Genomic DNA, 220,555 nt, shown 5'->3' with positions numbered 1-220,555 from the left:
ACCGCGCCGAGCGAGAACGGCGAAGGTGCCGCCCGCTGCATGGTCATGGCCATGAAGGACGCCGGCGTGACCCCGGAGCAGGTGGGCTACCTCAACGCGCACGGCACCTCCACGCCGCTGGGCGACCTGGGCGAGACCATGGCGATGAAGACCGCATTCGGCGACCACGCCTACAAGATGATGGTCAGCTCCACCAAGTCGATGACCGGCCACCTGCTGGGCGCTGCCGGCGGCGTGGAAGCGATCTTCTCGGTGATGGCGCTGCAGGACAACGTCATCCCGCCGACCATCAACCTGCAGCAGCCGGGCGAAGGCTGCGACCTGGACTACGTGCCCAACGAAGCGCGCCAGGCCAAGGTCGACGTGGTGATGTCCAATGGCTTCGGCTTCGGCGGCACCAACGGCACGCTGATCTTCAAGCGCGTCTGACCGAGTTGTAGAGTCGAGCCATGCTCGACTCCACGTTCTAGGGAGCCGCCGCAAGGCGGCTTCCGTGCATCTGAACCCCCGAACTGGCTGCCATGACCCACGCACCGTTGATCCACCCGCTGCCGCATCCGATCGACCTGCTGGCCCTGCAGCAGCACGACCCGGCGCGCTTCCCGCTGCTGATGGAATCCACCGCCTCGGGCACCGCCCAGGGCCGCTGGAGCCTGCTGCTGGCCGCGCAGGGCGATTGTCTGCGGCTGGATGCCGATGGCCGGGTGCGTGACTTGCACGACGCCGTGCAGCCCGGCACGTTCCTGCAGGTGCTGGACCGCGCCTGGCAGCGCGAACGCCTGCCGCATGACGGCAGCCACAGCCTGCCGTTCCGCGGCGGCTGGGCGTTGATGCTGGATTACGAGGTGGCCAGCCAGATCGAGCCGGTGCTGCCGGCGCGTGCGCGCGAGGACGGCCGCCCGACCGCGCTGGCCCTGCGCTGCCCGGCGGCGGTGCTGCACGATCACCACAACGACGCCAGCTTCGTCATCGCCGAAGCCGGTGAGGCTGCGCTGCTGGATGTGCTGGTGGAACTGGCGTCGGCCGCGCTGCCCGAAGCCGGGCAGGGTTGGCAGCCGCCGCAGTCGGTCGGCGAGGACGTGCCGCAAGGCTTCACCGACGGTGTGCGCCGGGTGATCGACTACCTGCGCGCCGGCGATGTGTTCCAGGTGAACCTGTCGCGGCGCTGGAGCGCGCAGTTTGCCGCACCGGTCAGCCCGCAGGCGCTGTACGCTCAGCTGCGCCGCGCCAACCCGGCACCGTTCGCCGGCCTGTTCAGCGCGCACGGCCGCCACGTGGTCAGTTCCTCGCCTGAGCGGCTGGTGTCGGTGCATGCCGGCCACGCGCAGACCCGTCCGATTGCCGGCACCCGCCCGCGCTTCGAAGGCGACGATGATGCCGCGCGCATCCAGGAACTGGTCGGCCATCCCAAGGAGCGTGCCGAGCACGTGATGCTGATCGACCTGGAACGCAACGACCTGGGCCGCATCTGCCTGCCCGGCACCGTGGTGGTCGATGAATTGATGACCGTGGAGAGCTACGCCCACGTGCACCACATCGTCAGCAACGTCAGCGGCCATCTGCGCCCGGAGGTCACGCCCGGCGAGGTGATCGCCGCCACGTTCCCGGGTGGCACCATCACCGGCTGCCCCAAGGTGCGCTGCATGCAGATCATCAGCGAGCTGGAGCAGGTGCCGCGCGGTGCCTATACCGGCGCGTTCGGCTGGCTGAACCGCGATGGCGACCTGGACCTGAACATCCTGATCCGTACCGCCGAAGTGGACGGGCATGAGGTGAGCTTCCGCACCGGCGCCGGCATCGTGGTCGACTCGGACCCGGACAAGGAACTGGACGAGACCCGCGCCAAGGCCCGCGGCCTGCTGCGCGCGCTGGGCCAGCAGGGCTGACGGCCGGCCGGGCAGGAATGTTGGTGGGTGCCGACCGTTGGTCGGCACGGAGTCCTCCATGGCCGTTCATCCACGCATGGCGTGGATCTACTGATGGCCGCGCCAGGCATGGATTGTGGTGGGTGCCGACCTTGGTCGGCACGCAGGCGCCACCCCGGTCATGACCCCAATCCACCGGCACGGTATCCTGCACGACGGAATCGAGTTCAGAGGTAGTCCATGGCGGGAGCCAAGCGCGGGTGTCTGTTCGTGGTAACGCTGGTGGTGGTGCTGGCCGCCGTCGTGGCCGGCGCGGGCGCGTGGTTCTTCTACCAGCAGACCCGGTTCGCCGACGCCCCGATCACCCCGTCCGCCGAGAGCATGGTCATCGCCAGCGGCGATGGCATGAACACGGTGCTGCGCAAGCTGCGCGACGCCGGTGTGGACGAGGGCCAGGACACCCAGTGGCAGCTGTTGGCGCGCCAGCTGGATGCCGCCGGCAAGCTGAAGGTGGGTGAGTACGCGCTCAGCGGCGACCTGACCCCGCGCGAGCTGCTGCTGCGCATGCGCGCCGGCAAGGTGCTGCAGCACCGCGTCACCATCATCGAAGGCTGGAACATCCGCCAGCTGCGTGCCGCGCTCAAGCGCGCCGAGCCACTGCTGCACACCACCGACAATCTTGATGACGCCGCGCTGATGCAGCGTCTCGGTTTCGGTGGCCAGCATCCGGAAGGCCGCTTCCTGCCGGAGACCTACGTTTACCAGCGCGGCGACAGCGATCTGGACGTGCTCAAGCGTGCCCACGCCGCGATGGAAAAGGCGCTGGATGAAGCCTGGGAAAGCCGCGCGCCTGACCTGCCGATCAACACGCCGTACGAACTGCTGACGATGGCATCGATCATCGAGAAGGAAACCGCGCTGGCCAGCGAGCGTCCGCAGATTGCCGGTGTGTTCATGCGCCGCCTGAAGATCGGCATGCGCCTGCAGACCGACCCGACCGTGATCTACGGCATCGGCGCCGCGTATGACGGCAACATCCGCCGTCGCGACCTGACCACCGATACGCCCTACAACACCTATACCCGTGCCGGCCTGACCCCGACCCCGATCGCCATGCCCAGCCGCGACGCGCTGATGGCCGCCGCGCAGCCGCTGTCGGGCGACGCGCTGTACTTCGTCGCCGTGGGCGATGGCAGTGGCGCGCACGTGTTCTCGCCCAGCCTGGACCAGCACAACGCCGCAGTGGCCCGCTACCTGCAGCAGCTGCGCCAGCAACGTACCAAGGAGACCCCGGCGCAATGAGTCCCGCGCTGCTTCGCCACCCGCGTTTCGTCAGCCTGGAAGGCGGCGAGGGCGCGGGCAAGACCACCGCCATCAATGCCATCCGTGACTGCCTGCGCAGCCACGGCCACGAGGTGGTGCTGACCCGCGAGCCGGGCGGTACACCGCTGGCCGAGCGCATCCGCGGCCTGGTGCTGAAGCCCGATGCCGAGATCGCCGCCGAACCGCTCAGCGCCGAAGCCGAGCTGCTGCTGGTGTTCGCTGCACGCGCGCAGCATGTGCGCCAGGTGATCCAGCCGGCACTGCAGCGCGGCGCCTATGTGCTGAGCGATCGCTTCACCGATTCCAGCTATGCCTACCAGGGCGGTGGCCGCGGCCTCGATCCGCAGTGGATTGCCGATCTGGAACGACGCGCGGTGGGTCTGCTGCCGGGCCTGACCCTGCTGCTGGACGTGGACGTGGCAGTAGGCCGTGCACGCGCCAATGGCCGCGACCTGTGGCCGGACCGCATCGAGAGCGAACAGGATGATTTCTTCCAGCGCGTGCGCGAAGTGTTCCGCAGCCGCGCACAGCAGGACCCACAGCGCTTCGCGTTGATCGACGCTGGCCAGGTGCAGGAACGCGTGGCGGCCGACGTGGTCGCGCGTGTCGAGCGCTGGCTGCGGGACGGGGAGGGCGCATGAGCACGTTTTCGCCCTGGCAGCAGCGCGCGTTCGATCAGACCGTGGCCGCGCTCGATGCTGACCGGCTCGGCCATGGCCTGTTGATCTGCGGCCCGGCCGGGCTGGGCAAGCGCGAGGTGGCACTGGCGTTGGCCGACCACGTGCTGGCGCGCGGTGATGTCGCGCATGCCACGCGCACGCGCCAACTAATTGCCGCCGGTACCCATCCGGACCTGCAGCTGGTCAGCTTCATTCCGAACAAGAGCGGTGACAAGCTGCGTACCGAGATCGTCATCGAGCAGGTGCGCGAGATCACCGACAAGCTGGCGTTGACCCCGCAGTACGGCGTGGCGCAGGTGGTGATCGTGGACCCGGCCGATGCGATCAACCGTTCGGCGGCCAACGCGCTGCTGAAGACGCTGGAAGAACCGCAGCCGGGCCGTTACCTGTGGCTGATCAGCAGCGACCCGGCGCGCCTGCCGCAGACCATCCGCAGCCGTTGCCAGCGCCTGGAATTCAAGCTGCCGCCGCAGCACGAAGCGCTGGCTTGGCTGCAGCAGCAGGGCCATAGCGACGCATCTGCGCGCGAAGCGCTGGAGGCTGCGCGCGGCCATCCCGGCCAGGCCGACAACTGGCTGCGCGAAGATGGCTTGAGCCTGCGCCGCGAGGTAGGCCGCGAGCTGGAACAGCTGGCGGCCGGCAAGACCGGCGCGGTAGAGCTGGCGCAGAGGTGGTGCGGTGATGACAATGCGGCGCTGCGCCTGCGCTTTGCCGCCGACCTGGCGCTGGCCCAGGCCAGCACCGATGCCTTGACCACGCCGGAGCGATTGCACAAGCTTGCAGCCTGGTTCGATGCGGCCAACCGCACCCGCGACCTGCTGCGCACCACAGTGCGCGCAGACCTTGCCGTGGTCGAGTTGCTGCTGGCCTGGAACAAGGTGAACGAGCGGCCCGCCGCAAGGGGAAATCGATGAGTGCCAGCAACGCCCGCCAGGGCATCCTGTCCCTGGCCGTGAAGGACAAAGCCGCGCTGTACAGCGCGTACATGCCGTTCGTGAAGAATGGCGGCATCTTCGTGCCCACACCCAAGCGCTATTTTCTGGGCGACGAGGTGTTCCTGCTGCTGACCCTGCCCGATTCCAGCGAGCGCCTGCCGGTGGCCGGCAAGGTGATCTGGGTGACCCCGGCCGGCGCGCAGGGCAACCGCACCGCCGGCATCGGCGTGCAGCTGGCCGATGGCGCCGAAGGCGAGGGCGTGCGCCACAAGATCGAGACCCTGCTGGCTGGCCTGACTGGCTCGGACAAGCCGACGCATACGATGTGAGGCCGCGCCGGGCGGTCCTGTAGAGCCGAGCCATGCTCGGCTGCATGCCCCGAAACGCCTGTGACCCCGCTCCTCTGTAGAGTCGAGCCATGCTCGACTGCAGTCCCCGAAAACGCCCGTGAACACCTATGTGAAAAAGTGTTGACGGCCTCTGAAAAGCCCCTATAATGAGCGGCTCAGCAACACACCGGGCGGTTAGCTCAGCGGTAGAGCATTGCCTTCACACGGCAAGGGTCACAGGTTCGATCCCTGTACCGCCCACCATGTTGCAGAACGAAAAAAAGCCTCCAGCAATGGAGGCTTTTTTGTTGGCTGTGATGTGGCACAGCCGCATTGCCTCAGTCGAGATCCCCCAGCAGCTCGCGCGCGATCATCGCCGTGGCATCCAGCAGGTCGTGGCCGCTGCCGGCCCGCACCACCACCGCCAGCAGACTCCGGCCCACGTCGGCATTGCCGCCGCTCAGTTCCATCCCGCCTTCAAAGCACAGATCGCCCAGCCATTCGTGCGCCTGCGGCAGACCGCGCTTGCGGGCGCGGCGGAACTCCGAAAGCAGCTTGGCCTGGCCGGCTTCGTGCTCGCCATCGGCCAGCAGGCCGATGGCACCGCCGTGTGCCGCGCGCCAGATGGCTGGCAGCGGACGACCGTTCGCGTCCACCACGTCTGGCGAGAACGCGGCACAGTACATTTCGTAGCGTTTGCCTGCCGTACTGCGGGGCACGATGCCAGCCTCTGCGAGCAGGCGTTCGGCTTCATCCAGTGTGTTGAACTTCAAGCGCAGCAGCGCAGGGCGGCTCAGCTGCTGTGCCAGCGCCTGCTGGTGGGCAGCGAACCATACGTTCCAGCCCACGCTTGCGCGGCCTTCCAGTGCGGCCTTGAAGTACTCCAGGTGTTCGGCATCCATTGCGTTCTCCTGCGATTCCCTGAGCGATTGTAGCCACGTGGCGGCCAGTCGCTCAGGCGGTTCCGCCTTCCAGGCAATGGTTGGCTTCGCGCACCAGCTGCCGTGCGGCCACGATCAACCCGTCAGTGTGGAAGGCGCCCAGCTGTTCATCCGGGCCGGCCTCGTTGCGCGCGCGGTCGGCGGCCTGCAGCAGATCGAGCACTGCGGTGAGCCCCGCCATCGAGCGGCGCAGCGACGCGTGATTTCTCGCGGCAAGGGTGAGGCTGCTGCACGGCTGCCCGTCCTCGCCCTCGGCGTTGTTGATGGCATTGAGGCACGCGAAAAACGCGGGTGACTGCACGGGCAGATTCTGCTCGTCCAATGCGCACTCGATCTCGCGTGCGATGTCGTCGGGAACCTGGATGGCGATGTCGGCAATCAAGGCGTACAGGCGTGGAAACGATGCGGCTCGTTTGGTCATGGCGAAACCCTCACTGGCGTAAGGCCACCTTCGGAGTGAAGGTGGCGGACGGTGCGGGTTGGCGTACCAAGGCAGAAAGGCTCACAGGGAGAAAAGGCCCGGCGGATCTTGCGATCCCCACGCACCGCCCGCCATAGAAGGCAGTCGGTGCATTCTCTTTGCTGCGATCTGGATCGCAACATCCTGTGAGCCTGTTCGTTTATTCGAGACGCCAATCCCGACCAGGGCATGCTGCCTTGGCGAGGCGATCATCGATCCGCGTAAAGACGGAAGTCATTGAGGAAAGTTGCAACAACGCCAGCCATGACGGGGTTCCACCATCCATGGGGCAATCCGCGCGTTGTCTGAACGAAGCAGCGCCGCTACACAGCCCAGGTAGATGGCAATCACGTCACCCGGCGCGGGCCCAGACAAACGTGCCATCCATGAAAGCAGACGTTCCATCCATGCGCTGTGCCGCCCCTCCCGACGAGCGTAGTCTCGGCTCACTGTCGTCCCATCTGGCCCTGGAGCCCCACCATGCCGCTCGCCCGCATCGATCTTCGCAAAGGTAAATCCGCCGACTACCTGCAGCGCGTGGGTGAAGCCATCTACCAGGCCATGCGCGCGGTGGGCGTGCCAGAAAATGATCGCTTCCAGATCTTCCAGGAACACGCGCCCGGCACGCTGATCTACGATCCCGGCTACCTGGGCGTGGACCGCACCGACGATTTCATCTGCATCCAGATCACCTGGAACGAAGGGCGCACATTGGAGCAGAAGAAGGCGCTGTACGCCGGCATCGCCGAGGGCCTGCACGCGGCGGTGGGCATCCGCCGCGAGGATGTGTTCATCAACCTGGTGGAAGTGAAGAAGGAAAACTGGTCGTTCGGGAACGGCCAGGCGCAGTATGTGATCTGATACCGAGCCTGGGCGCATGGGCCCGTCAAGCCAGCAGGGAGTGTCACATGGGGAACAGGATCTTCCGGACGTTGGGCATTACCTTGGCTCTGTGGGGCGTGCTGGCGCCCTGCAGAGGCTCGGCAGCCAACCCCATGCGAACTGCGCCGCCCATCGTGACGTTTCAGATGAAGGCAGAGCAGATGCTGGACAGCATTCACAGGATGCCGCCGCCGGAGGGTGCTCAGAAGCAGGACATCAGTGGCTTTGTGAAACAGCAGCTGCCGCCCCGGATGGGCCTGTTGAACGTCAAGGCAGCCTTCGAAGATATTCCCACCGTGCGGATATCCCGACCGGCTGACGGTGTGCTGGTGGTGCGCGACGAAAGAAGACGCTGGCTGTGGTCCCGCACCAATGTCGTGGTGATGACCTATCGCTTCACCTACATGCCTGAGCAAGCCAAAGTGCACGCAGTGCGATACACGGAGTAGCGCCGGCAGGTCGTAGCAGTGTTGCAGCAACTGGATCGGGAGTACCGTATTCGCACCCCGCCTGGATCTACACCTCGCTGCCAATCTGCTCGCCTTCGGTCGCTGGCGCGCTGCTGGCCGCCTTCACTGCATCGGCACTGTTGGGTTGTTCGCACTCGATGCTGGTCACGTAGCCGTCGTGGCTGATGTTGTGCTCGGCGCGCTTGACCAGCCACTGCCCATCCACGCCATCGCGGAAGCCCTGCATCACCACCGTTGCTTCGGCCATCAGCGTCTCGCGGCCGGGCAGGGTGTAGCTGAGCGTACGCGTCTGCCGGGCTTGTTCCTGATGCTTGGCGCGCGCTGCGGCTTCGGCGGCTTCGCGGTCGGCGTAGGCCATGCGCAGGCGCACGATCGGTTCACCGCTGCCCAACTTCACCTCCTGGCGCGTGGCACCACGTACATCGCGGTAGTAGGCAATGGTGGTGCCGGTTTTCTCGCGTGAGACGATGCTCACTTTGTAGCTGCTGCCATCGGCGGGGGTGAGGGTGACGTCGGGAATGCGCTCACCGCTGGCACTGGTGGAGTCGCCCCGTTTGACGAACATCAGGCGGCCGCCGCCCGGCTTGGCGATGGCATCGTGCTGCTTGGCCAGGCGCAGCAGCAGGTTCATGTCCGATTCCTGCGACTGCACCGTCAGCGGAAGCACGATGGACGCAAGCGATCCACTCACGGCGGCGCTCAGTCCGTGCTCGGCGGCCATGCGCTGCACCATGCCACCGATCGTCGTGCCCTTCTTCCAGGTGCGCGTCTTCTGTGTCTGCAGCTCATTCTTGCCACCCTTGCTGGCCTCGAACGGCGCGGCGCGCGCGCGCAGGGTCATGCTGCCCGGGTAGCCGGAAATCTCCACCTCATCGCAGATGTACAGGCCCATGCGCCGCACTTCGCCGTCATAGCCGATGAAGGCCTCCAGCTCCGCGCCTGCCGGCGGCAGCTGGATCGGATCGGATGGATCATGGTCGGCCAGCTGCAGCTCCAGCATGTCCGAGTTGTTGTCGGTCTCGTCGGTGATGCGCAGCGACTTGAAGCGCGACATGATCTTGTCGGTGATGTCCTGGCTGTTGGCCACTACGCGAAATGCCGGTGCGATGTTCAATCCCACAGGGCCACTCCCTTGCGTTCGCCGGCGGGGCGCTGCACGTCCGGCAGGATGATCGCAATGCCCGCAGGCAGTACCGCACCGCGCGCGGCCAGGGCCGGGTTGGCGTCGAACACCGCGCGCAGGATGGCCGGTGATTGTTCGCCATAGTGCGCATGCGCGATGCGGTCAACGACGTCGCCGTCGCGGGTGTTATACGTTCGTGCCATCGCTGTACTTCCACAGGGAGAGGGTGAATTCTTGCCGCTGGATTCCCGCATCGACGGTAAATCCGGAGGCGGTGGCATCGATCTTGTCGATGACCCACAGGCCCAGGTTTCCGCCCTTGCCGGTCAGCAGCCGCTGGGGCTTGCCCTGTGCCGCCAGCTTGCGCAGCTGCGAGAGCTCATTGCCGGCACCCCGGAACTGATAGTGGATGATGCCGGGCAGCGTCATGCTGGCCTTGCCAGGGCCGGTGTACTGCAGGGCGGCCATCTGCCCGATGCGCTCCTGGGCTGCCCAGCCATATTCGTTGCTCTGCTGGATTTCCTGGAACACGGCGGTGTTGAGGCTGAACTTGAAGCCGCCCAGCATCAGCAGCACCGGGGCGTTGCCGGAGTCGTTGCTCTGGAAACTGGACAACAGCTTGTCGATGGATGCGGTTACGAACTCGCGCTTCATGCTTAGTTCCTGTCTGCCAGGCCACCACGGGCAGCAACCGCGTTGCGGCGCTGCAGTTCGTCGGCCGTGCGACGTGCCACCGATTCGCTGGATTCACCGGGTTGCTGGTGGATGGTGATGTTGTTGGTCTGTTGCTGCTGCACGGTGGTGACACCGCGCGGGGAGGGCGATGGCATGTCGGGTGCGGTACGACCCCGAGCGGCCTCGCTGATGCCTCCCCATCGCTTGCGCACCCCCGGCCCGTCCAGCGTGGCGACGTCGCCGACCAGGCCCACGGCGTCATCCAGGCCACCTCGGCCGCCGGCCCGCATGTTGGTGTACCCCACCATGCCGTTGCCGATCGCTACTGCACCACCGGCAAGCATCTCCTTCCCGAAGTCCAGGCCCTTACCGACCAGTGCACTTACCTTGCCAATGCCTCCTTCGACGAACCCCATCAGCTTCTCGACGTAGGGCATGAGGAAATCCAGCTTCGGAACGAGCCAGTTGAACAGGGATTCGGCACCGGACTTGATCGCGGTCCACATCATGCTCATTACGCTGCCGATCCCGCTCGCGACGGTCGTGTACACGTTGCCCATCCAGACGACGTACTGCACCAAGCCGCTGATGAGCTGGATGTTCATTCTCAGGCCTTCCATCAGAACGGTACCGAGGAAGCTGCCGATCTGGGCAACGCGTGACAGTTCGTTGCCGGTGTACTGTGCAGGTGCAAGCATCTTCGACAGCCAGTCCCACGCCTGGCCGATCAGCCCGCTCATGACTTCCCAGGCGGGGCGCAGTGGTTCAACCGCGCGCATCAGTTCACCCATCGCCACGGTGCCTGCACCGCTCAGGCCGTCCCAGACGCCGCCCAGGAATGCCTTGATCGGCTCCCAGTACTTGCGCACCAGGATGGCGCCTGCGGTGATCGCTGCGATGGCGATCGTGATCGGCCCGCCACCGATGGCCGCCACCGCAGTGGCAACCACACGGAAGCCCGACGCCAGGCGCATGGCCATCGGCCCGAAGCGCCCCATCTGTGCCAGCAGGCTGCCACCCCGGAACAGCTGGAAGGCCTTCTGCACGCCCAGGATCGGGCCCTGCAGGAAGGTCCAGGCATAGCGTGCGCCGAGCACCGCCGTGCGCATGCCCAGCATGCCGACCACGATCTGCGTGGTGTTGGCGATCAGCTTCGGGTTTTCCTGCACGAACGAGGTGACCCCGTTCAACAGTTCGGTCAGCTTGACCGCGGCCTCGCCAACTGCAGGCAGCAGGGCCGCACCGAAGGCCTTGGACAGGTTGTCCACGGCGATCTTGGCGCCTTCGATTTTCTGCGGATCGGTCTGCATCGCATCGGCATACGCCGCATCGGTGGTACCCGCCGATCCATTCAAGGCCTTGTCGCGGACGCGGATGTAGGTATCCCAGTTCTCGATCATCGGCTGGACGAAGTTCTTCGCCTGTGCATCGCTGAACAGGGTGCCGATCTTCTTCTGGTCGCCCGCGGTCGCCTGGATGATCCCCTGCATCGCGGCATCGAAGGGATTGCCGCCGCTGGTCTGTGCATCGCCGATGATCTTGCGCAGATCCAGGTTCAGGCTCTTCTTGGCTTTCTCCTGAATGTCCGGCGAGAGCACCTCGGACATGAAGCTCTTCATGTTGCTGGCGGCCTTGTCGGCGCCACCAGCCGAGTCCAGCGTGGCCTCCAGTGCCGCACCCAGTGTTGCCGCGGCCGACGTGCCCTGCAGCTTCATTGCCTCGAACGACGAGCCGAGTGTTGGCAGCACCTCGGCCATGTCCTTCAGGCCCAGGCTGCCCTGCTGGCTGTTCACCACCAGCACGTCCAGTGCGTTCTGCATGCGTGCAGGATCGATGTCGAACGAGCGCTGCAGGCTTGCGGCCGCCTTGGCAACGTCATCGATGCTGGCACCAGTAACAGTGGTCGTGCGCCCGACAGCACCCAGGCTGGCCTGCGCGGACTGCGCATCCATGCCGGCAGCGACCATCAGCTTGATCGAGCGCTGCAGATCGTCGGCCCCCTGGTTGGTCGCGCGCGATTGTTCCAGGATCGCCTGGCCAAGTGCGCTGACCTGGGCGCGGCTGAGGTTGGCCGCTACGCCGATCTGCTGGTTCTGACGGGCGAAGCCGGAGGCGTTCTCGACCGGCTTGGCCAGTGCGGTGACGGCGGTGCCGAGTGTGCCGCGTGCTGCCTTGAACGAGGCGCCGAGCTTCTCGCGTTTCTCCAGGTTGGCGGTGCGCTTGGCTTCAACACGCTCCAGCGCTTCCTGTGAGGCGCGCAGCGCATCGGCCTGCGCGCGCATGCGGGTGTAGGCGGTGCCTGACTTCTGCATCGCGGCGAGCTTGAGCTCCAGCTTGCCGGCTTCATCGCCGAGGCGCTTCACGCCATCGTTGGCGAAGGACAATGCGTCCTTCAGCGACTTGGATACCGAGCCGCCGATCGTGATCGTTGTCGTTTGAACGTTATTGGCCATGTACCGGCAATCCCTGAATCCACCAGATGAACTTCGACACCCGCAGTGTCATGATCTCGCGCAGGCCCCAGCCGGTATGACCGGCCAGGGCGAGCACTCCCTGCCTGATCTGTGGCAGGGTCAGGTGGTAAAAAGCGCGACGCCTGCCTGCAGTCGGGCATAGTCGCGCAACGGCATCTTGCGCACGTCATCCGGCGAGATCTCGCACAGGTTGGCGATCATCCGTACCTCGCGCTGTGCATCACTGCCCTTGTCGTCCTGGTAGCGCTCCATGTCTTCCACGGTCGGTTCGCGCATGCGCAGCACGGCGGTCTCCATGCCGTTGACCTGGCGTGGGCGGGTGAGGGTAACCTCGGCAAAGCCATCGCGCTCGATGACGGTGTCGGTGGGGGTCTTGGTCTTGCTGGACATGGATGCGTTCCTGGAATTCGATGCAGTGCGATGGATGCGGGGGCGCGAGGCGCCCCCGGGTTTCTCGTTGTGGTGCGGGCTCAGATGCCCAGCGCGCCGCGGATGCCGGCCAGCACGTCCACGCCACCCTGGCGGGCGATCATGTTGACCACGTCGATCTCCTGCACGACCTGGGCGCCATGGGTCAGCTTGTAGTAGCTCAACGCCAGGTTGACCTTGATCGTGCCCTTCTCGCCAACCTTGGTTTCGCCGCGGTCCAGCAGCTTCACCTTGCCGCGCATGTTGTGCACGACCTGGGTCACTTCGCCGTCATCGCCTTCCAGCGCCTCGCGGGCGGTGAAGCCGTATTCCTTGCTTTCAACGACGTGGAACTTGCTCATGATTTCCGCGTCGTCGGAGGCAAACTCGACATCGGCGGTCAGCTTTTCATGGCCGAGCACGATCTCGGTCGGGGCGAGCATGCCGCCGGCCTGGAAGTCCTCGGTCTTCAGCGACAGCTTCGGTGCGGTGAAAGACATCACGCTGCCGGCATAGCCCTTGCCGTCGACGTAGAAGTTGAAGTTTTTGCGGATCTTGCGCGCCATGCTTAGAAGATCTCCGAGACGTAGTTGTTGTTCATGTGCATGCGGAACGTCAGCTGCTCACCCGGGTAGGTCGGGGTGAAGTCGAAGTCCCAGAAGAAGCGGCCCTGGGCCACGCTGTCCGCTGCGTTCAGTTCCGGGTCGATCCAGCAGTTGCCGCCGAGGATCGCGCCCTGGGTCTTCAGGCCGCGCAGGAAGGCGTTGACGCCCTCGCGCACGTCGTCGACGTAGGTCTTGCTGATGCCGCGGTCGACGGCCCACAGATGGGCGGCCTCGAGGCTGTCAGCAATGATGTCGGCCGTGCGCACCACGCACAGGAACTGCCACTTCTGGTCGCTGCTGGCGGTACGGTTGCCCCACAGGCGGAAGCCACCTTCGCGGATGATGGTTGCCACGTTCGACTGGTTCAGCAGGTTGGCGCGGCTGGTCGCGTCGGACAGGCCGAAGTCGATCGCACGCGCGGTACCGACCACGCCGTTGAGCTCCAGGTTCGACGGCGATGCCCACCAGCCGCGTTCGTTGTCACTGCGGGCGATGGCGCCGGCCACGGCACCGGAGGCGTAACGGGTGACGATGGCATCACCGGACTGCACCAGCAGCGCCGGGTCGACCACGTAGACGCGCTTGGAACCGGTCAGGGCGGTGGTGCTCTTGGCAGCGTCGTCGGTGCTGTTCGGGCCATCCTTGATGATCACCGCGCGCAGCTTGTCGGCGATGCCGAGCAGTTCGGCCACGACCGGGTTGGCCAGCAGTTCGGTGTCGCGCTTTTCGTGGGTGTGGGTGAAGCCCGGCACCGCCAGGATGCGTGGCTTGACGCCCACTACCGACTTTGCCGCCAGCAGTGCATGCACGCCGGTGTAGGCACCGGTCTGCGCGTTCACGCCGCCCAGCACGTTGGCCAGGGTGTCGTTCTCGGTGGCGCCCTTCTCGACGCGGATGACGACGACGACCGCGTTGGACTGATCGAAGATGGCGTCGAGCTGGCCCGGGAGGGTGCCCTCATCGACTTCGGTTGCGGCGTTGGCGAGCAGCTTGGCTGCCTGCGAACGCGAGGTCACCAGGACCGGAGTGTTGTACGGGAAGGCGATCTTGTCGGCGCGGGGCGCGGTGCCCACAATGCCGATGACGCTGGTCGAGGCAACAGCGATCGAGCGGGAACCACCATCGATGTTGACGACCTGCACGCCATGCAGAAAATCGGCCATGCGTTGTTTTTTCCTTGGTTGGGTGGGTGCTGCGGTCGCGATCTGCGCCGCATGGGTACATGTTCGTATCTGGCCGCGGCTGGATTAATTGCAGCCGTGGCCCGACGTCAGGGTTGCGGCTGCGCGGCCGGGTCGGGTTCGGGTGCAGTGACCATCACCCAGGCGGCACGGGTTTCATCGAAGGTGACCGGGTAGCTGCGATCCGCAGGCGGTGCCAGATCGGTGACCGATGACGGCAGCGCGACCCCACGGGAGACGGGAGTAGCGAAGCTGGCATCGTGCTTGTTCCACAGCGGTCGCGTGCTGTAGTCCGGCAGCAATGTCCATTCGCGGCGGCTGGCATTCCACGCGTTGTATTGCGCGGTGGTGCCATCCAGCTTGAATGGCTCGGACAGGGTTACGTCCTTGGGCAACGGCTCGCCCAGCGCAAGGCGATTGGGTATCGCCATCGCGGTGCGTGTGTCCCACAGCATGTGGTTACGGAAATCGGCCACCGTTTCCCAGCGTGAGCCGTCATCGGCCAGGCGCAGTGCCTGGTATTCGCCGGCAGTTTGGCGAGGCGTGACGTCCACGGTGAAGTCGGGCAGGTTCCAGGTACCGTCCGGGGAAGGCTGCAGGCGGACCTTGCCCATGTAGGCGCGGGTATCGGGATCGTAGGAGTGCGCGAAGCGCGGTTCAGTAGGCAAGCTCATGTCCTCAGTACGCGATGCAATAGATCATCCGCAGGCCGGCAGGCAGGTTGCGGTCGCCACCGGTGTTCTCCACCACGATGGTGTGGGTGTGTGCACCGGCATCGGCGGCCGAGGCGGCATGGCCGTGGTCACCGACCTGGGCGATGGAAATGGTGTGCGAGTGGCCGCCGGCGCCATTCATGCCGATGTTGTGGCCATGTGCGCCTGCGCCGTCGGTGCTGAAGCTATGGGCATGACCGCCGGCGGGTGCTGTGGCGCCGTCCGGATACAGCGCATCGTTGTCGCGTTCGCGATAGACGCCGTAGCCGTTGAGGGCAGGATTGGAGGGAACAACGCCTCCATGCTGGTGGTCGCCGGCCCACGAGGTGCCGCCGGTATGCGCATGGTGGCCCTGCGAGTCGGTCCATGCACCGTGCGCGTGGTCACCGACGGCACTGGCGCTGGCACCGTGGGAGTGCGCGCCGCCTGCGCCCACGGAAATGGCGTGGCTGTGGTTGCCTGCCGTTGCCGCGCTTGCACCGTGGGCATGGCGGATCACTTCACCCTGGGTGAAGCTGCCGACCGCTTCCGGGTTCAGCGTGTGCGTGACCACCGTGCCTTCCTGCATTGCCGGGAGGTTGAAGGTGGTCGCGCCATCACCGGCGCCGTAGCGGGTACCGATGGCGGCGAACAGTGCCGGATAGCTGGCACGCGGAACAGCGGCGCCATTGCACAGCAGCATGCCGTTGGGCGCAGTGGCACCGGCGAACAGAATCACCTGTCCGGGCACGTGCACGCTGGATGGCACGCCGGTCATGTTGCGCCAGTCCAGGTAATGGTTGCCGTGCCTGCCATCGAGCAGATCGGCATCCAGGCCCTTGTCGGCGCCCTCGTCCTTCAACGCTGCCGATTTCAGCCCCAGGGCGGAACGGAACGCGGCATCGGTTGCGATCGACAGCAGCGTGCGCACGAACTGGGTGGGGGCGCTGGCACCAAAGCGCTTGTCGATGAAGGCACGCAGCCCGCGCGGTGTCACCGCACGCTGGGTGTCTGCACCATCTTCGGTCTCGGTCGTAGTGGCCAACTCGACCACGCCCTGCACTTCGGTGGTGGAAGGGGGATAGATGAATTCGGCATTGCCGAATTGGATCAGCGCGGTATCGACTTCACTGAAGCGGGTATCGGTGGAGAGCAGCAGCATCGAGGCTGCGGTCTTCTCCATGATGGGATCGGTCTGGCCGAAGGTTGCAAACAACGTGCCGTCGCCCAGGTACAGGCCGAAGCCGCGCAGGCTGTAGGCGGTAGCGCTGTCGTCGCGGATCGTGACGTGCAGCGTGTCATCTCCCACGGCCTTGCCGCCGAAAGTGGTGACCCGCTTGATCTCGCCGGGCAGGGCGGTCAGCCCCGCCGTCGGCGTGAATGCCGTGGACGTCAGGCCGATCTCGGTGATCAGCACGGCATTGGTGCCGGTGTTGGGTGGATTGACCAGCTTGGCAAAGCCGGCGTCGGTGATTTTCAAGCGCATGCGGGGTTTACTCTCCGATCAGTTGGATGCGGCGGAAGGTGGTGCCCTGGGCACCGACAAGTGCACCGATACCGGCGCTGGCCTGCATGCCCTGGGTGAAGGTGAAGTGCGATCGCACCGGCTTGGTCCGGCTGATCTCGCCGATCACGTCGTCGACGAACTTGGCGGTGGCGGTCTCGCCGCCCTGGTTGGCGATGGTCATCACCGCTTCGAAGGTGTGCGGTGCACCCTGCGGCTGCATCTCCCACCATTCGCGGATCAGGATCGAGCCACCAAAAGCGGCGACCACGTCGCGCACGCTGCCCCAGGTGCCCTTGCGGCGCTGGATGGCGATCGCGGCGCGTACGCGTGCACGCTTCACCGTCTCCGGCCAATACGCTTTCCATTCGTCAACGGACAAGGCCCAGGCCAGCCAGGGCAGCAATGCGGTCGGACAGCGGTCGGCGTCCCACAGTGCGGTGATGTCTACCGGCAGCGGACGGGCGACGATGGCGCGCGCCAGTCCACGTTCGGCATGGGTGGCATTGGGGGGCAGCAGGTTGGGAGCACGCGGAACCGCGATCTGCGCATCGCCTTCGATCAGCGTGCCGGGTGCCGGGGCGGCCGACAGGATGACCGTGGCGCCGCTGATGGCAACATCGCGCAACCGCTGCCGTCCTTGCTGGTCGGTGCGGTACACCGCCTGCAGGGTTGCCAGTGCACCACCGGGGTGACGGAAGGTACGGTTTCGCCCATCGATGGCACCGCTCAGACGCGCGCCGATCAGGCGGGTGGTAGCGTCACTCATCATTGCCGCCATGGGTCAGCGTGATGCTGGTGCAGTGCGTGGCCTGGGTACGATCAACCACGATGTCTTTGGCCGGGTTGGTGATCTCCACGCGCTGCACGCCCTCGGCATGCAGTGCGGCGAACAATCCCGAACGGGTGACGTCGCGGCCGAGCCGATGCGATTCGCTGATGTAGCGGTCAAGGCGGGTGCGCGCTTCGGCCAGCACCACCTGCGAATCCGGGCCGGCAAAAGTGAAAAGTGCGGCGTCGACCGTGTAGTTGATGATGGCAGCGGGTTTAACCACTACGTGATCGGTCAGTGGTCGCACGTCATCCGCACTCAGCTTTGCGTCGACGATATCGAGCAGACCCTGGGAAGCGGTGCCGTCGCCTTCGCGTGAGAGCACAGAAACCACTACCTCGCCAGGGGAGGGACTGGTTGCGCTGGCGTCCAGCACACGGGCGTCGGCGCTCAGCGCGTGGAAGATGTAGGCACCCTCCGGCCCAGCCACACTGAAGCCTTCCGGCCCCAGCTGGATGCGGCGTCGGAAATCCTCGTCACTTTCGTAACGCGGTGCGATGCCTTGCTGCGGCTTGCCGGGGTCCAGCACCTGGCGGGCGATGCCGAAGATCGCAGCCAGATGGTCCAGATCGTTGCCGACGGCATAGGCCAGCATCACGCCACGTGCTGCATCGTTGACCCGCTGGCGATCGAGCAGGCGCAGGTAGGTGCAGACCTCGAGGATCTTGAAGGCCGGGTCCGACGGCAGCAGCGCGTCGAAGGTGGGATCCAGGGCCTGCAGCGCGGTCAGCGATTCATCGAACATGGCTTCGAAATCGAGCACTTCGATGACCGCCGGGGCAGGCAGCTGGGACAGATTGACACTGGTGAACGAGCCGGATGCCACGGTTAGCGAACCTCGATTCCTTCGATGGTGATGGCCTCGCCGTCGGGCAGGTGGATTCCGGTCACTGCCAGGATCATCACGCCGGGGGCGGGGAGGGAGACGTCGATGTTCTCGACGTGGAGACGCGGTTCCCATCGCGCGAGCGCGTCGACGGTGGCCGCGATCAGGTCCATGCGCAGCGAGCGGTTGGTCGGCGCATCGATCAGTTCGAACACGCGCGAGCCGTATTCGCGGCGCAGTACGCGGGAGCCAAGGGGCGTGGTGAGAATGTCACGCACGGACTGGTGCAGATGGGCGAGCCCATCCAGTGATTTGCCGGTGTTGGCGTCGATTCCTCGCATGGCCTCTATCGTCGTGGAGTGCGGGTATTCAGGGCATTGCAGGCGTGGCCGATCAGGCCTGCGCCGGCGTGGTGGGAGCGGTCGGCCCCTGCGCGGTGTGCGTGTGTGCCTTCAGCCCGATGGCACCTGCCTTGATCTCGGCGGGTGTGCTGATGTCCTTGCCCGCACTGATCGCGCCGGTGACGTCCAGGTTGCCAGTCGCCTTGATCGACGGCGTATCGAGCACGATCGATTCGCTGGCGATCACCTGCGCACTTGCACAGGTGACAGTGACCTTGCCGCTGCCAACATGGACGTTGAGCGTGCCGGTTTCCTGGTCATACTCGACGATGCTGCCGTCGGCGTACTCGGTGCGCTGCCGCAGTCGCGAGTCGGCGGGCGGCGGGAACCGGTCCTGGTACAGGCTGCCGAGCACGAGTGCCTGGCCGGGGTCGCCATAGGGACAGGCGAGTACCACCTGCTCGCCGGGTTCGGGGGCACACCAGCTGCGCACGCCGGGTCCGGCCCGGCGTTCCAGCCAGGGAATCCAGTCGGTGAGCATGCCGTCGGCATCGACGCGAACACGCCCATTCGCTTCGTCCAGCTCGCGTACCACACCGATCATCAGCAGGTTGCCGATCAAACGTGCGTGTTCGGCGCTCATGGTGCGCGTTCCGGCAGGGGCTGGTAGCGCGCTGCATGGGCACGGCCGATCTCTGGCGCGAAGCTGTAGGACGCCTGTGGCACTACGCCTCCTTCATCGTCCCAGGCGTTGTCGCCCAGCGCGACCGGCAGTGACCATTCGACGACCCAGCTGCGCAGGCCGGCCTGTGCGGTTGCGGCGTCTTCGGGCAGGGCCGCGATTACGTCGATCGCACCGCTGGAGGCACCGTGGAAGCGGCCGAGCTGGTGCAGCCAGGTGGCCAATGCAATCGCGGCATTGCGCAGTTGCAGCGCGCCGGCGGTGCTACCGGCCGACACGACGATGCGTGCCTCGAAACGCAGCACCGCCTGCAGCAGTCCGCTGCCGTCATTGCCTTCCCGGCTGCGGTCACAGCGGGTCAGTGCCAGCAGGCAGGCCGGTGTGGGCATGCCTTCGCTGCTGGCCTCGCGATAGAACTCGACGGTTGCGAAGTCCGGAAAGCGTGTGCGGATGGCGGCTTCGATGGCGCCGTGCAGTGTGTCGAGCGTCGGAGAGGGGGAGTCAGTCGCCATATCAGCTCATGTAGTGAATGGTGGAAGGGCGTGGCCGCGTGGCACGCGCGGTCTGCAGCCAGTGTTGCCATCACCGGATGGGCACGGCATTGCAGGCGTGGCCGCCCGCGGCGGGGTCAGAAGGCCGGCGCGGCGCCGTGGTTGTTGCCGGCGGCGACGCCGCAGCCTGGAGGCGCTACCGGTGCCGAGCCGTTGAGGGTGATGCCGCGCTGACTGCCGAGGCTGCACAGCAGCGCTCGCAGTTGATCGGCCAGCGCGTGGTACTGCCGCGCGACCGCAACGTGATTGCGCAGCAGTGCATCATCAGTAGCTGCCTGCAGGTCTGGCAGCTCGTCCGGCGCACGCAACTGCGCCGGTGCGATGCTGAGATCAACGAGGCAGGGCGCGGCCGGCGTTGGCTTCGCGCCAGATGCGCACGAACTCAGCATCAGCGTCGCCGCGATCACGGCCAGGCGTCTTGGCATGGGTCTCGATGTCCTGTTGCAGGGTGTTGAACTGCCGGGTGCGCTGGGCCTGCGTGGCCAAGCGCTGCGATTCGGCCCGAGCACCGGCGCGGGCGTTGGCGAGGTCCTGCTGATGGGCGGCCTGCGCCGCATCAGCGCGCGATGCCTGCTGTGCGGCCTGGGTGCTGGTAACGGCGAGGTCTGCGCTGTGGTCCCGTAGCGTCCACCCCAGCCAGGCGCAGCCTGCGTGGCTTCCGGCCAGGACCAGCAGGCCGATTCGGAACCGCAGGGCGAGGGGCGTCACTGCAGGGATCCGCCGGCGGCCCGGTAGGCCGCGCGCAGTGTTTCCAGTGCGTGCTCCTTCTGCCCGTAGCCGGCGCCTGGCAGCGACGCCCAGATGCGCCGTGCCGCGGTGACGGCGGCATCGAAGCGTCCCAGCCGGATCAGCTCGTAGGCCCCGCACTGCTTGAGCAGGGCGACTGCTGCACGGTCCTGCGAGACGGGGCCGAAATCGGGCAGGCCGAGTCGCGCGCGCAGGTCGTCCCAGGTGCTGCGAAGAAACTGGTAGCGGCCGGCGGCGCTGGATTTGATGCCATAGCGTGGCAGCGACACCAGCACGCGGGGATGGTCGCGGTAGTCGTTGAACAGCTGGCCTCCGACGATCACGTCGTAGCCACGGTCACTCGACCGCTGGCTGGGGATGTCGGTGCCTTCGGACACGGCCAGCATGTCCAGGAATGCGACTACATTGGCGCCGCCGAGGGCGCTGGCTGCGGCGGCCGTCATGCGGCAGCTCCCGGCTGCTTGCGCACCAGCGCGAGCAGCGCATCTATCTGCACGCTCTGCTGGACGATCTGTGCGCGCAGGGCGCTGACCTCGCCGCGCAGCTGGCCGATCTCCTGTGCCATTGCCTCGCGTTCGTGCATCAGGCCGTCGGCGCGGGTGCGTTCGGCGGCAAGCTGCTCCTGCAGGGTGCGCAGCGTGTTGCTGGTGGCTTCATCGGCGGTACGGTCGACCTTGGCCGACGACAACCATTGGCGCAGCCACAGCGATACCGCGATCAGCACGCCCGAGGTTCCCCCCAGGTACTTGGCCCAGTCCGGTACACCGGCCAGCAGGTCGCTTTCGTTCATGCGCGCGCGTATCCCTTGAGCAGGGCCGGGTGGACCGCCGGCGGTGGCGCGGAGCGGGCGCCGCGCAGGGCGCGCTTGATGGTGGTCTGCGAGACACCGAACTCACGTGCAACATGTTCGCGCGGCATGCCGCTGGCCACGGCACGCGCGATCTGATCGCGGCGTTCGTGCGCGCCGGCGGCAAAGCAGGAGGCCAGGAACAGCAGCTCGCCACCGAAATGCGCGACCAGCCGCTGGGCGACGTCGTGGCCGAGGATGTCGATCAGGCGATGCTGATCAGGCAGGGTGGATGGAACGTAGACGATGACGCGGTGGCGGCCGGTGGTGCTGGAGGTGGTCGGCGGCCATGCACGCACCAGCGTGAGGGCTGCGGATTCGCCGATGACCTCGGCCAGGGTCTGGATGCTGTCGGGCAGGGCGTTCATGAAGGATGTCGTCAGTGGCATTGATCTCCACTGTTGCCATCCCGCCCCTTCAGTCAACACCTTTCATCTACTTTCGGCTGTGTGCTGAAGACATTCATCGGCGCCGCGAGGACGGGTGAGGAGTGCTGCAGGGCGCGGTGTGATGCCTTGCAACCGCTGGCTGTTGCCACCGATGTTTTCCCCTCCTTTCGTACTCGTGGTCCTCACAAGGCGGAAGGAAGAGCAGATCAAGGAGATGCGGCAGGTACAGGGTGAGGACGACGCCCCATGGGCCGTCCTCATGCAGGCGAGCGGGCCCTGAAACGAAAAAGCCCCGGACGATGCCGGGGCTTCAGGACTGCAGGTGGAGCTGGATCAAAGGTCGAACACCAGGTTGCCGCCGGTCTTGCGCGGGATGTAGCCCGCGTCGCGCAGCCAGCGGGCGGCATTGACCTGGTCCATGCGCTTGACCGGGAAGCGGTTGGCGAACATCAGGAAACGCGCCACGGTGATCGACTCGCCCTTGCCCTTCAAGGCAGCGAGGGTTTCGGTGAACCACGGCGCGGGCGGCTGCTGGCTGCCGGGGCGTGCGGCGGTCCGTGCCTGCCTGGCGCTGCCGGCGTCGCTCTGGGCGTTGGCCTGCGAGCACAGCGAGATGAAGATCGCGTCCAGGCTCACGGTGTCCTTGCCGCCCTTGGGCTGGGACTTGAACAACTCGATGGCCTTCAGGCGCGTCGACGTGAACTGTTCGACCTCCATGGCATTTCCTCTTTGCGAACGGGGTTGGGGATGCAGGGTGACGACAGGTGTCGTCGGTGATGGGGGACGACCTTACATCATTTTCGCCGACGATGGGTCGGAACCTGCGGGCGGGACAGGGCACGCGGCAGGGCAACGCGGCCTTGCTCCAGGCTCAGATCACGCCGCGCGAGAGCAGCTGGTCCAGCGTCCTGCGTACCAGATCGGCCTGGCTACCGTCGTTGCTCACCTCGATGTCGATCAGTTCATCGGGCAGTGGCTGCTCGCTGGTGTGGGTCTGATGGATACCATGGCCCGGGCGGTTGACGCGGATCACGACACCGCCGCGGCGGCGGATCGCATGTGCTTCATTGGCGAAGCGGACATCAGGTACCAGGCCGCCCGCTGGCAGGCGTGCGAACAGCGAACGTACCCACAGCTCGGGATGGACGCGATCACGCCCCCATTCGATGCCGGCGGCCTGCATCAGGTGGCGTGGAGTGAATTCAGCCAGCCAGTCGATGGCGTCCTCCTTGCGGTTGTCCAGTTCACGCAGCGACAACCCGAGGAGGGAGGCGACGAACTGCCGTAGCGGGGCGGCGAAGCTGTCGCAGGGTAGTGCCAGTGCCGAGGCCAGTCCGTTGGCGAGGGTGTCCTTGCCGGCCCGCCTGCCGCCGGCGATGCCGATATAGAGCGGAGGACGCGCTTGCGGAGCCGCTCGCAGCGCGATGCTGCCCAGAGCGGGGCCGGTACGGAACGCAGCCAGCGTGTCGGCAATCATGCGATGGCCGCTGTCGAGGGAGGCGGGAATCATGCGGAATCTACTCCTGGGGAAATTCGGCAGTGCGGGCGGGTCAGGAATCGCGACCGGCCGCGCTGCGCGCGCGCAGGATGCGCTGGGTGATGCGACCACCTCGGGCAGCCGCCGCGATCGGGTCGAAGCTCAGCATGGCGGAACGTGTACGGCGGCCGGCAGCAAGGTGGTCGCGGATGGTGCGTTCGGAAAGCACCGGTACCCGCTGGTGGATCTGCTGCACGGTCAGCTGCTCACCTTCGAAGGCATGCAGTCGGGGACGAGGCATGGCGGAAGCGCTCCTGGAAGGTGGCGAAGCCGATACGGACATCTTGCCTCTGTGGGTCGCCCTAGTCAACACCTTTCATCTACTATCATCCCGATGGAGCGAGGTGACACTCAGCGCTGCTGCGGTCGATCTGATGGCCGTCATGGATTCATGGCATCAGAACGGACCGGCTGCGTGCCCGGCGAGGTTGAGCTTTCGCGGTGGCATCAACCAGACCTTGGCCCGTTCCTTGCCGACCACCTTCGTGCGCACATCATGGCGCTTGACCACATAGGCGGCGGCCTCGTTGACCTCGCGGCGGTTCGGCTTGTCGATGCCGACCGCGATGACAATCTCGGTGGCACGGTACTGTGCGCTCCACTGCACGGCAGGGACGGACCAGTCGAAGTAGCGGTCGATCAGCTCGGCGATCGGAGAGATCGGTTCGTGCTCGCTGTTGGTGGCGTTCAGCGCATCCAGTTCCTCGCTGGACAGGTGCCAGGTCTCGCCGTCGCAGTAGAGCGCATGGGCTTCGGCCCACACCTGCTGCATGTCGATCCGTGCCGGTTCGCCCAGGCCCACGGCATGCACGGTCCACCAGCGGGTGTTGCCGGTGGCGTCGCGCAGGAAGCGCTCGTCATTCACGCTGGCGAACAGGATGGTGCGCCGCGCATAGCGGGATTCCGTGCGCGCATACGGGCGGCGGATCTCGTCGTGGCTGCGTGAGATGAACGACTTCAGCGCAGCGATATCGGTGCGACGGAACGTGGCGTCGACTTCGCCCAGTTCCACGATCCACTTGGAGATGACCTGTTTGATGCTGTCCTTGTTGGCCGGATCGAGCACCACGCCATCGGCGATCAACTGCAGCTCGGCCGGTGCCAGTTGCCGTGCCCAGCGCGTCTTGCCCAGGTTCTGTTTCGAAACGAAGGTCAGCACACCACGCGCTACCACGCCGTCCGGCTCAAACGCCGCGGCCACGCCGGAGATCAGCCAGCGACGCATCAGCACTTCCTTCAGGATGCGGCCGTCGGCCATGCGCGTGGGTTGAGCTTCCTGCACGGTGTCGAAGAACGCCTGCAGGCGGGACTGGCCATCCCAGGGCCGTGAGGTGATCCAGCTGGCGACGGGATTGTACGGATTGGCCTCGGCGACCTGGCACAGGTTGGTCTCGAAGCTGGCGATGGCCATGCCGGCGCGGTGCATGCAGTCCATCACTTCACCGGCGGCCACCTCCTTGGCATTGTCGACCGTGCTCTGCAGCCCCGGAACCAGGATCTCCAGATCCTTGCGGATGACGTTGTAGCGCACGGTGACGCCGGTGCGCCGGCACAGCTCGGCCAGATTGCGCGCGGTCGGCAGCGGGCGTCCGCGCGCGCCGGTGTCGGGGAACGGAGTAAAGGCATCGAATGCGGACAGGTTGCCGGGTACCTGGTAGCGTGCGTTGGACGACGATGGCGCATCCTCTTCCGCAGTGTTTTCCTCGGTAATGGCAGGCGGCCGAGGGAGCAGTTGGGTGCGCACTGCCTCCAGTCCTTCGCGCAGGTGCAGATCGTTGAAGTCGGTCGGACGGTCATCGTCGTCGTGCAGCGCGGCGAACTCGGGCCACACCACGCGCGCGTCGATCTCTGCGGCAGCGCGAGTGGCGTGGGTGACACCGGGATTGTCCAGCGGTTGCCGGGTCCATCGGTCGTTGTCGGCACAGATGACGAAGTCGGCATCGGGAACCGCGCTGCGCCAGGCACGGGCGACCGCAGCGAGATTGCCTGCGTCCCAAGCCACCACCACGCACCCGCCCGTGGCCTGGTGGATTGACGCCGCCGTGGCGTAGCCCTCGGCGATGGCGATCGGCTGTCCAGGCAGCGGCTTGCCAATGACGTGGAAGCAGCCCTGTTTGCGGCCTCCGCTGAGAAAGTCCTTGTCGCGGCCGAGTGCCGGATCCGTGCGCGGAAAGATCGCCTGCAGTGAGACGATCCGGCCCGTGGCGTTCATCACCGGCACCAGCAGGGCATTGTCGATGTAGCGGAAGACCAGGCCGTCGCTGTTGCGCACGGGCCATGCCGCCACACGCAGCGCATGCGCGTGGATACCCTTGCGCATCAGATAGGGATGGTGCACGTCTGCGGGCAGGGCGCGGTTCCACAATACGTTGGCGGCCTTGGCTGCGGCCTCCTCTCGTTCGCGCTGCTGCCGTTCCCGTTCGGTACGGGCGACTTCCTGGCGTTGCCGGATCGCGCGCTGTTCGGCAGCACTCAGTGTGGTTTCCGGCTTCGCACACCAGGCATGGCGGCTGCCAGTGCGCCAGCTGCCGAACTCACCGGCCGGCACGTGGTCTCCGAACAACACGGCCCAGCCATTGCGGGTGCCACGGCGGTCGCCTTCCACATGGAAGCGCACCAGCGTGCCATCGGCGTTGAGTGCGTCGCGGCCGCGCGCATCCGGCACGATGCCGTGCGCGTGCATGGCCTGCAGGAACGCGGGAACGATGTCCTGCGCTGGGTGCGGTGTGTGCATTCGACGGGGCCCCTTGGAACGTGGATCGGTCCACCGCAGCGGGTAGTGGCCAATGCGCTGTGCAATGCCTGCCGTATGCCGGCCACGCGACGGCGGACCAACGCGACGTGGCCAGGGCAAGGTGGAGGGAGATGACGTGATCATGGTGTCGGAAAACGACACCATTTGCAACACCTTCCAGTACCTTGCATCCCTGAGCCGGATGAAGACTATCAGCGGGCGATGGATCTGCGATGACGTGCGCAGATCGTCGCCTGCGCGACGTTGCGTCGCAGTTGGCGAGAACCGCTTTTCCGATGATGCGACCGCCGTCAGAGACGGCCCTTCGTTTCAATCCACCGCCCCTCGGGGCACCCATGCACAAGGAGCCTGCATGCCTGAAATCCATTGCAACTGCGAACGCCGATCCGATGCCGAGCCCGCGTTTTCCACTGTCGTCGCGGCGTTCTCAATCGGTGCGACCACCCCCCGATAAAATACAGCTGGCATGACGGACACCATCGACGAAGCGCAGGAATTTGAAGCGCGCCATCTGCAACGCGCATTGGCCCGGCACGCAACGCGGGCCAGCAACGTTGCTCCTCTCTCACCCATTGGGGAATGCCACAACCCGGACTGCAGCGAAGACTTCGACAACGATCCGGCCAGGCTGTTCTGTGGGCCTGCCTGTGCCGAGCGTTTCGAAGCCATCCATCAACACCGCAACGCATAGGAACAGGGGACATGTCTCTGAACAGCAACGACGCTGGCTTCACCGAACGCATCGCCGGATTGTCGGCCGAGCTCGCCGTGCTGGTGAGCCTGGTGGAGAACCACATCCATCTGCAGTTGGCCGACCTGGCCGATTCGGGTGATGTGGATGCACAGGAGCGATTCGCGGTGGCCGATCCGGAACGCTGGTTGGAGAACGCCCGCAACAGCCTGCAGGCGGGCGTCATGTTCCTGGAACGTGCGGTGCAGCAGCCCGCGCGGTTCTAGCAATGCGATGCGGGGACGGAAGGGGCCGTAAGGTCGCCTTCCGTCCCCCCTTGGGGCCATGGAGAGCGCCTGCGTCCGAGGCTGCGTCATAACGTCGCACCATCTTTCTGGAAACCCTGAACATGGTCCAAGGTTGGTCATCCCCCCGTAGAATGGGGGTGTGCGTCGTTCTGTCCTCCACCGCCGGTTCCAGGTCCTGGCATGGCTTGCCATGCTGCTGGTGCTGCTCGCCCCACTGGTGAGCCGCTGGCTGGCGCATGGCCACGTTGCGACCACCGCACCGGTGGCAGCCATGAATCACGCGATGCACGCAGAGCATGCGCAGCACGCGATGGAAGGGCACCACGACCATCACGCGATGGCAATGCAGCACGGGGGATCGAAAGCGAAGCCGGCTGCCGATCCACACGCCGACCATGAGATGGGTGTGGACTGCGATTACTGCCTGATCGCTGCGCGGCTGATCACCCTGCTGGTGGCGGCATTGCTGTTGTTGGCGCCGATGGCACAGGTGTGCCGCGCGCTGCGCGGTGCGGTGGGGGCGCTGCCGCAACCAATCAGCGGCACATTGGGAGCGCGCGGGCCACCGGCCTTCACGGCCGCCTGAGCCGCACGCGCGTTGCATTGAACGTTTTTCCATGAGGTTGCCGGCCACGGCCGGCGCCCGCACGCGCGTGTTTGTCCCTTTCTGATTGCTGCCCTGCCACTGCGGGGTGGCCTTGCATGCCGTGAACAAATGAAAACCAAACCCAACTCCGCGCGCCTGCGCAGGGCGGCGCTGCCTGCGCTGTGCATGTCCCTGCTGCACGCCGTACCAGCCCTTGCCGCCGATGCGGCCCCACCAACCACGCTGGATACCGTGCGGGTAATCGATACCCGCAGTGGTGAGCTTTCATCCACCGCCAACGCCGGTTCCGCGCTGGGCCTGAGCGTGCTGCAGACACCGGCCAGCCTCACCGTCATCTCGCGCGAACAGCTGGAACAGCGGGGCGACAGCAACCTCAACGATGCGATCAGCCGCGCCGGTGCGATCAGTGCCATGCCGCACCCGGGCAATGGTCTGAGTGCACTGTCCAGCCGCGGCTTCACCGATGGCGCCTCGGTGATGCGCCTGTACGACGGGCTGCGACAGTACGGTGGCGTGGGCATCACTTTCCCGTTCGATACCTGGTCGATCGAGCGCATCGAAGTACTGCGTGGACCAGCCTCGGTGATCCATGGCGATGGTGCGATCGGCGGCGTGATCAACATCGTTCCGAAGAAACCCACGCGTGGCGCCATCGAGAACGAGATCAGCGTGACCGTGGGCAGCGAGGACACTGCGCGCCTGGGCTTCGGCAGCGGCGGTGCGCTGACCCCGGACCTGGCCTATCGGTTGGATGTGAGTGGCAATTACGGCGGTGGCTGGGTTGACCGTGGCCGAAACAGTGACGCGACCTTTTCCGGTGCCTTGCTGTGGCAGCCGCGGCAGGACCTGCAGCTGACCCTCACCCATGCGCAGGGCTACCAGAAACCGATGCGCTACTTCGGCACGCCGCTGGTGGATGGCCGCCAACTGGAAGCGCTGCGCCATCGCAACTACAACGTGGAAGACAGCGAGATCCGCTACCGTGATCGCTGGACCCAGCTCGACGCGCTGTGGACACCGAACGCAAACGTCGAATGGCGCACCCGCGTCTACCAGATCGACAGCCAGCGCGATTGGCGCAATGCCGAAGCCTATGTCTACAACCCGGCCACCGGCTTGATCGATCGCTCGGGCAACACCCAGATCACGCACAACCAGGACCAGACAGGACTGACCTCGACCCTGCGGGTGCAAGAGAACATCGCGGGCCTGGCCAACAGCTTCGCCGTGGGGCTTGATGCCAACCGCGCACACTTCAAGCACACCAACAACACCTATGCCGGCAGCTCGGGCCCGGTTGACCCGTTCGATCCGGTGCCGGGCCAGTTCGCCAGCGATGCGCCGGACCTGCCGCGCTATCGCAACCGCGCCGAGCAGTACGCGCTGTTCGTGGAAGACCGGTTGGCATTGAGCGAACGCTGGTCGGTACTGGGTGGGTTGCGCCACGACCGCGCGCGCATCGACCGCACCGATCTGATCAGCGGCCAGAACGCGTTCTCGAAGACCTACAGCAGCACCGGCTGGCGCGCAGGCACCGTGTTCGCGTTGCAGCCGACGCTGAGCCTGTACGCGCAGTACTCGCAGGCGGCGGACCCGGTCAGCGGACTGCTGATGATCAGCCCGGCCAACGGTGCCTTCGGTCTGGCCAAGGGGCGGCAGATCGAGGTGGGCCTGAAGCAGGCCTTCGACGGTGGCGAGTGGACGCTGGCGGCGTATCGCATCCGCAAGACCGGGCTGCTCAGCCGCGATCCGCTGGTGCCGGATCGCCGCGTGCAGGTGGGCGCGCAGACCTCGCGCGGTATCGAGGCGTCGCTGAACTGGAACTTCGCGCCACACTGGTCGCTGGATGCCAACGCCACGGTACTGAAGGCCGAGTTCGAGGACTTCCTGGAAACCACCGGTTCGCCGGCGGTGCTGGTGTCGCGTGATGGCAACGTGCCGCCGAACGTGGCCGAGCGCCTGGCCAACGCATGGTTGAGCTGGCAGTTCCTGCCGGACTGGAGTGCAGCGGCGGGCGTCCGCTATGTCGGCAAGCGCTACGCCGACAATGCCAACACGCTGGAACTTCCCGGCTACAGCACCACTGACCTTGCGCTGACCTGGCAGGCGGCACCGCGCACACGGCTGTCCGCTCGGCTGTTCAACGTGTTCGACAAGGCGTACTACGCCACCGCGTACTACACCAGCACGCAGTGGCTGCTGGGCGCGGATCGCCGCGTCGAGTTCACCGTCGACCATCGCTTCTGAGGACGCGCACCATGTCGCTGCGATCCACTGCCAAGCGTTGGACCTATCTGGTGCATCGCTGGCTGGGCATTGGTGGGTGCCTGCTGATGCTGCTGTGGTTCGTCAGCGGCATGGTGATGCTGTTCATCGGCTACCCGAAGCTGACGCCGGGTGAGCGGCTGGCGGCGTTGCCGGTGCTGCCGGAGGCCCGCGATCTGCACGGGCTGTCGGTGCTGCCTGCCGCCGTGCAGGCCGAGCCGGAGGCCGTGGCACTGACCACGCTGCGTGGCGAGCCTGCGTATGTGGTGCGCACGGGAAGCAACGTGGGGGCGTGGTCAGCCGTCACCGGCCAGGCCTTGCTGCCAGTGTCGGCACAGCGCGCCGAAGCGTCAGCGGCACAGTTTGCTGGCGGCCCGGCCTTTGTCGGTGCAATGCGCGTGGAGGAGGACCGCTGGACGCATTCGCGCGCGCTGGACGCGCACCGGCCGCTGTACCGGGTGGAGGTGGGGGGTACGAAGCCCGGTGACCTGTATGTGTCTTCGCACACTGGCGAAGTGGTGCTGGACGCACCGCATGTGCAGCAGCGCTGGAACTACGTGGGTGCCTGGCTGCACTGGCTGTATTTCCTGCGCATGCAGTCGGTGGATCCGGTGTGGACGTGGGTGGTGATCGTGCTGTCTGCGCTGTGCACGGTGGCGGCGGTCAGCGGCATCGTGGTGGGCCTGTGGCGCTGGCGTTTCCGTGGGCGTTACCGTTCCGGTGCGAAGACGCCCTATGTCGAACCATGGATGCGCTGGCACCATCTGATCGGGCTGGTGGCTGCGACCTTCGTGTTTACCTGGATATTCAGCGGGCTGATGTCGATGAATCCACTGGGGGTCTTCAGCAGCACGCGTGAAGCGATCGACAGCGGACGCTATCGCGGTGGCACGGTGGCGGTGGATGGCGCGCTGGGTAAGCCGGCGACACTTCTGGCCGCAGCCGATGCCGAGCGCTTCCAACCGGTGGAAATACAGTGGCGCCGCATCGGAGGCGAGCTGTTCGCGGTGCTGTTGGATGGGAATGGCGATACCCGCATCGTGTCTGGCAGCGATGGGCATCTGCAGGTTGCTCGGTTGCTGCCGGCGGCGTGGCTGCAGCAGAGGGTGCGGGCGCTGTCCGATGCGCCGATGCAGGGTTTCGTGGTGCAGCGTGCAGCGGACGCCTACTTCTATCCGCGTGCGCCCGAGGCCATGAATGGTGCAGCGGTACGCCGCTTCCCGGTAGCAGTGGTGGACTTCGGCGATGCCGAGGCGACGCGCGTCTATCTCGACCTGGCCACCGGCGATCCGTTGCTGACGATGGGGCATCGCGAGCGGGTGGGGCGCTGGCTGTTCTACTTCCTGCACAGTTGGGATCTGCCGGCGATGCTGCGCCAGGAAGGTGCCCGGCTGGCGGTGTTGCTGCTGCTGAGCGCTGCCGGCACCGCGTTGTGTGCCACGGCGACGGTGATCGGCTATCGGCGATTGCGGATGAAGCTGCGGCGCAGACGGCGTTGATGCCGCGGGCTACACCCGCAGCCAGCGCGTGGACACTGCCACCAGCAACAAGGCCGTGGCCACGCCGATGAACGCAGCGATCAGGCCGAAATGGTTGGCGGCGAAGCCGATCAAGGCCGGGCCAGCAAGGATGCCGGCAAAGCCCAGCGTGGACACGGCAGTAATCGCCAGCGCACCCGGCATGCGCGTCTGGTGCCCAGCCAGCGAGAACAGGGCCGGCGCGATGTTGGCGCAGCCAAGGCCGACCAGCACATAGCCTGCCAGCGACGCCTGCCACGGCGTGACCAGGGTCAGCACCAGCACGCCGGCAGCGGCAAGCAGAGCGCCAAAGACAATCGCGCGCTGTCGTCCCACGCGCGCCACCAGTGCATCGCCGAACAGTCGTGCGACGGTCATGGTCAGGGTGAAGGTCACATAGCCGATACCGGCAAGGCTGGCATCGACGCGACGCACATCGCTGAGGAAGACCGCGCTCCAGTCCAGCATCGCGCCTTCGCCGAGGAAAGCGACGAACGCCAGCACGCCGATGAACAGCACGATGCCGTGCGGCAGGGCCAGCATCGGTGTGTCGTGCGGCATGCGTTCGCTGTGCCAGTACGGCGCCGACAGCAGCATCACCAGCAACATGGCGCCAACGCCGATCAGCACCGATGCCAGTGGCGGCAGCTGTGCGGACAACAGCACGGTCATGGTTGCCGCGCCGAGGAAGCCACCGATGCTGAAGAAGGCATGGAAGCCGGACATCATCACCCGCCGTGCTTCGCGCTCGACGATGACGGCCTGCACGTTCATCGTGCAGTCCATCGCGCCCACGGCCGCACCGAACACGAACAGCACCAGGCCCAGCGTCCACGCCGAACCCGCCAGGGCCAGGCCGGGCACGGTCAGGCAGATCAGCAGGCTGCTGGCCACCATCACCCGGCGGCAACCTAGGCGCGCGGCCAGCACGCCGGACAAGGGCATCGCCAGCAGCGAGCCGGCACCGAGGCAGAGCAGCACCAGCCCCAGCGTGGCGTCATTGATCTCGGTGCGTGCCTTTGCGAACGGCACAAGGGTGGCCCACAGCGCGGTGGCGAAGCCGGGAATGAAGAATGCGGCGCGGGTCGCGTGCTGTTCGGCACGCGCGCGGTTGGCAAGGGACATGAGCGGTACGGTCAGGGAGGCGTGGGGTGCACCGCGATACCGGCGGCGCGGAAGCGAGCCGCCAGTGCGGGCGGTGCGGTGGTGGTCAGCACCAGGTCGTCAATCTCGTCCAGGCTGGCGATCTGCCAGTTGCCGCGCGCACCGAGCTTTTCGGTGGTGGCAGCGACGATGACGCGGCTGCTGCAGGCCACCATCGCGCGCTTCAGCGTGGCTTCTTCGGCATCCATCGCCCACACGCCGGTGTCACCGTCCACCGCGCATGGGCCGGGCAGGTACACGTCGGCACGCAGGCGCTGCACCTGGGCCAACGCTTCGGCACCGACCGCGCCGCCACCGCTGGCCAGGCGGCCGCCGATCAGCTGCACCGAGGTGCCTTCAAGCATGCTGGCGGCGGTGGCGATCTGTGGGGTATTGGTGATCACCGTCAGCCCGAGAGCGGCCGGCAACTGCTGGGCGATCGCCAGATTGGTCGAGCCTGCATCGAGCAGTACCACCTGGCCCGGTTGCAGCAGCGCGCAGACGCGGGCGGCCAGCTCGGCCTTGTCGCCGCGGTCGCGGGTCAGGCGCTCGCGCAGCGGCCGTTCCTTGGGCGGCGGCAGCACGGCGCCGCCGTAGACGCGCTGGCACAGGCCTTGGGCGGCCAGCTCGCGCAGGTCGCGGCGGATCGAATCTTCGGAGACGGCATAGCGGCGCGCCAGTTCGGCGGCGACCACGCGGCCCTGCTGGCGCAGTTCCTCGAGGATCTGCTGGGTCCGCTGGGCGGGGAGGGGGCTGGGATCGGAGCTCATGACGCAAGTCTGCACGTTCGTGCATTAACGTGCAACATCGTGCATTTGGCGGGAGTGGACACAGAACGGCTGGACTGCCGGTGAACCCGACCGCGCCAGCGTCTATGGATCGCCCTCGCGGCCCGGCATCATGACGGGGCCCCTGGCATGGAATCCCTGATGTCCCCCACCGTTCACCGCAAGCTGCGCATCGGCGCGGACCAGTACATCGGCCAGAAAGTGGTCGACCAGCAGTTCCACGAATGCGATTTTTCCGGCGCCGACCTGACCGGTACCGAGTTCATCAACTGCAGCTTCTATGACGCCGACACCCGCGCGGGCTGCCGCTTCAATGGCGCCACGCTGAAGGAAGCCAGCTTCCGCAGCTGCGACATCAGCATGTGCCACTTCAGTTTCATCAAGGCGCTGGGCCTGGAGATCAGCGAGTGCCGCGCGCAGGGCGCTGATTTCAGCAACGCCAGCTTCATGAACCAGATCACCACGCGCAGCTGGTTCTGCAGCGCCTTCATCAAGAAGTCGAACCTGCGCTACGCCAATTTCTCGCGGGTGACGCTGGAGAAGTGCGAACTGTGGGAGAACCGCTGGGACGGCGCCAACGTGAGCGGTGCCAGCTTCGCAGGATCGGATCTGTCCGGGGGCCAGTTCGAGGGTATCGACTGGAACAGTGCCAACTTCACCGACTGCAACCTGACCAACTCGGAGCTGGGTGAGCTGGACCTGCGCAGCACCAATCTGCGCGGCGCCACGCTGGATGTGCAGCAGGTGGCGCTGTTGATGCAGCGCATCGGCATTACGGTGGTGCCGTAGGCATCACCCGGCGTACGCCACCCAGCCCTTGAAGCTGAAGCCTGCATAGAACAGCTCCACACCGTCGAAGCCGGCCTCCTGCAGCAGTGCGACCTCCTGCTCGGGTGCCAGCAGCGGCAACCGCTCGGCAATGGCGTCGATCGCGCGCTGCGCATCGGCGTGGGCAACCCCCGAGGCTTCGGCGAACGCCGCGTAGCGCTGCAACCAGCGCAGCTTGCCGGCCGGGTCCTGTGGCACGCTGTGGTGCGCCACCACCAGCGGCGCGCCGGGTTGCAGGCGCCGGTGCAGTTCGCGGAGCGTGTGCAGGCGCTGCGCGGCATCGAGAAAGTGCAGGGTCAACAAGCAGCTGGCACCATCGAAGCGCACATCCGGGGCATCGTCGATGTAGCCCTCCAGCAATTCGACGCGTGTGTTCAACGGACCCAGTGTCTGCTCGGCCAGGGCCAGCATCGGCGCAGCAGGGTCCACGCCGAGCAGTTGCCAGCCCGGCTGCGCTTCGGCAAAAGCCTTCAGCTCCAGCCCCCCACCCGCACCGAGCACCAGCACGCGGCCCTGAGCAGGGACGCGTTCGGCCAGCAGCAGGCGGCTCATCTGCTGCAACGCGAGGAAGCCGGGCACCTGGCGCAGCGGCGCGTCAGCATAGCGGGCCACCGCCTGTGGGTCGGAGAACGTGGACATGCGCGGATTCCTGCGGAGGGGACATACCACTGTAGCGCGGCGCGCAAGAGGCATTGCGCGCCGGCGCTGCTTTGCCTAAGGTGCGCGCCTGTCTGGAGCTGCAGGACACAGCAAATGGAACATCGCCCACCTCCAATGCCCTCGACCGAGGCCTTCGAGCTCGCGTTGTCGTTGCTTGGCCGGGAAGACGTCGATGAGGAACAGGCCGAGCGGGACCTGGTCGCGCGTGGCGTGGCCCGCGGGTTGGTGATCCGTCTGCTGATCTGGCTGCCGGAAGCATTTGCCATGGCCCTGATCGCGCATATGGAACTGGGAGTGCGTTTGCCGCGTACATTCACCGCGCGCGACGGGCAGGGCGTCCTGCATGAACTGCCGCTGGACTGCGAGCCGATAGTGGCGGAGGGTCTCGAGCGTGCATTGAAGATGTACCACCAGGGACCACGTGGCGCATTCAAGGCGATCTGCCAACGCAGTTCGTCGCTCAACGCCATCAACAATGCCCTGAACGCGGGCGCCGATCTGAAGGGGGCGATGCTCTCGGGTCCGGAGTTGATGGAAATTCCAGCGGAAACCTACCTGCGGGGCGACTGAGCGTGGACGCTGCCTGGTCGGTGCTCGGCTCAGCGCAGTTCCCGCGCCAGTACCTGCCAGATCCTCGGGTCCTGGCACTGCGAAACGTTGAAACGCACATAGTCGGCCGCGCGCTGCGACTGGCTGAACGCGTTGCCCGGTGCCAGCACGATGCCCTCGCGCAGGCATTGCCGGGCCAGTGCGGCGGCATCGCGGCCATCGGGCAGCTGGCACCACAGGAACAGCCCGGCTTCCGGCTGCAGCCACGGCGTGATGCCCAGCGTCTGCAGTTTCCGCAGTGTGTGCCGGCGCGCATCGGCCAGGCGCGAACGTATCGACTGCATGTGGCGGCGGTAGCCGCTGTCGGTCAGCGCGACGTGCATCAACTGCGCGGCCAGATGGCCACCGCCGAAGCTGGTTGCTAGCTTCAGGTCGGTCAGCGCCTCGATCCAGTCATGGCGTGCCGCGATGTAGCCGCAGCGGGAGGCTGCCGACAGCGTCTTGGAGAAACTGCCGACGTGGATCACCCGTGACAGCCCATCGAGCGCGGCCAGTCGCGGCGCTGGCTGCAGTTCGAAGTCGGCGAAGATGTCGTCCTCGACGATGATCAGTTCGCTGCGTTCGGCCAGGCCCAGCAGGCGGTGTGCGGTGCTCGCGGAAAGCACCGCGCCGGTCGGGTTGTGCAGGCCGGAGTTGGTGATGTACAGCCGCGGCGAATGCGCCTGCAGCGCCTGCGCGAACGCCTCCAGGTCCGGGCCGCTGTGCGTGTACGGCACGCCGATGGCCTGCACCTGGTGTGCCTTCAGCAACGCGTGGTAGTTGAAGTAACTGGGGTCATCCACCAGCACGCAGTCGCCGGGCTTGAGCAGGAAGCGGCAGAGCAGATCGACCGCGTGCGTACCGGATTCGGTCAGCAGGATCTGCTCCATCGGCGCATCGATGCCCAGCGCGGCAGCGCGTCGCTGCAGCAGCTGGCGTAGCGGCGGCAGGCCCAGCGGGCCGGCATAGTCGACCAGATGCGCTGCGTCGACGCGTGCCAGCCGACGCAGGCCACGGCGCATGCCGTCCTGGTACAGCCAATCGCTGGGCATCCAGCCGCAGCCCGGCTTGAGATGGCCGGCCGGTGTTTCCAGCGATTGCCGCGACACCCACAGCGGGTCCACGGCGCGATCCAGCCGGGGTTCCATTTCGGCCAGCGCGAGCGGTGCGACCGGCCCGCTGACGTAGAAGCCCGAGCCCGCGCGCGCGCTGATCACACCCTCGGCGGCCAGGCGCTCGTAGGCCTCGACCACGGTGGAGACCGATACCCCCATTGCCGCCGCCTGCGCCCGTACCGAAGGCAGGCGCGAGCCGGGGCCATCGACCCGCGCGTTGATGCGGGTGCGTACCGCCTGGATGACGGATTCGATGCGGGTCAGGGGGCGTGGCATGGCGGGCTGTAGTGGAAGTGTGGGCAGTACAGTTACTTGCGACTGTACTGGATTGTAGCTGGGGTGGCGGGGTCACAGCTGCTCTCATGGAAATCCCGCCGGGACCGCCCGGCATTGCAGGAGTACAGGCGTGGAACGGTCGGCGAGTGGTTGGATCAATGGCTTCATCGGTGTGGTGATCTTCGCCGGCTCCCTGCCGGCCACCCGCCTGGCGGTGCTGCAGCTGGATGCCGGGTTCGTCACTGCCGCACGCGCCACCATCGCCGCCGTGCTTGGCCTGGGTCTGCTGCTTCTGCTGCGCCAGCCATGGCCGCGGCGCAATGACCTGCCGGGGCTGGTGGTGGTCAGCCTCGGCGTTGTGGTCGGCTTTCCGCTGCTGACGGCACTCGCGCTGCGCCATGCGTCGTCGGCGCATACCATCGTGTTCCTCGGCCTGTTGCCATTGAGCACTGCGGTATTCGGCGTGCTGCGCGGCGGCGATCGACCGCGCCCGGCGTTCTGGTTGTTCTCGCTGCTGGGCAGTGCCTGCGTGGTCGGCTATGCGGTGCGCAACGGCATCGAGGCGTCGTTGCAGGCCGACCTGCTGATGCTGGCGGCGATCGTGGTGTGCGGGCTGGGCTATGCCGAAGGTGGCCGGCTTGCCCGCCATCTCGGCGGTTGGCAGGTGATCAGCTGGGCGTTGCTGCTGGCCTTGCCGGTGATGCTGCCGCTGACAGTGCTGATGCGTCCGGCCTCGTTCGCCGCCGTCGGTGCGTCGGCGTGGTGGGCACTGGGTTACGTGGCGGTGTTCAGCATGCTGGTCGGCTTCCTGTTCTGGTATCGCGGTCTGGCGCAGGGCGGTATCGCCGCCGTCGGCCAACTGCAGCTGCTGCAGCCCTTCTTCGGCCTGGCCCTGGCCGCGCTGCTGCTGCACGAAGCGGTCAGCCTCAGCATGGTGCTGGTGACCGTGGTCGCGGTGATCTGCGTGGCCGGCGCGCGCCGCTTCAGCCGCTGAACGAAAAAGGGGACGGAGGGGATTAAGTCGCTATTGCCCTTTATGTGCCGGAAGCGACTTGATCCCCTCCGTCCCCTTTTCCAGTGATAGCGCGGGCGTATCGTGCGCGGTGGTCAACGGTATTGGCCGAGTGCGGTGCGCTTGGCCGAAGCTGTGCCGATGCAGCCAATTTCTCGTATTTCCTTCGAAGGCCAGGTGGGCCTGGTGACCGGTGCCGCCGGTGGACTGGGCCTGGCCTACAGCCGCCTGCTGGCCGAGCGTGGCGCGTATGTGGTGATGCATGACGTCGGTGCCGGCACCGATGGCCGAGGTGCCGATCCACAGGGCATCCTGCGCAGCGTCGAAGCGCTGCAGCGGCAGGGTTTGCCGGTGCAGGCCGCAAGCGGTCCCATCGACCATCGCGTGGGCTGCCATGGGCTGGTGCAGGATCTGCTACAGCAGCACGGCCGCATCGATTTCCTGATCCACAACGCCGGCTGGGTCGAGTACCAGATGCTGGAAGCGATCGAGGACGAGGCGCTGGAGCAGATGCTGTGCCTGGCCGCGAAGACGCCGCTGTGGCTGGCGCAGGCGGCGTGGCCGGCAATGCGCGCGGCGGGCGGTGGGCGCATCGTCATCACCACCTCCGATCGCGCGCTGTATCCGCAGTACGCACAGCGCGGGCTGTCCGCTTACGCGATGGGCAAGTTGGCGGCGCTGGGCCTGGTCAATGTGCTGGCGCTGGAAGGCGCCGAGCATGGCATCGTGGTCAACGCGGTTTCGCCGGTGGCAAAGACGCGCATGTGGGGCATCGACGGCGAGCCCGACGAACTGCATCCGGACGCGGTCGCGCAGGGCGTGGCCTATCTGGCGTCCACGCGCTGCCAGGACGGCGGCTGGGTGCTGCGCGCAAGCAATGGCCAGTTCCACGCACTGCGCCTGCAGGAGGCCGAGCATGTGGCGTATCCGCGGGATCTGCGCGCGGTCAGTGCCGACAGCATCGAGTCGGTGGCGCTGCAATGGCCAGCCATTGCCCGCGCCAGCGTGGACGCGCGCTGCTGAGGGCGTACCCTAGGCGGGTTCCCACTGCCTGCATCGAGATGATCGACCTGCGCCTGCTTCGCCAGTTCGTGGCCGTGGCCGAAGAGCTGCACTTCCACCGCGCCGCAGCCCGCCTGCACATGTCGCAGCCGCCGCTGACCGCGGCAATACGACGCTTGGAAGACGAACTCGGAAGTGAACTGATCGTGCGCGGCAACCGTACCCTGGGCCTGACCGTGGCCGGGCAGACGCTGCTGGTGGAGGCGCGGGCAACGCTGCAGCAGGCCGAGCAGGCATTGCAGCGCACGCGCGAAGCCGCCGCCGGACAGTCCGGCAGTCTGTGCGTGGGCTATGTGGGCAGTGCGCTGTATGGCCGGTTGCCGGGCCTGATCCGCCGCTTCCGCCAGCAGTACCCGCAGGTGCAGCTGCATCTGCAGGAAGCGACCTCGCGTCAGCAGCAGCTGTGGCTGCGTGAGCAGCGCATCGATGTCGGCGTGTTGATCCCACCGATTCCCGCCGCCGAGCTGGTGCTGTACGACTTCGACCACGACCGCCTGGCGATTGCGCTGCCGCGTGCACATGCGCTGGCCAACGCGCCGGAGGTCAGCGTGGCGATGCTCGCCGATGAGCCGTTAGTTTCATGGCCGGCGGGCGAGGGCATCGGCTTTCATGCGCAGGTGCTGGGCCTGTGTACCGCTGCGGGCTTCACCCCGCGCTTGGTGCAGGAAGCGCAGGGCATGCACGCGGTGCTGTCGCTGGTGGCGGTGGAGGCGGGCGTGGCGATCGTTCCGGCCAGCATGGCCAGCTTCCGCCCGCAGGAGATCGTCTATCGCGTGCTGGAGAGCGAAGCCGCCCGTTTCGCCCTGCAGTTCTGCATGAGGCCGGAACAACCGTCGCCGGTGCTGCGCAATTTCCTGCAGACGGCGGGCACCAACTGATTCTGTGGAGCTGCTACGCCTCGTCGCCGCGGAACAGGTTGGCAACGGCGTAGTCGATGAACACTCGTAGGCGTGCACTGGGATGGCGCCCACCGGGCCAGAGCAACGAGAACTGCCCCTGGTGCGTGGGTAGCGCAGGCAGCACCTGTTGCAGGCGGCCATCGGCCAGCGCGCCGGCTGCGAGGAAGTCCGGCATCCAGGCCAGGCCCATGCAACCGATCGCAGCGGCCAGTACGGCCTCCATGTTGTTGCAGGTCATCGCCGTGGGAAGGCGCGCTCCGGCATCGCCTTCGATACCCGGCAGCTGCCACGGGTGCAGCTTTCCGGTGGTGGGGTAACGGAAACGCAGCGCGGTATGCAGGCGCAGATCGCTCACGTCGCCGGGAATGCCATGCGCCTGTAGATAACCAGGCGCTGCGCAGAGCATGAAACGAAACCCGCCCAGTCGGCGTGCAGTCAGGCTGGAATCGGCCAGTTCACCGCTGCGTATCACCGCGTCGAGGCCTTCGCTGACCACATCAACGATGCGATCGTTGAAGTCCAGTTCCAGCTGCACCTGCGGGTAGCGCTGCTGGAACCCCGGCAGTACCGGCAACAGGAAGCGGTAGCCGATGGTGGGCAGGCCGATGCGCAGCAGTCCACTTGGGGCGTGCTGTCGCTGCGCCAGATCCGCCTGTGCTTCGGAAAGCTCGTCCAGTGCACGCCGGCAGCGCTGCAACAGCAGTTCGCCTTCGTCGGTGAGGTGCACGCGGCGGGTGGTGCGCTGGAACAGGCGGGTGCCGAGTTCCTGTTCAAGGCGGGCGATGCGCTTGCCCACGGCCGACGCGGACAGGCCGAGGACGCGAGCGGCGCCGACGATGCTGCCTGCTTCGGCGGTACGGACGAAGGCCAGCAGGGCAGAGATGGAATCCATGCTGGGCATGATTACGGAACGATGGGCCGTAATCAACGTCCATCGAGCCTGTTTTTCAGGAATAGCGTCCTGTCCATCATCAATGCCCCTGATGGATAGAGGCCCGCATGGCCCCGGTTTCGATGCTTCCCGTACCTTCCCACACGCAGCAGCGGTGGGCGCTGCTTGCCGTCTGCCTGGCCGCGCTGGCGCTGCCGTTGTCCTTCTCGGCCGGTGCCGTCGCGGTGCCGGCGCTGGCCCGTTCCGCGGCGTCGTCGCCGACTGCGCTGGCGTGGGTCACCAACGCCTTCATGCTCACCTTCGGAAGCCTGTTGCTCGCTGCCGGTGGCCTGGCCGATCGTTATGGTCGGCGGCGATTGTTCCTGCTGGGTACGGCGGGCTTCAGCATCGCCACGGCCGTCGTTTGCCTGGCCCCTACGCTGCTGTGGCTGGATCTGGCGCGCGGGCTGCAGGGCGTTGCCGCTGCAGCGGCGCTGGCATCGGGCACGGCTGCGCTGGCGCATGCCTGGCAAGGGCCGGAGCGTGCCCGTGTGTTCGCCCTGCTGGGCACCACATTCGGTGCGGGGTTGGCGCTGGGGCCGCTGCTCGCCGGTCTGCTGCTGCAGGCATTGGGATGGCGCAGTGTGTTCGCCGCAGGCGGTGTACTGACATTGGCGGCCTTCGCAGTGGGGGCGCGCGCGTTGCCCGAAAGCCATGGCGAGTGCGGGCGGCTGGATGTCGGCGGCATGCTGGGCTTCAGCCTGATGCTGGCGGCGTTGACCCTGGCCCTGCTGTGGCTGGGTGAATTCGGCCTGCATGCCGTGCGCGTGCAGCTGGCGCTATTGGCGACGCTGCTGCTGGGTGGAGTGTTCGTCTGCATCGAACGACTGCACCGCTCACCGCTGCTGGACCTCTCACTGTTCTCGCAACCGGCGTTCCTGGGTGTCCAGCTGCTGCCGGTCGCAACCTGCTTCGGCTATGTGGTGCTGCTGGTGGTACTTCCTTTGCAGCTGCTGGGCGTGCATGCACAGAGCGCGACATTGGTCGGGCTGCAGATGCTGGCCTTGTCCGCGCCGATGCTGGTGCTGCCGATGCTGGCTGCGCGCTGGGCGGAGCGCGTTGGAAGTGCACGGCTGTGCACGCTGGGCCTGCTGGTCTGTGCCTCTGGCCTGTACCTGTTGTCGCGCCACGCATCGCATCCGTCGCCCTCGCAGTGGGTGCCGTTGCTGATGCTGATCGGCGCTGGAACGGCCCTGCCGTGGGGCTTGATGGATGGGCTTTCGGTCAGTGTGGTGCCGGTGCAGCGTGCGGGCATGGCCGCCGGCATTTTCGGAACCGTGCGGGTGGCCGGTGAAGGCATCGCATTGGCCGCAGTCACTGCCTTGCTTGCGCTGCTGATCGGCCACCAGCTGCAGGGAGCATCGCCCGCATCGTTGGCGCGCGCCGGTGCCTATCTGGCGACGGGTGCGCATGCACAGGCACAGGCACTGCTTCCTGCGATGAGCGGCGCACAACTGCAGCAGGCCAGTGCCGAGGCGCTGGCGATATTGCTGCGTGTCCTGGCGCTGCTGACCGCCGCATGCGCTGTGCTGTTGCATCTGCTGCTGCGGCGGCCAGCGTTGGCCGTGATCAGAACCGATAGCTGATGGTGCCGGTCACCACGCGTGGGTAGCCGGCGAAGCAGTCGCCAAAGGTGCGGCACGGCGCGTAGTAGCGCTTGCCGGTGAGGTTGGTGATGTTCAATGCCATCGTCCAGTCGGTCACCTGCACTTCCAGCAATGCATCGGCCAGCGTGTAGCTGGGCGTGATGATGCGCCCGCCATTGCCCAGCGACACCGTATTGCCGACATGGCGCACGCCGAGGCCCAGGCGCAGGCGTGCGGCATCATCCAGCTGGAAGCCCTTCGACACCCAGGCCGAGGCCAGGTCCTGCGGAGTGTCGTTGAGGCGCTGGCCCACTTCCAATGCGAAGTTGCTGCGGCTGACCTCGGCCTCGTTGCGCGCAACGGAGGCGGTGACCGTCAGGTCGTTGGCGAACTGAAACTGGCCTTCCAGCTCCACGCCCTTGGAGCGGATCTGCCCGGTCTGCACCACGTTCAACACGTTGTCCGGGTCGTTGGTCTGCCGGTTGGTTTCGGTGATGCGGTACGCCGCCAGCGTCAGCAGCAGGTTGCGCGCCGGTTGCCACTTGATGCCGGCCTCGGACTGGCGACCGCGCATCGGCTTGAAGGCGTTGCCGAACAGATCCTGGCCCGAGACCGGCAGGAACGATTCGCTGTAGCTCAGGTAGGGCGAAACGCCCGCGCCGAGTTCGCCGATCAGCCCGGCGCGATAGGTGGTGGCGTTGTCGGTCTGGCTGGGTTGGCCTTCCGTCTTCGAGCGCGCATGGTCGCGGCGCGCGCCCAGCACCAGCGAGACACGGTCGGCCCAGCGGATCTGGTCCTGCACATAGACACCCAGCTGGGTGGAGGTCTGGTCTGGCTGACGATCCCAGCCACGCACGATCGGTGCGACCGATACCGGGGTGTAGATGTCGATCGGCGTGCCGGTGGCGTCCAGCCGCTGCAGCTGCTCCTTGTACTGGCTGTAGTCCACACCGGCCAGCAGCAGGTGCTGGAAGGCACCGGTGGCGAAGTCGAACTGCAGCGCATTGTCGGCGCTGAAGATCTGCACGTCGGGGCGGGTGCCATAGGCCGTGCGGTTGACCACGCGCCGCTCGGCGTCGATGAAGGGATCAGCCGGATTGCTGTAACTGTCCACGTACATCTGCTGCAGGGTGGTCCTGCCATCGATGTAACGCACTGCCGAGCGCAGGCTGAGCGTGTCGTTGAAGCTGTGGTCGAACAGCGCGGTCAGGCTGTACACACGCGAGTCGATGCGGTCGAAGCCGGGATCGCCGATGAAGGTGGACGGGTCGAGGCGGCGTCCGGGCGGGGCCAGCAGGGTCGCAGCCAGCGGCAGGAACTGCTGGCTGGATCCGGTCTTGTCGCGCTGGTAGCTGGCCAGCAGGGTCAACGTACTGCGTTCGCCACGCCAGCTGATCGATGGCGCCAGATAGACGCGATCGTCCTTCAATACATCGGTCTGCATGTTCGATTCGCGCGCCAGGCCGACGAAGCGGCCGGCAAGTGTGCCGGCATCGTTCAATGCGCCGCCGATGTCACCCTGCAGCTGCCTGCGGTCAAAATTGCCGAGCTGCACGCCGACCTCGCCGTTGAGGGCGCCGAAGGTCGGGCGCTTGCTCATCGCATTGATGATGCCGCCGGTGGCGCCGGCACCGTACAGTACCGAGGACGGGCCGCGCAGCACTTCCACCCGTTCCAGGCCGTAGATCTCCGGGCGGGCGAGGGGACTGAAACCGTAGCTGCGGCGCAGGCCATCCTGGTACTGCACCGGGTCCAGCCCGCGCACCGAGGTGGCATCGTTGCGGGTATCCAGGCCCCAGGCATCGGCGGTGACGCCGGCGCTGTAGCGCAGCACTTCCTGCAGGTTGTGCGCGCCGCGATCGGTGAACAGCTGCTGGGTGACCACGCTGATCGCCTGCGGCGTCTCGGTCAGGGCGGTGTCGGTCTTGGTTGCGGTGCTGGCCCGCTCGGCCACCACCGTTACCTTGTCCAGGGTACGTGCCGCCGGGTTGTCCTGGGCCTGGGCGATGGCCGAGGCCAGCAGGGTGGGCAGGGCGAGCGTGTACAGCAGCGGGCGGCGCGGCGACAGGGCGGGCATCGTCAGGAATCCTGGAAGGGCGGTGACGGCGGATTATCCGGATGCCTGCCCGCAAATACAAATGATTCCCAAGTGCGATTGCGACTGCCCGGCCTTGCCTCAGGACAGGCCGTCAGTCGCGCCGCGGATGCTCATCCAGGCACCGCCGCCGGGGGCGCTGCCGGCGCGGACACGGAAGCCGTGCAGGCCGGCAATGGCGGCCACGATCGACAGGCCCAGGCCGAATCCCGGTCCCTGGCCGGCACTGCTGCTGCCGCGGAAGAAGCGCTGGTAGATCAGCGTGCGGTCCTGCGGCGGAATGCCCGGCCCATTGTCGATCACATCGATCCTTGGGGCACCGTGATCATCGACCGCACGCAGCAGGATGCGGCCGTGCGCAGGGGTGAACTGCAGGGCGTTGGACAGCAGGTTCGCCACCGCTTCGAACAACAGTTCTCGGTCACCACGCAGCGGGCCCACCTGTGGGTCCACCTGCAGCTCCAGCAACTGCTGCTTCTCCTCGGCCAGTGGCAGGTAGAACTGGTGCAGTTCCTGCAGCAGCTCGGTAACGTCGACCGCGTCGAAGGCCGAACGTCGCTGGTGGCTCTCCAGTTCGGACACCCGCAGCAGCGCGGTGAAGCGCGCCATCAGCATGTCTGTTTCCGCCAGCGCCTTGTCCAGCGGGTTGGCATGGGGATCCTGCTCGTCCAGGCCGACGCGCATGCGGTACAGATGCGCGCGCAGTCGGGTGAGCGGGGTGCGCAGATCGTGGGCGATGCTGTCGCACACGCCTTTGACCTCGGTCATCAGCTGTTCGATGCGTTCAAGCATGGCATTGACGATGCTCGACAACCGGTCGATCTCGTCGCGCCGGCTGGAGACCGGCAGGCGCTGGCCAAGGTCGCCGGCAACGATGCGGTTGGTGGCCGCCTCGATCTGCTGGATCCGCTTCAACGGGCGCCGGCGCAGCAGATGCCAGCCCACCAGGCCGGGAATGACGGTCAGCGACACACCCCACAGCAGTGCATCGAGGATGATGCTGTTGACCGCCATGAGCTTGCCGTTCTGGCGCACGAATACCAGCGTCCGTCCATCCCGGGTCACCACGCCCAGCGCACTGCCACCGTTCTCGTGCCGGCCATCGGCCAGCGTCCAACCGTCGACCGCATGCGAGTTGCCATCCAGCGGTAGTCCCCCGGGGATCGCCGTCAACGGGCCCGCCATCGGCATGCCGGCCTTGTCGAACAACCCATAGGTATAGACCTGGTGCAGATCGAAGCGCTGGCTGTCACGCAGCGCTTCATCCAGTGCCGGCCCGTCGAAGCTCATGAACAGATGCGCGCGCTGCTGCAGGCCCGACTCGGTCAGATCATTCAGGTAATCCGAGATGCGCCAGTACATCACACCCAGCAGCAGGCTCGACCACGCCACGAACAGGATGCAGTACAGGCCCAGCAGCCTGCTGCTGGAGGAACGCCAGTGGTCAGGATTGCGCGTCGAAGACATAGCCGGTTCCACGTACGGTCATGATCGGCTGCGGCCGGCCGGGTTGTTCGATGCGTTTGCGCACGCGGCCGATATGCACATCGATCAGGTTGGTGCCCGGATCGAAGTGGTAACCCCAGACTTCCTGGAACAGCATGCTGCGGGTGACCACCTGGCCGGCGTTGCGGACCAGGAATTCGAGCAGCTTGAACTCGGTGGGCAGCAGTGCAATCTCGTGGCCACCGCGTCGCGCCGAACGGGTCATCAGGTCCAGTTCAAGGTCGCCGGCACGCAGTACGTTGTCGATGGCCGGGGCCTGGCCCTGGCGCCGGATCAGCACTTCCACGCGTGCGGCCATTTCGTCGGAAGCGAAGGGCTTGGTCAGGTAGTCATCGCCGCCGGCGCGCAGGCCGCGCACGCGCTCATCCACGTCAGACAGCGCGCTGATCATCAGCACCGGCGTGGTGATGCCTTCACGGCGCAACGTAGTGACCAGGGCCAGCCCGTCGATGCCGGGCAGCATGCGGTCCAGGGTGATCACCGCGTAGTCGCCTGCACGTGCCAGCGCCAGGCCGTTGCTGCCGTCGCTGGCCACGTCCACGTCGAAGCCATGGCTGCGCAGTTCGGTGGCGATCTCCTCGGCGGTGACAAGATCGTCCTCGATGGTGAGTACGCGCGGCATGGGCCAGTGTGCAGAGTGGGACACGGGCATCCTCGCAATCGTGGGCAGCGACTGCAAATGAAAAATGTTTCATGCGCGATTTAGCAGGATCGTGCCGCCGCGTCTTCTATATTCGGCGCCGAACGCTCCCCCCGCGTGGAACCTGCAGCCGATGATCTTTCCGACCCCCCCCCGTCCGTACCGCGCCTGGCGGCTGCCACGAACCGTGGGCCTGCCGCTGCTGGCGCTTGCCCTGGCCGGCCTGCTCAGCGCCTGCGGCAAGGACGCGCCCAAGCCCGGCGCGACGACGCCTGAGGTGACGGTGCTGACCCTGCACAGCCAGCCGCTGGCACTGCAGCAGGAACTGCCTGGGCGCAGCGTCGCCTCGCAGGAATCGGACGTACGCCCGCAGGTGGATGGCGTGCTGGTGAAGCGGTTGTTCGAGCAGGGCCAGTGGGTGAAGGCCGGGCAGCCACTGTTCCAGATCGAGCCGGCGCTGTACCAGGCGGCGCTGAACGAGGCGCAGGCCAACCTGAAGACCGCCGAGGCCGCTGCGGTGACCGCGCGCCTGCGGGCGCAGCGCATGCAGGCGCTGGGCAAGGACCAGCTGGCCGCGCGCCAGGACGTGGACGATGCGATCGCCAGCGACCAGCAGGCTGCCGCCGCCGCGCAGGCCGCACGCGCCGCACGTGACACGGCCGGCACACGGCTGGGGTTTGCCACGGTGACCTCGCCCATTGCCGGGCGCATCGGCCGCGCGCTGTTCACGCCGGGGGCGCTGGTCACCTCCGGCCAGGCCGACCCACTGGCACGGGTGCAGCAGATGGACCCGATGAACGTTGACATCACCCAGTCCAGCAATGAGTACCTGGCACTGCGCCGCGCCATCGCCGATGGAGGCGTGCAGGCCGATACTGCGCCGGTGCGGCTGCGCCTGTCCGATGGCACCGACTACCCGCTGCCCGGCACGCTGGAATTCGCCGACGTCGACGTCCAGCAGGAAACCGGCAGCATCACCCTGCGGGCGCGTTTCCCCAACCCGGATGGGCAGCTGCTGCCGGGCATGTATGTGCGCGCATTGGTGGGGCAGGGGACCCGCCAGCAGGCGCTGCTGGTGCCGCAGGCGGCGGTCGATCGCAGCCCCAAGGGCGAGGCGCAGGCGTGGCTGGTGGACAAGGACGGCAAGGCGCGGCTGCGCCTGTTCCGCACCGCGCGTGCGGTGGGCGATCAGTGGCTGGTACTCGATGGCCTGGCCGCCGGTGAGCAGGTGGTGGTAGCCGGCGCGCAGGGCCTGGCCGATGGCATGACGGTACGGGTGAAGCCTGCGCCGGCACCGGCCGGGAAGGACTGAGCAGATGCTGCCGCGCTTCTTCATCCATCGCCCGGTATTCGCCTGGGTCCTGGCGATCTGCATCATGGCCTTCGGCACCATCGCGGTGACCCAGCTGCCGGTGGAGCAGTACCCGGACATCGCACCACCACAGGTCAACATCACCGCGAACTACACCGGTGCCTCGGCGCAGACGGTGGAAGACAGCGTCACCCAGGTGATCGAACAGCAGATCAAAGGCATCGACCACCTGTTGTATTTCTCGTCCACCAGTTCGTCATCGGGGCAGGCGCGCATCACGGTCACCTTCGACCAGAGCGCCAACCCCGATATCGCCCAGGTGCAGGTGCAGAACAGCGTCAACCAGGCCATCAACCGGCTGCCGCAGGAAGTGCAGCAGCAGGGCGTGACGGTAGCCAAATCGCAGGGCGATTCGCTGATGGTGGTCTCGCTGTACGACACCAGCCGGCGCATGGAGCGCGTGGACGTCTCCGATTTCCTGGTCAGCAACGTGCAGGACCCGATCAGCCGCATTCCCGGTGTCGGCGAGATCAACGTGTTCGGCTCGGCTTACGCAATGCGCGTGTGGCTGGACCCGCACAAGCTGCGCGCCTATGACCTGATGCCGTCGGACGTGCGCGCCGCGATCCAGGCGCAGAACACCCAGGTGACCGCCGGCGAACTCGGCGCGATGCCCTCCAGCCCGACGCAGAGCCTCAACGCTACGGTGACCGCGCAGTCGCGCCTGCAGACCCCCGAGCAGTTCCGCGCGATCATCCTGCGCACGCTGCCCAATGGTGCTGCGGTGTTGCTGGGTGACGTCGCACGGGTCGAGATCGGCGCGGAGAACTATCAGACCAGCAGCTATCTCAACGGCTATCCGGCGGCCGGCTTCTCGGTGACCCTGGCCTCGGGTGCCAACGCATTGGCCACCGCCGACGCGGTGCGCGCGGAGATCGAACGGCTGCGGCCGACTTTCCCGCCCGGCCTGCAGGTGGCCTACCCACGTGACAGCACACCGTTCGTGCGGGTCTCGATCGAGGGGGTCATCCATACCCTGATCGAAGCCATCGTGCTGGTGGTGGTGGTGATGTTCCTGTTCCTGCAGAACCTGCGCGCCACGCTGATCCCGGCGATTACCGTGCCGGTGGTGCTGCTGGGTACCTTCGGCGTGCTGGCCGTCGCCGGATTCACCATCAACACGTTGACGTTGTTCGCGATGGTGCTGGCGATCGGCCTGCTGGTCGACGATGCGATCGTGGTGGTGGAGAACGTGGAGCGCATCATCCACGACGAGCATCTGCCGCCGCGCGAAGCGACCGAAAAATCGATGGGCGAGATCACCGGTGCGCTGATCGGCATTACCGTGGTGCTGGGCGCAGTGTTCCTGCCGATGGCGCTGTTCGGTGGTTCCACCGGCATCATTTACCGGCAGTTCTCGATCACGATTGCATCTGCCATGGCATTGTCGGCGCTGGTGGCGCTGACGCTGACCCCGGCGCTGTGCGCGACCCTGCTCAAGCCGTCTTCGGCGCAGAAGCCACAGGGCCGCTTCTTCCGGGCGTTCAACCGGGGTGTCGAGCGCAGCCAGTTGGCCTACCAGGGAAAGCTCGGTGGCGTCGTCTCCCGGCCGCGGCGCTGGATGGCGTTCTACCTGCTGCTGGTGATCGCCATGGTCGCGCTGTATGCGCGGATGCCCACCGGCTTCCTGCCGGTGGAGGACCAGGGCCAGGTGACCTTCCAGTTCTCCACGCCGGAAGGCACACCGATGGCGCGTACCGAGGCGCTGGGCGAGCAGATCAGCCGCTACTTCATGGAGCACGAGAAGCAGAACCTGGACGTGGTGTTCGTGGTGGTCGGCCGCAACAATGCCGGCACCGGCCAGAACGCCGGGCAGGGCTTCCTCGCACTCAAGCCGTGGGATGAGCGCACGGGCGACAACACCGCTGCGGCGATCAGCACGCGAGCCAATGCCTACTTCCGCAGCTTGCCGGATGCCAAGGTCAATGTACTGGCACCGCCGGCGGTGCGTGGACTGGGTCAGTCCAGTGGTTTCGAACTGTGGCTGCAGGACACCAGTGCGGCCGGGCGCGTGGCCCTGCAGGCAGCGCAGGAACAGGTGGTGCGTGCGGCAGGCGAAGACGATGGGCTCACCTCGGTGCGCCTGAACGGCCTGGGTGACAAGGCCGAGCTGCGGCTGGACATCGACCATGCCCAGGCCAGCGCACTGGGCCTTGCCCAGGCCGACATCAATTCCACGTTGTCGGCGGCGTGGGGCGGCAGCTACATCAACGATTTCCTCGATCGCGGCCGGGTCAAGCGTGTCTACATGCAGGGCGACCAGCCCTACCGCAGCGTGCCCGACGACATCGGCCAGTGGTATGTGCGCGGTGGCAACGGGCAGATGGCGTCGTTCGCCAGCTTCGCCAGCAGCCACTGGGCGCGCGGGCCGCAGCTGCAGCAGCGTTTCAATGGCCTGCCGGCGATGCAGATCCAGGGCAGCGCCGCTGAAGGGCGCAGCTCGGGCGAGGCGATGCAGCGCATGCAGGCGCTGGTTGCCGATCAACCCGGGTTCGACCTGCAGTGGAGTGGCCTGTCCTACCAGGAACAGCTGGCCAGCAACCAGACGTTGTGGCTGTACACCGCCTCCATTGCTTTCATCTTCCTGTGCCTGGCAGCGCTCTATGAGAGCTGGACGGTGCCGGTGGCGGTGGTGCTGGTGATCCCGCTGGGCGTGATCGGTACGGTGCTGGCGACCACCGCGGCCGGGTTCGTCAACGACATCTACTTCCAGGTCGGTCTGCTGACCACCATCGGCCTGTCGGCCAAGAACGCGATCCTGATCGTGGAGTTTGCCGAGGCACGCTATCGCGCCGGGAGTTCGGCGGTGGAGGCTGCGCTGCAGGGCGCACGCCTGCGCCTGCGTCCGATCGTGATGACGTCGTTGGCCTTTGTGGCCGGTGTGATTCCGTTGGCATTGGCCACCGGTGCGGGTGCGGTCAGCCGTCGTGAAATCGGCATGAGCGTGATCGGCGGCATGCTCTCCGGCACTGTGCTGGCGGTGCTGCTGGTGCCGCTGTTCTTCGTGCTGGTGCGCCGCCTGGGACGTTCACGGCCGCAGGACTGAGGGGGGACGCGGCTGTCATCTGGCTGCCGCAGCACCCTCACCCGTTCTTTGCCCAGGTGTCGCTAGCGTAGGTCGTCCCCGTCCCCCACGGAGACCTGCCATGTGGCTGCTCGATCATCTCTGGCCCGGCCGCAGACCTGTTCCTCCCCCGGTCGCCGCCGAACCGCAGGCCACGCCCCGCCGGCCCTGGCTGAAACGCCCGGTGCGGGCCGGCCGCAGTGGCATGGCGCCGTGGCAGAAGGTCGCCGCGCCGCCGCGGCGCACGCGCCACTAAACGCCGCGGTCGGCCGGGTGGTTGACCCCGTCGTTGACCGGGATGATGCCCAGTGCAAATGGGTCGATGCCTTCCAGGCACGCCACGTTGTAACCGTACTGGTCGGGGTTGGAGCGGCGCCAGTGGTGGGTGTAGATGCCGCACACACCGCAGAAGTAGTGCTCGGCTACATGGGTGTTGAACTGGTACAGCTGCAGGTGATTCTGCCCGCGCACCACGTGCAGGCCCTGGCGGGTGACGCTGGCGGCAATGGCGCCACGGCGCCGGCACATCGAGCAGTCGCAGCGGCGGGGATCGACGATGCCGTCCGGCAGGTCCAGCAGCAGCTCGACCGTGCCGCAGTGGCAGGTCGCGCGGTGCTGGGGTTGGACCGGAACGCCGGCCACGGAAGTGATGCCCATCGTTGCTCCTGTGAGGTGAACCTGGCCGCAAAGGCCGCCGCCAACGGTGCGCCGGCCTGCCTGAACGGTCCGTAGATGCCATGGTGAACCCGCTTGTGGCTAACTATGCGGCTTCAAGACCGCGACAGGATGCCAGTGAAAGCCGCAGGACGATGGATGACAGGAAGTGCCATGGCGCTGCTGGCGCTGTGGGTGACCGGGCTGCTGACCTATCAGTTGCCGGGGCCGGGCTGGCTGGCCACCGGCGTCGCCGGGCTGTGGCTGCTGGTTGCGCTGTGGGCGTCGTGGCGGGTCGCGCGGGGCCGTGCCTCGCGCCGACTGGGCCTGGCCTTCGGGGCATCGCTGGCACTGGCCGGCCTGTGGTGGCTGCTGCTGACCCCGCGCCAGGACCGGCTGTGGGCCGATGACGTGGCCCAGCGTCTGCACGTGGTGTCCTTCGATGGCCGCCACGTCGTGCTGGACAACGTGCGCGATTTCCGCTGGCGCACCGAAACCGACTACGACGCACACTGGGTGCGCCGCGAGTACGACCTGGACCAGCTGCGCTCGGCCGACCTGGTGCTGTCGTACTGGATGGGCCCGGCGATCGCCCACACGCTGATCTCGTTTGGTTTCGAGGACGGTCGCCACGTGGTGTTCTCGCTGGAGATCCGCAAGGAGCGCGGTGAGTCGTTCTCCGCGCTGGGCGGCTTCTTCCGCAAGTTCGAGATGACGCTGGTGGCTTCGGAGGAGACCGACATCATCCGCACCCGCACCAATGCGCGTGGCGAAGATGTCTACCTGTACCGCCTGCACGGCATGGACCGCGCGCAGCTGAAGGAACTGTTCGCTGCGTACATCGAACAGGCGCGTGAACTGGATGCCAAGCCGGGCTTCTACAACACGTTGACCAGCAACTGCACGACCATCGTCTTCGACCTGGCCCGCCACATCGCACCGCGCCTGCCGCTGGATTACCGCCTGCTGCTGTCCGGTTACCTGGCCGAGTACGCGCAGGAGGTCGGTGCGCTCACGCCGGGCGTGCCGTACACCGAGCTGCATGCCAAGGGCCGCATCACCCAGCGCGCGCTGGATCTCGGTGATGGCGCCAATTTCTCCACCGCAATCCGCCAGGGCGTGCCCGGCACCGAGCAGGACCCGCAGTAATGACCCAACTCTTTCTGACCCGCTGGCAGCGCCTGCTGCCGGTGTTGTTCGCCGCCTTTCTGCTGCTGGGCAGCAGCGGCTGTGCGATGGTCACCGTCAAGCAGGTCAAGTCCAGCGATTCGCTGGTCAACAAGCGCGCGGATGTGCTCAACACCGGCAAGCTCAGCCCGGCCGCGCGCGAAACGCTCAGCGCAGCAGGCCTGGATGAGTCGCAGTGCGAGAAGGACTTCCTGGTCTGCCGCAGCACGCTGCTGATGACCGATGACCTCAATGTCGAGCAGCGGCTGTCGGCGCTGTCCGAATTGTGGGTGAAGGCCGCGCTGGCGATGACGCCGAAGAAGACGGCTGCCGGCGACCCGCCGATGAGTGATGCGGCATTGGATGCCTGGCTGGAAGCCGCGCGCTATGCCTATGCCTACCTGTTCTACAGTGGCCGCTCACCGTCCGACCGTGCCTTCGAGGATCGTCAGACGCAGGTGCGCGACTACTACAACTACGCGGCCGAGAAGGCGGCGGTGGTGCTGTTCGTGCGTGCGCGTGCAGCGGCACTGGCCGGCGAGGACTACACGAAGCCACTGACCGTGGGCAGCTGGTCGCTGGCGTCCAATTACCAGCAGCTGGGCCTGAAGAGCATTCCCGCGCAGCTGGTTCCGGCGGGAACGGTCAGCTTCGTCGGCCTGCGCAGCACCTATCGCCGCGATGGCTTCGGTGCCGAGCTGGTGATGGTGATGGATCCGCCGAAGCTGGTCGCGCCGGTGATCGCACCGGATGGCCCAAAGGCTGAAACCGCGCAGGACGACGAGGACGACGAGCGTCGCGGTCGCCGTCATCGCCATGACGATTCGGTGCCCGAGTTCAGTGAGATGTCCTCGATCAACGTCACTGCGCTGCTGCGGTTCGAAGGCAGCAGCCTGGACGACGTGATGCGCACGCGCCGGGTCGAACTGGATGCCTATTCGCCCGAAGCCACCGAGCGCATCACCCTGCACGGTGAACAGGTGCCGCTTGCCGGAAACTTCACCGCTGCCTATGGCTTGTGGCTGGCGCAGAGTGGCTTCGCGCGGCAGTCGCTGCGCACCCTGTTCGGCATGAGCGAGGGCATCGGCGAGCCGCATATCTACCTGATGCAGCCGTGGGATCCGAACCGCCGCATCATCTTCATGCTGCACGGTCTGGCCAGCAGCCCGGAAGCGTGGGTGAACCTGGCCAACGAAATCATGGGTGATCCCGAGCTGCGCCAGCAGTTCCAGGTGTGGCAGGTCTACTACCCGACCAATGCGCCGATCGCGTTGAACCGGTATGAGATCGCCAACGCGTTCAACGACACGCTGAAGCATTTCGATCCCAGCGGCAGCACGCGTGCGTCGAAGGACATGGTCTACATCGGCCACAGCATGGGTGGCGTACTGGCGCGGCTGCTGGTGAGCGATTCCGGCGACGTGCTGTGGAACGACCTGCTGGCCAACTACGATCTGAAGGGTGAACGGTTGAAGCGGGTGCAGAACAAGCTGGGGCCGCTGCTGCATTTCAAGGCACAGCCGAACGTGGAGCGTGCGATCTTCATCGCTGCCCCGCACCAGGGCACCGATATCGCAGGCAACAAGGTCGGGCGCCTGATCGGCCGCCTGGTGCGGCTGCCGCTGACCATCCTCGGCAAATTCGAGGATGTGTTCCTGGCGCTGGCGCAGGCCGAGCAGCAGGTCGACGGTACCGCCAAGCCGAAGATTCCCAACAGCATCGACAACCTCAAGGCCAGCGACCCGTTCGTGAAGGCCGCCGCGCAGCTGCCGATTGAAGCCGGCCTGAAGTACCACTCGATCATTGCCCAGCGCAAGCCGGAGCTGCCGGTGGAGAAGTCCGATGATGGGCTGGTGCCGTACTGGAGCGCACATCTGCCGGGTGCGCTGTCGGAGAAGGTGATCATCTCCGGCCACAGCGTGCAGGAAACCCCGCAGGCGGTGCTGGAGGTGCGGCGCATCCTGCATCGCGACATCGATGACATGGGCGCCGCGACCAGGTAGTGCCGGCCGCTGGCCGGCATCATCACGGCATTCCTGCGTGGGGGGGGGGTGGCGGGCCCCGGCCGGCCCAACCGCCGACTGTTGTGCGGGCGGGCGGGCGGCGCCAAAACTCCGTTCTGGGGGGGGGGGGGGGGGGGGGCCGCCCCCCCCCCGCCACTACCGAGCGCTGCCGCGCTACACCCGCCGCGCGATCACCGTGGCCAGCAGCGCCAGGCCGAAGGTGATCGCCAGGCACAGCACGTAGCCGGTGTGGGGTGCGTTTTGCACGAACAGCGCGAACAGTGCGCCGGAAACCGCCAGCGCGGTGGTCACCGACAGCGCCTCGCTCAGCTGCAGTGCTGAGGTGTTGGCACCCTGCTCGTGCGGTGCGGACAACGACAGCGTCAGCACCGACAGGCTGGCGTAGATCATGCCCATGCCGAAGCCGGTCATGGCCCAGCCGACCAAGGCCACCGGCAGCGGCACCGCATTGAACAGCACGGCCAGGGTGGCGGCGATACCGATCGTCATCAGCGGCGTGCCCATGCGCAGCAGCTGCTGGCGCGACCAGCCACGCTGCTGGTGGCCCTGCAGCCATGAACCGGCGAACCAGCCCAGTGCGCCAAGACTGAGCACGGCACCGGCCCAGCTGGGCGAGAGCCCACGTTCGCGCTGCAGCAGTAGGGGCAGGTAGGCCTCGCAGGCGAAGAATGCGGCCGCCGCGACACCGCGCAGCGCGATCACGCTGGGCAGTCCGCGGCGCAGGATCAATGTGCCGGCCGGCAGCAGGCGGTGCACGCAGAACAGCAGGGCCAGCAGCGCTGCGCCAATGCAGAGCAGGGCGGGCAGGCCGCGCTGCTGGCCACCGAAGTACAGCAGCAGCGCCGCCAGCGAGGCGCCGCTGGCCCAGCGCACCACGTTGCCGCGACCCTCGTCTCTGTTTCCTGCGTCGGTCGGTTGCATGCGCGCCAGCGCCGGGCGCAGCAGCAGTGCGGCCGGGACCGCCAGCAGTGGTACCGCCAGGAACACCCAGCGCCAGCCGAGATGCTGCACGATCAACCCGCTCAGCGCGGGGCCGATCATCGACGGCACCACCCAGCCGGCCGAGAACGCGGCGAATACCTTCGGGCGCAGGTGCTCGGGGTAGCTGCGCCCGACCATCACATACAGTGAAACCGAGATCGCGCCCGCACCCAGGCCCTGCAGCAGTCGGCCCGCAACCAGCATGCCCATGCGCATCGCGAATCCAGCCAGCAGCAGGCCCAGCACGAAGCAGGCCAGCCCATACCACAGAGGACGCGCCGGCCCCTGGCGGTCGGCCCAGCGCCCGGCCAGGGTCATGCCGATCACGCTGGTGGCCAGGGTGCCGCCGAAGGCCAGCGCATACAGGCGCAGGCCGTCCAGCGCCTCGGCCACGGTGGGCATGGCGGCCGCCACCGCCAGGGCTTCGAAGGCATGCAGCGCCACCAGCGCCACCATGCCGATGGTGGTGGCGCGGTAGCGCGAGGACAGGATCGACGTATCGGACGGCGCGATGGCGTCGGCGGGCGAGAGGGTCGGGGGCATACGGGTCAGATGCGGGCCGCGCTTGTCAACTGGCGGCGAAGATAGCAGCATGGCACCTCAACAGCAGTTGAGGTCAAGCAATGGTGTCCCAGGAACTGAGCGTGGGCGAAGTCGCCGAGCGCAGTGGCGTGGCGGTTTCCGCGCTGCATTTCTACGAGCGCAAGGGGCTGATCAGCAGCCTGCGCACCTCGGGCAACCAGCGCCGCTACAGCCGCGACGTGCTGCGCCGGCTGGCTGTGATCCGCGTGGCGCAGCGCGTGGGCATGCCGCTGGAAGCGGTCGGCCGAGCCTTTGAAAGCCTGCCAGAGGGCCGCGCGCCGACCAAGGCCGATTGGGCCAAGCTGTCCGCGCGCTGGCGCACCGAGCTGGAAGAACGCATCCACATGCTGCAACTGCTGCGCGACGAACTGACCGGCTGCATCGGCTGCGGCTGCCTGTCGCTGCAGCGCTGCCGCCTGGCCAACCCGGGGGATGTGCTCGGCGAGCGCGGCGACGGCCCGATGCGCTGGGAGTGAACCCCGAAAAGGGGACGGAGGGGATTATGTCGTTTGTGCATTAACGACTTAATCCCCTCCGTCCCCTTTTTTCTTACCAGACCGTGATCGTCTCGCCGCTCTGGATGCCTTCCACCGCGCGCTGGAAGGCCAGCGCCGCGCGCTGCGCGCTCACCGCTTCGAAGCCTGGGAAATAGGGGCCGTAAGCCGCCATCGACTCGATCAGCACGTTCGGGCTGACCACGTTGACGCGCAGGCCACGGGGCAGCAGCTCGAGTGCGGCGGCACGCACGAAGCCTTCCAGTGCGGCATTCACCGAGGTGGCGTTGACGCCATCGCGGATCGGCTGTGCGCTGACGATGCCGCTGGTCAGGGTGATCGAACCGCCGGCGTTGAGGTGGTGCTGCGCGGCCAGTGCCAGCCGCACCTGGCCCAGCAGCTTGTCCTGCAGGCCGAGGTTGAACTGCTCGGGCGTCATCTCCTGCAGCGGGCCGAAGTGCAGCTTGCCAGCGGTTGAGATCACCGCATCGACCGGGCCGGTACGCGCGAACAGTTCGGCGACGCTGGCGTCGTCGGTCAGGTCGACGCGCAGCTCACCGCTGTTGCGGCCGGCGGCGAGGATCTGATGCTGCTGGCCGAGCTGGTGGGCGACTGCCTGGCCGAGGGTGCCGCTGGCACCGACGAGGAGGATCTTCATGGCCGTTCCTTGCGAGAGGGGGGAATGGGCGCAGTCTGCGCCCTCACAGTGGGGTTAGGTAAGCGGCGTATGCTTCGCAGATTCCTAACTCTGGATTAGCAATGGATACCCTTCGCTGCATGCAGGCCTTCGTGGCGGTCGCTGAGCGTGGCAGCTTCGCCGGCGCTGCCGAACAGCTGCAGGTCTCGGCGGTGATGGTCGGCAAGTACATCCAGCAGCTGGAGGCGCACCTGGGCACTGCGTTGCTGCAACGGAACACCCGCCGCCAGCGCCTGACCGAAGCCGGCAGCGCCTACCTGGCCGGGTGCCGGCAGGTGCTGGAGCAGGTGCAGCAGGCCGAGGCCGACGTGGCCGGCCTGCAGGTTCAACCTCGCGGACTGCTGCGGGTCAGCGCGCCAACCACCTGGGGCAGTTGCGTGCTGGCGCCACGACTGGCCGGCCTGCTGCGCGCGCAGCCGCAGTTGAACATCGAGCTGGACCTGAGCAACCGCCGCGTGGACCTGATCGAGGATGGCTTCGACGTGGCGATCCGCGTTGGGCCGCTGCCATCGCAGGAGGTGGTGGCGCGGCCGCTGCCGCCGTATGCAATGAGCCTGTGTGCGGCACCGTCGTACCTGCGCCGGCGCGGCACGCCGCGCACGCCCGCGGATCTGCAGGGGCATGATTGCCTCAGTCACCTGGCCTGGCGCGGCGGCCATGGTTGGCAGCTGGCCAACGGCGAACAGGTGGATTGGGAGGCGCGGTTGACCTGCAACGATGGTGTCGCGTTGCGCGAGGCCGCCGTGGCCGGGGCCGGGCTGGTGCTGCAGCCGACCGCGCTGCTGGCCGGCGAGATCGCGGCCGGGCGGTTGAAGCCGCTGCTGCGTGACTACCTGCCCGAACCACGGCCGATGCACCTGATCTACCTGCGGGATCGACGGCCGCGTCCGCGCTTGCAGTGTTTCGTCGATTTCGTCATGGCCACATTGGGGCATTAGAGCTGCACTGCGGTGGGTGCCGACCGTTGGTCGGCACACCTGTTTCAATCATTCGCCGCAGACAACTCCTGCCCGCGCACCTGCGCGGCGCGCAACGCGGTGTCCACCAGCGCCTCGAAGCCACCGGCCTGGAAGCTCTCGATCGCGGCCTGGGTGGTGCCGTTCGGCGAGGTCACGCGCCGGCGAAGCTCGGCCGGGCTTTCACCGGCCTCGTCGAGCATGCGCGATGCACCCAGCAGGGTCTGCACCACCAGCGTGCGCGCGGCGTCGGCCGGCAGGCCCTGGGCGATACCCGCCGCTTCCATGGCTTCTGCCAGCAGGAATACGTAGGCGGGGCCGCTGCCGGATACGGCAGTCACCGAATCCATCAGCGCCTCACTATCGATCCACACCGTGCGCCCGGCACTGGCCAGCACCTGTTCGGCGCGTGCGTGCTGCTGCGCATCCACCGACGCGGTGGCGTACAGGCCGGTCACGCCGGCGCCGAGCAGGGCCGGCGTGTTGGGCATCGCGCGCACCACCGGCAGGTTCCCGCCCAGCCAGCGTTCCAGCTGCGCGCTGGTGATGCCGGCGGCGATCGACACCACCAGCGGCCGGTTCGCCTGCGCCAGCGCCTGCAGCGACTGGCACACATCGCGCAGTACCTGCGGCTTCACCGCCAGCAGCCAGGTGCGGCCCTGGGCGGCGGCATCGGCGGCGTTGTCGTGTACCTGTACGTCGAAGTCCGCAGCCAGTGACTCGCGCAGTGCGGCAACCGGTTCGGCCACGTGGATGTGCGCGGCGGGCACGCCCTGGCGGATCAGGCCGGCGATCAGGCTGCGGGCCATGTTGCCGCCGCCGATGAAGGTGATGGAATCAACTGCCATGGAAGTCTCCTTGGAATATCAGGCCGGGCGCGGGCGCGCGCCGAACAGAGCGGTGCCGATGCGCACCAGGGTGGCGCCCTCGGCGATGGCTTCGGCGTAGTCGCTGCTCATGCCCATCGACAGCGTGTCGATCTGCGCGTGCTGGGCAGCCAGCGACTGGAAAAGTGTGCGCATGCGCACGAATGCATCCCGACGGCGCTCCGCTTCGGGCCACGGTGCGGGAATCGCCATCAGGCCACGCAGGCGCAGGGTGGGTTCGGCGGCGATCGCCGCGGCCAGTGCATCCAGTTCTTCCGGTGCACAGCCATGCTTGCTGGATTCGTCGTCGATGTTGACCTGGATCAGTACGTTCAGCGGGCCACGCGCGGCCGGGCGATGGCGTGCCAGTGCGGTCACCAGCTTGGGCCGGTCCACGCTCTGTACCCAGTCGAAGTGGCTGGCCACGGCATCGGCCTTGTTCGACTGCAGGTGGCCGATCAGGTGCCACTCCAGTTCAAGGTGCTGCAGCACCTGCATCTTGGCCAGTGCTTCCTGCACGTAGTTCTCGCCGAAGGCGTGCTGGCCCTGTGCGGCCAGCGCGGCCACAGCCTCGGCTGGCTGGGTCTTGGACACCGCCAGCAGGCGTGGATCGGGCCTGCCCGCGGCCTCGGCGGCGGCATGCAGGTTGCTCAGGATCTGGGGCAGGGGAGTGGCCACGTAACGCGTTCCGTTGAATCAGGAGGCTATACTGCCGCCCGGGGAAAGATCCTTCCAGTCGAAGCCGTTATTGGGGAGTAGCCGCTCATGGATATCGCCGAACTGCTGGCGTTTTCCGTAAAGAACAAAGCGTCCGACCTGCACCTGTCCGCAGGCCTGCCGCCGATGATCCGCGTGGACGGCGACGTGCGCCGGATCAACATCCCAGCCCTGGACCACAAGCAGGTCCACGCGCTGGTGTACGACATCATGTCCGACAAGCAGCGCCGCGATTACGAGGAATTCCTCGAAGTGGACTTCTCCTTCGAGATTCCGTCGCTGGCGCGCTTCCGTGTGAACGCGTTCAACCAGAACCGCGGCGCCGGTGCGGTGTTCCGTACCATTCCGTCCGAGGTGCTCACCCTCGAGGACCTGGCCTGCCCGCCGCTGTTCCGCGAAGTGATCCAGCAGCCGCAGGGCCTGATCCTGGTGACCGGCCCGACCGGTTCGGGCAAGTCGACCACGCTGGCGGCGATGATCGACTACATCAACAAGAACGAATACGGCCACATCCTCACCGTCGAGGATCCGATCGAATTCGTGCACACCTCGCAGAAGTGCCTGATCAACCAGCGCGAAGTGCACCGCGACACGCATGGCTTCAACGAAGCCCTGCGCTCGGCACTGCGTGAGGACCCGGACATCATCCTGGTCGGCGAACTTCGCGACCTGGAAACCATCCGCCTGGCGCTGACCGCCGCGGAAACCGGCCACCTGGTGTTCGGCACCCTGCACACCAGTTCGGCGGCCAAGACCATCGACCGTATCATCGACGTGTTCCCGGCCGGCGAAAAGCCGATGGTGCGTTCGATGCTGTCCGAGTCGCTGCGTGCGGTGATCTCGCAGGCACTGCTGAAGAAGGTCGGTGGCGGTCGTACCGCTGCGTGGGAAATCATGGTCGGCACCCCGGCCATCCGCAACCTGATCCGCGAGGACAAGGTGGCGCAGATGTATTCGGCCATCCAGACCGGCCAGCAGTACGGGATGATGACCCTGGACCAGCACCTGCAGGACCTGGTCAAGCGCAGCCTGATCACCCGCAACCAGGCCCGCGAGTACGCCAAGGACAAGCGCCTGTTCGAGTAAGGCGGGACAGCAACGGGACGGCGTGCGCCAGTGCGCCGCCGTACCCGCGCCGTTTCCTCCACCGACCGTTTCCTGGTACATGCCCCATTGGGAGCCCGCCGTGAACACCACCGCGACCACCATCGATTTCACTTCGTTCCTCAAGCTGATGGCGCACCAGCGCGCCTCGGACCTGTTCATCACGGCCGGCATGCCGCCGGCGATGAAGGTCAACGGCAAGATCTCGCCGATCACGCAGACCCCGCTCACGCCGCAGCAGAGCCGCGACCTGGTCCTCAACGTGATGACCCCGGCGCAGCGCGAGGAATTCGAGAAGACCCACGAGTGCAACTTCGCCATCGGCCTGTCCGGTGTCGGCCGTTTCCGCGTCAGCTGCTTCTACCAGCGCAACCAGGTCGGCATGGTGCTGCGTCGCATCGAGACGCGCATTCCGACCGTGGAAGAGCTGAGCCTGCCGCCGATCATCAAGACGCTGGCGATGACCAAGCGCGGCATCATCCTGTTCGTCGGTGCCACCGGTACCGGTAAGTCGACCTCGCTGGCAGCGATGATCGGCTACCGCAACCAGAACTCGACCGGCCACATCATCACCATCGAAGACCCGATCGAATTCGTGCACAAGCACGAAGGCTGCATCATCACCCAGCGCGAAGTCGGCATCGATACCGACAGCTGGGAAGCCGCGCTGAAGAACACCCTGCGCCAGGCGCCCGATGTGATCATGATCGGCGAAGTGCGTACCCGCGAAGGCATGGACCACGCCATCGCGTTTGCCGAAACCGGCCACCTGGTGCTGTGCACCCTGCATGCCAACAACGCCAACCAGGCGATGGACCGCATCGTCAACTTCTTCCCGGAAGATCGTCGCAACCAGTTGCTGATGGATCTGTCGCTGAACCTGAAGGGCGTGGTTGCGCAGCAGCTGGTGCCGTCGCCCGATGGCCGCTCGCGCAAGGTGGCGATGGAGATCCTGCTGGGCACGCCGCTGGTGCAGGACTACATCCGCGACGGCGAGATCCACAAGCTGAAGGAAGTGATGAAGGATTCGGTCCAGCTGGGCATGAAGACCTTCGACCAGAGCCTGTTCGAGCTGTACCAGGCCGGCGAGATCAGCTACGAGGACGCGCTGCGCTACGCCGATTCGCAGAACGAGGTGCGCCTGCGCATCAAGCTCAGCCAGGGCGGCGACGCACGTACTCTGTCGCAGGGGCTGGATGGCGTGGAGATTTCCGAGATCCGGTGACTGGACGGGCGCCTGCGGGCGCCTCCTGCTCCGGGATGACCGCAGCGCCGGATGCACGCCGGCGTGAACCTGCCAGGGAGGCCTGCATGCGTGTAGCTGCGAGCGTGATACTGGCCATCGCGGTGCTGCTGCAGGCCGGCTGTGCCCGCCCGCCCGAGCACGCGGCTCCTGTGGCGATGGCGGGCTGCGGTGATCCGCAGGCACAGGCCTGGTATCTGCTGCCGCTGCCTGCGGTGGAGCCTAGCGACGACCGGCCTCCCTTCATCGATTTCACCGGGTTTGCGAGGGCGGCCTACGTTGCCCGGTTGCGGGATCTGGGTGACTTGCCAGAGCCGTCGTTCCGCTGTGGCAGCGTACCGGTCCAAGCGTATCGCTTCATCTGGGATCCTGCGTTCTTCCCGGGCGTGGTCATACGTGCGCAGCGCAACGCAGCCGGCCAGGCGTGGATCGTCGGGCGCAGTGCACGCGATTTCGAGATTCCCGGATCGTCGCCTGGGCGTCCATCCAGCGTCATCAAGGGCGGCACGTGCGCTCCACCGCGCGCGCTGAGTGTGCAGGAATGGAAGGCCATCGCCGCCGCGTTTTCGCTGTTGCAGGGCGAAGACTCGAGCGCTGGGCTTGATGGCTCATCGTGGATGTTCGAGTCCGTGGTGGACGGCGAGCAGCGTTGGTTCGCGCGATGGGTGCCGCGGGATCCGGCGTTCCGCAACACTGGCAGGATGATGGTGGAACTGGCGGGGTGCACTGACACCCTGCAGGGCATGGAATGACCGGCGCGCCGCCGATTGATGAATTCCAGTCATGACCGACTGCCATCCAGTCGGTTCAATCCACCGCCAGTGCAGGCGTATCGTCAGCGCTCCCCCTCTGGAGCACGACGATGCAGACACGTGAACTCGGCCGCAGCGGCCTGAAGGTTTCCGCCCTCGGCCTGGGCTGCATGGGCCTGAGCCATGGCTACGGCCAACCGGTGGAGCGCAGCCAGGGCATCGCCCTGCTGCAGGCCGCCGTCGAGCGTGGGGTGACCTTCTTCGACACCGCCGAAGTGTATGGCCCGTACACCAACGAAGATCTGCTCGGCGAGGCGCTGGCACCGTACCGCGACAGGCTGGTGATCGCCACCAAGTTCGGTTTCAAGGATGCCCGCGTCGATACCGGCCTGGACAGTCGCCCGGAGAACATCCGTGCGGTGGCCGAGGCCAGCCTCAAGCGCCTGCGCACCGACCATATCGACCTGTTCTACCAGCACCGCGTCGATCCCAACGTGCCGATCGAAGATGTGGCCGGCACCGTGCGCGACCTGATCGCCGAAGGCAAGGTCGGCCACTTCGGCCTGTCCGAGGCCAGCGCCGCCACCGTGCGCCGTGCGCATGCGGTGCAGCCGGTCGCCGCCGTGCAGAGCGAGTACTCGCTGTGGTGGCGCGAGCCGGAGCGCGAACTGCTGCCGACCCTGCAGGAACTGGGCATCGGCTTCGTGCCGTTCAGCCCGCTCGGCCGCGGCTTCCTGACCGGCGCGATCAACGCCGACACCACCTTCGACGCCAACGACTTCCGCAACACCGTGCCGCGTTTCGAAGTGGAAGCGCGTCGTGCCAACCAGGCGCTGGTCGACCGTATCAGCACAATCGCCGCTGCCCGTGGTGCCACCCCGGCGCAGGTGGCGCTGGCCTGGCTGCTGGCGCAGACGCCGTGGATCGTGCCGATCCCGGGCACCACCAAGGTCCATCGCCTGGAAGAAAACCTGGGCGCGGTCGACCTGCAGTTGGCACCGGAGGACCTGCAGCGCATCGCGCAGGCACTGGACGAAGTGTCGATCGTCGGCGAGCGCTACAACGCGCAGCGTGCGGCGCAGGCCAAGGGCTGATCACCAGGTGGGTGCGGGCTCCCATCATGGTGGGTGCGGATCGTTGGTGGTGGGTGCGGACCGTTGGTCCGCACTCCTCAACTCACCATCGGTCCGCGCAGCGCTTCAAGCACCGTGCGCATCGCCACGGTGACGTGGCGGCGCGATGGGTAATACGCGTAGTAGCCATCAAAGTGCGGGCACCAGTCGTCCAGCACCGACTGCAGGCGACCATCGTCCAGCATCGGCTGCACCTGGTCTTCCGGCAGCCAGGCCAGCCCGCTGCCGGCCAGTGCAGCCGCGCGGGTCATGCCCATGGTGTTGAAGGTCCATTGGCCGCTGACGCGCACGCTCAGTTCGTTGCCGTCCTGGCCGAAATCCCACGGCATCAGCCCGCCATGCGTGGGCAGGCGCAGGGTGACGCAGTTGTGATCTGCCAGCTCGTCCGGATGCCGTGGCACCACATGCTGGCGGAAGTAGCTGGGTGCACCGACCACGCGCATGCGCAGTGGCGGGCTGATCGGCACGGCGACCATGTCGCGCGCCAGCCGCTCGCCGAGGCGGATGCCGATGTCGTAGCGCTCGGCGACGATGTCGGCCAGCCCATAGTCGGCAGCCAGTTCCACCTTCAGGTCCGGATAGTGCTGCAGCAGCGGCGCCAGCCGCGGCCAGGCCAGGTACTCGGCGGCATGGCCGGTGGCGTTGATGCGGATGGTGCCGGCCGGGCGCTCGCGGTACTCGGCCAGTGCGGCCAGTTCGTCCTCGATCTCGGCCAGGCGTGGAGCGAGGGTCTCGAGCAGGCGGGCGCCAGCTTCGGTGGTGGACACGCTGCGGGTGGTGCGGGTCAGCAGGCGCACGCCCAGGCGCTGTTCAAGGCCGCGCATGGCATGGCTGAGCGCGGACTGGGAGACGCCCAGCTGGGCGGCTGCCCTGGTGAAGCTGCCCTCGCGGGCGACGTGGACGAAGGCCTGCAGGTCGTTGAGGTTTTCACGGGGCATGATTGGATGATACGGCCGGGCTGCGCCCGGCGCCTGCTTCAAGCCAAGGCAACGTCAACGTCAAATGCGTGCATTCCGTGGGATGGCGGGGTGGGTCCGGTTGAGGGGAACGCCGTAAATACGTCCATGTAGGCTCGGTCGCCGCTTGCTCGTGTGCGCTGTCCTGCGCACACGGCAAGACCGGGGTTGGGCGTCCTGCCCAACCCGCCCGAGGCATGCCTCGGGCCCATGCGGCTCACGCCCCCTCAACCGGACCCACCCCGCCTTCGACAGTTTCCCGCGAGCTGTTGGAACGGCATTCTGCTTTGGTGGGTGCAGACCGTTGGTCGGCACTGGGTCGGACGGACGTGTGGGGTTGTCGATTTCTGCGTCTGTGATTCGTCGAATGAGTGACTTCAACGGGAGCTGCACATGAGCACTGACACCAAGCCCAAGGGCCCGGCCTCGTACTTTCCCTCCATCGAGAAGACCTATGGTCAGCCGGTGGCGCACTGGTTCGGCCTGCTGGCGAAGCAGCCCGGCCTGAAACACATGGAGCTGGTCAGCTTCCTTAAAAGCGCGCATGGGCTGGGCCATGGCCACGCCAATGCGCTGGTGGCGCACCATCTGGCCGGGAAGGGATGAGGCAGGCAACGCTGCGCTGAACGGTCGTGTGGGGTCAGTCCACACAGTTTCCAGGGTCGGGCAGACTGGGCGTCCTTCCCGAGGCAGGACGCCCCCATGCAGGTCACGCTGGACGCGATCACCGTCGAGAACTACGAAGCCGTGTGCGATCTCGACGTCAGCGAGGCGCAGCAGGACTTCGTCGCTGGCAATACGTGGTCGCTGGTGCAGGCAGCATTCCATCCCGGCTACCAGACCCGTGCCATCCTGGCCGATGGCGAGCTGGTCGGGTTCTTCATGTGGGTGCCGGAGACGCCGCAGCGGACGTCGATCTGGCGCTTCATGGTCGATCAGCGCTGGCAGGGGCGTGGCATCGGGCGCCGCGCGCTGGAACTGGCGCTGGCGCAGATCCGGGATACGCCCGGCCTGGCCGAGATCGAGATCTGCTACAACCCGCACAATCCGGTGGCGGGCGCCTTCTATGGCAGCTTCGGTTTTGTCGAGACCGGCATGGACGATGATGGCGAGGACATGCTGGCCGTGCTGCCGGTGACGCTTCCGAAATAACCTGAATGGGCGAGCGCAGCTGAACGATTTCATCTGCAACTGTCATGCAGATCGTGTCTAATATCGCTCCCCACCTGCTGTTCCCCCACCCGTATGTCCCTTCCCGCCCATGGCTCCGCGCCGTGCGACGACGCTGACGGCCACCTGGTCACCGCCGGTCCGCTGACCCCACCGCCCGACAGTGCCGGCACCACCGCCGACGAAAAAGCGCTGCGCCACTCGATTGCCGAGGACGTGCAGGGCATGGTGCTGGCCACGATGGTGGCCTCGCTGGGCCTGGCCATCTTCGCCAAGGGCGGGCTGATGATCGGCGGCATGGCCGGCATGGCGTTCCTGCTGCACTACGCGATGGGCTGGAACTTCGGCCTGGTGTTCGTGCTGGTCAACCTGCCGTTCTACTGGGTGGCGCTGCGGCGCATGGGCTGGGAATTCACCCTGAAGACCTTCGCTGCGGTCACCGCCTGTGGCGTGCTGACCGACCTGTTGCCGCGCTGGATCGATTTCTCGCACATCAACCCGCTGTATTCGGCGATCGTCGGTGGTGCGTTGTCCGGCCTGGGCATCCTGTTCTTCATCCGGCACCGTGCCAGCCTCGGTGGTATCGGCATCCTGGCGGTGTACCTGCAGCGCACCCGAGGCTGGAGCGCGGGCAAGGTGCAGATGTCCTACGACGCCTGCCTGATGGTGGCCGCGTTCTTCGTGTTGTCGCCGTCGAAGGTGCTGTACTCGGCCATCGGCGCGGTGGTGCTCAGCCTGGTGCTGATGTTCAACCACCGCCCGGGCCGTTACATGGGCGTGTGACGATTCAACGGTAGTGGCGGGCGCCGGGCGGCCCGCCCCCCCCCCCCCCCGCCCGCCCCCGGGGGCGCCCGCCCCCCCCCCCCCACTACCGGGAGGCCTGCAACCACGGCGGCGACAGCGTCAGCAGCCGCGCGTGCACCGGGCAGTCCTCGGCGTGCGCACCGGGCAGGTAGCCCAGGCTCATCAGGAACTCACCGGTGATCTCGCCGCCGGTGAAGCGGAAGGTCTTCTTGAACAGCTTCACCCAGTCGGCCTTGCTGCGCGGATGGTGCGCGTCCAGCCAGCCCGCGAAGCTGCCGTGGCTGGCCCGCAGCTGCTGGATCACCTGCGCGTTGTGGATCGCCGCCAGCACCTTCAGCCGGTTGCGGATGATGCCCGCGTCCGACAGCAGCCGTTCGATGTCCTGCTCGGCGTAGGCTGCAACCCGATCCACATCGAAGCCGTCATAGGCCGAGCGGAAGCCCTCGCGCTTCTTCAGGATGGTCTCCCAGCTCAGCCCGGCCTGGTTGATCTCCAGCACCAGCCGCTCGAACAGCTCGCGCTCGTCACGCTGCGGGAAGCCGTATTCGTTGGCGTGGTAGTAGTCGTGCACCGGATGGCCCGGGGCGATGAGGCAGTAACCGCTCATGGAGAAGACTCGTTGGATTCGGGTTCGGGATCGATGGTCACCGCGGGGCGTCCGCCGATGGACAGCATCGGCCAACGCGGCGGTTCGAGAGTGAGTTCGCCATCACGCAGGGCCTGGTTGATCGCCTCGGCCTGGCCGCTGACGGTGCCGAACAGCGAACCGGCCCGGCGCCAGTGGGCATCCCTGCCACGTGCGTACAGCACGCAGTCCGGGCCACGGTGGGTGTACAGCTCGCACAGCAGCACTTCGCCGGTGCCATCGCCGTCCAGGTCGCGATGCACGATCAGGCAGTCGCGCTCGCTCTGGGCGCACGATTCGCCATTGATCGCGCGGGTGGCCAGCGCCTGCCACCAATCGTCCGGTGGCGAGCTGGATCCCTTGGCCAGCTTCAGCGCGCGCTGCAGGGCGGCGACATCCTGCGGGCCCTTGTCCAGGCGGGTGCCGCCGTCCCAGCGTGAGGTGCGTGCCAGCGCATCGGCGATCACCTGCGGCGCGTTGGCATCGGCGCGGGTCGCCGGATCGTCCTGCAGTCCGCGCAGCGCCTGCACGCCGCGGCGGCCGAGGTCGAAGCGCAGCACGTTGACGTCGCTGCTGGTGATCGCCGGCGGGTCTGCACGCAGCCGTGCCAACTGGCTGGACAGGGTCAGCCGCACCGGGTCCAGCAGCGGCGAGTTGCCCAGCAATGCCAGTGCCAGCACCGCCCAGCACATCCAACGGTTGACCGGCTCCAGCGTCTGCAGCCAGCGGCTCTGCCGGCGCAGCACCGCCAGCGCGTAGCCCACGGCATAGCCGGCCACGGCCAGCGCGATCAGCACCGCCCAGAACCGGTCCACGGTCCAGCCGTACTGCACCACGCGCAGGCCCAGTGCGTACAGCGCCAGTGCGGCGTAGACCGGCAGCGCCAGCAGGCTGGCTTCAACCAGCCGGCGCAGCAGCAGGGGGTAGGGCGCGGTGTCTTCCCCCTGCTGGTAGACCGCATTGGTGAACAACACCAGCAGCAGCGACAGCACCAGCAGCAGGCTGGCGGCCGAACGGGTCTTCCACAGCGGTTCCAGCCCGGTCAGCGGCAGGCTCAGCACGAACAGCACGGCGATGAACGAGAGCAGCGGCAGCAGCCCGCGGCAGATCGCGAACAGCACCTGGCGGGTGATCTGGATCGCGCGGTGCTGGGTGCGCCCGATCAGCACACCGAACCCGGCCAGGCTGCCGGTGGCCAGCGCAATGAACGCGTCCTGCCGGAACAGGTCGCGGAAGACGGTCACGTCCAGCAGCTGGAACAGCGCCGCCCACAGCCACAGCAGCAGCCAGGTCAGCCCGGTGAACAGTGCGGCGAGGGCCAGGGTCAAACCGTTCTGCCAGGCGCGCTCGAACAGCTCCGGATAGCTGGCGCGCCAATGCCCGTGCTGCAGCTGGAACTGCCACCAGGGCAGGGCCACGAACACCGCCACGGCCATGCCCAGGGTCAGCGGGAACTGCAGCGCGCCCGAATCCAGCGCGGTCTCGCCGTTGAGGTTCCAGCCAACCCAGGCGGCCAGCGCCAATACCACCGCTGAGCCGAACACGGCCTGCAGCCACAGGCGGCGCTGGCCCAGCTCGACCAGGCTCAGCGCCACCGCGCTGGGAATGGCCAGCACCCAGGCGTACCAGCAGTAGCGCCAGCCGATATCGCGGAACGGCCACGCATCGGAAAGTTCCTGCGCGGCATACAGCATCAGGCCCTGCAGCAGCGCGATCAGGACGATGGCGCTGCGTGCCGGCAGGGTCAGGGGCGATGAAGACTGCATCGATGACCTTCCATGGCAAAGCACCATCCTAGCCCATCGCTGTTCCGCGCCATCGCGCGACCATCCCGCCCCCAGCAGGTAGAATGGGCCCATGCCTGTAACGCCGACCTCCCTTGCCGATCACCTGCTCGTCGCGCTGCCGTCGCTGCTCGACGCGACCTTTGCCCGCAGCGTCGCGCTGATCTGCCAGCACGACGAGAACGGGGCGATGGGTGTGCTGGTCAACCAGCCTTCCGAGTACACGCTGGGTGAAGTGCTTGCACAGATGGACATCACCACCGGTGATGGCGACCTGCAGGCACGCATGGTGCTCAACGGCGGCCCGGTGCATCCCGAGCGCGGCTTCGTCATCCATGACGACGCGCGCGCATGGGATTCCAGCCTGACCGTGGGCGACGGCCTGTACCTGACCACTTCGCGCGACATCCTCGAAGCGATGGCGCGCGGCGAAGGCCCGGCCAATGCCGTGGTCACCCTCGGCTGTGCCGGTTGGGGCGCAGGGCAGCTGGAAAGCGAGCTGTCCGAGAACAGCTGGCTGACCGTGCCGGCCGATGCCGAGCTGGTGTTCCAGCTGCCGCTGGAGCAGCGTTGGCAGGGCGCGGCTTCGCGTATCGGCGTGGACCTGTTCCGCCTGACCGACTACAGCGGCCATGTCTGAGCCGGCGGCGCCCGCACCGGTTTCTCCTGCCCCGGCCATCCGCCGTGACGGCACCGTTCTGGGTTTCGATGTCGGCTCGCGGCGTATCGGCGTGGCCATCGGCAGTGCCTTCGCTGCGCATGCGCGTGCGGTGGCGGTGGTCGATGTGCACGGCAACGGCCCGGACTGGACCGCGATCGAACGCCTGCTCAAGGAATGGAAGCCCGACGGCCTGGTGGTCGGCGACCCGCTGACCCTGGACGGCCAGGACCAGCCCAACCGCAAGCGTGCGCAGGGCTTCGCCCGCCAGCTGCGGGAACGTTTCAAACTGCCGGTGGTGATGATCGACGAGCGTTCCAGCTCGGTCGAGGCCGCACGCCGCTTCGCTGTCGAGCGCGCCGAAGGGCGCAAGCGCCGCCGTGATGCGGCCGCCCTCGATGCCGTGGCCGCGGCGGTGATCATCGACCGCTGGCTGTCGTCGCCGGACGACGCCACCCCCATTCCCTGACTGCCCGACACCGCCATGACTGCCCAGCAACTCGATGCCTCCGGCCGCCTGCGCCACCTGCTGACCCTCGAAGGCCTTCCGCGCGACACCCTGCTGCAGCTGCTTGACCGGGCAGGGCAGATCCGCGACGCGGCGGTCGGTCGTGTCGGCAACAAGCGCCACGTGCTGGCCGGTTCGGCGGTGTGCACGCTGTTCTTCGAACCGTCCACGCGCACCCGCAGCTCGTTCCAGCTGGCTGCGCAGCGCCTGGGCGCCGACGTGCTGAACTTCGATGCCTCGACCTCGTCCACGCGCAAGGGCGAAACCGCCTGCGACACGCTGCGCAACCTGGAAGCGATGGGCGTGCGCGGCTTCGTGGTGCGCCACCCGGATGATGGCGCCGTGGCCGCACTGGCCGAAGCGGCGGGCGAGGGCACTGCACTGATCAACGCCGGTGACGGCCGCAGCGCGCACCCGACCCAGGGCCTGCTGGACATGCTGACCCTGCGCCAGGCCAAGGGCCCGGATTTCTCGAAGATGAAGGTGGTGATCGTCGGCGACGTGAAGCACTCGCGCGTAGCCCGCACCGACCTGCATGCGCTGCGTACGCTGGGCGTGGGCGAGATCCGCGTGTGCGGCCCGCAGTCGCTGCTGCCGGACGACGAGACCCTGAAGGGCTGCGTGGTCGGCGATGATTTCGACGCGATGCTGGAAGGCGTCGACGCGCTGATGATGCTGCGCCTGCAGCGCGAGCGCATGGAAGAAGGCCTGGTGCCGTCGCTGGAGCAGTACCACGCCCAGTACGGCCTGACCAACGAGCGCCTGGCCCGCGCCGGCAAGGATGCCGCGGTGCTGCATCCGGGCCCGATCAACCGTGGTGTGGAAGTGACCGACGAGGTGGCCGACGGCCCGCAGTCGTGGGTGCTGCGCCAGGTTGCCAACGGCGTCGCCGTGCGCATGGCCGTGCTGGAAACCCTGCTGGGCTGATTGCCCTGGTGGGTGCCGACCGTTGGTCGGCACAAATAGGATTCACCTTGAACAATCTGGGTGGGTGCCGACCGTTGGTCGGCACAAATAGGATTCACCTTGAACTGTCTGGGTGGGTGCCGACCGTTGGTCGGCACAGGACCATCAGTCCCGTGAAGTGCCGGGCTCAGACATTGAATAGCTACGGGCCTACCTGGACTGATGGGGTTGCCCGATAGAAGAACGCGGTCAGCAGGCACACGCTTGTGCCGATGAACCGCGCACGCCTGAGACTTGGCCGCCATTCCCGGATCGGGCAATCCTACATCCTGACGACCGTCACCCAGGGGCGTCGACGCTACTTCGACGATGCCACAGCGGCGCAGTTGGTGATGGACGTGGTCCGTCGCCTTGATACTGAAGGCCTGACGTACTCACTTGCCTATGTAGTCATGCCGGACCACATCCATTGGCTTGTGGAGCTCCGCGCGTTCTCGCTGGATTACGTCATGCGGCGCTTCAAATCGAGCAGTGCATTGCTGATAAACCGCATGCTCGGCAGATCAGGACGATTCTGGCAATCGAGCTATCACGATCACGCCATTCGTTCTGAAGAATCACTGTTTCGCCATGCGATGTACATCGTCGCCAACCCGGTCAGGGCGAACTTGGCGAGCTGCGTGGGAGAGTATCCGTATGCCTGGTGCCGATGGGAGATCGATGGGAGGTACCAAGCAATGGATTATCCCGAAGCGGAGAGATAGTGCCGACCAACGGTCGGCACCCACCAATACCCAAGCCGACCAACGGTCGGCACCCACCAATACCCAAGCCGACCAACGGTAGGCATCCACCAACAGATGTTTCCCAGCAGGAGCTGCGGCTCAGCGCTTCTGCGCGAACAGCCACGCCCACATCGCCGGATCGGCGTAGGTAGCGTCCCAGGCGTTATGGTTGCCTTCCGGGTACTCGGTGTAGCGCACATCGCGTGCGTTGGCGCTCTGGAATGCGAAGTGCAGCCTGCGGTCGTCGTCCGGTGGCACCACGTCGTCCAGTGCACCGTGGAAGATCCAGATCGGCGTGTGCCGCAGGCGCTGCGCGATCACGGCATACGGATCGGTTTCCTGGGCAACCTGCTCGACGAACAGGGTCGGCCGCTTCGCGCGCGGTGCCAGCACGGCACCGCATACCGGCACGATCGCGGCAAAGCGGTGCGGGTCATCCAGCGCGATGTTCCAGCTGCCATAGCCGCCCATCGACATGCCGGTCAGGTACTGCCGCGTCGGGTCGGCACCGAATTCGGCGATCGTCGCGTCCAGCGCGGCCACGGCCATGCGATTGTTGCGGCCGCTCCATTCCGAATGCTTCGCCACCTGCGGGAAGACGACCAGCGCCGGAAAGTCGGAGTGCTCACGCAGATAGGGGCCCAGCCCCGAATACGTCTGCTTGATGCCGTCGCCGCCGCGTTCGCCGGAGCCGTGCAGGAACAGGATGACCGGGAGGTGGGTGGGAGCGGCGGTCTGCACGCCGGCCGGAATGAACACCTGGTAGTAGGCGGTCTCCCCCTCCACCTTCACCGCGCGGGCTTCGAAGCGCCCGCGCGCGCTGTCTGGAAGCGATGTGCAGGCGGTCATCATCAGAACGGCCAGCAGTGGCAGCCAGCGCGACAGCGAACGGACCATGGGCTTTCCTGTAGCGGCAGGATCGTCTGCATCGTAGTCCGCCGCGATCAGCCTGGCATCATGCGCTGCGTCACTCCGGGCGCGGGAAGCTGGCGATGATGTCCAACTGCTCCTGTGCTTCGGTATTGCCTTCGGCGGCAGCCGCCTGCACCTGCGCCATGTCCGGATGCAGCACCACCAGCAGCGGGTTCTCGCAGACCGGGCAGTCGTACTCGGTGGCGTCTTCGTCCAGTTCCATCACCATGGCGCGCGAGCAGCCCTTCCATTCGCAGGCCGGGCAGGTGTGCTGCTGGTCGCGCCAGCCGGGCTGGAAGTAGTTTTCTATCGTTGTTGCCATGGGTGTTCCAGTTGGGATCGGGCCAGAGCCCCGCGTGGCGGGGATCCGACCCTGCAGGGTTCAGTGCAGCAGCACCAGCGTGGCCAGGCCGAGGAAGGTGAAGAAGCCCATCGAGTCGGTCACGGCGGTGAGGAAGATGCCGCTGGCCAGCGCCGGATCGAAGCCGAAGCGCTTCAGGGTCAGTGGCACCAGTACGCCAGCCAGCGCAGCGAACAGCAGGTTGCAGGTCAGCGCGATGGCGATCACCGCCGACAGCCCGGGCGAGTGGAACCAGGCCAGCACGATCAGCCCCAGCACGGAACCCAGCATCACGCCGTTCAACAAGGCGACCCGGACTTCCTTCCACAGCAGCGTGCGGGCGTTGGATGCGCCTACCTGGCCCAGCGCCAGGCCGCGCACCATCAGCGCCAGCACCTGGGTGCCGGCATTGCCACCCAGGCCCGCCACGATCGGCATCAGCACGGCCAGCGCCACCAGCTTGTCGATGGTGCCCTCGAAGTGGCCGACCACGCTGGAGGCCAGGAACGCAGTGCACAGGTTCACCGACAGCCACATCAGGCGGCGGCGCATGGCGCGCCAGACAGGGCTGAACAGGTCCTCGTCCTCGTCCAGACCGGCGGCGCCCAGCGCCTGGTGCTCTGCCTGGCCACGGATGATGTCGACCACGTCATCGATGGTGATGCGGCCGATCAGGATGTTGTTGTCGTCCACCACCGGCGCGGAGATCCAGTCATGGTCGGAGAACTGGCGGGCGACCTCCTGGTCGCTCTCGCCGACGTCGATGGCCGGCTGCTCGTCGTCGATCAGGCGGTTGATCGGGGTGGTGTCCTCGTGGGTCACCAGTGCCGCCAGCGACACCCGGCCGAGGTACTGGTGGCGCCGACTGACCACGAACAGGTGGTCGGTGTGGTCAGGCAGTTCGCCGCGCAGGCGCAGGTAACGCAGCACCACGTCGACGTTGACGTCGGCGCGCACGGTCACCACGTCCGGGTTCATCAGGCGGCCAGCGCTGTCCTCGGGATAGGACAGCACCTGTTCCAGGCGCTCGCGGTTCTCGCGGTCCATCGACTTGAGGACCTCGTCGATGACCGTATCCGGCAGGTCTTCGACCAGGTCGGCCAGATCGTCGATGTCCAGGTCTTCGACCGCGGCGATGATCTCGTCCGGGTCCATGTCGGCCAGCAGGCTTTCGCGCACTTCCTCGCCGACGTGGACCAGCACTTCGCCGTCGTCTTCCGGGTCGACCAGGCCCCACACGATGGCACGCTTGCCCGGCGGCAGCGATTCAAGCAGGTTGCCGATCTCGGCCGGGGCCAGGGTGTTGACCAGGCGACGCACCGGGCCCAGCCGACCGCTGTCCAGTGCATCGGACAACATCCGCAGTTGGCGCGCAGTCTTGTCGTGGCGTACAGCTTCAGCCATCGCAGCTCCCGCGGGATAAGAAAAGCCGCGATCCCGGCAAGGATGCGGCAACAGGGGTGTTCAGCGCGTCATTATCGCAAGGGGATGTTTCAGCGCATAGCCGCCGGGTGGTGGTAGTGCCGGCCGCTGGCCGGCAATCGTCCCCATCGAAGCCCATGAGGTTGCCGGCCAGCGGCCGGCATACCCTTGGTGCTCAGAGCGTATCGGCCACCAGCGCCAGCCAGCGCTCGATGGCGCGGCGGTCGCGCGCGGCCAGCAGCTTCGGGGCACGTGCGCGCAGCACCGACAGGTCGGCCTCGCGGATCGCGCGTCGCACCTCCAGCAGAGTGCCAGGGTGCAGGCTGAACTCGGCCAGGCCCAGCGCCAGCAGCAGCGGGGTCATCCGCGCATCGCCGGCCATCTCGCCGCAGACCGCCACCGGGATGCGGTGGCGCGCGCCGGTCTCGATCACCATCTGCAGCAGCCGCAGCACCGCCGGGTGCAGTGGCGAGTACAGCTCGCCCAGCGCCTCGTTGTTGCGGTCGGCCGCCAGCAGGTACTGCACCAGGTCGTTGGTGCCGATCGACAGGAAGTCGACCAGGTCGATGAAGCTTTCCAGTGCCAACGCCGCAGCGGGCACCTCGATCATCGCACCCAGCGGCACATGATCGGACACCATGTGACCTTCGCTGCGCAGCTGTTCGGTCAGCTTGAGCATGCGCCGGCGCACCGCCAGCAGTTCCTCGCGGGTGCTGACCATCGGCACCAGCACGCGCAGCTTGCCGTAGGCCGAGGCCCGCAGGATCGCGCGCAGCTGGGTGTCGGCCACCTTCGGCCGCGCCAGCGACAGGCGCACCCCGCGCAGTCCCAGGGCCGGGTTCTCTTCATTGCTCAGGGTCAGGCCGGTGCGGTCGGCCTTGTCCGCGCCCAGGTCGAGCGTGCGGATGGTGACCGGTCGCCCGCTCATGCCCAACGCGGCATCGCGGTAGGTCTGGAACTGTTCTTCTTCGTCCGGCAGCTCGTTGCGCTGCAGGAACAGGAATTCGGTGCGGTACAGGCCCAGTCCCTGCGCGCCCAGCGCATGCGCCTGGGTGACGTCTTCCAGCGATTCGGCATTTGCCAGCAGGGCGATGTCGACCTGGTCGCGGGTACGGCTGGGTTTGCTGCGCAGGCGGCCGAGTTCGCGCTGCTCGCGCGCGTGCTCTTTCAGTCGGACGCGGTAGTCACGCAGGTTGTCGGCCTGCGGGTTGGCGGTGATGCTGCCGTCGGCGCCGTCGATGATCAGCACGTCGCCATCGGCGATGCGGCTGAGCAGCTGCGGCACGTTGACGATCAGTGGCAGGTGCAGGCTGCGGGCCAGGATCGCGCTGTGCGACAGCGCGCTGCCGGCGGCGGTGACGATGCCGACCACGCCCTGCGCCTGCAGCTGCGCCAGTTCGGACGGAGCGATGTTGTCGCAGACCAGGATTTCACCGGCCAGACCCTTCACCACCGGCGGGCGTTCGGGCTGCAGGAAGGCGTGGATACGGCCGATCACATGGTCGAGGTCGTCCATGCGGCTCTTCAGGTAGGCATCGTCCATGCCATCGAAGACCTTGGCCAGGCGGTCACGCTGCAGGCGCAGCGCATAGCCGGCGCTGTAGGGACCGCTGCGGATCAGTTCGTCCAGCCCGAACAGTAGTTCGGGGTCATCCAGCAGCAGGGCATGCAGGTCGAGGAACTCGCCCACTTCCTGGTTCAGGGCACCCTGCAGGCGCTGGCGCAGCTCATGCATTTCCGTGCGCGCGGCATCCACCGCGCGGTGCAGGCGGGCCAGCTCGGCCTCGACCTGGTTGGTGGCGACACGCTGTTCGGCGACTTCCAGCGCATGCGGCAGGCGCACCCGCGCCCGGCCCATTGCAGTACCACGGGCCGCTCCATGACCGGCCAGCAGCTGTACCGGCCGCTGGCCGGAACCGAGCTGCCCGGCGCGTGCGCGTGGCACGCTCAGTTGTCCTCGTCGAAGCGGCGTTCGAACAGGCCGACCACCGCCTCCATCGCGGCAGCTTCGTCCTCGCCGTTGATACGCACCGTGACCGGAGTGCCCTGGCCAGCGGCCAGCAGCATCACGCCCATGATGCTCTTGGCGTTGATCTCACGGCCTTTGGCGGCCATGGTCACGTTGCAGCGGAACGGCGCCAGGGTCTGCACCAGCTTGGCGGTGGCCCGGGCATGCAGGCCCAGGCGGTTGCTGACGGTGAGTTCTCGTTCAAGCATCGTCGACTATCGCTCCATTACGGGTACCCGCCGCGGCTGTGGCGGGCAGTTGATCCAGTCCCTGTTCCGGATAATTCATCACCCGCAGCAACATCGGCAGGCTCAGCGCCGACACCCGGCGAACCGGGGTCCCCAGACGGGCCAGCTGCCCGGCAAGGTTGGCGGGGCTGGCGCCGTACAGGTCGGTCAGGATCAGCACGCCATCCCCCCCATCGACCCGCCGCAGGGCGGCCGAGGCGAGCGGGAGCAGGGCGTCCAGGTCTGCGTCGAACGGTACTTCGAAAGCTTCGGTTTTCAGCGGCAACTGCCGCAGGAGCCGGGTCGCCACGTCAAGCAGGGCGGTCCCGACCCCGGGATGTGTTACGAGGAGAATGCCACAGGTCATTACTGCACGTTAACAGGTCAAGGTGAATCGGCGATAGCAGCAGATGAGGGGCACTGTGTCCCGTATTCAGCGTTATCGGGGTCAGAGCCCTTTTCCCCTGGAAAAGGGATCCGACCCCATCCGTTTTTCGATGCCTGACCGGGATTCATCCACGCATGGCGTGGATCTACTGTGTCGACCAAGGTCGACACCCACCAACAGCACACGGAATCTGTCAGAGGGGGGGGCGGTGTGGGTGGGCAGGACCGTTGGCGCCATGGATGGCGCCATCGAGCCCCCAGGGACGGGTTTACGGCGTGTCCTGCCTACCCACACCGCACCGCCATCCCACGGAAGCCGCTTTTGCTGTTGCTGTTGCCGGCCAGCGGCCGGCACTACCAGCGGGTGCCGGGCGCAGCCCGGCCGCCCCCTCAATCCTGTTCGCGGTGGTACGTGGCCACGTCTTCCCAGCCCATCTCGCGGGCATGCCGGGCCATGCGCTCGGCCAGGAACACCGAGCGATGCTTGCCGCCGGTGCAGCCGAATGCCACGGTCACGTAGCTGCGGGTGCCGTCGCCCAGTTTCGGCAGCCAGGTATCGAGGAAATCCATCAGCTGGGTCAGGTAGCGCTGCACGTCCGGCTGCGCTTCCAGGTAATCACGCACGCCCGGTTCGCGGCCACTCAGCGCGCGCAGGTCCGGGTCCCAGTGCGGATTGGGCAGCACGCGGGCGTCGAACACGAAGTCCGCCTCGGCCGGCACACCGCGCTTGTAGGCGAAGGATTCGAACAGCAGCGACAGGCCGGTGGCATGGTCCATCGCGAACTCGGTGATGATCCGCCGCCGCAGTTGATGCACGTTGAGGTTGCTGGTATCGATGACCGCATCGGCCTCTCGGCGCAGCGGCGCGGTCAGCTCGCGCTCGCGGGCGATCGCTTCGGGCAGTGACAGGCCCAGCTGGCTCAACGGGTGGCGACGGCGGGTGTCGGCATAGCGCTTGAGCACCGCTTCGTCGCTGGCTTCGAAGAACAGCACCTTCACTTCCACGCCGGCATCGGTGGCCAGCTGCCGCCAGTTGCCCAGCTGGCTCAGGTCGGACTGGCCACGCACGTCGATGCCTACCGCCAGCCGGCGCGGTGCGCTGCCGTCGTGGTTGGCCAGCAGGCTGCGCACGAAGTCGGGCAGCAGGTGGATCGGCAGGTTGTCCGAGCAGTAGTAGTCCTGATCCTCGAAGGTCTTCAGGGCGACGGATTTACCCGAGCCGGACAGGCCGCTGACGATGATCAGGGTCGGGGCGGAGGGGGTTGCGGTGCTCATGGACAGGCTCTTCGAAGGGCAGGGAAGTCAGGGCGTTCGCCGTTCCAGCAGATTGCTGTGGCGGGCGATGAACATCGCCGCCGGGTCGATCCCCTTGGTGCGCAGGATATGCAGGCGCGTGGCGGCTTCGGTCAGCACGGCCAGGTTGCGGCCAGGCATCACCGGCAGGGTGATCAGCGGAACATCCAGGTCCAGCACATGGCGGGTGCCCGAGTCGCCGGTCAGGCGCTCGTAGCCATGCGGGGTGGGTTCGGTCATCGGCTTGGTCAGGTGGACGATCAGCCGAAGGTACTTGTTCTTCTTTACAGCCGTGTCGCCAAACATCTCGCGCACGTTCAGCACGCCCAGGCCGCGCACTTCCAGCAGGTCCTGCAACAGTTCGGGGCAGGTGCCGTCGAGCACGTCGGGGGCGATCTGGGTGAATTCGGGGGCATCGTCGGCCACCAGGCGATGGCCGCGGCTGAGCAGTTCCAGCGCCAGCTCGCTCTTGCCTGACCCGGCCTCGCCGGTGATCAGCACGCCGATGGAGTAGATCTCCATGAACACGCCATGCAGGATCACCCGCGGCGCCAGCGTGCGCGCCAGGTGGTAGGACAGGTGGTTGAGCAGTTCGTGGCCGCGCTTGGGCGACAGCCACAGCGGCGTGCCGGATTCGTCAGCCGCCGCGCGCAGGTCTTCCGGGCAGGCCTGGTTGCGGGTCAGCACCAGCGCCAGCGGGTGCGACTGCATGATCTTTTCGATGGTTTCCCAGCGCTGGCGCGGTTCCAGTGCATCCAGCCAGGACAGTTCCTCGGTGCCCAGGATCTGCACCTTGTTGGGATAGATGGCGTTGAGGTAGCCGGCCAGCGAGGGGCGCCGCGAGACCGTGTTGCCGGCCTCCAGCTCGCGCTTCTCGCCGGACTTGCCGGCAGCCCAGCGCAGCCCCAGCCGCTCGCGCTGCTGTTCGAACAGTTCACGGGCGGTGATGCTGGTATTCATGCGGCACTCGCAGGTGGGGTCATGTCCAGCGCCTCGCGCAGCGCCCGGGCATCGCCCGCTTCGCGCAGGGCCTGGCGGATGTCCGGCGCCGAGAACAGCTCGGCCAGCTCGGACAGCAGCATCAGGTGCTGGTGGGTGTAGTGGGCGGGGACGGCCATGGCGAACACCAGGTCCACCGGCTCGTCGCCACCGAAATCGACCGGGGTGGCCAACCGCAGCAGGGCGCCGCGGGGGCGGTCCAGGGTTGGCGCGCGGCCGTGGGGAATGGCGATGCCGTGACCAATCGCGGTGCTGCCCAGCGCTTCGCGCTGGCACAGGTTCAGATAGATCTGTTCGGCGTTGGCCTGGCGGCAGGCCAGCAACCCGGCGGCGGCCTGCAGGACGCTGTCGCGGTCGGTAGCCGTGCAGAGCTGGGTCTGCACGGCCGCCAGGAGGTCAGTCAGGGGCATGTCTGCGGGGAACGGTGGCGATCAGCCACCATTGTCGCCCACCGGCAGCGGTGCGTGCTGCTGTTTTTTCTCCTTGTGCTTGATCACCAGACGGTCAAGCTTGTCCGCAAGCAGGTCGATCGCGGCATACATGGTCTGGGCATTGGCCTCGGCGTGCAGGGTCTGGCCGGGAATGTTGAGGCTGGCGTCGACGTGGTGTTCGGTCTTCTGCAGCTTGAGGGTCACCCGCGCTTCGCAGTGCTGGTCGAAGTGTTTTCCGATCCGGGCCAGCTTCTCCTCTACATAGGACTGCAGGGCCGGGGTGACTTCGACATCTTTGCCAAACGTTTCGATGCGCATCGGGTTTCTCCTGTGTTCGGATGTGCCAATGAACCTCTCCGCCGGGCGCGGCGGCGCGTCAAGCGATTCTGACCCTTTCGTGCGAGGCGGAAATGTTCATGGCTTCACGATACTTCGCCACGGTGCGTCGCGCTACTGGAATTCCCGACGATTTGAGCAGGTCAGCCAGCTTGGCGTCAGAAAGCGGCTTGCGCGGGTTCTCGTCGTCGATCAGGCGCCGGATCATCGCCTGGATGGCAGTGCTGGACGCCTCGCCACCGCCCTCGGTATCGATGCCCGAGGCGAAGAAGGCGCGCAGCGGCAGGGTGCCTCGCGGGGTACGCACGTGCTTGCGGGCGATCGCGCGCGAGACCGTGGATTCGTGCAGGCCGAGCTCGGCGGCGACCTCGCGCAGGGTCAGTGGACGCAGCGCCTGCTCGCCGAATTCGAGGAAGCCGGCCTGCTGCAGGATCAGGCTGCGCACGACGCGCAGCAGCGTTTCGCCACGCTGCTGCAGCCCTTTCAGCAGCCAGCGTGCTTCCTGCAGCTGGGCACGCAGGTAGCCGGCATCGGCGTCGCCACAGCGTCGGATCAGCTGTTCGTAGCCGCGGTGGATCACCACCTTCGGCCCGGCATGCGCGGCCAGCGCAGCGCGCCACACGCCGTTCTGCCGCCACACCACCACGTCCGGCACCACATAGGTGTCCTGCGACAGCGGCGCGATCTGCGTGCCCGGGCGCGGGTCCAGCGAGCGCAGCAGCGCGACAGCAGTCTCGACCTCGTCCAGCGGCTGCTTCAACTCATGGGCAAGCCCGGCGACGCCGCTGCGCGGCAACCGTTCCAAGGGGCCTGCGGCAATCTGTCGCGCCAGGATCAGGCCGGGCGTGTCGCTGGCCAGCACATCCAGCTGCAGCAGCAGGCATTCGCCCAGCGTGCGTGCAGCCACACCCACCGGATCGAAACGCTGGATGCGATGCAGCACGGCGAGGATCTCGTCCTGGTCGGCATGGATGGCCGGCAGCAGGGTTTCGGCGATGGTGGCCAGCGGCTCGCGCAGGTAACCGTCGTCGTCCAGTGCATCGATCAGTGCGGCACCGATGCTGCGATCACGCGAGGACAGATGCGACAGATGCAGCTGCCACAGCAGATGGTCGGCCAGTGTTTCGGTTTCGGCTACGCGCTCGGCAGCGCTGCCGTTGTCGTCGTCATCGTCGAAGCTGCCGCCGCTGCCGGCCGCGCTCCAGTCGAGTTCGGCCGGTGCCCAGTCGTCACCGGCATCGGTGCGTTCTGCGGGGGCGTCGCTGTCGTTGCCATCGCCGGTTTCGTTGGCGGCGCTGCTGCTGTCACTGCTGTCGGCCCAGTCCAGCAGTGGATTGCTTTCCACCGCCTGGGCGATTTCCAGCTCCAGCTCGGTGGTGGACATCTGCAGCAGCTTGATCGCTTGCTGCAACTGGGGCGTGAGCACCAGCTGCTGTCCCAACGATGTCTGCAGCCGAGTCTTCATGCCTGTGCCGAAAGGAAGGAAAGGGACCCGGCGACTGCTTCACAGCTTGAAGGAATCCCCGAGGTAGACGCGACGTACATCGGCGTTGTCCAGGATCGCTTCCGGCGAACCCTGGGCCAGCACGCTGCCCTCGGCGAGGATATACGCGCGGTCGCAGATACCCAAGGTCTCACGCACGTTGTGGTCGGTGATCAGCACGCCGATGCCACGCTGCTTGAGATGGGTGACGATGCGCTGGATCTCGCCGACCGAAATCGGGTCGACACCGGCGAACGGTTCGTCGAGCAGGATCAGGCGTGGCTGCGCGGCCAGGGCACGGGCGATCTCGCAGCGACGACGTTCGCCACCGGACAGGCTGGCGCCGAGCTGGTCGGCGACGTGGCCCAGCTGCAGTTCGTCGAGCAGGCTGTTCAATTCGCGCTCGCGGCCCTTCGAATCAAGGTCCTCGCGCAGTTCCAGCACCAGGCGGATGTTGTCGGCCACGGTCAGCTTGCGGAACACCGACGGTTCCTGCGGCAGATAGCCCACGCCCTGTTTGGCGCGGGTATACATCGGGTCGCCGGTGATGTCCTTGCCATCGAGCACGATGCTGCCGGCGTCAGCTGCAACCAGGCCGACGATCATGTAGAAGCAGGTGGTCTTGCCGGCGCCGTTGGGGCCGAGCAGGCCGACCACTTCACCGGCGTCGAGGGTCAGCCCGAAGTCCTTGACGACTTCGCGTTGCTTGTACTTCTTGCGCAGGCCCTTGGCGACGAGCATTACTTCCTGCTCCCGGCCGGCTGTGCCGGCGTGGCGGCCTTGGGCTGTGCCGCCGGCGCGGCCGGGGTCTTGTTCTTCGGCGGGATGACGGTGCGCACGCGGCTGCCGTCGCCACCGGAGTTCATTTCGCCGGTGCGGGTGTTGTAGACCATGCGCTGGCCGGCATTGGTGCCGCGCGCGCTGGTGACCTTGTAGTTGCCGGTCAGGGTGATGATCTCGGTCTTGATGTCGTAGTCGATGCGGTCGGCCAGGGCATCCATCCAGGTGCCGTCATCGAGCTGCTGCTTCATCTTGGCCTGCTTGCCGGTGAACACCACACGCACCGCTTCGCCGTCCTTGAGGTAGATCTCGGCCTCGGACGAGCGCAGGTCCAGCGTGCCCTGGGTGATGATCACGCCCTGCGACAGCACGGTCTTGCCGTCGCCGGTGAGCATGCCCGACTGGGCGCCGGAATCGATGTGCATGTCTTCGTTGCGGTCGGTGGACTTGGCGAAGGCGGCGCTGGGGACAAGAAGACCAAGCGCGAGTACGGCGGCAAAGGGAATCTTCATCGGGGTCCGTTCTACCGGTGGGGGCCTCCCGGGTGGACCGGGGGCGGGCGGGTGGGGCTGCCGGCCTTGCGCCTGTCCGGAGACGTCGCAGGCTGGCGGCGGAATCAGCGTTTGGGCGTGTAGCGGCCCTTGGACTGGCTGAGGAAATGATACGTGTTGTTCTTCGAATCCACTTCGAAGCCGACGCCGGACTGTTCCATGCCTGGGCGGGTCATGGTTACCAGGGCGTCGGTGCGGGCGCGGCTTTCCTTCGGGAACACGTCCAGATGGTCGGTGCGGAAGGTGGTCGGCACCGTGCCGGGGCCGACCGGGCTGTCGCCGGCGACATTGCCGCGCAGCTTCATCTCGTCGCCCTTGGCGCTGAGCCAGCCGGTCTCGGCACGCAGGGTCCAGTGTTTGCCATCCTTGTCCGGCATCTCGAACAGCGGCGTGGCGATGTTGATGGTCTGGTCACCGCGCTGGCGCTCCAGCAGCGGCGCACGCAGCGTGGTCGATTCCTTGCCATGCTCATCCAGGGCGACGATCTGGAAGTCATGCAGGATGTAATCCACGCCGACTTCCTGGCCGCCACTGGCCGGACCCCTGTCACGGTTGCGCAGCGCCGCCCAGCTGCTCAGCAGGGCGGCCAGCAGCAGGCCGATGCCGAGCACGGTGCGCCAGTTGAGAGTGGGCAGGTTCATGCGCCGAACCTCGCCAGTACGGCGTCGACATGCCCCTGCGCGGCCAGCAGGATGTCGCACAGCTCGCGCGCGGCGCCACGCCCACCATCGGTGCGGGTCTGCCAATGCACGCGTTCTGCGATCCACGGATGGGCGTTGGCCGGGGCCACCGCCAGGCCGACCGCGCCCAGTGGCGCCAGGTCGGGCAGGTCATCGCCCATGAAGGCCACCTGTTCCAGGCCGATGCCATGCTGCGCGCACAGCGCCTGTACGCTGGCCAGCTTGTCGCCCACGGCGATCTGGGTATCGATGCCGAGGTCGGCGCCGCGCTTGAGCGCGGACTGGCTGTTGCGCGCGGTGATCAGCACGGGGTGGATACCGTGCTGCTGCAGCAGTTTCAGGCCCAGGCCATCCTGCACGAAGTACGCCTTGCTCTCGTTGCCGTCCTTGTCGTAGTACAGCCGACCGTCGGTGAGGGTGCCGTCCACGTCGAAGCAGGCCAGGCGGATACGGGCCGCGGCGGCATGCAGGTGGGCGGGGAAGGCGGGCAGGGGGGACCAGGGCATCAGGGCGGCAGGCTCGTTGGGGGCAGGTGCGGCGTTACAGACTGAATGGGGTCTACGGACTGTCGGTTAAACCACCCGGGCCCGCAACAGGTCATGAATGTTCAGGGCGCCGACCGCACGGCCCTGGCCATCGACCACGATCAGGCCGGTGATCTTGTGGGTCTCCATCAGCCGGGCCGCCTCGACCGCCAGCTGGTCGGCACCGATGGTGCGCGGGTTGCGCGTCATCACATCTGCGATCTTGGCGGTGCGCACGTCCAGCGCGCTGTCCAGCGCACGGCGCAGGTCGCCGTCGGTGAACAGGCCGATCAGCACGCCGCCGGCATCGACCACGGCGGTCATGCCCAGCCGTTTGCGGCTCATTTCCATCAGCGCTTCGCTGAGGCTGGCGTCGGCGCCGACGCTGGGCAGGTCGTCGCCGGTGTGCATCACGTCGGTGATGTGCAGCAGCAGGCGGCGGCCGAGGCTGCCGGCCGGGTGTGAACGGGCGAAATCGTCGGCGGTGAAGCCGCGTGCGTCGAGCAGGGCCACCGCCAGCGCATCGCCCATCGCCAGCGAGGCGGTGGTGCTGGAGGTCGGGGCCAGCGCCAGCGGGCAGGCCTCGGCCGGTACGCTGACGTCCAGATGGATGTCAGCGGCGGTGCCCAGGCTGGACTGCGGGCGGCCGGTCATGGAAATCAGCACGTTGCCCTGGCGCTTGAGCACCGGCAGCAGCATCAGCACCTCGTCCGACTCGCCCGAATAGGACAGGGCCAGTACCACGTCGTCCTCGGTGATCATGCCGAGGTCGCCATGACCGGCCTCGCCAGGGTGCACGTAGAACGCCGGCGTACCCGTGGAGGCCAGGGTGGCGGCGATCTTGCGGGCGATGTGGCCGGACTTGCCCATGCCGGTGGCGACCACGCGCCCGCGGCTGGCCAGAATCGCCTGGCAGGCCTGCTGGAAGGCCTCGCCGAGGCGGTCGGCCACGGCATCCAGCGCCTGCCGTTCGATCTCGAACACGCGGCGGCCACTGGCGACCAGGCCGGCAGGGTCGACGGAACGGGGGGGCAACAGGGATTCGGCCATGCGGACGCCACGCAGCGGAAGTAGAATGGACGTACATTTTATTAGGAAAGCCCGTTGGACGCCGACACCATCCGCAATCTGATCGAAACCGGCCTGCCCGGCGCCCGCGCCGACGTGCAGGGCGACGATGGCGTGCATTTCGAAGCGACCGTGGTCTGCGAGGCCTTTGCCGGCAAGATGCCGCTGGCCCGCCACCGCATGGTGTATGCCACGCTGGGCGACCTGATGGGCGGCGCGATCCACGCGCTGGCGCTGAAAACCGTGACCCCGGCCGAAGCCGGCTGAACCGCAGAAGATCCCGAATACATGGCCAAGATCGTTGTGACCGGCGGCGCTGCGCTGCACGGTGAAGTGAGTATCTCCGGCGCCAAGAACGCCGTCCTCCCCATTCTCTGCGCGACCCTGCTGGCCGATGCGCCGGTGGAGATCACCAACGTGCCGCACCTGCACGACGTGGTCACCACGGTGAAGCTGCTGGGCGAGCTGGGCGCCAAGGTCACCATCGACCAGGGCACGCTGTCGCGTGGCAGTGCGATCGTGGTTGATCCGCGTTCGGTCAACCAGCACGTGGCCCCGTACGAGCTGGTCAAGACCATGCGCGCCTCGATCCTGGTGCTGGGCCCGCTGCTGGCCCGCTTCGGCGCGGCGGAAGTATCGCTGCCGGGCGGCTGCGCGATCGGTTCGCGTCCGGTCGACCAGCACATCAAGGGCCTGCAGGCCCTGGGTGCCGAGATCGTGGTCGAGAACGGCTTCATCAAGGCCACCGCCAAGCGCCTGAAGGGGGGCCACTTCACCTTCGACATGGTCAGCGTCACCGGCACCGAGAACGTGCTGATGGGCGCGGTGCTGGCCGAAGGCACCACCATCCTCGACAACTGCGCGATGGAACCGGAAGTGACCGATCTGGCGCACTGCCTGATCGCGCTGGGCGCGAAGATCGAAGGCCTGGGCACCGCCCGCCTGGTGATCGAAGGCGTCGAGCGCCTGTCCGGTGGCCGCCACGAAGTGCTGCCCGACCGCATCGAGACCGGCACCTTCCTGGTGGCCGCAGCGATGACCGGTGGCAAGGTCACGGTCAATCGTGCGCGCCCGAACACCATGGACGCGGTGCTGTCCAAGCTGGTCGAGGCCGGCGCGACGATCGAGACCACCGAAGACACCATCACCCTGGACATGCAGGGCAAGCGGCCGAAGGCGGTCAACCTGACCACCGCGCCGTACCCGGCGTTCCCGACCGACATGCAGGCGCAGTTCATGGCGCTCAACTGCGTGGCCGACGGCGTGGGCGTGATCAACGAAACGATCTTCGAGAACCGTTTCATGCACGTCAACGAACTGCTGCGCCTGGGCGCGGACATCCAGGTCGAAGGGCATACCGCCATCGTGCGTGGCAGCGAACACCTGAGCGGTGCACCGGTGATGGCCACCGACCTGCGCGCCTCGGCCTCGCTGATCCTGGCCGGCCTGATGGCCAGCGGCGAGACCACCATCGACCGCATCTACCACCTTGATCGTGGCTACGAGAACATCGAAGAGAAGCTGTCTTCGCTCGGCGCCACCATCCGGCGCGTGCCATGATCCTGCGCGGCAAGTTCAGCCCGCGTCGCAAGGCGCTGCTGGCCCTGGTGCTGATCGTGCTGGCGTGGCTGGGCTATGCCTGGTACGCCAACATCGCCATCACCCAGGGCATCGAGCAGAAGGACATGGACTGGAACGGCGATGGCACGGTTTCGCGCGATGAAATCATCGAGTCGTTCTATGCGGTTGCAGTGAACGACAGCCAGGACGGCAACCGTCATTGCCGCACCTTCGTCTGGCGCAGCACCGGTGAACAGATCCGTGTGGACTGCCGCACCGAGTTCAAGGCGGCCGAAGAGAAACCGGCCGAAGCGAAGAAATAAGAAAACGCCCGCGAAAGCGGGCGTTTCTTTTCGGTAGTGCCGGCCGCTGGCCGGCAACCCCATGAACCTCGTGGAGCATCGCGAAAATGCCGGCCAGCGGCCGGCACTACCGGATTGCTGGTCAGTTCATCGCCCTGATGGTCAGGTCCAGCGCATCGCGGCCGCTCTCACGCTGCAGCATGCGCGCCGGCACCGGGAACTCCGGCACGATCCAGGCGATCAGCTCCTTGTTGCCGTCGGCGCGCGAGACCTTGGTGGCCTCGTAGCTCTTGCCGCCCACGGTGATCGATTCCTTGCCGATCACACGGTACGTCATGTTCTTGATGCGGCCTTCGTCGACCATGCGATAGGTCAGCGGCTTGCCGGCGGCCAGGTCACGGGCGATCGCCAGATTGATCAGCAGCGCGTCCATGTCACCGGCTTTCAGCGCAATCGGGCCAGCGCGATCCGGCTTGATGTCACCGGTCCAGGTGGCCTGGTTGCTGGTCCAGTTGTAGTTGGCCTGCACGTTGCGCTTCTTCACCAGCAGCGCCGAACGGTCCTGGCTGCTGAGCGGGCGCAGTTGGCCACGCACCTCCTCGAACACGGTACTCTGGCTGAGGTCGGCCAGCTGGTTCTTCACCTGCAGGCTGTAGCGCCATTTGTTGCTGCCTTCGCTGGCCAGGGTCATGGTGCCGTTGGCCTGCATGCCCATGTAGCTGGCCAGGTAATCCGCCTTGAACGGTTCCAGCGCCATGGCCGGCAGGCTGGCCACGGTCAGGGCAGCGGCTGCGATCCAGGTGAGGGGGCGGGTCAGGGTATTCATGCTCAGACTCCTTGGTATTCGATCAGGCGCAGATCGACGCGATCTTCGCCGTCTTCGCGTTGCAGGATGCGCACCGGGGTGGGGACACCGTTGGCGATCCAGAGAATGGTTTCGTTTCTGCCACCGTTGGTCCGGTAGACCCGCAGCGCGTTGTAGGACAGGTCGCCGACCTCGACGTTCTCGGTCTGCGGCGCGGCCTGGTAGTCGTGTTCACGGACCTTGCCCATGTCCACGTAGCGGTAATGCATGGTGGCGCCCGGACGGGCATCGCGCATGATCGCCAGATTGATCAGCAGCGCGCTCTGGTCGCCCGCCTGCAGCGGGATCGGCTGTGCGCGTTCCTTCTTGACGTCACCGGTCCATTGCGCGGTGCCGGCCTGCCAGTTGTAGGTGCCGACCGCCTTCTTGCCCAGGAACAGGCCCTTGCGCACCGTGCTCTGGCTGAGCGGCGCATACACGCCGCTGCGCTCCTCGAACACCGTACTCTGTTCGATGTTCAGGCCCAGCACGCTGGCAAAGCCGCGGCGGCCGACCACCTGCATGTCCACCCGCCACTGGCTGCCGCCTGTGTGGGTGACCTGCATGCTGGCATCGCCCGCTTCCTTGCCCTTGTAGAAGGCCTGGTAGGTGGCGCTGAACGGTTGCAGCGGCGGTGGCTCCCAGGCCAGTGCCGGTGGCATCGGTACGGCCGGCGCATCGGCTGGCGGCTGCGCTGCGGGCACGGGTGCCGGCGGGGTGGCGGGCGCCTGTGCCTGGCCCCAGCCCACGCCGGGGAACACGGCAAGCGACAACAGCAATGGAGTGGACAGCAGGGTCGTGGTCTTCATGGAGGACAGGGACCGCAGGAGGGGGCAGGATGCCAGCCCCGCAGTCAGCGGGGCGTGTGCATGGGGACTACCGGTTCAGGTTCCCGGCGGAATCTAGGGCCAACGGGCTAAACAGGGGGTGACCGTCCAGTTGCGGCTGGCCCTCCCGTTCAGCCAGGCGGCCGGCGCACAACAGCTGCAGGGTGGCGATCAGCAGCGGATGCTCCACCGCCAGCACGCGCGCGGCCAGGCTGTCGGCGTCATCGCCGGGCAGCACCGGCACCCGCACCTGCGCCAGCACGGCGCCCGCATCCAGCTCGGGCACGACCAGATGCACGCTGGCACCGTGCTCGGCGTCGCCCGCCTGCAGCGCCCGGGCGTGGGTGTCCAGGCCCTTGTGCAGCGGCAGCAGCGATGGATGGATGTTGACCAGCCGGCCATTGAAGCGCTGTACGAAGGCCGCGCCGAGGATGCGCATGTAGCCGGCGCAGACGATCCAGTCCGGTTGTACTGCGGCCAGCGCATCGCCGAGCGCCTGCTCGTAGCTGGCGCGGTCGCTGAAGGACTTCGGTGCATGCGCCCAGCGCAGGTTCGGTGCGACGCGCTGCAGGGCCTCTGCGGCGGGGCGGTCGGAAAACACGCCGACCACCTCGGCGGGCAGTCGGCCGTCGGCAATGGCATCGAGGATGGCCTGCAGGTTGCTGCCGCGACCGGAGGCGAGCACGGCAATGCGGGTGGTCGCGGTCACTGCTGGGCGCTCCGGCGGATCAGCGGCCAGATCAGCAGGCTGCCGAGGGTGGCCATCAGCATGTCGGCGTGCGCGTCCCACATGTCGCCCTGCTGCCCGTTGTAGGCCTCGGCAGCATCCGGCGACAGCGCCAGCGCGATGGCCCACTCGAACCATTCGTACACCAGGCTGGCACACATCACCGTCATCACCGCCAGGGTAAAGGCCTGTCCCAGGCGCAGCGCCGGCCACGCGTGACGGGCCAGCTGCAGCAGCGCGGGGGTGAAGCAGACACCGAACAGGAAGTGGATGAGGCGGTCGAAATGGTTGCGCTGCCAGCCGAAGGCCGCATTCGGCGACCAGCCGGTCAGCGTCTGCGCCCAGGCGTCGTAGGGCACGTTGGAATACAGCCAGCGCGCGGCCACGCAGTGCAGGGCGATGAAGCCGCAGATGGCGATGAAGGCGCCGTTGCCCAGCCAGCCGCCGCGACGATCGACCCACAGCAGCGCGGCCAGCCCGATCACGGTCAGGGTGCTGTGCAGGGCCTGTTCGGTGGGCCACAGCGGGTGGACCCAGCTGATTGCGAACACCGCCAGCACGGCGGCAAAGGCCAGCTTCTTGGGGCCCGAGAAACGGTGGGTGGTGGGCGAAGCGGACGTCGGGAGGGCGGGCGCGGACATGGGAAATCGATCAGGAAAGGACGGGGCGTCTGCCGGCAGGTTCAGACACTGAGGTGGTCGCCGCGGTCGAACAGCGCGGCCATTTCAGGCTTGGACAGGAACACCCAGGCGTAGGCGGCCAAGGCCATGCCCAGCGGGCCGGCCAGTACGCCCAGCCAGGCCGCGCGCTGGCACCAGGCCAGCCCGGTGCGATGTGAGAGCTGGCGTGCGGTGTGCAGCTGCACGAACCCCAGCACGGCCGCCAGCACGGCGATCGACGCATAGACCGTGGTCAGCATCCAGGCATCGTCCAGCCCGCGTGAGTGGGCCACCCAGCCGCTGAGGCCGAGGAATGCCACTGTGGCGACCCAATGGAAGCCGGCCAACGCGTAGAACAGCACTTTCAGCGTCTGCAGATGGCTGGTCAGCTGCAGCTGCGCCAGGGTCTGATGCGGCAGCGGCGGCGGATTGCCGGAGGCGGTCATGCGGTCGCGGCGGGAAGGTCGAAGGCGGCCTTGACCTGCGGGCGCACCAGGGTGATCAGGCTGAACACCCCCAGCGCAGTGCCGATCGGCGCGAACAGGCAGGCCAGGCCGGCCACGATCAGGCACAGCAGGTAGCGGCGGCGACGGCTCAGGCAGCGGCCGGCGTAGGCCACGAACGCGCCCAGGGTCACGCCACCGAACACGATGACGCAGCCGACGATGGTGAACATCCAGCCGAACAGGCGCTGCTCGGCCGGCGACGACGGCTGGCCGCCGGAATTCATCGGCAGGTTGCCGGTGAGCGCGGTGATGCCCAGCACGATGTGGATGATGAAGATCAGCGAGAACAGCGCGATCAGGGCGCCGACCACGTAGTGCGCGATGGCCAGCATGCGCAGGTGGTCGGCATCCTGCGCGCTGAACGCCGGTACCGTCGCCAGCGGTGGCGGCACGGGGGCGGGCGACAAGGGGGGCGTTGCATCCATGCGGGGCTCCTGGGTTGCCGGGATCAGCCGATGTGGACGCGCTCGGCGCCTTCGGCGGTGACCACCTGGCCGATGGTCCAGTGCTCCAGGCCCTGCGCCTTGACCGCATCGGATACCGCGGCCACCTGGTCCGGCGCCACGATCAGCACGAAGCCGATGCCGCAGTTGAAGGTGCGCCACATCTCGCTGTCGGCTACCGCGCCTTCCTTCTGCAGCCACTGGAACACCGGCGGCAGGGTCCAGGACGAGGCCTGGATGTCCAGGCCGAGGCCTTCGGGCACCACGCGGATGATGTTCTCGGTCAGGCCGCCACCGGTGATGTGGGCCATGCCGTGGATGGCCTCACCGTGCGACTTCAGCAGCGACAGGATCGGCTTGACGTACAGGCGGGTCGGCGCCATCAGCGCATCGACCAGCTTCACGCCGCCTTCCAGCTCCAGCTCGGCCGGGCGGCCGGCGCGGTCGTAGATCCGGCGCACCAGCGAGTAGCCGTTGGAGTGCGGGCCGGACGAGGCGATGCCGATCAGCACGTCGCCGGCAGCCACGCTGGCGCCGTCCTTCAGCTCGCTCTTCTCGACCGCGGCGACGGTGAAGCCGGCCAGGTCGTACTCGCCCGGGGCATACATGTCGGGCATTTCAGCGGTTTCGCCGCCGATCAGCGCGCAGCCGGCCTCGGTGCAGCCGTTGGCGATGCCGCCCACGACCGCCGCAGCGGTGTCGATGTCCAGCTTGCCGGTGGCGAAGTAGTCCAGGAAGAACAGCGGTTCGGCGCCCTGCACCAGCACGTCATTCACGCACATCGCGACCAGATCGATGCCGATCGTATCGTGGCGGTTCAGCTGGTGGGCCAGCTTCAGCTTGGTGCCCACGCCGTCGGTACCCGACACCAGCACCGGCTCGCGGTACTTGTTGGACAGGTCGAACAGGGCGCCGAAGCCACCCAGGCCGCCCATCACTTCCGGGCGGAAGCTGCGCTTGACCAGGGGCTTGATCCGCTCGACCAGCTCGTTGCCGGCGTCGATGTCGACACCCGCGTCACGGTAGGTGAGGGGGGAGGGGGCGGAAGACGGGGTGTTGGTCACGGGCGTCGGCGCTGGCAGGGGTTGAACGGGCGATTTTAACAGGCCGCATTGGCGCAAAGGCCGTATTCGGGCAACAATTCCCCCGGATACGTCGAGCCAATGGATGTCCTGATGCGCCGCAGCCTGATTCTGACCCTGCTCCTTGCGCTGAGCCTGCCGGTGGCCACGATGGCCCAGAGCGGCCTTCGCACCGAGGGTGATGTCGCCACCGCCAGTGGTGCGTACGAGGCCGAAGTGCCCGTCAACAGCCAAGCCGAAGCCGATCGCAACGGCGCCCTGGCCCGCGCCTTGAGCGTCGTACTGGGCAAATTGTCCGGCGATCGCAGCGTGATGTCGCGCCCTGGCGTGGCGCAGGCGCTGCGTAATGCCAAGGATTACGTGGCCAGCTACGACTACAAGCAGGACCAGAGCGTGGGCGCTGGCGGTGCCCCAAGCTTCCGGACGCTGCTCGTCGCCCGCTTCCGCGAGGATGACGTTGATTCGCTGGTGTCGGCGCTGGGCCTGCCCTTGTGGCCGCAGCCGCGACCGAAGCCGGTGCTGTGGCTGGCCGTCGACGACGGCAGCGGTCCGCGCCTGGTCAGCGTGCAGCAGGCCAACGCCGCGCGCCCATTGCTGAACCGCGCCATCGAGCGCGGCTACAAGCTGGGCCTGCCCAGCGGTGGTGCCGCCGAACAGGCACTGGCCGGTGCCATCTGGCGCCAGGACAGCGCCGCCGTGGCCCGCGCCTCTTCGCGCTACTCGCCGCCGATGCAGCTGATCGGCAAGCTGTACCGCGCCAACGGCGGCTGGCAGGCGGACTGGGTGTTCGTCGACAACGGCCGCGAGCTGAACAAGTGGACCAGCAAGGACGCCAACGCGATGCGCGCGATGGCGGCCGGTGCCGATGGCGCCGCCGATGCGCTGGTCAAGCGCTATGCCAAGGCCGGCGCGGCCGTGGGCCAGGCCGGCACCTACCGGGTGGTGGTCACCGGCATCAACAGTGCCGACGACTACCTGCGCCTGGCCGCCGGCCTGCGCGAGGTGCCGGTGGTGCGCAACGTCACCCCGCTGCATGCCTCGGCCGGCCAGCTGGAGCTGAGTCTGGAGATGACCACCGGCCTGGCCGGCTTCAACCGCATGCTGGGCGACAACGGCGTGCTGGTGCCGAGTGCGCCGCTGCCGGCGCTGCCGACGCCGATCGATGACACCACCGGTGCCCCGGTGGCCCCCCCGGTCAGCAACGAGTACCGCTTGCGATGACTCTGACCCCGGAAGCGGAAATCGCGCAGTTCCTGCGCCGCCTGAAGTACATCCTGTTCGCCGGCATGATCGGCTGGGTGGTGTGGCTGCTGGCGCCGATCCTGACCCCGTTCGTGCTGGCGCTGGCGCTGGCCTGGCTGGGCGATCCGCTGGTGGACCGCATCGAGGCCACCGGCCGCTCGCGCATGACCGGCGTGGTGCTGGTGTTCGCGGCGATGGTGCTGGTGATCGTGGCACTGCTGCTGGTGCTGGTGCCGATGATCGAGCGCCAGATCACCACCTTGATCGCGGTCGCGCCGCAGGCCCAGGCGTGGCTGATGGAGAAGGGCATTCCCTGGTTCGAGCAGAAGACCGGCCTGGAAGTGATGCAGTGGCTGGACCCGGACCGCCTGATCGAATGGGTGCGCAGCCACTGGCAGCAGGCCGGCGGATTCGCCACCACGTTCATGGGCTACGTCTCGCGCTCGGGCTTTGCGATGGTGACCTGGGTGGTCAACATCCTGCTCCTGCCGATCCTGGCGTTCTACTTCCTGCGTGACTGGGACAAGCTGGTCGAGCGGGTGGCGTCGGTGATCCCGCGCAACCAGATCGGCACCATCAGCGCGCTGGCGCGTGAATCCAACGAAGTGCTGGGGGCGTTCATCCGCGGCCAGTTCCTGGTGATGCTGGCGCTGGGCGTGATCTATGCCGGCGGCCTGTCGCTGGTCGGCCTCAAGCTCGGCCTGCTGATCGGCCTGATTGCCGGCCTGATCAGTTTCATTCCCTACCTGGGCGCGACCACCGGCATCCTGATGGCCATCGTGGCCGCGCTGGTGCAGGCACAGGGCTTCGACCTGAAGCTGCTGATACTGGTCGGTGTGGTGTTCACCGTGGGCCAGCTGCTGGAAAGCTACGTGCTGACCCCGCGGATTGTCGGCGACAAGATCGGCCTGCACCCGGTGGCAGTGATCTTCGCGGTGATGGCCGGCGGCCAGCTGTTCGGCTTCCTCGGCATGCTGCTGGCGCTGCCGGTGGCAGCGGTGACCAACGTGCTGCTGCGCTACGCGCACCAGCGTTATCGCCAGAGCGAGCTGTACGTGGGTGAGAAGCCGGCGATCGTGCTTGATGGCGTGGTCGATGCCCCCCATATCATCATTCCGAACGACAAGGGCCCCGACCTGAAGTGATGGGTGTGCCGCAACTGCCGCTGGCCCTGCATTACCCGCGGGACCAGCGCCTGGAGACCTTCATCGGCGCGCCGGATGGCGCGCTGGCGCAGCTGCGCGCGATCGCGGTGGGCGCGAGCCACGATTGGGTCTACCTGGAAGGTGCGGCGGGCACGGGCAAGACCCACCAGGCGCTGGCGATGTGCTCCAGCGCCGAGCAGGCCGGGCGGCTGCCGACCTACGTGCCGCTGGCCAGCGCCGCCGGCCGTGTACGTGCAGCGCTCGATGGGCTGGAAGCGCGCGAACTGGTGGCGCTGGACGGCCTGGACGAGGTTGCCGGCAACCGCGAGGACGAGATCGCGCTGTTCGATTTCCACAACCGTGCGCGCGCTGCGGGCGTGACCGTGCTGTACACCGCGCAGAAGGCGCCGGAAGAACTGGGCCTGGTGCTGCCCGATCTGCGTTCGCGGCTGGGCCAGTGCGTGCGCGTGCTGCTGCAGCCGCTGGACGAGGAAGGGCGGGCCGCGGTGCTGCGTGAGCGTGCACTGCGACGCGGCCTCGCCATCGACGAGGCGTCCATCGAGTGGCTGCTGTCGCATACCGGGCGCGAGCTGGGTGGGTTGATCACGCTGCTGGACTGGCTGGACCGCGAGTCGCTGGCGGCGAAGCGGCGGATCACCGTGCCGTTCCTGCGCCAGGTGCTGGAAGAAGGCCGGCCGCGTTACTGAGGGTGGGGTTTGCTTTGCAGGGCTGCGCCCTGCACCCGCCGAAGCAACGTCAACGTCAACGTCAAAAGCTGGCTTCCTGAGGGGAGGCGGGGTGGCTCAGGTTGCGGGGGACGGCGCAAGTACGTCCATGTAGCCTCGGTCGCGCCATCCATGGCGCTCACGCCCCCGCAACCTGAGCCACCCCGCCTTCGACAGGTTCCCGCGATCTGCCGGGACTGCGTACTGCACTGCTGTTGGTGGGTGTCGACCTTGGTCGACACGTGTCTTGCTTGTGGTGGGTGACGACCGTTGGTCGTCACCAGAGCAAGCGCAGCGAAGCGACCCGCTTTTGCTTTTCTTTCTTTCTTCCGTGGCTGGACGCCCACGGAAACTGTCAGAGGCCGGGCGGGTGGGCCATGCAGGGGCGTTGGCGCCATGGATGGCGCCATCGAGCTTACAGGGACGTACTTGCAGCGTCCCCTGCATGGCCCACCCGCCCGGCCAAACACGCGATCCGCTCTACGCGACCAACCACGAGGGGCTCAGCCGTTCGCCGCCAACTCCACATCCAGCGCGCGCAGGCGATCCACGGTCCCGACATCGGTCCAGCGTCCGCGATGGTGCTGCCCGGTCATCAGCCCTTGCGCCATGAAATGCTTCTGCAGCGGCACCACCGAGAACTTCGGCGGCAGCCGCTCGCTGCCCGGCGCATCACCGATCACCGTGCGCCAGTCGGCCACGATGGAAGGGCGATACACGCCGATGCCGGCATAGGTCAGGCAGGGTCCTGCGCGGTCGTGGTGCAGCACGCCCTGTGCATCGAGACGGTAGTCGCCGTCCGGGTGCTGCGCGGGGTTGTCGACCAGCACCAGGTGCGCCTGGCCCTGCGGTTCGCGGGGCAGGGTGGCGAAATCGAAATCGGTCCAGATGTCGCCGTTCACGACCAGGAACGGGGCGTCGCCCAGCACCGGCAATGCGTTGAGGATGCCGCCGCCGGTTTCCAGCGGGGTCTGCCCTTCGTACATGAAATGCAGGCGCAAGCCCCACTGGTTGCCGTCGCCCAGCGTCGCCGGGAACTGCTCGGCCAGCCATGCGGTGTTGATCACCACCTCGCGCACGCCGAGTGCGGCCAGGCGTTCCAGGTGCCAGACGATCAGCGGTTTGCCGGCCACTTCCAGCAGCGGCTTGGGCGTGTGCAGGGTCAGCGGGCGCATGCGCTCGCCGAGGCCGGCGGCAAAGATCAGTGCCTTCATCGGGCCACGCGCATCGGTGCAGCCAGTTCGGCCAGCGCCGGTTTGATGCGGTCTTCCAGCAGTTGCTGCAGCGGTGCCAGCTCGCGGTAGCGCGGCAGCACTTCATCCAGATAGGTGATGAAGCGCGGCGCGTCGTCGAGGTAATGGCCCTTGTTGTCGCGATAGCGCAGGCGGCAGAACAGGCCGAGGATCTTCACGTGGCGCTGGATGCCCATCCAGTCGGCATCGCGCAGGAAGGTGGCACGGTCGGGCACCGGCAGGCCGGCGTTGCGGGCGCGCTCGTGATACTGCGCCAGCCACTCGTCCACACGCTGCAGCGGCCAGCTCAGGAACGCGTCCTTGAACAGGCTCATCGCATCGTAGGCGATCGGGCCGCGCACCAGATCCTGGAAATCCAGCACTGCCGGACCATTCTCGACCGGCATCAGATTGCGCGGCATGTAGTCGCGATGGGTCATCAGCTGGGCCTGGCCCAGCGCGTTGTCCATCAACCTGCGGTGCACCAGCTGCAGCCCTTCAATCTCGCCGCAGTCCAGTTCCAGGTTCAGGTGGCGCTGCAGGAACCATTCGTCGAACAGGCCGGCATCGCGCTGCAGCAGTGCTTCGCCGAACTGGCCGAAGTCGGCCGGCACCGGGATCGCCTGCAGGCGCAGCAGCTGTTCGATCGAACGGCCGAACCATTCGTCAGCGTTGCGCTCGTCGAGGATCTTCGCCAGGGTCGGGCCGCCGAGATCTTCCAGCAGCAGGAACCCAGCATCGAGGTCCTGCGCCAGCAGCACGGGCACGCGCAGGCAGTGGTCGTGCAGCAGGCCGCGCATGCGCAGCCACGGCCGCGGATCTTCCAGCCCCGGCGGGGCGTCCATCACGATGTGGCTGCCACGGGTGCTGGTGGTGCGCCAGTAGCTGCGCATGCCGGCATCGACCGAGGCGCGTTCGACCACGGCGTTGGCATCATCGAGCTGGGTACGGGCCCACTGCAGGCGCTGCGCGCTGCGCTGGGGATCGGAGGCGGGTTCGGTCATGCAGGCATATCCGGGCGCGCCGGGCGCGCCAACGTCGGCAACAGGAAAGGAAGGAGGGGCAGGCTCAGCGGCGACCGCTGAACAGGCGCAGGATCGCCAGCACGACGACAGCGCCCACCACCGCACCGAAGAAACCGGCCGGTTCACCAGCGGCATACCAGCCCATGTACTGGCCGAACCAGCCTGCCAGCAGCGCGCCAAGGATGCCCAGCACGATGGTCAGCAGGCAGCCCATGCGGTTGTTGCCGGGCATGAAGAAACGCCCGAGCAGGCCAACGAAGAAGCCGACCAGGATGATGTAGAGCCAGCTGCTGCTGCCGAACAGACCATTCATGCGCGCGATTTCCACCAAGGGTGGACGCAGCCTAGCAAGGCCAGGCTGCGTCCGTCACGATGTGCCGTAATCAGCAGCAGCCGTGATCGCCGTGGCGGGTGCCACTGTCGGCAGCCACCGGCGAACCGCTGGTCTCGCCGCGCAGGCTGGCGGCGTAGTGCTCGCTGATCACCTTGGACACGCAGGCGGTGACCTTCTTGCCCATCGGGATGTGCAGGAACTCGTTCGGGCCGTGTGCATTGGAGTGCGGGCCGAGGACGCCGGTGATCATGAACTGGGCGCCCGGGAACTTCTCACCCAGCATGCCCATGAACGGGATCGAGCCGCCTTCGCCCATGTACATCGCCGGCTTGCCGAAGAAGGCCTGGCTGGCGTCGTCGATGGCCTGGGTCAGCCATGGCGCCATGGCCGGCGCGTTCCAGCCGGTGGAGGCCTTTTCCAGGTCCAGGGTGACGTGGGCGCCGTTCGGCGGATCGCGCAACAGCGCTTCCTTCAGCAGCTCACCGCAGGTCTTGCCATCGGCGGTCGGCGGCAGGCGCAGCGACAGCTTCACCGAGGTCTGCGGACGCAGCACGTTGCCGGCCGATTCCAGCGCCGGCATGCCACCTACGCCGGTGACCGACAGCGCAGGGCGCCACGTGCGGTTGAGCACCAGCTCGGTCAGGTCCTCGTTCATCGGACGCAGGCCGTCGACCATCGGGAATTTCTCGAAGATCTCGGTATCGACCACTTCGGCGGCACGCTTGGCCTGTTCCTGGCGCTCGGCCGGAATTTCAACGTTCATGCCGTCGATCAGGATGCGGCCGGTGTCCTGGTCCTCGATGCGCGACAGCAGCTGGCGCAGCAGGCGGAAGCTGGACGGCACCACGCCGGAGGCATCGCCGGAGTGCACGCCTTCGTTGAGCACCTTCACGGTGAAGTTGCCGCCAGTCAGGCCGCGCAGCGAGGTGGTGCACCACAGCTGGTCGTAGTTGGCGCAGCCCGAATCCAGGCACACCACCAACGACGGCTTGCCGATGCGGTCGGCGAGGTGGTCGACGTAGGCCGGCAGGTCGTAGCTGCCCGACTCTTCACAGGCTTCGATCAGCACCACGCAGCGGGCATGCGGCAGGCCCTGGGCCTGCAGCGCCAGCACCGCGGCCAGCGAGCCGAAGATGGCGTAGCCGTCGTCCGCACCGCCGCGGCCATACAGCTTGTCGCCGCGCAGGACCGGGGTCCACGGGCCGAGGTCGTCGTCCCAGCCGGTCATTTCCGGCTGCTTGTCCAGGTGGCCGTAGAGCAGGATGGTGTCGTCGCCGGTCTCGGCGCCGGTAGCCGGAATTTCCAGGAAGATCAGCGGGGTACGGCCTTCCAGGCGCACCACTTCAACCTTCAGGCCGGGCAGCTGCTGGGCCTTGGCCCAGTTCTCCATCAGCGTGACCGCCTGTTCCATGTAGCCGTTCTGCACCCAATTGGCGTCGAACATCGGCGACTTGTTGGGAATGCGGATGTAGTCGACCAGCTGCGGGACGATTTCGCTGTCCCACTTGTCATTGACGAATTGGCCGAGCTTGGCGCTGTCCATCTGAAACTCCGGTTGCATGGGCTGATCCGGCCATTCTACGCCTGTGCCGCGGGTAGGGTTTTTCCTACATCACGTCGGGTATTTGGCTGGCTTTTAGAAATCCAGGAAACCGATAGGCTGTGTGCATGTGGTGACGGACACTGTTCCTACCGACGGGATTGCCGGTCGGGACGGCCAGAATCACAAGGAGATACACGTCGTGCCTTGGAGTGTCGTGTTGAGGGCACTGGTGCTGGTCGTGTGGATCGCTGGGGCGCATGCCGCCGAACCGATCGACATCAACCGCGCCGATGCCCAGGCGCTGCAGCAGGGATTGACGATGGTCGGAGCCGCCAAGGCCGAGGCGATCGTCGAGCACCGGCGCAGACACGGCCCGTTTCATCGCGTCGAGGACCTGACGCAGGTGAAGGGGATAGGGAAAGCAATCGTCGAACGGAATCGACAGCGGATCACCGTAGGCAACAGGTTGTTGCCGGCGGATCCGGTACCTGGATCGGTACCGGTGCGGACCGTACCGAGGCGCTGACAGCAGGAACCGTCGGAACCGGCAGGAGGCTGGTTCACCGGTCACGGACAGGAAGGCCGTGACCACCGACCGCCGCAGGACGCGGCACCAATCACCAGGATGGTGGCATCACAGACCTGTGGAAGGGGCTGAGATACAAACAGGACAGACGCGGCCGCGTGCAGGATGCAACGCTACCCCCACAGCGCAGGATGCGAGGGGGCGGCAGCAGGCCGACAAGGACGTAACGATTGCCCGGTACGACACATGGCTGTGTCGCCGGGCAGTTTCATTTCCGGCGCCTGGTTTTGCCGCGGCCACCACGGGCCGATGGTGTACGGTGGCCGCTCCGCATGGAAAGGACCCCCGCTGGATGCTCCCGCACCGCCCCACGACCCTGATGCTCGCCCTTGCACTGGCCCTGCCGCTGCTGGCCCATGCCGCTGCGCCGACGTCGGCTGCCAAACCTGCAGCTGCCGCAGCCAGCACCGCCGAAGTGCGCGGACCGACCGACCTGAAGCCGGGCGAGTACCTGTGGCATCCGGAAATCTCGCCGACCGGCCCGATCGTGCTGGTGGTCAGCCTCGATGAGCAGCGCGCCTACGTGTACCGCAACGGCATTGCCATCGGCCTGACCACGATCAGCTCGGGCAAGGCCGGGCACGAGACGCCGACCGGTGTGTTCACCATCCTGCAGAAGGACAAGGACCACAAGTCCAACCTCTACAACAGCGCGCCGATGCCGTACATGCAGCGGCTGACCTGGGACGGCATCGCCCTGCATGGCGGCAGCCTGCCCGGGCACCCGGCCTCGCACGGCTGCGTGCGGCTGCCGCAGGCTTTCGCGCAGAAGCTGTTCAGTGAAACCCAGCGCGGCGACACCGTGGTCGTGGCCGATGCCAAGAGCTCGCCGATGACGCTGGCCTATCCGTCGGTGCTGGCGCCGGTCAACGCGCGTGGCCAGGCCCTGCCGGAGACCGAGGGCGGGGCGCCGGCGCAGGCCTGGTGGAACGACAGCGCGGCGCCGGCCGGGCAGGTCGGCATCCTGGTCAGCCTGCATGACCAGCGCCTGTATGTGCTGCGCGATGGCGTGATGATCGGCGAGTCGCCGCTGAAGGCCGATGCCCTGCCGGCATTCCAGGGCACCACCCTGTTTGTGATGGGGCAGGGCTACAGCGACACCCCCAGCCCGCTGGACGTGAACCAGCGCCTGCACCAGTGGACGGCCTATCCGCTGCTGGGCCAGGACCGTGCGCAGGCCACCCCGGACCTGCTGGCCACGCCCTCGCTGCCGATGGCGCTGCCGGCCGATTTCGCCCGCCAGCTGTACCAGGTGCTGGTTCCGGGCACGACCCTGCTGGTGACCTCGCTGCCGGCGGTCCGCCCAAGCCCGGCTGAATCCGGAATGCAGCCGGTCTTGGAATCCGAGCCGCCAGGGTCCACCCTCAAGGGCAACTGAGTCCCCCTGTTGTGCCCATGACTGCATCCCGCCTGTGCCGGCTGGCCGCGTTCGGCCTGCTGGCGACCTCGGCCAGCGCCCCGGCGCTGGCACAGACGCCCGCCCTTGCCACCAGCGCCGATGATCTGGCTGCCCTGCTGTCGCGCAGCGCGCCCAAGGCCGACCGCCACGTGTTGCAGCTGGCGGCGCACGCCATGCGCTGTGCGTTGCAGCGGCCGGAGCTGGGCATCAACGGTGATCGCCTCAGCGTGATCGACTACTCGCGCCCGTCCACCGAGCCGCGCCTGTGGGTGTTCGACCTGGCCCACCAGCGCCTGCTGTTCGAGGAATGGGTGGCGCATGGCCGCAACAGCGGCGAGAACCGCACCGAGCACTTCTCCAACCGCGATGGCAGTTTCATGTCCAGTCTCGGCGCGTTCACCGCGCAGGAGACCTACATGGGTGGCAACGGCTATTCGCTGCGCCTGGCCGGGCTGGAACCGGGCTTCAACGACCGCGCGCGCGATCGAGCGATCGTCATCCATGGTGCGCCGTACGTGAACCCGGCGATTGCGCAGCTGCAGGGGCGGCTCGGTCGCAGCCTGGGCTGTCCGGCGGTGCGCCTGTCGGTGGCGAAGCCGCTGATCGATGCGTTGCGTGGCGGCACGATGGTGTTTGCCTACTACCCCGACCAGGATTGGCTGAAGCACTCGCAGCTGCTGGCCGGCGAGTGCGGTGGCCAGGGCACGCTCGCCACGCGGTGATGCACGACGGCGCGCGGCATGATGCAATGCGCGGATGAACATCGACTCCCTGCTGCACACTCCGAGCCAGGTGATCTCAAGCCTGGATTACCGCCGCGAACGCTGGCGGAATGGACTTGGCTGGACCCGCGAGATCCTGCGCCTGCCTGCGCAGGGGGATGACTGGGCGCTGCGCCTGTCGGTGGCCGAGATCGAGCAGGACGCCGCGTTCTCCACCTTCCCCGGCGTGGAGCGCGAACTGGTGCTGCTGCAGGGCAATGGTGTGCGCCTGCGCTTCGACGATGGCCGTGTGGCCGAGGTGCTGCCGCCACACGGACGGGTGCGGTTTGCGGGTGAGGAAACCCTGCACGGTGAACTGGTCGATGGCACCACCCACGACTTCAACCTGATGTGGAAGCGCGAGCTGCTGCAGGCCGAACTGCTGCACCGGCCGCTGGTGGGCGCCATGTTCTTCTTCTGCGAACCGGGCGTGGCCTGGGCACTGCATCTGCTGGCCGGTCAGGCGGAGTTCGGTGCCGACAGCGGCCTGCCGGCGCTACGGGCCGGCGATACCGCGTGGTTGGCGGCCGGCGAACGGCAACGGCATGCGCTCACCGGTGGTGGCGAGTTGCTGGCGATCCGGGTGAGTGCGGCGGAGGGATGATTCCTGGGCGCCGGTTGGCACTATCCACGCATGGCGTGGATCTACTGCAAATGCGGTTGCCACCATGCCTGGACACGCTGTTCAGTAGATCCACGCCGTGCGTGGATGCGGCCGCCGATACCGCGTCACGGTGCGAACCAAGGTTCGCACCCACCAGAACGCGGTTCGCATCCGCCGAAGTGGAGCAGTAGATCCACGCCATGCGTGGATGCGGCGACCTCAATACACGTCGCGCCGGTAACGGCCGGCCAGCAGCAGTGCTTCCTTGCCCGCAACACCCAGCACCTGCTCGATCACCGCATCCACCGCCGGCGCCATGCCCTGCAGGCTGCCGCAGACCAGGATCGTGGCGCCTTCATCCGCCCACTGCCGCAGCGTTGCCGCTTCGGCCAGCAGCCGGTCCTGCACATAGCGATGCGCGCCGCCGTCGCGGCTGAACACTGCATCCAACCGCGCCAGCGTGTCGTCGGCCAGCATTGCCTGCAGTTCTTCACCGAAGTGGAAGTCGTACGCGGCGGTGCGCTCACCGAACAGCAGCCACGTCCGACGTGCGCCACTGCGGATACGTTCGTGCAGGTGCGCGCGCAGGCCGGCGATGCCGGTGCCATTGCCGATCAGCAGCAGCGGCACGTCGGCGGCCACGCCATGGAAATTGTCGTTGCGGCGCAGACGCAGCTGCACCGCTTCTCCGATGGCTGCGTAGTCGCACAGCCAGCCGCTGCCGATGCCGGGTGTGCCATCGGCGCGCAGTTGGCGGCGCAGCAGCAGCTCCACCGCGCCGTCGGCCATCACCGAGGCGATCGAGTACTCGCGATGCGGCAGCGGTTGCAGGGTCGCCAGCAGCGCTGGAAGATCACCCGGGGGAACCAATGAGGGCAGGTGCGAGCGCGCGACGCGTGCCAGCAACGTCTGCCCGTCATCCAGCACGGTGTCCGCATCGAAGCGTTGTGCGTCCAGCCAGGCACGCACGGTGTGCGATGCATGCTGCGGGCCGATTTCGGCGATGTCGCCGGCCTGCCATTGCACATCAACACCAACGGGTGGCTGCAGACGCAACCAGTACACCGGGCCGCCAGGGCTGCCCGGGTTCAGATGCTGACGCTGCAGCAGCGTCCACGGCTGATATTGGACCGGACTCCAGTCGGGTAGTTCACTGGCGCCACCGCCGAGTTGACCCAGCAACTGCTGCCAATGACGCAGCGCCGCCGGATCGGCGTTGTCGACTTCGATCGCATCGAACAGCGGGTGCGCGCCGTGCTGGCGCAGCCATTGGTCGAGCTGATGGCCGAACCCGCAGAAATGGCCATAGCTGCGGTCGCCCAGTGCGAGCACGCCGTATTTCAGGTGCTGCAGCGAGGGCGGCGTGGCCATCACCCCACGTAGGAAGGGCAGGGCGTGGTCGGGCGGATCACCTTCGCCGGTGGTGCTGGCGATGAACAGCGCGCGCTGGCTGTCGGCCAGCAACGCGGCGTCGACCTCATGCAGTCCGCGTACGCGCACTGGCACGCCGGCACCACGCAGGGCCTCGGCGCTGCGTTCGGCCAGCTCACGCGCGAAGCCGGTCTGGCTGGACCAGACCAGCAGGATCGGGGGCGTGTCACCGGTTGCGGCATCGTCGCGCGGGCGCCCGCGCCACCACAGGGCCACGCAGGCCAGCGCATACAACGCCGTGGCGACCACTGCGATCTGCGATTGCCGCGCCGGCGGCGCGCCCTGCCACCAGGCTTCGCCCAGATGGAGTCGCAGCAGCGCCCAGCCGATCACTGCCAGCAGGAACAGCACCAGCGCGTTGCCGAGCCACGCGCGCGACGGACGGGTGCTCATGCGCCCTGCTCATCGAGCAGGCGCTGGAAGGCGCTGCTGAGGAATTCGCGGGGGCCATCCGCTGCGCGTTGCAGGTAGCGCGCGGCCAGTCCTTCGCGCTCGGCCAGTGCCATGCCCTGTTCGCAACCGAGTACGGTCAGTGCGGTGGCCCAGGCATCGGCGTGCATGGCGTCGTCGGCCACCACCGTGACCGCCGCTGCAACCTGCCGCACCGGTCTGCCGGAGCGCGGGTCCAGGCTGTGACTGTAGGCCTCGCCATCGGCCTGGTACTGGTGCCAGCGATCGCCGGAGGTGGCCACCGCCTTGCCATCCAGTGCGAGCACGCGTGGCGGAGTGTCGGTGTGCGCGTCTTCTTCTGGTGCGGATTCCACCAGCACGCGCCACGGTTGGCCGTCCGGTTTCCGGCCGTAGCCGGCCAGTTCGCCGCCGACTTCGATCAGCGCTGCAGCAATGCCCTGTCCACGTAACCAGGCGGCCACGTGATCGACGCCGAAGCCCTTGGCGATCGCAGAGAGATCCAGTTCCAGTCCGCCCGGTTGCAGCAGCGCATCGTCCTGCCACTGCAGGCGCTGCCAACCGCAGCGATCACGCGTGGCCTGCAGGGTAGCGTCGTCGGGCTGGCGGCGTTCACCGGCATGTGCACCGAAGCCCCACAGTGCAACCAGCGGACCGATGGTGGGATCGAAGGCGCCGCCACTGGCGGAAGCGATGGCCTGTGCGCAGGCCAGAACGTGGCGGGTCTCGGCCGGCAGCACGCACCATTGGCCAGCGTCGGCGCGGTTGTAGCGGCTCAGATCCGAACCGCGCTCCCAGGTGCTCATCTGCGCGACCACCTCACCCAGTCGCGCCTGGATGCCGGCGTGCAGCGGGTGCAGGTCGCGCTGGCGCGACGCGACCAGCGACACACTCCAGGTGGTGCCCATGGTGGTGCCACCGAGGCGGGCGATGTCGAGCAGGGAATCGGTCATGGTGATGCGTTGCGGCGGCGATGCCGGGGAATGCCCGGCATCGCGGTCCACATTACTGCGGCAGCACTTCCAGCGTGGCGACGTAGCTCAGGCGGCGCTTGGCGGCCTGCTTCACCGACGTCTTGTTGTCCTCGGTACCGGTTTCCAGCCAGTACATGCCGGCTTCCGGCCAGGTCACCTTGATCTCGCCCTTGGCGTCGCTGGTCAGCTTCAGCTCGTCCTGCGCGTTGCGGTAGCGGGTGGCGCCACGCACGATCTCGAACTCCAGGCCGGCGGTCGGCTTGCCATCGACCAGCACGCGGAAGGTGGCTTCCTCGCCAGCGAACAGATCATTCGGGTGGCCGACGGCGACCAGCTCGATGCCACGGTTGGTCGGCTTCAGCGCGGTGTCGTTCGGCGCGCCGTTGGTGACGAAGGTCTCCACGCGACCGACCGACTGGCTCACTTCCAGCTTCTTCGCGTCCTTCGGCAGTTCACCGAAAGTAGCCACGCTGCCGCGCCAGCGCTTGCGCTCGCCGTTCTGCTCGTAGGTGGCGAACAGGCCGTCATTGACCGAGGCAAGGCGGTAGGTGCCGGGCTGCTTCAGCTCGACATCGAACACGCTGCGGTACTTGCCGGTGGACGCGTTCTGCGGCTGCACGGTGCTGCCGTCGGGCGCGGTGATCACCAGCGATTCCAGGCGCAGCGGTACATGGTTGAAGTAGAACAGGTCGTTGGAGACCGCACCGTCGACGGTGATCCACGGCGCGTTGCCGGCGATCACGGTCTGCGAGGGCAGCAGCCAGGCCTTGTGGGCCAGGGCGGAGAAGGGAAGGGCAGCGGCCAGAGCGGCGGCGAGGACGAGCGTGCGCTTCATGCGGAAGACTCCAGTTGGAAGGGGTCGGATCCCTTTCCATCGGAAAGGGCTCTGACCCCGGGGGATAGGGCGATGGGGTCAGAGCTCTTCCTGCGGAAGGGATCCGACCCCGGGTCAGGCGGTTAAGGTTTGACGGCGAGGGTGACCTGGCCCAGTTCGGTGGCGCCCTGTGCCTTGCCGTTCTGTGCGGCGGTGGCCGGCCAGGTGAAGGGGATTTTCAGCAGTTCGCGGCCGCCGACTTCGCGCACCGCTTCCACCACCAGGGTGTAGTTGCCCGGGGCCAGCTGCTTCAGTGCCGGCTGCTTGTCGTTGAACGACAGTGCGTGCTTGCCGGCCGGGCGGGTCGGGCCGGTCACGCCGTCCACCGGCACCTGCAGGGTGCGCCCGCTCTTGCGCCACCACTGGCGCAGGTCGGGCAGCCACTTGGTGCCATGGCCTTCGCTGTTGCTGGTCTGCTGGTACCAGACCGACAGGTTGGCCGCGACCTTCTGGTCTGCGCCTTCCAGCCACACCGCCACATACGGGCGGTGGTATTCGGCCACGTTGAGCTTGGGCACTTCGACGTTGATGTCGAGGGTGGTGGCATAGGCCGGCGAGGTGGCCAGCAGGCCGCTGAGGGCGATGGTCAGGGTGACGCGCATGGGGCGGCTCCGGAAACGAAGGAAAGTCAGTGGATCAGCAGCAGGGCGATCAGCAGCGGGATCATCAGGCCGAGGCCGACCAGCGGCCAGGTCATGCGCCGCTGCCGCGCATGCAGGTGCAGCAGGAACAGGCCGGTGATGCAGAACACCAGGCAGGCCACGGCGAACAGGTCCAGGAACCAACCCCACGCCGGGCCGGCATTGCGGCCCTTGTGCAGGTCGTTGAGGTAGGACACCACGCCGCGCGAGGTTGATTCGTACTCCACCGCGCCGGTCTCGCGATCGATGCTCAACCAGGCGTCGCCCCCCGGTCGTGGCAGCGACAGGTAGATCTCTTCGGGCGACCACTCGGCCGGGCGCCCGCCGATGGCGATGCCCAGCTGCGTGTCCAGCCATTGCCGGGCCGGGTGCGGAATCGGCGCGTTGCCGTCCTCGCGCGTGCCCAGCTGGCCCAGCAGCGCGGCCGGCAGTTCCAGATGCTGGCTCTGCACCTCGGGCTTGGCCTCGATCTTCGCGGCATGGTTGAGGGTCAGGCCGGTCACCGCGAACAGCAGCATGCCGATCAAGCACACCGCCGAGCTGATCCAGTGCCACTGGTGCAGCGTACGCAGCCAGAAGCCACGGTTCTGTTGCTGCTGCACGGTGGAAGAGGCAGGACGGCTCACGGCACGGTTCGAGGCGGACGGGGACTGCCCATTACATCATTGATGAGAATAGCTCGCAATTGCGTATCGTTCTGTATCCCTGGAGGAGGAGTGCCGGCGGCGGCCAGCGGCCGGCACTAACGTTGATCACTGGATCCACGCCATGCGTGGATGGAGCGGTGCCGACCAAGGTCGGCACCCACCCGGGCAGGGCAATGCCGGCCAGCGGCCGGCACTACCGTTACCGCCGGTCGGTAGATCCACGCCATGCGTGGATGAAGCGGTGCCGACCAAGGTTGGCACCCACCAGGGCAGGGCGGTGCCGACCAAGGTTGGCACCTACCGAAGCAGCGCGGTGCGCGGCGATCAGAACTTCGCGTTGAGCGAAATCCAGTAGCTGCGGCGCTGGTCCTTGGTCGCGTAATCATCCACGCAGCTGAACTCGCTGGGATTGAGCAGCAGGCACGACTGCGAAACGAAGTCCTTGTCGAACAGGTTGTTGACCCGTGCGTTGACCGTCAGCCACGGCGTGGCCTTCCAGCTGCCGCCCAGGTGGAAGATCGTGTAGTCCTCGTAATAGCGCACGTGGCGGGTGCCGGCGCTGTCGATGAGGGTGTCGCGGTAGCGGTCGTAGCGGCCCTCGCCGATCAGCGACAGGCTGACCGCTTCGTTGATCTGCCAGTTGAGGCTGGCGTTGGCCATGTGCTTTGCCGGCGTGGTGCCAGAGATCGGGCGTCCCTTGTCGGGGCCGCTGGTCTGCTCGCTCTTGGTCCAGGTGTAGTTGCCGCGCAGCTGCAGGGTGTCGTGCAGGTCGACATGCGCGGCCAGTTCGGCACCGCGGGTCTCGGCCTTGTCGATGTTCACGCTCTGGGTGAAGGTGCTGTAGCCCAGCGCCGCCCAGCCCGGGCCGATGTCCACGCAGTAACCGCTGCTGGCCGGCGCCACTTCGCAGTTCGGGAAGGTGCCGCCGCTGGCGATCTTGTCCTCGAACTTGTTGAAGAAGCCGGTCACGTTGAAGCCCCAGCGCTGGCCTTCGTAGTAGGCGGCCAGCTCATAGTTGGTGCTGGTTTCAGGCTTCAGGTTCGGCGAGCCCACCAGCGGCAGCACGCCCTGGCCACCGAAGCCGGTGATGCCCGGGAACAGCTGGTCCGGACGCGGCGTCTTGTAGCCGGTGCTGACGCCACCCTTGAAGGTCCACGCGTCGCTGGCGTTCCATACCAGGTAGCCGCGCGGACTGACGTGGCTGCCGAACACGTTGTGGTCGTCGTAGCGCAGGCCGAAGGTGGCGGTGAGGGTGTCGGTCAGCGACCAGTTGTCCTCGGCGAACAGGGCCCACATGCGGTGCTTCTGCTTGGTGTTGCTGCGGTAACCGGCGCCATCCATGCCGAACACGCCGTCGATCATGTCGGTGTCGTTGTACTGGCCGCCAACGGTCAGCTTGTGCGCGCCGAAGTCGAGGTCGAGCATGGTGTCGAGCACGTAGCCTTCCAGCTCCATGGTGCGCAGCGGACGCGGCAGGAATGCCTGCAGGCGTGCCATTTCACTCGGGTTGAGGGCGGCCAGTGCATTGCCACGGCCGGCCGCGCAGTTGTTGGCGCCGCCGGTGCGGCGGCAGACGTCGTTCCAAAGGGTCTGCAGGTTGGCGCGTTCGTCCAGGGTCAGCGGCAGCGAGCGGCCGAGGTTGCTGCTCTTGCTGTGGGTCAGCGAGGTCTGCCAGGTGCCGAAGCTGTAGCGGCCCTGGTGGGTCAGCGACAACTGGTCGCGCTCGTAGCGCTGGTAGGCGGTGTAGCCCACGCGCGGCTGCACCACGCGGCGGGTGACGGTGCCGCTGCCGTTCGGGTTGGGGATGACCGCGTTGCCGACGCGCCAGAGACTGGCCAGGCTGTCCAGCGTGCCGGTCTGGCCGTCGCTGTTGTCGTACTTCTGCCGCGACACGTCGTAGTCCAGCCACAGTTCGTGATCGTCGTTGACGCGGAAATCCAGGCGTACGCCAGTGTTCCAGTTGGTGTTGGCCACCGACTTGCCACCGCCGCCGAAGCCGATGCTGCGCTCCCACAGGCTGCCGTCCGGCAGGGTCAGTGCATCCCACTCCGGATTGGAGGCCTTGGCGTCGTAGTAGCTGCCGCGTACTGCCAGGCTGAGGCGGTCCTTCAGCAGCGGGCCGCTGAGGTACAGGTCGGTGGTGCGTGCATCACCGAACTGATCGTCCTGCTGCACGGTGAAGCCCTGGGTCACAGCGCCGTGCCAGCTGTCCTGGTTGCGACGGGTGATGATGTTGATGACGCCACCCATTGCATCCGAGCCGTACAGCGTGGACATCGGGCCGCGTACCACTTCGATGCGTTCGATCGCGTCCAGCGGCGGCAGGTAGGCGAACTGGCCGCCACCGAAGTTGTTCGGATACAGCTGGCCGACATTGCTCTGGCGACGGCCGTCGATCAGTACCAGGGTGTACTCGGACGGCAGGCCACGCATGGAAATGGTGGCGCGGCCGTTCTTGTCGCTGGCCTCCAGGCCGACGTCGATGCCTTCGACGTCGCGCAGCGCGTCGACCAGGTTGGTGTAGGGGCGCTTGCTGAGTTCTTCGCGGCTGACCACGCTGATGCTGGCCGGGGCGTCGACCACCTTCTGCTCGAAGCCGGAGGCGGTGACCACCACTTTGTCGAGCGTCTGCGGTGCGCCGGAAGCGTCACCGTGGGCGAGGGCAGGGGCGGTCATGGCCGCCAGCACGGCGCTGGTCAGCAGGGTACGGGACAGGGACGAACGGACACGATGGCGCTGGGCCATGGCAGTTACCTCGAAGGATGCAGGGTGGTGCGATGCCTGGCGCAAACGGCGCGGCATGCACGGGGAGGCCCGGTCAGGGGCGGCAGGGATGAAGCAGGCAGCGGCGTACAGGCGCGACCGCGAAGGCGGTCACGTCGGGCCGTGGATCAGGCGAGCGGCGGCGCCTGGCCGCGTTGCTGGCGACGCCCGGGCGCATCGGCCCAGGGCGTGTCCGGAGCGGCCAGCGGCCAGTCCGGGCGCACGCCGGGCATGGCCGGCGTGGCGGGTACGAGTTCCAGCTCAGTGCGCAGCCATTGGCTCGCCAGCAGCAGTGGCGGACGTGCCTTCTCGGCCGACTTCACCGGAGCGGACGCGCAGCGGCGCAGCTTGGCCGGTGCCTCTTCCTGCAGGGGGCCTTCGCCACCGCGTTCTTCCAGCGGCATCTGCACGGCCATTCCGGCCTGGGCGTGCGGCAGCAGCGGCAGGGTGCCCAGCAGCAAGGCCAGCATCGCCACCCACGCCAGCAGGCTGGCCAGCGCAGGACGCTGGCCGCGCATGGCGGTGCCCATCTTGCGATGGATGAGTGGACGAGGGCGAAGCGGGCGCAGCAAGCGGGGTCCCCAAAGGTCTGCCGGCAGCGGCCGGCATCAACGGGGCGTGATTGTAATGAGAGCTGTTAGCCGTTGCAAATGAGAATGATTGCCAAAATGTCGCAGGCCGGCCAGGTGGGGCTCAGACTTCGCTCCAGCGCCGCAGCAGGTTGTGGTACACGCCGGTCAGCTGCAGCACCGCCTCGGCGTCGCCGCCGGTCTGCCGCAGGCGCTCGATCGAGCCATCCATTTCCCACAGCAGGCGCCGCTGCACGTCGTCGCGGATCATGCTCTGCACCCAGAAGAACGAGGCAACGCGCGCGCCGCGGGTGACCGGCCGCACCTGGTGCAGGCTGCTGGACGGATATACGATCAGGTCGCCGGCCGGCAGCTTTACCTCGTGCTCGCCGTAGGTATCGCTGATGATCAGCTCGCCGCCCTCGTACTCCTCGGGCGCCGACAGGAACAGGCTGCAGGAGATGTCCGAGCGCAGCTGTTCGCCGTTGGCCAGGTTCATCACCGCGCCATCGACATGGAAGCCATAGGTGCCGCCCCCGCTGTAGCGGTTGAAGCGCGGCGGCAGGTACTTCAGCGGCAGCGCTGCGCTGAAGAACAGCGGGTGCCGGACCAGCGCGACGAGGATGATCTCGCCCAGTTCGCGGCGCAGCGGCGAGGCCTCGGGCAGCTGCTGGTTGTGCTTGGCCTGTGCGCCCAGGTGGCCCACGGTTTCGCGGCCATCGGTCCAGTCGGCGGCGTCGAGGCGGCGACGGAAATCGGCCACCTGGTCGGCGCTGAGAATGTCGGGGATGTGCAGCAGCATGCAGGACTCCTCAGAGGGACGGCGGTGCGACCAGGGCGCGCACCTGTGGATGCGGCGACGCGGCCAGCTCCGGCACGATGTGCGCCATGAACGCCGGGCTGCCGTGCGCCAGTGCGAGCCGCAGCCAATGCACGGCCTGCTCGACCTGGCCGGCCTGCAGCAGGATCGAGGCGTAGTTGGCCTGGCCGCGGAAATCACCGGCTTCGGCCGCGCGCTGGTACCAGGCGAGCGCCGCCTGCGGATCGGGTGCGGTATCCAGCCCGTCTTCGAGGTGGCGGGCCAGCAGGTTCATCGATTTGGCATGGCCCAGGTGCGCAGCACGGGTGTACAGGGCCAGTGCCTGCGCGCGGTCCTGCGGAACGCCGCGGCCGGTGGCCAGCAGGTTGGCCAGGTTGTAGAGGCCCCAGTCCAGCCCCGTGTCGGCCGCGCGCCGGTACCACACCGCGGCGAGTGTCGGGTTGGCCGCGGTGCCGTGGCCCAGCTCATGGCAGCGGCCGAGCATGTTCATCGCCATCGGCGCGCCGTTGTTGGCGGCGGTTTCGTACCAGAGCAGCGCGGCCGAGGCGTCCTGCGCGGTGCCTTTGCCTTCCATGTGCATCTGCGCGAGCAGCAGTTGTGCCTCGACCTGTCCAGCCTGCGCGGCGTCGCGCACGCGTGCGAACGCGGCCTGCGGATCATGCTGCAGCAGCTCGGCCAGGGCGTCGCTGTCGATGGGAGTGCGGGTAACCATGGGGTGAGTATCGCCGGAAACAAAAACGGCGGCAGGAGACCCTGCCGCCGTGGTGGAGCGGAGTTACATCAGAACTTCACGTTCAGTGCCAGGGTGGCCGAGCGACCCGGGGCGATGCTCGCGTAGTGCGAGGCATAGGCCTTGGTGAAGTAGGTCTTGTCGGTCAGGTTCTGCACGTTGAGCTGCAGGCTGATGTTGTCCTGGATCGCGTAGCTGGCCATCGCGTCGAAGCGGGTGTAGCTCGGGATCCACTTGGTGTTGGCGACATCACCGTACTGCTTGTCCGAGTAGAACGCGCCGGCGCCGATGGTCAGGCCGATCGGGAAGCGGTAGGTGGTCCACAGGTTGGCGCTGTGCTTGGCGGTGTTCGGGAACACGTTGCCGTTGTTCGGCGACGGCACGTAGACGTTGGACGGGCAGGTGCGGCCGGACACGGCGCACACAAAGCCGTTGTCCTTCAGTTCCGAATCCAGGTAGGTGTAGCCGCCGTACAGGCTCCAGGCATCGGTCAACTGGCCATTGAAGCCCAGTTCGAAGCCGTTGATTTCCTTCTTGCCAGCATTCTGGCTGGTGCCGTTGTCGATGGTCACACGTGCATTGTTCATCACGGTGTGGAAGATCGCCGCGGTCAGGTTCAGGCGGTTGTCCAGCAGGTCCCACTTGGTGCCGAGTTCGAGGTTCTTCGTATCCTGCGGCTTGAGGTCGGCCACCAGCCCGGTCAGGCCGTCGGAGCCATCGCCACCGTCCATGCCCGGCGGGGTCGAGGAGGTGCCCCACGACAGGTAAATGCTGCCGTTGGCCGCCGGCTTGAACACGACGCCGGCTTGGTAGTTCACGAAGTCGTTATCGTTGCGCAGGCGGGTCGGCGCTGCGTTGAGCACCGGCGTGGTCAGCGTAGTGCTGTAATCGTCATAACGCAGGCCGACGTTGAAGCTCCACTGTGCATTGAGCTCGATGGTGTCGAACAGATAGGCGGACTTGGTCTTGGTGCGCTGTTCAACGTCCAGCGCCTTGTTGCTGCGATAGACGATCTGACCGGCAGCCCACGGATCGTTCGGATTCGGATTGTTGAAGTCGGTGCAGTTGTAGTTGGTGGCGGCGCCGGACACGCGGCACACGGAGCTGTTGGCGGCAGTTTCCAGCGGATTGGCGGTGCCCGGCGTCATCAGGTAGCTGCCGCGGGTCATCTTCTCGTCGCTGTATTCCACGCCGGCGCTGTAGCTGTGCTTCAGTGCGCCGGTCTGGAAGGCGCCGGTCAGGCCGAGCTGATCAGCGAAGCTCTTGACGTCGACGGCGCGGCTGTTGGTGCGGCGCCACAAGGTGCCGTAATTGTTCGGGTTGCCCTTGCTGTCGTCGGGCTGGGTCCACAGGTAGTCGTTGCTGGTGTTGCCCAGGCGCGCGATGTTGCGCAGCTTGTGGCCGCCGAAATCGTAGCTGGCGTCCAGGGTGCTGATGTCGGCGCGGGTACGCTGGAAGTCACGGTCGACCAGGCCGTAGTAGTTGTTGCGGTCCGGCACCATCGGGCGGCCATCGCCATTCTTGGCCACGTTAGGGCCGCTGGTGAACGGGTTGTTGTACGGGAAGCCACCCGCGTCCGGCAGGTCATCGCTCTGCATGTGGTAGTGGCTGGCGATCAGCTGCGCCGGCCCGTTCAGGCCGAACGCGATCGACGGTGCGATGCCCCAGCGGCTGACATTGGCAGCGTCACGGCCGGCGATGTCCGACTCGTGCTTCATCAGGTTCAGGCGGGCGGCGATGCCATCGCCCAGCACGTAGTTGGCGTCCACGGTGCCGCGTGCGTAGCTGTCGGTACCGATGCCCATGCTGGCGCTGGTCTCGTTCTTCAGCTTCGGCGTCTTGCTCACCAGGTTCAGGCTGCCACCACCGGAGTCACGGCCGCCGTAGGCCGAGCTCGGGCCCTTGACCACTTCCACCTGCTCCAGGTCGAAGATCTCGCGGGTCTGCGAGCCGACATCGCGCAGGCCGTCGACGAAGATGTTGCTCTGCGAATCGAAGCCACGGATGAAGGGACGATCGCCGGTCGGGTTGCCGCCTTCGCCGGCACCGAAGGTGATGCCCGGCACCATGCGCAGCGCATCCTGCAGGTTGGTCGCACCGGTCTCGGCGATCAGCTTCTCCGACACGATCGATACCGACTTCGGGGTGTCCAGCAGCTCGGCGGTGAACTTCGGCGAGGACGGATTGAACCAGCTGCCGCGTACCTGCACCTTGTCCAGGTCGGTGGCCTTGCGGGAGCCGTCGGCGCTGTCGGCAGCCTGTGCGGCCAGCGGCGCGAAACCGGCGGCCAGGGTGGCGGTGGCGAGCAGGGAAACGCGCGGAGCGTGCTTGCGGGACGTGATGTGGGTCATGGCTGTAGGTAGTGGCTTGGATCGGGAAAGGGCGAGAGCGAGCCGGCGCAGATGGGCATGCGGCGACAGGCGGGAAGTGGGTTCTGTAGAGCCGAGCCATGCTCGGCTGGCAGGAAACGCAATCAGGCGCACGGCAACGGCCGCAGGGCGCCTCAGCTGGCGTGCGGTGCGGGCGGAGCGTGGCCGGGGTTCAACCGCAGTGCGGGATCACGCAGCTGCCAGCGCAGAGCGTCGGAACGCCACAGCGGAACATGCGCGACCAGGGCGGCGCGCGGGGGGGGCAGTCCGGTACAGGGCGTGGCACCCTCGCCATCCAGCGGCGGCTCGGGTGCTGGCGCGGCATGGTGCGGGCACTCGTCCGCCGGCGGGGCCGGCATCGGCATGACCTGCTGCAGATTTTCAGCGTGTGCCTGCCAGCCGTGGGTGGCCGGGTTGTTGCCGCGTCCTTCGTGCAGTGCCGACCAGCCCAGCAGCAGTGTCAGCAGCGCGGCCACGAGCAGCGGCCACCCTTGACGGGCAAGCTGGCACAGCGTGGCGGTGGGCGCGGGCGAAGCCATGGCGCGGAGGCGGAGTCGTTACGAAGATGTTACGTAGAATAACATCAACGATAATGATTCGCATGTGCGGGGCGTGGCGCGTCGCCGGGGCGGCCCTGGAGTGGCCTGGGAAGGCCCTCACGGCCTTCTGGTAGAGCCACCCCATGGGTGGATGCTCTCTCGCGGGGCGGCCCGTGGCTGATTCCTCCGGGCCGAACGCCGCCTCAATCCCGGTCGTCGCGGGTCCAGATCGCGTCGTGCTCGCGCTTTACCGGAAACTTGGGCACCGGGCTGTAGGCCGGGGCGCACAGGGCGCGGCCATCGCGCACGTCGAAGCGCGCCCCGTGCAGCACGCATTCCACGCTGCCTTCGCTGGTGTTGAATTCGCCCGAGGACAGCTCGAACTCCTCATGCGTGCACTGGTCTTCCAGGGCGTACAGCTCGCCGTCGAGGTTGAACACCACGATCGGCGTGCCGGTCACCTCGTCGAACACACTCTTCATTTCACCCGGCAACAACTCGGCGCCGGCACAGACAAAGGTCCAGGCCTCGCTCACGCGGCGGCTCCGGCCAGCGGTTTTTCCAGGATCTCGAAGCGCAGGTCGTCGCGCTTGGGAATGCCGAAGCGTTCGTCGCCATACGGGAACGGCTTCTTGATGCCGGTGCGCTGGTAGCCGCGGCGTTCATAGAAGGCGATCAGTTCGTCGCGCACGTCGATCACCGTCATCTGCATCACCGGCACGCTCCATTCGCGCGCGGCATGCGCTTCGGCAGCCTCCATCATCTGCTTGCCGACACCGCCGCCCTGTTGGGCCGGGTCGACCGAGAACATGCCGAAGTAGCCCTTGCCATCGACATCGGCAACGTGGGCGCAGGCCACCAGCTGGTTCCCGCGCTCGGCCAGCAGGATGGTGGAGCGCGGGCGGTCCAGGTCGGCCTGGATGCCTTCGGCGTCGATGCGGGCGCCGTCCAGCAGGTCGGCTTCGGTGGTCCAGCCAACGCGGCTGGCGTCACCACGGTAAGCCGAGGTGACCAGGGTGATCAGGGCGGGGATGTCGGCCGGCGTGGCGGCCCGGTAGGTCAGGGTGGTCATGGGCACATTCTAGGTGGGGTGGGGGCGGGCGCAAATGGGGCGCCCCGGCAGTTCCGGCAACGGTATGCTCGCGCTTCATCAACTGTCATACAGGGCCGTGGCGTGGACGTGTCGAGGGGAGTCGCGCTGGCGTTGACCGCGGGGATGATGATGGCCCTGGTACGTCTGCCGGCGCATGTGGACGGCGGCGGCATTGCGCCCAACGGCCTGGGGTGCCCGGGTTTCAGTCCGTCCCGTGCGTTGCCGGTCACGTTGGAGGCGCTGCGGGCTGATCCCATGCGCTATCACGGGAGATTGGTACGCGTGCGGGGTGCCTACGTTGATGGTTCTGAAATGTCTGCGCTGCATCCCGGGCCGCCGGTACAGGACCCATGGGCGGCTGAGGGCGTGTGGGTGAATGGAATTCCCATCCTGGTGCTGCCGCCAGAGCAGGCGGTTGAGCTCACCGGAATCGTAGCGGCGGCCCGGCCCGATTTCCCTTTCGGCAAGGGGCATCTTGGGCAATGGCCTGCGGAGCTCTGCGTGTCTTCGATCCTGCCATTGGCGCCGCCATGAAAAACGCCGCGGCTTCCCGCGGCGTTCTCGGCTTCCGGCTGGCCTGGGAATCTCACCCCAGCAACTTCCGCACCTTCGTCAGCGCAGTCATGAACCGCTCGATCTCAGCGTGGGTGTTGTAGAACGCCAGCGAGGCACGGCAGGTAGCCGCCACGCCGAAGTACTGCAGCAGCGGGTGCGCGCAGTGCTGGCCCGAGCGCACGGCCACGCCTTCCAGGTCGAGCAGGGTCGCCAGGTCATGGGCATGCGCGCCGTCGATCAGGAACGAGACCACGGCGGCCTTCTCCGGCGCTTCGCCGATGATACGCAGGCCGTCGACGTGGCGCAGCTCTTCGGTGAAGTGCGCCAGCAGTTCGGCTTCGCGGGCTTCCACGTTCTCCTGGCCGAGCTGCTGCAGGTAGTCGGCGGCCACGCCCAGGCCGATGAAACCGGCGATGTTCGGGGTGCCGGCTTCGAACTTGTGCGGGGCATCGTTGAAAACGGTGCCGTCGAAGCTGACTTCCTTGATCATTTCGCCGCCACCGAGGAACGGTGGCATCGCGTCCAGGTGCTCGCGGCGCGCCCACAGCGCACCGGTGCCGGTCGGGCCGCACATCTTGTGGCCGGTGATGGCGTAGAAGTCGCAGCCGATCGCGGCCACGTCGACCTTGCGATGCGGCACCGCCTGCGAGCCATCGACCACGGTGATGATGCCGCGCTTGCGCGCTTCACGGCAGATCTCGCGCACCGGATTGACCGTGCCCAGCACGTTGGACACGTGGGTGACGGCGAGCAGCTTGACCTCGGGGGTCATCGTCGCGCGCAGCGCGTCCAGGTCCAGCGCACCATCGGGGGTGATCTCGGCCACGCGGATGGTCGCGCCGGTGCGCTGGGCAACCAGCTGCCACGGCACGATGTTGGCGTGATGCTCCATGCGCGTGATCAGGATCACGTCACCGGCCTTCAATCGCGGCAGCGCCCACGAGTAAGCCACCAGGTTGATGGCGAAGGTTGTGCCACTGCACAGCACCAGGTCGCTGGGGCGCACGTTGAGGAAGCGCGCCAGCTTGTTGCGTGCGCCTTCGTAGGCATCGGTGGCTTCGCTGCCCAGTGCATGCACCGCTCGGCTGACGTTGGCGTTGTAGCGGCGGTAGAACTCGTCCACCGCGCCGATCACCTGCACCGGCTTCTGGCCGGTATTGGCGTTGTCGAAATAGACCAGCGGCTTGCCGTGCACTTCACGCATCAACAGCGGGAAGTCGAGGCGGACGCGGTCCCAGTCGGGAGCGCCGGTGCGTTCTTCGATCGGGCGCGGCGTGGACAGGTTCATGCCACACCCGCCTCGGCCAGCGCCTTGTCCAGACGGCGTGCCAGCTGCGCACGCAGCGCGTCCGGCAGGATCTTCAGCGGCTCGTGGCAGAACGCGGCGCTGAGCAGGGCCTGCGCCTGTGCCTGCGGCAGGCCGCGCGAGCGCAGGTAGAACAGCGCGTTGGCATCGAGCTGGCCGACGGTCGCACCGTGCGCGGCCTTCACTTCATCGGCGTCGATCACCAGCGTGGGCTGGGTGTCGATCTCGGCATCGGCCGACAGCAGCAGGTTCTTGTTGGACAGGTTCGCGTCGGTGCCATCGGCGCCTTCGCGGATCTGGATGCCACCATGGAACACCACGCGGCTGCGGTTGGCGGCGACGCCACGCCACAGCAGTTCGCAGCTGGTATCGCGCGCGATGTGGTCGATGCCCAGGCGGGTTTCGACGTGGCGGCGGCCATTGCCAAGCAGCACGCCGTTGGCGGTCAGTTGCGCATTGTCGCCTTCCAGGCGCACGTTCAGTTCATGGCGGCTGAGCGCTGCGCCCAGTTCCAGGTCGACGCGGTGGTACTGCGCGTCGCGGGCCAGCACGGCGTCGGTGCGCAGGAAGCTGGTCTGGCGCGCGCTGCCGGCCTGCACGCGGGCGTGCTTGAGCACGGCATCACGGGCGACGTGGGCATGCAGTACGGTGTTGTCCAGGTGGGCGGAGTCACCCACGCTGAAGCGGTGCTCGACCACGCCGAGGCTGGCGCCGGCACGCAGTTCGATCAGGTGGCGGTGATGCCAGGCCAGGTCGGTATCGCCGGCCACGCTGGCGAACACCAGCTGCAGCGGCACTTCGACCTGTACGCCTTCATCTACGCGCAGCACCACGCCTTCATCGGCCAGCGCGGCATTCAGGCGGGCGAAGATCTCCTCGCTGCGCTCGTAGCGCCGGCCAAGGAAACGCACGGCGTCTTCGCCGGAGGCCAGTGCGGCCGACAGCGGCTGCAACTGCACGCCGTCCGGCAGCGCCTGCACGTCGCTCAGCGCGGCATCCAGGCGGCCGTTGACGAACACCAGGCGCGGCGCCGGGATGTCGTCCAGCAGCGCGGCGTCCAGCGCCGGGCCCTGCAGCGGTGCGGCAGCAAACGCACGGCGTTCCAACTGGCGCAGCGAGGTGTACTTCCAGGCTTCGTTGCGGGCGGCCGGCAGACCGTCGCGCAGGGCCGCATCCAGCACTTCGCGGCGCGCATCGCTGCCGCAGAAGGCCTGGGCCATCGAATCAAGCAGGGCGCTCATCAGACCGCCGCCTCGGGCACGACCCGGTCCTTCAGGAAATCATAGCCGTGCGCTTCCAGTTCCAGTGCCAGCTCCGGGCCGCCACTCTTGACGATGCGGCCATCGGCCAGCACGTGCACCACGTCCGGCTTGATGTAGTCCAGCAGGCGCTGGTAGTGGGTGATGACCAGGAACGAGCGATCAGCAGCGCGCAGTGCGTTGACGCCATCGGCCACGCTCTTCAGTGCGTCGATGTCCAGGCCCGAGTCGGTTTCGTCCAGGATCGCCAGCTTCGGCTCCAGCACGGCCAGCTGGAAGATCTCGTTGCGCTTCTTCTCGCCGCCGGAGAAGCCTTCGTTGACGCCACGGTGCAGCAGTTCGTCCTTCAGGTGCAGCACGGCCAGCTTCTGGCGCACCAGCTTGAGGAACTGCATGGAATCGAGTTCTTCCTCGCCGCGTGCCTTGCGCTGGGCGTTCAGTGCCGCGCGCAGGAAGTAGGTGTTGTTCACGCCCGGGATCTCCACCGGGTACTGGAACGCCAGGAACAGGCCGGCGGCGGCACGCGCTTCCGGGTCCTGCTCCAGCAGGTCGACGCCGTCGAACTGCACGCTGCCTTCAGTCACGTCATAGCCGTCGCGGCCGGCCAGGACATTGCCCAGCGTGGACTTGCCGGCGCCGTTCGGGCCCATGATGGCGTGCACCTGGCCCGGCTGGACGTCCAGCGACAGGCCCTTGAGGATTTCCTTGTCGCCGATGCGGGCGTGGAGGTTTTCGATCTTCAGCATGGTGGGGGTTTCCGTGGGGCGGGCCGCGGCCCGCCGGTAAAGAGAATGCGTTTGCGAGGGGCAGGGGCGGGCGGTCAGCCCACCGAACCTTCCAGCGAGACTTCCAGCAGCTTCTTGGCTTCCACCGCGAACTCCATCGGCAGTTCGCGGAACACCTGCTTGCAGAAGCCGTCGACGATCATCGACACCGCGTCTTCCTGGCTGATGCCACGGGCGCGGCAGTAGAACAGCTGGTCGTCGGAGATCTTGGAGGTGGTGGCCTCGTGCTCGACGGTGGCGCCCGGGTTCTTCACTTCGATGTAGGGGAAGGTGTGCGCGCCGCACTGCTTGCCGATCAGCAGCGAATCGCACTGGGTGTAGTTGCGCGCGCCGTCGGCGTTGCGGTCCACACGCACCAGGCCGCGGTAGGTGTTCTGGCCACGGCCGGCACTGATGCCCTTGCTGACGATCTTGCTCTTGGTGCGCTTGCCGACGTGGATCATCTTGGTGCCGGTATCGGCCTGCTGGCGGTGATGGGTCAGCGCCACGGAGTGGAACTCACCGACCGAGTCGTCGCCCAGCAGCACGCAGGACGGGTACTTCCAGGTGATCGCCGAGCCGGTCTCGACCTGGGTCCAGGTGACCTTGCTGCGCGCGCCACGGCATTCGGCACGCTTGGTGACGAAGTTGTAGATGCCGCCGACGCCGTTCTCGTCGCCCGGGTACCAGTTCTGCACGGTGGAGTACTTGATCTCCGCATCTTCCAGCGCGACCAGCTCGACCACTGCGGCGTGCAGCTGGTTCTCGTCGCGCATCGGCGCGGTGCAGCCTTCCAGGTAGGAAACGTAGGCCTTGTCCTCGCACACGATCAGGGTGCGCTCGAACTGGCCGGTGTGGCCGGCGTTGATGCGGAAATAGGTGCTCAGTTCCATCGGGCAGCGCACGCCCTTGGGAATGAACACGAAGCTGCCATCGGAAAACACCGCCGAATTGAGCGCGGCGAAGTAGTTGTCGCCCACCGGCACCACGGTGCCCAGGTACTGGCGCACCAGCTCCGGGTGTTCCTTGATGGCCTCGGACATCGAGCAGAAGATGATGCCCTTCTCGGCCAGTTCCTTGCGGAAGGTGGTGCCGACGGACACCGAGTCGAACACCGCGTCCACGGCCACGCCGGCCAGCTTGGCGCGCTCGTGCAGCGGCACGCCCAGCTTGTCGTAGGTGTCCAGCAGCTCCTTGGGCACGTCATCCAGCGAGGCGTACTTCGGGCCCTTCGGCGCGGAGTAGTAGCTGAGCGCCTGCAGGTCGATCGGGGCGATCTCCAGCTTGGCCCAGTCCGGCATCGGCATGGTCAGGAAGTGGCGGTAGGCGTCCAGGCGCCACTGCGTCATCCACTCCGGCTCTTCCTTCTTGGCCGACAGGGCACGGATGGTGTCCTCGTCCAGGCCCGGCGGCAGGGAGTCCGATTCGATCTCGGTGATGAAGCCGGCCGAATACTTGCGGCCGAGCTGCTCGTGGATCTCGCGGTTGGGGGTGTCGTCGTGGGCGACGTTTTCGATGGTTTCGGTGGCCATGGGGGGCTGCCTACGGATCAGGAGACGACGTCGACAGCGATGGTGCGGCGCTGTTCGTCATCGGCAAGGGGGAGAGGGGGCAGGATCTGGGCGAGGGTGACATCGCGCAGGGCCTCGGAAACCACGTCGTTGATCAGCCGCCAGCTGCTGCGCGCGCCACACTTGGGCGCCATGCCGCACTGGTGGTGGTCGTGGCTGCATTCGGTCAGGGCCAGCGGCCCTTCCATCGCTTCGACCACTTCGAACAGCGAGATCTCGATGGCCGGGCGGGTCAGACGGTAGCCGCCACGGACGCCGCGCAGGCCTTCAACCAGGCCGGCCTGGGCCAGCGGCTTGAGCACCTTGCTGACGGTGGGCGGCTCCAGACCGGTGAATTCGGCCAGCTCGGTGGCACTGAGCACCTCGCCCGGACGGGCGGCGAGCACAGTCAGTACGACGGTGGCGTAATCGGTGAGTTTGGTGACGCGCAACATGGGGATGCGAGTGGTTCTTAAAGCGGACTGAAATTGTACGCTTTTATTCGCCGCCATCCAACCCGGGCATTCAGCCGGCGCTGGGGCCGGGCCGGGAGGACACACCGGGGCCGTTGCCAGGGCGCAATGCTGCGCCAACGGGGTGATTTTCGCAATCACCCGGAATGGGCGAGAATCAACGTTCCTTTCGCTGCAGACCTCCCTTGCCGATGCCCAAGAAGATCCAAGCCCGCAAGTCCGCCATCCACGGCAACGGTGTTTTTTCCGTGGCCCCGATCAAGCAGGGCGAGCGCGTGATCCAGTACAAGGGCCTGCTGCGCAGCCACGGCGACGTTGATGCCGATGACAGCGGCGACGTCGAAAGTGGCCATACCTTCCTGTTCACCCTCAACGACGACTGGGTGATCGATGCCAACTACAAGGGCAATGACGCGCGCTGGATCAACCACAGCTGCGACCCGAACTGCGAGGCAGTGATCGAGGAAGACGAGGACGGCGACAGCCGTGGCGACAAGGTGTTCATCGAGGCACTGCGTGACATCAAGGCCGGCGAAGAGCTGACCTACAACTACGGTATCACCCTGGCCGAGCGCCACACCGCCAAGCTGAAGAAGATCTGGGAGTGCCGCTGCGGCTCGCCCAAGTGCACCGGCACCATGCTGCAGCCCAAGCGCTGACCCGCGGAGGGTAGTGCCGGTCGCTGGCCGGCACACATGTGAAAAGCGTGCCGGCCAGCGGCCGGCACTACCTTATTTGCCCAGTACGCCTGCCGGCACCAGGTTGCCCAGGTTCTGGTTGAAGGTGACCACCAGCTTGCCGTTCTTCACCTGTGCCGACTGTACCTGCAGGGCGCCGAGCAGGCCGGCCACGGCCGGGTCCAGCTTGTAGATCGGTTCGCGCTGGGCGTAGTCGCTCAGCCAGGCATTGAGCAGGCCGCGGGTGCGCGAATCGAGGCGACCGCCCTGGTTGGCCGGGGTGAAGTCATCCACGCTGGGCTGCTGCAGGTGGAAGCCCTGGGTCTGCGCGTCATAGCGCAGGCCGCTGCTGAGCTTCACCGTTCCCAGTTTGGCGGGGTTGCCGCCGGCGGTGGCCAGAGCAACATCCATGCCCAGGTTCAGCCGCTCGCCGGCCGGAAGGCTCAGCTGCGGATGGCTCATGGTCAGCGCGATCAGGCCGCCGAGGGCGTCCTGGGTGCGAGGGAAGCTGCCATCGAGGTACTGCTGCACGTCGCTGGCCCCCACCGACAGTTCGCGGCCGGAGATGGAAGGGGCGGCCTGGGCGCCGATCGCAGCAGCGATCAGCACGGTGGAGGCGGCGAGGCGGGTCATCAGGGAACGCAGGCGCATGGCGGTGACCGGTGGGTATGAATGGACGAATCAAAGAGTAGCCGTGCCGGCTGAATCGTGCGTGCATGCCGCTGCAACGGTTCAGTCCAGCGTTGGCCGCAGTTGCGCCGACTGGATCTGCCAGGCGCGACCATCACTACTGGGCTGCACGCGGTACCAGCCACCGAAGCGGAAGGTGCCCTCAGCGGTCACCGCGCGGATCTGCACCGGAACCTCCAGCAGCTGCGGCGGCTGGTGACCGTCGCGCGCGATCGGCAGTTCACTGGTCAGGCGCAGGCTGCGCACGTCCGTGAGCTGGCGCAATGCGGCATCGTCGGCGCGTCGTGCATCGCTGGGCGGGAAGGTCCACGCGGCGTCGACGGCCTTGCGATCGCGATTGAGCAGGGCCATGACATAGGCATTGAGCATTCCCGCCGGCAGCTCGGCCTCGGCCGCGACGGCGGCAAACAGGGGGTCGACATCGATGGCCTGCACGGCCGGTGCATCGCCTTCTGCGGCGGTCCGCGGCTTCGTGTGGGCAGCCACCTCGGCCGTTGCTGACGGTGCGGCATCCGCTGGATCGGATTGCGATGGCGGCCGGGAACAGGCCAGCAGCACCAGTGGTGCGATCAGTATCAGGAACCTGCGCATGTCTGCCTCCTCCCCGAGGCGAACGGAAGGAGGCAGTGTATCGGCTGTGCCGCGATCAGCGGGAGGAGGGCAGCTGTTCCAGTGCATCCAGCGCCGGCAGCACCTGCGCGGCGATGGCGGCCAGGGCATGGCCTTCGGTTTCGGCGTGGCGCTGCACGATGTCGCGCAGCAGCTGTGTGGCGATCACCAGGGTGGCGCGCTCGTCGCCGCTGATGCCAGCGGTGCGTGGCGCCGCTTCCAGCAGGCGCATCAGGTCGCGGCTGGCGCGATGTTCCAGTTCGATGGTGCAGCGCCCGGTGCACTGCAGCCCGTCCTTTTCGATGGGGGTCACCGAGATCCGGTAGCGGGTGGAGGGGCTGGCCATGAGGGTGTGCTCGCCGTAGCTGTGGAGGATGTGCCCACCTTAGGCAAGGCGGTGCCCGGCGGCGATGGCCGGGGCTGCACGCAGTGTTCCACCCGGTACGTTCCGGTACCGCAGCAGATCGGGCGCAGCCAATGCTGACGGGCCTGTACGGGCATTCCCGGGATTGCGGCAACGCTGTGTTGCGGACCGTGGTTGGGACAAAAAAAACGGGACGGCCAGAGCCGTCCCGTCGGAATCCGCGTTGGGGCGCGCGCTTACAGCGCGGCGTCCTTCAGCTTCTTCAGCGGACGCACCTTCAGCTTGGTGGTGGCCGGCTTGGCAGCGAACCACTGCTCTTCCTTGGTGAACGGGTTAATGCCCTTGCGCTTCGGCTTGGCCGGCACATTGACGGTGGTGATCTTCAGCAGGCCCGGCAGGGTGAACGAGCCAGCGCCCTTCTTGTGCACCGAGGAGGCGACGGCGCTTTCCAGCGAGGCCAGCACAGCGCGGACGTCCTTGGCGATGACGCCGGAGGCTTCAGCGATGTGTGCAACCAGGCCGGACTTGGTCAGCACTTCCTTGATCGGCTTCGGAGCGGCCGGCTTGGCGGCTGCCTTCGTCGCGACTTTCTTCACTGCCTTCTTCGGGGCAGCCTTCTTAGCGGTCTTTGCCATGGTTTCCTGTTCCGTGAACGGTTGGTTGTTTGGTCGGCGCCGAACCCCGTCGGCAAGCGCAATGTAGGGCAACTCTCGGGCGCCGCCAATAGCCCGAAGCGCGGAAAGTGCATGTTTTTTCATATCCAGGCCGATTCAGTACATGGCCGGTAGTGGGGAAAGGGGGTGTGGCAGCGCACGCGATGGCCGGCGCCGGCCCATCGGTGGAATGCGCGAAACCACTGAAAACAAGGGAAAAGTGCGCGCCAGTCTGGCGAAGAAGTGACCAGTTGTCCGGTTTCCGACGGACCTGCGGCGTGCGGCGGAGCGACGCAGGGCTAACGCCTCCCGTGCGAGGGTGACCGTTCATCACCGCCACGCAGGAGCAGCACAATGGGAATCTCGCGACACGCCACCGCGCACTGGGAAGGCGATCTGAAGTCGGGCAAGGGGCAGTTGAGCACGCCGCAGAGTGGGCTGCTGGACAAGACCCGCTACGGCTTCAACAGCCGTTTCGGCGACGAAAAGGGCACCAATCCGGAAGAGCTGATCGCTGCGGCGCACGCCGGTTGTTTCACCATGGCGCTGTCGGCCAAGCTCGGCGAAGCCGGCTTTACCCCGACCTCGCTGGATACCGAAGCCAAGGTTGATCTGTCGCTGGAAGGCGGCCCACAGCTCTCGCAGATCAGGCTGAAGGTAAAGGCGGTGGTGCCGGGCATCGACGCGACGCAGTTCCGTGCGATTGCCGATGACGCCAAGCAGAACTGCCCGGTGTCCAAGGCGCTGAGCGCCGTGCCGATCAGCCTGGAAGCCGAGCTGGGCTGAGGGTAGTGCCGGCCGCTGGCCGGCAACCGCATGATGTCGAGGTCCAGGTAACAGCCGGCCAGCGTTATGGCGGCCTTCCTGGCCGCCACCCTCCGGGCCGTCGCATCCGACGTTGGCAGCGGCTCCTGCCGCTGCCTTCGGCTCTACCACCCCCCATCACAATCACCAATCAAGGGTGCCGGTGATGACGGTCTGCACCTGGCCGCCCGACCAGACCTCGCCGTCCTCGTCGACCAGCAGCGTCAGGCGCGCGTCATGGCCGACTTCGCGGCCCTGGCTGACTTCGAACGGTGCACGGCCACGGGGCAGCGCATCGCGCAGGTCCAACCATGCCGCCAGCACGGCGTTGGCGGCGCCGGAGGCTGCGTCCTCGAAGCGGCGGCCGTTGCCGACGAAGGCGCGCACGGCCAGATCGAATCCCTCGTTGCCGTCGCTGAACGCATAGGCGAACACGCCCATGCTGTCGGTGGACTCGGCCAGTGCGGCCACCGCATCCCAGTCCGGCTGCAGCGCGCGCAATGCGGCTTCATCGGCTACCTGCACCACCCACCAGCTGCGCGCGCCCTGCATGCGTGCCGGCGGCAGCGTGCCCAGCGGCCAGCCCTTCAGCGCGGCCCGCAGGCGAGGATCGCTGGCCTCTGTGGTCTCGGCCAGCTGCGCGCGCGGCGTGCGGATGGCGATGCGCTGCTGCGCACCCTCACCGCTGACGCGCAGCGGCAGGGCACCGGCAATGCCGTCCTGCACCAGCACGCCATCGACCGCTGCGGCCAGGCCGGCCCGCAGCACCGCATGCGCGGTGCCGACGCTGGGATGGCCTGCAAATGGAACCTCCTTCTGTGGGCTGAACATGCGCAGCCGGTAGCTGGCGCCTGCGACCTGCGGCGGGAGCACGAAGGTGGTCTCGGGCAGGCGCGTCCAGCGCGCAATGGCCTGCATGCTGGCATCGTCCAGCCCCTCGGCATCGAGCACCACGGCCAGCGGATTGCCAGCGCCGGCGCGCGGGGAGAACACATCCAGCTGCAGGAAACGGCGTGCGGGCATCGGGGAAACTCCAGAATCAGGTAGCGCGCAGCTTAGCGCGCCGTTGTAGAGCCGAGCCGATGCTCGGCTGTGTTGGGGTGTGAGAAGAAGCAGCCGAGCGTGGGCTCGGCTCTACATCCAGCGGATGTGGCCGTCGATGACCGGCTGCACCTGGCCGCCGATCCAGACCGTGCCCTGCGCATCGACCTCGACCTGTACGCGGCCATCGCGGCCCACTTCGCGGCCCTGGCTGGCCACGTAGCGGCCCTCGCGGCCCGGCAGGGCATCGCGCTGCCGCAGCCAGGCGCCGATCAACGCATTGGCGCTTCCGGTCACCGGATCCTCGGGCACGGCGGCCGCATCAGCGGGGCAGAAGGCGCGCACCACGCGGGCGTGGTCGTTGCTGGCTTCGTCGGCGAACACGGCCAAGCCGGTGGCATCGGTGGCAAGGCTCCAGTCGGCCAGCGCGGCCATGTCCGGTGCCAGGTTGCGTACGGCGGAGGCGTCGCGCAGCGGCAGCAGCCACCAGCGCGCACCGTTGCTCCACAGTTCGGGCACGTGCCCGCTGGCAGCCAGCGCCAGCAGCTCCTTCGGCGCGGCGTCCGCGCAGGTGTCCAGTTGCCGCGCCGGTGGGCTGGCCAGCTGGATCTGCAGTGCCTCGACCGGACCGCTCACCCGTACCGGCAGCAACCCCGCCTGGCATTGCTGCAGCAGGGCGCCGTCGCGCGGTTGCGCCAGGCCGCAGGTCACCGCCGCCCAGGCGGCGCCGACGCTGGGGTGGCCGGCAAACGCCAGCTCGCGGGTCGGGGTGAAGATGCGGATGTGGTAGTCGGCGCCGGGCGCGCTGGGGCGCAGGAAGAACACCGTCTCGGACAGGTTCAGCCAGGCGGCCAGGGCCTGCATCTGGCGGCTGGAGAGCCCGTCGGCGTCCAGGATGACGCCCAGTGGGTTGCCGGTGCCGGGGCGGGGGGCGAAGACATCGAGCTGCAGGTAACGGAGGACGGCCATCTACGGGGATATTGCGCTTAGAATCAAAGGTTCCGCCCCCGAGGGCGGCTTCCCCACATTCTACATAGCCAATCCATGTCAGCTTCCCCCCTTGTCGATCGTTGGATCGTACTGAAGTTCGGCGGCACCTCGGTGTCGCGTCGTCATCGCTGGGACACGATCGGGAAGCTGGCGAAAAAACGTGCGGAAGAGACCGGCTCGCGCGTGCTGGTGGTGGTGTCGGCGCTGTCCGGGGTCACCAACGAACTGACGGCGATTGCCGATGGTGCGCCGGACAGCCGTGATCGCGTTGCGGCGCTGGTCGAGCGCCACGAGGCCTTCCTGGTTGAACTCGGCCTGGGCCGAGAGGTGCTGGTCGAACGCCTGGCGGCGCTGCAGGGCCTGCTCGACGACCCGCGTGCGGCCACCCGTCCGCTGCAGTGGCAGGCCGAAGTGCTGGGCCAGGGCGAGCTGTTGTCCTCCACCCTGGGCGCGGCCTATCTGCACGCTTCGGGCCTGGACATGGGCTGGATGGATGCCCGCCAGTGGCTGGATGCGATGCCGCCGCAACCGAACCAGAGCGACTGGTCGCAGCGTCTGTCGGTGAACTGCCAGTGGCGTGCCGATTCCGAGTGGATGCAGCGCTTCCGCGCGCAGCCGACCCGCCTGCTGATCACCCAGGGCTTCATCTCGCGGCATGCCGATGGCGGCACCGCCATCCTCGGCCGCGGTGGCTCGGATACTTCGGCGGCGTACTTCGGTGCGCTGCTCGGCGCCAGCCGCGTGGAGATCTGGACCGACGTGCCGGGCATGTTCAGCGCCAACCCGAAGGACGTGCCGGACGCGCGCCTGCTGACCCGCCTGGACTATTACGAGGCGCAGGAAATCGCCACCACCGGCGCCAAGGTGCTGCACCCGCGCTCGATCAAGCCATGCCGCGATGCCGGCGTGCCGATGGCCATCCTCGATACCGAACGCCCGGAACTGCCGGGCACCAGCATCGATGGCAGCGCTGCACCGGTGCCGGGCGTAAAGGCGATCAGCCGCCGCAACGGCATCGTGCTGGTGTCGATGGAAGGCATTGGCATGTGGCAGCAGGTCGGCTTCCTGGCCGATGTGTTCAACCTGTTCAAGAAGCATGGCCTGTCGGTGGACCTGATCGGTTCGGCCGAAACCAACGTCACCGTGTCGCTGGATCCGTCCGAGAACCTGGTCAACACCGATGTGCTGGCCGCGCTGTCGGCCGACCTGTCGCAGATCTGCAAGGTGAAGGTGATCGTGCCGTGCGCGGCGATCACCCTGGTTGGCCGTGGCATGCGTTCGCTGCTGCACAAGCTGTCGGACGTGTGGGCCACCTTCGGCCGCGAGCGCGTGCACATGATCTCGCAGTCGTCCAACGACCTGAACCTGACCTTCGTCATCGACGAAGCCGATGCCGATGGCCTGCTGCCGATCCTGCACGCCGAGCTGATCGACAGCGGTGCGATGCCGGTGGAAGAGACCGAAGTGTTCGGCCCGCGCTGGCGCGAGATCGCCGGCACCGTGCGCCCGCGTGGCACGCCGTGGTGGCGGGGCCAGCGTGCGCACCTGTTGCAGCTGGCCGATGCCGGTACGCCGCGCTACGTCTACCACCTGCCGACGGTGCGCGCCCGCGCCCGTGCGCTGGCCGCGATCAAGCCGATCGACCAGCGCTACTACGCGATCAAGGCCAACAGCCACCCGGCCATCCTGCAGCTGCTGGAAGCCGAAGGCTTCGGCCTGGAGTGCGTCTCGCACGGCGAGCTGAAGCATGTGTTCCAGCACCTGCCGGAACTGTCGCCCAAGCGCGTGCTGTTCACCCCCAGCTTCTGCCCGCGCAGCGAGTACGAAGCCGCTTTCGCGCTCGGCGTGACCGTTACCGTCGACAACGTCGAAGCACTGCAGCGCTGGCCGGACCTGTTCCGCAACCGCGAGCTGTGGCTGCGCGTGGATCTGGGCCGTGGCGAAGGCCACCATGCCAAGGTCCGTACCGGTGGCAAGGACTCCAAGTTCGGCCTCCCGATCGCCCGCGTCGATGAGTTCGTGCGCGCGGCCACCGATCTGGGCAGCCGCGTGGTCGGCCTGCATGCGCACCTGGGCAGCGGCGTGGAAACCGCGCAGCACTGGCGCCTGATGTGCGATGAGCTGGCAGGTTTCGCGCGTCGTATCGGCAGCGTGCAGACCATCGACATCGGCGGTGGCCTGCCGATTCCGTACAGCGACGAAGACGAGCCGTTTGACCTGGACGCCTGGGCCGAGGGCCTGGCCGAGGTCAAGGCACTGCATCCGGCATTCCGCCTGGCGATCGAGCCGGGTCGTTACCTGGTGGCCGAGTCCGGCGTGTTGCTGACCCATGTCACCCAGGTGGTGGAGAAGGACGGCGTGCGCCGCGTCGGCCTGGATGCCGGCATGAATGCGCTGATGCGCCCGGCCCTGTACGACGCCTGGCACGACATCGAGAATCTCAGCCGCCAGGGCGGCTATGCCGAAGCCGCGTTCGATGTGGTCGGCCCGATCTGCGAATCCAGCGATGTGTTCGGCAAGCGTCGCAAGCTGCCGGTGTCGACCGCACCGGACGACGTGATGCTGATCGCCGATGCCGGCGCCTACGGCTATTCGATGGCCAACACCTACAACCAGCGGATGCTGCCGCGCGAAGATGTGATCGAGTGATCGCCAACCGCGCCCTGCACCCGCCCACCGACACGCCCCGCGCAGCTGCGCGGGCCCGTGCCTGACCGGATACACCATGACTGCTTTCGACAAACACCAGGTTTCCCGCTTCCGCTTCGTCCGCTGCGAATTCGCCGCGGAGACCGGCGTGGCCAAGCTGGTCTACGCCTTCGATGACGGCCCGGAGATGGTGGAAACCATCACCGTGCCGGGCGCCCCGTTCGTGCTGGACGAGGCGCGCGCCGCCGCCGTGCAGCGTGCGCTGCAGCTGCTGCACCTGATTGCTGGTGTCAGCTACTACAAGGCCGGCGTGCCGGAGACGGTCAGCATCGACAGCTATGCCATCGATGCCGATACCGCGGCGCTGGTGGAGGCGGTCTACCTCAATGGCCTGGGCGAGTTCGCCTACCGCAACGGCCTGAACCTGCGCGGGCGTTTCCGCCTGCCGGTGCAGGGCGAGGCGGTGCAGGCGCCGATGCTGGGCCTGCAGCCGCACGCGCTGGTGGCCATCGGTGGCGGCAAGGATTCGCTGGTCAGCATCGAAGCGCTGCGCCGTGCCGGCGTGGACGAGACGGTGACCTGGATCGGTGGCTCGCAGCTGATCCGTGCCTGCGCCGAACGCACCGGCCTGCCGACGCTGAACCTGGGCCGCGCGCTGGCGCCGGAGCTGTTCGAGCTCAACCGCCAGGGCGCCTGGAACGGCCATATCCCGGTCACCGCGGTGAACTCGGCGATCATGGTGTTGGCCGCGCTGCTGCAGGGCGTGGACCAGGTGGTGTTCTCCAACGAACGTTCGGCCAGCTACGGCAGCCAGATTCCAGGCACCGGCGAAGTGAACCACCAGTGGTCCAAGGGCTGGGCGTTCGAGCAGGCGTTCGGCAGCCACGTGCAGAAGCACGTCGCTGCGGACCTGCAGTACTACTCGCTGCTGCGCCCGATGTCGGAGCTGGCGGTGGCTCGCCAGTTCGCCAAGACCGATTTCTACGACGCGCACTTCTCCAGCTGCAACCGCAACTTCCACATCCTCGGCGAGCGCCCGGTGAACCGCTGGTGCGGCGTCTGCCCGAAGTGCCATTTCGTGTTCCTGGCGCTGGCCCCGTTCATGCCCAAGACGCGCCTGGTGCGTATCTTCGGCCGCAACCTGCTGGACGATGCCGAGCAGGCCGGTGGCTTCGACGCACTGCTGGAGTTCCAGGACCACAAGCCGTTCGAGTGCGTGGGCGAAGGCCGCGAATCGCGCGCGGCGATGGCGACCCTGGCGCAGCGCCCGGAGTGGAAGGAAGACGTGCTGGTCAAGCGCTTCTGCAATGAGATCCAGCCGCAGCTGGATGCCGCCGAACTGGAACTGGCGCCGCTGCTGCAGCTGCAGGGCGAGCACCGCGTTCCGGCTGCGCTGTGGGAACGGGTGCGTGAAGATTTCGAAGCTTGAAGGAAAGCGCGTTGCGCTGTGGGGCTGGGGCCGTGAAGGCCGCGCCGCGTTTGCGGTGCTGCGCGAGCGCCTGCCCACGCTGCCGCTGAGCCTGTTCTGCCCGGCGGCCGAAGTGGAGGCCGCGCGTGCGGAAACACAGGGCGTGCTGGACGTGCGTGGCGAGCCTTCCGCTGAAGCGCTGGCCGCGTTCGATGTGGTGATCAAATCGCCCGGCATCAGCCCGTACCAGCCGATCGCGCTTGCGGCGGCGGGGCAGGGCACCACCTTCATCGGTGGCACTGCGCTGTGGTTTGCCGAGCATGCGGGTGCCGATGGCATCGTGCACGACACCGTGTGCGTGACCGGTACCAAGGGCAAGAGCACCACCACCGCGCTGGTCGCGCACCTGCTGCGTGCGGCCGGCCACCGCACCGGCCTGGTCGGCAACATCGGCCTGCCGCTGCTGGAAGTGCTGGATCCGCAGCCCACGCCCGAGTACTGGGCGGTGGAACTGTCCAGCTACCAGACCGGCGAAGTGGCGCGTAGTGGCGCCCATCCGCAGGTGGCGGTGGTGCTGAACCTGTTCCCCGAACACCTGGACTGGCACGGCAGCGAGCAGCGTTACATCGAGGACAAGCTGCGACTGGTGACTGAAGCCGCGCCGCGCATTGCCGTGCTCAATGCCGCCGATCCGCACCTGGCCGCGCTGTCACTGCCCGATAGCGAGGTGGTCTGGTTCAACCAGCCGCAGGGTTGGCACATGCGCGGCGACATCGTGCACCGTGGCGAACAGCCGGTGTTCGATACCCGCAACACGCCGCTGCCGGGCCGCCACAACCGCGGCAACCTGTGCGCGGTGCTGGCCGCGCTGGAGGCGCTGGGCCTGGATGCCGTGGCCTTGGCACCGGCGGTGCAGGATTTCCGCCCGCTGCCCAACCGCCTGCAGTGCATCGGCGCGGCCGATGGCCTGACCTACGTCAACGATTCGATCAGCACCACGCCGCACGCCAGCCTGGCCGCGCTGGAATGTTTCGCCGGCCAGCGCATCGCGCTGCTGGTGGGCGGGCATGACCGTGGCCTGGACTGGACCGATTTCATGCAGCACATGGCCCACGACGTGCCGCCGGTGGAGATCGTGACCATGGGCAGCAACGGCCCGCGCATCCACGCGATGCTGCAGCCGTTGGCCGATGCCGGTCGCTTTGGCCTGCACGCCGCCGGTGATCTGCCGGAGGCGATGGCCTTGGCGCGTTCTGCGTTGGGTGCGCAGGGCGGGGTGGTATTGCTGTCGCCGGGCGCGCCGAGCTTTGGTGCCTACCGCGATTACGTAGCGCGTGGTCGTCATTTCGCGGAACTGGCCGGGTTTGATCCGGACAGCATCAGCGCGATTCCGGGGTTGGGCGTCGCCTGACCGGCCGGCCCTGGGGTCGGATCCCTTTCCGCAGGAAAGGGCTCTGACCCCATCGTGCATTTATCATGCAGGCATCCCCGGACGGACCCGGATGCCCGCATGTGCACCTTCATCACCGTGTTCCTGCCCACGTCATTGCCGCACGAGATGGCCGCCGCGATCTTCACCCGCAGCGGCCGGCGCCTGTTCGCGCAGAATTCGCCAAGCCTGCAGGCCGCGGTCGGGCCTGGCTGGCAGCCGTGGCTGAGCGCCGCGCATTGCGATTGCGGCACGGTGCTGGCGTCGGTGCGGGTCGAGCAGGAATGGAAGGGCGATGCCGAACGCTGGCGGAAGAAGGGCTGGAGCGAGACGAAGATCGCCCGCGCGCTGGCCGAGCAGCTGGCGCGGCATGAGCAGGATCAGCAGGCGCGTCGCGTTGAAGCTGTGGGCGACGCCGGCCAGTGGTTGCAGCGCATCGATGCCCTGCTGCAGTCCGGGGCCGCGCGCATTGGCTTGCTGGTACGCGACTACGACGATTCGGTGGGTGCCCGGCAGCCGAAGCCACCGGAACGTCACTGGCCGCGTGCGCGCCTGGCAGCCGCGGATCTGCTGGCGTTCGAGCCGGGCACCTTGCATTGGATCGAACGCGGGTGAGGCCGTTATCCACGCATGGCGTGGATCTACTGCAGAGCCGTGCCCATGCTCGGCTGGGTTCAATCCTCGTCCTGGTCGATGAACGCGTAATCGCGATCAATCAGCTGCTGCAGATACGCATCGAAGCTGGGCGCGATCACTGCATAGCTGTCGGGATCGTGCAGGTAGCGCACCACCTGGCCGACGGTGCCACCCGGTACCGGATCAAAATCCAGGTACAGCATCGAGGTGCCGCCGTTGTTCATGCAGTGCGAGAAGCACAGGCGGCGGTTCATCGGCAGATCGGCGTCGATGCCCTCACCCAGGATCTCCGGCTCGTCATCCAGCCACTCTTCGTAGATCGAACGGATGCTGTCGTCCCACTGCTGCTGGTCTTCGAAGATCTGCGCAACCGAACGCAGGTAGTAGGGATAGCCGCCGTCCTCCACGTCCGAGCCGAGCACCAGCACGCAGACCTCGCCGCCGGGGTACTCACGGAAGTGGGTGCCATCCACGCGGGACAACAGTTCCAGCAGGCTGTCTGGCACCTGAGGCCACTGCGCACGCAGGCGCTGCAGGTCTTCGCCGCTGGCGCCCTGCACGTGGGCCCACTGCGGGGCATCCTCGGCAGGCAGGCGGGGGATCAGGCCAGACAGAAAGCGATCAACAAGGTTCATGCAGAAAAAGGGGGACGGAGGGGATTAAGTCGTATCCAACCACACCTGCGTCACGTCGCCAATGCAGAATGCGACGCGGGAGGGGCGAATACGGCTTAATCCCCTCCGTCCCCTTTTTCTTGCGGAGCAGGCGCATGAATCGTTGGCGATGCGGTGTGGCGGTGATGCTGGGGCTGGCGGCGATGCCGGCATGGGCGGCGATGAAGACCCTGCCGGTGGAGTGGAAGCATCAGGGCACGACCTTCAGTGGTGTGCTGGTCTACGACGATGGCGGGCATGACAAACGCCCGGGACTGGTGATGGTGCCGAACTGGAAGGGCGTGAACGAATCGGCGGTCGAGAAGGCCAAGCAGCTGGCCGGCGATGACTACGTGGTGCTGGTGGCCGATGTCTACGGCAAGGGCGTGCGGCCGAAGACCGATGCCGAGGCCGGCCCGATCGCCAGCAAGCTGCGCAACGACCGGCCGCTGCTGCGCGCACGTGCGCTGGAGGCGGTGAGCGTGCTCAGGGCGCAGGCCGGCAAGGTGCCGCTCGATACCCGTCGGATCGGTGCGGTGGGCTTCTGTTTCGGTGGCACCACGGTGCTGGAACTGGCCCGTGCCGGCGCGCCGCTGGCCGGTGTGGTCAGCCTGCACGGCGGGCTGGGCTCGCCGCTGCCGGCGCAGGCGGGTGGCACTCACCCGTCGGTGCTGGTGCTCAACGGTGCCGACGACAAGAGCGTGACTGCCGAGGACATCGGCAGCTTCCAGAAAGAAATGAATGCCGCCAAGGTCGACTGGGAATTCACCAACTACAGCGGGGCGGTGCACTGCTTCGCCGAGCGCGACGCCAACAGCCCGCCGGGCTGCCAGTACAACGAACGGGCGGCCAAGCGCGCGTGGAAGGCGCTGGATGAGTTCTTCGAGGAACGTTTCATGTAGTGCCGACCCACGGTCGGCACCCACCGATGTTTCCGTGCCGACCAACGGTCGGCACCCACCGATGTTTCCGTGCCGACCAACGGTCGGCACCTACGGAAGATGGTAGGTGCCGACCGTTGGTCGGCACGCATCCATCAATGCGAGCGCTGCACCGCGTAGCGGGCCAGGCCACGCAGGGCGGCAACCGCGTCGTTGTCGGCCAGACCGTCCAACGCGCGTTCGGCGGCTTCGGCATATTCCTCGGCACGCGCGCGGCTGTACTCCAGACCGCCGGTGGCGCGGATCGCGGCCAGCACTTCCGGCATCGCCGAGGCGTCGCCGTCCTGCACGATGGTGCGCAGGCGCTCGCGGGTGGCGTCGTCGGAGTGGGCCATCGCGTGGATCAGCGGCAGCGTTGCCTTGCCCTCGGCAAGGTCATCGCCCAGGTTCTTGCCCAGCTCCTCGGCATTGGCCGAGTAGTCCAGCACGTCGTCGGCGATCTGGAACGCGTAGCCCAGGTGCATGCCGTAGTCGAACAGGGCCTGCTGGGTGGCTTCGTCCACGCCGCTGGCCAGCGCGCCCAGACGGGTGCCGGCAGCGAACAGCACCGCGGTCTTGCGCTCGATCACGCGCAGGTAGGCGGCTTCGTCGGTATCCGGGTTGTGCACGTGCAGCAGCTGCAGCACTTCACCCTCGGCGATGCGGTTGGTGGCATCGGCCAGGATCTGCATCACCGACATGCGCTCCAGCTCGACCATCAGCTGGAAGCTGCGCGAGTACAGGAAGTCGCCGACCAGCACGCTGGGCGCGTTGCCCCACAGGGCGTTGGCGGTGCTGCGGCCACGGCGCAGGCTGGATTCGTCCACCACGTCGTCGTGCAGCAGGGTGGAGGTGTGGATGAACTCGATGATCGCCGCCAGCTGGTGGTGGTCCGGGCCGGCCTGGCCGACCGCATGGCCGGCCAGCATCACCAGCATCGGGCGCAGGCGCTTGCCGCCGGCGGAAATGATGTGGTCGGCGATCTGGTTGATCAGCACGACGTCCGAGGACAGGCGGCGCCGGATCAGGGCATCGACGGCGGCCATGTCGGCCGCGGCAAGCGACTGGATCTGGGGCAGGCCCAGGGCGGGACGGGTGTCTTCGGTGATGGTCATGCGATCAGGCTTTCAGGCTCATCGCTGATTATAGGCGTTGCCTGTGAATTCGGGCGCAAACCGGGCGGGCCGACGTCCGCGGCCCGGCCAACGTTGCCGCCTGCGTGAATACGTATGCAGGTTGCGCCATGCCCGGGGGGGCGCCGCTAAGCTTGCCGGAACAGGATTTCGGCCCGTTTCCGGCGGGCCCTGCATGCCCGGAGGGGGGCTGTCGATGTCGCACTATCCATGGTGGCGCGGAGCCGTCATCTACCAGATCTACCCGCGCAGCTACCTCGATGCCAGCGGCGACGGCGTGGGCGACCTGCCGGGCATCATCCAGCGCCTGGACCACATCGCCGCGCTGGGCGTGGACGCGATCTGGATCTCGCCGTTCTTCAAGTCGCCGATGGCCGACTTCGGTTATGACATTGCCGACTACCGCGATGTCGACCCGCTGTTCGGCAGCCTGGATGACTTCGACCGCTTGCTGGCCAAGGCCCACGGGCTGGGCCTGAAGGTGATGATCGACCAGGTGCTGAGCCACACCTCGATCGAGCATGTCTGGTTCCGCGAGAGCCGCCAGGACCGCAGCAATCCGAAGGCGGACTGGTACGTCTGGGCCGACCCGCGCGAGGACGGCACGCCGCCCAACAACTGGCTGTCGCTGTTCGGCGGCTGCGCCTGGCAGTGGGAGCCGCGCCGCGAGCAGTACTACCTGCACAATTTCCTGGTCGACCAGCCGGACCTGAACTTCCATCACCCGGACGTGCAGCAGGCGACCCTGGACAACGTACGCTTCTGGCTGGACCGCGGCGTGGATGGCTTCCGCCTGGATGCGATCAACTTCTGCTTCCATGACGCGCAGCTGCGCGACAACCCGGCCAAACCGGCGGAGAAGCGCTTCGGCCGCGGCTTCAGCCCGGACAATCCGTACGCCTACCAGTACCACTACTACAACAACACCCAGCCGGAGAACCTGCCGTTCCTGGAGCGCCTGCGCGCGCTGCTGGATGAGTATCCGGGGGCGGTCAGCCTGGGCGAGATCTCCTCGGAGGACTCGCTGGCCACCACCGCCGAGTACACCCGCGATGGCCGCCTGCACATGGGCTACAGCTTCGAGCTGCTGGTGGACGACTACAGCGCGGCCTACATCCGCGACACGGTTTCGCGGCTGGAAGCGGCGATGACCGAAGGCTGGCCGTGCTGGGCGGTTTCGAATCACGACGTGGAGCGGGCGGTCAGCCGCTGGGGCGGCCACCCGGCTGACCCGCGCCTGGCGAGGATGCTGGTGGCGATGCTGTGCTCGCTGCGCGGCTCGGTCTGCCTGTATCAAGGCGAGGAACTGGGCCTGGCCGAGGCCGAGGTGCCGTTCGAGGCCCTGCAGGACCCGTACGGCATCACCTTCTGGCCGAACTTCAAGGGCCGTGATGGCTGCCGCACCCCGCTGCCGTGGACCGATGCGCCGCTGGCAGGTTTCACCACGGGCCAGCCGTGGCTGCCGATCCCGGCCGAGCACCGGGCCGCGGCCGTGGCGGTGCAGGAGCGCGACCCCGGCTCGGTCCTGGCCGCGTTCCGGGGGTTCCTGGCCTGGCGGCATAGCCAGCCGGCGCTCCTGCATGGCAGCATCCGATTCATCGAAAGCGCCGAGCCAGTGCTGCTGTTCGAGCGTATGCTTGCAGATGAAACCCTCTTGCTGGCCTTCAACCTGTCGGCCGAAGCGGTGAGCCATCCGCTGCCGCCGGGCAACTGGCAGCAGGTGGCGGTGCCGGGCCCGGATGCGGGCACGGTGCAGGGCAATGAACTCCAGCTGCCGCCGCGCGCGGTGTATTGCGCCCGACGCAGCTGACCGTTTTCTCCGGTGGCGGTACTTGCGGGGACGGGGCCGAAGCGCCCCGTCCCTTTTTTGTGGGTGGGGTTCCGGTGAAGGGCATCCACGCATGGCGTGGATCTACCCAGCGACACCCCAACCAGTAGATCTACGCCATGCGTGGATGGGCCTTGCCGACCGATGGCCGGCATTCGCGCAAAAGGAAACCCGCTGCCTGCGCAGCGGGTTTCCGGTCCTGCTCCCCTTGTGTTGCCGGCCAGCGGCCGGCACTACCCGGTCATGGTCAGAACTTGTAGTTCACGCCCAGCATGTAGGTGCGGCCCCATTCGATGTACTCCAGCGGGCGGTCCTTGCTGCCGGCGTAGGTGCGGTAAGGCTCGTTGGTCAGGTTGCTGCCCTGCAGCAGCAGGGTCAGGCCGCGCAGGGCGCTGCTGTCGCTGAAGGTGTAGCTGACCTGCGCATCGGTCACGTTCTCGCCCACCACGTAGCGCAGGCTGCGGTTGCCGTTGAAGTTGCCGATCTCACCGATGAAGTCCGAACGGCGGCGCTGGCTCACACGTGCTTCAAAGCCGCTGCGCTCGTAATAGGCGGTGAAGTTGTACACGCGCTTGGACAGGCCCGGCAGGCTGATCGGGTCGGTGCCCACACTTGAGGCACTCTCCGGATCCAGGATGGTGATGTCGCTCTTGTTGAAGGTCGCGCTGGCCTGCACGCCGAAGCCACGCAGGCTGTCGGTCAGCATCTCCAGCGGGAACGATGCGGTCAGTTCCAGGCCCTTCAACGTGCCGCCCTTACCGTTCTGCGGCGCGGAGAAGGTGCCGGTGGTCAGCACCGGCGAGGTCATGCCCGGCGGCGGCACGTAGCTGCCCAGCAGTGAAGTGAAGTCGTAGTTGTCCACCGACTGGGTGTAGACGTAGCTCTTCAGGTCCTTGTAGAAGATCGCGGCAGCCACGTAGGCCTTCTCGCCGAAGTACTTCTCATAGGACAGGTCCAGCGCGGTGGCACGCCACGGGTCCAGCAGCGGATTGCCACCACTGCCGCCCGGCCGGCCGGTACCGGTGTCCACGCCGAATTCCAGGCCGGCGCGCATCTGGTCCACGCGCGGTCGCGCGACCTGCTTGGCGGCGGCGAAGCGCAGCGTCTGCTGGTGCGGGAACATGAAGGCCAGGTTCAAGCTCGGCAGCCAGTCGTTGTAGGTGCGGCCGTTCGAGTACGGCTGCACGTTGTTGCCGGCCGACTGCGAGCTGTCCCAGTACCGCGAATCCGAGCTCTGGTCGGTGTGCTGCATCTGCACGCCGATGTTGCCACGCACACCCACTTCACCGATGTCGGTGTTGATGTTCAGGCGCGCCCAGGCGGTGGTGATCTTCTCTTCGACCGTCCACGACTTGGGGATCAGGTAGTCCAGGTTGTCGACCGGGTTGAAGGTCATGTAGCGACCGACCGCTGCCGGCACGTTCCAGGCCGGGATGGTGCCGAGGCCGGCGAAGCCCAGGTTGACCGGGCGGTACTGCAGGTCCGAGGCGATGTTGGCGTCGCCCTGTGCGCCGAGCAGGATGTTGCCTTCGGACTGGGTCTTCACCTTGCGGCGGTCGGCGTAGTTCACACCGATGTCGATATCCGGCGCCCACGAGGCAATCGCATCGGGCAGGGCGATGGTGGCGGCCAGCTTGCCACCCTTCAGCCGGTCTTCGACCTTCGGCACCTTGCCGTAGCCGGAACCGTAGATGGTGTTGGTCAGGAACAGCGCATCGGGGTTGGAGTAGTTCAGGCCGGGGCTGATCTGCGAGAAACCATCCTGGCGGATCGATACGCCGACCGTATCCAGTTGCGGCATCGGGGTCAGCTGCAGGTTGTTTTCCAGGTTCAGCTCGTCGCGCGTGGCCTTGGAGTAGTTCAGGTCGGCGACCAGCTTCACGCCGCTGAAGTTGAACTCGTTGTTCCAGCCGAACGCATCGATCTTGTCCTTGCGCTTGTTGTACATGCCGCGCACCAGCGGATACACGCCGCTGGCGGTGCCGCCGGTGAACGAGCCGTTGGCGTTGATCTGCGGGTTGCTGACCAGCAGGCCCGGGGTGTAGTTGCCGTTGTAGTTGCTGAGATTCAGCTCGAACTGGTTGGCGGTATCGATCTGCTCGGCTTCGGTGTGGAACGCATCGAAGGTGCTGGTCCAGCTGTTGTTCGGCCGAAACTGGATGGTGGCCATCACGCCGTCGCGCTTGTTGTTGCCGGTGCGGCGCAGTGCCTTGATGCCATCGGAGAAGTAGGTGCCGGCTGCAACGCCCGGGCGGTTGCCCTTGTCGGTGTGCTCGGTGGTCCACGGCTCGTACAGACCGACCTGGTTTTCCTGGATCGGCATGTCGCTGTGCGCGTAGCCGATGGCGATGCCCAGGGTCTTGTCCAGGAACTGGTCGATGTAGCTGGCGCTGAAGCGGTTGCCGTACGGATCGACGTTGGCGGCGCGGCCCAGCGAACTCTTCTGGTAGCGGCCGCTGACCGCGATCACACGCTCGCCGAAGCTGAGCGGGCGCGCGGTCTGCATGTCGATGGTGCCCGACAGGCCCTGGCCGACCAGCGCCGCGTCCGGGGTCTTGTACACGGTCACGCCATTGACCAGCTCGGACGGATACTGGTCGAATTCGACGCCGCGGTTGTCGCCGGTGCTGACCACTTCCCGGCCATTGAGCAGGGTGGTGGCGAAGTCCGGTGACAGGCCACGCACGCTGATCACCTGCGCACGGCCCGCCACGCGCTGGGCGGCCAGGCCGGGCAGGCGCGAGATGGATTCGGCGATGCTGACGTCGGGCAGCTTGCCGATGTCTTCGGCGGAGATCGCTTCGACCACCGAGGTGGCGTCCTGCTTGACCGCGATCGCGCTCTCGATGCCGCGGCGGATGCCGGTGACCTGCACCGTATCCAGGTTGGTGGCGGCGATGCCGGCCGGCGCGGTGGTGTTCTGCGTGGACTGTGCCGACGCCAGCGTCGGCGCCAGGACAACGGCCAGCGCGATGCTCAGCGCGCTGCGCTTGTGGTTCAACATTTTCCCCTCCCAGGCAATGTTGCAGATCGATTCGTGAACGTCCCGGCGTGACCGTGGACGTGCGACGCGGTGGCCGCTGTCGTCGCCGCTATGGTAGGCAGCGCGTTCTTCGCGGGAATCACCCTGCATACGTATTCAATGGCGTTTGCAGGGGTGTAATCGCTTTCAGATGCCTCGTGCGCTAGTGCCGGCCAGCGGCCGGCACTACCGGTGCATTCAAAGCGGTGTGAAACGAATGGCCTGCCCACCACCCGGTGCCAGCACCAGCGTCAGTGCATCGGCGCTGGTCACCTCGCGGGTTTCACGCATGAACGCGAACGGATTGCTGCGGAAATCCGCACCCTCGCCATCGCGGTAGATTTCGGCGCGGTAGCGCACGCCCGGTTCCAGGAAGCCCAGCGATACCGGCAGCACACGGCCGTGCTCGTCGGTGATGCTGCCGAGGAACCAGTCACGGCTGTTGCGGTCGCGGCGCACGATCGTCACGTAGTCGCCCACTTCGCCATCGAGCACGCGGCTCTGCTCCCAGTCCACTGCCACGTCTTCGATGAAACGGAATGCCTCGCGATGCTGCAGGTAGTGCTCGGGCAGGTCGGCGGCCATCTGGATCGGGCTGTACAGCACCACGTACAGCGCCAGCTGGCGGGCCAGCGTGCTGGGAATGGCCTGGCCGTGGCGGCCCTTCAGGCTGAGGATGCCGGGGGTGTAATCCATCGGCCCGGCCAGCATGCGGGTGAACACCAGGTTGACCTCGTGCTCCGGTGGGTTGGGCGGCTGGCCCCAGGCGTTGTACTCCATGCCGCGTGCGCCTTCGCGCGAGATCCAGTTGGGGTAGGTGCGGCGCAGGCCGGTGTCCTTGATCGGCTCATGCGGGTTCACCGACAGGTGCCGGCGCGCGGCCTCCTGCACCACCTTCAGGTGGTGGCGGGCCATGAATTGGCCGTCGTGCCACTCGCGCCACAGCGGGCCACCGGCCGGATTGCGGCGGTCGACCTGGCCGTCGTCGCAGACGTAGCCGGTCTTGAACTGGTCCACGCCCAGCCGCGCATACAGGTCCAGTGCGGCACCCAGCTGGTCCTCGTAATGCTCGATGGCACAGCCGGTCTCGTGGTGGCCGATCAGATGCACGCCCTTCTTCAGGCCATACGCTGACAGCGCTTCGATATCGAAGTCCGGCGTGGCGCGGGTGAAATCGAAGTCGTAGCCATTGCCCACCCACATGCCGTCCCAGCCCGGATTCCAGCCTTCCACCAGTACGCCACGGAAGCCGTGCGCGGCGGCGAAGTCGATCACCTTCCTCGTCTTGGCGGTGGTCGCCGCATGCTTCGGCCCGGTCGCCCAGCTCTCGTTGTCCAGGTGCATCGACCACCACACGCCCAGGTACTTGGCTGGTTTCACCCAGCTCACGTCGCCCAGCGCATTGGGCTCATTGAGGTTGAGGATCAGGTCCGATTCGACCAGGCCACCTGCGCGGTCGGCAATCTGCAGCGTGCGCCACGGCGTGGCGAAGGGCAGGGCACGGCGCACCTTCCAGCCTTGGGCGGAGGGCGACAGCTGCGCGCGCAGGCGTTGTCCTTCTGTGCGCCGCAGCCACATGCCGGCGTAGTCCACCAGTGCGGCCTCGTGGATCGCCACGTGCAGGCCATCGCGGCTGCGCAGGGTCATTGGCGTATGCACCAGCGGCACCTCGCGCAGTGGCGTGCGCTGGTACAGGTATTCGTAGTGGATCGGCTCGCCGGCGGGAATCCACCAGGCGGTTGATTCGGGTGCGATGGCGAACTCGGTCAGTTCATCATCGATGATCGCCTCGTGCAGGTTCGGCTGTTCGGGGAACACATAGCGGAAGCCCAGGCCGTCGTCGTAGACGCGGAACACCACATCCAGCCGGCGCTTGCTGCCGGTGGTTTCGGCCAGCTGCACGGTCAGCTCGTTGAAGTGGTTGCGGGTAATCCGGCGCTCGCCCCAGGGCTGTTCCCAGCTGTCATCGACGCTGCGTTGCTGCTGCCCGAGCAGGGCGAAATCGCGGTCCAGACGGCCGTCGCGCAGGGCGAAGCCCAGCTTCGAATCCTCCACCACGACCTCGCCGAAGCGCTCTACGCGATAGCGCGCGGTGCCACCGTCCAACACCAGACTGACCTTGAGCGCCTTTCCCGGTGATTCGACGCTGGCGATCTGTGGCGCGGCGTGTGCCAGCGCGGCCAGGCCCAGCAGGGCCAGTCCAAGCATGTGCGCGAACACCGCGTGTACAGCAGTGGGTGACATCGGCATTTCCCCTCCCAAGGCGCCGTTGGCAGACCCGGACCATAAGCCAGCGCGGCAGGCGCGCTACCGCGTGGCGCCATGAATACGTATGCAGCTGGACGCAGCCGACAGCCCCGCGTCTACCATGGGGCCAAGGCACCTTGAGGGAGGGGCCGTGCCCGCCCGCCGGCAACGACGGTGCGGACCTACAACGCGTGCAGAGAGGGAGGGAGGCCGACGGGCGCAAGCCGGTCCGCCGCTTCGATGCTGAAGATCATTTGCCTGACCGCTGCCCTGGGGGCAGCGCTGGGATCGACCGCGCAGGCGGCCGACCTGCAATTCGACGGCCGCCATGCGCGCGCCGAAGCCGCTGCCAACGGCAGCTTCGTGCTGCATGCGCCGAAGGGAGAGGTGCGCATCGCGCCCATGCCGATGCGCAGCCAGACCGGCAGCGTGATGTTCGACGCGCTGTTCGCGCTGGCTCAGCAGGAGATGGACCAGGACCGTGTGGACGCGATTCGCGATCCGGCGTTCGACGAAGGCCGGCCTGTGCCGTGCGAGTGCTTCCAGACCGGCGCGCGCTGGCCCTATGTGTGGACCCGCGATGTCAGCTTCGCCGCCGACCTGGCGCTGGCGCGGCTGGACCCGCAGCGCACCCGGCAGTCGCTGCAGTTCAAGCTGTCGGCGGCGCGCGATGGCCATACGCCCGGTCTGTTCGTCGCGCAGGACACCGGTTCCGGCGGTAGCTGGCCGATCAGCAGCGACCGCGTGGTGTGGTTCCTGGCGGCACGCCACCTGCTGGACGATCGCGCGTTTGCCGACCAGGTCTGGCAGGCGCTGCAGGGTACGCTGGCGCAGGACCGCACGATGGTGTTCGACGCGCAGATGGGCCTGTACCGTGGCGAGACTTCGTTCCTGGACTGGCGTGAGCAGACCTATCCGGACTGGACCCGTGAGGACGTGCGCTTCATCGGCGATTCCTATGCGCTGTCCACCAACGTGCTGCACTACCAGGCGCTGCGCCTGGCCGAACGGCTGGCCAGCCAGCACGGCGACGCCCGCGCGGCCGACTACAAGGCGTGGGCCGATGCGTTGGCGCAGCAGATCGATGCACGCTTCTGGCGCGAGGATATCGGCCAGTACATGAGCTACATCGGTGAAGCCGCGCACCCGGTGCCCTACGCCAAGGTCGATCTGCTCGGCCTGTCGCTGGGCATCCTGGCCGACGTGCTGCCACCCGAGCGCGCAAGGCGTGCGCTGGCGGCCTACCCAATGGGGCCGGCCGGCAGCCCGGTGGTGTGGCCGCAGGAGGCGCAGCAGCCGATCTACCACAACCGCGCGATCTGGCCGTTCGTCAGTGCCTACTCGCTGCGTGCGGCACGGCAGCTGGATGATGCGCCGCGCATCGCCGCCGAGATCCGTTCGCTGATGCAGGGCGCGGCGCTGGCCGGTTCCAACATGGAAAACTACGAACTGGTCAGCCAGGCCGTGCATGTCGAGGAAGGTGCGCTGAGCGGCCCGGTGGTCAACTCCGAACGTCAACTGTGGTCGGTGGCCGGCTATCTGTCGATGGTGCTCGAAGGTGTGTTCGGTGTGCAGGACGATGGCCGCGTGCAGCCCAAGCTGCCGGCCGTGCTGGTGCCGGAACTTTTCGGCACGCATCCCCGTATCACGTTGGAAGCCAACGGCAAGCGCTATGTGCTGGTGCGCCCGCAGAACGTGGGCGAAGGCCTGCTGGTGGCCGGCGGAACCAGCACGCGTGGCACGACCACCACGGTGCAGCTGGTCACCGCCCCGGCGGCAGCCGGTTTCGCTGCCACGACTGCGGATGCCAACGCGCGTGCGCCCGCAACACCGGCGGCACCGCTGGCCCTGCGCAAGGGCGCGGGCTGGAGCGTTCCGGTGCCACCCGAGCAGGTGTTGTGGACGGACGGCAAGGCTGTCGCTGCCAGCAATGGCCAGGTGCACATCAGCGACGATGGCCTGCAGCATTGCCTCAGCCTGACCCGGCGCGAAGGTGCTTTGGAGTCGCTGCACAGCCCGACGATCTGCGTCGGTCCGCAGCAGGTACTGAAGGGCAAGGAGCGCTGGCAGTTCACCGCGGCCCAGGCCGGGCAGGTGCGCCTGCGCCTGCAGTACCGCAACCCGAACGGACCGATCAACACTGGCGTCACGGCTGCGGTCAAGCAGCTGGTGCTGCAGTGCCCGGGCCAGCCGCTGCAGCGGCACACGGTCACCCTGCCGCACAGCGTGGCGGTGCAGGATTCGACCTCGGCAACATTCGCGGTGCCCAAGGGGCGGTGCACGGTCACGCTTGAAGATGGCTTCAACATGAGCGCGCTGCAGCACTTCGCGCACTACACCGGCGGCAAGGGCGGGCGTGATGGCGTGCTCAACCAGGCCCAGGTGCAGGCGCTGAAAGTGGCATCGGTGGCAGCGACAGAGGGCACGCGATGAATCGTCCGGCCAAGCCGCAGCTGTCGTTCTGGCAGATATGGAACATGTGTTTCGGTTTCCTCGGCATCCAGTTCGGCTTCGCCCTGCAGAACGCCAATGCCAGCCGCATCTTCGAGACCCTGGGTGCGGACATGGACGCGGTGCCCGGGCTGTGGATCGCGGCGCCGCTGACCGGCCTGCTGGTGCAGCCGGTAATCGGCTACCTGTCCGACCGCACCTGGACGCGCTGGGGCCGCCGTCGTCCGTTCTTCATGATCGGTGCGGTGCTGACCACACTGGCCCTGCTGGTGATGCCGAACTCGCCAACGCTGTGGATTGCCGCTGGCACGCTGTGGGTGCTGGATGCCTCCATCAATGTGTCGATGGAACCGTTCCGCGCCTTCGTCGGTGACCAGCTGGCGCCGCGCCAGCGTCCGGTCGGCTACGCGATGCAGAGCTTCTTCATCGGTATCGGCGCTATCGTCGCCAGCTTCCTGCCGTTCATCCTCGCCCACTTCGGTGTGGCCAACACCGCAGCTGCCGGCGAAGTGCCCGATACCGTGCGCTATGCGTTCTACTTCGGCGCGGTGGTGTTGCTGGCGGCGATCACCTGGACGGTGGTCAGCACCCGCGAGTACTCACCGACGGAGCTGGCTGGCTTCGATGATGCCGAGCCGCCGGCGCACCACGCAGGGGCTGCGATCAGTGGCCCCGCGCCGTGGACGCAGGTGGCGCTGTGGCTGGGGCTCGGCGTGGTGCTGGCGCTGCTGATCGCCTGGCGGCAGGGCGACAAGATGCTCTACGTGCTGGCGGGCTTGTGCGCGGGTTACGGCGTGCTGCTTGCGCTCGCCCGTGCGCTTCCGGGCACCCACATGCTGGCCGCCATCGTCGGCGATCTGCGCGCGATGCCGGTCACCATGCGTCGTTTGGCGTGGGTGCAGTTCTTCTCGTGGTTCGCGCTGTTTGCGATGTGGATCTACACCACCGCCGCGGTGGCGGGTATCCACTTCGGCTCGACCGATCCGCAGTCAGCGGCCTACAACGAGGGCGCCAACTGGGTGGGCGTGCTGTTTGGTGCCTACAACGGCTTCGCTGCGCTGGCTGCGGTACTGATTCCGCCGATGGTGCGTGCGATCGGCCTGCGCTGGAGCCACCTGGTCAACCTGTGGCTGGGCGGTGCAGGTCTGGTCTCGCTGATGTTCATCCGCGACCCGCACTGGCTGCTGCTGTCGATGGTCGGGGTCGGCTTCGCCTGGGCGTCCATTCTTTCGCTGCCATACGCACTGCTGTCCGACAGCGTGCCGGCATCGAAGATGGGCGTGTACATGGGCATCTTCAATTTCTTCATCGTGATCCCGCAGCTGGTTGCGGCCAGTGCGCTCGGCTTCGCCCTGCGCGCCTGGCTGGGCGGCCAGCCGATGCATGTGCTGGTGCTGGGCGGCTGCAGCCTGTTCGTCGCCGGCCTATGCGTGCTGCGGGTTCCGTCCCGTCCGGAGGTGGTGTGATGCGTAGTGCGCTGTCTGTTGCTGTTTCTCTGGTACTGCTGGCCGGCCATGCGACGGCCGCGCCACGCCCGGACTATGTGGGCACCACCGAGCCGTTCGCCAGCGATGCGGTGTACTTCGTGGTCACCGACCGCTTCGTCAACGGCGACCCGTCCAACGATCATCGCGACCAGGGCGGCAAGCACCGCACCTTCGATATCCCGGTGCCGTGCCCGGACAAGGTGGACGGCAACATCGGCTATCTCGGCGGTGATTTCCGCGGCGTGCTCGACAATGCGCAGTACATTCGAAATCTCGGCTTCGGCGCGGTATGGATCACGCCGATCATCGACAACCCGGACGAAGCCTTCACCGGCAGCAAGCCGATCAGCTGCACCAGCACGCTGACCGATCGTGGCAAGACCGGTTACCACGGCTATTGGGGCATCAATTTCTACAAACTCGATGAGCACCTGCCCAGCAAGAACCTGGACTTCGCCGGGCTGACCAAGGGCCTGCATGGCGCAGGCCTGAAGGTGGTGCTGGACATCGTCGGCAACCACGGCTCGCCGGCCTGGACCATGCCGACGCGGCAGCCGCAGTTCGGCCAGATCTTCGACAAGGACGGCAAACTGATTGCCGACCACCAGAACCTGCCACCCCAGAAGCTGGACCCCCAGCACAATCCGCTGCACGCGTTCTACAACAAAATCGGTCCGGTCGACAGCAAGGACGGTTCGATCTTCGACGGCAACCTCGCCGAGCTGTCCGACTTCAACCAGGACAATCCGGCGGTGATGGATTACCTGGTGGGTGCCTACCTGCAGTGGACCGCGCAGGGCGTGGACGCGTTGCGCATCGACACCATCGGCTGGTTGCCGCACCCATGGTGGCATGCCTTCGTGAAGCGCATCCGCGCCGAGCACCCGGGCATGTTCATGTTCGGCGAAGCGTTCGATTACGATGCCGCGCGAATTGCCGAGCACACCTGGCCGGCCAACGCCAACGTCAGCGTGCTCGATTTCCCGTTGCGCGGCGCACTGGAACAGACCTTCGGCACCGCCGGCAAGGGCTTTGAAACCCTGGGCGAGCCGCTGCACCTGACCGGCGGCCCATACGCCAATCCGTACGAGCTGATGAGCTTCTACGACAACCACGACATGCCGCGCCTGCAGGCCAGCGACAGCGGCTTCATCGATGCGCACAACTGGCTGTTCACCGCGCGCGGTATTCCGGTGGTCTATTACGGCTCGGAAACCGGCTTCATGCGTGGTCGCGCCGAGCACGCAGGAAACCGTGCCTACTTCGGTCAACCGCGCGTGGACGCCGCGCCGCAGAGTCCGATCTTCGCGCCGCTGCAGCGCATCGCCAAACTGCGCGAAGCCACGCCGGCGCTGCAGCGCGGCCTGCAGGTGAACGAGCGGCTGCAGGGTGATCAGGCGGTGTTCTTCCGCGTGCTGCAGCAGGGCGACGTGGCGCAGACCGCGCTGGTGCTGCTGAACAAGGGCGACCAGGCCAGAACCTTCACCGTAGCGCGTTTCGTGCAGGCGGGCCGCTGGCGCGATGCACTGGACGGCGGTTGGTTGCAGGTGGATGCCTCCCTGAAGGCCGACGTGCCCGCGCACGGCGTGAAGGTGTACGTGCTGGACGCCGCCGTGCAGCAGCCGGCGCTGCAGGCCGAGCTGGACAAGGCGATGGCCGACCAGAAGGCGCGGGACCAGCGGCTGGGGCGGTAGTGCCGGCCGCTGACCGGCAACCCATGAATCCATGGCACCTGCCTACCGCTCTGGTGGGTGCCAACCTTGGTTGGCACGCTTTTCGAGCAGTCGAGCAAGCTCGACTCTACAATAGGCCCCCCTCACGCCCCACCGTACCGCCATGACCGACCTCGCCCCGCAGACCCCGATCGAAACCCTGCTGAAGGCGGCGATGGACGGGGCGGTGCCGATCCGCGCTTTCATGGAGGCCTTCGTCGCCTCCGAAGTGGTGCTGCTGACCGGCAGCCTGGTCACCCCCGACGGCAGCGGCTTCGACCCGCTGCTGTTCGACAAGCAGGGCACCCTGCACGTGGCTGTGTTTACCGACCCTTCGCGGGTGGGCATCTACAGCCAGCAGGCCGAACACCAGATCCGCTGGCTGATGCTGGACGTGCTGCGCCGCGTGCCGGGCGGCTATGGCGTGGTGATCAACCCGGGCACTCCGCTGGGCTTCGAGATCTCGCCCAGCGGCGTTGGCGAGATCCTGAAGGACTTCGCCCAGCGCTGAGCGGCCACCGCGCTATATTTGTAGAGTCGAGCCATGCTCGACTGCCTTTCGCGCAGTGCGAGATCAGTCGAGCATGGCTCGACTACAGAACGCTTCCCCATCGAGGCATTGCCATGGAATTCAGGGTGCTACCCGCCGATGCATTGGAACGGCAGCAGTTGGCCCGGTGGTACCACGCCGAATGGGGCCGCGACGCTGGCCTGTCGCTGGAACAGGAACTTGAGCGGCTGAACCCGCCACAGGATGCCGAAGGCTTTCCGCATCTGATTGCCGCCTTCGATGACGGTCAGGTGGTCGGTGCGGTGCAGCTCAAGCGCCGGGAGATGCAGGCCTTCCCGCAGTACGAGCATTGGCTGGGCAGCGTGTTCGTGGCCGATAGTCATCGCGGGCGTGGGCTGGCTGGCGGCCTGGTCGAGCAGGCCGCGGCACAGGCGGTGCGGATGGGTGTGACCGACCTGTACCTGCAGACCGAGGCCCTGGATGGTGGACTGTATGCACGGCTCGGCTGGAAACCCCTGCAGGAAATCGACAACCGCCACTATCGCGTGCTTGTGATGGTGCGCAGGGTAGCCGCATGAACGCACCGGCATCCCCGCGTCATTCCCGCTCCGCACTGATCTTCCTGATCGCGGCCATCGTCGCCGCGCTGGTGTCCATGCCCGTGCTGCGCGCGGTAGGCATGGTGCTGTGGCCGGTGTTCGTCATTGCCTGGTTGATCAACCTGGGCGCGGCCTGGCATCTGGCCCAGTGGGCGCGCCAGCAGGGCCGTTCGGCGTGGGCGTTCGGGTTGCCGGCGGTGCTCGGTACCGTCGCTTCGATCGTGGTCTATGTGCTGCTTGCGTTGCTGGGGCCGAAGGCCGCGGTGCGCTGAAAGCGCTGTGCCGAGCATGGCTCGGCACTACATGCAGCATGCGGAGCGCCGACGCAACCGCCGGCGCTCCATCACCTCACATCGTCACCTTGCGCCGGTTGTCATCGCTCACCCGGTCGATCAGTTTGTTGTACGGGTCGAAGCCTGCTTCATCCGGCTTTTCGTCCACGGTCACCGTGATCTTAGGCGTGGCACTGGTGATGTGATGGCGCTGCAGGTACAGCACCTTCTGGTCGCGCTCCTTGCCCGACGGCCCATTGGCGAACACGCCGACCTCGACCCAGTCATCCATCGTGCCGTCGCTCTCCTTGCCCTTGCCATCGGCGTACTGCTTGGCCGCGTGCAGGTCCAGGGTCACGTCGTAGCGGCCGTCATCGCGCTTGCGGGCGCTGGCGGCCATCACCCGGTTGTCATAGAAGCTGATCTTCTCGAACAGGTCGGTGACCAGTTGCTGGCGGTCAGCCGGGGTCTCGGCACGGATGTAGCCCAGCAGCTCGCGTGAGGTGGTGTACGGCGGCTGCTGGTAACCCTTGTCCTGCAGGAAGCGCTTCAGAGCACGGTTCAGCGCCTGCTCGCCGATTTCCTCGCGCAGCCGGTAGAACACCAGCGAACCCTTCTGGTAGTGGATGTACTGCTGGTTCTCCACGCGCTCCAGCGGCTGTTCTTCGATGGCTTCGCCGCCGCGCCCGGACAGGTAGCCGTCCAGCTCGCGCTTGAGGAACTGGCGCATGTGCTGGCGACCATATTCCTGCTCCATCACCATCAGCGCCGAATACTGCGACAGCGATTCGGACAGGACCGTGGCGCCCTGCACGTTGGCACCGATCACCTGGTGCGCCCACCACTGGTGTGCGATCTCGTGCGCGGTCACGTAGAACACGTAGTCCACCTTGTCCGGGTCACGCAGGTCGGCGATGAAGCCGATGGCCTCGGAGTAGGGGATGGTGTTGGCGAACGACTGCGCGAAGCGCGCATAGCCCGGGAACTCGATGATGCGTACCTGGCGGTGCTGGTACGGGGTGAAGTTCGCTTCGTAGTAGGCCAGCGACTTCTGCACCGCTTCGATCATACGGTCCACGTTGTAGCCGTGCGCCGGGTCGAAGTAGACCTCCACCGGGATGTTCTTGTACTTCGCCCTGCGCACCTCCCAGCGTGCCGAGAGGTAGGCGTAGAAGTTCAGCATTGGCCGGTCCATGGCGTAGCTGAAGCAGCGCCGGCCATTTACCGTGGTCTCCTTCAGAAGGTAGCCCGGCGCCAACGCCACCTGGTCCGGTGCCGTGCAGACCGTGGTGCGGAAGTCGAGCCAGTCGGCATCGTTGGCTATGTACGTGTTGGCACGCGCGGCTTCGTCTTCCAGCTTGGGCATGCGCCGCGGCTCACCCAGGTCGCGCTTGCGCCGCTCGTTGCGGTCGCTGATCTCGGCGCCTTCGTTGTAGCCGAACGACGGCAGTACGCGGCTGTTGAAGAAGGTGCCGTTGTCGACGATGTTGCTTGGTGCCTGGCCCGCGGTGATGCCGTTGGGCTTCTGCACCACGCGGAAATGCACGCTGCGGGTTTCACCCGGTTGCAGCGGTTTCTGCAGGCGGTAGATGCGGTAGCCGAGATCGGCGTCATGCATCGATAGTGTCTGCCCACCCAGGTCGACCGCGACCAGCTGCTTGTCATCGCCCATCGAAACGTGCACGTCCTGGATCGGCGTGGCGTGGGTATTGCGCACCGTCCAGTTCGCATCGATCACCATCGACTGCGATTCCGGGAACAGGTCCACGCGGTTGTCCACCGCCACGATGCGGGGCTGCGGCAGCGTTCGGTACTTCGACAGCTCGCGCTCGTAGCGGGCCTGCAGATCCAGCTGCTGGTCGGGCGAGATGAACTCGTTGCGGATGTTGGTGCTCCAGTACAGCCAGCCACCCACGCCGACGAACGCCAATGCGGCGACTCCGGCGAAGACCCCGGTCGGGCCGCGCAGGCGGCGGCCGGCCAGGGTCATGCGCTGGCGCAACCCGTGGCTGACACCGCGCACCCAGAATGCTGACGCCAGGCACATCAAGGTCAGCAGGAACAGGGCCCAATAGCCCTGGAACGCCAGCTGCCCGGTCAGGAAGTGGCCGTAGCCGTTCATGTCCGAATAGGGCGCGTTGGGCCAGCTGCCGAAGTTGTACAGGTTCTGCGTGTAGTCGAGCAGGCCGAGCACGCCCTGGCCGATCATCACCACGATCAGCAATGCGTAACCGACGAACTTGTTGTTGGTGAGCACCTGCAGCACCAGCGCCAGGCCCCCCATCAGGATGTAGACCACCGAATCCAGTGCCAGGCTGCGCAGGTACAGCATCGGCTCCAGATGCGTGTAGCCCTTGGCCAGCTGCACGCCCATCGCCGCCATCGCACCGGCGGTCTGGAAGCAGACGATCACCGCCAGCAGCGCGGTGAACTTGGCCAGCAGCGGTACCCAGTTCGGCACCGGCATGGCGTCCGTCACTTCGTTGATGCGCGCGCTGCGTTCCTTCCAGACCAGCTCGCCGGCGAAGAACAGCACGATGATCACCAGCAGCCAGCTGAAGGCGCCCTGCAGGCCCATGATCATCTGCGAGGTGACCGGCCAGATCGAGGTGCCGTACAGCGTCTGCCGGAACAGCGCGCTGGGCAGGAAGTTGGCCAGGCCCAGTACCAGCAGCACGATGAACGGCACGCTGCGCAGAACGCCGCGTGTATCGAAGTGGACCTGGCGCAGGAACTGCTGCCACGCCGTGGTGGCAGTGAACGCCGGCACCACGCGCGGCAGCGGTGCGCGGGTGGGGCGGACTGCCACCGCATCAGCAACCGGAAGCACCTGCCTGCGGCCCCAGCGGCGGCGGCCACTGCCGCTGCGCTCGGTACGGAACAGCGCGAAGGTGGCGGCGAACAGCACCGCCGCTACGCCGAGCCACAGGGCGCGGTTGGCCAGCAGATAGCCGGCCAGCTCAGGAATTCCACTGTTGCGCTCAGCGGTGGACCAGTAGCGGATCGTGCGGCTGAGTGCGCGCATGCCCAGCGGCTCGCTCAGCACTGCGATCCACGTGTTGTCGATGTCGCGCAGCAGGGCTGCACTGACGCCATACAGCACGAGGTAGGCCACCAGGCCGATGTAGACCCACAGGATCGAACGGGTCAGCGCCGCCAGCAGTGACAGCAATGCCGTGGTGAACAACAGGTTGGGAATGACGATGACCGCGAACGTCCAGGCGTAGCCCTGCCAGCTGATCGGGCCCATGCGTTCGGGGTCGACACATGGCATGAATGGCGCCAGCCACAGGCCGAACGCAATCACGACATAGACCAGCAAGCCGGCGGCCAGGGCGGCAGCGATGCGCCCAGCCAGGTAGTCGCGGCGCTTCACCGGGCTGGCGAAGATCAGTTCGGCGGTGCCGAGCTCGAAGTCACGCAGCAGCGCATTGCTGACAAACAGCGCAGTGACCAGCATGCCGAGCAGGGTGAAGATGCCCAGCATCTGCGCGATCACGGTGGGCGCGTTGCCGTGCACGTTGCCGCTGCCGCCACCGATCTGCACGGCGTCGCTGGAGGCGGCGGCGAAGGCGAGCAGGGCGAACAGCCCGGCCAGCAGCCACAGCAGCGGGGAACGCAACTGTTCGCGCAGCTCGAATCGGAAGAAGTTGAGGATCATGGCGTGCTCCGCTCAGGCTGCCGCGCGGGCACGGGCCTGCAGGCGCAGGCGCTGGAAGTACACATCCTCGAGGTCGGGAGCCACGGCCGCGAAGCCGTCGCCAGGGTCGTTGGCGCTGTGCACGTGGATCACCGGGCGACCACCGACCAGGCGGGTGGACAGCACCACGTAGCGTGCCTCGTGGTCGGCCAGTTCCGAAGGATCGACCTGCTTGCGCCAGACCTGGTGCTGCAGGGCGTCGATAGCCTCGGCAGGGCGGCCGGTCAGCAGTACCTGGCCCTTGTTCATGATCGCCATCGTCGGGCACAGGTCGGTCACGTCCTCGACGATGTGGGTGGACAGGATCACTGCCACGTTCTCGCCGATCGCCGCCAGCAGGTTGAGGAAGCGGTTGCGTTCTTCCGGGTCGAGGCCGGCGGTGGGTTCATCGACGATCACCAGCCGCGGGTCACCCAGCAACGCCTGGGCAATGCCGAAGCGCTGGCGCATGCCGCCGGAGTACGTACCGAGCTTGCGCTTGCGCGCGTCCCACAGGTTTACCTGCTGCAGCAGCCCATCGACCACCTCGCGGCGCTGGGCGCGCTGGGTCAGGCCCTTGAGCACCGCGAAATGTTCCAGCAGGTCCAGCGCGCTGACTTTCGGGTACACGCCGAAATCCTGCGGCAGGTAGCCCAGCCGGCGGCGCACCGCGTCCTTGTCGCGCAGTACGTCGATCGGCGCTTCGCCCGGAATGCTGAGCGTCGCCGTGCCGCTGTCGGCTTCCTGCAGGGTGGACAGCGTGCGCATCAGCGAGGATTTTCCGGCGCCGTTCGGGCCGAGCAGGCCGAACATGCCGCGCGGGATATCCAGGGTGACGTTGTTGAGGGCATGCACGCCGTTGGCGTACGTCTTGGACAGCGAATCGATCTTCAGCATGCGACGTACACCTTTCCGTGTGTGATCGGGCTGTTTATCACTCGCAACTGGGCTGGCGTCATGCGCCGTTGGTCATGGTGCCGTGCGGGTAGCAGGTGGTGGCGCCCCACCGTTGAAGGGTGCGGCAGGGGGGGGGGCAGGCTGTGAAGTCTTCCTGAATGCGTTGGGAAAGGTCGGCCGGATCACACAGGACGTCGACAGGGGCACCGATAGTCTTTGCGCCTCTCAGGGCCATTGCCATGCAGGCGTACATGCGGACTGTTACCGGAGTAGAGGGACTGGACAGCATTCTTGGTGGCGGACTTCCGCAGGCACGGCTGTATCTGCTGGAAGGGCCACCAGGTTCCGGCAAGACCACGTTGTCGCTTCAGTTCCTGCTGGAAGGCCTGCGGCGGGGCGAATGTTGCCTGTACATCACGTTGTCCGAGACCGCCGAGGAACTGCGCGAGGTCGCCGTTGCCCATGGCTGGTCGCTGGATGGCCTGCACCTGTTCGAACTGGGGTCGGCTGAAGGCGCAATGGGCAACGGTCGCCTGCAGTCGGTGCTGCATTCGTGGGAAATGGAGCTGGACGAGACGGTCAATCTGATCATGTCCAAGGTGGACAGCATCGGGCCCACCCGCGTGGTGTTCGATTCGTTGTCCGAACTGCGCCTGCTGGCCCAGGACTCTCTGCGCTACCGGCGCCAGATCCTGGCGTTGAAGCAGTTCTTCGCGCCCAAGAGCGCTACGGTGATCCTGGTCGATGACCTGACCTCTACCGGCGAAGAGCGCGACGGGCAGTTGCACAGCCTGTGCCACGGCGTGCTGTCGCTGGAACGCCTTACCCTGGATTTCGGCCCGGCCCGGCGCCGCATGCAGGTGCAGAAGCTGCGCGGTGTGGATTTCATTGCGGGCTACCACGATATGGTGATCCGTCGTGGTGGGCTCGAGATTTTTCCCCGCTTGATCGCCTCCGAGCACCACGAGCGGTTCGTGGGTTCGCCGGTGAGCAGTGGCGTCGACGAGATCGATCGCCTGCTGGGCGGGGGGCCCCTGCGCGGCACCTCGACCCTGTTGACTGGGCCCGCTGGCAGCGGCAAGACCAACGTCGCCCTGCAATACGTGTGGGCAGCCTGCGAACGTGGCGAACGCTGCTGCATCTTCGAGTTCGACGAGCGCATCGGCACGTTGTTGGCGCGTGCATCTGCGCTGGACATCGACCTGGACAAGCATCTGCACTCGGGCCTGCTGGAGATCCTGCAGATGGATCCGGCCGAGGTGTCGCCGGGTGAGTTCTCCTGGAACCTGCGCAAGGCGGTCGAGCAGCGCAACTGCAGCGTGCTGGTGATCGACAGCCTTAACGGCTATGTCACGGCAATGCCACAGGAAAAGCAGCTGATGCTGCAGCTGCACGAGATGTTGTCCTACCTCAACCAGAAGGGCGTAGCGACGTTCCTGATCAATCCGCAGCATGGCCTGGTGGGCACTATGTCCACTGGCAGTCTCAATGTGTCCTATATCGCCGATGCGGTGGTGCTGTTCCGGTTCTTCGAGGCCAAGGGGCGCATCCGCAAAGCCATTTCGGTGATCAAGAACCGCGGCGGTGCGCATGAGGACACCATCCGTGAGTTGAAGATCGACGGGCGGGGCATCACCGTCAGTGCGCCGTTGGCAGACTTCCAGGGCATCCTGACCGGAACACCCGAATTCGTGGGTGACAGCGCGGCGCTGCTGGGCCAGTCCGATGCCCGATAGCGGTGAGAGCCGCACGGTTGTCCGCATCGTGGCGCCGTTTGGACGCGATGCCGACAGCATTGCTGCGGTACTGGAGGGTGCAGGGTTGGCAACGCGCATCGCGGGCAACCTTGAGGAACTGGCCGAGCAGCTGGATGATCGCACCGGCCTGGTGGTGGTGACCCAGGAAGCCTTGGTGCGAGGCGCCGATGGCGTGCTGCCTGCCTTGCAGCAGCAACCGGCTTGGTCGGATATCCCGTTCATCCTGCTGCGCTCGGCGCGGTCGTATCGCCGCTCCACCCGTGAGGAACTGTTGCCAGTTGCGATCAACGTGGTGGAGCTGGACAGGCCGCTTGGCAGCATGTCCCTGATCAGTGCCGTCCAGGGCGCACTTCGGGCCCGTGACAAGCAGTTCCTCGTGCGGGATCAGATGGCGGCGTTGGCGGACGGGCGGGCCGCGCTGGCTCGCAGTGAAACCGAGTTGCGCCTGATCGCCGATGCGATGCCGGTGCTGATCGCCTTCGTTGATCGTTCGATGTGCTTCCGTTTCGCCAACCGGGCCTATGAGACCTGGTTCGATCTCGCTACCGGCGAGGTGATCGGAAGGCACGTTCGCGAGGTGATCGGCGAAACCGTATGGCAGCAGCGCAGAGCGGCGATGGAGCGCGCGCTGGATGGCCAGGCGGCGCTCTTCGAGATCACCTGGCCACATCCACTACGTGGCCGGCGCGACTGCGAAGTGCGTTACTCGCCACGCACCGATACCGAGGGCCGGGTCGACGGATTCCACGTCTTCGTTACCGATATCACCGCCGCCAAACTGGCCCTTAGCAACAGCCAGCAGCACGCGCATGCACTGGAGGCCATGGTGGCCGAGCGCACGCGGGAGCTGGAAGCGCAGATGGCCGCACGCGAGGCCAGCGAGGCCGCGCTGCGGCAGTCGCAGAAGATGGAAGCGATCGGGCAGTTGACCGGTGGCATCGCGCACGATTTCAACAACATGCTGACTGGCATCCTGTCTGCACTGGACATCGTGCGCCTGCGCCTGGAGATGGGCCGGGTGGATGATCTGGAACGTTTCCTGGATACGGCCACCGCCTCGGCGCAGCGTGCCGCCGCATTGACCCAGCGCCTGCTCGCGTTCTCGCGCAGGCAGTCGCTGGACGCGCGGCCGGTGGAGATCAACACGCTGTTGGTATCGGTGCAACACCTGTTGCACAGCACGATCGGGGAGACGGTGCGGCTGCGTACCGAGACCTGTCCGGTGCCGCTGCATGCCACGCTGGATGCCAACCAGTTCGAAAGTGCGGTGCTGAACCTGGCCATCAATGCGCGCGACGCGATGCCTGATGGCGGCGAGCTGATCCTGCGCACTGCGGAAGCGGATGTGCATGCCGGCCAGTATCCGGCAGTGCCGGCAGGGCACTATGCGGTGGTGGCAGTCGCCGACACGGGCGCCGGCATGGCGCCGGAAGTAGTCGAGCGCGCATTCGAGCCGTTCTTCACCACCAAGCCCATCGGCAAGGGAACCGGGCTGGGCATGTCGATGGTGTATGGCTTCATGCAGCAGTCCGGTGGTCACATCGCGATCGAATCGCGCTTGGGTGAGGGCACCACCATCTCCCTGTTCATTCCGCTGGTGGAGGTCGCGGCCAGCGAAGCAGTGGCCGCTCCGGCCAAGGACATTCCGCTCGGCGCTGGCCAGTCGATCCTGGTGGTTGAGGATGATGAGCAGGTGCGCATGCTGGTCACGGTGGTGCTTGAGGAGCTGGGGTACCAGGCCCAGGTGGTGGGCGATGCGGACGCCGCGCTTCCGATCCTGACTTCGGACCAATGCATCGATCTGTTGATCACCGACGTCGGCCTGCCTGGGCTCAATGGCCGCCAGCTCGCTGAAATAGCCCGTCACTCGCGGCCCACTTTGCCAGTGCTGTTCATGACCGGCTACGCGGAGAAGGCGCAGGAGCGCTCGTCCTTCCTCGATGCGGGCATGGCGATGATCGCCAAGCCGTTCCTGCTTGACGAGTTCAGTGCAGCGGTTCGCGCCGCGATGCCTGAAACGGCAGGTGGCAATTCGTAGAGTCTGGCCTGCTCGACGGGTTATGTGCAGAGCCGAGCCATGCTCGGCTGTTCTTTCCCGACTGGAGTCGCATCCGCTGGTCGAGCAAGCTCGACACTATCCGCACAGCGACGATTCCCGCACTACCAGCTTCACCGGGATGCTCTGGCTGTCCACCGGCTGCCGCCCGATCAGGGCCAACAGGCGTTCCACCAGCAGCTGCCCGGCCTGCTTGGTGTCCTGCTGCACGGTGGTCAGCGCCGGAGATACCGAGGCCGCCAGCGGGATGTCGTCAAAGCCGGTCACCGCCACGTCCTGCGGCACCCGCAGCCCGGCTTCGCGCAGGGCGCGCATCGCGCCGATGGCGATCAGGTCGCTGGCCGCGCAGATCGCATCGATCGGCTCGCCGCGCGCCAGCAGTGCCTGGCAGGCCTCCTGGCCGGAGGCTTCAGTGGTGATCGCATCGTGCTGCAGCGCCGGCTCGGCGGCCAGGCCGTGTTCCTGCAGGGCCGCGACATGGCCGCGGTAGCGCTCCTGGAATTCGGGGTAGTGGCTGGAGGCATGGCCGAGGAAGGCGACGCGGCGGCAGCCCTGCTGCAGCAGGTGGGTGGTGATGTCGTGCCCGCCCTGGAAGTTGTCGCTGCCGATCGACACGCCCGGCTGGCCGGGCAGGGCAGCGCCCCAGCGCACGAAATGCGTGCCCTGTTCGACCAGCCGCTGCAGGCGGTCGCGCGATTCGTGGTAGTCGCCGTAGCCGAGCAGGATGATGCCGTCGGCCTTGTTGCTGTCCTCGTAATCGGCCTGCCAGTCGGTGGACAGCTGCTGGAACGAGACCAGCAGGTCCTGCCCGTGCAGGGCGCAGGCGCGGGTGATCGAGCCGAGCATCGAATGGAAGAACGGGTTGATCAGCGAGTCGTCGTTGGTCGGGTCCTCGAAGAACAGCAGTGCCAGCGTGCCGGCGTTGCGCAGGCGCAGGCTGGAGGCGTTCTTGTCGACCTTGTAGTTCAGCTCGCGGGCGATGCGCAGGATGCGCTCACGGGTCTCGGCGTTGACCATCGGGCTGCCACGCAGGGCCCGCGACACGGTCGGCTGGGAGACCCCGGCCAGGTGGGCGATGTCCAGGGAGGTGGCTTTGCCTTTGATCGTCATGGGCACGCAGAGGGGGCAGGGGAAAGGTGCCCGGGCATGATGCCATGGGTAGACGCGAATGCCCCTCGGGATGTCCGCCGAAGCGAGGGTAAGTCATTGCCGGACAAGGAAATCAGTTCAATCCTCCTGCGCGGCCGGGGTCTTCTGACCGGGCGGATGGCGGCGGCAATGCTAAGATGCATCGTTCTCGCATTCCCCCAAATTTCAACAGGGGCGGCCCAGCCTACTGCACCCCCGCCCGGGGCTGTGCTATCACTGGCGGTCTGCCCTTGGACAACGGACGAAGGTACCTATGGCGCGCGGCATCAACAAAGTCATCCTGGTCGGCAATCTCGGCAACGACCCGGACGTGAAGTACACCCAGGGCGGCATGGCGATCACCCGCATCAGCCTGGCCACCACCAGCGTCCGCAAGGACAAGGATGGCAACCAGCAGGAACGTACCGAATGGCACCGTGTGGTGTTCTTCGGCAAGCTCGGCGAAATCGCCGGCGAGTACCTGCGCAAGGGCAGCTCGGTCTACGTCGAAGGCAGCCTGCGCTACGACAAGTACACCGGCCAGGACGGTGTGGAGAAGTACTCCACCGATATCATCGCCGATGAAATGCAGATGCTGGGCGGCCGCGGTGAAGGCGGCGGCGGTGGCGGCGGCAACTACGGCGGCGATCGTCCGCAGCGCCAGCAGGCGCCGCGCCAGGAGTACGGCGGCGGTGGCGGCGGTCAGCGTGGTGGCCAGGGTGGCGGCTATGGCAACCAGGGCGGCAACCAGGGCGGCGGTTACGGCAACCAGGGTGGCAACCAGCGCCCGCAGCCGCAGCAGGCTCCGCCGATGGACGACTTCGCTGACGACGATATTCCGTTCTGATCGAACGCTCGCCTGCAGCACAAAAGAAAGCCCCGCTCATGCGGGGCTTTTCTTTGTCCGCGATTCCTGCGGAGTTGTGCCCCGCAGCATTGAATTTTCGTGCACCGCGACTTGCAAACAGACAATTTCCTCCCCTATGGTGCAATCGATTGCATTGCTGTGAATCGTTGCGTTTGATACCGGTTGGGAGGCCGGCAGGTGGATGTCCATCCATTCGATCAGACCGGCTCCGGCGACGGGCCTCACACGGCGCGATGCGCTGCGTCTCGCAGTTGCCGGCAGCATTGGCCTGGGGGCGGCAGGCGTGCTCCCCGCATTCGCCGCCGATGCTCCGCTCAAGGGCAACCTGAAGCATTCCGTCGCCCGCTGGACCTTCCCGCAGCTGTCGGTCGCCCAGCTCTGCACGACAGTGAAGGACATCGGTTTTGCCGCGATCGACCTTGTCGGTCCGGAGGACTGGCCGACGCTGAAGGCCCATGGCGTGTACAGCTCGATGTGCAACGGCGCAGAGCTGGGCCTGACCAAGGGCTTTGCCGGCCGCGAATTCCACGACCAGCTGGTGGAACGCTACACGCGGCACATCGACCTGGTGGCCGATGCCGGCTACCGCAACCTGATCTGCTTCTCCGGCAATCGCAACGGCATGGACCCGAAGGAAGGTCTGGCCAATGCCGAGGCCGGCCTCAAGCGCATCCTCGGGCACGCCGAGAAGCGCGGTGTGGTACTGGTGATGGAGCTGTTGAACTCCAAGGTCGATCATCGCGACTACCTGTGCGACCACTCCGCATGGGGTGTGGAGCTGTGTCAGCGGCTCGGCTCGGACAACTTCGGCCTGCTCTACGACATCTACCACATGCAGATCATGGAGGGCGACATCATCGCCACCATCGGCAAGCATCACGCCTGCTTCAAGCATTACCACACCGCGGGCGTGCCCGGCCGGAATGAGATCGGAGACCAGCAGGAGCTCCACTATCCGGCCATCTGTCGCGCGATCCGCGACACCGGTTTCAAGGGGTATCTGGCGCAGGAGTTCACGCCTGCAGCGCCCGATCCCGTTGCCTCATTGCGCGAGGCGATCCGCCTCTGCGACGTCTGAAACGATATCCACCCAGGTGAGAAACCCATGGCAGATAATCACTACGACGCCATTGTTGTTGGCTCGGGAATCAGTGGCGGTTGGGCAGCGAAGGAGCTGACCGAAAAGGGCCTGAAGGTCCTGATGCTGGAACGCGGACGCAACATCGAACACGTCAAGGACTACGTCAATGCGATGAAGGAGGCGTGGGACTTCCCGCATCGCAACCGGCCCACCCAGGCGATGAAGGCCGACTTCCCGGTGCTGATGCGCGACTATGGCCTGGCCGAAAACCTGGAAGGAATGTGGACCAACGAGCAGGACTCGCCCTACATTGAGACCAAGCGCTTCGACTGGTTCCGTGGTTACCACGTCGGCGGCCGCTCATTGCTATGGGGCCGGCAGAGCTATCGCTTCTCCGACCTGGACTTCGAGGCGAACCTCAAGGACGGCATCGCGGCCGATTGGCCGATCCGCTATGCCGACATCGCGCCGTGGTACGACTATGTGGAGAAGTTCGCGGGCATCGCTGGCACGCGAGAAGGGCTGGACGTGTTGCCGGATGGCGAGTTCCTGCCGCCGATTCCCTTGAACATCGTCGAGAAGGATGTGGCCGCGCGTATCAAGAAGGCCTTCGGCGGAACGCGCCATATGATCCACTCGCGCACTGCCAACATCACCAAGCCGATGCCCGAGCAGGGGCGCGTCAACTGCCAGTACCGAAACAAGTGCATCCTGGGCTGTCCTTTTGGTGCCTACTTCTCGACCCAGGCGGCGACACTGCCAGCGGCGATGAAGACCGGCAACCTGACCTTGCGGCCGTTCTCGATCGTCAAGGAAGTGCTCTACGACAAGGACCGCAAGCGTGCCCGTGGCGTGGAGATCATCGACGCCGAGACCGGGCAGACCTACCAGTACACCGCCAAGGTGATCTTCCTCAACGCGTCGTCGTTCAACTCGACCTGGCTGCTGATGAATTCGGCCACCGATGTCTGGGAGGCCGGGCTGGGCTCCTCGTCGGGCGAACTCGGGCACAACGTGATGGACCATCACTTCGGTGCGGGCGCCTCCGGCCGGGTTGAGGGTTACGAAGACAAGTACTACTTCGGGCGTCGCCCCTGCGGCTTCTACATTCCGCGTTTCCGCAACGTTGCGGCCGACAAGCGCGGCTATCTGCGCGGGTTCGGCTACCAGGGCGGTGCCAGCCGCACGGGCTGGTCGCGCGAGATCGCCGAGCTCAACATCGGTGCCGATCTGAAGGAGGCGCTGACCGTGCCCGGTGACTGGCGCATCGGCATGACCGGGTTCGGTGAAATGCTGCCGCACCACGACAACACGATCCGCCTGGATCGCGACCGCAAGGACAAGTGGGGGCTGCCGGTGCTGGCGATGGACGTTGCCATGCGCGCCAACGAACTGGCGATGCGCAAGGACATGGCCGCCGATGCCGCAGAGATGCTGGAAGCGGCCGGCGTCAAGGACGTGAAGATGCACGACAACGATTACGCCCCGGGCAAGGGCATCCACGAAATGGGGACCGCGCGCATGGGACGTGATCGGAAGAGTTCGGTGCTGAACCAGCACAACCAGGTCTGGGATGCACCCAACGTCTATGTCACCGACGGTGCCTGCATGACCTCCAGCGCCTGCGTTAATCCTTCGCTGACCTACATGGCGCTGACCGCGCGCGCGGCCGACCACGCCGTGCGCGAACTGAAAGCGGGGAACCTCTGATGGATCGCCGCGAACTGCTGAAGATGATCGTCGCCGCTACCGGTGCGGCCATGGTCGGCCTGCCTGCGCTTGTGCAGGGGCAGGCGCCGGCTGGCGATACAAAGGTCTCGTTCTCCGATGCTGACGTCGGCACGCTGGACGAGATTGCCGAGACCATCCTGCCGCGGACCCGGACGCCAGGGGCGAAGGATGCCGGCGCCGGCCTGTTCATGGCGACCTTCGTCAGCGACTGCTACACCGCCCGGCAGCTGGCGACCTTCCGCGCAGGGCTGACCGATATCGATAAACGCGCCGGCGGCCGCTTTGTGTCGCTCACACCGGAAGCCCGCACCGAATTGCTGCGCATGCTCGATGCAGAAGCCAAGGCACGCTCTGCCGATGTGACCGAGACTGGTACGCCTGAAGAAGGTGAGGCGATGCCGCACTACTTCACGATGATCAAGCAGCTGGCCATCTTCGGATTCTTTACCTCCAAAGTCGGCGCGACCGGGGTGCTGCAGTACGTTGCCGTGCCGGGGCGCTACGATGGCGACCTCGCCTATGTTCCCGGCACGCCCGCTTGGGGGACCAGCTGATGGAGCGCAACAGGATAATCAAGCCGCTGCTGATCGCGGCCACCGTGCTGGCCGCCGCACCCGTGTTCGCGCAGAACGGTGCCGACGCCACGCGCGACCCGAAGAAGACAGAGGTGTGGACGCCGGTGCCTGCGACCGTGGCCACGCCGGCAGGCAGGGCCCCGTCCGACGCAATCGTGCTGTTCGATGGCAAGGATGTCTCCGCGTGGGAGTCGGAGCAGGGCGGACGCGTGCCCTGGAAGGTTGCCGATGGCGCCATGACCGTCGTGCCCGGCAGCAAGGGCATCCGCACCAAACAAGGCTTCTGCGACGTCCAGCTGCATGTCGAGTGGCGCACACCCACCGACACCAAGGGCTTCGACGGACAGAACCGGGGCAACAGCGGCATCTTCCTGCAGGAGCTGTACGAACTGCAGGTACTCGACAGCTACAACAACCCGACCTATGCCAACGGCCAGGCGGGCTCTATCTACAAGCAGGCCATGCCACGGGTGAACGCCTCGCGTGCGCCGGGTGAGTGGCAGGCCTACGACATCCTCTGGACAGCACCGCGCTTCTCGGCGGGCGGCGGCCTTGCGTCGCCCGCGCGCATCACGGTGCTGCACAACGGCGTGCTGGTGCAGGACGACACCGTGCTGGCAGGTAAGACCGAGTACATCGGCGCACCGTCGTACGCGCCGCATGGGTGCGCGCCGCTCTATCTGCAGGAACATGACGCCAGGGTCAGCTACCGCAACATCTGGGTGCGCGAGCTGTAGTGGCACATGGCCGGCGTGATCGTCGGCCGCTTACTTCGCCAGGTAACTGGTGATGTCATTGATCTCCTGCTGTGACAGCTGGGAGAAGGGCGGCATCAGCCCGCCGCCCTTGCTGATCTTTTCCTTGATCTGTGCGGGTGCCATGCGCTTGCCGATGTCGGTGAGCGCCGGGAACGCACCCGGCATGCCCGCACGATCGGCGCCGTGGCAGGCTACGCAGTTCGCGGTATAGAGCTTTGCACCCGCTGCCGGGTCGTCCTTGCACCAGGCGGCTGTCGCAACACTCATGCCGCCCAGGGTCACCGCCATTGCCAGGTTCATTTTCATGTGGGGCTCCTTGATGCGTCAGCGCTGCGCACGGGCGGGCACGCGGGTGGTCAGGTGTTCACGCAGATAGTCCGCGCCGGTCTGGATGACTTTGGCCGGATCGCGTGGCTGGTCGTGCTCGATGATGTACCAGTGCACGCCGGCGGCTGCGGCAGCAGGCAGGATCGCGTTCCAGTCCAGCACGCCCTGGCCCACCGCAGCGAAACCGCCTTCGTCTTCGGCCTGTCCCTTGGGCGCATTGTCCTTGGCATGCACCGCGAATACGTGGCCGCGGAACTTTGCCAGCACTACCGCCGGATCCAGGCCCGCACGCGCGACCCAGGCCAGGTCCAGCTCGGTCTGCAGGTCTGGACCGGCGGCGGCGAACAGCAGCTCCAGTCCGGTCCTGCCATCGAAGTCGACCAGCTCGAAATCGTGGTTGTGATAGGCCAGGCGCATGCCCTTGCCGCGCACCTGCTTCGCGATACTGCCCAGTTCCTGGCCCAGCGCAGTCCAGCCCGCGGCATCGCTCGGACGATCCTTCTTGTCCAGGTACGGCACCACCAGCGTCGTGTTGCCGATCGACCGGTTGAAGGTCACCACCCCATCCAGATTGCTGCGCAGCTCGGCCAGGGGCACATGCGATGAAATCGCCTTGATCGAATACCGGTCCAGCAGCTGCTTGAGTTCGGCCGCGCTGGTGTTCTGCGTGCCGACCGTCTCCACCGCATGGACGCCTGCGTCGTGGACGATCTTCAACTGCTGCTCGAGCGAGCCGGCATCGCGCAGGGTGTACATCTGCACCGCGATCGGCTTCTGCGTGCTGGCGGCTTCGACTGCGAAGGTGGGCAGGGCAGCGAACAGCAGGATGAGGCTTGCACTTCTACGGAAAAGAGCTTTCATCAACAGATCCTCCCGGGATTCACCCGATGGTGGTCCAGGCGCGTGACCTGGCTGATGCAATGACACGATCGACGATCTGCGCCGAGCGCACGCCGTCCTCGAAGGTGGGCAGGCTCTGCGGTCGCTCTCCCTCGATGGCGCGATAGGTGTCGGCGACGAATGCTTCGAAGCACTGGGCGTAGCCCTGCGCGTGGCCGGCCGGCAACACCGACAGCCGGCGTTGTTCGGCACTGCCGGCGCCCGGCCCGCGCACGAAGATCTCCTCGCGCTGGTCGGGCCGGCCGATCCACAGCCGCTCGGCGTCCTCCTGGTTGAAGGCCACGCTGGCCTTGGCACCATCGATCTCGAACCAGAGGCGATTGTGGCGTCCGGCCGAGACCTGGCTGACCGTCAGAGATGCCAGCGTGCCGGCATCGGTCCTGAACATCGCCGCAGCCACGTCCTCGCTCGTGACCGCCTGCGTTGCGCCGCCTGCCGCCGGCGTGCTGAAGCTCTGCCCGCTGACGGCGCCGCGCTCGGCGATGACGGTAGAGAACGCCGCGCTGACCTCGACGAAGCGTTCGCCGCTGATCCACTCCACCAGGTCGCACCAGTGCGAGCCGATGTCGGCGAATACGCGCGATGCGCCACCCAGCGTCGGGTCCACGCGCCAGTTGTTGCTGGCCGGGTCCAGCAGCCAGTCCTGCAGGTAGCTGCCGTGGATGAGGTGCAGCGGCCCCAGATCGCCTTGGGCGATGCGTGCGCGCGCCTCGCGCACCACCGGGTGGTAGCGGTAGACGAAGGGTACCGTGGCGACGAGCCCGCTCGACGTGGCCAAGGCGGCCAGCGCCTGCGCATCGTCCAGCGTGGTTGCCAGCGGCTTCTCGCAGATCACGTGCTTGCCGGCCTCCAGCGCGGCCTGCGCCATCGCGCGGTGCAGATGGTTGGGCGTGCACACGTGCACCACCTGGACCTGCGGATCGGCGATCACCTCCTCGAAATCCCGATAGGCGCGCGGGACATTCCAGGACTGCGCTGACTCAAGCGCGCGCTGCGGTGACGAGGCGGCCACGCCGCGTACCTCGGCACCGGCGAGCAAGGCCGCGCGGCGGTGCACGGCACCGATCATGCCGGTGCCCACGATGGCGATTCCAAGCGTTGGCATCGACTCGAATCCTCAGGGTGTGGAAGATGCGGCGGCCACGGCGGGCCGGTCGCGGAACAGCAGCAGGAAGGCGATCAGCACCACCAGCGCGACAGCGGCCGGGAACAGCCAGATCTGCTGCCAGTCGCGTCCGGCGGCCGTGGTGAAGTGCTCCACCACCGCGCCGGACAGGAAAGTGCCGATCAGCATGCCCACGCCGTACGTGGCCAGGGTGATGAACCCCTGCGCGCTGCTGCGCGCGGCGGGGCCAGCATGGGCATCGGTGTAGATCTGGCCGGTGACGAAGAAGAAGTCGTAGCAGATGCCGTGCAGCACGATGCCGATCACCAGTAGCGAGAAACCGCTGCCCGCATCGCCGAAGGCGAACATCGCGTAGCGCACCACCCAGGCGGCCATGCCCACCGCCAGCATGGTCTTCACCCCCAGCCGCACGAACAGGAACGGCATGGCCAGCATCAGCAGCACTTCGGAGACCTGGCCCAGCGACTGCAGGCCCGCTGCGCCGCGCACGCCCAGGTCGTTGAGATACGGATTGGTGAAGTTGTAGTAGAACGACAGCGGGATGCAGATGGCGATGGATGCCAGGAAGAACACCAGATAGGCGCGCGACCTCAGCAGCCGCAGCGAATCCAGGCCGAGGATCTGCCCGAGCCCGGCGTCGCGCTGCTTGGCCAGCGGCGGTGTGTGCGGCAGGGTGAAGGCATACAGGCCCAGTACCAGTGATGCCAGCGCCGCCATGCGGAAGGTCAGTTCGAGCCGATGGGCCTGCTCCCAGCCCAGCCAGCCGATCAGCACGCCTGCGACGATCCAGCCGATGCTGCCCGCCACCCGCACCAGCGGGAACTGTTTCTCGGGCGATTGCATGTGCCGCATGGCTACGCTGTTGGCCAATGCCAGCGTCGGCATGAACAACAGCATGTAGCCCATGACGCAGGCGGAGAACATGCTGAAACTGGTGGCGGTGGACGCCAGCCACATCAGCACGGCACCAGCCAGATGCAGCAACGCGAGGATACGCTGCGCGGCGAAGTAACGATCTGCGATCAGGCCGACCAGGAACGGCGCCACGATGGCGCCGATGGACTGGCTGAGGAAGGCCGTCGCTACCTGGCTCGCGCTGGCCTGCAGCGGGCCCTGCACCAGATAGGTGCCCAGGGTGACGAACCACGCCCCCCAGATGAAGAACTGCAGAAACATCATCGCGCCCAAGCGCGACATGGCGTGCGTCATGGCTTGCCCTCCCGGGGCGGTATCGGCTCAGATTCCCAGCATGCGGTGCAGTGATGCGGCGTCGGTGCCGCTGTCGGCGAAGTCGTCGAAGGCGCGCTCGGTCACCCGGATGATGTGGTCGCGGATGAAGGCGGCACCCTCGCGTGCGCCGTCTTCCGGGTGCTTCAGGCAGCACTCCCATTCCAGTACCGCCCATCCGGGGAAGTCGTACTGGGCGAACTTGGAGAAGATCGCCCTGAAGTCGATCTGGCCGTCGCCGAGTGAACGGAACCGGCCCGGGCGATCGATCCAGTCCTGGTAGCCGCCGTAAACGCCGCTGCTGGCACTGGCGTGGTACTCCGCATCCTTCACGTGGAAGGCGCCGATGCGCGCGTGGTAGCGGTCGATGAAACCCAGGTAGTCCATCTGCTGCAGCAGCAGATGGCTGGGGTCGTACAGGATCTTCGCGCGCGGGTGATGGTCCACCACATCGAGGAAGCGCTCGAAGGTCGCGCCATCGTGCAGGTCCTCCCCCGGGTGGATCTCGAAGCACAGGTCCACGCCGCAGGCGTCGAACGCATCGAGGATGGGGCGCCAGCGGCGGCCGAGTTCGGCGAAAGCCTCCTCCACGAGTCCCGGTGGGCGCTGCGGCCAGGGATAGAAATAGGGCCAGGCCAATGCGCCGGAGAACGTGGCATGCGCGGTCAGCCCCAGGCGCTGGCTGGCTTTGGCAGCCAACACTAGCTGCTCCACTGCCCAGGCTTGGCGGGCGGCGGGATCGCCGCGTTTGTCCGCGGGTGCGAATCCGTCGAACAGACTGTCGTAGGCCGGATGGACCGCGACCAGCTGCCCCTGAAGATGGGTGGACAGCTCGGTGATCTGCACGCCGTGCCCGGCCAGCACGCCGGCAATATCGTCGCAGTACGCCTGGCTGCGCGCGGCCTCGGCCAGATCGAACAGGTGGGGCGCCGTGGTGGGGACTTGTACGCCAGAATAGCCTAGACCCGCGGCCCATCCGGCCAGCGTGTCCAGCCGATCAAAAGGAGCCGTGTCGCCGATGAACTGCGCCAGGAACAGCGCTGGACCCTTGAGTGTCTTCAACGTGATTCGCCCTCGATGCAATCGATTGCATTATCCTAGCAGGGGCTCACGCAGGACCTGTTGTGCAGTGCACAGCAGACAGGAGAACTAACGCCATGGCCACCATCTACGACATCGCGAAGCACGTCGGCGTCTCCGCAGGCACGGTGTCGCGGGCGCTTTCCCGGCCGGACAAAGTGCTGCCCGCTACCCGCGCGCGCATCGAGCAGGCCGCCGCCGCACTGGGCTATGTGCCCAACACGGTGGCCCGCACGCTCAAGACCCAGCGCAGCGGCAAGATCCTGGTTACCGTCCCGGACATCGCCAATCCGTTCTTCGCGCAGATCCTGCAGGGTGCGGAGGAGGCCGCGCAGGCGGTCGGCTACGCGGTCCTGCTGGGCGATACCCAGCATCAACCCGACCGTGAGGAGCGCTACGCGCAGATGCTCCGGCGCAACGAGGCCGACGGGATGATCGTGCTGGGGCATCGCCTGCCCCCCACCGCGCGCGAGATCGTCGAACAGCGCGGTGCCGCTGCGCCTGTGGTCAACGGCTGCGAGTTCGATCCCGCGCTGGGCATTCCCAGCGTCCACATCGACAATGCGGCCGCCGCGCGCGCGGTGATGGAGCATCTGTACGGGCTGGGACACGAACGGATTGCCGTGGTCGGTGGGCCACCTGACAACCCGCTGCACCAGCAGCGCATGGAAGGCGTGCGCAGTGCCGCCAAGGCGCGTGGTCGCCTGCGCCAGCTGAACATCGTGCCGGGTGACTTTTCGGTCGAGTCGGGCCATGCCGCCGCGATGTCGATGTTGGCCGCCGCGCCGGTACCGACTGCGGTGTTCTGTTTCAGCGACCAGATGGCGCTGGGCACTCTGGCGGCCTGCCGGGAGCTGGGCATCCGCGTGCCGGAGGACCTGTCGATCGTCGGCTTTGACGACCTGGCCTCCTCGCGCTACCTCACGCCGCCGCTGACGACGATCAGGCAGCCGATGCGGGAGATTGGTGAGCGCGCGGTCAACCTGCTGCTTGCCATCATCGAACACGTGGATGTGCCCCTGCAGCAGACGCTGGAGTTCAGCCTGATGCTGCGGGGCTCGACGGCTGTACCCAGGGCCGGGTAAGGGCAGGGTCGCTGCCGAGTTCTTGATCCCGAATTGACGCAGAGCTGTCAGACTCGGTATGGGCAGCCCGGCAAGGGCCGGGGTGGAACGTGCGATCGCGCAAGGGGGTCGGCAATGCCGTTCTTGACTGACTCGACGGAAGTCGCAGTCGAAGGCATCGGCGCGGCACGTCGCATCGGCTGGATGCGCTTCGTCGGCAATGGGCTGGGTGCGATTCCCATCGCCTCGATCATTCTTGAGCGTCAGGACGGCCTGTGGGCCTGGGCGTTGCTGTTGCTCAATGCATTGGTGTGGCCGGCGCTTGCGCTGGTACTGACCCAGCGCGCCCGCCAGCCCGCACAAGCGCAGTTCCGCTGCATGGTTGCCGACTCCTTCTTCGGTGGCGGCTGGATCGCCTTCGTGGCGCTGAGCGCGGTCCCCAGCGCGTTGTTCGCTGCGCTGCTGGTCGCCGACAAGATCGCCGCCGGTGGCGTGCGCTTGGCGATGCGGGCCACGCTGGCGCTGGTGCTGGGTTTCGCGATCACCTGGTGGGCGCTCGGCTTCCCTTACCAACCCGTTTCCTCGCAGCGCACGATCGTGCTCAGTGTGCCGTTCCTGTTCGTCTACGGCATCGGGCTGAGCATCCTCAGCTGGCAGCTGGCACGCCGGGTCAAATCGCAGAACCGGCAGCTGCAGCGGCTGAGCCGGATGGATCCGCTGGTGGAGCTGGCCAACCGTGGCTTCCTGATCCTGCGTGCGCAGCAGGCACTGGACCGGGCGCAGGGCCAGGGCAGCTTTGCCTGCCTGCTGATGCTCGATGTGGATGACTTCAAGCGCATCAATGATTCGCTTGGCCACCGCGCGGGCGACGAGGTACTGCGGCATATCGCTGCAACACTGCGCACGTTTGCGCGGCCCGGTGATACCCCGGCGCGGCTGGGAGGCGATGAGTTCGTGGTGCTGTTGCACGACTGCGCGCCCGCCGATGCGATGCACGTGGCCGAGCGGGTGCGCCTGCATCTGCTCGAGGCCGCGCGCCAGATCACGCCGGGCGTGGAGTTCAGCGTCAGCATCGGCATTGCCGCCACGCCGCGTGGTGGCAGTGTCGAGGACTGGCTGGCACTGGCCGACCGCGCGCTCTACCACGCCAAGCGGCAGGGCAAGAACAACGCCAGCTATGGCGAATGAGGTGTTGCCACGTCTCTGGCACAGGCCAGCAGCTGGGCGGCCGTTGCCGGAGGCTCGCAGCGCACCGCCAACTGCAGCGTGGTGGTCGGCATGCCCAGTTCCAGCGCAACAAAAGCCAGGCCGCTGCGGTGCATGCTCTGCATTGACGCCGGCACGATGGCGATACCCAGGCCGGCGGCGGCAAGGTTGATCGCTGAAGCCACCTGCGGCGCTTCCTGCTGGATGGCCGGGGTGAACCCCTGGCTGCGGCAGGCGGCGACCACGTCTGCACTCAGGCCCTGGCCCGATTTCCGCGAGAACAGGATGAAACGCTCATCGCGCAGCTCGACCAGCGCGATGCTCGTCCGGCACGCCAACGCGTGATCGGTCGGCAGCACCGCCACCAGCGGCTCGGCACTGAGTTGCTGTGTCACCCGTTCACCGCTACCGGAAAACGGCGGGCGCACGATCACTGCATCGAGCTCGCCGTCATCCAGGCGCCGGACCAGGGATTCACTGCCATCTTCGACCAGCTGCACCTGCACTGCCGGATGCGCCCGCTGGAAGCTGCGCATCAGCGCGGTGACCACCTCGTTGTAGGTTGCCGATTCGGTCAACCCCAATGTCAACGTGCCGACCTCGCCGCGCGCGGCGCGCAATGCCTCTTCCTTGGCCTGGTCGACGCGCGCGAGGATGTCCTCCGCCGCTTTCCAGAACACCCGCCCGGCATCGCTGAGCACGATGCCGCGTCCCTGGCGATGAAACAACGGCGTTCCGATCTCTTCCTCCAGTGCACGGATCTGCTGCCCCAGCGGCGGCTGGGCAATGTGCAGGGCTTCGGCGGCCCTGGTGAAGCTCTGCAGCTGGGCGGTCATGACGAAGTAGCGCAGGTGGCGCAGTTCCATTGGAACCTCAGACGTTCTGATGCTGTACGAACACGGTATTGGACGGTCGCCGGTGGCGACAACATCATCGGTATCCCACGCCAAATGTCCATCTGCAAGGGAGACCACATGAAGAAGACACGCCAGCTGCGTAACCTGCTTGGGCACGGCCGCAACGTGATCGCACCGGGGGTCTTCGACGGCCTGTCGGCCCGCCTGGTGGAGCTGGCCGGGTTCGAGGCGGTGTATGCCAGTGGCGGCGCCATCGCGCGTTCGGCCGGCATGCCCGACATCGGGCTGCTCGGATTCACCGAAGTACTGGCGCAGATCGAGCGGATCGTGGATGCCTGCGACCTGCCGGTGGTCGCCGACGCCGACACCGGCTTCGGCGGCACCGCCAACGTGGAGCGTACGGTGCGGGCATTCGAGCGGGCAGGCGTCGCCGCGCTGCACATCGAGGACCAGACGTTTCCCAAACGCTGCGGGCACCTGGATGACAAGACACTGGTCGACGCAGGCGAGATGTGCACGAAGATCAGAGTCGCCTGCCAGGCGCGGCACGATCCGGAGCTGATGATCATTGCGCGTACCGATGCCATCGCCTGCGAGGGACTGGACGCAGCCATCGGACGGGCGCAGGCCTATGTGGACGCGGGCGCGGACATGATCTTCGTCGAGGCACCGGAAACCCTGGAACAGATCGAGGCGATCTCGCAGCGGGTGCCCGGGCCGAAGCTGATCAACATGTTCCACAGTGGCAAGACGCCGCTGGTGCCAGTGGAACGGCTGGCCGAACTCGACTACCGGTTGGTGATCATCCCCTCTGACCTGCAACGGGCCGCGATCCGGGCCATGCAGCGCACGCTGCAGGAGATCGCCGCGAGCGGGGACAGCAGACGTATTGCCGGCGAGCTGGTCAGCTTCGGCGAACGCGAGACGATCGTGCGCACGGCGCGGTATCTGGCCCTGGACCGGGTGTGATTCCGGCGTGATCCCGGAGGTGTCGACGGGCGGGTCAGGGGGGCGCAATCCTCGTGTAGATGCCCGTTCATCCTGAACCCGGAATCGTCGCCGCCAATCCTCTACCATGGGCCACCCCGCCCGGACGCGCTCCCATGCAAGACGCCCTCATTGCCCAGCCCAAGCCCCCCGTCCCGAGGATCGCGGCCTGGCTGATGATGCTGCTGGGCATGTGGCTGGCGTTGAAACTGGGCCTGGTGGTGACCCTGTTGTCGGGCCTGCTGGTGTTCCAGCTGACCCACCTGCTGGCTTCCACAGTGGAGGGCAAGCTGCCGCCAGGTCGGGCGCGGGCCATCGCGGTGATCGTGCTGTCAGCGGTAATCATCAGCGCGCTGGTGCTGGCCGGCATCGGCGTGGCGTCGTTCTTCCGCAACGAGACCGGCGGGCCGGACGCGCTGCTGGCGCGGCTGATGGACATCCTCAATTCGTCGCGCCACCAGGTACCGGCGCTGCTGCAGCCGTATATCCCCGAGGACATGCCGGCGCTGCGCGCGGCGCTGAATGACTGGGCCGCCGAGCACCAGCGCCAGCTGGGCGTCGCCGGCACGTCCGTGGTGCAGGTGGGCGTACGCGTGCTGATCGGCATGGTGCTGGGCGCGATGATCGCGCTGTATGACGAATTGCCGCTGCCGAAGATGGGGCCACTGGCGCAGGAGCTGATCGGGCGCACCAGCCGGCTGGCCACCGCGTTCCGCCAGGTGGTGTTCGCGCAGGTGAAGATCTCGCTGCTCAACACCGTGTTCACCGCCATCTTCCTGCTGGGCGTGCTGCCGCTGTTCGGCGTGCACCTGCCACTGTCCAAGACCCTGGTGCTGATCACCTTCATCGCCGGCCTGCTGCCGGTGGTGGGCAATATCATTTCCAACACGATCATCACCATCGTCGCGCTGTCGGTCTCGTTCTACGTGGCCGTGGCCGCGCTGTTGTACCTGATCGTGATCCACAAACTGGAGTACTTCCTCAACGCGCGCATCGTCGGGGGCGAGATCCAGGCGCGTGCCTGGGAGCTGCTGCTGGCCATGCTGGTGATGGAGGCAGCCTTCGGCCTGCCGGGCTTGGTCGCCGCGCCGGTGTTCTACGCCTACGTGAAGCGCGAACTGGTCGACCAGCGCTGGATCTAGTACGGCGGGATGTGACGCATTCGCCCCAACCAAGCGCTTGGTGAGACCTTGCCGGCGCATTCGCGGTGACTGCGGTATACCCGTGGTCACGGTTCGCGCGGCACTGGCTTGGCGCTGCCGGGACTGGCGGCTACAGTGATCCGCACTTCAGGGGAAATTTGCATGGCCGGCAAGGCATCGCCCATCGGATTGCGGACCTGGGTCTGGATCCTGGGCGGGTTGTTCGTGGTCTGTACGCTGCCGTTGATGGCCATCGCGCTGGTCCAGGGCACGCTGCGCTACAGCGCTGCCGAGGACAATCTGGTCAGCCTGCGCCAGCTGCGCCAGACCTTCGACCTGGCCAACCTGGTCTCGGCTGAACGCGGCCCGGCCAACAGCCTGCTCGGTGCCGACCCGGCCGATGCCAGGGAGCATGCGCGGCTTGTGCTGCAGCTGGCCGTGGTGCGCAGGCGTGTAGACACCGCGCTGCAGCAACTGGATGCCGTGTTCACGGCCGATCCGGGTGTGGTGGATGAGCATGGGATGCTGGCGGACGCGCAACGTCGCCTGCAGTCGGCACGCGCGGGTGTTGACCGGGTGGCAGCGCAGCCGCGCGACGCACGACGTGTCGAAGACGTGGAGCGCGCGATCAGCGGCATGTTTGCCGTGGTCGACCGCCTGCACCTGCTGACCTCGGCGCAGATCAACGTACTGGTCCGCGCCGACCGCGAGGCGGCGATTCCAGCCATGCAGGGCCAGGTGCTGATCGACCTGCGCGAGCACGGTGGGCGCCTGGCCTCCAACGTGATGGCGCCGGTGGCGGTACCGGGTGCCTGGCGCAACGAACAGGTGCGCGCGGCGTTGCAGACCGAGGGCCGCCTGCTGGAGCTGTGGCGGCTGGCCGGCAGCCACGAGTCGGTCTTCCGCAGTGATCCAACGCTGTCCTGGCATTGGGACATGGCGCGACGGCAGTTCTTCGGTGAGTCGCTGCCGATGATCGAACAACTGATCGAAGACGGACGACGTGGCCTGCCGCCGCCGTGGACCGCAGCCGAGTTCACCACGCGCTACGTGCCGACCCTGCAGTCGCTTGAGGCGCTGCGTGATGGTTACCTGAGTGTGTCCATCGCCAGGTTCGAACACACCCGCAACCGCGAGGCGACGCGGCTGGCGGTGCTGGCGGCGACGGCGTTGGGGACCCTGGTGGTGCTGGGCGTGGCGCTGCGCATCGCGCATCTGCAGATCCTGCGGCCGCTGCTGCAGGCGCAGAAGCAGGTCATCCAGATCGCCTCGGAAGCGCCTGGCCCGGAGCAGCATGTGACCCATCCACTGGCCGAGATGCAACGCCTGTTCGATGCCATCGAAGTGCTGCGCGAGAAGTCGCATGAGCGTTCGGCGCTGACCAGCGAGCTGCGCCAGCTGGCCGGTACCGACGAGCTGACCGGTCTTCTGAACCGGCGTGCGCTGGACGAGGTGGTACAGCAGCGGCATGCCGAGGGCGGCGCCAGTGCGGTGGTGATCCTGCTGGACGTTGACCGTTTCAAATCGATCAACGATGGCCATGGCCACGATGCTGGCGACGAAGTGCTGGTGCAGGTGGCGCAGCTGCTGCAGCGCCATCTCCGTCGCAGCGACAGCATTGCCCGCTACGGCGGGGAGGAATTCCTGGTGCTGCTGGCCGACGGCGACCTGGCCGGTGGTCGCCAACTGGCCGAATCGCTGCGGCTTGCGCTGCAGCAGTTGGATATCCTGGTGGCCGGCGGCACCGCGCTGCGGGTGACCGCCAGCTTCGGCGTGGCCGAGGGTGGCACCGATGCGTTGGGTTGGCGGACCCTGCTGCGTGCCGCTGATGCGGCCATGTACCAGGCCAAGGCCCAGGGCCGTGACCGCGTGCGGGTGGCCGGCGGTGGGCGCATTCCACGCTGAAACATCTTGTTCATCGCTGGCGCACGCATGGCTGCTTAGACTGGACCCGTCGACCATCTGGCAGGAGCGCATCATGACCGTTCGCCCCGTAGTTGCTGCAGCGCTGCTGGCAGGAATGCTGGCCGGCTGTGCCTCCACTTCGTCGCAGACCGCTGCGGATGCGCCACGCCACCCCTCGGTTGCCGCCGACCTGAGCCCGGTGCCGGCTTTCACCGGCGGCGGCGCGGGTTGGAGCATCGAGATCGCCTCCACCGGCCAGGGCAACCACGATGCCAGCCTCAGCGCTGACGGCCGCACCCATAAGGGCACGCTGCGCTATCTTGGCCAGCCGGCCGATGCGCCCAGTTCACTGATCGTGCTCAATGGCGAACTTGGGCAGCAGCCCGCCATCGTCGAGATCAAGCGTGAGTCGTGCCGCAATGCCGAAGGTGTGGACACCCTGGCCAGCGTGCAGGTGACGATGGAGGGGCAGCCGCAACGTCGTGGCTGCGGCCATCTGGCCGTGTACTGAGTCGCTGCCCGGCATGCTCGAGATTCCTACCCTGCACACCGCACGCCTGAAGCTGCGCCCACAGCAGCTGGATGACTTCAGCGTCTATGCGGCGTTCCTTGCATCGCCGCGTGCGCGTGGCATGGGCGGGCCGTTCGGTGAGGTGGCGGCGTGGGGCCAGTTCTGCCACGACCTGGCCAGCTGGCATCTGTTCGGTCATGGTGCATTGATGATCGAGCGTGCCGATACCGGTGCCTGCATCGGCCAGGTCGGGATCAACCACGGCCCGCTGTTCCCGGAAAAGGAACTGGGCTGGCTGTTGTATGACGGCCATGAAGGGAACGGCTTCGCTACCGAAGCGGCCGGCGCGCTGCGCGACTGGGCCTTCGTGGTGGCGCAGCTGCCGACCCTGGTCAGCTACATGGCACCGGACAACCTGGCGTCGCAGGCCGTTGCACAGCGGCTGGGCGGCGTGGCGGACGATCACGCCGTGCGCAATGATGCCGATGATCTGGTGTATCGCTACCCGCGCTGACGCCTAGCTGCCCGTGGCCGGGGCCTGTACCGTGCGGCCGAGCGCCTTGGCGACGCCTTCGCGCTTCTCGATCAGGAATTCCATCAGGGCGCGCACGCGCGGTGGCATCTGCTCGCGCGAAGGCACGTACAGGTAGAAGCCGGGGAACGGTGCCGACCACGCCGGCATCAGGCGGACCAGGCGCCCATCGGCCAGCATCGGCTGCAATGACAGATCGATATGCTGCATCACGCCCAATCCCTGCAGCGCGGCGCGGATCATGCCCTCATCGTCGTTGGTGACATAGCGTCCGCGCGGTTCCACTTCAAAGTCATGACCGGGCTGGCCCGGCGTGCTGAATTCCCAGGCATAGACCCCGCCGCTGCCGGTCTGCCGGTAGCCCAGGCACTCGTGGGCGGCCAGTTCGGCGGGCGTGGTGGGCGTGCCATGGCGGGCCAGGTAGGCCGGCGAGGCGACCACCACCATTTCCAGCATGGGCGTGACCGGCACGGCGATCATGCCTTCGGCCAACCGCTCGCCAAGTCGGATGCCGGCGTCACAGCCGTCGGCAACGATGCTGGACAGGCCGTCGTCCATCACCAGCTCGATGCGCAGCTCGGGGTAGCGCGCGAAGAACTCCGGTAGATGCGGTTCGATCAGCGTCTTGGCAGTCAGGCGCGCGGTGTTGATGCGCAGCAGGCCGGACGGAGCGTCATGGCTGGCACGCAGGTCGCGTACTGCGGTTTCGATGGTGCTCAGCGATGGCCGCAGTGCGTCGAACAGGCGCTGGCCTTCCTCGGTGAGCGACATGTCACGGGTGGTCCGGTGCAGCAGGCGTACCCCCAGCTGTTTCTCCAGGGTCTTCAGGCTCTGCGACAACGCCGGGCGTGAGACGCCCATCTCAACGGCCGCTTTGGTGAAGCTGCGATGGTGGGCGATGTGGGCAAACCAGGCCAGCTGGGGCAGCAGGGCCGGGTTGATCGGGCTGGGTGCGCTCATGGGGCTCGGTCGGCAGGAGGGCGGGAGAAGATGGCGGCACAGGCTGTCGCTCTTTGGTAATTGCAGCTTACTACTTTGGTTGTGATTGGCTGCTTTTTCGGTCCCAATCCCGGGTCTATCGTGCTTGCAACGGCGACACCCGTCGCCTCCCGCCGCTACCGAGGAGTCGCAGCATGGAAACCATCAACATCCAGAATCCGGACATGGCCTGGCCGATCGCCGCCGACCTGCATTTCCCGCCGGACTTCGACCGCAACCAGGTCTATCCCGCGATCATCAGCATGCATCCGATCGGCAGCTGCAAGGAGCAGACCGCCGGCAACATCTACGGTGAGGCCCTGGCTCGCGAGGGCTACGTGGTGATCGCCTATGACGCCAGCTTCCAGGGCGCCAGCGGTGGCGAGCCGCGTCGGGTCGAAGACCCGACCCAGCGCGTGGAGGATGTACGCCGCGTGGTCGACCATCTGGTCACCCTGCCGTACGTGGACGCCGAACGCATCGGCGTACTGGGCATCTGTGGCGGTGGTGGCTACGCGATCAACGCCACCATGACCGAGCGACGCATCAAGGCGGTCACCAGCATCACCGGTGTCAACTTCGGCCGGCTCAGTCGTGAGGGCTTTGGCGGCTTCGATCCGATCGGCACGCTGGAGGCCATCGCTGCCCAGCGCACCGCCGAGATGCGCGGCGGCAAGGTCCGTGTGGACCTGTTCCTGCCGCCTTCGGTGGAACAGGGGCGCGCTGCCGGCATCACCGATATCGACGTGCTGGAGGCCACGGACTATTACCGCACGCGTGAGCCGCAGCCCAACGGCGTGGTCAGTGCGTTGTTCTCGCATCGCGGTGCAGCGGTGGGCTGGGATGCCTTCCACCTGGCCGAAGTCCTGCTGACCCAACCGTTGCTGGTGGTGATCGGTGACAAGCCGGGTGGCTTTGGCGCCTACCGTGATGGCCTGGAAATCCATGGCCGTGCGGCGTCGAAGCACAAGCAGTTGAAGGTGGTGGAAGGCTGGTCGCACTACGACCTGTATGACAAGCCGGAGCCGGTGCGCGAGGCCCTGTCAGCGGTCGTTCCCTTCTTCAAGCAGCACCTGTGAGCTGAAGTGGCAGGTGGTGCCGGCCACGGGCCGGCATCATCTGTACGCGGAGTATTCCGCCCAGTCATCGAGATCGGCCAGTTCCGGCGCCAGCGCATGTTCGACCGCGCGGCGCAGCAGTGCTGGCGCGACGTAGTGCCGGTGCGCGGCATCGATCAGTGCCATGTACAGGCGGCCGAACGCATTGAGGGTCTGCACGCGTGAGCCGAGGCTGATTTCGATATGTCCATCTGCACAGCGCTGCACTCGTACGCTGCTGCGGAAACGCAGATGGCGATCATCGGCGCCGAGCAGCACTTCGGCACAGTCATCTTCTGCATCGACATGCGAATCCAGCACTGGATAGCGGCCGGCGAACAACCGGCTGCGATCGGTCGACAGCAGTGACGATACCGGGCAGCCGAGTGGCGACGTACGCAACCGCAACGGCGCCACCAGGCGGTTGCGCAGTGCCATCAGGTGGCCCACGCCGGCAGGTGGATTGCGCAGGAAGCCGTCCAGTACATCGGCCAGCAGCGCCGACGCGGAGTGGTGTGCGACCTGCGCGCTGTCCAGGCGCAGCGTGGTCTGGTCCTGGTAGTGGCTGTGCGGCAGGGCCGCAGGCAGCAGGCCTTGAGTGGCGACGGCCTCCGAATGGACGGGATAGGCCGGTGTGGCGCGTTCGACGAACCCACGTAGTGGCCGCAGCGGGATCCGACGCAGCGGACCGAGCAGGGCGCGGGTACGCGCGCACAGCTGGGCACTCAGGCTGGGCGGCGCTGCCTGCAGCGACAGTTGCAGCAGCGGCGCTGCCGCGAGTGCTGTGGCCGTTGGCCAGTGCACATCGGGCAGTACCTCGGTCAGGCTGGGGATATCGGCGGCATTGTGCTGTGCCTGTGCACGGGCCTGCTGGCTCATTGCCCCGGCCAGCTCATTGCTGTGGCAGGACAACGCGAACAGCGCGGGGTGTGCGCGATGGTTCGATGCGAACTGGTGCCAGGTGCCGCCGCCGAAGCGCACGGTAAACAGGCAGTCCGGTGGGATGCGGATGCGCCGCAGCGTGCGCGCGAAGACACCGGGATCTCCTGCCAGCTGCGCGTCGGACGCGGTGGCGAAGCGCAGCTCGGCACCGGCGCTGCCGGCAATGGCGGTGAACATGCGCGGTCCGGCATGGCGATGGAACGGGTGGCCACCGGCGCCGACGGTGAAGCTGTACAGCGAGGAGGCATCGCCTTGTTGCAGATGCATGCCCCCCAGTCGCGCCGAAGGCTCGTCCAGCGCATCGATGAAGGCCGGGTGGTGGCGCTGGCGCTGGCTGGCGTCGGTCACCAGCGCATCGCCGGCGCCGATGCCGAGCTGCGCGATCAACGTGACTTCGGTCGGGCTGCCACCCTCCAGTGCTGGAAGCTGTACCCCTGGGAACGAACGGCGGTCGCGGGTCGAACCAGGCATGGTCATGCTCCTTGGCAGGGGGATCAGCGTGCAGGGGACTTGCGGCGGGCGCGTGCTTCGCGCTTCAGCGGGCCGCCGACCGGACAGACTTCGGCCGCCCACGAGAACAACGTGTTGGCCAAACGGTCGGGTACCTGCCGGAAGTACACGAACTGGCCGCGCTTCTCGCGTTCGATCAGGCCGGCTTCCTCGAGGATGCGCAGATGGCTGGACAGCGCCGGCTTGCTGAAGTCGAAGCGTTCGGCCAGTTCGCCCGCGCTGAGCTCGCCGGCGCTGAGATAGGCCAGGATCTGCCGGCGGGCGGTGGAGGCGAGGGCTTCGAAAATACGGTCCATGGAGAGCTAATTAACTAATTCGTTAATTGATATTCCTCCCGCCGGTGGCGGCTGTCAAGCCATGACCCGTTGCGCGGCACGCCTGGGCTTTGCCATCCTGCCTGCTGTTTTCCGTAGCTTGGAATCCCGATGCGTCCTGTGTTCTGGCTGGCTTTGGCCCTGCTGCCCACCCTGGCGGTGGCGCAGCCCGCGCGTACTCCCAAGGCCAAGGCCCCGGCGCAGGATCCCTTCAGCGAGCTGTTCGATACCGCCTGCATGCAGCACATCGGTGCACCGGCGCGCCTGCAGTCGTTGATGGAATCCAACGGGCTGGCACCGCTGCAGCCAGCCGAGGCTGCAACGTTGCTGCAGGGGCAGGCAGGCATGGCCTGGATGGTGCCTCTGGCCAGTGGCCGCTATGCGGTGAGCTGGGCTGACGATGGCACGTGTACGGTCTACGCCGAAAAGGCCGACGCGGCGGTCGTGCAGAAGGGATTCGCCCGGTTGGTGCAGGCCGCACCGAAGCCGTTGCAGGTGCGATCGCTGCCAGGGCATGGGCCACTGTCGGCCGATCAGGTGGCGATCCAGTACGGCTGGGCGACGCCGGGGCAGGGCAAGCTGCAGGTGCGCTTCCGCCTGGTCACGCGGCAGGCGGCCGATGCCGGTGTGCAGGCGATGGCCTCGGCGGCCCCGGGCGAAGCGATGTTGGAACAGCCCGCGCCCGGGCCCTGACAGAGGACACGCTTGCGATTCAGTCTTTCACGCAGGATGTGGTATATCGTTTATCGATAAATTCACCCTGGGGCGGCGATGCTGCCCCAACGCCGGAGGCCGCTTGACCGCTCGTCCCGCCCGCGCCAGACCTGCGCGAGGCTTGTTCACCTTGGCCCAGGCCGCCGTACAGGCCGTGCGGGCGATGTGCTGGCTGGGCATCCTGGCCGCACTGCTGGCCGTGCCACTGGTCGCCCACGACCGCCGCTGGCTGCTCGACAGCGTGCACGATGCCGCTGCCGCCGCCGCGCATGGCAACGATCTGTTCCTGCATTTCTACCTGGGCCTGGGTGCCATCGTCGCGCTGCTGGTGCTGTGCCTGGTGTTCCTGCGACATCTGCTGCGGCTGCTGAAGTCGGCGGCGCGCGAGCGGCCGTTCACCCATGCCAATGCACAGCGCCTGCAGCGCATGGCGTGGCTGATGCTGTCGATGGAGGTGCTGTCGATCCTGATCGGCGCCTACGCCGCCTGGATGGGCCCGGACTTCACCTGGATGGAGGTGGGCGGCGGCATGTCGATCACCGGCCTGGTCGCGGTGCTGATGCTGTTCGTGCTTGCACGCGTGTTTGCCGTGGGTGCGGCGATGCGCGATGACCTCGATGGTGTCATCTGATGGCGATCGTCATCACCCTGGACCGCATGCTGCAGGAACGGGGCATGACCCTGTCCGAGCTGGCCGGGCGCATCGACATCACCCTGGCCAATCTGTCGATCCTGAAAACCGGCAAGGCACGCGCCATCCGGTTTTCCACACTTGATGCGATCTGCCGTGAGCTGCAGTGCACGCCCGGCGACCTGCTCGGGCATGACCCGATGCAGGCGCAGGACGCTGACTGAGTGCTTTCCCTTTTCCCTTACCTACTGACGAAACGGACCTGAAATGGAATGGTTGGCTGACCCCTCGATATGGATGGGCCTTGCAACCCTGGTCGTGCTGGAGATCGTTCTCGGCATCGACAACCTGGTGTTCATCGCGATCCTTGCCGACAAACTGCCGCCGCACCAGCGTGACCGTGCGCGGGTGATCGGCCTGGCGCTGGCCCTGCTGATGCGGCTGGTGCTGCTGGCCGCGCTGGCCTGGATCATGAAACTGACCGAGCCGCTGCTGACGCTGTTCGACCACAGCTTCTCCGGGCGTGACCTGATCCTGCTGGGCGGTGGCCTGTTCCTGCTGTTCAAGGGCACCATGGAGCTGCACGAACGGCTGGAAGGCCGCGAGCACCACGAGGATGGCAAGAAGGTCTATGCCAGCTTCGCGATGGTGGTGGCGCAGATCGTGGTGCTCGATGCGGTGTTCTCGCTGGACTCGGTGATCACTGCGGTCGGCATGGTCGACAACCTCGGCGTGATGTACGCCGCAGTGACCATTGCGATGGCGCTGATGCTGGTGGCAAGCAAGCCGCTGACCCGCTTCGTCAACAAGCATCCCACGGTGGTGGTGCTGTGCCTGGGCTTCCTGCTGATGATCGGTTTCAGCCTGGTGGCCGAAGGCCTGGGCTACAAGATTCCGAAGGGCTACCTGTACGCGGCCATTGCCTTCTCGATCCTGGTCGAGGCGTTCAACCAGTGGGTTCGCTTCAATCGCGAGCGCAACGAGCGTCGCCAGCCGTTCCGCCAGCGCACGGCCGATGCCGTGTTGCGCATGCTGGGCGCGCGCCCGGCCAACGGCCATGCCGACGAAAGTGTGGACGAGCAGGTGGACGCCGAAGAGCGCCTGCAGCCGGCCGAACACGAGATGATCCGCAGCGTGCTGGGCCTGGCCGATCGGCCGGTGTCGAGCGTGATGACCGTGCGTGCCGACGTGCAGTGGATCGACCTGGCACGTGGGCAGGAGGACGTGGTGGCGCGCCTGGTGGCATCGCCGCACACCCGCCTGCTGGTGGGTGATGGCGACCTGGACAGCCTGCGCGGCGTGGTGCAGAGCCGCGACCTTCTGGCCGATCTGCTGCAGGGCAAGCCGCTGCAGCTGGAAGCCAACCTGCGCGAGCCGCAGTACGTGCTGTCCAGTGCCAGCGCATTGCAGGCGCTGGAACTGATCCGCCAGCACCCGGTGCCGCTGGCGGTGGCGGTGGACGAGTACGGCAGTGTGGAAGGCCTGGTGACCGCCAACGACCTGCTGGCGGCCATTGCCGGTGACCTGGTCGACACCCAGGACGAACGCTATGGCGTGGTCGCGCAGGGCGAAGATTGCTGGGAGGCCGATGGCGCGCTGACCCTGGACGACCTGCAGCGCCTGGCCGGCGTGTCGCTGCCGCGCAGTGCCGACTACATGACCATCTCCGGTCTGGTGCTGGAGCGCCTGGGGCGCCTGCCAGACATTGGTGACGCGGTGGAGATTGCGGATGTGCGCATCACCGTACTGGCGATGGAGAAACGTCGCATCGCCCGCCTGCGGGTTGAACGCATCGACGGAATGGCTTGACCTACCTGTTGTTGTAGAGCCGAGCCCATGCTCGGCTCTACACAACACCTCCCGCAGCCGTCACCATGGCGGGCCCGTTTTCCTCCCCGGATGGTTGCAGTGCTGAGTACGATCGGTTTGTTGATGGGCCTGTATGTGGCCTGGCGCCTGTTCTGGCCACTGCGCATGCCCATCTGGATGAAGGTCGTGCTGTCGCTGCTGCTGGTGGGCGTTGCCGTGCAGCTGCGCATCGTAGCCATCTTCTGGGGCACGATGGCGTCGCCGGAGATACCGAAGCTGGCCATCGCCACGCTGGCCACCGGCTCCACCGCCGTGTTGGTGCTGGCGCTGGTGATGCTGGTGCTGGACGCCGGCCTGCTGCTGTCGCACCTGCTGCGCTGGCCACGCGCGGTAGCCGCATTGCGCACGCGGCGTCTGCGACCGGCGGCCGGCCTGCTGGCCCTGTTGGTCAGTGGCTACGGCGTCAGCCAGGGCATGGCGGTACCCAAGCCCAGGCAGATCGAGGTGAGCATCGCCGGCTTGCCTGCCGCGTTCGATGGCTATCGCGTGCTGCAGCTGACCGACATCCATGCCAGCCGCCTGCTGACCGGCGACTGGGTGCGCAAGGTGGTGGATGAGAGCAACGCACTGACGCCGGACCTGATCGTGATCACCGGCGATCTGATCGACGGCAGCGTCGAGGCGCGTCGCGAGGACGCACGCCCGTTGGCTGACCTGCATGCACCGGACGGTGTCATCGCCATCACCGGCAACCACGAGTATTACGCGCGGTACCAGGCGTGGATGCAGGCGTTCCGCGCGCTGCACATGCAGGTGCTGGAGAACAGCCACCTGCAGGTGCGGCGCGGTGATGCGGCGCTGACCATCGCCGGCGTCACCGATCCGGTGGCCGCACGCTACGGCCTGCCGCTGCCGGACCTGGGTGCCGCGCTGGCCGGTGCCGATCCGACGGCACCCGTGATCCTGCTAGATCATCGCCCGCGCAATGCACGCGAGGCGGCCGCGCGTGGCGTGAAGCTGCAATTGTCCGGGCATACCCACGGCGGGCAGATCATCGGCATGGACCAGCTGGTGAAGCGTGCCAACGGTGGCTATGTTTCCGGACGCTACGACGTGGATGGCATGACCCTGTACGTAAGCAATGGTGCAGGCCTGTGGGCGGGTTTTCCGGCGCGCATCGGCGTACCGTCGGAGATCACCCTGGTGACGCTGCGCCGCGTGCCGTGACCGGAAGTGGGTCAGATTCCTGTCCCCCGGGGGAAGTGATCTGACCCCGGCCCGTCAGGCCGCCCGCAGCGGCGGCCGCGCATGCGCACTTCGACGCAGCGCTTGTGCCCGCTTGGCGATCCAGCGCACCACGAAAGCGGTGAACAGCAGCGCCGACGGCACCGCATACCAGAAGTTGCCCGGCACGCGCTTGAAGTACGAGTAGGTGAACACCGCCGCGATGATCCACATGCCGGTCACGTGCAGGCGACGCCAGGCCGTGGGTCCGATGCGCCGGGCGAGCCCCCGATGCGAGGTGATGGCCAGCGCCAGGATGGCGAGGTAGCCCACCGTGCCCGGGAGGTTGGCCAGCGCTGAGCGTGCTGGCCAGAACGCCGGGTTGAGGATGCCGAAACTGGTGATGGCGATTGCATGCAGCAGGTGCGAGAACGCGAAGGACAGGCCGATGATGCGTCGTTCGCGCAGCAGGAACCGGGTGAACGGGCCGGGCAGAAGGCTGGCGAACGACGATGCCGTGAATGCCGCCAGGAACAGCAGGAACGATGTGCGGGCGGTGAGCCGGATCGCCGCGCGGCTGCCTTCGGCTGCATCGGGATACAGGGTGAAGGCGGTCAGTGCGAACGCGATCAGGACCACGCTGATGGCTACGAACAGGCGCCAGCCGCGCAGGAAGGACGTGTTGGAAGCAGTCATCGTCAGGCCTCGAAGAATGAAGAGGAGGTCGTGCCGGCCGCCGGCCGGCATTCCCGGGGATCGGTCGACGCAACCAGAACGCCTGCCGTGCAGAGGTCGCGCAGCACTGGAATGCAGGCCGCACGCAGTTCATCCGGCGCGACACCATGTGCTTCAGCCACGGTCTGCAATACGTCATCCACGCGTGTGCCGTCATCGCCGAAGGCCGACAGCACCGCATAGGCCAGCGGGGCCAGTTCCTCGACCCGCAGACTGAATTCAGGCATGCGGCGCATCAGCAGCAGCGTGGACGCTGCATCCAGCACCGGCTCCAGCACCTCGTCCACATGCACCGGCCACTGGTAGCCAAGCACCCGCACCAGCGGCGAGACAGCCAGCACATCACTGTCCACCGGAACGCGGTGCAGCGAACGCCCGGCGGCGCGCGCTTCAATGTGCAGCGACTGCTGAGTGCTCTCGTAGTGCGCCAGTTCCGCTGCCCAGGCCGGCAGTGCCACCGCGTCCTGCATCGCCAGCCAGGCCGCGAATTCGCCGGCGATCTGTGGGAACAACGGGGTGCGACAGGTGTGGCTGGCGTAGTAGTGCTCCACGGTGTCGCGCCAGCGCGGCATGCCCAACTGGTGTTGCAGGCGTGGCAGGGTGCAGGCCAGCAGGGTGTCCAGGCTGTCGATGCACAGGCGACGGTACACCGCCAGCCGGCGCGCCTCGATGCCATCGGGTGCGGCCATTGATGGGTCGCGAACATGGTCGGCCCAACGCCGTTGCAGGGTGGCCAGCGACTCAGCCATGGGCCACCTCGGGCCAATGTGCCTCGGCCTGTGCCTGGCGGATCTGCGCGACCTCGGCCAGCAACTCGGCCAGTGGCGGGAAGTTGAAGTCGCGTTCGAGCAGAGTGGGACGCACGCCCACCCGCGCATAGGCCTCGCGCAACAGCGCCCAGACCACACCTTTCACCGGCGCACCGTGGGTATCGATCTTGAAGCCATCGTCTTCATCGAAGTGACCCGCTACGTGCAGCGAGGCGACACGGTGGGACGGCACGCGGGCCAGGAATTCGAAGGCGTCGTAACCGTTGTTGCAGGCGTTTACGAAGACGTTGTTGACGTCCAGCAGCAGGTCGCAGTCCGCCTCGGCGAGCACTGCATTGATGAAGTCGATCTCGCTCATCTCCGCACCGGCAACGGCGTAGTAGGAAATGTTCTCCACGGCGATGCGTCGGCCCAGCATGTCCTGCACCTGGGCGATGCGGCCGGCGATGTGATGCACGGCCTCGGCGGTGAACGGCAGCGGCAGCAGGTCGTAGACGTGGCCACCGGCAGCGCAGTAGCTCAGGTGTTCGCTGTACAGCTGCACCTGGTGCAGGTCGAGGAAGGCACGTGTCTGGGCCAGCAGGGTGCGGTCCAGCGGATCAGGACCGCCCAGCGACAGCGACAGGCCATGGCAGGTCAGGGGGTGGCGTTCGCTCAACCTGCGCAGCGCTGCACCGTGTGCACCGCCGACGCCGATCCAGTTGTCGGGCGAAACTTCGAGGAAGTCGATGGCACCGGCCGGCATGGCCAGCAGTTCGTCGATCAGGCCACGGCGCAGGCCAAGACCGGCGGCATTGGAAGGCAGGGGCAGGGTCATGACGGATGCTCCAGGGAGAGGGCGCCGCCTCGGAGGCGGCGCCGGTTGAACGTCGATCAATCGGCGACGCGGGAGAACATGCCCTTCGGCATCGGCTTGCCGTTGGCGGTGTAGACGCTGCGCAGGTAGTCGTGCGCTTCCTGCTCGCTGATGTAGCCGTCGTGGTCGGTGTCGATGCGGTCGAACTCGGCGGCACGCTTGGCGGCCACGGCGTTGAACTCGGCACGCGAGACCCGGCCATCGTGGTCGCGGTCGGTGCGGGCAAACGAGGCGTCGCCGCACTTGCCTTCGCCACACTGGCCCTCGGCCACCTTGGCCTTGCCGGCGGCCTTGCCGGTGGCGGTCTTGTTGGCCCCGCACTTGCCTTCACCGCACTTGCCTTCGGCGGCCGCGCTCATGGCCACGGCACTGATCGCCAGTGGCTGGATCGCCGCGGCCTGGCCGGCCAGCAGCAGGCCACCGGCCAAGGCGATGCCGATGGCACCGATGCGCGGCAGGCGGGAGAAGGGGTGGTCTTGGTCGAGACGGACATGGTGGTGACTCCTTGGGAAAGCACGCGGGGCGTGCGGGATGGACGCCGCTTGAAGGCGACGGAAACGAAGGGAAGAAGCGCGGTGAAGGGGCGAAGCAGATCAGGCGTTGCGGCGACGGCGCAGTACGTAACCCACCAGCAGCACACCGCCGAGCAGGGCGCCGCCGAAGCCGATGCCGGGCAGCAGCGCGGCAACCGGCAGCAGCAGGGCGATGAGGCTGACGCCCCAACCCAAGCCGTCATTGCCAACGGGGGCATGCTGCGAGCCGGCCAGCAGACGGTCGACGCTGAGTGCGCCACCGCCGTTGAGGATCAGTGGCAGCAGCATGGCCAGGAACAGCAGCGGCAGCTTGAAGTTGCCGTAGCCCTGGTCGGTGATCGCATATCCCTGCCAGAGTTCGCCCAGGCCGTTCCATTGGTCGGGCCAGTGCACGGCGGCGATGGCGACCACGGTCAGTACCCAGAACACATAAGCCACCGAGCGCGTGGCCAGGCCGAGCAGCAGCATCACTGCACCCACCAGTTCCAGCCAGGTGGCCAGCTGCCAGTTCAGTGATGCGGGCAGGGCGGAGAACGGGAACGGGAAGCGACCTTCCAGGTCGGCGAACCAGTTCTGGCCACCCAGCTTTTCGCGGCCGGATTCAAAGAACTCCCAGGCCAGCAGGGTGCGCAGCGCCAATGGCGAGAGCCAGCGGCCGACGGCGTCCAGGCGGGGGGTATACACGGAAGAGGCGGTGCTGATCATGGTGGTGTCCTGCGGGCCAGTGGTCGATGGAGGCCATTTCAGGCGGCGCAGGTATCGGCAACGTGTGCCGTTGCCCGGGGTTTTGTCAGCGACTGTGGCCGCGGCCGGGGTTTCGTACAGTCAGATACAAAGACGATGTGTCGAGGCACATCGGGGCGTTGCGCGCCCGCGTGCGGGCAGCGATATCCACCCGGTAGCGCCCGGCCGGACCCGGCGGCCGAATGTATCCCACTGTAGAAACCCGCCTGCGCCCTACAGTCCGGTACAACTCCGTGCCGCGGAGAAACAGCGCCGATACACCGGCAGGCGGAAATGGCCACTCCCAACACCGGAGTGCCACCCATGATCCGTACCTCGTTGCTTGCTGCCGCTCTCGCACTTGCCGGCGCCGCAGCCCCCGCCTTCGCTGCCCAGGCCGATACCGCTGCACCGCCCACCGTCATCCTGGTGCACGGCGCGTTCGCCGACGGCTCCAGCTGGAGCAAGGTCATCAGCACGCTGCATGACTGGAAGCTGCCTGCGGTGGCCGTGCAGAATCCGCTCACCTCACTGGCCGACGATGTTGCCGCCACCCGTCGTGCGATTGCCGCTGCACCCGGCAAGGTGGTGCTGGTCGGCCACAGCTGGGGTGGCACGGTCATCACCGAGGCGGGCAATGACCCGAAGGTGCAGGCGCTGGTGTACGTGGCGGCCTTCGCACCGGATGCAGGCCAATCTTCGGCGCAGCAGGGCGAAGGTTTCCCGGTCGGTCCGGGCCTGGCCCGACTGCAGGAGAGGGATGGCTACCTGACATTGCCGGCCGATGCCATCGCCCAGGACTTCGCGCCAGACGTGATGAAGAAGTCGGCTGCACTGCTGTACAGCACGCAGGTCCCGTTGAAGGCCAGCGCGCTGGGTGAGGTGGTGAACGTTGCGGCGTGGCGCAGCAAGCCGAGCTGGTACGTGCTCAGCCGCGACGATCGCATGCTGTCGCCGCAGCTGCAGGCCGCCACCGCAAAGCGCATTGGTGCGCAGCTGCAATCGATCGGCAGCAGCCATGTGTCGCCGCTTTCGCATCCTGCGCAGGTGGCCGACAGCATCCTGGAAGCGGCAGGCGTGAAGCCCGCCGAACTGCCGCTGGCCGAGCAGGGGGGCTGAGCGATGGCCACACTGCGAGGGTATGCACTGCCCCTGCTGCTGGGCCTGCTGGGTGGAGCGGCGTTGTTGCTGGCATGGCCCGGCGCCGATGCCGGCGCGCAGCCGCTCGACGCTGCACCTATGGCGGGGTTCGACGGTGGCGGGCCATGGCACAACAGCTCGCCGCTCACACTGAAGCAGTTGCGGGGGCAGGTGGTGCTGGTCGAGTTCTGGACCTACACCTGCAGCAACTGCCTCAACGTGGCGCCGTATGTCCACCAGTGGCACGCACGGTACGCGTCGCAGGGCCTGAAGGTGATCGGCGTGCATACGCCGGAGTTCGCCTATGAAGGGCTGCCCGGCAACGTGCGCAGGGCCATCGCACGGTTGGATATCACCTGGCCGGTGGTGCAGGACAACCACTACCGGATCTGGAACGCCTGGGGCAACCGCTTCTGGCCCGCGCTGTACCTGCTCGACCGGCAGGGGCGGGTGGTCTACCGCCATTACGGTGAGGGCGACTACGCACGTACCGAAAGCGAGATCCAGCGCCTGCTGGCCAGCCCCTGAGCCGCGCTACCATGGCCGCGCCGCGCGGCGCTGTCCCCCGCCTTCATCGAGAACGCAATGAACCCTGTACCGCACATCCTTGTCGTCGACGATGACAGTGAGATCCGCCAGATGCTGGCCGACTACCTGCAACGCAACGGCCTGCGCGTGAGCCAGGCCGACGGCGGCCGGGCCATGCGCGCACTGATGGATACCCACGCGGTGGACCTGGTGGTGCTGGACGTGATGATGCCGGGCGAGGACGGCCTGAGCCTGTGCCGTAACCTGCGTGCCGGCAAGCATCGCGCGGTGCCGGTGGTGCTGCTGACCGCACGCGACGACGAGACCGACCGCATCATCGGTCTGGAAATGGGCGCCGACGACTACGTGACCAAGCCGTTCTCTTCCCGCGAACTGCTGGCACGCATCAATGCGGTGATCCGTCGCACCCGGATGCTGCCGCCAAACCTGCAGGTGAGCGAAGCCGGTCGCCAACTGGCCTTCGGTGCCTGGCGCCTGGATACCACCGCACGCCATCTTCTGGATGCGCAGGACACCGCGTATCCGCTCAGTGGTGCCGAGTTCCGCCTGTTGCGCGTCTTTCTCGATCACGCCAATCGGGTGCTCAGCCGTGACCAGCTGCTCAGCCTCACCCAGGGCCGCGATGCCGAACTGTTCGACCGCTCGATCGACCTGCTGGTCAGCCGCGTACGCCAACGGCTGGGTGACGACGCACGCGAGCCGACCTACATCAAGACCGTGCGTAGCGAGGGCTATGTGTTCAGCGTGCCGGTGCAGTTGCTGGGGCCGGACGAATGAACACCGGAGCACGCCGTCCACGCTGGCCGCGCACGCTGTCGGCGCGGCTGCTGCTGGTGCTGCTGGGCGGACTGGCGCTGGCCCACGCGCTGTCCTTCGGCTTGTTGTTTTTCGAACGCTATCAGTCCACCCGCAGCATGATGCTGCGCAACCTCGATGAAGACGTGGCCGTGAGTGTCGCGCTGCTGGAGCACCTGCCCGCGGACCAGCGCGATGCCTGGGTGCCGCGGCTGGAGCGGCGCACCTACCGTTACCTGCTGCGTCCGGCTGCGGCTGGGCCGGGACTGCAGACCGATCGTGCACGCCAGGTCACCGCGATCATTGACGACAGCCTGCAGCATCGCTATCCGTTGCAGGCGCGCCAGGTGGCTCGCCTGCCGGAGCGGTTCGAGGTGGAACTGCGACTGCACGATGGCACACCCTTGACCATTGAAGTCACCCCGTCGGGCCTGCCGCTGGCGCGCTGGCTGCCCGCCGTGCTGCTCGTGCAGCTGGCGCTGCTGCTGGTGTGCGCGTGGCTGGCGGTGCGCCTGGCCATGCGCCCGTTGCAGCAGTTGTCGCAGGCGGTGGAACAGCTGCAGCCGGGCAAGGACGGGCCGGCACTGCCTGAAGATGGCCCTGCGGAAGTAGGCGGTGCGGCGGCTGCACTCAACGCGCTGCAGGCACGCATTCGTGGCCATGTCAGCGAGCGCCTGCAGATCCTCGCAGCGATCTCCCACGATCTGCAGACCCCCATCACGCGCATGAAGCTTCGGGTGGAGACCCTGCCTGAAGACAGCACCCAGCAGCGACTGCTGGCCGACCTCGACCACCTTGGGCAACTGGTGCGTGAAGGCGTGGCCTATGCGCGCAGCAGCCACGTCGCCAGTGGCGCGCCGGTGTCGATGGACCTGGGTGCGTTCCTGGCCAGCGTGGTCGGCGACTACGAGGACATGGGCAAGCCGGTCAGTGGCGGTGCACCCGCTGGACTGATCGTGCAGACCTGGCCGCAGCCGCTGCGACGGGTGGTCGGCAATCTGGTCGACAACGCAGTGCGCTACGCCGGCGCCGCCGAGATCGGGGCGGGCCGCGATGAGGCCGGCCGGGTATGGATCAGCATTTCCGACCGTGGCCCCGGCATTCCCGAGGACCAGCTGCAGGCAGTGCTGGCGCCGTTCCATCGGCTGGAAAGCTCGCGCAACCGCGATACCGGCGGCACCGGCCTGGGCCTGGCCATCGCGGTGCAGCTGGCGCAGTCGCTGGGCGGCTCGCTGCGGTTGCACAACCGCGAGGGCGGCGGCTTGCGAGCGGAGCTGCAGCTGCCGGGGTAATTGGCGGGGTCGGATCGCTTTGCGGGAGCAAAGGGCTCTGACCCCGATGTGGGATCTGCGACGTTCCTGCATGGCACCGGGATCGGCGATCATCTCCAGCGAGTGTTGAAACCAGGGAGCACCACGCAATGCAGGGACGCCGTTCTTCAATCTGGCACGCACGCCGTGTCGCGCTGCTTATCAGCGCAGGGTTGCTGGTGGCCTGCCAGCGCTCGCCGGATGTATCGGCCGAACACGCGCCTGCAGACCCACCGGCGGTGATGCCGACCGCCAGCGCCGATCTCTCTCCGCTGCTGGATGCCCTGCCGACCTGCGCGCTGGATGGCTGGTACATCGATCAGCAAACCGACCGCCCGGCCCACCCCTGGTTGGCTGCGAACGCACCGAAGCCCTGCAAGGAGGACGAGGAGAACGAGATCGCCACGTTCTGCGTGCAGGGGCAGTGGAAGGGGCTGCCGGTGGAAGAGGTGATCCTGCCGACGATGACGTTCGTCTCGTTCCGTGGGGCCAGGATCGGCCTGCCGTTGGATAAGGCGCGTTCAATCGCCCGTCAGCACCTGGGGCAGGACTTCCCGGGTGGCGCGGCTTACGAAGCGGGCCGCGAGCCGAAGCTGCTGGCCGACCCGGAGGATGCGCAGCGTTCGTGGCTGCTGTGCAGCACCCCGGAGCTGGGCCACGACGTGGACAGCGCGGGAAGCATCAGCTATTCCGGTATGAACCTGCCCTACGACCACGACGGCTGCAGCTACCGCTACAGCCCGGTCGACTTCTGCAACGCGCAGCACCGGGCGGCCATCGAAGACGCGCTCCAGCACCAGAAGCCCAATTTCAACCAGCATTATCTGCTGGTACAGGTCGATGATCGTCCCGAATATTTCCAGCGCACGTTGGTGCTGGTCGATACCCGCACCGGCAGGGCGACGCCACTGCCGTTCGATGCATTCACCGGGCCGGCGGGGAAGGGCGGCGATGCTACCGGCTATGGGACATTGGAGACGGGCGTGGACCAGCAGCAGTTCTGCCTCGATGGTGCGTTGCTGGTCTACCGCGTGTTCGAGGAAGGCCGCTTCTGCTTCGGCTTTGACGGTGAGCGCTTCACCGGCCATGAAACCCAGTACATGCAAGCGACGGACACCCGATGACCGGTGCTTCACCCCGGCCATGCCACCCTGCTTCGAACCTGTGAAACCGGGATCGAGGCTGTTGAAGGCGAACACGCAATGACCGCGGCGCGGCAGCGCTCGATGTGGGTGGCGGGCCTGTCCACGGTGGTGGAGTGGTACGACTTCACCCTGTACCTGTACTTCGCCACGGTGTTGTCACGGGTGTTCTTCGGCGGCGGCGAACAGGCGCTGCTGGTCACCCTGGCCGGCTTCGCGGTGTCCTACCTGATGCGTCCGCTGGGTGCGCTGTGCTTCGGCCACCTGGGCGACCGCCTGGGCCGGCGCTGGATGCTGCTGGCGTCGATGGCCTTGATGGCAGCGGCGATGCTGGCCACTGCACTGCTGCCGACAGCGGCCACCGCAGGTACCACGGCGGGCGTGCTGCTGTTGGTACTGCGCTGCGTGATGGCGTTTTCGGTGGGCGGCGAGTACACCGGGGTGGTGGCGTATCTGCTGGAAAGCGCGCCGGTGCGCCGACGCGGGCTGGTGACCTCGCTCGCTTCGGCGGCCAGTGAAGTGGGCGCGCTGCTGGCGGTAGCGATCTCCGCGCTGACCGTGGCGCTGCTGCCCACCGCGCAGCTGGACAGCTGGGGCTGGCGTATTCCGTTCTTCGTCGGTGCGGCACTGGCCCTGGTGATCCTGGTCGCGCGCTCGGGCATGCACGAGTCGCCGGAGTTCGAGCGGCAGCGCCGCGAGGGCAGCATTCCGGCTACACCGCTTCGCCATGTACTGCGCAACCATCCGCTGGCGGTGGCACGCACCTTCGCGATCTCGGCGCTGGGTTCGATCACTTATTACGTCGGCATCACCTATGTACCGGCATTCCTGCATGCACAGGGTCATGACGAGGGTGACGCACTGTGGCTGTCGACGATTGCGGCAGTGGCGGTCATCGCGATCACGCCGCTGTGTGGTGTCCTGTCCGACCGCGTCGGGCGGCGGCCGATGCTGCTGGGCCTGACGGTGCTGGCAGCGCTGTTGCCGCTGTCCCTGTTCGCCTGGATGGCACAGGCGGCGCCGTTGGGCATCGCGCTGGCCGCGGTGCTGCTGGCCTGCGTGGCCGGTGGGGTAAGTGCCGTTGCTGCGCCGGCCACGGCCGAACAATTCCCGGGCGAGGGCCGGGTCAGCGGCCTGGCACTGGGGGTGACCATGGCCACCGCCTTCTTCGGAGGGGCAACGCCATGGCTGGCGCAATGGTGGGTGGAGCGCAGCGGCTGGGCAGCGGCGCCGGGCGCGATGATCGCGCTGGTGGCGGTGCTGGTGCTGCCGGTGCTGTGGACGCTGCCCGAGACGGTCCCGGGCAGGGCCAAGCGCTAGACGGTCAGACCTTCAGGGTCTGCTCGATGTCGGCCAGTACCGCGGCCGCGTCCACGCCGATGGCAATCGACTGCACCACGTGGCCATCCCACACGCTGGGGCCGAATGCCAGGCCTTCCGGCTTGGGAATGGTCATGCCGCGGGCGACGCCGCCGGTGGCCACGCGCACGCTGGCGCGCTCGAACTGGAACAGTTCCGGGCGGGTCAGCGCAATGCACGCGCAGCAGTCATGCACGACCATGCCCTTGTGGCCGGCCTGCAGGTAGAAGTCCACGTAATCCTGCGACAGCGCACGCACCAGCTCGGCATCGGCACCGCCGATCGCAGCCAGCTTGTCCAGACCGTCACGGTCCATTTCCACGCGGGTGGTCACGTCCAGGCCGATCGCGGTGACCGGCCAGGTGGCGGTGAACACCACGTCGGCGGCTTCGGCATCGCCCCAGATGTTGGCCTCGGCGGCCGGGGTGATGTTGCCGTTGACATGGAAGGCGCCGCCCATGATCACCACGCCGCGCACCAGGCCGGCGATGTCCGGGGCCTGCTGCAGGGCCAGGGCCAGGTTGGTCATGCGGCCGACCGCGACCAGGGTCACTTCGCCCGGATGGGCGCGGACCAGGTCGATGATCAGCTGGTGGGCGGGGCGCGCGTCGGCGGCCACGTCCAGTTCGGCCGGCACCGGGTGATTGCCCAGCCCGTTGTGGCCGTGAATGTGCACCGGCCAGGCTTCCGGGGTGGCTTCCGGCTGCAGCGGGCCTTCGGCGCCGCGCGCGACCGGGGCGGCAAAGCCCCAGGCCTGCTTCAGGTACAGCGCGTTGTGGGTGGTCGACTCCACCGAGGCATTGCCGAAGGTGGTGGTGACGCCGACCAGGTCGATCTGGGCGTGCTTGTGCAGGTACAGCAGGGCCAGGGCGTCGTCGACGCCCGGGTCGGTATCGAAAATGACTTTCAGCATGTTGTTGTTCTTCTTCTTCCGTGTGGTGCGGGGGGCGCCGGCGGCCCGGAGGCGGGCCGGCGCGCCCTACATTGTCCCATCTTCATGACAGGCAGGGCCATTGCCGGGATGGCAGGCCATAATGCCTCCAGTCCAGGCACGGAGTTGCCGAATGCTGATCGTTGCCCTTCTGCTGGTCCTGCTGGTGCTGGGCCTGAACGTGGTGGCTACCGTGGTGATCGTCAGGCGCGATGGCCTGTCGTCCGGGGGCCGGGCGGTGCAGCTGCTGCTGATCTGGCTGCTGCCGCTGGTCGGCGCGATCCTGTGCATGGCGGTGGCCACGGCCGATGGCTCGGGCAGCCGGGGGGAGGGCGGCGCAAGCCATGACACCTCCGTTGACTATTCCGGTGACAACCACAGCCATCACAGCTACAGCAGCTCCGACTGCAGCAGTGATGGCGGTGGCGGTGACGGCGGCAGCTGCGGCGATTGATGAGACGCTTCTGGATGCCGGCCAGCGGCCGGCACTACCAGGGCGCGACCTCGGCTGGGTAGTGCCGGCCGCTGGCCGGCAACCTCAACAGCTCAGCCGCCGCCTTCGGTCGGCAACGGTGCCGGCACGTTCAGCAGGCCGCCCGCCGCCACATAGGCGGCCAGTGCCTGGCCCTGGCTGAGCAGATGGCGTTCCATGGTGCGTTCGGCAGCCTGCGCGTCGCGGCGGCGGAAGCATTCCATCAGCTCGCGGTGTTCGGCCAGCGACTGCGCGGTGCGGCCCGGCGTCAACAGCTGGCGGCCACGATGCATCTTCAGGATGCGATGCAGGTCGTGGGTGATACGGATCAGCCACGGATTGCCCGCGTAGTGCTGCACGGTTTCGTGGATCAGGTAGTTGTTGCGGTAATACTCGGCGATGTTGCCCTCGGCCGCCGCGGTTTCCATCGCTGCATGCAGTTCTTCCAGCTGCTGAACGCCGGCATCGTCGATGTGCCTGACCGCCTCGTGCGCGCAGCGGCCTTCCAGCATCGCCATCACCGGGAACAGCTGGTTGAGGTCTTCCAGCGTCAGTCGCGTGACTCTGCTGCCACGGCCCGCATCGATCTGCACCAGGCCTTCGGCAGCCAGCAGCTTCAGCGCCTCGCGCAGCGGCGTGCGACTGATGCCCAGTTCTTCGCAGAGCGCGGGCTCGTCGATCCACTCACCCGGCGGCAGCCGGTAGTCGTAGATGCGCTCGCGCACGTGTTCGGCCACCTCTTCGTACAGAGGTGCGCGCTTCTTCGGTGACCGCGGGGCAGGGGCAATAGCCATGCGCAGAGTGTAACGCCAGGTCGTGCCGACCAGTGGCCGGCACGACCGTTCGGCGGTTACATCCAGCCCGGCACCACGAACACCAGCCAGGCCAACAACGGCCCCAGGGCCACCACCAGGCCGCTGTACACCAGGAAACGACGGAACAGCGTCTCGCGCTCTTCCTTCGCGGCCGAAGCCACCACCAGCGCGCCATTGGTGGAGAACGGGCTGACATCGACGATGGTGGATGACACCGCCAGCGCGCAGATCACGCCGGCCGCGCTGAGGTGGCCCTGCATCAGGAATGGCACGGCCAGTGGAATCGTCGCGCCGAGTACCGCTGCCGATGAGGCGAATGCAGAGACGATGCCGCCCACGTAGCAGACCAGCAGTGCGCCCAGCAGCGGGATGCCGATGTCGGAGACACCATTACCGATGAAGTCCACCGCACCGGCATGTTCCAGCACGCCGATGTAGGTCACCACGCCGCAGATCAGCAGTACGGTGGACCAGCTGATTCCATCGACCGCACCCTTCTGGCTTTGCGGCGACAGCAGCGCCAGTGCCACCGCCACCGTGATCGACACCAGACCGACATTGAGGTTGTAGATCAGCGCGGCCACGCCCAGGCCAAGCAGACCGATCAGGGTGAACAACCGTTCGCGGGTCAGGTTCACCGCATCCAGTGCCACCGGATCATTGGACAGGGTGCCACCGCCAGCGGCAACCAGCGCGCCGTGGCCTTCGATCGCGAACTGGCGCGATGACGCCTGCGGGCCACCGGCCATCGCCAGCTCCGCGTTGCCGACTGTTCCCGTCGCGGTGATCGAACCACGACGCAGCAGGGCGATGCCACCGAAGGCGAAGAAGCAGATCGTCGCCATCATGAAGTTGAAGCCCAGACTGGTCAGGAACACCGCCATCTCGGTCACTTCCAGCCCGGCCTTCTGCACCACGCCGTTGGTGATGCTGCCGTACACGCTGATCGGCGAGAAGCCGCCCGCCTGTGCGCCATGGATGACCAGCAGGCCCATCATCAGCGGGTTGATGTTGTACTGCTTGGCAAAGCGCAGCGCGACCGGGCCGATGATGGCCACCGCTGCCGGGCCGAGCGCTCCGAAGGCGGTCAGCACCGCGGTAATCACGAACATCACCCACGGAATGGCCACGATATGGCCGCGCACCGCTTTCACTGCCCAGTGCACCAGCAGGTCGATGGTGCCGTTCTTCTGCGCGATGGCGAACAGGTAGGTGATGCCGACCAGGGTCAGGAACAGATCGCCGGGAAAGCCGGCCAGGACCTCCTTGCCACCCATGTCGACCCACAGCCCGCCGATGATGAAGGCCAGCGCGAAGGCGACCGCACCCATGTTGATCGGCATCGCCGTGGCGACGATGAACATGATCACCAGACCGATGATCGTTGCGATTTGTGGACTCATGCGCCCTCCCAGACAAGTGACTCACGTACAGCGCGGATGGAGACCCGCCATCCCGGGGTAAGGCGACGTACTGCGTGGTGCGTGATACGTACTGCTCGAACCCGTTACTGCAGCCGCTCCAGCGCGCTGCGGACCCATGCCGCGGCGCCTTCAAGGCTCTGGAACTCTTCCACCGCGCGTACTTCGCAGCACGGATAGGCCGGCGCGACCATGCGCGCCAAGGCGTTGCCCGGGCCCAGCTGCAGGAACACCCGCGCGCCACGCTCGAAGGCCTGGCGCATCACCTGCGCCCATTCGATGGTCTGTGCCAGCTGCGCCGACAGCGTGTGCACCACTGCAGCGCGATCCCGCACTGGGCGGGCATCGACGCCGGCCAGCAGTGGCAGCCGCGGCGCCTGCACCTGCGCAGCGTCCAGTGCGGCGGCAAACGGTGCCACTGCGCTGGCCAGCAGCGGCGTGTGCGCGGGCACATGGACCGGCAAGGGACGGATTTCCGCGCCGCACGCCTGCACGTCTAGCGCCAACGCGTGCAGCGACGGCCGTGCGCCGCCTACGATGAAGTGGTCGTGGCCATTGGCGATCGCGATGAAGACACCATGCGTATCGCACAAGCGCTGCGCGGCAATGCGGTCCAGTCCCAGCACTGCCTGGAGCCCGGCGTCATCGGGGCTGGCGGCATCCATCAGCCGTGCGCGCTGCGCGGACAGTGCCAGGCAGGTGGTGGTGTCGAAGCTGCCGGCGATGGCATGTGCGGCGAGCTCGCCGATGCTGTAGCCCGCGATCACCGCCGGTGTTGGCAAGACGTCGCGCAGGCCCTGCCAATGCGCCAGGCTGGCCGCGCACAGCAAGGGCTGGGCCTGCACATTGTCGAAACGGTCGTCGGCCGCCGCGGCGGCGAATACATCGCGCCCCAGCAGTTCGCCCGTGGCATCGAGCACCGGCCGCGCGGCAGCAAGGTCGCGCACGCGATCGAACATCGCCGGATGCTGTGCGCCTTGTCCGGGGCAGAGCAGGGCAAGGCTCATGCGCCCTCCTGCTGCAACAGGAACAGGCTGCAGGCAAGCAGGTCGGCGCTGCCGCCGGGGCTCAGGTGACGCGCAACGAAGGCATCGGCAATGTGCTGCAGGCGTGGCTGCCAATCGTGCGCAAAAGCACCACCTTCGGCCAGGAAGCGGTGGGCCTGCTGCCGCGCCCAGCGCAGGCCTTCCGCACCACCGCGATGCAGCAGGTTGAGGTCGTCGGTGTGTGCGACCAGCTGCATCAGCGTGTGGCACATCGCGGCTTCGCGTGGCAGGCCACTGGCCAGCGCGTGGCGCAGGCTGGGCAGCGCCACCTCGCGCAACAGCGGGTAACCGGCAGCGGCCTGTTCGCGCACGCCTGGCACCTTGTGCAGGGCGCGCGCGCGCTGGCCGGGGCTGCCTGCATCCAGTGGCGCGTGCGCGAAATCCGCAGCCCAACGACGTACCTCCAGGCAGACCTGCTCACCCGTGGCGGCATGGCCCAGGCGGGAGCGGCAGGCCGCGGCGGCCGCTACCAGCAGGCCGAGGCTGAAGATCGCGCCACGATGGGTATTGATCCCGGCGGTCGCGCGCAGCATCGCGGCTTCGGCGGCGATGCCACGTCGGCGCAGGGCACCGAAGTCCGCCCCGGCGGCACCGAGGTGTGCCACGGCAGCGAAATAGTGGCGCAGCGCGAACAGGCTGCGCAGGAACGTGCCGGCGTCCATGTCGTGATGGCTGCCGCGGTTGAAGGGTGTGACCAGCCCGGGCTTGGGTGCCAGTGCCAGTTCCGCATGCAGGCTGGCGACGGCCAGGCGGCCCAGGCGCGCGCTGTCCGCGGCCGAATGGGGGTGGGCAGCGCTGCGCACGACAGCGTTCATGCGGTTGCCCCGGCGGCGTTGAACAATGCATCGCGCAGTTCCAGTGCAGCGCCGTCGGCGCGCTTGACCAGCATCTCGCGACTGCGCCCGGCATACTCGCGCCAGTTCACGGCGCCGCCGTCGGCCAGGCACAGTTCGCCATCGACGCGACGGCCGTACTCGGATTCCCATGCCTGCAGGCTCGCGACCAGCCTGTCGGCCTGCGCTGCGCCGTCGGCCTGCCACAGCAGGTCGATGTCCGAACGCGCATGCACGTAGGGCAGATGGCTGAGCAGCTGCCAGGCAAACGCACCGAATACACGTGCCGGGGCGATGGCCTGCAGTGCCTGCAGCGGGTGTCGCCATTCCTCCGGCAGGTTGCCTTCAAGCGCCGCCTGCAGTGTTGGCGGCGCCTCGGTCCGCAGTACTTCCTGCAGCGGCACGCGCAGGGCCAGGCGCAGTTTGCCCTCGGCGGGTGGCAGCGGCACGCCGAGGCGCAGGCGGGGATCGGCATCGTCAACGGCACGACGCGCAACGATGGCCGGCAGACCCTGCGCAAACCAGTTGGCCAGGCGCAGCTCATGCGCAGCGATGTCCGCCTGCCAGCCGGCGCGCGCCGACAACCAGACCAGCGTATGGCGGGGCAGCCGCTCAGGCATCGCCCTGGCTCACGGCTGCAGCCACGCGTGCGGCCAGCATGCGACCGCCACGTTCGGCTCCGCGCACGGCGCGGCGGTCGCCTTCGGCGGGCGTGCGCAGCGCCTGCAGGAGGTGGGCGGCCAGGTTGCCGTTCCAGATCGAGTTCACCGCACCCATCGCTACGTAGTTCTCCACGCCCGGCGCGAACACCGGTGAGGTCAGACTCAGCGCCTGCAGTTTCTCCAGCGGCTGCTTGGTCACCCTTGCCATCGCGCGCAGGTCCATTACCCGCACCTGCGCATCGGGCAGCGCGTGGATGTGGTCGGCCATCAAGCCGAACGACAGGAAGCCGCCGCTGACCGATTCGCCATAGACCAGGGTCACCAGCCGCGCACCGCGTCTGCGTGCCAGATCCAGCGTCTGCGCCAGGTGCGCGAAGCAGCCGTTGATGCCAAGCAGTTCGTCACGGCGTGCCAGGCGTTGGCCTGCGGTGTCGACCAGCATCACGATCGGTCGTTGCGGATGCGCGGCGGTGCTGGCCAGCACGGTTTCGGCCAGCGCCATTGCGTGGTCCACGCCGACTTCGAGTTTGTCGGCGGTACCGATCACGGTCACCTCGCCATCCTCGGTGGTGGCGCTGCCGGTCAGCACCGAATCGTTCACCGCAATGGCATGCCCATGCGGAAACAGGGCATCGAGCAGTGTCTGCAACGGCATGCTCATGGCAGACTCCGGTCGGCGGTGGCGATGAGGAAATCATCGGTGTCGAGCAGTGGCAGTCGTTCGGGGTGGGGAATGCCCAGCCGCGCCCAGATCTCCAGGCCATCGCGGCAATCGCTCCAGGCCTGCGCGCGTGCCTTCAACGCGACATGGCGGGCCTGCAGCGCACTCAATGCCGCATCGGTATCGGTGCTGGCCGTGTCCGGCTGTAGTGCATCGAATGCTGCCTGCGCGAACGCCTCGATGGCATCCGGTACCAGCACCTGTGCCTGATCGATCAGGTAGCGGTGCTTGCCTCCCGTTACGCGCCAGACCAGCGCACGATCACGGGAATCGAACTCTTCCACGCCGCGTACGGTTTCGATCACCTCTGGTCCGGACAGCGACAGCCGGCCTTCCTCGGACATGATCACCGTGCTGCAGCAACGAGCAACGATACCCATGCCGCCGAATGCGCCGTTGCCGCTGCCGATCAGCGCGATCACCGGCACGCCCGCTGCACGCGCGTCCAGGGTGGCGCGCATGATCTCGGAAATGGCAATCAATCCCGCGTTGGCCTCGTGCAGGCGTACACCGCCGGTATCGAGCAGCAGCAACACGCCGTCGGGCCGGGTCGCCGCCGCACGGCGCAGCAGGCCGGTCAGCTTTGCACCGTGCACTTCGCCGACGCCGCCGCCCATGAATTCACCCTGCTGCGCGGCCAGCAGCACGCGCTTGCCGCGCAGCGTGGCTTCACCGACGACGATGCCGTCGTCGAACGCCGCCGGCTGGTCCAGCTGCGCCAGATGCGGGCTCATCATCCGTTGCGCTGGGCCGAGGAATTCGCGGAACGAGCCGGCGTCGATCAGCCCGGCGATGCGCTCGCGTGCATCGGCTTCGTAGTAGCTGTGGCGCTGTACGTGGCTCATGGCGTGCCTCCGGCCAGCAGGGTTTCCACCGCCTGGTCCAGGCGCAGGCTGACCACCGCCGGGGTCGCACCGGCGTCGTTGATCGAGATGCGTACATCGCGCAGCGGATGGCGCCGCGCGAAATCGCCGATCACCGCCTCCCAGACGCGGCCAAAGCCCTGCGCGGCGGTGATGATGCGTACCGTCATCGCGCCGTCCAGCGCGGCCGGTTCCAGAAGGACTTCCAGGTTGCCCGAGGCCAGCACGCCGACCAGTACTGCATCGCGCGGAAACTGCACCGCCGTGTGTCCTTCGAATCGATAGTCGAGGGTTTCCATGCTCAGCCCCTTACCAGTTGCGGAAGCGCTTGGGCGGGTCGTACAGGCCGCCGGACCAGCGCACCAGGTCCTTCACCGAACGCGCCGCAAGCAGGTCACGGCTGGCATCGCGCACGGAGATGCCGAGGTCATCCGGGCGGCGGATCACGCCGCGGTCGCGCAGGTTCTCCACCATCGCGCGGTCGCGCCCCATGCCCACGGCGGTATAGCCGGCCACGCCGCGGATCGCCTGTTCGCGCTCCTCAGGGGTGCGGCACAAAAGCAGGTTGGCGATGCCTTCCTCGGTCAGCACATGGCTGACGTCGTCGCCGTAGATCATCACCGGCGGCAGCGGCATGTCCGCGCGTTCGGCCAGTTCCCAGGCATCCAGGCGTTCGACGAAGGCCGGTGCCATGTGCTCGCGGAAGGTTTCCACCATCTGCACCACCAGCTTGCGGCCACGCGGCATCTCACCGGGGCGCGCGGCCTGCTGGCCGGCCTTGATCCAGGCGTCGCTGGCATGGCGGCGGCCACGTGCATCGGAGCCCATGTTCGGTGCGCCTCCGAAGCCGGCGATGCGGTCGCGGGTGGCGGTGGAGCTGTTGCCCTGCAGGTCGATCTGCAGGGTGGAACCAATGAACATGTCGCAGGCATACAGACCGGCGGTTTGCGAGAACGCGCGGTTGGAGCGCATCGAGCCATCGGCACCGGTGAAGAACACATCGCCTCGCGCGGCGATGTACTTTTCCATGCCCAGTTCCGAACCGAACGAATGCACCGATTTGACGAAGCCCGATTCGATTGCCGGAATCAGTGCCGGGTGTGGGTTCAACGCCCAGTGCTGGCAGATTTTTCCCTTCAAGCCGAGCGATTCGGCGTAGGTCGGCAGCAGCAGCTCGATGGCGGCGGTGTCGAAGCCGATGCCATGGTTGAGGCGGTTCACGCCGTACTCGGCGTAGATGCCCTTGATCGCCATCATCGCCATCAGCACCTGGATCTCGGAGATCTGTGCCGGATCGCGGGTGAACAGCGGTTCGATGTGGTTCGGCTTCGGCGCCTGCACCACGAAGTTGACCCAGTCAGCGGGGATATCGACGCGGGGGAGGGTATCGACGATCTCGTTGACCTGGGCGATGACGATGCCACCACCGAACGCGGTGGCCTCGACGATCACCGGGGTGTCTTCGGTATTTGGCCCGGTGTACAGGTTGCCGTGCCGATCTGCGGCCTGTGCTGCGACCAGGGCCACGCGCGGGGTCAGGTCGATGAAGTAGCGGCCGAACAGTTCCAGGTAGGTGTGGATGGCACCGATCTGGATGCGCCCTTCGGCCACCAGGTTGGCCAGCCGCACCGATTGCGGGCCGGAGAAGGAGAAGTCCAGTTTCGAGGCGATGCCGCGTTCGAATACATCCAAGTGCGAGGGCAGCGACAGCACCGACTGCACCATGTGCAGGTCATGCACCCGCGCGGGATCGAGGTCGGCCAGGCACTGGGCGAGGAAGTCGGCCTGCTTCTGGTTGTTGCCTTCCAGGCAGACCTTGTCGCCCGGCTCCAGCAGTGCGTGCAGCAGTTCGCCGACGTCGGCGGCGGCGACCTCATGGCCGCGTGCCCAGGGCGAAGCACGCTCCAGACGTGCCTGGCGGCTGCGTTCCAACGTATCCCAGCTCGGGTTCATCGACCGGCTTCCGATTGGCGTTGAAATAATTACGGCATAATTACGATGGGTGTGCAACCCGCGGTGCAGCAAATGAAAGGGCCCGCGCGGAGGCGGGCCCATTCAGATAGGCCACGACCGTGGGTCGTGGCGGAGGGCGTGCCGACCAACGGTCGGCACCCACCAGGCACCCACCGGGTCGCGGGTCGCTCAGAACTTCCAGCGCAGGCTGGCCGACACGAAGCGCGGCTCGCCGAAGTTGTTGTAGTCCAGGTTGGCCCAGTAGGTCTTGTCCAGTGCGTTGCGCACGCTCAGCGTTGCGGTCCAGTTGTCGCTGATGCGGTAGTTGGCGTTGAACTGCACCAGCATGTAGGCCGGCTGGTTCACGGTGACCGTGCCGCCCAGCGGATAGGCGATGTTGTAGCCCTGCACCTTGCTCTGCCACTGCACGCCACCGCCAACGCTGAGGCGTTCCAGCGCACCGCGCAGCTGCAGCTGCGTGTTGAGCTGCAGCAGATCCTTCGGCGGGTTGGCGTACAAAAGATCGGTGGCGGCGCGGGTCACCTTGACGTGGGTGTAGCCGGCATTGACCGTCCAGCCCGGCAGGATCTCGCCGTTGACGTCCATCTCCCAGCCGCGCGCCTTGGTGCCGTTGACGCCGATGTAGGCGGAGGTGCCATCGCTCAGTGAACCTTCCGGCACGCCCATGTCGCGCACGGCGTAGTTGTCCTGCTTGGCCTCGAACACGGCGGCATTGGCGGTCAGGCGGCCGTCCAGCCACTGGGTCTTGATGCCTGCTTCCAGGTTCGAGCCCTGCACCGGTGCCAGCAGGTTCTCGTTGCGGTCCTTGAAGTTCTGCGGGTTGAAGATCTCGGTGTAGCTGGCATAGGCCGACACGTTCGGGGTGATGTCGTAGACCAGGCCCACGTAGGGAGTGACTTCATCGCTCACCTTGTACGCACCGCTGGTTCCGGTGTAGGCGCCTGCGGCGTTGTACGAGCGGCTGAGGGTTTCCCAGCGGCTCAGGCGTGCACCGGCAATCAGTGACAGCGGATCGGCCAGGCGCAGGCGGGTGGCCAGGTAGATGCCACTCTGCGTGGTCTTGGCCACGCGGCGCGCGCCGGTGCGGCGGTAGGTCACCTCGGAGATGTCGCCGTTCCAGTTGTACACGTTGGGAATGTAGTAGCAGCGCTCGCCGCCGCAGCGTGCCCAGTCGTTCGGGAAGTTCAGTGCCAGGGTGTTGGTGGTGCCTTCAAGATCCGACCACTGCGCACCGAGGGTGACATCGTGGTCGCGGCCGAACAGATCGAAACTGCCGGTCAGGTAGGCATCGACATTGCGGCGGGTGTCTTTTGAATCACCGGCGGCGGCACGCAGGTAGATGCCCGAGCCGGTCACCGGGTCCGGGTTGCCGGTGCCGTACAGGCGCACGTTCTGCACGTTGCCACGGGTGTAGGCGGTGTTGATCTTCAGCAGCCAGTTGTCACCGAAGCGCTGTTCCAGGTTGGCGAAGGCGGTATTGCTCTCGCGCTTCCAGTAGCTCCACTTCGGCGACAGGTTGGTCGAACGCGGCAGGTGCGCGAAGTTGCCCTGGTTGTCGAAGAACGGCACGGTGCCCCAGGTAGAGCCGGTGGGGTTGTTGTCCTGGCTCTGGTAACCGAGGGTGATCGTGGTGCTGTCGGTGACGTCGCCTTCCAGCACCGCCATGCCGGCCATCTTGTTCTCGTCGTAACGGTCGTAGTACAGGCCACGATCGGTGTAGGCGGCGACCACACGGCTGCGGAAGCGGCCGTCGGCGGTCAGCGGTGCGGTCACGTCGGCTTCCATCCGGCGGTAATCCCAGCTGCCGGCGCTGACTGCGAACGACGCATCGAATTCCTTGCCCGGGCGCTTGCGCAACAGGTTGACCGTGGCCGAGGGCACGCCGGCGCCGCTGAGCAGGCCGTTGGCACCGCGGATCACTTCGATACGGTCGTAGAAGGCGGTGTCGTATTCCTGGTTGGTGGAGCCGCTGTAGGTGGGAATGCCATCGACCTGGAAGTCGGTGATGGCGAAGCCGCGTGCGTAGTACAGCGGGCGCTGGGTGTCATAGAAGGACACGCTGACGCCGGTCACGTTGCGCATCACATCGTTGATGCTGAACAGCGATTCGTCCTGCAGGCGCTTCAGGCTGATCGCGGTGGCCGACTGCGGGGTTTCCTGCAGCGTGATCGGCAGACGGGTGGTGCTGGCCGGCGGCGCTGACTGCTCGGCGCGCACGCTCACCCGGTCCAGGGTCTTGGCATCGGCAGCGCCATCGGCGGCGGCAAACGCGCTGGGCGCGGCCAGCAGGGTCAGAGACGAAAGCAGGGCAGCCGGCAGTAGCGCGCGGCGGGGCAGGCGGTTACGGAGGGGCAGGGACATGGTGGGCTCGAGGCTTGGAAGCGGGGAAGGGCGGCAACAGTCGTCCAGCACCCGGGGCGGCGGCTTCGGGCACAGCAGGTCCATCTGGGAAGGGCGCGGTCACTGCGCAGGACGCAAATGTAAATAATTCTTAACAACATTACAATTCGCGTCATCGTGCATAGGCTTTCCGGCGCAGAGCAGTGGCGGGCCGGGGGCGGATCCCGTTGCCGTAGGCAATGGGCGCTGACCCCATCATCGGTGCCCAAGCGCGGGTCAGAGCCGTCCCGTGCGGGAGGGATCCGGCCCGCAGCCCTGCAGACACGGACGGCCACCCGAAGGTGGCCGTCCGTGTCTGCTGCAGGGAATCTGCCAGGCTTACAGCGCCTGCAGTTCCTCGTTGGCGTTGCGCTTTTCCTTGGCTGGTGCCGGCACCGCTGCCGGCGCGACCGCCGGGGCCGGCGCCGCCGCGTTCGCGTCCACCGGCACCTCCAGGTACGGCAGGCGCAGGGTCTGGCTGGTCAGCGTACGGATCTCGTTGACCAGCGCGGCGCTGTCGTTGAGCTTGCGCCCGTACGACGGCACGATCTCGCGCAGGCGGGTTTCCCAGCCCGCCTTCATCTGGTCCGGGAAGGCCTTGGCCATCAGGTCCAGCATGATCGGCGGCGAGGTCGACGCACCCGGCGAGGCGCCGAGCAGGGCGGCGATGGTGTGGTCCTTGTCGGTCACGATCTCGGTACCGAACTGCAGCACCGGGCCCTTCAGCGGATCACGCTTGATGATCTGCACGCGCTGGCCGGCGGTGACCAGCTTCCAGTCACCCGGCTTGGCATTGGGGAAGTACTTGACCAGCTCGGCCTGGCGGTCGGCATCGTTCAGGCGCGCCTGGCCCATCAGGTACTGCACCAGGTCCAGGTTGTCCTTGCCCACTTCCAGCATCGGGCCGACGTTGTTGTGGTTCACCGACGAGTACAGGTCCCACCACGAGCCGTGCTTGAGGAACTTGGTGCTGTACAGCGCGAATGGCCCGAACAGGACCACCGGCTTGCCATCCAGCTTGCGCGCATCCAGGTGCGGCACCGACATCGGCGGCGAACCGGTTTCGGCCATGCCGTAGGCCTTCACGCCATGGCGCGAGGTCACGTCCTGGCCCTGGAAAGCGAGGAACTGGCCGCCGACCGGGAAGCCGGCGTAGTCCTTCGATTCCGGAATGCCGGACATCTGCAGCAGCTTCAGCGCGGCGCCGCCGGCACCGATGAACACGAAGCGTGCGTGGGTGGTGGACTCGGTACCGGCCTTGAGGTCCTTCACCGTCACGTTCCAGCTCTTGTCGGCGTTCTGCCGCAGCGCGCTCACTTCGTGGTTCAGGTGCAGGCTGAAGTTCGGGCTGCGCTGCAGGCCGGTGGTCAGCTGGCGGGTGATCACACCGAAGTTGACGTCGGTACCGAGCGGCATCCAGGTCGCGGCGACCTTCTGCTTCGGGTCACGGCCTTCCATCAGCAGCGGTGCCCACTGCTTGATCTGTGCCGGATCCTCGGAGTACTGCATGCCGTAGAACAGCGGGTTCTTCACCAGGGCCTGCTGGCGCTTGTGCAGGTAGGCGATGTTGTCATCGCCCCAGACGAAGCTCATGTGCGGGGTCGGGTTGATGAAGTCGCTGGGCTGGCTCAGCCGGCCTTCCTTCACCTGGTGCGACCAGAACTGGCGCGAGACCTCGAACGATTCGGCGATGCCGACCGCGCGCTTGGTCTCGATGCTGCCGTCGGGCAGTTCCGGGGTGTAGTTCAGTTCGGCGAACGCCGAATGGCCGGTGCCGGCGTTGTTCCAGCCGTCGGAGCTTTCGCCGGCGACGCCGTCGAGGCGTTCGTAGACCTGGATGTTCCAGTCCGGCTGCAGTTCCTGCAGGTAGGTGGCCAGGGTGATGCTCATGATGCCGGCGCCGACCAGCACAACATCGACGGGCTTGTCGTTGCTGGCGGCGGGCACCGAACGCTGGGTCAGCGGCCAGTACAGGAACAGCGCGGCGGCCAGCAACAGCAGCACGAGCAGGGCGAGCAGGGCCTTGCCAAATTTCTTCATGGGGGCGGGATCGTTGGCGGAGGGGAGGATGTCAGGATGCGCATGAAGCAGGGAAAGGGCGTGAAGAAACAACGCCTTGCAGCATCCATCCGCGATTCTAACCGGATCCGGTCCGTTTTTGATGCAACGCAGCATCCGACGTTTCGCGGCACCGTCACGCGAAGCGCCGGGCCACGCCCGGCTCAGACCAGCTCGAGGATCTCGTCACCGGCCTCATCGATCTCGCCGGTCGGACGCCAGCCCAGGCGGCGGTAGAAGCCGTGCGAGCGCGAACGCGGGTCGGCCGAGCAGGCCAGGAACAGGCGCCGGTGGCCGGCATCGCGGGTCAGGCTGACCACTTCCTGCAGCAGCTGGCGGCCGATGCCGCGGCCCTCGTACTCCGGCAGCAGCGCCAGCACCAGCACCTCGCCGCTGTCGTGGTCGGCGAAGCAGTAGCCGACCATGCGCTCACCCTCCCAGGCGACGCGGCCGATCGAATCGCCGTGGGCGATGCCGGCCGCCCAGCTTTCCGGCGTGATGCCCAGCTCCGCCAGCTGGGCGGCACTGAAGGCGTTCTGGCGGGTGCGTCCGCGCAGGTCGATGCAGGCGGCGGCATCTTCGGGGCGCGCATCGCGGACGAATACAGGCATGCAGGGCATCCTTGCAGTGATCGGCCGACCAGTATCCGCATCGCGCATGGACCCGGTGTGTAGGGTTGATGGAGATCCGATGGAGCAAAAAGGGGACGGAGGGGATTAAGTCGTCTTTGCCCCGTATGTCGTTTGGGCCTTAAACGACTTAATCCCCTCCGTCCCCTTTTCAACGCTTGCGCCGGATCAGCGCGGAGGAAGCATCCAGCACCGCGCGGGTCAGCAGGGCCATGGTCTGCACGTCGCCCTTCCAGTGCTGCCAGTACAGCGGCACGTCTTCCCACGCGCGCTGGCGTACGTAGACCAGGCGGCCGGCGTCCAGGTGCCGTTTGACCAGCGGCAATGGGTTCATGGTCCAGCCCATGCCGCCCAGGTTGGCCTGCACGAAGGCGCGGGTGGAGGGAATCCACCAGGTCGGCGCGGTGCTGGGCAGGTCGTCGCCGGCCATGCGCCGGGCAAAGCGCGACTGCATTTCGTCCTTGCGGTTGAACACCAGCACCGGGGCCTGCGCCAGCGCCTGCGCGGTCACGCCCTTGGCGAAATGGCGCTCGCGGAATTCGGGGGTACAGGTGGCGGCATAGCGGATGCTGCCCAGCGCATGGATCTGGCAGCCCTGCACCGGCTCGTCCAGTGTGGTCACCGCGCCCAGCACCGTGCCCTGGCGCAGCAGTTCGACGGTGTGGTCCTGATCCTCCACGCGCAGGTCCAGGGTGGTGCCGGTGCTCTGTGCGAACTGCGAGGCGGCCTGCGGGAACCAGGTTTCCAGGCTGTCATGGTTCACCGCCACCGGGATGCTGGCCTGCGGCAGGTCCTCATCGGCCAGGCCCATCCGGTGCAGCGCGTCGTGCTCGAGCAGGGCGGTCTGCTCGGCCAGCTGCACCAGCACCTGGCCCTCGGCGGTGGCGGTGGCCGGGGTGCCGCGCTTGACCAGCAGGCGACCGACCCGGTCCTCCAGTGCCTTGACCCGCTGCGAGATGGCCGAGGGCGTGACATTCAGCGACTGCGCGGCGCGGTCGAAGCTGCCTTCGCGGATTACCGCGGCCAAGGCGCGCAGCTGGGCATGGTCGATACGCATCGAATTAAGTTCCGCTAATGTTGGTTTAGGAAGTTTAGCTCGTCTTTTTCATGTTGCGGCGCGACAATGGCGCTCGTTCCGGTGCTGTCCGCCTTCGCGAGGCACCGTCCCCCAAGCAAGTAAAGGCAGTGAATCCCATGTTCTCGGTCATCTCCGCCAGCACCGGCCTCGGTGCCTGGTTCTCTGGTGCAGCCACCGGCATCGGCCTGTTCGCCGTGGTCGGGGCCCAGAGCGCCTTCATTCTGCGCCAGGGCATCCTGCGCAAGCACATCGTGCCGGTGGTCGCCACCTGCGCGGCCATCGATGCCATCTTCATCTTCGCCAGCGTGGCCGGCCTGCGCACGCTCACCTCGGCACTGCCGTGGCTGACCACCGCCGTGCTGTGGACTGGTGTCGCGTTCCTGGCCTGGTATGCGATGAAGTCGGCACGCCGTGCGATCGCCGGCGGCGGTGGCATGGGCGAGGCTGACAGCGACGACGGCAGCCGCCGCGCGGTGCTGATGGCCGCGGTCGGCTTCTCGCTGATCAATCCGCACTTCTGGCTGGACATGATGGTGATCGGCTCCATCGCCGAGAACTTCGGCAACGCCCGCATGGCCTTCGCCGCTGGCGTGGTCACTGCCAGCTGCCTGTGGCTGACCGCGCAGGGCCTCGGCGCGCGCCTGCTGGCGCCGCTGTTCACCAAGCCCAGCACCTGGCGCGTGCTCGACGGCACCATCGCCGTGATCCTCAGCATCCTGGCCCTTACGTTGGCGGTGCGCGGGGTCCACTGACCCGGCGCACGCCCCCCGAACCCACGTCCTGACTCTCTCTCCAAGGTAGTGGTAACGACGGCACCGGCAACGGTGCCGTCGTTTTTTGTGCGCCACTGGCGGGGCGGGCGGTGGCTTGCCTAGAATCGCCAGGGCGGACAGGGTGTCTGCTTGAAGGGGGAAGGATGCGCAAGCGTTGGATGGCTGCCATGGTGGCGGCCGTAGTGTCGTGCGGCAATGCCATGGCCGTCGATCTGGAAGCTTACGTTCGTCAGGAAATGTTCGGCGACATCATCCTGTCGCCTGATGGCGAGTACCTTGCCGCCACCGTGCCTGGCGAGGACTACACCGGGCTGGTGATCCTGCGCACGGCCGACCACAAGATGGTCAGCACGACGCGGCCGCCCCGCAACAACCATGTCAGCGATGTGCGTTGGGTGAGCGACAGCCGCGTGGTATTCGGCCTGGCGGAGAAGTTCGGCCAGCGCGACCAGCCTTCGTTGACCGGTGAGCTGATGGCAATGAACGCCGATGGCGGCAGAGCTGAACTCCTGGTTGGCTACCGCGTGCAGGGCAGGGGACCCGGTACGCGCATCCAGCCGAAGAAGGTGGAGGCCGTCGCCGCTTTTCTGACGGACGACCTGCCAGACGACGACCGCAACGTCATCATCGCCGTCTCGCCTTTCACCGAAGATCCGTTCACCCGTGCCGAGCGGATGGATACACAGACCGGCAAGCGTGTAGTGATCGCGCTCTCACCGGTGCGCCGCGCGCATTTCACCACGGACGCCAAGGGCGAGGTGCGCTTTGCGCACGGTGCGGGTGCGGACAATGTAAAGAAGCTCTATTACCGTTCCGCAAGCAGTGCGCAGTGGGTTCTTGTGAATGACGAGACGGTCAGCGGCCGCATTGAAAGCGCCCTCGGCTTCACAGAAGACGGTCGGCTGGCGATCCTGCGCAGCGAGCAGAAGCAGGGGCCGGATACCCTCATCAGCTGGGACCCGGTCACCGGCGAACGCAAGTTGCTGGCCCAGGACCCGGTGGTCGACCCCAATCGCATCATCTACCGTGCCGGCACGTCGATCCCGGTTGGCGCGCTTTACCTTGGGGATGTGCCGCGCACGCGGTTCTTCGACGAGACCGCGGTGGAAGCGCGTCGCTACCGTGCCCTTGAAGCCGCGTTCCCGGGCCAGACGATCTACATCACCTCCAGTACCCGGGATGGCAGATTGGCGCTGGTGCAGGTGTGGTCCGGCTCGAACCCGGGCGATTTCTACCTGTACGACACCGAAAAGCGCAACGTCAATTACCTGGTCAGCCGCAGCGAATGGATCAATCCGGACAAGGCGGCGGTGGTCAGGCCGGTGGCCTTCAACGCGCGTGACGGGCTCAGCCTGCATGGCTTCCTGACCCTGCCGCATGGCAGTGACGGCAAGGGCCTGTCAACAGTGATCCTGCCGCATGGAGGGCCGATCGGCGTTTTCGATGACGGCAGGTATGACCGCGAATCGCAGATGTTCGCCGCCGCCGGCTATGCCGTACTGCAGGTCAACTTCCGCGGCTCGGGCAACTACGGGCGCAGGCACGAGCAGGTGGCGGCGCAGCAGTGGGGCAAGGCGATGCAGGACGATGTTACTGATGCCACCCGCTGGGCTATTGCGCAGGGTATCGCCAACAAGGACCGCATCTGCATCTATGGCGCCAGCTACGGTGCTTATTCGGCGCTGATGGGCGCCGCGCGCGAGCCGGGCCTGTACCAGTGCGCGGCCGGCTATGTCGGGGTGTATGACTTGCCGTTGATGTTCAACCGCGGTGACATCCAGGACCGCGCGGCGGGCATGACTTACCTGCGCGAGTGGCTGGGTGATCCGGCCAAGCTGGCTGCGGTCTCGCCGGTCAACCTGGCCGATCAGATCAAGGTGCCGGTGTTCCTGGCAGCCGGTGGCGAAGACAAGCGCGCCCCGATCCTGCACACTGAGCGCATGGAAGCGGCACTCAAGCGCGCCGGCACGCCGGTGGAAAGCCTGTACTACAAGACCGAAGGCCACGGCTTCTACACCGAAGCCCATCGCCGCGAGTACTACGACAAGCTGCTGGCGTTCCTGGCGCGCAGCCTCGGCGGCAAGACCGCGACGACCGCGCCGGCGGCCGGCAAGGACAAGGCGCCCTGAGCTGACAGGGCGGCGGATGATCGTTCCGCCGCCCTGGTTTTCCGTACGCGCGGGATTTATTTCACCCCGTGCATCATCTTCTTCAGCAGCGGCGCGGCGATGAAGGCGGCCAGCGCACAGCCCAGGCCGATCCACATCAGCAGCCAGAACAGGTGCGCATAGGCACCGGCCGCGGCCACCATGTCCAGCGATTCGCCTTCCGGCACCTCGATCGCGGCCAGCTTGCCGAACAGCGCGGCCAGCGTTTCCGAGAATGCGGTGGCCAGGAACCAGGTGCCCATCATCAGGCTCATCACCCGTGGCACGGCCAGCTGGGTCACCGCCGACAGGCCGACCGGCGACAGGCACATCTCGCCGCTGGCCAGCAGGAAGTAGGCCAGCACCAGCCACCACACGCTGGCCATCTCGCCGGTGGCGCCCACCTGCTGTGCGGCCAATGCCAGCGGCACGAACGACAGCGCGCCGATCACCAGACCCCAGGCCGACTTCACCGGCTTGCCCGGTTCCCAGCCGCGGCGGTCCATCCACGTCCACAGTGCGGCGAAGGCCGGCGCCAGCAGCACCAGGAACAGGCCGCCGAGGTAGGTCAGCGATCCGGCGGTCTGCGGAATCACCAGGCAGTCGCGCACCAGCAGCACCAGCATCAGCGCAACGATGCCGATGAAGAACGCACGCGGTGCGGTCGAGCCGGGGCGCCGTTCGGACAGGCGCGCGCTGACCACGAAGCCCAGCGGCGCCAGCAGCAGCGAGATGATCGACCACGGCAGCGGCGTACCGCCGGTGATCACCAGCGAGGGCACGATGTCCTTGGTCAGCAGGCGGTCGGTGAAGGTCACCCACGAGCCGTACGACTGCTCGTACATCGTGAAGAACACCAGCGCCATGAAGATCAGCACCATCAGCGCGATCATCTGCTGGCGCTGTACCGGCGTGCACTTGCTGCCGGTGAACCAGGCGAACCAGACCAGCACGCCGCCCAGCACCACCAGCATCAGCATCAGCGCCAGGCTGATTTCACCGCCCAGCGCGAACGCGCCGTTGCCGGCCGCCCACATCAGCCACGCGACCGGCAGCACACCGAGCACCGCGCACAGATAGATGAGCCATTCGCGGGGCAGGCCCAGCACCTTCTGCTTCAGCGCAGCCGGCTGCGGTGGTTCGGCATGGCCCTGCAGGTATTTCTGGCCCCACAGGAACATCGCCAGGCCGGCCAGCATGCCGATACCGGCTGCACCGAAACCGTACTTCCAGCCATAGGCCTCGCCGAGGAAGCCGCACACCAGCGAAGAGAACAGCGCACCGAGGTTGATGCCGGCGTAGAACAGCGAGAAGCCCGAATCGCGACGCGGATCGTCCTTGGCGTACAGCTTGCCGACGATGGTGGAGATGTTCGGCTTGAGGAAGCCGACGCCCATGATGATCAGTGCCAGCGACAGGTAGGTCACCGCCAGTGCCGAGGTATCGCGCACCACTTCGCCGTTCACCCGGTACGCCGCGTGGCCTTCGAAGGCCATGCCCAGATGGCCGAGCACCAGCAGGATGCCGCCGAACAGCACCGCCCGGCGCATGCCCAGCCAGCGGTCGGCCAGCATGCCGCCGAACACCGGGATGCAGTACACCAGGCCGCCATAGGCGCCGAGCAGGTCCAGGCCGGCCTTGTCGCCGAACAGGTGGTACTTGGTCAGGTACAGCAGCAGCAGCGCCTTCATGCCGTAGAAGGAGAAGCGCTCCCACATTTCGGTGAAGAAGCAGACGTAGACGCCCTTGGGATGGCCCAGGAAGTCGTCGGAGGCGGTAGCGGCAACGGTCATCGACGGCGGGGACAGCGGAAAGGGCGCGATTATAGAAGGGGAAGGGCCGGATCACGGCGCTTATGACAAATGCGACTTAATCCCCTCCGTCCCCTTTTTGCGGCAGGTGTTGCCTGGCCTTGCCGGATCGGCCGGTTGGCGTTGCCGAGCGGGTCGGGGAGGGCGTTGGGCCATGTCCGGCGGTGACCATGCGCACTGGACTTGCCGCCCCCTGAACGCTAGCGTGATCGGGATTTTTTGCCAGCAGGGGCTTCCATGAACCACGACGCTGCGCCCAAGCAGCTCACCTTCCGCGCAGTGGCCCTGGCCATCGTGCTGGCGGTGGTGCTGTCGGCCGCAAACGCCTACCTCGGTCTGTTCGCAGGCCTGACCATCGCCACCGCCATTCCCGCCGCGGTGATTTCCATGGGCGTGCTGCGCCTGCTGGGCGGTGGCTCCATCCTTGAAAACAACATCGTGCAGACCGGCGCTTCGGCCGGTTCGTCCATCGCTGCTGGTGTGATCTTCACCATCCCGGCGCTGGTGATCATGGGCTACTGGCCGGACTTCAAGTACTGGTGGGTGCTGGGCATCGCCGGTCTCGGCGGCCTGCTGGGCGTGCTGTTCTCGGTGCCGCTGCGCCGTTCGATGATCGTTGAAGACCCGCTTCCGTTCCCGGAAGGCAAGGCTGCGGCCGAAGTGCTCAAGGCCGGTGAGAACCCGGGCCCGGGCCTGAAAATCCTCGGCCTGTCGGCGGTGATCGGTGCCTTCGTCAAGCTGGCCGCGGAAAGCGGCATGCGCCTGATCCCGGACGCCTGGGCCACCTCGGCCTACGTCGGCAGCTCCAAGGTCACCGCCTTCATCGGCACCAATCTGTCGCCGGCACTGCTGGGCGTGGGCTACATCGTCGGCCTCAACGTCGGCATCGTGGTGGTGTCCGGCTCGATCCTGACCTGGCACATCGCCATCCCGATCTACCAGGCGTTCTTCATGAACACCGATCCGGCGCTGGCCGCGTCGGTTGCCGCTGCTTCCTCCACCGAAGCGGCGTTCGCCATCTGGGGCGCGAAGATGCGTTACCTGGGTGTCGGCGCGATGCTGATCGGCGGCATCTGGACCCTGATCTCGCTGCGCAAGTCGCTGCTCAACGGCGTCAAGAGCGGCTTTGCCGCCGCCCGCAAGAGCGGTGGTCCGGTGCTGGCGCACACCGAACGGGACCTGCCGATGAAGTGGATGCTGGTGGCCCTGGTGGTCTTCGTGCTGCCGCTGCTGGCCCTGTATCAGGCCATCGTCGGCCAGTGGCACGTTTCGATCCCGATGACCATCATCATGATCGTCGCCGGCTTCCTGTTCGTGTCGGTCTCGGCCTACCTGGCTGGCCTGATCGGTTCGTCCAACAACCCGGTCTCGGGCATCACCATCTCCACCATCCTGTTCGCCTCGGCCGTGCTGGTGGTGCTGCTGGGCGCTGATGGCCTCAAGCCGGTCGGTGCCGGCGGTGCGCCGCTGGGTGCGGTGGCCGCGATCATGATCGGTGCGGTGGTGTGCTGCGCTGCCGCAGTCGGTGGTGACAACCTGCAGGACCTCAAGGCCGGCTACATCGTCGGCGCCACCCCGTGGAAGCAGCAGCTGATGCTGGGCATCGGTGCGTTCTCGTGCGCGCTGATCATGGCCCCGGTGCTGAACCTGCTGGCCACCGCCTACGGCATCGGCGTGAAGTCCGAGCTGCACCCGAACGCGCTGGCTGCACCGCAGGCCAACCTGATGGCCTCGGTGGCCAAGGGCCTGTTCGGTGGTGAGCTGCCGTGGACCTTCATCGGCATCGGTGCCGTGGTCGGTGCCGCCATCATCGCCTTCGACAGCTGGTTGAAGTCGCGCAACGCCCGCTTCCGCGTGCCGGTCCTGGCCGCCGCCATCGGTATCTACCTGCCGCTGGAACTGATGGTGCCGATCTTCCTCGGTGGCCTGATCGCTCACCTGGTCGAGCGCTTCCACAAGGTGCGCGCCGATGACGAAGAAGGCCGCGACCGCGTGCACAAGCCGGGCGTGCTGTTCGCCGCCGGTCTGATCACCGGCGAGGCGCTGATGGGCATCGCCATCGCGATTCCGATCGTGGTCAGCAGCCGTGCCGACGTGCTGGCCGTGCCGTTCCACCTGCCGGGCGCACAGTGGATCGGCCTGGCCGTGCTGTTCCTGGTCGGTTGGCTGATCTACCGCACCGGCAAGCGCGCCGTGGCGTAAGGGCCATGGGGTCGGATCCCTTCCCGCAGGGAAGGGCTCTGACCCGGTAGTGGGGGGGGGGGGGGGGGGCCCCCCCCCCCCACACCCCCCCCCCCCCCCCCCCCCACCCCACACCCCCCCCCCCCC

General features: G+C 66.9%; 220 protein-coding genes and 1 tRNA gene (1 of these 221 only partly in view). 94 read left to right on the top strand and 127 right to left on the bottom strand.

From position 1 onward, the window contains the following. The 7 genes from fabF to ACJ7C5_RS05260 all read left to right on the top strand — a co-directional run. On the top strand, positions 1–429 hold the final stretch of the coding sequence (gene fabF / locus ACJ7C5_RS05290; protein ID WP_412703268.1) for a beta-ketoacyl-ACP synthase II. Its footprint begins 834 nt before the window's first position; the window shows 429 of its 1,263 coding nt (coding positions 835–1,263); the start codon falls outside the window, past its left edge; it ends in the stop codon at positions 427–429. 92 nt (positions 430–521) lie between these two features. After that, entirely contained in the window at positions 522–1,886 is a 1,365-nt protein-coding gene (locus tag ACJ7C5_RS05285; protein ID WP_412703267.1) for an aminodeoxychorismate synthase component I, read from the top strand. Positions 1,887–2,105: 219 nt separating this feature from the next. Beyond that, positions 2,106–3,167, top strand: coding sequence for an endolytic transglycosylase MltG (gene mltG, locus ACJ7C5_RS05280; RefSeq protein ID WP_088024751.1), 1,062 nt, complete (start codon positions 2,106–2,108; stop codon positions 3,165–3,167). Continuing rightward, on the top strand, positions 3,164–3,829 hold the full coding sequence (gene tmk / locus ACJ7C5_RS05275) for a dTMP kinase (RefSeq protein ID WP_088024753.1): 666 nt from the start codon (positions 3,164–3,166) through the stop codon (positions 3,827–3,829). The genes mltG and tmk overlap by 4 nt, the downstream gene beginning before the upstream one ends. Further along, on the top strand, positions 3,826–4,782 hold the full coding sequence (locus tag ACJ7C5_RS05270; protein WP_412703266.1) for a DNA polymerase III subunit delta': 957 nt from the start codon (positions 3,826–3,828) through the stop codon (positions 4,780–4,782). Before tmk ends, ACJ7C5_RS05270 begins: the two co-directional genes overlap by 4 nt. After that, positions 4,779–5,132: a PilZ domain-containing protein gene (locus ACJ7C5_RS05265; protein WP_005412452.1), complete on the top strand. Its 354-nt coding sequence runs from the start codon at positions 4,779–4,781 to the stop codon at positions 5,130–5,132. Before ACJ7C5_RS05270 ends, ACJ7C5_RS05265 begins: the two co-directional genes overlap by 4 nt. Positions 5,133–5,321: 189 nt before the next feature. After that, positions 5,322–5,396 (top strand) — tRNA-Val (locus ACJ7C5_RS05260). 74 nt (positions 5,397–5,470) lie between these two features. Here the strand turns inward: ACJ7C5_RS05260 and ACJ7C5_RS05255 are convergent. Then, the gene (locus ACJ7C5_RS05255; RefSeq protein ID WP_412703265.1) at positions 5,471–6,034 is read right to left on the bottom strand and encodes a hypothetical protein; all 564 of its coding nucleotides are present in this window, start codon (positions 6,032–6,034) and stop codon (positions 5,471–5,473) included. Between the two features lie 52 nt (positions 6,035–6,086). Next, the gene (locus ACJ7C5_RS05250) at positions 6,087–6,494 is read right to left on the bottom strand and encodes a hypothetical protein (protein WP_412703264.1); all 408 of its coding nucleotides are present in this window, start codon (positions 6,492–6,494) and stop codon (positions 6,087–6,089) included. 519 nt (positions 6,495–7,013) lie between these two features. Between ACJ7C5_RS05250 and ACJ7C5_RS05245 the strand changes: the two genes are divergently transcribed. Then, positions 7,014–7,394 (top strand): tautomerase family protein, encoded by a 381-nt coding sequence (locus tag ACJ7C5_RS05245; RefSeq protein WP_065722614.1) that lies wholly within the window; start codon positions 7,014–7,016, stop codon positions 7,392–7,394. Between the two features lie 47 nt (positions 7,395–7,441). Further along, the gene (locus ACJ7C5_RS05240) at positions 7,442–7,864 is read left to right on the top strand and encodes a hypothetical protein (protein WP_412703263.1); all 423 of its coding nucleotides are present in this window, start codon (positions 7,442–7,444) and stop codon (positions 7,862–7,864) included. A 67-nt stretch (positions 7,865–7,931) separates the two neighbouring features. Here ACJ7C5_RS05240 and ACJ7C5_RS05235 read toward each other — a convergent pair whose 3' ends face one another. The 15 genes from ACJ7C5_RS05235 to ACJ7C5_RS05165 all read right to left on the bottom strand — a co-directional run bounded on the left by ACJ7C5_RS05235 (position 7,932) and on the right by ACJ7C5_RS05165 (position 20,204). Continuing rightward, positions 7,932–9,005: a phage late control D family protein gene (locus tag ACJ7C5_RS05235; RefSeq protein WP_094001998.1), complete on the bottom strand. Its 1,074-nt coding sequence runs from the start codon at positions 9,003–9,005 to the stop codon at positions 7,932–7,934. Next, entirely contained in the window at positions 8,996–9,211 is a 216-nt protein-coding gene (locus ACJ7C5_RS05230) for a tail protein X (protein WP_412703262.1), read from the bottom strand. The genes ACJ7C5_RS05235 and ACJ7C5_RS05230 overlap by 10 nt, the downstream gene beginning before the upstream one ends. Further along, positions 9,195–9,662, bottom strand: a complete 468-nt coding sequence (locus tag ACJ7C5_RS05225; RefSeq protein WP_412703261.1) for a phage tail protein — start codon at positions 9,660–9,662, stop codon at positions 9,195–9,197. Before ACJ7C5_RS05225 ends, ACJ7C5_RS05230 begins: the two co-directional genes overlap by 17 nt. Positions 9,663–9,664: 2 nt before the next feature. Further along, entirely contained in the window at positions 9,665–12,136 is a 2,472-nt protein-coding gene (locus ACJ7C5_RS05220) for a phage tail tape measure protein (protein ID WP_412703260.1), read from the bottom strand. A 120-nt stretch (positions 12,137–12,256) separates the two neighbouring features. Continuing rightward, positions 12,257–12,547, bottom strand: coding sequence for a phage tail assembly protein (locus tag ACJ7C5_RS05215; protein ID WP_088024775.1), 291 nt, complete (start codon positions 12,545–12,547; stop codon positions 12,257–12,259). 80 nt (positions 12,548–12,627) lie between these two features. Further along, the gene (locus ACJ7C5_RS05210) at positions 12,628–13,131 is read right to left on the bottom strand and encodes a phage major tail tube protein (RefSeq protein WP_088024779.1); all 504 of its coding nucleotides are present in this window, start codon (positions 13,129–13,131) and stop codon (positions 12,628–12,630) included. Between the two features lie 2 nt (positions 13,132–13,133). After that, entirely contained in the window at positions 13,134–14,333 is a 1,200-nt protein-coding gene (locus tag ACJ7C5_RS05205; RefSeq protein WP_412703259.1) for a phage tail sheath C-terminal domain-containing protein, read from the bottom strand. Between the two features lie 107 nt (positions 14,334–14,440). After that, a complete protein-coding gene (locus tag ACJ7C5_RS05200; protein WP_088024784.1) occupies positions 14,441–15,025 on the bottom strand; it encodes a hypothetical protein in 585 nt (194 codons plus the stop codon). Between the two features lie 4 nt (positions 15,026–15,029). Next, the gene (locus ACJ7C5_RS05195) at positions 15,030–16,529 is read right to left on the bottom strand and encodes a tail fiber protein (RefSeq protein ID WP_412703258.1); all 1,500 of its coding nucleotides are present in this window, start codon (positions 16,527–16,529) and stop codon (positions 15,030–15,032) included. A 7-nt stretch (positions 16,530–16,536) separates the two neighbouring features. After that, a complete protein-coding gene (locus ACJ7C5_RS05190; protein ID WP_412703257.1) occupies positions 16,537–17,316 on the bottom strand; it encodes a phage tail protein I in 780 nt (259 codons plus the stop codon). Next, positions 17,309–18,205: a baseplate assembly protein gene (locus ACJ7C5_RS05185; RefSeq protein WP_049444103.1), complete on the bottom strand. Its 897-nt coding sequence runs from the start codon at positions 18,203–18,205 to the stop codon at positions 17,309–17,311. The genes ACJ7C5_RS05190 and ACJ7C5_RS05185 overlap by 8 nt, the downstream gene beginning before the upstream one ends. Before the next feature lie 2 nt (positions 18,206–18,207). Then, positions 18,208–18,546 (bottom strand): GPW/gp25 family protein, encoded by a 339-nt coding sequence (locus ACJ7C5_RS05180; RefSeq protein ID WP_049444104.1) that lies wholly within the window; start codon positions 18,544–18,546, stop codon positions 18,208–18,210. A gap of 52 nt (positions 18,547–18,598) precedes the next feature. Then, a complete protein-coding gene (locus tag ACJ7C5_RS05175) occupies positions 18,599–19,189 on the bottom strand; it encodes a phage baseplate assembly protein V (protein ID WP_097048678.1) in 591 nt (196 codons plus the stop codon). Next, positions 19,186–19,740 (bottom strand): hypothetical protein, encoded by a 555-nt coding sequence (locus tag ACJ7C5_RS05170; protein ID WP_412703256.1) that lies wholly within the window; start codon positions 19,738–19,740, stop codon positions 19,186–19,188. The genes ACJ7C5_RS05175 and ACJ7C5_RS05170 overlap by 4 nt, the downstream gene beginning before the upstream one ends. Before the next feature lie 116 nt (positions 19,741–19,856). Further along, positions 19,857–20,204, bottom strand: a complete 348-nt coding sequence (locus ACJ7C5_RS05165) for a hypothetical protein (protein ID WP_156476665.1) — start codon at positions 20,202–20,204, stop codon at positions 19,857–19,859. Here ACJ7C5_RS05165 and ACJ7C5_RS05160 point away from each other — a divergent pair. Continuing rightward, positions 20,203–20,403: a hypothetical protein gene (locus ACJ7C5_RS05160; RefSeq protein ID WP_412703255.1), complete on the top strand. Its 201-nt coding sequence runs from the start codon at positions 20,203–20,205 to the stop codon at positions 20,401–20,403. The genes ACJ7C5_RS05165 and ACJ7C5_RS05160 overlap by 2 nt on opposite strands. An 80-nt stretch (positions 20,404–20,483) precedes the next feature. Here ACJ7C5_RS05160 and ACJ7C5_RS05155 read toward each other — a convergent pair whose 3' ends face one another. From ACJ7C5_RS05155 to ACJ7C5_RS05125, 7 genes are all read right to left on the bottom strand, one after another. Further along, on the bottom strand, positions 20,484–20,969 hold the full coding sequence (locus tag ACJ7C5_RS05155) for a glycoside hydrolase family 24 protein (RefSeq protein ID WP_412703254.1): 486 nt from the start codon (positions 20,967–20,969) through the stop codon (positions 20,484–20,486). Further along, positions 20,966–21,316 (bottom strand): hypothetical protein, encoded by a 351-nt coding sequence (locus ACJ7C5_RS05150; RefSeq protein WP_057501923.1) that lies wholly within the window; start codon positions 21,314–21,316, stop codon positions 20,966–20,968. The genes ACJ7C5_RS05155 and ACJ7C5_RS05150 overlap by 4 nt, the downstream gene beginning before the upstream one ends. After that, the gene (locus tag ACJ7C5_RS05145) at positions 21,313–21,741 is read right to left on the bottom strand and encodes a Mor transcription activator family protein (protein WP_232460607.1); all 429 of its coding nucleotides are present in this window, start codon (positions 21,739–21,741) and stop codon (positions 21,313–21,315) included. Before ACJ7C5_RS05145 ends, ACJ7C5_RS05150 begins: the two co-directional genes overlap by 4 nt. A gap of 354 nt (positions 21,742–22,095) precedes the next feature. Then, positions 22,096–22,479, bottom strand: a complete 384-nt coding sequence (locus ACJ7C5_RS05140; RefSeq protein WP_061479756.1) for a hypothetical protein — start codon at positions 22,477–22,479, stop codon at positions 22,096–22,098. 154 nt (positions 22,480–22,633) lie between these two features. Beyond that, positions 22,634–23,272, bottom strand: coding sequence for a deoxynucleotide monophosphate kinase family protein (locus tag ACJ7C5_RS05135; RefSeq protein ID WP_061479757.1), 639 nt, complete (start codon positions 23,270–23,272; stop codon positions 22,634–22,636). 40 nt (positions 23,273–23,312) lie between these two features. Continuing rightward, positions 23,313–23,540, bottom strand: a complete 228-nt coding sequence (locus ACJ7C5_RS05130) for a hypothetical protein (RefSeq protein ID WP_242891786.1) — start codon at positions 23,538–23,540, stop codon at positions 23,313–23,315. Positions 23,541–23,696: 156 nt separating this feature from the next. Then, positions 23,697–26,033, bottom strand: a complete 2,337-nt coding sequence (locus ACJ7C5_RS05125; protein WP_412703253.1) for a VapE domain-containing protein — start codon at positions 26,031–26,033, stop codon at positions 23,697–23,699. A gap of 487 nt (positions 26,034–26,520) precedes the next feature. Here ACJ7C5_RS05125 and ACJ7C5_RS05120 point away from each other — a divergent pair, with 487 nt between their 5' ends. The 5 genes from ACJ7C5_RS05120 (at position 26,521) to ACJ7C5_RS05100 (ending at position 31,403) form a co-directional block, all read left to right on the top strand. After that, positions 26,521–26,745 carry a hypothetical protein gene (locus tag ACJ7C5_RS05120; protein WP_082783348.1) on the top strand — a complete coding sequence of 75 codons (225 nt, stop codon included), beginning with the start codon at positions 26,521–26,523 and terminating at the stop codon, positions 26,743–26,745. A gap of 11 nt (positions 26,746–26,756) precedes the next feature. After that, the gene (locus tag ACJ7C5_RS05115) at positions 26,757–27,011 is read left to right on the top strand and encodes a hypothetical protein (protein WP_005408345.1); all 255 of its coding nucleotides are present in this window, start codon (positions 26,757–26,759) and stop codon (positions 27,009–27,011) included. A 211-nt stretch (positions 27,012–27,222) separates the two neighbouring features. Next, positions 27,223–27,618, top strand: a complete 396-nt coding sequence (locus tag ACJ7C5_RS05110; RefSeq protein ID WP_412703252.1) for a DUF2946 family protein — start codon at positions 27,223–27,225, stop codon at positions 27,616–27,618. Between the two features lie 129 nt (positions 27,619–27,747). Next, entirely contained in the window at positions 27,748–29,886 is a 2,139-nt protein-coding gene (locus tag ACJ7C5_RS05105) for a TonB-dependent receptor (RefSeq protein WP_412703251.1), read from the top strand. An 11-nt stretch (positions 29,887–29,897) separates the two neighbouring features. Beyond that, positions 29,898–31,403, top strand: a complete 1,506-nt coding sequence (locus ACJ7C5_RS05100) for a PepSY domain-containing protein (protein ID WP_412703250.1) — start codon at positions 29,898–29,900, stop codon at positions 31,401–31,403. Between the two features lie 9 nt (positions 31,404–31,412). On the opposite strand, the gene ACJ7C5_RS05095 is transcribed toward ACJ7C5_RS05100, so the two are convergent. Then, positions 31,413–32,546, bottom strand: coding sequence for an MFS transporter (locus ACJ7C5_RS05095; RefSeq protein WP_412703249.1), 1,134 nt, complete (start codon positions 32,544–32,546; stop codon positions 31,413–31,415). Between the two features lie 11 nt (positions 32,547–32,557). Further along, complete coding sequence (locus tag ACJ7C5_RS05090) at positions 32,558–33,334, bottom strand: DeoR/GlpR family DNA-binding transcription regulator (RefSeq protein ID WP_412703248.1); 777 nt, start codon at positions 33,332–33,334, stop codon at positions 32,558–32,560. A 159-nt stretch (positions 33,335–33,493) separates the two neighbouring features. On the opposite strand from ACJ7C5_RS05090, the gene smqnr reads away from it, so the two are divergent. Continuing rightward, on the top strand, positions 33,494–34,141 hold the full coding sequence (gene smqnr, locus ACJ7C5_RS05085) for a SmQnr family pentapeptide repeat protein (protein WP_412703247.1): 648 nt from the start codon (positions 33,494–33,496) through the stop codon (positions 34,139–34,141). A 3-nt stretch (positions 34,142–34,144) separates the two neighbouring features. On the opposite strand, the gene ACJ7C5_RS05080 is transcribed toward smqnr, so the two are convergent. Next, on the bottom strand, positions 34,145–34,819 hold the full coding sequence (locus tag ACJ7C5_RS05080) for a class I SAM-dependent methyltransferase (RefSeq protein ID WP_412703246.1): 675 nt from the start codon (positions 34,817–34,819) through the stop codon (positions 34,145–34,147). Between the two features lie 114 nt (positions 34,820–34,933). On the opposite strand from ACJ7C5_RS05080, the gene ACJ7C5_RS05075 reads away from it, so the two are divergent. After that, complete coding sequence (locus ACJ7C5_RS05075) at positions 34,934–35,410, top strand: hypothetical protein (protein WP_125428566.1); 477 nt, start codon at positions 34,934–34,936, stop codon at positions 35,408–35,410. Between the two features lie 29 nt (positions 35,411–35,439). Here ACJ7C5_RS05075 and ACJ7C5_RS05070 read toward each other — a convergent pair whose 3' ends face one another. Then, positions 35,440–36,819, bottom strand: a complete 1,380-nt coding sequence (locus tag ACJ7C5_RS05070) for an aminotransferase-like domain-containing protein (protein WP_088024822.1) — start codon at positions 36,817–36,819, stop codon at positions 35,440–35,442. A 130-nt stretch (positions 36,820–36,949) separates the two neighbouring features. On the opposite strand from ACJ7C5_RS05070, the gene ACJ7C5_RS05065 reads away from it, so the two are divergent. The 3 genes from ACJ7C5_RS05065 to ACJ7C5_RS05055 all read left to right on the top strand — a co-directional run bounded on the left by ACJ7C5_RS05065 (position 36,950) and on the right by ACJ7C5_RS05055 (position 39,771). Next, positions 36,950–37,813, top strand: coding sequence for a DMT family transporter (locus ACJ7C5_RS05065; RefSeq protein WP_412703245.1), 864 nt, complete (start codon positions 36,950–36,952; stop codon positions 37,811–37,813). 159 nt (positions 37,814–37,972) lie between these two features. Next, positions 37,973–38,854, top strand: a complete 882-nt coding sequence (locus tag ACJ7C5_RS05060; protein ID WP_412703244.1) for an SDR family NAD(P)-dependent oxidoreductase — start codon at positions 37,973–37,975, stop codon at positions 38,852–38,854. 38 nt (positions 38,855–38,892) lie between these two features. After that, positions 38,893–39,771: a LysR family transcriptional regulator gene (locus ACJ7C5_RS05055; protein ID WP_412703243.1), complete on the top strand. Its 879-nt coding sequence runs from the start codon at positions 38,893–38,895 to the stop codon at positions 39,769–39,771. Positions 39,772–39,784: 13 nt separating this feature from the next. On the opposite strand, the gene ACJ7C5_RS05050 is transcribed toward ACJ7C5_RS05055, so the two are convergent. Next, a complete protein-coding gene (locus ACJ7C5_RS05050; RefSeq protein ID WP_412703242.1) occupies positions 39,785–40,684 on the bottom strand; it encodes a LysR family transcriptional regulator in 900 nt (299 codons plus the stop codon). 107 nt (positions 40,685–40,791) lie between these two features. Between ACJ7C5_RS05050 and ACJ7C5_RS05045 the strand changes: the two genes are divergently transcribed. Then, positions 40,792–42,309 carry an MFS transporter gene (locus tag ACJ7C5_RS05045; RefSeq protein ID WP_412703241.1) on the top strand — a complete coding sequence of 506 codons (1,518 nt, stop codon included), beginning with the start codon at positions 40,792–40,794 and terminating at the stop codon, positions 42,307–42,309. On the opposite strand, the gene ACJ7C5_RS05040 is transcribed toward ACJ7C5_RS05045, so the two are convergent. The 3 genes from ACJ7C5_RS05040 to ACJ7C5_RS05030 all read right to left on the bottom strand — a co-directional run bounded on the left by ACJ7C5_RS05040 (position 42,293) and on the right by ACJ7C5_RS05030 (position 46,532). Then, positions 42,293–44,386: a TonB-dependent siderophore receptor gene (locus ACJ7C5_RS05040; RefSeq protein WP_412703240.1), complete on the bottom strand. Its 2,094-nt coding sequence runs from the start codon at positions 44,384–44,386 to the stop codon at positions 42,293–42,295. The two genes, ACJ7C5_RS05045 and ACJ7C5_RS05040, sit on opposite strands and share 17 nt — an antisense overlap. Before the next feature lie 99 nt (positions 44,387–44,485). Further along, a complete protein-coding gene (locus ACJ7C5_RS05035) occupies positions 44,486–45,871 on the bottom strand; it encodes a sensor histidine kinase (protein WP_412703239.1) in 1,386 nt (461 codons plus the stop codon). Next, positions 45,849–46,532 carry a response regulator transcription factor gene (locus ACJ7C5_RS05030; protein ID WP_065722583.1) on the bottom strand — a complete coding sequence of 228 codons (684 nt, stop codon included), beginning with the start codon at positions 46,530–46,532 and terminating at the stop codon, positions 45,849–45,851. Before ACJ7C5_RS05030 ends, ACJ7C5_RS05035 begins: the two co-directional genes overlap by 23 nt. Before the next feature lie 151 nt (positions 46,533–46,683). On the opposite strand from ACJ7C5_RS05030, the gene ACJ7C5_RS05025 reads away from it, so the two are divergent. The 3 genes from ACJ7C5_RS05025 (at position 46,684) to ACJ7C5_RS05015 (ending at position 51,242) form a co-directional block, all read left to right on the top strand. Next, on the top strand, positions 46,684–47,862 hold the full coding sequence (locus ACJ7C5_RS05025; RefSeq protein WP_412703238.1) for an efflux RND transporter periplasmic adaptor subunit: 1,179 nt from the start codon (positions 46,684–46,686) through the stop codon (positions 47,860–47,862). A 4-nt stretch (positions 47,863–47,866) separates the two neighbouring features. After that, positions 47,867–50,968 carry an efflux RND transporter permease subunit gene (locus ACJ7C5_RS05020; RefSeq protein WP_412703237.1) on the top strand — a complete coding sequence of 1,034 codons (3,102 nt, stop codon included), beginning with the start codon at positions 47,867–47,869 and terminating at the stop codon, positions 50,966–50,968. Positions 50,969–51,068: 100 nt separating this feature from the next. Then, entirely contained in the window at positions 51,069–51,242 is a 174-nt protein-coding gene (locus ACJ7C5_RS05015) for a hypothetical protein (protein WP_176433120.1), read from the top strand. Here ACJ7C5_RS05015 and ACJ7C5_RS05010 read toward each other — a convergent pair. Then, entirely contained in the window at positions 51,239–51,643 is a 405-nt protein-coding gene (locus ACJ7C5_RS05010) for a GFA family protein (RefSeq protein WP_412703236.1), read from the bottom strand. The genes ACJ7C5_RS05015 and ACJ7C5_RS05010 overlap by 4 nt on opposite strands. Before the next feature lie 156 nt (positions 51,644–51,799). Between ACJ7C5_RS05010 and ACJ7C5_RS05005 the strand changes: the two genes are divergently transcribed. Together ACJ7C5_RS05005 and ACJ7C5_RS05000 are read left to right on the top strand one after the other, a co-directional pair. Further along, entirely contained in the window at positions 51,800–52,789 is a 990-nt protein-coding gene (locus ACJ7C5_RS05005) for an Lnb N-terminal periplasmic domain-containing protein (RefSeq protein WP_412703235.1), read from the top strand. Next, positions 52,789–54,810, top strand: coding sequence for an esterase/lipase family protein (locus tag ACJ7C5_RS05000; RefSeq protein ID WP_412703234.1), 2,022 nt, complete (start codon positions 52,789–52,791; stop codon positions 54,808–54,810). Before ACJ7C5_RS05005 ends, ACJ7C5_RS05000 begins: the two co-directional genes overlap by 1 nt. Before the next feature lie 174 nt (positions 54,811–54,984). Here the strand turns inward: ACJ7C5_RS05000 and ACJ7C5_RS04995 are convergent, their stop codons facing one another. Beyond that, the gene (locus ACJ7C5_RS04995; RefSeq protein ID WP_412703233.1) at positions 54,985–56,355 is read right to left on the bottom strand and encodes an MFS transporter; all 1,371 of its coding nucleotides are present in this window, start codon (positions 56,353–56,355) and stop codon (positions 54,985–54,987) included. Positions 56,356–56,435: 80 nt separating this feature from the next. Here ACJ7C5_RS04995 and soxR point away from each other — a divergent pair, with 80 nt between their 5' ends. Further along, the gene (gene soxR / locus ACJ7C5_RS04990) at positions 56,436–56,870 is read left to right on the top strand and encodes a redox-sensitive transcriptional activator SoxR (protein ID WP_088024856.1); all 435 of its coding nucleotides are present in this window, start codon (positions 56,436–56,438) and stop codon (positions 56,868–56,870) included. A gap of 73 nt (positions 56,871–56,943) precedes the next feature. On the opposite strand, the gene ACJ7C5_RS04985 is transcribed toward soxR, so the two are convergent. Next, positions 56,944–57,546 carry a short chain dehydrogenase gene (locus ACJ7C5_RS04985; protein WP_412703232.1) on the bottom strand — a complete coding sequence of 201 codons (603 nt, stop codon included), beginning with the start codon at positions 57,544–57,546 and terminating at the stop codon, positions 56,944–56,946. Positions 57,547–57,647: 101 nt separating this feature from the next. Between ACJ7C5_RS04985 and ACJ7C5_RS04980 the strand changes: the two genes are divergently transcribed. Further along, positions 57,648–58,523, top strand: a complete 876-nt coding sequence (locus ACJ7C5_RS04980) for a LysR family transcriptional regulator (protein WP_412703231.1) — start codon at positions 57,648–57,650, stop codon at positions 58,521–58,523. Between the two features lie 44 nt (positions 58,524–58,567). On the opposite strand, the gene proC is transcribed toward ACJ7C5_RS04980, so the two are convergent. Next, the gene (proC, locus tag ACJ7C5_RS04975) at positions 58,568–59,389 is read right to left on the bottom strand and encodes a pyrroline-5-carboxylate reductase (protein WP_412703230.1); all 822 of its coding nucleotides are present in this window, start codon (positions 59,387–59,389) and stop codon (positions 58,568–58,570) included. An 18-nt stretch (positions 59,390–59,407) separates the two neighbouring features. After that, complete coding sequence (locus ACJ7C5_RS04970) at positions 59,408–60,085, bottom strand: YggS family pyridoxal phosphate-dependent enzyme (RefSeq protein ID WP_412703229.1); 678 nt, start codon at positions 60,083–60,085, stop codon at positions 59,408–59,410. 87 nt (positions 60,086–60,172) lie between these two features. Between ACJ7C5_RS04970 and ACJ7C5_RS04965 the strand changes: the two genes are divergently transcribed. From ACJ7C5_RS04965 to ACJ7C5_RS04950, 4 genes are all read left to right on the top strand, one after another. After that, positions 60,173–61,210 (top strand): type IV pilus twitching motility protein PilT, encoded by a 1,038-nt coding sequence (locus ACJ7C5_RS04965; RefSeq protein WP_004147099.1) that lies wholly within the window; start codon positions 60,173–60,175, stop codon positions 61,208–61,210. A 100-nt stretch (positions 61,211–61,310) separates the two neighbouring features. Then, positions 61,311–62,453 (top strand): PilT/PilU family type 4a pilus ATPase, encoded by a 1,143-nt coding sequence (locus ACJ7C5_RS04960; RefSeq protein WP_005408369.1) that lies wholly within the window; start codon positions 61,311–61,313, stop codon positions 62,451–62,453. An 86-nt stretch (positions 62,454–62,539) separates the two neighbouring features. Continuing rightward, positions 62,540–63,223: a hypothetical protein gene (locus ACJ7C5_RS04955; RefSeq protein WP_412703228.1), complete on the top strand. Its 684-nt coding sequence runs from the start codon at positions 62,540–62,542 to the stop codon at positions 63,221–63,223. A 110-nt stretch (positions 63,224–63,333) separates the two neighbouring features. Further along, positions 63,334–64,317 carry an aldo/keto reductase gene (locus ACJ7C5_RS04950; protein WP_412703227.1) on the top strand — a complete coding sequence of 328 codons (984 nt, stop codon included), beginning with the start codon at positions 63,334–63,336 and terminating at the stop codon, positions 64,315–64,317. 77 nt (positions 64,318–64,394) lie between these two features. On the opposite strand, the gene ACJ7C5_RS04945 is transcribed toward ACJ7C5_RS04950, so the two are convergent. Continuing rightward, complete coding sequence (locus ACJ7C5_RS04945; protein WP_412703226.1) at positions 64,395–65,294, bottom strand: LysR family transcriptional regulator; 900 nt, start codon at positions 65,292–65,294, stop codon at positions 64,395–64,397. 411 nt (positions 65,295–65,705) lie between these two features. Here ACJ7C5_RS04945 and ACJ7C5_RS04940 point away from each other — a divergent pair, with 411 nt between their 5' ends. The 3 genes from ACJ7C5_RS04940 (at position 65,706) to ACJ7C5_RS04930 (ending at position 67,265) form a co-directional block, all read left to right on the top strand. Beyond that, entirely contained in the window at positions 65,706–65,918 is a 213-nt protein-coding gene (locus ACJ7C5_RS04940) for a DUF4287 domain-containing protein (protein ID WP_412703225.1), read from the top strand. A gap of 96 nt (positions 65,919–66,014) precedes the next feature. Beyond that, positions 66,015–66,464 carry a GNAT family N-acetyltransferase gene (locus ACJ7C5_RS04935; protein WP_412703224.1) on the top strand — a complete coding sequence of 150 codons (450 nt, stop codon included), beginning with the start codon at positions 66,015–66,017 and terminating at the stop codon, positions 66,462–66,464. 93 nt (positions 66,465–66,557) lie between these two features. Continuing rightward, a complete protein-coding gene (locus ACJ7C5_RS04930; protein ID WP_094002035.1) occupies positions 66,558–67,265 on the top strand; it encodes a YitT family protein in 708 nt (235 codons plus the stop codon). An 85-nt stretch (positions 67,266–67,350) separates the two neighbouring features. On the opposite strand, the gene ACJ7C5_RS04925 is transcribed toward ACJ7C5_RS04930, so the two are convergent. Beyond that, complete coding sequence (locus ACJ7C5_RS04925) at positions 67,351–67,893, bottom strand: DNA-3-methyladenine glycosylase I (RefSeq protein ID WP_412703223.1); 543 nt, start codon at positions 67,891–67,893, stop codon at positions 67,351–67,353. Continuing rightward, complete coding sequence (locus ACJ7C5_RS04920; RefSeq protein WP_412703222.1) at positions 67,890–69,677, bottom strand: DUF4153 domain-containing protein; 1,788 nt, start codon at positions 69,675–69,677, stop codon at positions 67,890–67,892. Before ACJ7C5_RS04920 ends, ACJ7C5_RS04925 begins: the two co-directional genes overlap by 4 nt. A 91-nt stretch (positions 69,678–69,768) precedes the next feature. On the opposite strand from ACJ7C5_RS04920, the gene ACJ7C5_RS04915 reads away from it, so the two are divergent. From ACJ7C5_RS04915 to ACJ7C5_RS04900, 4 genes are all read left to right on the top strand, one after another. Beyond that, positions 69,769–70,335 (top strand): YqgE/AlgH family protein, encoded by a 567-nt coding sequence (locus ACJ7C5_RS04915; RefSeq protein ID WP_005408377.1) that lies wholly within the window; start codon positions 69,769–69,771, stop codon positions 70,333–70,335. Further along, positions 70,328–70,822 (top strand): Holliday junction resolvase RuvX, encoded by a 495-nt coding sequence (ruvX, locus tag ACJ7C5_RS04910; RefSeq protein WP_106467267.1) that lies wholly within the window; start codon positions 70,328–70,330, stop codon positions 70,820–70,822. The genes ACJ7C5_RS04915 and ruvX overlap by 8 nt, the downstream gene beginning before the upstream one ends. Positions 70,823–70,837: 15 nt before the next feature. Next, positions 70,838–71,788 carry an aspartate carbamoyltransferase catalytic subunit gene (locus ACJ7C5_RS04905; RefSeq protein WP_032130186.1) on the top strand — a complete coding sequence of 317 codons (951 nt, stop codon included), beginning with the start codon at positions 70,838–70,840 and terminating at the stop codon, positions 71,786–71,788. Positions 71,789–72,039: 251 nt separating this feature from the next. Further along, the gene (locus ACJ7C5_RS04900) at positions 72,040–72,531 is read left to right on the top strand and encodes an REP-associated tyrosine transposase (RefSeq protein ID WP_412703221.1); all 492 of its coding nucleotides are present in this window, start codon (positions 72,040–72,042) and stop codon (positions 72,529–72,531) included. Positions 72,532–72,651: 120 nt separating this feature from the next. Here the strand turns inward: ACJ7C5_RS04900 and ACJ7C5_RS04895 are convergent, their stop codons facing one another. From ACJ7C5_RS04895 to ACJ7C5_RS04820, 16 genes are all read right to left on the bottom strand, one after another. Continuing rightward, positions 72,652–73,449, bottom strand: coding sequence for a carboxylesterase family protein (locus tag ACJ7C5_RS04895; RefSeq protein WP_412703220.1), 798 nt, complete (start codon positions 73,447–73,449; stop codon positions 72,652–72,654). 70 nt (positions 73,450–73,519) lie between these two features. Beyond that, positions 73,520–73,786, bottom strand: coding sequence for a hypothetical protein (locus ACJ7C5_RS04890; protein WP_094002040.1), 267 nt, complete (start codon positions 73,784–73,786; stop codon positions 73,520–73,522). A 60-nt stretch (positions 73,787–73,846) separates the two neighbouring features. Further along, positions 73,847–75,208, bottom strand: a complete 1,362-nt coding sequence (gene mgtE / locus ACJ7C5_RS04885; protein WP_049444183.1) for a magnesium transporter — start codon at positions 75,206–75,208, stop codon at positions 73,847–73,849. Positions 75,209–75,401: 193 nt separating this feature from the next. Continuing rightward, complete coding sequence (ptsP, locus tag ACJ7C5_RS04880) at positions 75,402–77,171, bottom strand: phosphoenolpyruvate--protein phosphotransferase (protein WP_088024883.1); 1,770 nt, start codon at positions 77,169–77,171, stop codon at positions 75,402–75,404. Positions 77,172–77,173: 2 nt separating this feature from the next. Continuing rightward, complete coding sequence (locus ACJ7C5_RS04875) at positions 77,174–77,443, bottom strand: HPr family phosphocarrier protein (RefSeq protein ID WP_046983647.1); 270 nt, start codon at positions 77,441–77,443, stop codon at positions 77,174–77,176. After that, positions 77,436–77,828, bottom strand: a complete 393-nt coding sequence (locus tag ACJ7C5_RS04870) for a PTS sugar transporter subunit IIA (RefSeq protein ID WP_005408386.1) — start codon at positions 77,826–77,828, stop codon at positions 77,436–77,438. The genes ACJ7C5_RS04875 and ACJ7C5_RS04870 overlap by 8 nt, the downstream gene beginning before the upstream one ends. A gap of 410 nt (positions 77,829–78,238) precedes the next feature. Further along, positions 78,239–79,123: an RNase adapter RapZ gene (rapZ, locus tag ACJ7C5_RS04865; RefSeq protein WP_412703219.1), complete on the bottom strand. Its 885-nt coding sequence runs from the start codon at positions 79,121–79,123 to the stop codon at positions 78,239–78,241. A gap of 27 nt (positions 79,124–79,150) precedes the next feature. Then, the gene (gene hprK / locus ACJ7C5_RS04860; protein ID WP_005408388.1) at positions 79,151–80,101 is read right to left on the bottom strand and encodes an HPr(Ser) kinase/phosphatase; all 951 of its coding nucleotides are present in this window, start codon (positions 80,099–80,101) and stop codon (positions 79,151–79,153) included. After that, a complete protein-coding gene (locus tag ACJ7C5_RS04855) occupies positions 80,098–80,550 on the bottom strand; it encodes a PTS sugar transporter subunit IIA (RefSeq protein ID WP_032130191.1) in 453 nt (150 codons plus the stop codon). The genes hprK and ACJ7C5_RS04855 overlap by 4 nt, the downstream gene beginning before the upstream one ends. Positions 80,551–80,571: 21 nt before the next feature. Further along, on the bottom strand, positions 80,572–80,889 hold the full coding sequence (hpf, locus tag ACJ7C5_RS04850; RefSeq protein WP_004147311.1) for a ribosome hibernation-promoting factor, HPF/YfiA family: 318 nt from the start codon (positions 80,887–80,889) through the stop codon (positions 80,572–80,574). Positions 80,890–80,947: 58 nt separating this feature from the next. Then, a complete protein-coding gene (locus ACJ7C5_RS04845; RefSeq protein ID WP_412703218.1) occupies positions 80,948–82,372 on the bottom strand; it encodes an RNA polymerase factor sigma-54 in 1,425 nt (474 codons plus the stop codon). 39 nt (positions 82,373–82,411) lie between these two features. Beyond that, entirely contained in the window at positions 82,412–83,131 is a 720-nt protein-coding gene (gene lptB / locus ACJ7C5_RS04840) for an LPS export ABC transporter ATP-binding protein (protein ID WP_010483646.1), read from the bottom strand. After that, complete coding sequence (gene lptA, locus ACJ7C5_RS04835; protein WP_088024891.1) at positions 83,131–83,682, bottom strand: lipopolysaccharide transport periplasmic protein LptA; 552 nt, start codon at positions 83,680–83,682, stop codon at positions 83,131–83,133. Before lptA ends, lptB begins: the two co-directional genes overlap by 1 nt. A 104-nt stretch (positions 83,683–83,786) precedes the next feature. Continuing rightward, positions 83,787–84,362, bottom strand: coding sequence for an LPS export ABC transporter periplasmic protein LptC (gene lptC, locus ACJ7C5_RS04830; protein WP_412703217.1), 576 nt, complete (start codon positions 84,360–84,362; stop codon positions 83,787–83,789). Beyond that, positions 84,359–84,907, bottom strand: a complete 549-nt coding sequence (locus ACJ7C5_RS04825; RefSeq protein ID WP_094002045.1) for a KdsC family phosphatase — start codon at positions 84,905–84,907, stop codon at positions 84,359–84,361. Before ACJ7C5_RS04825 ends, lptC begins: the two co-directional genes overlap by 4 nt. A gap of 66 nt (positions 84,908–84,973) precedes the next feature. Then, entirely contained in the window at positions 84,974–85,975 is a 1,002-nt protein-coding gene (locus tag ACJ7C5_RS04820) for a KpsF/GutQ family sugar-phosphate isomerase (protein ID WP_412703216.1), read from the bottom strand. A gap of 54 nt (positions 85,976–86,029) precedes the next feature. Here ACJ7C5_RS04820 and ACJ7C5_RS04815 point away from each other — a divergent pair, with 54 nt between their 5' ends. From ACJ7C5_RS04815 to ACJ7C5_RS04805, 3 genes are read left to right on the top strand one after another with little or no spacing between them, the layout of a single operon-like run. Further along, positions 86,030–86,260, top strand: a complete 231-nt coding sequence (locus ACJ7C5_RS04815; RefSeq protein WP_005408396.1) for a BolA family protein — start codon at positions 86,030–86,032, stop codon at positions 86,258–86,260. A 21-nt stretch (positions 86,261–86,281) separates the two neighbouring features. After that, complete coding sequence (gene murA / locus ACJ7C5_RS04810) at positions 86,282–87,553, top strand: UDP-N-acetylglucosamine 1-carboxyvinyltransferase (protein WP_094002047.1); 1,272 nt, start codon at positions 86,282–86,284, stop codon at positions 87,551–87,553. Continuing rightward, positions 87,550–87,876: a hypothetical protein gene (locus ACJ7C5_RS04805; RefSeq protein ID WP_049459898.1), complete on the top strand. Its 327-nt coding sequence runs from the start codon at positions 87,550–87,552 to the stop codon at positions 87,874–87,876. Before murA ends, ACJ7C5_RS04805 begins: the two co-directional genes overlap by 4 nt. 121 nt (positions 87,877–87,997) lie before the next feature. Here ACJ7C5_RS04805 and ACJ7C5_RS04800 read toward each other — a convergent pair whose 3' ends face one another. The 7 genes from ACJ7C5_RS04800 to purM all read right to left on the bottom strand — a co-directional run bounded on the left by ACJ7C5_RS04800 (position 87,998) and on the right by purM (position 92,925). Beyond that, positions 87,998–88,681, bottom strand: a complete 684-nt coding sequence (locus tag ACJ7C5_RS04800) for a DUF3108 domain-containing protein (RefSeq protein WP_049445829.1) — start codon at positions 88,679–88,681, stop codon at positions 87,998–88,000. A gap of 2 nt (positions 88,682–88,683) precedes the next feature. Beyond that, positions 88,684–89,508: a DUF3108 domain-containing protein gene (locus tag ACJ7C5_RS04795; RefSeq protein WP_412703215.1), complete on the bottom strand. Its 825-nt coding sequence runs from the start codon at positions 89,506–89,508 to the stop codon at positions 88,684–88,686. Positions 89,509–89,575: 67 nt separating this feature from the next. After that, on the bottom strand, positions 89,576–90,235 hold the full coding sequence (gene purN, locus ACJ7C5_RS04790) for a phosphoribosylglycinamide formyltransferase (RefSeq protein ID WP_049398165.1): 660 nt from the start codon (positions 90,233–90,235) through the stop codon (positions 89,576–89,578). Then, positions 90,232–90,894, bottom strand: coding sequence for a DUF2238 domain-containing protein (locus ACJ7C5_RS04785; RefSeq protein ID WP_412703214.1), 663 nt, complete (start codon positions 90,892–90,894; stop codon positions 90,232–90,234). The genes purN and ACJ7C5_RS04785 overlap by 4 nt, the downstream gene beginning before the upstream one ends. A gap of 41 nt (positions 90,895–90,935) precedes the next feature. Beyond that, positions 90,936–91,358, bottom strand: a complete 423-nt coding sequence (locus tag ACJ7C5_RS04780; RefSeq protein WP_412703213.1) for a hypothetical protein — start codon at positions 91,356–91,358, stop codon at positions 90,936–90,938. Beyond that, positions 91,355–91,843 carry a hypothetical protein gene (locus tag ACJ7C5_RS04775; protein ID WP_412703212.1) on the bottom strand — a complete coding sequence of 163 codons (489 nt, stop codon included), beginning with the start codon at positions 91,841–91,843 and terminating at the stop codon, positions 91,355–91,357. The genes ACJ7C5_RS04780 and ACJ7C5_RS04775 overlap by 4 nt, the downstream gene beginning before the upstream one ends. A gap of 23 nt (positions 91,844–91,866) precedes the next feature. Continuing rightward, positions 91,867–92,925: a phosphoribosylformylglycinamidine cyclo-ligase gene (gene purM / locus ACJ7C5_RS04770; RefSeq protein WP_094002053.1), complete on the bottom strand. Its 1,059-nt coding sequence runs from the start codon at positions 92,923–92,925 to the stop codon at positions 91,867–91,869. Between the two features lie 111 nt (positions 92,926–93,036). Between purM and ACJ7C5_RS04765 the strand changes: the two genes are divergently transcribed. The 3 genes from ACJ7C5_RS04765 to hda are packed head-to-tail and all read left to right on the top strand — an operon-like array spanning position 93,037 to position 96,037. Further along, on the top strand, positions 93,037–94,164 hold the full coding sequence (locus ACJ7C5_RS04765; protein WP_412703211.1) for a DUF2066 domain-containing protein: 1,128 nt from the start codon (positions 93,037–93,039) through the stop codon (positions 94,162–94,164). Further along, positions 94,161–95,330: an AI-2E family transporter gene (locus ACJ7C5_RS04760; protein ID WP_097048724.1), complete on the top strand. Its 1,170-nt coding sequence runs from the start codon at positions 94,161–94,163 to the stop codon at positions 95,328–95,330. The genes ACJ7C5_RS04765 and ACJ7C5_RS04760 overlap by 4 nt, the downstream gene beginning before the upstream one ends. Further along, complete coding sequence (hda, locus tag ACJ7C5_RS04755) at positions 95,330–96,037, top strand: DnaA regulatory inactivator Hda (RefSeq protein WP_032130359.1); 708 nt, start codon at positions 95,330–95,332, stop codon at positions 96,035–96,037. The genes ACJ7C5_RS04760 and hda overlap by 1 nt, the downstream gene beginning before the upstream one ends. Before the next feature lie 521 nt (positions 96,038–96,558). Here the strand turns inward: hda and murU are convergent. The 4 genes from murU to ACJ7C5_RS04735 form a co-directional block, all read right to left on the bottom strand. Next, positions 96,559–97,269: an N-acetylmuramate alpha-1-phosphate uridylyltransferase MurU gene (gene murU / locus ACJ7C5_RS04750; RefSeq protein WP_412703210.1), complete on the bottom strand. Its 711-nt coding sequence runs from the start codon at positions 97,267–97,269 to the stop codon at positions 96,559–96,561. Further along, positions 97,266–98,291 (bottom strand): aminoglycoside phosphotransferase family protein, encoded by a 1,026-nt coding sequence (locus tag ACJ7C5_RS04745; protein WP_412703209.1) that lies wholly within the window; start codon positions 98,289–98,291, stop codon positions 97,266–97,268. The genes murU and ACJ7C5_RS04745 overlap by 4 nt, the downstream gene beginning before the upstream one ends. A gap of 64 nt (positions 98,292–98,355) precedes the next feature. Beyond that, entirely contained in the window at positions 98,356–98,625 is a 270-nt protein-coding gene (locus tag ACJ7C5_RS04740; RefSeq protein ID WP_088024918.1) for a GlsB/YeaQ/YmgE family stress response membrane protein, read from the bottom strand. Between the two features lie 70 nt (positions 98,626–98,695). Then, a complete protein-coding gene (locus ACJ7C5_RS04735; protein ID WP_412703208.1) occupies positions 98,696–100,207 on the bottom strand; it encodes a M20 family metallopeptidase in 1,512 nt (503 codons plus the stop codon). Between the two features lie 199 nt (positions 100,208–100,406). On the opposite strand from ACJ7C5_RS04735, the gene ACJ7C5_RS04730 reads away from it, so the two are divergent. From ACJ7C5_RS04730 to ACJ7C5_RS04715, 4 genes are all read left to right on the top strand, one after another. Continuing rightward, complete coding sequence (locus ACJ7C5_RS04730; RefSeq protein ID WP_153856456.1) at positions 100,407–100,715, top strand: ComEA family DNA-binding protein; 309 nt, start codon at positions 100,407–100,409, stop codon at positions 100,713–100,715. A 352-nt stretch (positions 100,716–101,067) separates the two neighbouring features. After that, a complete protein-coding gene (locus tag ACJ7C5_RS04725; RefSeq protein ID WP_412703207.1) occupies positions 101,068–102,153 on the top strand; it encodes a L,D-transpeptidase in 1,086 nt (361 codons plus the stop codon). A gap of 17 nt (positions 102,154–102,170) precedes the next feature. Further along, positions 102,171–102,896: a murein L,D-transpeptidase catalytic domain family protein gene (locus ACJ7C5_RS04720; RefSeq protein ID WP_412703206.1), complete on the top strand. Its 726-nt coding sequence runs from the start codon at positions 102,171–102,173 to the stop codon at positions 102,894–102,896. A gap of 34 nt (positions 102,897–102,930) precedes the next feature. Further along, positions 102,931–103,539 (top strand): HutD/Ves family protein, encoded by a 609-nt coding sequence (locus ACJ7C5_RS04715; protein ID WP_412703205.1) that lies wholly within the window; start codon positions 102,931–102,933, stop codon positions 103,537–103,539. A 219-nt stretch (positions 103,540–103,758) separates the two neighbouring features. Here the strand turns inward: ACJ7C5_RS04715 and ACJ7C5_RS04710 are convergent, their stop codons facing one another. The 13 genes from ACJ7C5_RS04710 to ACJ7C5_RS04650 all read right to left on the bottom strand — a co-directional run bounded on the left by ACJ7C5_RS04710 (position 103,759) and on the right by ACJ7C5_RS04650 (position 117,376). Beyond that, entirely contained in the window at positions 103,759–105,363 is a 1,605-nt protein-coding gene (locus ACJ7C5_RS04710; protein WP_412703204.1) for a sulfite reductase subunit alpha, read from the bottom strand. Continuing rightward, positions 105,360–106,331: an FAD:protein FMN transferase gene (locus ACJ7C5_RS04705; protein ID WP_412703203.1), complete on the bottom strand. Its 972-nt coding sequence runs from the start codon at positions 106,329–106,331 to the stop codon at positions 105,360–105,362. The genes ACJ7C5_RS04710 and ACJ7C5_RS04705 overlap by 4 nt, the downstream gene beginning before the upstream one ends. A gap of 52 nt (positions 106,332–106,383) precedes the next feature. Continuing rightward, positions 106,384–107,187: a DUF4198 domain-containing protein gene (locus ACJ7C5_RS04700; RefSeq protein ID WP_412703202.1), complete on the bottom strand. Its 804-nt coding sequence runs from the start codon at positions 107,185–107,187 to the stop codon at positions 106,384–106,386. Positions 107,188–107,309: 122 nt separating this feature from the next. Then, positions 107,310–107,828 (bottom strand): DUF2271 domain-containing protein, encoded by a 519-nt coding sequence (locus ACJ7C5_RS04695; RefSeq protein ID WP_004147429.1) that lies wholly within the window; start codon positions 107,826–107,828, stop codon positions 107,310–107,312. Positions 107,829–107,854: 26 nt separating this feature from the next. Next, complete coding sequence (locus ACJ7C5_RS04690) at positions 107,855–108,493, bottom strand: PepSY-associated TM helix domain-containing protein (RefSeq protein WP_412703201.1); 639 nt, start codon at positions 108,491–108,493, stop codon at positions 107,855–107,857. 345 nt (positions 108,494–108,838) lie between these two features. Further along, a complete protein-coding gene (locus ACJ7C5_RS04685) occupies positions 108,839–111,259 on the bottom strand; it encodes a TonB-dependent receptor domain-containing protein (RefSeq protein WP_412703200.1) in 2,421 nt (806 codons plus the stop codon). 146 nt (positions 111,260–111,405) lie between these two features. Next, positions 111,406–111,807, bottom strand: a complete 402-nt coding sequence (locus ACJ7C5_RS04680) for a hypothetical protein (protein ID WP_180854101.1) — start codon at positions 111,805–111,807, stop codon at positions 111,406–111,408. A gap of 163 nt (positions 111,808–111,970) precedes the next feature. Beyond that, entirely contained in the window at positions 111,971–112,648 is a 678-nt protein-coding gene (locus ACJ7C5_RS04675; RefSeq protein WP_412703199.1) for a Fe2+-dependent dioxygenase, read from the bottom strand. A gap of 10 nt (positions 112,649–112,658) precedes the next feature. Further along, the gene (locus ACJ7C5_RS04670) at positions 112,659–113,378 is read right to left on the bottom strand and encodes a tetratricopeptide repeat protein (protein ID WP_412703198.1); all 720 of its coding nucleotides are present in this window, start codon (positions 113,376–113,378) and stop codon (positions 112,659–112,661) included. Between the two features lie 68 nt (positions 113,379–113,446). Further along, entirely contained in the window at positions 113,447–115,747 is a 2,301-nt protein-coding gene (locus ACJ7C5_RS04665; RefSeq protein ID WP_412703197.1) for a TonB-dependent receptor, read from the bottom strand. 152 nt (positions 115,748–115,899) lie between these two features. Continuing rightward, positions 115,900–116,304: a hypothetical protein gene (locus ACJ7C5_RS04660; RefSeq protein ID WP_097049932.1), complete on the bottom strand. Its 405-nt coding sequence runs from the start codon at positions 116,302–116,304 to the stop codon at positions 115,900–115,902. A gap of 203 nt (positions 116,305–116,507) precedes the next feature. Next, positions 116,508–116,840, bottom strand: a complete 333-nt coding sequence (locus tag ACJ7C5_RS04655; protein ID WP_094002070.1) for a non-heme iron oxygenase ferredoxin subunit — start codon at positions 116,838–116,840, stop codon at positions 116,508–116,510. Next, entirely contained in the window at positions 116,837–117,376 is a 540-nt protein-coding gene (locus ACJ7C5_RS04650) for a GNAT family N-acetyltransferase (protein WP_412703196.1), read from the bottom strand. Before ACJ7C5_RS04650 ends, ACJ7C5_RS04655 begins: the two co-directional genes overlap by 4 nt. A gap of 150 nt (positions 117,377–117,526) precedes the next feature. On the opposite strand from ACJ7C5_RS04650, the gene ACJ7C5_RS04645 reads away from it, so the two are divergent. Continuing rightward, positions 117,527–117,931 carry a hypothetical protein gene (locus ACJ7C5_RS04645; RefSeq protein ID WP_412703195.1) on the top strand — a complete coding sequence of 135 codons (405 nt, stop codon included), beginning with the start codon at positions 117,527–117,529 and terminating at the stop codon, positions 117,929–117,931. Positions 117,932–117,983: 52 nt separating this feature from the next. On the opposite strand, the gene ACJ7C5_RS04640 is transcribed toward ACJ7C5_RS04645, so the two are convergent. From ACJ7C5_RS04640 to ACJ7C5_RS04620, 5 genes are all read right to left on the bottom strand, one after another. Next, complete coding sequence (locus ACJ7C5_RS04640; protein ID WP_412703194.1) at positions 117,984–119,240, bottom strand: cysteine desulfurase; 1,257 nt, start codon at positions 119,238–119,240, stop codon at positions 117,984–117,986. Then, positions 119,237–120,499 carry a Fe-S cluster assembly protein SufD gene (sufD, locus tag ACJ7C5_RS04635; protein WP_094002073.1) on the bottom strand — a complete coding sequence of 421 codons (1,263 nt, stop codon included), beginning with the start codon at positions 120,497–120,499 and terminating at the stop codon, positions 119,237–119,239. Before sufD ends, ACJ7C5_RS04640 begins: the two co-directional genes overlap by 4 nt. Then, entirely contained in the window at positions 120,499–121,263 is a 765-nt protein-coding gene (gene sufC / locus ACJ7C5_RS04630; RefSeq protein ID WP_088024958.1) for a Fe-S cluster assembly ATPase SufC, read from the bottom strand. The genes sufD and sufC overlap by 1 nt, the downstream gene beginning before the upstream one ends. Positions 121,264–121,337: 74 nt before the next feature. Beyond that, complete coding sequence (sufB, locus tag ACJ7C5_RS04625; RefSeq protein ID WP_043396952.1) at positions 121,338–122,813, bottom strand: Fe-S cluster assembly protein SufB; 1,476 nt, start codon at positions 122,811–122,813, stop codon at positions 121,338–121,340. Between the two features lie 17 nt (positions 122,814–122,830). Beyond that, on the bottom strand, positions 122,831–123,286 hold the full coding sequence (locus tag ACJ7C5_RS04620; RefSeq protein ID WP_005408436.1) for an SUF system Fe-S cluster assembly regulator: 456 nt from the start codon (positions 123,284–123,286) through the stop codon (positions 122,831–122,833). A 164-nt stretch (positions 123,287–123,450) separates the two neighbouring features. Here ACJ7C5_RS04620 and ACJ7C5_RS04615 point away from each other — a divergent pair, with 164 nt between their 5' ends. Beyond that, a complete protein-coding gene (locus ACJ7C5_RS04615) occupies positions 123,451–123,963 on the top strand; it encodes an SET domain-containing protein (protein WP_412703193.1) in 513 nt (170 codons plus the stop codon). A gap of 72 nt (positions 123,964–124,035) precedes the next feature. Here the strand turns inward: ACJ7C5_RS04615 and ACJ7C5_RS04610 are convergent, their stop codons facing one another. The 4 genes from ACJ7C5_RS04610 to ACJ7C5_RS04595 all read right to left on the bottom strand — a co-directional run bounded on the left by ACJ7C5_RS04610 (position 124,036) and on the right by ACJ7C5_RS04595 (position 126,279). Beyond that, complete coding sequence (locus tag ACJ7C5_RS04610; protein ID WP_012510326.1) at positions 124,036–124,632, bottom strand: YceB family lipoprotein; 597 nt, start codon at positions 124,630–124,632, stop codon at positions 124,036–124,038. A gap of 81 nt (positions 124,633–124,713) precedes the next feature. Further along, positions 124,714–125,262, bottom strand: coding sequence for a hypothetical protein (locus ACJ7C5_RS04605; protein WP_412703192.1), 549 nt, complete (start codon positions 125,260–125,262; stop codon positions 124,714–124,716). A gap of 55 nt (positions 125,263–125,317) precedes the next feature. Next, a complete protein-coding gene (locus ACJ7C5_RS04600; protein ID WP_010483541.1) occupies positions 125,318–125,626 on the bottom strand; it encodes a DUF3861 family protein in 309 nt (102 codons plus the stop codon). A 254-nt stretch (positions 125,627–125,880) separates the two neighbouring features. Beyond that, positions 125,881–126,279: an HU family DNA-binding protein gene (locus tag ACJ7C5_RS04595; protein ID WP_010483539.1), complete on the bottom strand. Its 399-nt coding sequence runs from the start codon at positions 126,277–126,279 to the stop codon at positions 125,881–125,883. Positions 126,280–126,651: 372 nt separating this feature from the next. Between ACJ7C5_RS04595 and ACJ7C5_RS04590 the strand changes: the two genes are divergently transcribed. After that, positions 126,652–127,083: an OsmC family protein gene (locus tag ACJ7C5_RS04590; protein WP_005408443.1), complete on the top strand. Its 432-nt coding sequence runs from the start codon at positions 126,652–126,654 to the stop codon at positions 127,081–127,083. Positions 127,084–127,245: 162 nt separating this feature from the next. Here ACJ7C5_RS04590 and ACJ7C5_RS04585 read toward each other — a convergent pair whose 3' ends face one another. Continuing rightward, the gene (locus ACJ7C5_RS04585; RefSeq protein ID WP_412703191.1) at positions 127,246–128,124 is read right to left on the bottom strand and encodes a PhzF family phenazine biosynthesis protein; all 879 of its coding nucleotides are present in this window, start codon (positions 128,122–128,124) and stop codon (positions 127,246–127,248) included. Between the two features lie 111 nt (positions 128,125–128,235). Continuing rightward, entirely contained in the window at positions 128,236–129,111 is an 876-nt protein-coding gene (locus ACJ7C5_RS04580) for a PhzF family phenazine biosynthesis protein (protein WP_412703190.1), read from the bottom strand. Positions 129,112–129,186: 75 nt separating this feature from the next. On the opposite strand from ACJ7C5_RS04580, the gene ACJ7C5_RS04575 reads away from it, so the two are divergent. The 4 genes from ACJ7C5_RS04575 to ACJ7C5_RS04560 all read left to right on the top strand — a co-directional run bounded on the left by ACJ7C5_RS04575 (position 129,187) and on the right by ACJ7C5_RS04560 (position 135,233). Next, positions 129,187–131,781 carry a bifunctional aspartate kinase/diaminopimelate decarboxylase gene (locus ACJ7C5_RS04575; protein WP_412703189.1) on the top strand — a complete coding sequence of 865 codons (2,595 nt, stop codon included), beginning with the start codon at positions 129,187–129,189 and terminating at the stop codon, positions 131,779–131,781. Positions 131,782–131,857: 76 nt separating this feature from the next. Then, complete coding sequence (gene murL, locus ACJ7C5_RS04570; RefSeq protein WP_412703188.1) at positions 131,858–133,210, top strand: UDP-N-acetyl-alpha-D-muramoyl-L-alanyl-L-glutamate epimerase; 1,353 nt, start codon at positions 131,858–131,860, stop codon at positions 133,208–133,210. After that, positions 133,191–134,600, top strand: a complete 1,410-nt coding sequence (gene murD, locus ACJ7C5_RS04565; protein ID WP_412703187.1) for a UDP-N-acetylmuramoyl-L-alanine--D-glutamate ligase — start codon at positions 133,191–133,193, stop codon at positions 134,598–134,600. The genes murL and murD overlap by 20 nt, the downstream gene beginning before the upstream one ends. Positions 134,601–134,699: 99 nt before the next feature. After that, a complete protein-coding gene (locus ACJ7C5_RS04560) occupies positions 134,700–135,233 on the top strand; it encodes a hypothetical protein (RefSeq protein ID WP_412703186.1) in 534 nt (177 codons plus the stop codon). A gap of 59 nt (positions 135,234–135,292) precedes the next feature. On the opposite strand, the gene ACJ7C5_RS04555 is transcribed toward ACJ7C5_RS04560, so the two are convergent. Continuing rightward, on the bottom strand, positions 135,293–135,889 hold the full coding sequence (locus tag ACJ7C5_RS04555; protein WP_412703185.1) for an SMI1/KNR4 family protein: 597 nt from the start codon (positions 135,887–135,889) through the stop codon (positions 135,293–135,295). A 134-nt stretch (positions 135,890–136,023) separates the two neighbouring features. Here ACJ7C5_RS04555 and ACJ7C5_RS04550 point away from each other — a divergent pair, with 134 nt between their 5' ends. Continuing rightward, the gene (locus tag ACJ7C5_RS04550) at positions 136,024–136,809 is read left to right on the top strand and encodes a dienelactone hydrolase family protein (protein WP_412703184.1); all 786 of its coding nucleotides are present in this window, start codon (positions 136,024–136,026) and stop codon (positions 136,807–136,809) included. Between the two features lie 134 nt (positions 136,810–136,943). Here ACJ7C5_RS04550 and ACJ7C5_RS04545 read toward each other — a convergent pair whose 3' ends face one another. Then, positions 136,944–137,942 carry a polyprenyl synthetase family protein gene (locus ACJ7C5_RS04545; RefSeq protein ID WP_049443874.1) on the bottom strand — a complete coding sequence of 333 codons (999 nt, stop codon included), beginning with the start codon at positions 137,940–137,942 and terminating at the stop codon, positions 136,944–136,946. Positions 137,943–138,156: 214 nt separating this feature from the next. On the opposite strand from ACJ7C5_RS04545, the gene ACJ7C5_RS04540 reads away from it, so the two are divergent. Next, on the top strand, positions 138,157–139,770 hold the full coding sequence (locus ACJ7C5_RS04540; protein WP_412703183.1) for an alpha-glucosidase family protein: 1,614 nt from the start codon (positions 138,157–138,159) through the stop codon (positions 139,768–139,770). A gap of 265 nt (positions 139,771–140,035) precedes the next feature. Here ACJ7C5_RS04540 and ACJ7C5_RS04535 read toward each other — a convergent pair whose 3' ends face one another. After that, positions 140,036–142,792: a TonB-dependent receptor gene (locus ACJ7C5_RS04535; RefSeq protein WP_412703182.1), complete on the bottom strand. Its 2,757-nt coding sequence runs from the start codon at positions 142,790–142,792 to the stop codon at positions 140,036–140,038. A 216-nt stretch (positions 142,793–143,008) separates the two neighbouring features. Further along, positions 143,009–145,054 (bottom strand): glycoside hydrolase family 97 protein, encoded by a 2,046-nt coding sequence (locus ACJ7C5_RS04530; RefSeq protein WP_412703181.1) that lies wholly within the window; start codon positions 145,052–145,054, stop codon positions 143,009–143,011. A 243-nt stretch (positions 145,055–145,297) separates the two neighbouring features. Between ACJ7C5_RS04530 and ACJ7C5_RS04525 the strand changes: the two genes are divergently transcribed. From ACJ7C5_RS04525 to ACJ7C5_RS04500, 6 genes are all read left to right on the top strand, one after another. Beyond that, entirely contained in the window at positions 145,298–147,490 is a 2,193-nt protein-coding gene (locus ACJ7C5_RS04525; protein WP_412703180.1) for an MGH1-like glycoside hydrolase domain-containing protein, read from the top strand. Beyond that, on the top strand, positions 147,487–148,974 hold the full coding sequence (locus ACJ7C5_RS04520; protein WP_412703179.1) for an MFS transporter: 1,488 nt from the start codon (positions 147,487–147,489) through the stop codon (positions 148,972–148,974). Before ACJ7C5_RS04525 ends, ACJ7C5_RS04520 begins: the two co-directional genes overlap by 4 nt. Next, a complete protein-coding gene (locus ACJ7C5_RS04515; protein ID WP_412703178.1) occupies positions 148,974–150,689 on the top strand; it encodes an alpha-amylase family glycosyl hydrolase in 1,716 nt (571 codons plus the stop codon). The genes ACJ7C5_RS04520 and ACJ7C5_RS04515 overlap by 1 nt, the downstream gene beginning before the upstream one ends. 142 nt (positions 150,690–150,831) lie before the next feature. Beyond that, positions 150,832–151,218 carry an SseB family protein gene (locus ACJ7C5_RS04510; RefSeq protein WP_094002088.1) on the top strand — a complete coding sequence of 129 codons (387 nt, stop codon included), beginning with the start codon at positions 150,832–150,834 and terminating at the stop codon, positions 151,216–151,218. A 113-nt stretch (positions 151,219–151,331) separates the two neighbouring features. Continuing rightward, positions 151,332–151,796: a GNAT family N-acetyltransferase gene (locus tag ACJ7C5_RS04505; protein WP_412703177.1), complete on the top strand. Its 465-nt coding sequence runs from the start codon at positions 151,332–151,334 to the stop codon at positions 151,794–151,796. Continuing rightward, positions 151,793–152,089 carry a hypothetical protein gene (locus ACJ7C5_RS04500; protein WP_088024992.1) on the top strand — a complete coding sequence of 99 codons (297 nt, stop codon included), beginning with the start codon at positions 151,793–151,795 and terminating at the stop codon, positions 152,087–152,089. Before ACJ7C5_RS04505 ends, ACJ7C5_RS04500 begins: the two co-directional genes overlap by 4 nt. Positions 152,090–152,165: 76 nt before the next feature. Here ACJ7C5_RS04500 and ACJ7C5_RS04495 read toward each other — a convergent pair whose 3' ends face one another. Further along, a complete protein-coding gene (locus tag ACJ7C5_RS04495; RefSeq protein WP_412703176.1) occupies positions 152,166–155,750 on the bottom strand; it encodes an ABC transporter permease/M1 family aminopeptidase in 3,585 nt (1,194 codons plus the stop codon). Positions 155,751–155,762: 12 nt separating this feature from the next. Continuing rightward, entirely contained in the window at positions 155,763–156,665 is a 903-nt protein-coding gene (locus ACJ7C5_RS04490) for an ABC transporter ATP-binding protein (protein WP_057499784.1), read from the bottom strand. Between the two features lie 251 nt (positions 156,666–156,916). Between ACJ7C5_RS04490 and ACJ7C5_RS04485 the strand changes: the two genes are divergently transcribed. Next, complete coding sequence (locus ACJ7C5_RS04485) at positions 156,917–158,401, top strand: ATPase domain-containing protein (protein WP_412703175.1); 1,485 nt, start codon at positions 156,917–156,919, stop codon at positions 158,399–158,401. A gap of 28 nt (positions 158,402–158,429) precedes the next feature. Next, positions 158,430–160,460, top strand: a complete 2,031-nt coding sequence (locus tag ACJ7C5_RS04480; RefSeq protein ID WP_412703174.1) for a PAS domain-containing protein — start codon at positions 158,430–158,432, stop codon at positions 160,458–160,460. A gap of 96 nt (positions 160,461–160,556) precedes the next feature. Here the strand turns inward: ACJ7C5_RS04480 and ACJ7C5_RS04475 are convergent, their stop codons facing one another. Then, a complete protein-coding gene (locus tag ACJ7C5_RS04475; RefSeq protein ID WP_412703173.1) occupies positions 160,557–161,588 on the bottom strand; it encodes a LacI family DNA-binding transcriptional regulator in 1,032 nt (343 codons plus the stop codon). Between the two features lie 292 nt (positions 161,589–161,880). On the opposite strand from ACJ7C5_RS04475, the gene ACJ7C5_RS04470 reads away from it, so the two are divergent. The 5 genes from ACJ7C5_RS04470 (at position 161,881) to ACJ7C5_RS04450 (ending at position 166,598) form a co-directional block, all read left to right on the top strand. Beyond that, positions 161,881–162,453 (top strand): single-stranded DNA-binding protein, encoded by a 573-nt coding sequence (locus ACJ7C5_RS04470; protein ID WP_043034165.1) that lies wholly within the window; start codon positions 161,881–161,883, stop codon positions 162,451–162,453. A 202-nt stretch (positions 162,454–162,655) separates the two neighbouring features. Beyond that, positions 162,656–163,552, top strand: a complete 897-nt coding sequence (locus tag ACJ7C5_RS04465) for a hydroxypyruvate isomerase family protein (RefSeq protein ID WP_412703172.1) — start codon at positions 162,656–162,658, stop codon at positions 163,550–163,552. A gap of 27 nt (positions 163,553–163,579) precedes the next feature. Next, complete coding sequence (locus tag ACJ7C5_RS04460) at positions 163,580–165,265, top strand: GMC oxidoreductase (protein ID WP_412703171.1); 1,686 nt, start codon at positions 163,580–163,582, stop codon at positions 165,263–165,265. Further along, a complete protein-coding gene (locus ACJ7C5_RS04455) occupies positions 165,265–165,840 on the top strand; it encodes a gluconate 2-dehydrogenase subunit 3 family protein (RefSeq protein WP_412703170.1) in 576 nt (191 codons plus the stop codon). Before ACJ7C5_RS04460 ends, ACJ7C5_RS04455 begins: the two co-directional genes overlap by 1 nt. Further along, a complete protein-coding gene (locus ACJ7C5_RS04450; protein WP_412703169.1) occupies positions 165,840–166,598 on the top strand; it encodes a 3-keto-disaccharide hydrolase in 759 nt (252 codons plus the stop codon). Before ACJ7C5_RS04455 ends, ACJ7C5_RS04450 begins: the two co-directional genes overlap by 1 nt. Before the next feature lie 30 nt (positions 166,599–166,628). Here ACJ7C5_RS04450 and ACJ7C5_RS04445 read toward each other — a convergent pair whose 3' ends face one another. Genes ACJ7C5_RS04445 through ACJ7C5_RS04425 form a run of 5 tightly spaced genes read right to left on the bottom strand, consistent with a single transcriptional unit; the run spans position 166,629 to position 171,261 of the window. After that, positions 166,629–166,925: a c-type cytochrome gene (locus ACJ7C5_RS04445; RefSeq protein ID WP_412703168.1), complete on the bottom strand. Its 297-nt coding sequence runs from the start codon at positions 166,923–166,925 to the stop codon at positions 166,629–166,631. A gap of 18 nt (positions 166,926–166,943) precedes the next feature. Further along, complete coding sequence (locus ACJ7C5_RS04440; RefSeq protein ID WP_412703167.1) at positions 166,944–167,807, bottom strand: sugar phosphate isomerase/epimerase family protein; 864 nt, start codon at positions 167,805–167,807, stop codon at positions 166,944–166,946. Between the two features lie 19 nt (positions 167,808–167,826). Further along, positions 167,827–168,951: a Gfo/Idh/MocA family protein gene (locus ACJ7C5_RS04435; RefSeq protein WP_412703166.1), complete on the bottom strand. Its 1,125-nt coding sequence runs from the start codon at positions 168,949–168,951 to the stop codon at positions 167,827–167,829. A gap of 12 nt (positions 168,952–168,963) precedes the next feature. Then, positions 168,964–170,181 (bottom strand): nucleoside permease, encoded by a 1,218-nt coding sequence (locus ACJ7C5_RS04430; RefSeq protein WP_412703165.1) that lies wholly within the window; start codon positions 170,179–170,181, stop codon positions 168,964–168,966. Between the two features lie 27 nt (positions 170,182–170,208). Next, on the bottom strand, positions 170,209–171,261 hold the full coding sequence (locus tag ACJ7C5_RS04425; protein ID WP_412703164.1) for a sugar phosphate isomerase/epimerase family protein: 1,053 nt from the start codon (positions 171,259–171,261) through the stop codon (positions 170,209–170,211). A gap of 95 nt (positions 171,262–171,356) precedes the next feature. Between ACJ7C5_RS04425 and ACJ7C5_RS04420 the strand changes: the two genes are divergently transcribed. Then, entirely contained in the window at positions 171,357–172,364 is a 1,008-nt protein-coding gene (locus ACJ7C5_RS04420; protein WP_088025020.1) for a LacI family DNA-binding transcriptional regulator, read from the top strand. Positions 172,365–172,478: 114 nt separating this feature from the next. Then, a complete protein-coding gene (locus ACJ7C5_RS04415; RefSeq protein ID WP_412703163.1) occupies positions 172,479–173,531 on the top strand; it encodes a sensor domain-containing diguanylate cyclase in 1,053 nt (350 codons plus the stop codon). Here the strand turns inward: ACJ7C5_RS04415 and ACJ7C5_RS04410 are convergent. Further along, entirely contained in the window at positions 173,519–174,415 is an 897-nt protein-coding gene (locus tag ACJ7C5_RS04410) for a LysR family transcriptional regulator (protein ID WP_412703162.1), read from the bottom strand. The genes ACJ7C5_RS04415 and ACJ7C5_RS04410 overlap by 13 nt on opposite strands. 108 nt (positions 174,416–174,523) lie before the next feature. Here ACJ7C5_RS04410 and ACJ7C5_RS04405 point away from each other — a divergent pair, with 108 nt between their 5' ends. From ACJ7C5_RS04405 to ACJ7C5_RS04385, 5 genes are all read left to right on the top strand, one after another. Continuing rightward, a complete protein-coding gene (locus ACJ7C5_RS04405) occupies positions 174,524–175,375 on the top strand; it encodes an isocitrate lyase/PEP mutase family protein (RefSeq protein ID WP_412703161.1) in 852 nt (283 codons plus the stop codon). A gap of 134 nt (positions 175,376–175,509) precedes the next feature. Continuing rightward, on the top strand, positions 175,510–176,535 hold the full coding sequence (locus ACJ7C5_RS04400; protein WP_088025027.1) for an AI-2E family transporter: 1,026 nt from the start codon (positions 175,510–175,512) through the stop codon (positions 176,533–176,535). A gap of 162 nt (positions 176,536–176,697) precedes the next feature. Further along, the gene (locus ACJ7C5_RS04395; protein ID WP_412703160.1) at positions 176,698–178,440 is read left to right on the top strand and encodes a GGDEF domain-containing protein; all 1,743 of its coding nucleotides are present in this window, start codon (positions 176,698–176,700) and stop codon (positions 178,438–178,440) included. 73 nt (positions 178,441–178,513) lie between these two features. Next, the gene (locus ACJ7C5_RS04390; RefSeq protein WP_412703159.1) at positions 178,514–178,951 is read left to right on the top strand and encodes a hypothetical protein; all 438 of its coding nucleotides are present in this window, start codon (positions 178,514–178,516) and stop codon (positions 178,949–178,951) included. Between the two features lie 13 nt (positions 178,952–178,964). After that, positions 178,965–179,465 carry a GNAT family N-acetyltransferase gene (locus ACJ7C5_RS04385; protein WP_412703158.1) on the top strand — a complete coding sequence of 167 codons (501 nt, stop codon included), beginning with the start codon at positions 178,965–178,967 and terminating at the stop codon, positions 179,463–179,465. A gap of 3 nt (positions 179,466–179,468) precedes the next feature. Here the strand turns inward: ACJ7C5_RS04385 and ACJ7C5_RS04380 are convergent, their stop codons facing one another. Continuing rightward, positions 179,469–180,443, bottom strand: coding sequence for a LysR family transcriptional regulator (locus tag ACJ7C5_RS04380; protein WP_049443813.1), 975 nt, complete (start codon positions 180,441–180,443; stop codon positions 179,469–179,471). Between the two features lie 173 nt (positions 180,444–180,616). Between ACJ7C5_RS04380 and ACJ7C5_RS04375 the strand changes: the two genes are divergently transcribed. After that, a complete protein-coding gene (locus ACJ7C5_RS04375) occupies positions 180,617–181,540 on the top strand; it encodes an alpha/beta hydrolase (RefSeq protein WP_412703157.1) in 924 nt (307 codons plus the stop codon). Between the two features lie 36 nt (positions 181,541–181,576). On the opposite strand, the gene ACJ7C5_RS04370 is transcribed toward ACJ7C5_RS04375, so the two are convergent. Both ACJ7C5_RS04370 and ACJ7C5_RS04365 read right to left on the bottom strand, forming a co-directional pair. Further along, positions 181,577–182,971 (bottom strand): DUF2867 domain-containing protein, encoded by a 1,395-nt coding sequence (locus ACJ7C5_RS04370; protein ID WP_412703156.1) that lies wholly within the window; start codon positions 182,969–182,971, stop codon positions 181,577–181,579. A gap of 23 nt (positions 182,972–182,994) precedes the next feature. After that, positions 182,995–183,306, bottom strand: a complete 312-nt coding sequence (locus tag ACJ7C5_RS04365) for a metalloregulator ArsR/SmtB family transcription factor (RefSeq protein WP_004147836.1) — start codon at positions 183,304–183,306, stop codon at positions 182,995–182,997. Positions 183,307–183,435: 129 nt separating this feature from the next. On the opposite strand from ACJ7C5_RS04365, the gene ACJ7C5_RS04360 reads away from it, so the two are divergent. The 5 genes from ACJ7C5_RS04360 to ACJ7C5_RS04340 all read left to right on the top strand — a co-directional run bounded on the left by ACJ7C5_RS04360 (position 183,436) and on the right by ACJ7C5_RS04340 (position 187,705). After that, complete coding sequence (locus tag ACJ7C5_RS04360) at positions 183,436–184,017, top strand: NMCC_0638 family (lipo)protein (RefSeq protein ID WP_088025030.1); 582 nt, start codon at positions 183,436–183,438, stop codon at positions 184,015–184,017. A gap of 103 nt (positions 184,018–184,120) precedes the next feature. After that, on the top strand, positions 184,121–184,669 hold the full coding sequence (locus ACJ7C5_RS04355; protein ID WP_412703155.1) for a DUF2975 domain-containing protein: 549 nt from the start codon (positions 184,121–184,123) through the stop codon (positions 184,667–184,669). Further along, positions 184,669–184,893 (top strand): helix-turn-helix domain-containing protein, encoded by a 225-nt coding sequence (locus tag ACJ7C5_RS04350; protein ID WP_094002110.1) that lies wholly within the window; start codon positions 184,669–184,671, stop codon positions 184,891–184,893. The genes ACJ7C5_RS04355 and ACJ7C5_RS04350 overlap by 1 nt, the downstream gene beginning before the upstream one ends. 73 nt (positions 184,894–184,966) lie before the next feature. Beyond that, the gene (locus tag ACJ7C5_RS04345) at positions 184,967–186,478 is read left to right on the top strand and encodes a TerC family protein (protein ID WP_412703154.1); all 1,512 of its coding nucleotides are present in this window, start codon (positions 184,967–184,969) and stop codon (positions 186,476–186,478) included. A 99-nt stretch (positions 186,479–186,577) separates the two neighbouring features. Further along, entirely contained in the window at positions 186,578–187,705 is a 1,128-nt protein-coding gene (locus ACJ7C5_RS04340) for a metallophosphoesterase (protein WP_412703153.1), read from the top strand. Between the two features lie 54 nt (positions 187,706–187,759). On the opposite strand, the gene ACJ7C5_RS04335 is transcribed toward ACJ7C5_RS04340, so the two are convergent. The 5 genes from ACJ7C5_RS04335 to ACJ7C5_RS04315 form a co-directional block, all read right to left on the bottom strand. Next, positions 187,760–188,398, bottom strand: a complete 639-nt coding sequence (locus ACJ7C5_RS04335) for a ferric reductase-like transmembrane domain-containing protein (protein ID WP_412703152.1) — start codon at positions 188,396–188,398, stop codon at positions 187,760–187,762. Positions 188,399–188,400: 2 nt separating this feature from the next. After that, the gene (locus tag ACJ7C5_RS04330; RefSeq protein WP_412703151.1) at positions 188,401–189,186 is read right to left on the bottom strand and encodes an HvfC family RiPP maturation protein; all 786 of its coding nucleotides are present in this window, start codon (positions 189,184–189,186) and stop codon (positions 188,401–188,403) included. Continuing rightward, entirely contained in the window at positions 189,179–190,024 is an 846-nt protein-coding gene (locus ACJ7C5_RS04325; RefSeq protein ID WP_412703150.1) for an HvfB family MNIO-type RiPP peptide maturase, read from the bottom strand. The genes ACJ7C5_RS04330 and ACJ7C5_RS04325 overlap by 8 nt, the downstream gene beginning before the upstream one ends. A gap of 56 nt (positions 190,025–190,080) precedes the next feature. Beyond that, positions 190,081–190,491, bottom strand: a complete 411-nt coding sequence (locus ACJ7C5_RS04320) for an HvfA family oxazolone/thioamide-modified RiPP metallophore (protein WP_412703149.1) — start codon at positions 190,489–190,491, stop codon at positions 190,081–190,083. 165 nt (positions 190,492–190,656) lie between these two features. Continuing rightward, the gene (locus ACJ7C5_RS04315) at positions 190,657–191,301 is read right to left on the bottom strand and encodes an HvfX family Cu-binding RiPP maturation protein (RefSeq protein ID WP_088025044.1); all 645 of its coding nucleotides are present in this window, start codon (positions 191,299–191,301) and stop codon (positions 190,657–190,659) included. A 342-nt stretch (positions 191,302–191,643) separates the two neighbouring features. Between ACJ7C5_RS04315 and ACJ7C5_RS04310 the strand changes: the two genes are divergently transcribed. The 6 genes from ACJ7C5_RS04310 (at position 191,644) to ACJ7C5_RS04285 (ending at position 197,575) form a co-directional block, all read left to right on the top strand. Then, entirely contained in the window at positions 191,644–192,438 is a 795-nt protein-coding gene (locus ACJ7C5_RS04310; RefSeq protein ID WP_412703148.1) for an alpha/beta fold hydrolase, read from the top strand. A gap of 3 nt (positions 192,439–192,441) precedes the next feature. Next, positions 192,442–192,987, top strand: a complete 546-nt coding sequence (locus tag ACJ7C5_RS04305) for a redoxin family protein (RefSeq protein WP_097049665.1) — start codon at positions 192,442–192,444, stop codon at positions 192,985–192,987. A 57-nt stretch (positions 192,988–193,044) separates the two neighbouring features. Beyond that, the gene (locus ACJ7C5_RS04300) at positions 193,045–193,785 is read left to right on the top strand and encodes a response regulator (protein ID WP_049443785.1); all 741 of its coding nucleotides are present in this window, start codon (positions 193,045–193,047) and stop codon (positions 193,783–193,785) included. Continuing rightward, entirely contained in the window at positions 193,782–195,095 is a 1,314-nt protein-coding gene (locus ACJ7C5_RS04295) for a sensor histidine kinase (protein WP_097049664.1), read from the top strand. The genes ACJ7C5_RS04300 and ACJ7C5_RS04295 overlap by 4 nt, the downstream gene beginning before the upstream one ends. A 128-nt stretch (positions 195,096–195,223) precedes the next feature. Next, positions 195,224–196,237: a hypothetical protein gene (locus tag ACJ7C5_RS04290; protein WP_412703147.1), complete on the top strand. Its 1,014-nt coding sequence runs from the start codon at positions 195,224–195,226 to the stop codon at positions 196,235–196,237. 78 nt (positions 196,238–196,315) lie between these two features. After that, positions 196,316–197,575 (top strand): MFS transporter, encoded by a 1,260-nt coding sequence (locus tag ACJ7C5_RS04285; RefSeq protein ID WP_412703146.1) that lies wholly within the window; start codon positions 196,316–196,318, stop codon positions 197,573–197,575. Between the two features lie 4 nt (positions 197,576–197,579). Here the strand turns inward: ACJ7C5_RS04285 and ACJ7C5_RS04280 are convergent, their stop codons facing one another. Further along, a complete protein-coding gene (locus ACJ7C5_RS04280) occupies positions 197,580–198,527 on the bottom strand; it encodes a nucleoside hydrolase (protein ID WP_412703145.1) in 948 nt (315 codons plus the stop codon). Positions 198,528–198,678: 151 nt separating this feature from the next. Here ACJ7C5_RS04280 and ACJ7C5_RS04275 point away from each other — a divergent pair, with 151 nt between their 5' ends. Next, entirely contained in the window at positions 198,679–198,999 is a 321-nt protein-coding gene (locus tag ACJ7C5_RS04275) for a hypothetical protein (protein WP_412703144.1), read from the top strand. 92 nt (positions 199,000–199,091) lie between these two features. Here ACJ7C5_RS04275 and ACJ7C5_RS04270 read toward each other — a convergent pair whose 3' ends face one another. From ACJ7C5_RS04270 to ACJ7C5_RS04210, 13 genes are all read right to left on the bottom strand, one after another. Then, the gene (locus tag ACJ7C5_RS04270; RefSeq protein ID WP_094002421.1) at positions 199,092–199,811 is read right to left on the bottom strand and encodes a GntR family transcriptional regulator; all 720 of its coding nucleotides are present in this window, start codon (positions 199,809–199,811) and stop codon (positions 199,092–199,094) included. Between the two features lie 56 nt (positions 199,812–199,867). Further along, entirely contained in the window at positions 199,868–201,235 is a 1,368-nt protein-coding gene (locus tag ACJ7C5_RS04265) for an SLC13 family permease (RefSeq protein ID WP_412703143.1), read from the bottom strand. A 104-nt stretch (positions 201,236–201,339) separates the two neighbouring features. Next, positions 201,340–202,260, bottom strand: coding sequence for a malonate decarboxylase subunit epsilon (mdcH, locus tag ACJ7C5_RS04260; protein WP_412703142.1), 921 nt, complete (start codon positions 202,258–202,260; stop codon positions 201,340–201,342). After that, positions 202,257–203,114 carry a triphosphoribosyl-dephospho-CoA synthase MdcB gene (gene mdcB, locus ACJ7C5_RS04255; protein ID WP_412703141.1) on the bottom strand — a complete coding sequence of 286 codons (858 nt, stop codon included), beginning with the start codon at positions 203,112–203,114 and terminating at the stop codon, positions 202,257–202,259. Before mdcB ends, mdcH begins: the two co-directional genes overlap by 4 nt. Beyond that, complete coding sequence (mdcG, locus tag ACJ7C5_RS04250) at positions 203,111–203,752, bottom strand: malonate decarboxylase holo-[acyl-carrier-protein] synthase (RefSeq protein WP_412703140.1); 642 nt, start codon at positions 203,750–203,752, stop codon at positions 203,111–203,113. The genes mdcB and mdcG overlap by 4 nt, the downstream gene beginning before the upstream one ends. Continuing rightward, the gene (mdcE, locus tag ACJ7C5_RS04245) at positions 203,745–204,455 is read right to left on the bottom strand and encodes a biotin-independent malonate decarboxylase subunit gamma (RefSeq protein WP_412703139.1); all 711 of its coding nucleotides are present in this window, start codon (positions 204,453–204,455) and stop codon (positions 203,745–203,747) included. Before mdcE ends, mdcG begins: the two co-directional genes overlap by 8 nt. Continuing rightward, positions 204,452–205,360 (bottom strand): biotin-independent malonate decarboxylase subunit beta, encoded by a 909-nt coding sequence (locus tag ACJ7C5_RS04240; protein ID WP_412703138.1) that lies wholly within the window; start codon positions 205,358–205,360, stop codon positions 204,452–204,454. The genes mdcE and ACJ7C5_RS04240 overlap by 4 nt, the downstream gene beginning before the upstream one ends. Further along, positions 205,357–205,677, bottom strand: coding sequence for a malonate decarboxylase acyl carrier protein (gene mdcC, locus ACJ7C5_RS04235; protein ID WP_412703137.1), 321 nt, complete (start codon positions 205,675–205,677; stop codon positions 205,357–205,359). Before mdcC ends, ACJ7C5_RS04240 begins: the two co-directional genes overlap by 4 nt. A gap of 10 nt (positions 205,678–205,687) precedes the next feature. Further along, positions 205,688–207,331: a malonate decarboxylase subunit alpha gene (gene mdcA, locus ACJ7C5_RS04230; RefSeq protein WP_412703136.1), complete on the bottom strand. Its 1,644-nt coding sequence runs from the start codon at positions 207,329–207,331 to the stop codon at positions 205,688–205,690. Positions 207,332–207,520: 189 nt separating this feature from the next. After that, positions 207,521–209,713: a TonB-dependent siderophore receptor gene (locus ACJ7C5_RS04225; protein WP_412703135.1), complete on the bottom strand. Its 2,193-nt coding sequence runs from the start codon at positions 209,711–209,713 to the stop codon at positions 207,521–207,523. A 357-nt stretch (positions 209,714–210,070) separates the two neighbouring features. Continuing rightward, positions 210,071–211,771, bottom strand: coding sequence for a malate dehydrogenase (quinone) (gene mqo / locus ACJ7C5_RS04220; RefSeq protein ID WP_412703134.1), 1,701 nt, complete (start codon positions 211,769–211,771; stop codon positions 210,071–210,073). A 182-nt stretch (positions 211,772–211,953) separates the two neighbouring features. Continuing rightward, positions 211,954–212,400 carry a GNAT family N-acetyltransferase gene (locus ACJ7C5_RS04215; RefSeq protein ID WP_412703133.1) on the bottom strand — a complete coding sequence of 149 codons (447 nt, stop codon included), beginning with the start codon at positions 212,398–212,400 and terminating at the stop codon, positions 211,954–211,956. A gap of 169 nt (positions 212,401–212,569) precedes the next feature. After that, a complete protein-coding gene (locus tag ACJ7C5_RS04210; protein ID WP_006424060.1) occupies positions 212,570–213,475 on the bottom strand; it encodes a LysR family transcriptional regulator ArgP in 906 nt (301 codons plus the stop codon). A 137-nt stretch (positions 213,476–213,612) separates the two neighbouring features. Here ACJ7C5_RS04210 and ACJ7C5_RS04205 point away from each other — a divergent pair, with 137 nt between their 5' ends. After that, the gene (locus tag ACJ7C5_RS04205; RefSeq protein WP_005408523.1) at positions 213,613–214,248 is read left to right on the top strand and encodes a LysE/ArgO family amino acid transporter; all 636 of its coding nucleotides are present in this window, start codon (positions 213,613–213,615) and stop codon (positions 214,246–214,248) included. A gap of 164 nt (positions 214,249–214,412) precedes the next feature. Next, positions 214,413–216,398, top strand: coding sequence for an alpha/beta hydrolase family protein (locus ACJ7C5_RS04200; protein WP_412703132.1), 1,986 nt, complete (start codon positions 214,413–214,415; stop codon positions 216,396–216,398). Between the two features lie 56 nt (positions 216,399–216,454). Here ACJ7C5_RS04200 and ACJ7C5_RS04195 read toward each other — a convergent pair whose 3' ends face one another. Next, positions 216,455–218,209: a peptide MFS transporter gene (locus ACJ7C5_RS04195; protein ID WP_412703131.1), complete on the bottom strand. Its 1,755-nt coding sequence runs from the start codon at positions 218,207–218,209 to the stop codon at positions 216,455–216,457. Between the two features lie 255 nt (positions 218,210–218,464). Here ACJ7C5_RS04195 and ACJ7C5_RS04190 point away from each other — a divergent pair, with 255 nt between their 5' ends. Further along, a complete protein-coding gene (locus tag ACJ7C5_RS04190) occupies positions 218,465–220,429 on the top strand; it encodes an OPT family oligopeptide transporter (RefSeq protein ID WP_125427809.1) in 1,965 nt (654 codons plus the stop codon). Positions 220,430–220,555 lie beyond the last annotated feature (126 nt).

Source organism: Nocardiopsis yanglingensis (assembly GCF_045809185.1).
Lineage (GTDB): Bacteria > Pseudomonadota > Gammaproteobacteria > Xanthomonadales > Xanthomonadaceae > Stenotrophomonas > Stenotrophomonas yanglingensis.
The sequence above is the reverse complement of the archived record's forward strand: the minus strand, read 5'-3'. Positions and strand labels throughout refer to the sequence as shown.

What these genes read in the sequence shown, in the direction of transcription:
- ACJ7C5_RS05285 (WP_412703267.1), top strand. Translation starts at nt 522, where the DNA reads ATGACCCACGCACCGTTGATCCACCCGCTGCCGCATCCGATCGACCTG.
- mltG (WP_088024751.1), top strand. Translation starts at nt 2,106, where the DNA reads ATGGCGGGAGCCAAGCGCGGGTGTCTGTTCGTGGTAACGCTGGTGGTG.
- tmk (WP_088024753.1), top strand. Translation starts at nt 3,164, where the DNA reads ATGAGTCCCGCGCTGCTTCGCCACCCGCGTTTCGTCAGCCTGGAAGGC.
- ACJ7C5_RS05270 (WP_412703266.1), top strand. Translation starts at nt 3,826, where the DNA reads ATGAGCACGTTTTCGCCCTGGCAGCAGCGCGCGTTCGATCAGACCGTG.
- ACJ7C5_RS05265 (WP_005412452.1), top strand. Translation starts at nt 4,779, where the DNA reads ATGAGTGCCAGCAACGCCCGCCAGGGCATCCTGTCCCTGGCCGTGAAG.
- ACJ7C5_RS05255 (WP_412703265.1), bottom strand. Translation starts at nt 6,034, where the DNA reads ATGGATGCCGAACACCTGGAGTACTTCAAGGCCGCACTGGAAGGCCGC.
- ACJ7C5_RS05250 (WP_412703264.1), bottom strand. Translation starts at nt 6,494, where the DNA reads ATGACCAAACGAGCCGCATCGTTTCCACGCCTGTACGCCTTGATTGCC.
- ACJ7C5_RS05245 (WP_065722614.1), top strand. Translation starts at nt 7,014, where the DNA reads ATGCCGCTCGCCCGCATCGATCTTCGCAAAGGTAAATCCGCCGACTAC.
- ACJ7C5_RS05240 (WP_412703263.1), top strand. Translation starts at nt 7,442, where the DNA reads ATGGGGAACAGGATCTTCCGGACGTTGGGCATTACCTTGGCTCTGTGG.
- ACJ7C5_RS05230 (WP_412703262.1), bottom strand. Translation starts at nt 9,211, where the DNA reads ATGGCACGAACGTATAACACCCGCGACGGCGACGTCGTTGACCGCATC.
- ACJ7C5_RS05225 (WP_412703261.1), bottom strand. Translation starts at nt 9,662, where the DNA reads ATGAAGCGCGAGTTCGTAACCGCATCCATCGACAAGCTGTTGTCCAGT.
- ACJ7C5_RS05220 (WP_412703260.1), bottom strand. Translation starts at nt 12,136, where the DNA reads ATGGCCAATAACGTTCAAACGACAACGATCACGATCGGCGGCTCGGTA.
- ACJ7C5_RS05215 (WP_088024775.1), bottom strand. Translation starts at nt 12,547, where the DNA reads ATGTCCAGCAAGACCAAGACCCCCACCGACACCGTCATCGAGCGCGAT.
- ACJ7C5_RS05210 (WP_088024779.1), bottom strand. Translation starts at nt 13,131, where the DNA reads ATGGCGCGCAAGATCCGCAAAAACTTCAACTTCTACGTCGACGGCAAG.
- ACJ7C5_RS05205 (WP_412703259.1), bottom strand. Translation starts at nt 14,333, where the DNA reads ATGGCCGATTTTCTGCATGGCGTGCAGGTCGTCAACATCGATGGTGGT.
- ACJ7C5_RS05200 (WP_088024784.1), bottom strand. Translation starts at nt 15,025, where the DNA reads ATGAGCTTGCCTACTGAACCGCGCTTCGCGCACTCCTACGATCCCGAT.
- ACJ7C5_RS05195 (WP_412703258.1), bottom strand. Translation starts at nt 16,529, where the DNA reads ATGCGCTTGAAAATCACCGACGCCGGCTTTGCCAAGCTGGTCAATCCA.
- ACJ7C5_RS05190 (WP_412703257.1), bottom strand. Translation starts at nt 17,316, where the DNA reads ATGAGTGACGCTACCACCCGCCTGATCGGCGCGCGTCTGAGCGGTGCC.
- ACJ7C5_RS05180 (WP_049444104.1), bottom strand. Translation starts at nt 18,546, where the DNA reads ATGCGAGGAATCGACGCCAACACCGGCAAATCACTGGATGGGCTCGCC.
- ACJ7C5_RS05175 (WP_097048678.1), bottom strand. Translation starts at nt 19,189, where the DNA reads ATGAGCGCCGAACACGCACGTTTGATCGGCAACCTGCTGATGATCGGT.
- ACJ7C5_RS05170 (WP_412703256.1), bottom strand. Translation starts at nt 19,740, where the DNA reads ATGGCGACTGACTCCCCCTCTCCGACGCTCGACACACTGCACGGCGCC.
- ACJ7C5_RS05160 (WP_412703255.1), top strand. Translation starts at nt 20,203, where the DNA reads ATGGGTCTCGATGTCCTGTTGCAGGGTGTTGAACTGCCGGGTGCGCTG.
- ACJ7C5_RS05165 (WP_156476665.1), bottom strand. Translation starts at nt 20,204, where the DNA reads ATGCCAAGACGCCTGGCCGTGATCGCGGCGACGCTGATGCTGAGTTCG.
- ACJ7C5_RS05155 (WP_412703254.1), bottom strand. Translation starts at nt 20,969, where the DNA reads ATGACGGCCGCCGCAGCCAGCGCCCTCGGCGGCGCCAATGTAGTCGCA.
- ACJ7C5_RS05150 (WP_057501923.1), bottom strand. Translation starts at nt 21,316, where the DNA reads ATGAACGAAAGCGACCTGCTGGCCGGTGTACCGGACTGGGCCAAGTAC.
- ACJ7C5_RS05145 (WP_232460607.1), bottom strand. Translation starts at nt 21,741, where the DNA reads ATGAACGCCCTGCCCGACAGCATCCAGACCCTGGCCGAGGTCATCGGC.
- ACJ7C5_RS05140 (WP_061479756.1), bottom strand. Translation starts at nt 22,479, where the DNA reads ATGGAGGTCGAACAGTTCACGTCGACGCGCCTGAAGGCCATCGAGTTG.
- ACJ7C5_RS05135 (WP_061479757.1), bottom strand. Translation starts at nt 23,272, where the DNA reads ATGATTCCCGCCTCCCTCGACAGCGGCCATCGCATGATTGCCGACACG.
- ACJ7C5_RS05130 (WP_242891786.1), bottom strand. Translation starts at nt 23,540, where the DNA reads ATGCCTCGTCCCCGACTGCATGCCTTCGAAGGTGAGCAGCTGACCGTG.
- ACJ7C5_RS05125 (WP_412703253.1), bottom strand. Translation starts at nt 26,033, where the DNA reads ATGCACACACCGCACCCAGCGCAGGACATCGTTCCCGCGTTCCTGCAG.
- ACJ7C5_RS05120 (WP_082783348.1), top strand. Translation starts at nt 26,521, where the DNA reads ATGACGGACACCATCGACGAAGCGCAGGAATTTGAAGCGCGCCATCTG.
- ACJ7C5_RS05115 (WP_005408345.1), top strand. Translation starts at nt 26,757, where the DNA reads ATGTCTCTGAACAGCAACGACGCTGGCTTCACCGAACGCATCGCCGGA.
- ACJ7C5_RS05110 (WP_412703252.1), top strand. Translation starts at nt 27,223, where the DNA reads ATGCTGCTGGTGCTGCTCGCCCCACTGGTGAGCCGCTGGCTGGCGCAT.
- ACJ7C5_RS05105 (WP_412703251.1), top strand. Translation starts at nt 27,748, where the DNA reads ATGAAAACCAAACCCAACTCCGCGCGCCTGCGCAGGGCGGCGCTGCCT.
- ACJ7C5_RS05100 (WP_412703250.1), top strand. Translation starts at nt 29,898, where the DNA reads ATGTCGCTGCGATCCACTGCCAAGCGTTGGACCTATCTGGTGCATCGC.
- ACJ7C5_RS05095 (WP_412703249.1), bottom strand. Translation starts at nt 32,546, where the DNA reads ATGTCCCTTGCCAACCGCGCGCGTGCCGAACAGCACGCGACCCGCGCC.
- ACJ7C5_RS05090 (WP_412703248.1), bottom strand. Translation starts at nt 33,334, where the DNA reads ATGAGCTCCGATCCCAGCCCCCTCCCCGCCCAGCGGACCCAGCAGATC.
- smqnr (WP_412703247.1), top strand. Translation starts at nt 33,494, where the DNA reads ATGTCCCCCACCGTTCACCGCAAGCTGCGCATCGGCGCGGACCAGTAC.
- ACJ7C5_RS05080 (WP_412703246.1), bottom strand. Translation starts at nt 34,819, where the DNA reads ATGTCCACGTTCTCCGACCCACAGGCGGTGGCCCGCTATGCTGACGCG.
- ACJ7C5_RS05075 (WP_125428566.1), top strand. Translation starts at nt 34,934, where the DNA reads ATGGAACATCGCCCACCTCCAATGCCCTCGACCGAGGCCTTCGAGCTC.
- ACJ7C5_RS05070 (WP_088024822.1), bottom strand. Translation starts at nt 36,819, where the DNA reads ATGCCACGCCCCCTGACCCGCATCGAATCCGTCATCCAGGCGGTACGC.
- ACJ7C5_RS05060 (WP_412703244.1), top strand. Translation starts at nt 37,973, where the DNA reads ATGCAGCCAATTTCTCGTATTTCCTTCGAAGGCCAGGTGGGCCTGGTG.
- ACJ7C5_RS05055 (WP_412703243.1), top strand. Translation starts at nt 38,893, where the DNA reads ATGATCGACCTGCGCCTGCTTCGCCAGTTCGTGGCCGTGGCCGAAGAG.
- ACJ7C5_RS05050 (WP_412703242.1), bottom strand. Translation starts at nt 40,684, where the DNA reads ATGGATTCCATCTCTGCCCTGCTGGCCTTCGTCCGTACCGCCGAAGCA.
- ACJ7C5_RS05045 (WP_412703241.1), top strand. Translation starts at nt 40,792, where the DNA reads ATGGCCCCGGTTTCGATGCTTCCCGTACCTTCCCACACGCAGCAGCGG.
- ACJ7C5_RS05040 (WP_412703240.1), bottom strand. Translation starts at nt 44,386, where the DNA reads ATGCCCGCCCTGTCGCCGCGCCGCCCGCTGCTGTACACGCTCGCCCTG.
- ACJ7C5_RS05035 (WP_412703239.1), bottom strand. Translation starts at nt 45,871, where the DNA reads ATGTCTTCGACGCGCAATCCTGACCACTGGCGTTCCTCCAGCAGCAGG.
- ACJ7C5_RS05030 (WP_065722583.1), bottom strand. Translation starts at nt 46,532, where the DNA reads ATGCCGCGCGTACTCACCATCGAGGACGATCTTGTCACCGCCGAGGAG.
- ACJ7C5_RS05025 (WP_412703238.1), top strand. Translation starts at nt 46,684, where the DNA reads ATGATCTTTCCGACCCCCCCCCGTCCGTACCGCGCCTGGCGGCTGCCA.
- ACJ7C5_RS05020 (WP_412703237.1), top strand. Translation starts at nt 47,867, where the DNA reads ATGCTGCCGCGCTTCTTCATCCATCGCCCGGTATTCGCCTGGGTCCTG.
- ACJ7C5_RS05015 (WP_176433120.1), top strand. Translation starts at nt 51,069, where the DNA reads ATGTGGCTGCTCGATCATCTCTGGCCCGGCCGCAGACCTGTTCCTCCC.
- ACJ7C5_RS05010 (WP_412703236.1), bottom strand. Translation starts at nt 51,643, where the DNA reads ATGGGCATCACTTCCGTGGCCGGCGTTCCGGTCCAACCCCAGCACCGC.
- ACJ7C5_RS05005 (WP_412703235.1), top strand. Translation starts at nt 51,800, where the DNA reads ATGACAGGAAGTGCCATGGCGCTGCTGGCGCTGTGGGTGACCGGGCTG.
- ACJ7C5_RS05000 (WP_412703234.1), top strand. Translation starts at nt 52,789, where the DNA reads ATGACCCAACTCTTTCTGACCCGCTGGCAGCGCCTGCTGCCGGTGTTG.
- ACJ7C5_RS04995 (WP_412703233.1), bottom strand. Translation starts at nt 56,355, where the DNA reads ATGCCCCCGACCCTCTCGCCCGCCGACGCCATCGCGCCGTCCGATACG.
- soxR (WP_088024856.1), top strand. Translation starts at nt 56,436, where the DNA reads ATGGTGTCCCAGGAACTGAGCGTGGGCGAAGTCGCCGAGCGCAGTGGC.
- ACJ7C5_RS04985 (WP_412703232.1), bottom strand. Translation starts at nt 57,546, where the DNA reads ATGAAGATCCTCCTCGTCGGTGCCAGCGGCACCCTCGGCCAGGCAGTC.
- ACJ7C5_RS04980 (WP_412703231.1), top strand. Translation starts at nt 57,648, where the DNA reads ATGGATACCCTTCGCTGCATGCAGGCCTTCGTGGCGGTCGCTGAGCGT.
- proC (WP_412703230.1), bottom strand. Translation starts at nt 59,389, where the DNA reads ATGGCAGTTGATTCCATCACCTTCATCGGCGGCGGCAACATGGCCCGC.
- ACJ7C5_RS04965 (WP_004147099.1), top strand. Translation starts at nt 60,173, where the DNA reads ATGGATATCGCCGAACTGCTGGCGTTTTCCGTAAAGAACAAAGCGTCC.
- ACJ7C5_RS04955 (WP_412703228.1), top strand. Translation starts at nt 62,540, where the DNA reads ATGCGTGTAGCTGCGAGCGTGATACTGGCCATCGCGGTGCTGCTGCAG.
- ACJ7C5_RS04950 (WP_412703227.1), top strand. Translation starts at nt 63,334, where the DNA reads ATGCAGACACGTGAACTCGGCCGCAGCGGCCTGAAGGTTTCCGCCCTC.
- ACJ7C5_RS04945 (WP_412703226.1), bottom strand. Translation starts at nt 65,294, where the DNA reads ATGCCCCGTGAAAACCTCAACGACCTGCAGGCCTTCGTCCACGTCGCC.
- ACJ7C5_RS04940 (WP_412703225.1), top strand. Translation starts at nt 65,706, where the DNA reads ATGAGCACTGACACCAAGCCCAAGGGCCCGGCCTCGTACTTTCCCTCC.
- ACJ7C5_RS04935 (WP_412703224.1), top strand. Translation starts at nt 66,015, where the DNA reads ATGCAGGTCACGCTGGACGCGATCACCGTCGAGAACTACGAAGCCGTG.
- ACJ7C5_RS04930 (WP_094002035.1), top strand. Translation starts at nt 66,558, where the DNA reads ATGTCCCTTCCCGCCCATGGCTCCGCGCCGTGCGACGACGCTGACGGC.
- ACJ7C5_RS04925 (WP_412703223.1), bottom strand. Translation starts at nt 67,893, where the DNA reads ATGAGCGGTTACTGCCTCATCGCCCCGGGCCATCCGGTGCACGACTAC.
- ACJ7C5_RS04920 (WP_412703222.1), bottom strand. Translation starts at nt 69,677, where the DNA reads ATGCAGTCTTCATCGCCCCTGACCCTGCCGGCACGCAGCGCCATCGTC.
- ACJ7C5_RS04915 (WP_005408377.1), top strand. Translation starts at nt 69,769, where the DNA reads ATGCCTGTAACGCCGACCTCCCTTGCCGATCACCTGCTCGTCGCGCTG.
- ruvX (WP_106467267.1), top strand. Translation starts at nt 70,328, where the DNA reads ATGTCTGAGCCGGCGGCGCCCGCACCGGTTTCTCCTGCCCCGGCCATC.
- ACJ7C5_RS04905 (WP_032130186.1), top strand. Translation starts at nt 70,838, where the DNA reads ATGACTGCCCAGCAACTCGATGCCTCCGGCCGCCTGCGCCACCTGCTG.
- ACJ7C5_RS04900 (WP_412703221.1), top strand. Translation starts at nt 72,040, where the DNA reads ATGAACCGCGCACGCCTGAGACTTGGCCGCCATTCCCGGATCGGGCAA.
- ACJ7C5_RS04895 (WP_412703220.1), bottom strand. Translation starts at nt 73,449, where the DNA reads ATGGTCCGTTCGCTGTCGCGCTGGCTGCCACTGCTGGCCGTTCTGATG.
- ACJ7C5_RS04890 (WP_094002040.1), bottom strand. Translation starts at nt 73,786, where the DNA reads ATGGCAACAACGATAGAAAACTACTTCCAGCCCGGCTGGCGCGACCAG.
- mgtE (WP_049444183.1), bottom strand. Translation starts at nt 75,208, where the DNA reads ATGGCTGAAGCTGTACGCCACGACAAGACTGCGCGCCAACTGCGGATG.
- ACJ7C5_RS04875 (WP_046983647.1), bottom strand. Translation starts at nt 77,443, where the DNA reads ATGCTTGAACGAGAACTCACCGTCAGCAACCGCCTGGGCCTGCATGCC.
- ACJ7C5_RS04870 (WP_005408386.1), bottom strand. Translation starts at nt 77,828, where the DNA reads ATGACCTGTGGCATTCTCCTCGTAACACATCCCGGGGTCGGGACCGCC.
- rapZ (WP_412703219.1), bottom strand. Translation starts at nt 79,123, where the DNA reads ATGAGCACCGCAACCCCCTCCGCCCCGACCCTGATCATCGTCAGCGGC.
- hprK (WP_005408388.1), bottom strand. Translation starts at nt 80,101, where the DNA reads ATGAATACCAGCATCACCGCCCGTGAACTGTTCGAACAGCAGCGCGAG.
- ACJ7C5_RS04855 (WP_032130191.1), bottom strand. Translation starts at nt 80,550, where the DNA reads ATGCCCCTGACTGACCTCCTGGCGGCCGTGCAGACCCAGCTCTGCACG.
- hpf (WP_004147311.1), bottom strand. Translation starts at nt 80,889, where the DNA reads ATGCGCATCGAAACGTTTGGCAAAGATGTCGAAGTCACCCCGGCCCTG.
- ACJ7C5_RS04845 (WP_412703218.1), bottom strand. Translation starts at nt 82,372, where the DNA reads ATGAAGACTCGGCTGCAGACATCGTTGGGACAGCAGCTGGTGCTCACG.
- lptB (WP_010483646.1), bottom strand. Translation starts at nt 83,131, where the DNA reads ATGCTCGTCGCCAAGGGCCTGCGCAAGAAGTACAAGCAACGCGAAGTC.
- lptA (WP_088024891.1), bottom strand. Translation starts at nt 83,682, where the DNA reads ATGAAGATTCCCTTTGCCGCCGTACTCGCGCTTGGTCTTCTTGTCCCC.
- lptC (WP_412703217.1), bottom strand. Translation starts at nt 84,362, where the DNA reads ATGAACCTGCCCACTCTCAACTGGCGCACCGTGCTCGGCATCGGCCTG.
- ACJ7C5_RS04825 (WP_094002045.1), bottom strand. Translation starts at nt 84,907, where the DNA reads ATGCCCTGGTCCCCCCTGCCCGCCTTCCCCGCCCACCTGCATGCCGCC.
- ACJ7C5_RS04820 (WP_412703216.1), bottom strand. Translation starts at nt 85,975, where the DNA reads ATGGCCGAATCCCTGTTGCCCCCCCGTTCCGTCGACCCTGCCGGCCTG.
- murA (WP_094002047.1), top strand. Translation starts at nt 86,282, where the DNA reads ATGGCCAAGATCGTTGTGACCGGCGGCGCTGCGCTGCACGGTGAAGTG.
- ACJ7C5_RS04805 (WP_049459898.1), top strand. Translation starts at nt 87,550, where the DNA reads ATGATCCTGCGCGGCAAGTTCAGCCCGCGTCGCAAGGCGCTGCTGGCC.
- ACJ7C5_RS04800 (WP_049445829.1), bottom strand. Translation starts at nt 88,681, where the DNA reads ATGAATACCCTGACCCGCCCCCTCACCTGGATCGCAGCCGCTGCCCTG.
- ACJ7C5_RS04795 (WP_412703215.1), bottom strand. Translation starts at nt 89,508, where the DNA reads ATGAAGACCACGACCCTGCTGTCCACTCCATTGCTGTTGTCGCTTGCC.
- ACJ7C5_RS04785 (WP_412703214.1), bottom strand. Translation starts at nt 90,894, where the DNA reads ATGTCCGCGCCCGCCCTCCCGACGTCCGCTTCGCCCACCACCCACCGT.
- ACJ7C5_RS04780 (WP_412703213.1), bottom strand. Translation starts at nt 91,358, where the DNA reads ATGACCGCCTCCGGCAATCCGCCGCCGCTGCCGCATCAGACCCTGGCG.
- ACJ7C5_RS04775 (WP_412703212.1), bottom strand. Translation starts at nt 91,843, where the DNA reads ATGGATGCAACGCCCCCCTTGTCGCCCGCCCCCGTGCCGCCACCGCTG.
- ACJ7C5_RS04765 (WP_412703211.1), top strand. Translation starts at nt 93,037, where the DNA reads ATGCGCCGCAGCCTGATTCTGACCCTGCTCCTTGCGCTGAGCCTGCCG.
- ACJ7C5_RS04760 (WP_097048724.1), top strand. Translation starts at nt 94,161, where the DNA reads ATGACTCTGACCCCGGAAGCGGAAATCGCGCAGTTCCTGCGCCGCCTG.
- hda (WP_032130359.1), top strand. Translation starts at nt 95,330, where the DNA reads ATGGGTGTGCCGCAACTGCCGCTGGCCCTGCATTACCCGCGGGACCAG.
- murU (WP_412703210.1), bottom strand. Translation starts at nt 97,269, where the DNA reads ATGAAGGCACTGATCTTTGCCGCCGGCCTCGGCGAGCGCATGCGCCCG.
- ACJ7C5_RS04745 (WP_412703209.1), bottom strand. Translation starts at nt 98,291, where the DNA reads ATGACCGAACCCGCCTCCGATCCCCAGCGCAGCGCGCAGCGCCTGCAG.
- ACJ7C5_RS04740 (WP_088024918.1), bottom strand. Translation starts at nt 98,625, where the DNA reads ATGAATGGTCTGTTCGGCAGCAGCAGCTGGCTCTACATCATCCTGGTC.
- ACJ7C5_RS04735 (WP_412703208.1), bottom strand. Translation starts at nt 100,207, where the DNA reads ATGCAACCGGAGTTTCAGATGGACAGCGCCAAGCTCGGCCAATTCGTC.
- ACJ7C5_RS04725 (WP_412703207.1), top strand. Translation starts at nt 101,068, where the DNA reads ATGCTCCCGCACCGCCCCACGACCCTGATGCTCGCCCTTGCACTGGCC.
- ACJ7C5_RS04720 (WP_412703206.1), top strand. Translation starts at nt 102,171, where the DNA reads ATGACTGCATCCCGCCTGTGCCGGCTGGCCGCGTTCGGCCTGCTGGCG.
- ACJ7C5_RS04715 (WP_412703205.1), top strand. Translation starts at nt 102,931, where the DNA reads ATGAACATCGACTCCCTGCTGCACACTCCGAGCCAGGTGATCTCAAGC.
- ACJ7C5_RS04710 (WP_412703204.1), bottom strand. Translation starts at nt 105,363, where the DNA reads ATGAGCACCCGTCCGTCGCGCGCGTGGCTCGGCAACGCGCTGGTGCTG.
- ACJ7C5_RS04705 (WP_412703203.1), bottom strand. Translation starts at nt 106,331, where the DNA reads ATGACCGATTCCCTGCTCGACATCGCCCGCCTCGGTGGCACCACCATG.
- ACJ7C5_RS04700 (WP_412703202.1), bottom strand. Translation starts at nt 107,187, where the DNA reads ATGAAGCGCACGCTCGTCCTCGCCGCCGCTCTGGCCGCTGCCCTTCCC.
- ACJ7C5_RS04695 (WP_004147429.1), bottom strand. Translation starts at nt 107,828, where the DNA reads ATGCGCGTCACCCTGACCATCGCCCTCAGCGGCCTGCTGGCCACCTCG.
- ACJ7C5_RS04685 (WP_412703200.1), bottom strand. Translation starts at nt 111,259, where the DNA reads ATGGCCCAGCGCCATCGTGTCCGTTCGTCCCTGTCCCGTACCCTGCTG.
- ACJ7C5_RS04680 (WP_180854101.1), bottom strand. Translation starts at nt 111,807, where the DNA reads ATGGGCACCGCCATGCGCGGCCAGCGTCCTGCGCTGGCCAGCCTGCTG.
- ACJ7C5_RS04675 (WP_412703199.1), bottom strand. Translation starts at nt 112,648, where the DNA reads ATGCTGCTGCACATCCCCGACATTCTCAGCGCCGACCAGGTGGCCGAT.
- ACJ7C5_RS04670 (WP_412703198.1), bottom strand. Translation starts at nt 113,378, where the DNA reads ATGGTTACCCGCACTCCCATCGACAGCGACGCCCTGGCCGAGCTGCTG.
- ACJ7C5_RS04665 (WP_412703197.1), bottom strand. Translation starts at nt 115,747, where the DNA reads ATGACCCACATCACGTCCCGCAAGCACGCTCCGCGCGTTTCCCTGCTC.
- ACJ7C5_RS04660 (WP_097049932.1), bottom strand. Translation starts at nt 116,304, where the DNA reads ATGGCTTCGCCCGCGCCCACCGCCACGCTGTGCCAGCTTGCCCGTCAA.
- ACJ7C5_RS04650 (WP_412703196.1), bottom strand. Translation starts at nt 117,376, where the DNA reads ATGACCACCCTGACCTACCGGGCCGCCACGCCGGCCGACATCCCCGCC.
- ACJ7C5_RS04645 (WP_412703195.1), top strand. Translation starts at nt 117,527, where the DNA reads ATGGCCCTGGTACGTCTGCCGGCGCATGTGGACGGCGGCGGCATTGCG.
- ACJ7C5_RS04640 (WP_412703194.1), bottom strand. Translation starts at nt 119,240, where the DNA reads ATGAACCTGTCCACGCCGCGCCCGATCGAAGAACGCACCGGCGCTCCC.
- sufD (WP_094002073.1), bottom strand. Translation starts at nt 120,499, where the DNA reads ATGAGCGCCCTGCTTGATTCGATGGCCCAGGCCTTCTGCGGCAGCGAT.
- sufC (WP_088024958.1), bottom strand. Translation starts at nt 121,263, where the DNA reads ATGCTGAAGATCGAAAACCTCCACGCCCGCATCGGCGACAAGGAAATC.
- sufB (WP_043396952.1), bottom strand. Translation starts at nt 122,813, where the DNA reads ATGGCCACCGAAACCATCGAAAACGTCGCCCACGACGACACCCCCAAC.
- ACJ7C5_RS04620 (WP_005408436.1), bottom strand. Translation starts at nt 123,286, where the DNA reads ATGTTGCGCGTCACCAAACTCACCGATTACGCCACCGTCGTACTGACT.
- ACJ7C5_RS04615 (WP_412703193.1), top strand. Translation starts at nt 123,451, where the DNA reads ATGGGCGAGAATCAACGTTCCTTTCGCTGCAGACCTCCCTTGCCGATG.
- ACJ7C5_RS04610 (WP_012510326.1), bottom strand. Translation starts at nt 124,632, where the DNA reads ATGCGCCTGCGTTCCCTGATGACCCGCCTCGCCGCCTCCACCGTGCTG.
- ACJ7C5_RS04605 (WP_412703192.1), bottom strand. Translation starts at nt 125,262, where the DNA reads ATGCGCAGGTTCCTGATACTGATCGCACCACTGGTGCTGCTGGCCTGT.
- ACJ7C5_RS04600 (WP_010483541.1), bottom strand. Translation starts at nt 125,626, where the DNA reads ATGGCCAGCCCCTCCACCCGCTACCGGATCTCGGTGACCCCCATCGAA.
- ACJ7C5_RS04595 (WP_010483539.1), bottom strand. Translation starts at nt 126,279, where the DNA reads ATGGCAAAGACCGCTAAGAAGGCTGCCCCGAAGAAGGCAGTGAAGAAA.
- ACJ7C5_RS04590 (WP_005408443.1), top strand. Translation starts at nt 126,652, where the DNA reads ATGGGAATCTCGCGACACGCCACCGCGCACTGGGAAGGCGATCTGAAG.
- ACJ7C5_RS04585 (WP_412703191.1), bottom strand. Translation starts at nt 128,124, where the DNA reads ATGCCCGCACGCCGTTTCCTGCAGCTGGATGTGTTCTCCCCGCGCGCC.
- ACJ7C5_RS04580 (WP_412703190.1), bottom strand. Translation starts at nt 129,111, where the DNA reads ATGGCCGTCCTCCGTTACCTGCAGCTCGATGTCTTCGCCCCCCGCCCC.
- ACJ7C5_RS04575 (WP_412703189.1), top strand. Translation starts at nt 129,187, where the DNA reads ATGTCAGCTTCCCCCCTTGTCGATCGTTGGATCGTACTGAAGTTCGGC.
- murL (WP_412703188.1), top strand. Translation starts at nt 131,858, where the DNA reads ATGACTGCTTTCGACAAACACCAGGTTTCCCGCTTCCGCTTCGTCCGC.
- ACJ7C5_RS04560 (WP_412703186.1), top strand. Translation starts at nt 134,700, where the DNA reads ATGTGCACCTTCATCACCGTGTTCCTGCCCACGTCATTGCCGCACGAG.
- ACJ7C5_RS04555 (WP_412703185.1), bottom strand. Translation starts at nt 135,889, where the DNA reads ATGAACCTTGTTGATCGCTTTCTGTCTGGCCTGATCCCCCGCCTGCCT.
- ACJ7C5_RS04550 (WP_412703184.1), top strand. Translation starts at nt 136,024, where the DNA reads ATGAATCGTTGGCGATGCGGTGTGGCGGTGATGCTGGGGCTGGCGGCG.
- ACJ7C5_RS04545 (WP_049443874.1), bottom strand. Translation starts at nt 137,942, where the DNA reads ATGACCATCACCGAAGACACCCGTCCCGCCCTGGGCCTGCCCCAGATC.
- ACJ7C5_RS04540 (WP_412703183.1), top strand. Translation starts at nt 138,157, where the DNA reads ATGTCGCACTATCCATGGTGGCGCGGAGCCGTCATCTACCAGATCTAC.
- ACJ7C5_RS04535 (WP_412703182.1), bottom strand. Translation starts at nt 142,792, where the DNA reads ATGTTGAACCACAAGCGCAGCGCGCTGAGCATCGCGCTGGCCGTTGTC.
- ACJ7C5_RS04530 (WP_412703181.1), bottom strand. Translation starts at nt 145,054, where the DNA reads ATGTCACCCACTGCTGTACACGCGGTGTTCGCGCACATGCTTGGACTG.
- ACJ7C5_RS04525 (WP_412703180.1), top strand. Translation starts at nt 145,298, where the DNA reads ATGCTGAAGATCATTTGCCTGACCGCTGCCCTGGGGGCAGCGCTGGGA.
- ACJ7C5_RS04520 (WP_412703179.1), top strand. Translation starts at nt 147,487, where the DNA reads ATGAATCGTCCGGCCAAGCCGCAGCTGTCGTTCTGGCAGATATGGAAC.
- ACJ7C5_RS04515 (WP_412703178.1), top strand. Translation starts at nt 148,974, where the DNA reads ATGCGTAGTGCGCTGTCTGTTGCTGTTTCTCTGGTACTGCTGGCCGGC.
- ACJ7C5_RS04510 (WP_094002088.1), top strand. Translation starts at nt 150,832, where the DNA reads ATGACCGACCTCGCCCCGCAGACCCCGATCGAAACCCTGCTGAAGGCG.
- ACJ7C5_RS04505 (WP_412703177.1), top strand. Translation starts at nt 151,332, where the DNA reads ATGGAATTCAGGGTGCTACCCGCCGATGCATTGGAACGGCAGCAGTTG.
- ACJ7C5_RS04500 (WP_088024992.1), top strand. Translation starts at nt 151,793, where the DNA reads ATGAACGCACCGGCATCCCCGCGTCATTCCCGCTCCGCACTGATCTTC.
- ACJ7C5_RS04495 (WP_412703176.1), bottom strand. Translation starts at nt 155,750, where the DNA reads ATGATCCTCAACTTCTTCCGATTCGAGCTGCGCGAACAGTTGCGTTCC.
- ACJ7C5_RS04490 (WP_057499784.1), bottom strand. Translation starts at nt 156,665, where the DNA reads ATGCTGAAGATCGATTCGCTGTCCAAGACGTACGCCAACGGCGTGCAT.
- ACJ7C5_RS04485 (WP_412703175.1), top strand. Translation starts at nt 156,917, where the DNA reads ATGCGGACTGTTACCGGAGTAGAGGGACTGGACAGCATTCTTGGTGGC.
- ACJ7C5_RS04475 (WP_412703173.1), bottom strand. Translation starts at nt 161,588, where the DNA reads ATGACGATCAAAGGCAAAGCCACCTCCCTGGACATCGCCCACCTGGCC.
- ACJ7C5_RS04470 (WP_043034165.1), top strand. Translation starts at nt 161,881, where the DNA reads ATGGCGCGCGGCATCAACAAAGTCATCCTGGTCGGCAATCTCGGCAAC.
- ACJ7C5_RS04465 (WP_412703172.1), top strand. Translation starts at nt 162,656, where the DNA reads ATGTCCATCCATTCGATCAGACCGGCTCCGGCGACGGGCCTCACACGG.
- ACJ7C5_RS04460 (WP_412703171.1), top strand. Translation starts at nt 163,580, where the DNA reads ATGGCAGATAATCACTACGACGCCATTGTTGTTGGCTCGGGAATCAGT.
- ACJ7C5_RS04455 (WP_412703170.1), top strand. Translation starts at nt 165,265, where the DNA reads ATGGATCGCCGCGAACTGCTGAAGATGATCGTCGCCGCTACCGGTGCG.
- ACJ7C5_RS04450 (WP_412703169.1), top strand. Translation starts at nt 165,840, where the DNA reads ATGGAGCGCAACAGGATAATCAAGCCGCTGCTGATCGCGGCCACCGTG.
- ACJ7C5_RS04445 (WP_412703168.1), bottom strand. Translation starts at nt 166,925, where the DNA reads ATGAAAATGAACCTGGCAATGGCGGTGACCCTGGGCGGCATGAGTGTT.
- ACJ7C5_RS04440 (WP_412703167.1), bottom strand. Translation starts at nt 167,807, where the DNA reads ATGAAAGCTCTTTTCCGTAGAAGTGCAAGCCTCATCCTGCTGTTCGCT.
- ACJ7C5_RS04435 (WP_412703166.1), bottom strand. Translation starts at nt 168,951, where the DNA reads ATGCCAACGCTTGGAATCGCCATCGTGGGCACCGGCATGATCGGTGCC.
- ACJ7C5_RS04430 (WP_412703165.1), bottom strand. Translation starts at nt 170,181, where the DNA reads ATGACGCACGCCATGTCGCGCTTGGGCGCGATGATGTTTCTGCAGTTC.
- ACJ7C5_RS04420 (WP_088025020.1), top strand. Translation starts at nt 171,357, where the DNA reads ATGGCCACCATCTACGACATCGCGAAGCACGTCGGCGTCTCCGCAGGC.
- ACJ7C5_RS04415 (WP_412703163.1), top strand. Translation starts at nt 172,479, where the DNA reads ATGCCGTTCTTGACTGACTCGACGGAAGTCGCAGTCGAAGGCATCGGC.
- ACJ7C5_RS04410 (WP_412703162.1), bottom strand. Translation starts at nt 174,415, where the DNA reads ATGGAACTGCGCCACCTGCGCTACTTCGTCATGACCGCCCAGCTGCAG.
- ACJ7C5_RS04405 (WP_412703161.1), top strand. Translation starts at nt 174,524, where the DNA reads ATGAAGAAGACACGCCAGCTGCGTAACCTGCTTGGGCACGGCCGCAAC.
- ACJ7C5_RS04400 (WP_088025027.1), top strand. Translation starts at nt 175,510, where the DNA reads ATGCAAGACGCCCTCATTGCCCAGCCCAAGCCCCCCGTCCCGAGGATC.
- ACJ7C5_RS04395 (WP_412703160.1), top strand. Translation starts at nt 176,698, where the DNA reads ATGGCCGGCAAGGCATCGCCCATCGGATTGCGGACCTGGGTCTGGATC.
- ACJ7C5_RS04390 (WP_412703159.1), top strand. Translation starts at nt 178,514, where the DNA reads ATGACCGTTCGCCCCGTAGTTGCTGCAGCGCTGCTGGCAGGAATGCTG.
- ACJ7C5_RS04385 (WP_412703158.1), top strand. Translation starts at nt 178,965, where the DNA reads ATGCTCGAGATTCCTACCCTGCACACCGCACGCCTGAAGCTGCGCCCA.
- ACJ7C5_RS04380 (WP_049443813.1), bottom strand. Translation starts at nt 180,443, where the DNA reads ATGAGCGCACCCAGCCCGATCAACCCGGCCCTGCTGCCCCAGCTGGCC.
- ACJ7C5_RS04375 (WP_412703157.1), top strand. Translation starts at nt 180,617, where the DNA reads ATGGAAACCATCAACATCCAGAATCCGGACATGGCCTGGCCGATCGCC.
- ACJ7C5_RS04370 (WP_412703156.1), bottom strand. Translation starts at nt 182,971, where the DNA reads ATGCCTGGTTCGACCCGCGACCGCCGTTCGTTCCCAGGGGTACAGCTT.
- ACJ7C5_RS04365 (WP_004147836.1), bottom strand. Translation starts at nt 183,306, where the DNA reads ATGGACCGTATTTTCGAAGCCCTCGCCTCCACCGCCCGCCGGCAGATC.
- ACJ7C5_RS04360 (WP_088025030.1), top strand. Translation starts at nt 183,436, where the DNA reads ATGCGTCCTGTGTTCTGGCTGGCTTTGGCCCTGCTGCCCACCCTGGCG.
- ACJ7C5_RS04350 (WP_094002110.1), top strand. Translation starts at nt 184,669, where the DNA reads ATGGCGATCGTCATCACCCTGGACCGCATGCTGCAGGAACGGGGCATG.
- ACJ7C5_RS04345 (WP_412703154.1), top strand. Translation starts at nt 184,967, where the DNA reads ATGGGCCTTGCAACCCTGGTCGTGCTGGAGATCGTTCTCGGCATCGAC.
- ACJ7C5_RS04335 (WP_412703152.1), bottom strand. Translation starts at nt 188,398, where the DNA reads ATGACTGCTTCCAACACGTCCTTCCTGCGCGGCTGGCGCCTGTTCGTA.
- ACJ7C5_RS04330 (WP_412703151.1), bottom strand. Translation starts at nt 189,186, where the DNA reads ATGGCTGAGTCGCTGGCCACCCTGCAACGGCGTTGGGCCGACCATGTT.
- ACJ7C5_RS04325 (WP_412703150.1), bottom strand. Translation starts at nt 190,024, where the DNA reads ATGACCCTGCCCCTGCCTTCCAATGCCGCCGGTCTTGGCCTGCGCCGT.
- ACJ7C5_RS04315 (WP_088025044.1), bottom strand. Translation starts at nt 191,301, where the DNA reads ATGATCAGCACCGCCTCTTCCGTGTATACCCCCCGCCTGGACGCCGTC.
- ACJ7C5_RS04310 (WP_412703148.1), top strand. Translation starts at nt 191,644, where the DNA reads ATGATCCGTACCTCGTTGCTTGCTGCCGCTCTCGCACTTGCCGGCGCC.
- ACJ7C5_RS04305 (WP_097049665.1), top strand. Translation starts at nt 192,442, where the DNA reads ATGGCCACACTGCGAGGGTATGCACTGCCCCTGCTGCTGGGCCTGCTG.
- ACJ7C5_RS04300 (WP_049443785.1), top strand. Translation starts at nt 193,045, where the DNA reads ATGAACCCTGTACCGCACATCCTTGTCGTCGACGATGACAGTGAGATC.
- ACJ7C5_RS04295 (WP_097049664.1), top strand. Translation starts at nt 193,782, where the DNA reads ATGAACACCGGAGCACGCCGTCCACGCTGGCCGCGCACGCTGTCGGCG.
- ACJ7C5_RS04290 (WP_412703147.1), top strand. Translation starts at nt 195,224, where the DNA reads ATGCAGGGACGCCGTTCTTCAATCTGGCACGCACGCCGTGTCGCGCTG.
- ACJ7C5_RS04285 (WP_412703146.1), top strand. Translation starts at nt 196,316, where the DNA reads ATGACCGCGGCGCGGCAGCGCTCGATGTGGGTGGCGGGCCTGTCCACG.
- ACJ7C5_RS04280 (WP_412703145.1), bottom strand. Translation starts at nt 198,527, where the DNA reads ATGCTGAAAGTCATTTTCGATACCGACCCGGGCGTCGACGACGCCCTG.
- ACJ7C5_RS04275 (WP_412703144.1), top strand. Translation starts at nt 198,679, where the DNA reads ATGCTGATCGTTGCCCTTCTGCTGGTCCTGCTGGTGCTGGGCCTGAAC.
- ACJ7C5_RS04270 (WP_094002421.1), bottom strand. Translation starts at nt 199,811, where the DNA reads ATGGCTATTGCCCCTGCCCCGCGGTCACCGAAGAAGCGCGCACCTCTG.
- ACJ7C5_RS04265 (WP_412703143.1), bottom strand. Translation starts at nt 201,235, where the DNA reads ATGAGTCCACAAATCGCAACGATCATCGGTCTGGTGATCATGTTCATC.
- mdcH (WP_412703142.1), bottom strand. Translation starts at nt 202,260, where the DNA reads ATGAGCCTTGCCCTGCTCTGCCCCGGACAAGGCGCACAGCATCCGGCG.
- mdcB (WP_412703141.1), bottom strand. Translation starts at nt 203,114, where the DNA reads ATGAACGCTGTCGTGCGCAGCGCTGCCCACCCCCATTCGGCCGCGGAC.
- mdcG (WP_412703140.1), bottom strand. Translation starts at nt 203,752, where the DNA reads ATGCCTGAGCGGCTGCCCCGCCATACGCTGGTCTGGTTGTCGGCGCGC.
- mdcE (WP_412703139.1), bottom strand. Translation starts at nt 204,455, where the DNA reads ATGAGCATGCCGTTGCAGACACTGCTCGATGCCCTGTTTCCGCATGGG.
- ACJ7C5_RS04240 (WP_412703138.1), bottom strand. Translation starts at nt 205,360, where the DNA reads ATGAGCCACGTACAGCGCCACAGCTACTACGAAGCCGATGCACGCGAG.
- mdcC (WP_412703137.1), bottom strand. Translation starts at nt 205,677, where the DNA reads ATGGAAACCCTCGACTATCGATTCGAAGGACACACGGCGGTGCAGTTT.
- mdcA (WP_412703136.1), bottom strand. Translation starts at nt 207,331, where the DNA reads ATGAACCCGAGCTGGGATACGTTGGAACGCAGCCGCCAGGCACGTCTG.
- ACJ7C5_RS04225 (WP_412703135.1), bottom strand. Translation starts at nt 209,713, where the DNA reads ATGTCCCTGCCCCTCCGTAACCGCCTGCCCCGCCGCGCGCTACTGCCG.
- mqo (WP_412703134.1), bottom strand. Translation starts at nt 211,771, where the DNA reads ATGAAGAAATTTGGCAAGGCCCTGCTCGCCCTGCTCGTGCTGCTGTTG.
- ACJ7C5_RS04215 (WP_412703133.1), bottom strand. Translation starts at nt 212,400, where the DNA reads ATGCCTGTATTCGTCCGCGATGCGCGCCCCGAAGATGCCGCCGCCTGC.
- ACJ7C5_RS04210 (WP_006424060.1), bottom strand. Translation starts at nt 213,475, where the DNA reads ATGCGTATCGACCATGCCCAGCTGCGCGCCTTGGCCGCGGTAATCCGC.
- ACJ7C5_RS04205 (WP_005408523.1), top strand. Translation starts at nt 213,613, where the DNA reads ATGTTCTCGGTCATCTCCGCCAGCACCGGCCTCGGTGCCTGGTTCTCT.
- ACJ7C5_RS04200 (WP_412703132.1), top strand. Translation starts at nt 214,413, where the DNA reads ATGCGCAAGCGTTGGATGGCTGCCATGGTGGCGGCCGTAGTGTCGTGC.
- ACJ7C5_RS04195 (WP_412703131.1), bottom strand. Translation starts at nt 218,209, where the DNA reads ATGACCGTTGCCGCTACCGCCTCCGACGACTTCCTGGGCCATCCCAAG.
- ACJ7C5_RS04190 (WP_125427809.1), top strand. Translation starts at nt 218,465, where the DNA reads ATGAACCACGACGCTGCGCCCAAGCAGCTCACCTTCCGCGCAGTGGCC.